This is a genomic window from Amycolatopsis sp. DSM 110486 (assembly GCF_019468465.1).
In the GTDB taxonomy this organism is placed as follows: domain Bacteria; phylum Actinomycetota; class Actinomycetes; order Mycobacteriales; family Pseudonocardiaceae; genus Amycolatopsis.
Map to the genome: position 1 here is coordinate 674,707 of NZ_CP080519.1, position 230,686 is coordinate 905,392.

General features: G+C 70.8%; 205 protein-coding genes, 2 tRNA genes, 1 pseudogene and 1 riboswitch (2 of these 209 running past the window's edge). Of the genes and pseudogenes, 79 read left to right on the top strand and 129 right to left on the bottom strand.

The features are described from left to right. From K1T34_RS03355 to K1T34_RS03400, 10 genes are all read right to left on the bottom strand, one after another. Positions 1–1,191 carry the 5' portion of an amidase gene (locus tag K1T34_RS03355; RefSeq protein ID WP_220242831.1) on the bottom strand. It extends 189 nt beyond the left edge of the window, so the window shows 1,191 of its 1,380 coding nt (coding positions 1–1,191); the start codon lies at positions 1,189–1,191; its stop codon lies off the left edge, out of view. Positions 1,192–1,201: 10 nt separating this feature from the next. Further along, positions 1,202–2,611: an amidase gene (locus K1T34_RS03360; protein ID WP_220242832.1), complete on the bottom strand. Its 1,410-nt coding sequence runs from the start codon at positions 2,609–2,611 to the stop codon at positions 1,202–1,204. Continuing rightward, entirely contained in the window at positions 2,608–4,056 is a 1,449-nt protein-coding gene (locus K1T34_RS03365; RefSeq protein WP_220242833.1) for an MFS transporter, read from the bottom strand. The genes K1T34_RS03360 and K1T34_RS03365 overlap by 4 nt, the downstream gene beginning before the upstream one ends. Next, complete coding sequence (locus K1T34_RS03370; RefSeq protein WP_220242834.1) at positions 4,053–5,660, bottom strand: amidase family protein; 1,608 nt, start codon at positions 5,658–5,660, stop codon at positions 4,053–4,055. The genes K1T34_RS03365 and K1T34_RS03370 overlap by 4 nt, the downstream gene beginning before the upstream one ends. 25 nt (positions 5,661–5,685) lie before the next feature. Continuing rightward, on the bottom strand, positions 5,686–7,296 hold the full coding sequence (locus tag K1T34_RS03375) for an ABC transporter substrate-binding protein (RefSeq protein WP_220242835.1): 1,611 nt from the start codon (positions 7,294–7,296) through the stop codon (positions 5,686–5,688). Positions 7,297–7,381: 85 nt separating this feature from the next. Next, positions 7,382–8,326 (bottom strand): ABC transporter ATP-binding protein, encoded by a 945-nt coding sequence (locus tag K1T34_RS03380; protein WP_370643614.1) that lies wholly within the window; start codon positions 8,324–8,326, stop codon positions 7,382–7,384. Next, complete coding sequence (locus K1T34_RS03385; protein ID WP_220242837.1) at positions 8,323–9,321, bottom strand: ABC transporter ATP-binding protein; 999 nt, start codon at positions 9,319–9,321, stop codon at positions 8,323–8,325. Before K1T34_RS03385 ends, K1T34_RS03380 begins: the two co-directional genes overlap by 4 nt. Continuing rightward, a complete protein-coding gene (locus tag K1T34_RS03390; protein WP_220242838.1) occupies positions 9,318–10,211 on the bottom strand; it encodes an ABC transporter permease in 894 nt (297 codons plus the stop codon). Before K1T34_RS03390 ends, K1T34_RS03385 begins: the two co-directional genes overlap by 4 nt. A 55-nt stretch (positions 10,212–10,266) precedes the next feature. Continuing rightward, positions 10,267–11,211 (bottom strand): ABC transporter permease, encoded by a 945-nt coding sequence (locus K1T34_RS03395; protein ID WP_220242839.1) that lies wholly within the window; start codon positions 11,209–11,211, stop codon positions 10,267–10,269. Further along, complete coding sequence (locus K1T34_RS03400) at positions 11,211–11,975, bottom strand: GntR family transcriptional regulator (protein ID WP_220242840.1); 765 nt, start codon at positions 11,973–11,975, stop codon at positions 11,211–11,213. The genes K1T34_RS03395 and K1T34_RS03400 overlap by 1 nt, the downstream gene beginning before the upstream one ends. Before the next feature lie 291 nt (positions 11,976–12,266). On the opposite strand from K1T34_RS03400, the gene K1T34_RS03405 reads away from it, so the two are divergent. Next, positions 12,267–12,713: a pyridoxamine 5'-phosphate oxidase family protein gene (locus tag K1T34_RS03405; protein ID WP_220242841.1), complete on the top strand. Its 447-nt coding sequence runs from the start codon at positions 12,267–12,269 to the stop codon at positions 12,711–12,713. A 41-nt stretch (positions 12,714–12,754) separates the two neighbouring features. Here K1T34_RS03405 and lepA read toward each other — a convergent pair whose 3' ends face one another. Beyond that, positions 12,755–14,605: a translation elongation factor 4 gene (gene lepA, locus K1T34_RS03410; RefSeq protein ID WP_220242842.1), complete on the bottom strand. Its 1,851-nt coding sequence runs from the start codon at positions 14,603–14,605 to the stop codon at positions 12,755–12,757. Positions 14,606–14,722: 117 nt separating this feature from the next. Here lepA and K1T34_RS03415 point away from each other — a divergent pair, with 117 nt between their 5' ends. The 9 genes from K1T34_RS03415 (at position 14,723) to K1T34_RS03455 (ending at position 24,014) form a co-directional block, all read left to right on the top strand. Continuing rightward, the gene (locus K1T34_RS03415) at positions 14,723–15,331 is read left to right on the top strand and encodes a class I SAM-dependent methyltransferase (protein WP_220242843.1); all 609 of its coding nucleotides are present in this window, start codon (positions 14,723–14,725) and stop codon (positions 15,329–15,331) included. A 106-nt stretch (positions 15,332–15,437) separates the two neighbouring features. After that, positions 15,438–16,343 carry a LysR family transcriptional regulator gene (locus tag K1T34_RS03420; protein WP_220242844.1) on the top strand — a complete coding sequence of 302 codons (906 nt, stop codon included), beginning with the start codon at positions 15,438–15,440 and terminating at the stop codon, positions 16,341–16,343. Positions 16,344–16,418: 75 nt separating this feature from the next. Further along, positions 16,419–17,762 (top strand): MmgE/PrpD family protein, encoded by a 1,344-nt coding sequence (locus tag K1T34_RS03425; RefSeq protein WP_220242845.1) that lies wholly within the window; start codon positions 16,419–16,421, stop codon positions 17,760–17,762. After that, positions 17,762–18,367, top strand: a complete 606-nt coding sequence (locus tag K1T34_RS03430; RefSeq protein WP_220242846.1) for an MmgE/PrpD family protein — start codon at positions 17,762–17,764, stop codon at positions 18,365–18,367. The genes K1T34_RS03425 and K1T34_RS03430 overlap by 1 nt, the downstream gene beginning before the upstream one ends. A 155-nt stretch (positions 18,368–18,522) precedes the next feature. Further along, positions 18,523–19,395: a tripartite tricarboxylate transporter TctB family protein gene (locus K1T34_RS03435; protein WP_220242847.1), complete on the top strand. Its 873-nt coding sequence runs from the start codon at positions 18,523–18,525 to the stop codon at positions 19,393–19,395. Between the two features lie 42 nt (positions 19,396–19,437). Then, positions 19,438–20,961 (top strand): tripartite tricarboxylate transporter permease, encoded by a 1,524-nt coding sequence (locus K1T34_RS03440; protein WP_220242848.1) that lies wholly within the window; start codon positions 19,438–19,440, stop codon positions 20,959–20,961. Between the two features lie 13 nt (positions 20,962–20,974). After that, on the top strand, positions 20,975–21,964 hold the full coding sequence (locus K1T34_RS03445) for a tripartite tricarboxylate transporter substrate binding protein (protein WP_220242849.1): 990 nt from the start codon (positions 20,975–20,977) through the stop codon (positions 21,962–21,964). A gap of 26 nt (positions 21,965–21,990) precedes the next feature. Further along, entirely contained in the window at positions 21,991–23,334 is a 1,344-nt protein-coding gene (locus K1T34_RS03450; RefSeq protein WP_220242850.1) for an MmgE/PrpD family protein, read from the top strand. Then, positions 23,331–24,014, top strand: a complete 684-nt coding sequence (locus tag K1T34_RS03455) for an SDR family NAD(P)-dependent oxidoreductase (RefSeq protein ID WP_220242851.1) — start codon at positions 23,331–23,333, stop codon at positions 24,012–24,014. The genes K1T34_RS03450 and K1T34_RS03455 overlap by 4 nt, the downstream gene beginning before the upstream one ends. Before the next feature lie 482 nt (positions 24,015–24,496). Here K1T34_RS03455 and K1T34_RS03460 read toward each other — a convergent pair whose 3' ends face one another. Next, positions 24,497–24,871: a VOC family protein gene (locus K1T34_RS03460; protein ID WP_220242852.1), complete on the bottom strand. Its 375-nt coding sequence runs from the start codon at positions 24,869–24,871 to the stop codon at positions 24,497–24,499. A 22-nt stretch (positions 24,872–24,893) separates the two neighbouring features. Further along, entirely contained in the window at positions 24,894–25,757 is an 864-nt protein-coding gene (locus K1T34_RS03465; protein ID WP_220242853.1) for an EamA family transporter, read from the bottom strand. 378 nt (positions 25,758–26,135) lie between these two features. Between K1T34_RS03465 and rpsT the strand changes: the two genes are divergently transcribed. Continuing rightward, positions 26,136–26,396, top strand: coding sequence for a 30S ribosomal protein S20 (gene rpsT / locus K1T34_RS03470; RefSeq protein ID WP_220242854.1), 261 nt, complete (start codon positions 26,136–26,138; stop codon positions 26,394–26,396). Between the two features lie 251 nt (positions 26,397–26,647). On the opposite strand, the gene holA is transcribed toward rpsT, so the two are convergent. After that, positions 26,648–27,619 carry a DNA polymerase III subunit delta gene (gene holA / locus K1T34_RS03475; protein WP_220242855.1) on the bottom strand — a complete coding sequence of 324 codons (972 nt, stop codon included), beginning with the start codon at positions 27,617–27,619 and terminating at the stop codon, positions 26,648–26,650. A 133-nt stretch (positions 27,620–27,752) separates the two neighbouring features. Beyond that, a riboswitch (SAM riboswitch) is annotated at positions 27,753–27,886 on the top strand. A 13-nt stretch (positions 27,887–27,899) separates the two neighbouring features. Between holA and thrC the strand changes: the two genes are divergently transcribed. Then, complete coding sequence (thrC, locus tag K1T34_RS03480) at positions 27,900–29,165, top strand: threonine synthase (protein WP_220242856.1); 1,266 nt, start codon at positions 27,900–27,902, stop codon at positions 29,163–29,165. 24 nt (positions 29,166–29,189) lie between these two features. Here thrC and K1T34_RS03485 read toward each other — a convergent pair whose 3' ends face one another. Together K1T34_RS03485 and K1T34_RS03490 are read right to left on the bottom strand one after the other, a co-directional pair. Then, positions 29,190–31,574: a ComEC/Rec2 family competence protein gene (locus K1T34_RS03485; protein WP_370643616.1), complete on the bottom strand. Its 2,385-nt coding sequence runs from the start codon at positions 31,572–31,574 to the stop codon at positions 29,190–29,192. After that, positions 31,571–32,320 carry a ComEA family DNA-binding protein gene (locus K1T34_RS03490; RefSeq protein WP_220242857.1) on the bottom strand — a complete coding sequence of 250 codons (750 nt, stop codon included), beginning with the start codon at positions 32,318–32,320 and terminating at the stop codon, positions 31,571–31,573. Before K1T34_RS03490 ends, K1T34_RS03485 begins: the two co-directional genes overlap by 4 nt. A gap of 181 nt (positions 32,321–32,501) precedes the next feature. Here K1T34_RS03490 and K1T34_RS03495 point away from each other — a divergent pair, with 181 nt between their 5' ends. The 3 genes from K1T34_RS03495 to K1T34_RS03505 are packed head-to-tail and all read left to right on the top strand — an operon-like array spanning position 32,502 to position 34,390. Continuing rightward, positions 32,502–32,942 carry a nuclear transport factor 2 family protein gene (locus K1T34_RS03495; RefSeq protein WP_220242858.1) on the top strand — a complete coding sequence of 147 codons (441 nt, stop codon included), beginning with the start codon at positions 32,502–32,504 and terminating at the stop codon, positions 32,940–32,942. Positions 32,943–32,988: 46 nt separating this feature from the next. After that, entirely contained in the window at positions 32,989–33,813 is an 825-nt protein-coding gene (locus tag K1T34_RS03500; RefSeq protein WP_220242859.1) for an oxidoreductase, read from the top strand. 13 nt (positions 33,814–33,826) lie between these two features. Continuing rightward, entirely contained in the window at positions 33,827–34,390 is a 564-nt protein-coding gene (locus tag K1T34_RS03505) for a TetR/AcrR family transcriptional regulator (protein ID WP_220242860.1), read from the top strand. A gap of 23 nt (positions 34,391–34,413) precedes the next feature. Here the strand turns inward: K1T34_RS03505 and K1T34_RS03510 are convergent, their stop codons facing one another. Genes K1T34_RS03510 through nadD form a run of 5 tightly spaced genes read right to left on the bottom strand, consistent with a single transcriptional unit; the run spans position 34,414 to position 37,674 of the window. After that, positions 34,414–35,262 carry a DegV family protein gene (locus tag K1T34_RS03510; protein WP_220242861.1) on the bottom strand — a complete coding sequence of 283 codons (849 nt, stop codon included), beginning with the start codon at positions 35,260–35,262 and terminating at the stop codon, positions 34,414–34,416. Positions 35,263–35,266: 4 nt separating this feature from the next. After that, positions 35,267–35,995: a diglucosylglycerate octanoyltransferase gene (gene octT, locus K1T34_RS03515; RefSeq protein WP_220242862.1), complete on the bottom strand. Its 729-nt coding sequence runs from the start codon at positions 35,993–35,995 to the stop codon at positions 35,267–35,269. Between the two features lie 3 nt (positions 35,996–35,998). Continuing rightward, complete coding sequence (locus K1T34_RS03520; RefSeq protein WP_220242863.1) at positions 35,999–36,613, bottom strand: histidine phosphatase family protein; 615 nt, start codon at positions 36,611–36,613, stop codon at positions 35,999–36,001. Next, the gene (gene rsfS, locus K1T34_RS03525; protein ID WP_220242864.1) at positions 36,610–37,029 is read right to left on the bottom strand and encodes a ribosome silencing factor; all 420 of its coding nucleotides are present in this window, start codon (positions 37,027–37,029) and stop codon (positions 36,610–36,612) included. Before rsfS ends, K1T34_RS03520 begins: the two co-directional genes overlap by 4 nt. Positions 37,030–37,074: 45 nt before the next feature. Beyond that, the gene (gene nadD, locus K1T34_RS03530; RefSeq protein ID WP_220242865.1) at positions 37,075–37,674 is read right to left on the bottom strand and encodes a nicotinate-nucleotide adenylyltransferase; all 600 of its coding nucleotides are present in this window, start codon (positions 37,672–37,674) and stop codon (positions 37,075–37,077) included. Between the two features lie 424 nt (positions 37,675–38,098). Between nadD and K1T34_RS03535 the strand changes: the two genes are divergently transcribed. The 3 genes from K1T34_RS03535 (at position 38,099) to argS (ending at position 43,434) form a co-directional block, all read left to right on the top strand. Continuing rightward, on the top strand, positions 38,099–40,207 hold the full coding sequence (locus K1T34_RS03535; protein WP_220242866.1) for a RecQ family ATP-dependent DNA helicase: 2,109 nt from the start codon (positions 38,099–38,101) through the stop codon (positions 40,205–40,207). Positions 40,208–40,346: 139 nt separating this feature from the next. Further along, entirely contained in the window at positions 40,347–41,636 is a 1,290-nt protein-coding gene (locus tag K1T34_RS03540) for an MFS transporter (RefSeq protein WP_220242867.1), read from the top strand. A 70-nt stretch (positions 41,637–41,706) separates the two neighbouring features. Then, a complete protein-coding gene (argS, locus tag K1T34_RS03545) occupies positions 41,707–43,434 on the top strand; it encodes an arginine--tRNA ligase (protein ID WP_220242868.1) in 1,728 nt (575 codons plus the stop codon). Between the two features lie 40 nt (positions 43,435–43,474). Here argS and K1T34_RS03550 read toward each other — a convergent pair whose 3' ends face one another. Then, positions 43,475–44,209, bottom strand: coding sequence for an SDR family NAD(P)-dependent oxidoreductase (locus K1T34_RS03550; protein ID WP_220242869.1), 735 nt, complete (start codon positions 44,207–44,209; stop codon positions 43,475–43,477). An 83-nt stretch (positions 44,210–44,292) separates the two neighbouring features. Here K1T34_RS03550 and K1T34_RS03555 point away from each other — a divergent pair, with 83 nt between their 5' ends. Next, entirely contained in the window at positions 44,293–44,889 is a 597-nt protein-coding gene (locus tag K1T34_RS03555; RefSeq protein ID WP_220242870.1) for a TetR/AcrR family transcriptional regulator, read from the top strand. 206 nt (positions 44,890–45,095) lie between these two features. Here the strand turns inward: K1T34_RS03555 and K1T34_RS03560 are convergent, their stop codons facing one another. Then, entirely contained in the window at positions 45,096–46,304 is a 1,209-nt protein-coding gene (locus K1T34_RS03560) for an NAD(P)/FAD-dependent oxidoreductase (protein ID WP_220242871.1), read from the bottom strand. A gap of 90 nt (positions 46,305–46,394) precedes the next feature. On the opposite strand from K1T34_RS03560, the gene K1T34_RS03565 reads away from it, so the two are divergent. Then, positions 46,395–47,009, top strand: a complete 615-nt coding sequence (locus tag K1T34_RS03565) for a TetR/AcrR family transcriptional regulator (RefSeq protein WP_220242872.1) — start codon at positions 46,395–46,397, stop codon at positions 47,007–47,009. Here K1T34_RS03565 and K1T34_RS03570 read toward each other — a convergent pair. Further along, positions 46,999–47,583, bottom strand: a complete 585-nt coding sequence (locus tag K1T34_RS03570) for a TetR/AcrR family transcriptional regulator (protein ID WP_220242873.1) — start codon at positions 47,581–47,583, stop codon at positions 46,999–47,001. The genes K1T34_RS03565 and K1T34_RS03570 overlap by 11 nt on opposite strands. A gap of 58 nt (positions 47,584–47,641) precedes the next feature. On the opposite strand from K1T34_RS03570, the gene K1T34_RS03575 reads away from it, so the two are divergent. Next, positions 47,642–48,358, top strand: coding sequence for an SDR family oxidoreductase (locus tag K1T34_RS03575; RefSeq protein WP_220242874.1), 717 nt, complete (start codon positions 47,642–47,644; stop codon positions 48,356–48,358). A 256-nt stretch (positions 48,359–48,614) separates the two neighbouring features. Here the strand turns inward: K1T34_RS03575 and K1T34_RS54430 are convergent, their stop codons facing one another. Next, positions 48,615–49,178, bottom strand: a complete 564-nt coding sequence (locus tag K1T34_RS54430) for a TetR/AcrR family transcriptional regulator (RefSeq protein ID WP_220242875.1) — start codon at positions 49,176–49,178, stop codon at positions 48,615–48,617. A 91-nt stretch (positions 49,179–49,269) separates the two neighbouring features. Between K1T34_RS54430 and K1T34_RS03585 the strand changes: the two genes are divergently transcribed. Together K1T34_RS03585 and K1T34_RS03590 are read left to right on the top strand one after the other, a co-directional pair. Beyond that, the gene (locus tag K1T34_RS03585) at positions 49,270–49,848 is read left to right on the top strand and encodes a DJ-1/PfpI family protein (protein WP_220242876.1); all 579 of its coding nucleotides are present in this window, start codon (positions 49,270–49,272) and stop codon (positions 49,846–49,848) included. A 67-nt stretch (positions 49,849–49,915) separates the two neighbouring features. Next, positions 49,916–50,899 (top strand): aldo/keto reductase, encoded by a 984-nt coding sequence (locus tag K1T34_RS03590; protein WP_220242877.1) that lies wholly within the window; start codon positions 49,916–49,918, stop codon positions 50,897–50,899. Positions 50,900–50,948: 49 nt separating this feature from the next. On the opposite strand, the gene proB is transcribed toward K1T34_RS03590, so the two are convergent. The 5 genes from proB to K1T34_RS03615 all read right to left on the bottom strand — a co-directional run bounded on the left by proB (position 50,949) and on the right by K1T34_RS03615 (position 57,586). Beyond that, positions 50,949–52,055 carry a glutamate 5-kinase gene (gene proB, locus K1T34_RS03595; protein WP_220242878.1) on the bottom strand — a complete coding sequence of 369 codons (1,107 nt, stop codon included), beginning with the start codon at positions 52,053–52,055 and terminating at the stop codon, positions 50,949–50,951. Further along, the gene (obgE, locus tag K1T34_RS03600; protein ID WP_220242879.1) at positions 52,052–53,569 is read right to left on the bottom strand and encodes a GTPase ObgE; all 1,518 of its coding nucleotides are present in this window, start codon (positions 53,567–53,569) and stop codon (positions 52,052–52,054) included. The genes proB and obgE overlap by 4 nt, the downstream gene beginning before the upstream one ends. A 117-nt stretch (positions 53,570–53,686) precedes the next feature. Continuing rightward, entirely contained in the window at positions 53,687–53,953 is a 267-nt protein-coding gene (gene rpmA / locus K1T34_RS03605; RefSeq protein ID WP_220242880.1) for a 50S ribosomal protein L27, read from the bottom strand. A 41-nt stretch (positions 53,954–53,994) separates the two neighbouring features. Further along, on the bottom strand, positions 53,995–54,309 hold the full coding sequence (rplU, locus tag K1T34_RS03610; RefSeq protein ID WP_009081084.1) for a 50S ribosomal protein L21: 315 nt from the start codon (positions 54,307–54,309) through the stop codon (positions 53,995–53,997). A gap of 181 nt (positions 54,310–54,490) precedes the next feature. After that, positions 54,491–57,586, bottom strand: coding sequence for a translation initiation factor IF-2 N-terminal domain-containing protein (locus K1T34_RS03615; protein ID WP_220242881.1), 3,096 nt, complete (start codon positions 57,584–57,586; stop codon positions 54,491–54,493). 496 nt (positions 57,587–58,082) lie between these two features. Here K1T34_RS03615 and K1T34_RS03620 point away from each other — a divergent pair, with 496 nt between their 5' ends. Continuing rightward, positions 58,083–59,525 carry a S8 family serine peptidase gene (locus K1T34_RS03620; RefSeq protein WP_220242882.1) on the top strand — a complete coding sequence of 481 codons (1,443 nt, stop codon included), beginning with the start codon at positions 58,083–58,085 and terminating at the stop codon, positions 59,523–59,525. 62 nt (positions 59,526–59,587) lie between these two features. Then, entirely contained in the window at positions 59,588–60,550 is a 963-nt protein-coding gene (locus K1T34_RS03625; protein ID WP_220242883.1) for a LuxR C-terminal-related transcriptional regulator, read from the top strand. Between the two features lie 54 nt (positions 60,551–60,604). On the opposite strand, the gene K1T34_RS03630 is transcribed toward K1T34_RS03625, so the two are convergent. From K1T34_RS03630 to K1T34_RS03690, 13 genes are all read right to left on the bottom strand, one after another. After that, positions 60,605–62,536: a hypothetical protein gene (locus K1T34_RS03630; RefSeq protein ID WP_220242884.1), complete on the bottom strand. Its 1,932-nt coding sequence runs from the start codon at positions 62,534–62,536 to the stop codon at positions 60,605–60,607. An 84-nt stretch (positions 62,537–62,620) separates the two neighbouring features. After that, the gene (locus K1T34_RS03635; protein ID WP_220242885.1) at positions 62,621–63,457 is read right to left on the bottom strand and encodes an ABC transporter permease; all 837 of its coding nucleotides are present in this window, start codon (positions 63,455–63,457) and stop codon (positions 62,621–62,623) included. After that, positions 63,457–64,260, bottom strand: coding sequence for an ABC transporter permease (locus K1T34_RS03640; RefSeq protein WP_220242886.1), 804 nt, complete (start codon positions 64,258–64,260; stop codon positions 63,457–63,459). The genes K1T34_RS03635 and K1T34_RS03640 overlap by 1 nt, the downstream gene beginning before the upstream one ends. Then, positions 64,260–65,201 carry an ABC transporter ATP-binding protein gene (locus tag K1T34_RS03645; protein ID WP_220242887.1) on the bottom strand — a complete coding sequence of 314 codons (942 nt, stop codon included), beginning with the start codon at positions 65,199–65,201 and terminating at the stop codon, positions 64,260–64,262. The genes K1T34_RS03640 and K1T34_RS03645 overlap by 1 nt, the downstream gene beginning before the upstream one ends. 53 nt (positions 65,202–65,254) lie before the next feature. Next, positions 65,255–68,596, bottom strand: coding sequence for a phosphodiester glycosidase family protein (locus tag K1T34_RS03650; RefSeq protein WP_220246974.1), 3,342 nt, complete (start codon positions 68,594–68,596; stop codon positions 65,255–65,257). Between the two features lie 129 nt (positions 68,597–68,725). After that, entirely contained in the window at positions 68,726–69,442 is a 717-nt protein-coding gene (locus K1T34_RS03655) for a maleylpyruvate isomerase family mycothiol-dependent enzyme (RefSeq protein WP_220242888.1), read from the bottom strand. A 78-nt stretch (positions 69,443–69,520) separates the two neighbouring features. Next, positions 69,521–69,931: a nucleoside-diphosphate kinase gene (gene ndk, locus K1T34_RS03660; protein WP_220242889.1), complete on the bottom strand. Its 411-nt coding sequence runs from the start codon at positions 69,929–69,931 to the stop codon at positions 69,521–69,523. Between the two features lie 80 nt (positions 69,932–70,011). Next, positions 70,012–71,568, bottom strand: a complete 1,557-nt coding sequence (locus tag K1T34_RS03665) for an alkaline phosphatase (protein ID WP_220242890.1) — start codon at positions 71,566–71,568, stop codon at positions 70,012–70,014. 152 nt (positions 71,569–71,720) lie between these two features. Then, positions 71,721–72,245 carry an SMI1/KNR4 family protein gene (locus K1T34_RS03670; protein ID WP_255638283.1) on the bottom strand — a complete coding sequence of 175 codons (525 nt, stop codon included), beginning with the start codon at positions 72,243–72,245 and terminating at the stop codon, positions 71,721–71,723. Beyond that, the gene (locus K1T34_RS54600; protein ID WP_220242891.1) at positions 72,224–72,565 is read right to left on the bottom strand and encodes a barstar family protein; all 342 of its coding nucleotides are present in this window, start codon (positions 72,563–72,565) and stop codon (positions 72,224–72,226) included. Before K1T34_RS54600 ends, K1T34_RS03670 begins: the two co-directional genes overlap by 22 nt. A gap of 50 nt (positions 72,566–72,615) precedes the next feature. Continuing rightward, positions 72,616–73,017 carry a DUF4233 domain-containing protein gene (locus K1T34_RS03680; RefSeq protein ID WP_220242892.1) on the bottom strand — a complete coding sequence of 134 codons (402 nt, stop codon included), beginning with the start codon at positions 73,015–73,017 and terminating at the stop codon, positions 72,616–72,618. After that, positions 73,014–74,666, bottom strand: a complete 1,653-nt coding sequence (locus K1T34_RS03685) for a folylpolyglutamate synthase/dihydrofolate synthase family protein (protein WP_220246976.1) — start codon at positions 74,664–74,666, stop codon at positions 73,014–73,016. Before K1T34_RS03685 ends, K1T34_RS03680 begins: the two co-directional genes overlap by 4 nt. A gap of 85 nt (positions 74,667–74,751) precedes the next feature. Next, the gene (locus K1T34_RS03690) at positions 74,752–75,087 is read right to left on the bottom strand and encodes an NUDIX domain-containing protein (protein ID WP_220246977.1); all 336 of its coding nucleotides are present in this window, start codon (positions 75,085–75,087) and stop codon (positions 74,752–74,754) included. A gap of 74 nt (positions 75,088–75,161) precedes the next feature. Here K1T34_RS03690 and K1T34_RS03695 point away from each other — a divergent pair, with 74 nt between their 5' ends. Together K1T34_RS03695 and K1T34_RS03700 are read left to right on the top strand one after the other, a co-directional pair. Continuing rightward, on the top strand, positions 75,162–75,779 hold the full coding sequence (locus K1T34_RS03695) for a bifunctional 2-polyprenyl-6-hydroxyphenol methylase/3-demethylubiquinol 3-O-methyltransferase UbiG (RefSeq protein WP_220242893.1): 618 nt from the start codon (positions 75,162–75,164) through the stop codon (positions 75,777–75,779). A 136-nt stretch (positions 75,780–75,915) separates the two neighbouring features. Beyond that, positions 75,916–76,800 (top strand): SGNH/GDSL hydrolase family protein, encoded by an 885-nt coding sequence (locus tag K1T34_RS03700; RefSeq protein ID WP_220242894.1) that lies wholly within the window; start codon positions 75,916–75,918, stop codon positions 76,798–76,800. A 220-nt stretch (positions 76,801–77,020) separates the two neighbouring features. Here the strand turns inward: K1T34_RS03700 and K1T34_RS03705 are convergent, their stop codons facing one another. Beyond that, positions 77,021–77,830 (bottom strand): alpha/beta fold hydrolase, encoded by an 810-nt coding sequence (locus K1T34_RS03705; RefSeq protein WP_220242895.1) that lies wholly within the window; start codon positions 77,828–77,830, stop codon positions 77,021–77,023. Between the two features lie 11 nt (positions 77,831–77,841). Beyond that, a complete protein-coding gene (locus K1T34_RS03710; RefSeq protein WP_220242896.1) occupies positions 77,842–78,627 on the bottom strand; it encodes an alpha/beta fold hydrolase in 786 nt (261 codons plus the stop codon). Positions 78,628–78,736: 109 nt separating this feature from the next. On the opposite strand from K1T34_RS03710, the gene K1T34_RS03715 reads away from it, so the two are divergent. After that, entirely contained in the window at positions 78,737–79,621 is an 885-nt protein-coding gene (locus K1T34_RS03715) for a LysR family transcriptional regulator (RefSeq protein WP_220242897.1), read from the top strand. Positions 79,622–79,676: 55 nt separating this feature from the next. Here K1T34_RS03715 and K1T34_RS03720 read toward each other — a convergent pair whose 3' ends face one another. Continuing rightward, positions 79,677–82,310 (bottom strand): valine--tRNA ligase, encoded by a 2,634-nt coding sequence (locus K1T34_RS03720; RefSeq protein WP_220242898.1) that lies wholly within the window; start codon positions 82,308–82,310, stop codon positions 79,677–79,679. Between the two features lie 60 nt (positions 82,311–82,370). On the opposite strand from K1T34_RS03720, the gene K1T34_RS03725 reads away from it, so the two are divergent. Then, positions 82,371–82,706: a hypothetical protein gene (locus K1T34_RS03725; protein WP_220242899.1), complete on the top strand. Its 336-nt coding sequence runs from the start codon at positions 82,371–82,373 to the stop codon at positions 82,704–82,706. Between the two features lie 74 nt (positions 82,707–82,780). Here K1T34_RS03725 and K1T34_RS03730 read toward each other — a convergent pair whose 3' ends face one another. Both K1T34_RS03730 and K1T34_RS03735 read right to left on the bottom strand, forming a co-directional pair. Then, the gene (locus K1T34_RS03730; RefSeq protein ID WP_220242900.1) at positions 82,781–86,017 is read right to left on the bottom strand and encodes a bifunctional cytochrome P450/NADPH--P450 reductase; all 3,237 of its coding nucleotides are present in this window, start codon (positions 86,015–86,017) and stop codon (positions 82,781–82,783) included. Between the two features lie 5 nt (positions 86,018–86,022). After that, a complete protein-coding gene (locus K1T34_RS03735) occupies positions 86,023–86,805 on the bottom strand; it encodes a hypothetical protein (protein ID WP_220242901.1) in 783 nt (260 codons plus the stop codon). A 353-nt stretch (positions 86,806–87,158) separates the two neighbouring features. Between K1T34_RS03735 and K1T34_RS03740 the strand changes: the two genes are divergently transcribed. From K1T34_RS03740 to K1T34_RS03750, 3 genes are all read left to right on the top strand, one after another. Continuing rightward, positions 87,159–87,596 carry a MarR family winged helix-turn-helix transcriptional regulator gene (locus tag K1T34_RS03740; protein WP_220242902.1) on the top strand — a complete coding sequence of 146 codons (438 nt, stop codon included), beginning with the start codon at positions 87,159–87,161 and terminating at the stop codon, positions 87,594–87,596. Between the two features lie 171 nt (positions 87,597–87,767). Next, entirely contained in the window at positions 87,768–89,102 is a 1,335-nt protein-coding gene (locus K1T34_RS03745) for an MFS transporter (RefSeq protein ID WP_220246978.1), read from the top strand. A 164-nt stretch (positions 89,103–89,266) separates the two neighbouring features. After that, a complete protein-coding gene (locus K1T34_RS03750; protein ID WP_220242903.1) occupies positions 89,267–91,579 on the top strand; it encodes an FdhF/YdeP family oxidoreductase in 2,313 nt (770 codons plus the stop codon). 16 nt (positions 91,580–91,595) lie between these two features. Here K1T34_RS03750 and K1T34_RS03755 read toward each other — a convergent pair whose 3' ends face one another. The 4 genes from K1T34_RS03755 to K1T34_RS03770 all read right to left on the bottom strand — a co-directional run bounded on the left by K1T34_RS03755 (position 91,596) and on the right by K1T34_RS03770 (position 94,717). Next, positions 91,596–91,994, bottom strand: a complete 399-nt coding sequence (locus K1T34_RS03755; RefSeq protein ID WP_220242904.1) for a VanZ family protein — start codon at positions 91,992–91,994, stop codon at positions 91,596–91,598. Positions 91,995–92,060: 66 nt separating this feature from the next. Further along, positions 92,061–93,491 (bottom strand): LCP family protein, encoded by a 1,431-nt coding sequence (locus K1T34_RS03760; protein WP_220242905.1) that lies wholly within the window; start codon positions 93,489–93,491, stop codon positions 92,061–92,063. A gap of 69 nt (positions 93,492–93,560) precedes the next feature. Then, the gene (locus tag K1T34_RS03765) at positions 93,561–94,304 is read right to left on the bottom strand and encodes an SDR family NAD(P)-dependent oxidoreductase (RefSeq protein ID WP_220242906.1); all 744 of its coding nucleotides are present in this window, start codon (positions 94,302–94,304) and stop codon (positions 93,561–93,563) included. After that, the gene (locus K1T34_RS03770) at positions 94,301–94,717 is read right to left on the bottom strand and encodes a VOC family protein (protein ID WP_220242907.1); all 417 of its coding nucleotides are present in this window, start codon (positions 94,715–94,717) and stop codon (positions 94,301–94,303) included. Before K1T34_RS03770 ends, K1T34_RS03765 begins: the two co-directional genes overlap by 4 nt. Before the next feature lie 69 nt (positions 94,718–94,786). Between K1T34_RS03770 and K1T34_RS03775 the strand changes: the two genes are divergently transcribed. Then, positions 94,787–95,455: a GntR family transcriptional regulator gene (locus K1T34_RS03775; protein ID WP_220242908.1), complete on the top strand. Its 669-nt coding sequence runs from the start codon at positions 94,787–94,789 to the stop codon at positions 95,453–95,455. Here the strand turns inward: K1T34_RS03775 and K1T34_RS03780 are convergent. From K1T34_RS03780 to K1T34_RS03795, 4 genes are all read right to left on the bottom strand, one after another. Continuing rightward, positions 95,452–96,705 (bottom strand): MFS transporter, encoded by a 1,254-nt coding sequence (locus tag K1T34_RS03780; protein WP_220242909.1) that lies wholly within the window; start codon positions 96,703–96,705, stop codon positions 95,452–95,454. The genes K1T34_RS03775 and K1T34_RS03780 overlap by 4 nt on opposite strands. An 8-nt stretch (positions 96,706–96,713) precedes the next feature. Continuing rightward, positions 96,714–97,247, bottom strand: coding sequence for a transcriptional regulator (locus tag K1T34_RS03785; protein ID WP_255638285.1), 534 nt, complete (start codon positions 97,245–97,247; stop codon positions 96,714–96,716). Between the two features lie 329 nt (positions 97,248–97,576). After that, positions 97,577–97,714: a hypothetical protein gene (locus tag K1T34_RS03790; protein WP_220242910.1), complete on the bottom strand. Its 138-nt coding sequence runs from the start codon at positions 97,712–97,714 to the stop codon at positions 97,577–97,579. Continuing rightward, positions 97,714–99,066, bottom strand: a complete 1,353-nt coding sequence (locus K1T34_RS03795) for an OFA family MFS transporter (protein WP_220242911.1) — start codon at positions 99,064–99,066, stop codon at positions 97,714–97,716. Before K1T34_RS03795 ends, K1T34_RS03790 begins: the two co-directional genes overlap by 1 nt. Positions 99,067–99,188: 122 nt before the next feature. Here K1T34_RS03795 and fdhD point away from each other — a divergent pair, with 122 nt between their 5' ends. Continuing rightward, positions 99,189–100,013 (top strand): formate dehydrogenase accessory sulfurtransferase FdhD, encoded by an 825-nt coding sequence (gene fdhD / locus K1T34_RS03800; RefSeq protein ID WP_220242912.1) that lies wholly within the window; start codon positions 99,189–99,191, stop codon positions 100,011–100,013. A gap of 10 nt (positions 100,014–100,023) precedes the next feature. Here the strand turns inward: fdhD and K1T34_RS03805 are convergent, their stop codons facing one another. Further along, positions 100,024–101,385 carry a carotenoid oxygenase family protein gene (locus K1T34_RS03805; protein WP_220242913.1) on the bottom strand — a complete coding sequence of 454 codons (1,362 nt, stop codon included), beginning with the start codon at positions 101,383–101,385 and terminating at the stop codon, positions 100,024–100,026. A gap of 307 nt (positions 101,386–101,692) precedes the next feature. On the opposite strand from K1T34_RS03805, the gene K1T34_RS03810 reads away from it, so the two are divergent. After that, positions 101,693–102,583 (top strand): alpha/beta hydrolase family protein, encoded by an 891-nt coding sequence (locus K1T34_RS03810; RefSeq protein WP_255638286.1) that lies wholly within the window; start codon positions 101,693–101,695, stop codon positions 102,581–102,583. 118 nt (positions 102,584–102,701) lie between these two features. Here the strand turns inward: K1T34_RS03810 and K1T34_RS03815 are convergent, their stop codons facing one another. The 6 genes from K1T34_RS03815 to K1T34_RS03840 all read right to left on the bottom strand — a co-directional run bounded on the left by K1T34_RS03815 (position 102,702) and on the right by K1T34_RS03840 (position 108,263). Beyond that, the gene (locus tag K1T34_RS03815) at positions 102,702–103,115 is read right to left on the bottom strand and encodes a hypothetical protein (protein WP_220242915.1); all 414 of its coding nucleotides are present in this window, start codon (positions 103,113–103,115) and stop codon (positions 102,702–102,704) included. Between the two features lie 77 nt (positions 103,116–103,192). Next, entirely contained in the window at positions 103,193–104,488 is a 1,296-nt protein-coding gene (gene clpX, locus K1T34_RS03820) for an ATP-dependent Clp protease ATP-binding subunit ClpX (RefSeq protein ID WP_220242916.1), read from the bottom strand. 234 nt (positions 104,489–104,722) lie between these two features. Further along, on the bottom strand, positions 104,723–105,376 hold the full coding sequence (locus tag K1T34_RS03825; RefSeq protein WP_220242917.1) for an ATP-dependent Clp protease proteolytic subunit: 654 nt from the start codon (positions 105,374–105,376) through the stop codon (positions 104,723–104,725). Between the two features lie 25 nt (positions 105,377–105,401). Continuing rightward, on the bottom strand, positions 105,402–106,001 hold the full coding sequence (locus tag K1T34_RS03830) for a ClpP family protease (protein WP_220242918.1): 600 nt from the start codon (positions 105,999–106,001) through the stop codon (positions 105,402–105,404). A 141-nt stretch (positions 106,002–106,142) separates the two neighbouring features. After that, positions 106,143–107,531, bottom strand: a complete 1,389-nt coding sequence (tig, locus tag K1T34_RS03835) for a trigger factor (protein ID WP_220242919.1) — start codon at positions 107,529–107,531, stop codon at positions 106,143–106,145. Positions 107,532–107,669: 138 nt separating this feature from the next. Then, on the bottom strand, positions 107,670–108,263 hold the full coding sequence (locus K1T34_RS03840; RefSeq protein ID WP_255638287.1) for a TetR/AcrR family transcriptional regulator: 594 nt from the start codon (positions 108,261–108,263) through the stop codon (positions 107,670–107,672). A gap of 144 nt (positions 108,264–108,407) precedes the next feature. On the opposite strand from K1T34_RS03840, the gene K1T34_RS03845 reads away from it, so the two are divergent. Continuing rightward, positions 108,408–110,474 carry a fatty acid desaturase gene (locus tag K1T34_RS03845; protein ID WP_220242920.1) on the top strand — a complete coding sequence of 689 codons (2,067 nt, stop codon included), beginning with the start codon at positions 108,408–108,410 and terminating at the stop codon, positions 110,472–110,474. A gap of 65 nt (positions 110,475–110,539) precedes the next feature. After that, positions 110,540–111,301, top strand: coding sequence for a fructosamine kinase family protein (locus tag K1T34_RS03850; protein ID WP_255638288.1), 762 nt, complete (start codon positions 110,540–110,542; stop codon positions 111,299–111,301). A 459-nt stretch (positions 111,302–111,760) separates the two neighbouring features. Here the strand turns inward: K1T34_RS03850 and K1T34_RS03855 are convergent, their stop codons facing one another. After that, on the bottom strand, positions 111,761–112,288 hold the full coding sequence (locus tag K1T34_RS03855; RefSeq protein ID WP_220242921.1) for a hypothetical protein: 528 nt from the start codon (positions 112,286–112,288) through the stop codon (positions 111,761–111,763). Positions 112,289–112,461: 173 nt separating this feature from the next. Here K1T34_RS03855 and K1T34_RS03860 point away from each other — a divergent pair, with 173 nt between their 5' ends. Further along, positions 112,462–113,952: a cell wall metabolism sensor histidine kinase WalK gene (locus tag K1T34_RS03860; RefSeq protein WP_220242922.1), complete on the top strand. Its 1,491-nt coding sequence runs from the start codon at positions 112,462–112,464 to the stop codon at positions 113,950–113,952. Between the two features lie 497 nt (positions 113,953–114,449). Next, entirely contained in the window at positions 114,450–116,306 is a 1,857-nt protein-coding gene (locus tag K1T34_RS03865; RefSeq protein WP_220242923.1) for a glycosyltransferase family 39 protein, read from the top strand. Here K1T34_RS03865 and K1T34_RS03870 read toward each other — a convergent pair. After that, positions 116,281–116,874 (bottom strand): hypothetical protein, encoded by a 594-nt coding sequence (locus K1T34_RS03870; RefSeq protein WP_220242924.1) that lies wholly within the window; start codon positions 116,872–116,874, stop codon positions 116,281–116,283. The genes K1T34_RS03865 and K1T34_RS03870 overlap by 26 nt on opposite strands. Before the next feature lie 253 nt (positions 116,875–117,127). On the opposite strand from K1T34_RS03870, the gene K1T34_RS03875 reads away from it, so the two are divergent. The 3 genes from K1T34_RS03875 to K1T34_RS03885 all read left to right on the top strand — a co-directional run bounded on the left by K1T34_RS03875 (position 117,128) and on the right by K1T34_RS03885 (position 121,164). Further along, positions 117,128–118,438 (top strand): bifunctional glycosyltransferase family 2/GtrA family protein, encoded by a 1,311-nt coding sequence (locus tag K1T34_RS03875; protein ID WP_220242925.1) that lies wholly within the window; start codon positions 117,128–117,130, stop codon positions 118,436–118,438. Then, positions 118,435–120,279, top strand: a complete 1,845-nt coding sequence (locus K1T34_RS03880) for a glycosyltransferase family 39 protein (RefSeq protein WP_220242926.1) — start codon at positions 118,435–118,437, stop codon at positions 120,277–120,279. Before K1T34_RS03875 ends, K1T34_RS03880 begins: the two co-directional genes overlap by 4 nt. Positions 120,280–120,456: 177 nt before the next feature. Further along, a complete protein-coding gene (locus tag K1T34_RS03885; RefSeq protein ID WP_220242927.1) occupies positions 120,457–121,164 on the top strand; it encodes a PP2C family serine/threonine-protein phosphatase in 708 nt (235 codons plus the stop codon). Here the strand turns inward: K1T34_RS03885 and K1T34_RS03890 are convergent. The 3 genes from K1T34_RS03890 to K1T34_RS03900 are packed head-to-tail and all read right to left on the bottom strand — an operon-like array spanning position 121,153 to position 122,404. Further along, complete coding sequence (locus tag K1T34_RS03890) at positions 121,153–121,743, bottom strand: DUF2127 domain-containing protein (RefSeq protein WP_220242928.1); 591 nt, start codon at positions 121,741–121,743, stop codon at positions 121,153–121,155. The genes K1T34_RS03885 and K1T34_RS03890 overlap by 12 nt on opposite strands. A gap of 59 nt (positions 121,744–121,802) precedes the next feature. After that, positions 121,803–122,213 (bottom strand): hypothetical protein, encoded by a 411-nt coding sequence (locus K1T34_RS03895; protein WP_255638289.1) that lies wholly within the window; start codon positions 122,211–122,213, stop codon positions 121,803–121,805. After that, the gene (locus K1T34_RS03900; protein WP_220242929.1) at positions 122,210–122,404 is read right to left on the bottom strand and encodes a zinc finger protein; all 195 of its coding nucleotides are present in this window, start codon (positions 122,402–122,404) and stop codon (positions 122,210–122,212) included. The genes K1T34_RS03895 and K1T34_RS03900 overlap by 4 nt, the downstream gene beginning before the upstream one ends. 104 nt (positions 122,405–122,508) lie before the next feature. On the opposite strand from K1T34_RS03900, the gene K1T34_RS03905 reads away from it, so the two are divergent. Further along, positions 122,509–123,339, top strand: a complete 831-nt coding sequence (locus tag K1T34_RS03905) for a Scr1 family TA system antitoxin-like transcriptional regulator (RefSeq protein WP_220242930.1) — start codon at positions 122,509–122,511, stop codon at positions 123,337–123,339. 13 nt (positions 123,340–123,352) lie between these two features. Continuing rightward, complete coding sequence (locus tag K1T34_RS03910; protein ID WP_220242931.1) at positions 123,353–123,529, top strand: DUF397 domain-containing protein; 177 nt, start codon at positions 123,353–123,355, stop codon at positions 123,527–123,529. 77 nt (positions 123,530–123,606) lie between these two features. Here K1T34_RS03910 and K1T34_RS03915 read toward each other — a convergent pair whose 3' ends face one another. Beyond that, positions 123,607–125,979: a GH92 family glycosyl hydrolase gene (locus tag K1T34_RS03915; RefSeq protein ID WP_220242932.1), complete on the bottom strand. Its 2,373-nt coding sequence runs from the start codon at positions 125,977–125,979 to the stop codon at positions 123,607–123,609. Positions 125,980–126,562: 583 nt separating this feature from the next. Continuing rightward, a complete protein-coding gene (locus K1T34_RS03920; protein WP_220242933.1) occupies positions 126,563–127,594 on the bottom strand; it encodes a Gfo/Idh/MocA family protein in 1,032 nt (343 codons plus the stop codon). Positions 127,595–127,780: 186 nt separating this feature from the next. Between K1T34_RS03920 and K1T34_RS03925 the strand changes: the two genes are divergently transcribed. The 3 genes from K1T34_RS03925 (at position 127,781) to K1T34_RS03935 (ending at position 131,475) form a co-directional block, all read left to right on the top strand. Next, on the top strand, positions 127,781–128,701 hold the full coding sequence (locus K1T34_RS03925; protein ID WP_255638290.1) for an ABC transporter substrate-binding protein: 921 nt from the start codon (positions 127,781–127,783) through the stop codon (positions 128,699–128,701). Positions 128,702–129,191: 490 nt separating this feature from the next. After that, the gene (locus K1T34_RS03930) at positions 129,192–130,505 is read left to right on the top strand and encodes an LLM class flavin-dependent oxidoreductase (protein WP_220242935.1); all 1,314 of its coding nucleotides are present in this window, start codon (positions 129,192–129,194) and stop codon (positions 130,503–130,505) included. A 181-nt stretch (positions 130,506–130,686) separates the two neighbouring features. Next, complete coding sequence (locus K1T34_RS03935; protein ID WP_220242936.1) at positions 130,687–131,475, top strand: endonuclease/exonuclease/phosphatase family protein; 789 nt, start codon at positions 130,687–130,689, stop codon at positions 131,473–131,475. A gap of 63 nt (positions 131,476–131,538) precedes the next feature. Here the strand turns inward: K1T34_RS03935 and K1T34_RS03940 are convergent, their stop codons facing one another. Both K1T34_RS03940 and K1T34_RS03945 read right to left on the bottom strand, forming a co-directional pair. After that, positions 131,539–132,441, bottom strand: coding sequence for a hypothetical protein (locus tag K1T34_RS03940; RefSeq protein ID WP_220242937.1), 903 nt, complete (start codon positions 132,439–132,441; stop codon positions 131,539–131,541). A 61-nt stretch (positions 132,442–132,502) separates the two neighbouring features. Next, the gene (locus tag K1T34_RS03945; RefSeq protein ID WP_220242938.1) at positions 132,503–133,351 is read right to left on the bottom strand and encodes a helix-turn-helix transcriptional regulator; all 849 of its coding nucleotides are present in this window, start codon (positions 133,349–133,351) and stop codon (positions 132,503–132,505) included. 101 nt (positions 133,352–133,452) lie between these two features. Between K1T34_RS03945 and K1T34_RS03950 the strand changes: the two genes are divergently transcribed. Continuing rightward, entirely contained in the window at positions 133,453–134,232 is a 780-nt protein-coding gene (locus K1T34_RS03950) for an SDR family oxidoreductase (protein ID WP_220242939.1), read from the top strand. On the opposite strand, the gene K1T34_RS03955 is transcribed toward K1T34_RS03950, so the two are convergent. Continuing rightward, a complete protein-coding gene (locus tag K1T34_RS03955) occupies positions 134,181–135,182 on the bottom strand; it encodes an RNA polymerase subunit sigma-70 (protein WP_220242940.1) in 1,002 nt (333 codons plus the stop codon). The genes K1T34_RS03950 and K1T34_RS03955 overlap by 52 nt on opposite strands. Before the next feature lie 103 nt (positions 135,183–135,285). On the opposite strand from K1T34_RS03955, the gene K1T34_RS03960 reads away from it, so the two are divergent. Next, on the top strand, positions 135,286–136,191 hold the full coding sequence (locus K1T34_RS03960) for an SDR family oxidoreductase (protein WP_220242941.1): 906 nt from the start codon (positions 135,286–135,288) through the stop codon (positions 136,189–136,191). 30 nt (positions 136,192–136,221) lie between these two features. Here K1T34_RS03960 and K1T34_RS03965 read toward each other — a convergent pair whose 3' ends face one another. After that, entirely contained in the window at positions 136,222–137,682 is a 1,461-nt protein-coding gene (locus K1T34_RS03965; RefSeq protein WP_220242942.1) for an amidohydrolase, read from the bottom strand. A 645-nt stretch (positions 137,683–138,327) separates the two neighbouring features. Here K1T34_RS03965 and K1T34_RS03970 point away from each other — a divergent pair. Next, positions 138,328–141,555 carry a S8 family serine peptidase gene (locus tag K1T34_RS03970; RefSeq protein WP_220242943.1) on the top strand — a complete coding sequence of 1,076 codons (3,228 nt, stop codon included), beginning with the start codon at positions 138,328–138,330 and terminating at the stop codon, positions 141,553–141,555. Here the strand turns inward: K1T34_RS03970 and K1T34_RS03975 are convergent. After that, positions 141,552–142,418, bottom strand: coding sequence for an MIP/aquaporin family protein (locus K1T34_RS03975; protein WP_220242944.1), 867 nt, complete (start codon positions 142,416–142,418; stop codon positions 141,552–141,554). The two genes, K1T34_RS03970 and K1T34_RS03975, sit on opposite strands and share 4 nt — an antisense overlap. A gap of 75 nt (positions 142,419–142,493) precedes the next feature. Further along, positions 142,494–143,651, bottom strand: coding sequence for an ROK family transcriptional regulator (locus tag K1T34_RS03980; RefSeq protein WP_220242945.1), 1,158 nt, complete (start codon positions 143,649–143,651; stop codon positions 142,494–142,496). Between the two features lie 128 nt (positions 143,652–143,779). On the opposite strand from K1T34_RS03980, the gene xylA reads away from it, so the two are divergent. Further along, complete coding sequence (xylA, locus tag K1T34_RS03985; protein ID WP_220242946.1) at positions 143,780–144,928, top strand: xylose isomerase; 1,149 nt, start codon at positions 143,780–143,782, stop codon at positions 144,926–144,928. Positions 144,929–145,034: 106 nt separating this feature from the next. Further along, the gene (locus K1T34_RS03990) at positions 145,035–145,589 is read left to right on the top strand and encodes a hypothetical protein (RefSeq protein ID WP_220242947.1); all 555 of its coding nucleotides are present in this window, start codon (positions 145,035–145,037) and stop codon (positions 145,587–145,589) included. A gap of 22 nt (positions 145,590–145,611) precedes the next feature. Here K1T34_RS03990 and K1T34_RS03995 read toward each other — a convergent pair whose 3' ends face one another. Genes K1T34_RS03995 through K1T34_RS04020 form a run of 6 tightly spaced genes read right to left on the bottom strand, consistent with a single transcriptional unit; the run spans position 145,612 to position 152,567 of the window. Beyond that, positions 145,612–146,616 (bottom strand): sugar phosphate isomerase/epimerase, encoded by a 1,005-nt coding sequence (locus tag K1T34_RS03995; RefSeq protein WP_220242948.1) that lies wholly within the window; start codon positions 146,614–146,616, stop codon positions 145,612–145,614. A gap of 15 nt (positions 146,617–146,631) precedes the next feature. Further along, positions 146,632–147,795, bottom strand: coding sequence for a Gfo/Idh/MocA family protein (locus tag K1T34_RS04000; RefSeq protein ID WP_220242949.1), 1,164 nt, complete (start codon positions 147,793–147,795; stop codon positions 146,632–146,634). Between the two features lie 11 nt (positions 147,796–147,806). Further along, positions 147,807–148,835: a substrate-binding domain-containing protein gene (locus K1T34_RS04005; protein WP_220242950.1), complete on the bottom strand. Its 1,029-nt coding sequence runs from the start codon at positions 148,833–148,835 to the stop codon at positions 147,807–147,809. After that, entirely contained in the window at positions 148,832–149,842 is a 1,011-nt protein-coding gene (locus K1T34_RS04010; protein ID WP_220242951.1) for an ABC transporter permease, read from the bottom strand. Before K1T34_RS04010 ends, K1T34_RS04005 begins: the two co-directional genes overlap by 4 nt. Beyond that, the gene (locus tag K1T34_RS04015; protein ID WP_220242952.1) at positions 149,839–151,347 is read right to left on the bottom strand and encodes a sugar ABC transporter ATP-binding protein; all 1,509 of its coding nucleotides are present in this window, start codon (positions 151,345–151,347) and stop codon (positions 149,839–149,841) included. Before K1T34_RS04015 ends, K1T34_RS04010 begins: the two co-directional genes overlap by 4 nt. Continuing rightward, positions 151,344–152,567 carry an ROK family transcriptional regulator gene (locus K1T34_RS04020; RefSeq protein WP_255638291.1) on the bottom strand — a complete coding sequence of 408 codons (1,224 nt, stop codon included), beginning with the start codon at positions 152,565–152,567 and terminating at the stop codon, positions 151,344–151,346. The genes K1T34_RS04015 and K1T34_RS04020 overlap by 4 nt, the downstream gene beginning before the upstream one ends. A 719-nt stretch (positions 152,568–153,286) precedes the next feature. Here K1T34_RS04020 and aspS point away from each other — a divergent pair. Together aspS and K1T34_RS53065 are read left to right on the top strand one after the other, a co-directional pair. Next, a complete protein-coding gene (aspS, locus tag K1T34_RS04025; RefSeq protein ID WP_220242953.1) occupies positions 153,287–154,669 on the top strand; it encodes an aspartate--tRNA(Asn) ligase in 1,383 nt (460 codons plus the stop codon). A 468-nt stretch (positions 154,670–155,137) separates the two neighbouring features. Next, positions 155,138–155,272, top strand: coding sequence for a hypothetical protein (locus tag K1T34_RS53065; protein ID WP_255638292.1), 135 nt, complete (start codon positions 155,138–155,140; stop codon positions 155,270–155,272). Here the strand turns inward: K1T34_RS53065 and K1T34_RS04030 are convergent. Both K1T34_RS04030 and K1T34_RS04035 read right to left on the bottom strand, forming a co-directional pair. Further along, complete coding sequence (locus tag K1T34_RS04030) at positions 155,269–157,470, bottom strand: MMPL family transporter (RefSeq protein ID WP_220242954.1); 2,202 nt, start codon at positions 157,468–157,470, stop codon at positions 155,269–155,271. The genes K1T34_RS53065 and K1T34_RS04030 overlap by 4 nt on opposite strands. A gap of 108 nt (positions 157,471–157,578) precedes the next feature. Then, the gene (locus tag K1T34_RS04035; protein ID WP_220242955.1) at positions 157,579–158,031 is read right to left on the bottom strand and encodes a MarR family winged helix-turn-helix transcriptional regulator; all 453 of its coding nucleotides are present in this window, start codon (positions 158,029–158,031) and stop codon (positions 157,579–157,581) included. A gap of 154 nt (positions 158,032–158,185) precedes the next feature. Here K1T34_RS04035 and K1T34_RS04040 point away from each other — a divergent pair, with 154 nt between their 5' ends. From K1T34_RS04040 to K1T34_RS53070, 3 genes and pseudogenes are all read left to right on the top strand, one after another. Continuing rightward, the gene (locus tag K1T34_RS04040) at positions 158,186–158,956 is read left to right on the top strand and encodes an SDR family NAD(P)-dependent oxidoreductase (protein ID WP_220242956.1); all 771 of its coding nucleotides are present in this window, start codon (positions 158,186–158,188) and stop codon (positions 158,954–158,956) included. 28 nt (positions 158,957–158,984) lie between these two features. Then, on the top strand, positions 158,985–159,818 hold the full coding sequence (locus tag K1T34_RS04045; protein WP_304504304.1) for an aldo/keto reductase: 834 nt from the start codon (positions 158,985–158,987) through the stop codon (positions 159,816–159,818). A gap of 65 nt (positions 159,819–159,883) precedes the next feature. Next, positions 159,884–160,276: pseudogene (locus K1T34_RS53070) on the top strand (GNAT family N-acetyltransferase); the annotation flags it as partial. An 82-nt stretch (positions 160,277–160,358) separates the two neighbouring features. On the opposite strand, the gene K1T34_RS04050 reads toward K1T34_RS53070, so the two are convergent. From K1T34_RS04050 to K1T34_RS04065, 4 genes are all read right to left on the bottom strand, one after another. Beyond that, entirely contained in the window at positions 160,359–161,174 is an 816-nt protein-coding gene (locus K1T34_RS04050; protein ID WP_255638293.1) for an SAM-dependent methyltransferase, read from the bottom strand. A 96-nt stretch (positions 161,175–161,270) separates the two neighbouring features. Further along, entirely contained in the window at positions 161,271–162,374 is a 1,104-nt protein-coding gene (locus K1T34_RS04055; RefSeq protein WP_220242958.1) for a hypothetical protein, read from the bottom strand. Positions 162,375–162,698: 324 nt separating this feature from the next. Further along, the gene (locus K1T34_RS04060) at positions 162,699–163,259 is read right to left on the bottom strand and encodes a type 1 glutamine amidotransferase domain-containing protein (RefSeq protein WP_220242959.1); all 561 of its coding nucleotides are present in this window, start codon (positions 163,257–163,259) and stop codon (positions 162,699–162,701) included. Between the two features lie 60 nt (positions 163,260–163,319). Then, the gene (locus tag K1T34_RS04065) at positions 163,320–164,861 is read right to left on the bottom strand and encodes a PP2C family protein-serine/threonine phosphatase (RefSeq protein WP_220242960.1); all 1,542 of its coding nucleotides are present in this window, start codon (positions 164,859–164,861) and stop codon (positions 163,320–163,322) included. 154 nt (positions 164,862–165,015) lie between these two features. On the opposite strand from K1T34_RS04065, the gene K1T34_RS04070 reads away from it, so the two are divergent. Then, positions 165,016–169,737, top strand: coding sequence for a HAMP domain-containing protein (locus K1T34_RS04070; protein WP_220246985.1), 4,722 nt, complete (start codon positions 165,016–165,018; stop codon positions 169,735–169,737). Here K1T34_RS04070 and K1T34_RS04075 read toward each other — a convergent pair. Continuing rightward, positions 169,689–169,762 (bottom strand) — tRNA-Gly (locus K1T34_RS04075). The two genes, K1T34_RS04070 and K1T34_RS04075, sit on opposite strands and share 49 nt — an antisense overlap. 121 nt (positions 169,763–169,883) lie before the next feature. On the opposite strand from K1T34_RS04075, the gene K1T34_RS04080 reads away from it, so the two are divergent. From K1T34_RS04080 to K1T34_RS04090, 3 genes are all read left to right on the top strand, one after another. Then, positions 169,884–169,960: transfer RNA gene (locus K1T34_RS04080), tRNA-Pro, on the top strand. A gap of 102 nt (positions 169,961–170,062) precedes the next feature. Next, on the top strand, positions 170,063–170,419 hold the full coding sequence (locus K1T34_RS04085; RefSeq protein ID WP_220242961.1) for a hypothetical protein: 357 nt from the start codon (positions 170,063–170,065) through the stop codon (positions 170,417–170,419). A 6-nt stretch (positions 170,420–170,425) separates the two neighbouring features. Next, on the top strand, positions 170,426–170,677 hold the full coding sequence (locus K1T34_RS04090; RefSeq protein WP_220242962.1) for a hypothetical protein: 252 nt from the start codon (positions 170,426–170,428) through the stop codon (positions 170,675–170,677). Between the two features lie 207 nt (positions 170,678–170,884). On the opposite strand, the gene K1T34_RS04095 is transcribed toward K1T34_RS04090, so the two are convergent. The 4 genes from K1T34_RS04095 to K1T34_RS53075 form a co-directional block, all read right to left on the bottom strand. Then, positions 170,885–171,913: an aldo/keto reductase gene (locus tag K1T34_RS04095; protein WP_220242963.1), complete on the bottom strand. Its 1,029-nt coding sequence runs from the start codon at positions 171,911–171,913 to the stop codon at positions 170,885–170,887. Positions 171,914–172,151: 238 nt separating this feature from the next. Then, positions 172,152–172,682 carry a nitroreductase/quinone reductase family protein gene (locus K1T34_RS04100; protein WP_255638294.1) on the bottom strand — a complete coding sequence of 177 codons (531 nt, stop codon included), beginning with the start codon at positions 172,680–172,682 and terminating at the stop codon, positions 172,152–172,154. A 74-nt stretch (positions 172,683–172,756) separates the two neighbouring features. Continuing rightward, positions 172,757–173,602: an AraC family transcriptional regulator gene (locus K1T34_RS04105; protein ID WP_255638727.1), complete on the bottom strand. Its 846-nt coding sequence runs from the start codon at positions 173,600–173,602 to the stop codon at positions 172,757–172,759. Continuing rightward, positions 173,490–174,248, bottom strand: a complete 759-nt coding sequence (locus K1T34_RS53075; protein ID WP_255638295.1) for an amidase family protein — start codon at positions 174,246–174,248, stop codon at positions 173,490–173,492. Before K1T34_RS53075 ends, K1T34_RS04105 begins: the two co-directional genes overlap by 113 nt. Before the next feature lie 300 nt (positions 174,249–174,548). Between K1T34_RS53075 and K1T34_RS04115 the strand changes: the two genes are divergently transcribed. From K1T34_RS04115 to K1T34_RS04125, 3 genes are all read left to right on the top strand, one after another. Continuing rightward, a complete protein-coding gene (locus K1T34_RS04115) occupies positions 174,549–175,070 on the top strand; it encodes a hypothetical protein (protein ID WP_220242965.1) in 522 nt (173 codons plus the stop codon). A 727-nt stretch (positions 175,071–175,797) separates the two neighbouring features. Then, positions 175,798–176,694, top strand: coding sequence for a phosphotransferase (locus tag K1T34_RS04120; protein ID WP_220242966.1), 897 nt, complete (start codon positions 175,798–175,800; stop codon positions 176,692–176,694). 440 nt (positions 176,695–177,134) lie between these two features. Beyond that, positions 177,135–177,629, top strand: a complete 495-nt coding sequence (locus K1T34_RS04125; protein WP_220242967.1) for a cupin domain-containing protein — start codon at positions 177,135–177,137, stop codon at positions 177,627–177,629. 3 nt (positions 177,630–177,632) lie between these two features. Here the strand turns inward: K1T34_RS04125 and K1T34_RS04130 are convergent, their stop codons facing one another. The 12 genes from K1T34_RS04130 to K1T34_RS04185 form a co-directional block, all read right to left on the bottom strand. Continuing rightward, entirely contained in the window at positions 177,633–178,436 is an 804-nt protein-coding gene (locus tag K1T34_RS04130; RefSeq protein ID WP_220242968.1) for a phosphate ABC transporter ATP-binding protein, read from the bottom strand. A gap of 10 nt (positions 178,437–178,446) precedes the next feature. Continuing rightward, on the bottom strand, positions 178,447–179,334 hold the full coding sequence (locus K1T34_RS04135) for a class E sortase (protein WP_220242969.1): 888 nt from the start codon (positions 179,332–179,334) through the stop codon (positions 178,447–178,449). After that, positions 179,328–180,512 carry a hypothetical protein gene (locus tag K1T34_RS53080; protein ID WP_255638296.1) on the bottom strand — a complete coding sequence of 395 codons (1,185 nt, stop codon included), beginning with the start codon at positions 180,510–180,512 and terminating at the stop codon, positions 179,328–179,330. The genes K1T34_RS04135 and K1T34_RS53080 overlap by 7 nt, the downstream gene beginning before the upstream one ends. 38 nt (positions 180,513–180,550) lie before the next feature. Then, positions 180,551–181,282 carry a hypothetical protein gene (locus tag K1T34_RS04145; RefSeq protein WP_220242970.1) on the bottom strand — a complete coding sequence of 244 codons (732 nt, stop codon included), beginning with the start codon at positions 181,280–181,282 and terminating at the stop codon, positions 180,551–180,553. Beyond that, positions 181,266–182,345 carry a DUF916 domain-containing protein gene (locus K1T34_RS04150; protein ID WP_220242971.1) on the bottom strand — a complete coding sequence of 360 codons (1,080 nt, stop codon included), beginning with the start codon at positions 182,343–182,345 and terminating at the stop codon, positions 181,266–181,268. The genes K1T34_RS04145 and K1T34_RS04150 overlap by 17 nt, the downstream gene beginning before the upstream one ends. Positions 182,346–182,427: 82 nt before the next feature. After that, positions 182,428–184,008, bottom strand: coding sequence for an Ig-like domain-containing protein (locus K1T34_RS04155; RefSeq protein ID WP_255638297.1), 1,581 nt, complete (start codon positions 184,006–184,008; stop codon positions 182,428–182,430). Positions 184,009–184,028: 20 nt separating this feature from the next. After that, entirely contained in the window at positions 184,029–185,015 is a 987-nt protein-coding gene (locus K1T34_RS04160) for a hypothetical protein (protein WP_255638298.1), read from the bottom strand. Positions 185,016–185,243: 228 nt separating this feature from the next. Then, the gene (locus tag K1T34_RS04165; RefSeq protein WP_255638299.1) at positions 185,244–187,547 is read right to left on the bottom strand and encodes a hypothetical protein; all 2,304 of its coding nucleotides are present in this window, start codon (positions 187,545–187,547) and stop codon (positions 185,244–185,246) included. Continuing rightward, on the bottom strand, positions 187,544–189,187 hold the full coding sequence (gene pstS, locus K1T34_RS04170) for a phosphate ABC transporter substrate-binding protein PstS (RefSeq protein ID WP_255638300.1): 1,644 nt from the start codon (positions 189,185–189,187) through the stop codon (positions 187,544–187,546). The genes K1T34_RS04165 and pstS overlap by 4 nt, the downstream gene beginning before the upstream one ends. 62 nt (positions 189,188–189,249) lie before the next feature. Then, positions 189,250–190,449, bottom strand: a complete 1,200-nt coding sequence (pstA, locus tag K1T34_RS04175) for a phosphate ABC transporter permease PstA (RefSeq protein WP_220242972.1) — start codon at positions 190,447–190,449, stop codon at positions 189,250–189,252. Beyond that, positions 190,446–191,453 (bottom strand): phosphate ABC transporter permease subunit PstC, encoded by a 1,008-nt coding sequence (gene pstC / locus K1T34_RS04180; protein ID WP_220242973.1) that lies wholly within the window; start codon positions 191,451–191,453, stop codon positions 190,446–190,448. The genes pstA and pstC overlap by 4 nt, the downstream gene beginning before the upstream one ends. Before the next feature lie 72 nt (positions 191,454–191,525). Then, a complete protein-coding gene (locus K1T34_RS04185) occupies positions 191,526–191,909 on the bottom strand; it encodes a hypothetical protein (RefSeq protein WP_220242974.1) in 384 nt (127 codons plus the stop codon). A gap of 408 nt (positions 191,910–192,317) precedes the next feature. Here K1T34_RS04185 and K1T34_RS04190 point away from each other — a divergent pair, with 408 nt between their 5' ends. Together K1T34_RS04190 and K1T34_RS04195 are read left to right on the top strand one after the other, a co-directional pair. Next, a complete protein-coding gene (locus tag K1T34_RS04190) occupies positions 192,318–192,545 on the top strand; it encodes a hypothetical protein (protein WP_220242975.1) in 228 nt (75 codons plus the stop codon). 229 nt (positions 192,546–192,774) lie between these two features. Beyond that, on the top strand, positions 192,775–193,290 hold the full coding sequence (locus K1T34_RS04195; protein ID WP_220242976.1) for a nitroreductase family protein: 516 nt from the start codon (positions 192,775–192,777) through the stop codon (positions 193,288–193,290). A gap of 246 nt (positions 193,291–193,536) precedes the next feature. Here K1T34_RS04195 and K1T34_RS04200 read toward each other — a convergent pair whose 3' ends face one another. The 4 genes from K1T34_RS04200 to K1T34_RS04215 form a co-directional block, all read right to left on the bottom strand. Next, entirely contained in the window at positions 193,537–195,120 is a 1,584-nt protein-coding gene (locus K1T34_RS04200; RefSeq protein WP_255638728.1) for a cytochrome c biogenesis protein CcdA, read from the bottom strand. A gap of 81 nt (positions 195,121–195,201) precedes the next feature. Beyond that, positions 195,202–196,386 (bottom strand): LLM class flavin-dependent oxidoreductase, encoded by a 1,185-nt coding sequence (locus tag K1T34_RS04205; RefSeq protein WP_220242977.1) that lies wholly within the window; start codon positions 196,384–196,386, stop codon positions 195,202–195,204. 77 nt (positions 196,387–196,463) lie between these two features. After that, positions 196,464–196,703, bottom strand: a complete 240-nt coding sequence (locus tag K1T34_RS04210) for a hypothetical protein (RefSeq protein WP_220242978.1) — start codon at positions 196,701–196,703, stop codon at positions 196,464–196,466. Positions 196,704–196,773: 70 nt separating this feature from the next. Next, on the bottom strand, positions 196,774–197,682 hold the full coding sequence (locus tag K1T34_RS04215) for a MerR family transcriptional regulator (protein ID WP_255638301.1): 909 nt from the start codon (positions 197,680–197,682) through the stop codon (positions 196,774–196,776). 41 nt (positions 197,683–197,723) lie between these two features. Between K1T34_RS04215 and K1T34_RS04220 the strand changes: the two genes are divergently transcribed. After that, on the top strand, positions 197,724–198,449 hold the full coding sequence (locus K1T34_RS04220) for a maleylpyruvate isomerase family mycothiol-dependent enzyme (RefSeq protein WP_220242979.1): 726 nt from the start codon (positions 197,724–197,726) through the stop codon (positions 198,447–198,449). On the opposite strand, the gene K1T34_RS04225 is transcribed toward K1T34_RS04220, so the two are convergent. Both K1T34_RS04225 and K1T34_RS04230 read right to left on the bottom strand, forming a co-directional pair. Further along, complete coding sequence (locus K1T34_RS04225) at positions 198,397–199,788, bottom strand: NtaA/DmoA family FMN-dependent monooxygenase (protein ID WP_220242980.1); 1,392 nt, start codon at positions 199,786–199,788, stop codon at positions 198,397–198,399. The two genes, K1T34_RS04220 and K1T34_RS04225, sit on opposite strands and share 53 nt — an antisense overlap. Continuing rightward, complete coding sequence (locus tag K1T34_RS04230) at positions 199,781–200,908, bottom strand: acyl-CoA dehydrogenase family protein (protein ID WP_220242981.1); 1,128 nt, start codon at positions 200,906–200,908, stop codon at positions 199,781–199,783. The genes K1T34_RS04225 and K1T34_RS04230 overlap by 8 nt, the downstream gene beginning before the upstream one ends. A gap of 88 nt (positions 200,909–200,996) precedes the next feature. On the opposite strand from K1T34_RS04230, the gene K1T34_RS04235 reads away from it, so the two are divergent. Further along, on the top strand, positions 200,997–201,626 hold the full coding sequence (locus K1T34_RS04235) for a DUF6000 family protein (protein ID WP_220242982.1): 630 nt from the start codon (positions 200,997–200,999) through the stop codon (positions 201,624–201,626). A 5-nt stretch (positions 201,627–201,631) separates the two neighbouring features. Here K1T34_RS04235 and K1T34_RS04240 read toward each other — a convergent pair whose 3' ends face one another. From K1T34_RS04240 to K1T34_RS04250, 3 genes are all read right to left on the bottom strand, one after another. Further along, on the bottom strand, positions 201,632–202,645 hold the full coding sequence (locus K1T34_RS04240) for a hypothetical protein (protein WP_255638302.1): 1,014 nt from the start codon (positions 202,643–202,645) through the stop codon (positions 201,632–201,634). Positions 202,646–202,739: 94 nt separating this feature from the next. Next, entirely contained in the window at positions 202,740–203,180 is a 441-nt protein-coding gene (locus K1T34_RS04245; RefSeq protein ID WP_220242983.1) for a nuclear transport factor 2 family protein, read from the bottom strand. A 1-nt stretch (position 203,181) separates the two neighbouring features. Next, positions 203,182–204,078, bottom strand: a complete 897-nt coding sequence (locus K1T34_RS04250) for a TIGR03619 family F420-dependent LLM class oxidoreductase (RefSeq protein WP_220242984.1) — start codon at positions 204,076–204,078, stop codon at positions 203,182–203,184. A gap of 142 nt (positions 204,079–204,220) precedes the next feature. Between K1T34_RS04250 and K1T34_RS04255 the strand changes: the two genes are divergently transcribed. Then, positions 204,221–205,048, top strand: a complete 828-nt coding sequence (locus K1T34_RS04255; RefSeq protein WP_220242985.1) for a hypothetical protein — start codon at positions 204,221–204,223, stop codon at positions 205,046–205,048. A gap of 159 nt (positions 205,049–205,207) precedes the next feature. Here K1T34_RS04255 and K1T34_RS04260 read toward each other — a convergent pair whose 3' ends face one another. Beyond that, positions 205,208–205,972 carry an SDR family NAD(P)-dependent oxidoreductase gene (locus K1T34_RS04260; protein WP_220242986.1) on the bottom strand — a complete coding sequence of 255 codons (765 nt, stop codon included), beginning with the start codon at positions 205,970–205,972 and terminating at the stop codon, positions 205,208–205,210. 70 nt (positions 205,973–206,042) lie between these two features. Here K1T34_RS04260 and K1T34_RS04265 point away from each other — a divergent pair, with 70 nt between their 5' ends. Next, on the top strand, positions 206,043–206,612 hold the full coding sequence (locus K1T34_RS04265; protein ID WP_220242987.1) for a TetR/AcrR family transcriptional regulator: 570 nt from the start codon (positions 206,043–206,045) through the stop codon (positions 206,610–206,612). 1 nt (position 206,613) lies between these two features. Here K1T34_RS04265 and K1T34_RS04270 read toward each other — a convergent pair whose 3' ends face one another. Beyond that, complete coding sequence (locus K1T34_RS04270) at positions 206,614–207,423, bottom strand: Fpg/Nei family DNA glycosylase (protein WP_220242988.1); 810 nt, start codon at positions 207,421–207,423, stop codon at positions 206,614–206,616. Further along, entirely contained in the window at positions 207,423–207,896 is a 474-nt protein-coding gene (locus K1T34_RS04275) for a ribose-5-phosphate isomerase (protein ID WP_220242989.1), read from the bottom strand. The genes K1T34_RS04270 and K1T34_RS04275 overlap by 1 nt, the downstream gene beginning before the upstream one ends. 45 nt (positions 207,897–207,941) lie before the next feature. Between K1T34_RS04275 and K1T34_RS04280 the strand changes: the two genes are divergently transcribed. Both K1T34_RS04280 and K1T34_RS04285 read left to right on the top strand, forming a co-directional pair. Continuing rightward, positions 207,942–208,688, top strand: coding sequence for a 2-phosphosulfolactate phosphatase (locus tag K1T34_RS04280; protein WP_220242990.1), 747 nt, complete (start codon positions 207,942–207,944; stop codon positions 208,686–208,688). After that, entirely contained in the window at positions 208,685–209,488 is an 804-nt protein-coding gene (locus K1T34_RS04285; protein ID WP_220242991.1) for an MBL fold metallo-hydrolase, read from the top strand. Before K1T34_RS04280 ends, K1T34_RS04285 begins: the two co-directional genes overlap by 4 nt. A 4-nt stretch (positions 209,489–209,492) precedes the next feature. Here K1T34_RS04285 and K1T34_RS04290 read toward each other — a convergent pair whose 3' ends face one another. After that, positions 209,493–210,113, bottom strand: coding sequence for a DsbA family protein (locus K1T34_RS04290; RefSeq protein ID WP_220242992.1), 621 nt, complete (start codon positions 210,111–210,113; stop codon positions 209,493–209,495). A 182-nt stretch (positions 210,114–210,295) separates the two neighbouring features. On the opposite strand from K1T34_RS04290, the gene pepN reads away from it, so the two are divergent. Then, positions 210,296–212,860: an aminopeptidase N gene (pepN, locus tag K1T34_RS04295; RefSeq protein ID WP_220242993.1), complete on the top strand. Its 2,565-nt coding sequence runs from the start codon at positions 210,296–210,298 to the stop codon at positions 212,858–212,860. A gap of 96 nt (positions 212,861–212,956) precedes the next feature. On the opposite strand, the gene K1T34_RS04300 is transcribed toward pepN, so the two are convergent. Together K1T34_RS04300 and K1T34_RS04305 are read right to left on the bottom strand one after the other, a co-directional pair. Beyond that, entirely contained in the window at positions 212,957–213,451 is a 495-nt protein-coding gene (locus K1T34_RS04300; protein ID WP_220242994.1) for a DUF5130 family protein, read from the bottom strand. Continuing rightward, positions 213,438–213,692: a hypothetical protein gene (locus tag K1T34_RS04305; protein WP_220242995.1), complete on the bottom strand. Its 255-nt coding sequence runs from the start codon at positions 213,690–213,692 to the stop codon at positions 213,438–213,440. The genes K1T34_RS04300 and K1T34_RS04305 overlap by 14 nt, the downstream gene beginning before the upstream one ends. A gap of 531 nt (positions 213,693–214,223) precedes the next feature. Between K1T34_RS04305 and K1T34_RS53085 the strand changes: the two genes are divergently transcribed. Then, positions 214,224–214,349 carry a hypothetical protein gene (locus tag K1T34_RS53085; protein WP_255638303.1) on the top strand — a complete coding sequence of 42 codons (126 nt, stop codon included), beginning with the start codon at positions 214,224–214,226 and terminating at the stop codon, positions 214,347–214,349. 169 nt (positions 214,350–214,518) lie between these two features. Here the strand turns inward: K1T34_RS53085 and K1T34_RS54605 are convergent, their stop codons facing one another. Beyond that, positions 214,519–214,971: an HNH endonuclease gene (locus K1T34_RS54605; protein WP_220246993.1), complete on the bottom strand. Its 453-nt coding sequence runs from the start codon at positions 214,969–214,971 to the stop codon at positions 214,519–214,521. 398 nt (positions 214,972–215,369) lie between these two features. Between K1T34_RS54605 and K1T34_RS04320 the strand changes: the two genes are divergently transcribed. Genes K1T34_RS04320 through K1T34_RS04330 form a run of 3 tightly spaced genes read left to right on the top strand, consistent with a single transcriptional unit; the run spans position 215,370 to position 218,371 of the window. Next, on the top strand, positions 215,370–216,350 hold the full coding sequence (locus K1T34_RS04320) for a mechanosensitive ion channel family protein (RefSeq protein WP_220242997.1): 981 nt from the start codon (positions 215,370–215,372) through the stop codon (positions 216,348–216,350). A gap of 24 nt (positions 216,351–216,374) precedes the next feature. Then, entirely contained in the window at positions 216,375–216,773 is a 399-nt protein-coding gene (locus K1T34_RS04325) for a globin (RefSeq protein ID WP_370643623.1), read from the top strand. After that, positions 216,773–218,371, top strand: coding sequence for a glycoside hydrolase family 13 protein (locus tag K1T34_RS04330; RefSeq protein WP_220242998.1), 1,599 nt, complete (start codon positions 216,773–216,775; stop codon positions 218,369–218,371). Before K1T34_RS04325 ends, K1T34_RS04330 begins: the two co-directional genes overlap by 1 nt. Positions 218,372–218,390: 19 nt before the next feature. Here the strand turns inward: K1T34_RS04330 and K1T34_RS04335 are convergent, their stop codons facing one another. Next, a complete protein-coding gene (locus tag K1T34_RS04335; RefSeq protein ID WP_220242999.1) occupies positions 218,391–218,579 on the bottom strand; it encodes a hypothetical protein in 189 nt (62 codons plus the stop codon). A 459-nt stretch (positions 218,580–219,038) separates the two neighbouring features. Between K1T34_RS04335 and K1T34_RS04340 the strand changes: the two genes are divergently transcribed. Beyond that, positions 219,039–219,242, top strand: coding sequence for a cold-shock protein (locus K1T34_RS04340; RefSeq protein WP_220243000.1), 204 nt, complete (start codon positions 219,039–219,041; stop codon positions 219,240–219,242). Positions 219,243–219,579: 337 nt separating this feature from the next. After that, a complete protein-coding gene (locus K1T34_RS04345) occupies positions 219,580–220,476 on the top strand; it encodes a fatty acid desaturase (protein ID WP_220243001.1) in 897 nt (298 codons plus the stop codon). Here K1T34_RS04345 and K1T34_RS04350 read toward each other — a convergent pair. The 7 genes from K1T34_RS04350 to ettA all read right to left on the bottom strand — a co-directional run. Continuing rightward, on the bottom strand, positions 220,463–220,867 hold the full coding sequence (locus tag K1T34_RS04350) for a DUF6292 family protein (RefSeq protein ID WP_220243002.1): 405 nt from the start codon (positions 220,865–220,867) through the stop codon (positions 220,463–220,465). The two genes, K1T34_RS04345 and K1T34_RS04350, sit on opposite strands and share 14 nt — an antisense overlap. A 232-nt stretch (positions 220,868–221,099) precedes the next feature. Then, a complete protein-coding gene (locus K1T34_RS04355) occupies positions 221,100–221,369 on the bottom strand; it encodes a hypothetical protein (RefSeq protein ID WP_220243003.1) in 270 nt (89 codons plus the stop codon). Between the two features lie 161 nt (positions 221,370–221,530). Next, positions 221,531–222,181, bottom strand: a complete 651-nt coding sequence (locus tag K1T34_RS04360; RefSeq protein ID WP_220243004.1) for a hypothetical protein — start codon at positions 222,179–222,181, stop codon at positions 221,531–221,533. Further along, positions 222,174–222,596 carry a thioesterase family protein gene (locus tag K1T34_RS04365; RefSeq protein ID WP_220243005.1) on the bottom strand — a complete coding sequence of 141 codons (423 nt, stop codon included), beginning with the start codon at positions 222,594–222,596 and terminating at the stop codon, positions 222,174–222,176. Before K1T34_RS04365 ends, K1T34_RS04360 begins: the two co-directional genes overlap by 8 nt. Further along, the gene (locus K1T34_RS04370; protein WP_220243006.1) at positions 222,593–227,578 is read right to left on the bottom strand and encodes an NAD-glutamate dehydrogenase; all 4,986 of its coding nucleotides are present in this window, start codon (positions 227,576–227,578) and stop codon (positions 222,593–222,595) included. The genes K1T34_RS04365 and K1T34_RS04370 overlap by 4 nt, the downstream gene beginning before the upstream one ends. A 459-nt stretch (positions 227,579–228,037) precedes the next feature. Next, positions 228,038–230,626, bottom strand: coding sequence for a hypothetical protein (locus K1T34_RS04375; RefSeq protein ID WP_220243007.1), 2,589 nt, complete (start codon positions 230,624–230,626; stop codon positions 228,038–228,040). Between the two features lie 14 nt (positions 230,627–230,640). Continuing rightward, positions 230,641–230,686: the 3' end of an energy-dependent translational throttle protein EttA gene (gene ettA, locus K1T34_RS04380; protein WP_220243008.1), read on the bottom strand. Its footprint extends 1,631 nt past the window's final position; 46 of the gene's 1,677 nt are visible here — the last part of the coding sequence; the start codon falls outside the window, past its right edge; it ends in the stop codon at positions 230,641–230,643.

Consider the following 230,686-nt stretch of genomic DNA (forward strand, 5'->3'; position numbering starts at 1 on the left):
CGCGTCGACGATCTTGTCGAGCGTCAGCTTGTCCACCTCGGGGGCGCCGCACGCGCTCGTCGGCGTGAGGATGAGGTCCACGTCGGCGAAGAGAGCGGCGACCTGGCGCTGGCCGACACGCCGGACGCGCTGGGCCTGGACGTAGTCGCCGGCGCTGATGAGGGCGCCCGTGGCGACCGCCATGCGGGTGCCGGCGCCGTAGTCGGTCCAGCGGGAGCGCAGGTCCGGCTGGTGGTAGGCGTACGCCTCGGCCGAGAGCCCGAGCATCGTGGCGGTCTTGAGCTCGTCGTACAGCGGCAGCCGCACGTCGACGACCTCGGCGCCGGCCGCGGTGAGCTCGGCGACGGCCGCGTCCAGCGCCGGGTCGAGTTCCGGAGCGGTGAGCGGTGAGCGGTCGAGCAGGCGGTCGATGCCGATCCGCAGCCCGGCGAGTGATCCGGTGAGCCCGCCGGTGTAGTCGTCGACCGGGCGGTCGACCGACGTCGCGTCGCCGGTGTCGTGACCGGCGAGCACGGCGAGCATGAGCGCGCAGTCCTCGGCGCTGCGGGCCATCGGTCCGATGTGGTCGTAGCTGTAGCCCAGGGGCACGCACCCGGCTTTCGGGACCCGGCCGAAGGTCTGCTTGAGCCCGGTGATCCCGCAGCTGGTCGCCGGGTACCGGATGCTGCCGCCGGTGTCGGTGCCGAGGCCGCCGAGGAACAGCCCGGCCGCCACCCCGCTGCCGGTGCCCGAGCTCGAGCCGCCGGGGTAGTGCTCGGTGTTCCACGGGTTGCGCGGGATCGGGAACGGCTTGTCGGGGTCGGGGGTGCCGATCGCGTACTCCATCGTGCTGGTCTTGCCGGTGACGATCGCCCCGGCGGCCCGCAGCCGCGCCACGACCGGGGCGTCTCCGCCGGCGCCCCACGCGCGGTCGAGAACGAGGCTCTGCGCGGTGGTCTCGCCCTCCTCGGTGGCGATGATGTCCTTGATCCCCAACGGGATTCCGTGCAACGGGCCGCGGTCGACGCCGCCGGCCAGCTCCGCGTCGGCCTTGGCGGCGGCCGCGAGGGCGGTCTCGTCGAATCGGGCCAGGTACACGCCCAATGCCTCGTCGTGGGCGTCGGCGGCCGCGTACGCCGCGGTCGTGAGCTCCACCGACGTGGTCTCTCCGGCGCGCAGTGCGGCGGCGGCTTCGGTGATGGTCAGGTACATCGCGTCCTCCTCAGGCAGCCGCGGGCAGGGCCGGGCGGCGCAGGTGGTGGGTGGTGGCGGCTTGGTAGGCGCCGCCGAGGGCGAACAACGTGGCCTCGTCACGCGGGCGACCCACGAACTGCAGGCTCCCCGGCAGTCCGCCGATCTCGCCCGAGGGCACCACCAGCGCCGGGGAACCGGTGAGGTTGAACGGCACGCTCGTCCGGCAGGCGGCATCGAGCCACGGCACCTCGCGGTTCCCGAGGTCCGACGTCATCTCGGAGGCGATGAACGGGGGCAGCGCGCTCAGACCGGGCGTCACGAGCGCCGCGCAGCCCGCCATCGCGGCCTCGAGCTCCCGCTGGAACACCGGGCGCAGCCGCAGCGCCCGCAGGTAGTCCGCGGCGCTGACGAACGGGGCCGCGCCCAGCAGCGACGCGCCCATCTCGTCGCGGTCCTCGATCCCGGACACGTGGTCTTCGTGCAGGGAGAGCATTTCGGCGTAGATGATCCACCAGCCCGCGACGGCGGCGAGGTCGAACGTCGGCAGCTCCACGTCGACGAGTTCCACGCCGAGACCGGTCAGCTCGCCGAGCGCCGACTCGTACGCCTCGGCGACCGCGGGGTGCAGGTCACCTTCGAGGAACGCGCGATCCCGGGCGACCCGCAGCCCGCTGACGTCCCGGCCCACCGCCGCGCTGAACGGACTGTCCTGGGCGGGCAGGGCCGTCGGGTCGAGCGGGTCAGGCCCGGCGATCACGTCGAGCATCAGCGCGGCGTCGGCGACACTGCGGGTCATCGGCCCGGCGTGGTCCATGGTCCAGGACAGGCCCATCACGCCGTGGCGGGGCACGCGGCCGTAGGTCGCCTTGAGCCCGGTGATCCCGCAGAACGCGCTCGGGATGCGGATGGAGCCGCCGGTGTCGGTGCCGATCGCCAGCGGCACCTGGCCCGCCGCGACCGCCGCGCCGGAGCCGGACGACGATCCGCCGGTGGTGCGCCGCGGGTCCCACGGGTTCCGGGTGGGGCCGAAGGTCTTGTTCACCGCGCCCCCGCAGGCGAACTCGAAGGTGGCGAGCTTGGCGAGCAGCACCCCGCCGGCGTCGGCGAGCCGGGCCGCGAGCACCGCGTCGGTCTCGGGCACGTGGTCCCGGTACAGGGCCGAGCCACCGGTGGTCCGGATCCCGGCCGTGGCGACGATGTCCTTGAGGCCGTAGGGCACTCCCTCCAGCGGGCGGGCGGTGCCCTCCCGCCAGCGCGCGTCGGATTCGGCCGCTTTCACGCGCGCCGAGTCGGCGAGGAGGGTGATGATCGAGTTGAGGCCGGGGTCGGTGGCCTCGATCCGGGCCAGGCAGGCCGCGACGGCTTCGCTCGGTGTCGCGGTGCCGGCGGCGAACGCGGCGAGCAGCTCCGTCGCGGTGAGGTCGGCGAGGTCGGTCATGCGGTGCCTCCCTTGGTGATCCAGGCGAGCGCGGTGGCCGGTTCGCTGACCGGCTCGGTGAACGGCAGGGGCAGGCGCCGCAGGCGTTCCAGGTCCGCCCGGTAGTGGGTGTGCGTGGCGTAGGCCTGCGCGAGGCGCTCCGGGGTGAGCGTGATGTCGGAGTTCGCGGCGAACACGGCGAACTCCTCGGGTGAGGGCAGGGGCACGGATTCCTCCTTGACGACGGACAGGTGGGGGCGGCGGGGCAGCGTCTCCCGGACGGTGAGGGTGAGCAGGAGCCCGCCGAAGAGGCAGGCGGCCGTGGCCGCCAGCGCGGTGTGCACGCCGCCGACGGCGATGCCCGCTCCGGCGAGCAGTCCGCCGGCGAGCATCCCGATGTCACAGGCGATCCGGTACGCGGCGAGCGCGGTGTCCGGGTCCTCGGCGAGGTCGACGGTCATCGCGGCCGGGATGACCCAGGTCGTGCCGACGGTGACGCCGGCGGCGAGCGCTCCGAAGGCGAACGCGACCGGGCCGCGGACCACGGTGGCGAGCGCCAGCACAGCGACGGTGCCCCACGCCAGCGCCGCCGCCAGCGGGAGCAGCCGGCCGTGGCGGTCGCCGAACCGGCCGCCGAAGTGCATCGCGGCGACGTCGGTGACCGACAGCGCGAACAACGCCAGCCCCAAGGCGACCCAGCCCATGCCGAGCTGCGCGCCCAGCAGCGGCACGAGGGTCAGCGCGAGCCCGGAGCGCACCGCCTGCCCGAGCCCGGTCAGCACGAGCACCGACCACAGCCGGCGGCCGCGCACCCCGAGGCCCGCGGGCAGCCCGAGCCGGGGCCGCACGGCGGAAACCCAGCGGGGAGCGAGGAACCACGCCGCCACCGCGCCGGCCAGGTTCACCACGCCGCACACGCCGAACAGCAGCCGCAACCCGGCGGGCCCGGGCGCCACCGCCGCGATCAGGCCGCCGCCGAGCGGCCCGGTCGCGACGCCGAGGAACCAGAACGCGTTGAACGTGCCGATCGCGCTCCCGCGCACCCGCTCGCCGACGAGCCGGACGGCGAGGGCGATCCCGCCGCCCATGAACAGCGCCGTGCCGAAGCCCTGCAGCACCCGTGCGAGCCCGACGATCTCCCAGCTGGTGGTGGCGGCCGAGAGCAGGCAGCCGACACCGAACACCAGCAACGAAACCGTGAGCGCGGTGCGGGAGGACACCCTCGGCACGAACCGGGTGCCGAGGAAGTCCACCAGCAGCAGGGAAAGCCCGATCGAGGAGACCACGAAGGCCCCCCACGACGGCGATCCGCCGAGCCCCACCACGAGCAGCGCGGTGAACGGCGCGGTCAGCCCGAACCCGACCCCGGCCACCACGACGACGAGGTGGAAGCGGCGGCGGGTGTCCGCCCCGGAGACGGGCACCGGGGCGGACACGGGTGCCCGCGGGGGCACGGTTTCGATCACCGCGAACCGGCCGGCTGCGGTTCGGGCCGGCTGGCCCGCTGCGCCGCGACGCCGCCCGGCATCACGCCGGCCGCGTCCTCCACGACCGCGCCCGCCCGGAACGTCAGCGTGTCCTGCCACCGCGGCGCGATGATCTGGATCGACGTCGGCATCGAGGTTTCCGGGTCCGTGCCGCTCGGAACGGCCAGCGCCGGGTGCCCGGTCAGGTTGAGCACGCAGGTGTTGCTGACCATCGTGGTGCCGCGCGCGAGCAGCTCCAGGTCTTCGGCGGGCCGGTCCAGCAGCACCGGCGCGACCTGCGGCGTGGTCGGGGTGACGAGCAGGTCGAACCCCGCGAACGCGGCGTCGAGCTGCGCGGTCAGGGCCCGGCGCAGATTCGCGGCCTTGGCGAAGTAGGTGGAGAAGTACTTGTCGTGCAAGTACCTTCCGCCCAGCAGCCACACCTTGAAGAACGGCGGGAACGAGTCCGCCTCGAGCCGGCGGACCAGGCCGAAGGCGTGGGTCCGCTCCACGTCCACCTCGCCGAGGTGGGCGTAGCCGGCGCCGTCGGACTGGGCGTTGAGCCACGCCAGGTGCAGCAGCAGCGTGGTTTCGATCGCCCACGCGTCCGTCCACAGGGGAACGGATACAGGGGTCACGGTCGCGCCGGCGGCCTCCAGCGCGGCGCACGAAGACTCGAACGCGGCGAGCACGCCCGGTTCGCACAGAGCCGGGTCGCGGCCTTCGGTCACCACGCCGATCCGCAGCCCGCCCACCCCCTCGCCGAGGGCCGCGACGGCGTTCGTCGGCACGGGGGTACCCCGGACCCACTGCGGGTCGAGATCGGAGTGCCCGCTCATCACGTCGAGCATCCGGGCGGTCAGCTCGACCGTGCCCGCCATGGGGCACACCGCGTCGATCGTGTGGTCCATGTACGTCAGCCCGTGCGAGGGAACCAGGCCCTGCGTCGGTTTGATGCTGACGATTCCGTTGAAGGACGCGGGAATCCGGGCCGACCCGCCCTCGTCGACGCCGACCGCGAGATCGACCGCACCCGAGCGGACCGCCGACCCCGAGCCCCCCGACGAGCCGCCGGCCGAGCGGGTGGGGTCCACGGCGTTGCGGGCCGGGCCGTACCAGCTCGACTCGCCGGTGCCGGACGTGGAGAAGTCGTCCAGGTTCGTCTTGCCGACGACGTCGGCGCCGGCGGCGAGCAGCCGCGACACCACGACCGCGTCGGACGTCGGCGTGTAGTTCAGCGTCCGCGACGCGTTGGTGATCGGCACCCCCGCCACGGCGAGGTTGTCCTTGACGCCCACGGTGAGTCCCGCGAGCGGCCCGTCCGGCGCGCCTTTCACGTGACAGCGCCGGATGAACGCGTGGAACGGGTCTTCGGCGTCGTCGACCGGGCCGCCGGGATCGCGCTCGGTCCAGGTCAACGGCGGGGCGGGCGCGTGCAGTTCGTCCAGCCGGTCGACGCCGGCGAAGGTCTGGTCGAGGATCTGCGCGTACTGCTCGGCTTCACGCGGGGTGAGGGACATGTGCTCGGTCGCGCCGAGGTCCGACAGCTCCTGCGGCGTCGGCCTGCGCACGAAGCCGCGGATGCGGCCGCGGGGCATCGCCATGGCGGTCTCCTTTCGATGGGGTCGGTCAGCCGACCGACAGCTGGGTGAGGTCGGCGAACCAGGACTGCGCCTGCACGAAGCCGTGCACGCTGGGCGAGAGCACGCGCGGGTTGCGGTCGTCGACCACGACCAGCCACGGCGAGTCCTTCGCGAGGATCTGCGCGGCCTGCGAGTAGAGGCTCGCCCGCGCTTGGTCGTCGAGCACCGTGCGCGCCTTGGCGAACAGCGCGTCGACCTGGGGGTTGGTGTACTTGCCCGCGTTGGCCGTCGAGCCGGTGCCGAACCAGTTGCGCCAGAAGCCTTCCTGCTGGTAGCTCAGCGAGATGTTGAGGGCGTCGGCGTTGTCCGGGATCTTGCCGCTGAAGAAGTCGGTCAGCATGGCCGCCCACTCGATGGGCTTGAGCTGGACCTTGACGCCCACCTTGGCGAGATCGGCCTGCAGTGCCGTGTTCATCGGGGTGGGGACCATGTTGCCCGAACCGCTCGTCGGGTAGGACAGCGTCATGGTGAACCCGTTGGGGTAGCCCGCTTCCGCGAGCAGCTGCTTGGCCTTCGCCGGGTCGTAGCCGTAGGAGTCGTCGGCGCGTTCGTACGCCGCGTTGGCGTGCGGCACGAAGCCGAGCGCGGGTTCGGCGGTGCCCTTGAGGATGTTGTCGACCAGCGCCTGGCGGTTGATCGCCCAGTTGAGCGCTTCGCGGACCTTCACGTTGGTGAACGGCGGCTTCGCGAGGTTGTAGACCCACGGCCAGATGTGGTCGTAGGAGTTGGTCAGCACCTGGAAGCCCTGTGACTTCAGGTTCGGCACGTCGTCCGGCGGCGGCACCTCGATCCAGTTGACCTCACCGGAGCGCAGCGCCGCCACGCGCGCGGTCGGGTCGGGGATCGGGCGCAGGATCACCTTGTCGACCTTGGGCCGGCCGGCCCAGTACTTGTCGTTGGCCAGCATGACCATGCGCTGACCGCGCACGAGCGAGTCGAACTTGAACGGCCCGGTGCCCACCGGCTTCTCGGCGAAGCCCTGGTTGCCTTCGGCCTTCACCGCGGTGGGGCTGGCGAAGTACACTGTCGCCAGATCGCTGGGCAGGTAGGCCCACGGGCCGTTGGTGTCGATCACGATCGTCAGGTCGTCGACCTTGTGGTAGCTCTTGATCCCGGCGATCGACAGCCCGCCCTGGGCGTTGAGCTCCTGGTAGTACTGCGGGCTGTTCTTGTTCGTGTAGCGGTCGAGGTTGAACAGCGCCGCGTCCGCGTTCCACGGCGTGCCGTCGTGGAAGGTCACTCCGGCCCGCAGCTTGAACGTCCAGCTCGTCAGGTCGGCATTGGGCGTCCAGGATTGGGCGAGGTCGGGGGTGATCTTCGGGATCTGGTTGTCCTTGGTCAGGTCGAACTTCGTCAGCCCGTCGAAGAGCTGGTTGGCCACGAAGCGCAAGCCCTCGTAGCCCTGGCCCTGGGCGAGACCGGTGTCGAGCACGGGGATGTCGGACGCGGTCATCCCGATGGTGAGCGTGTTGCCGCCGGAGCTGCCGGCGGTGGCGCTGCCGCCGCAGGCGGACAGCAGGAGCGAAACGGCGGCGGCGAACGCGCCGAGCAGCGCGGTTCGTCCTCTCCGCTGGGCGAAGTAACGGTTGGGGGACAAGGGTTTTCCTCTCGGCAGGGGTCGAGGGCGTGCGGGGTCGGCCCGGCGGCCGGCGAGGCCGCTGGGCAAGAGGTGAGTGCCGGGGTCAGCCCGGTACGGCCACCGGGCTCACGTGAACGCAGGCCGCCCGATGGCCGGGTGCCGCCTCGGTGAGCGCCGGCCAGTCGGTCGTGCAGGCCGGTTCCGCGACCGGGCAGCGCGTGCGGAACCCGCAGCCGGACGGTGGGGCGGCCGGGTTGGGCAGGTCGCCGGAGAGCACGATGCGCTCGCGGCCCTGTCCCGGGGTCGCCGACAGCAGGGCCTCGGTGTACGGGTGGCGCGGGGTGGCCCACAACTCGCGCGCCGGGGCCAGTTCCACGACCCGGCCGAGGTACATCACGGCCACCCGGTCGGAGATGTGCTCCACCACGGCGAGGTCGTGGGAGATGAACAGGAACGCGACGCCGGTCTCGGCCTGCAGGTCGGCGAGCAGGTTGAGCACCTGGGCCTGCACGCTCTTGTCCAAAGCGGACACCGCTTCGTCGCACACGACCAGGTCCGGCCCCGTGGCCAGCGCGCGGGCGATCGCGACGCGCTGCAGCTGGCCGCCGGAGAGCTCGTGCGGGAACCGTTCCGCCTGCGCCGCGGTGAGCCCGACGCGCTCCAGCAGCTCCAGCACGCGCGGCCGGCGCGCACCGCGTTCGACCCCGTGCGCCCGGAGGTTGAACTCGATCGACTGGCGCACGCGCAGCCGGGGGTTCAGCGACGTCTGCGGGTTCTGGGGTACCACCTGCAGCCGGGCCCGCAGCGCTCGCATCCGCGGGCGGCTCAGCCCGGCCAGCGGCACGCCGTCGAACGTCACGGCGCCACTGTCCGGCGACAGCAGGCCCAGCAGCATCTTCCCGGTGGTGGACTTCCCGCAGCCGGACTCGCCGACCACGCCGAGTGTCTCTCCCTTGTGGACGGTCAGGGACACGTCGGAGACGGCCCGCACCCCGTTGCCGAACGTCTTGGTCAGGCCCTCGGCCTGCAGCAGCTCGTCGGCCATCACGCCACCACCGACGCCGGTTCCGGGTTCACCACGGGGCAGGCCGCCGACCGGTCCTCGGCCACAGCGGTCAGCGCGGGATCGGCCTCCGCGCACGACGGCCGGGCCTGGGGGCAGCGCGGGGCGAAGGCACAGCCGTCGGGGAACGCGCCGACCGCGGGCGGTGCCCCGACGATCGAGTGCAGCGCGCCCCGGGCGACACCGGGCGTGGGCAGCGAGTCCAGCAGCCCGGCGGTGTACGGGTGGCGTGGGGCGGAGAGCACCTCGTGCGCGGGCCCTTCCTCGACGAGCCGGCCCGCGTACATCACGCCGACCCGGCCCCCGAAGTCCGCGGCGACGCCGACGTCGTGGGTGACCATCAGCACCGCCATGCCGAGCCGCTGTTGCAGGTCGGCGATGAGCTCGAGGATCTGCGCCTGCACGGTCACGTCGAGTGCCGTGGTGGGCTCGTCGGCGATGAGCACCTGCGGGTCGCAGCTCACCGCGATCGCGATCACCGCGCGCTGGCGCATGCCGCCGGACAACTCGTGCGGATAGCTGCCGGCCACGCGTTTCGGGTCGGGGATGCCGACCAGCGCCAGCAGTTCCTCGGCTCGCCGCCGGGCCGCGGTCTTCACGCGCTCCACGCCGTGAGCGGCCAGCACTTCGGCCAGTTGCGCTCCGATGCGGCGCAACGGGTCGAGAGCACCCGTGGGGTCCTGGGGCACCAGCGCAATCTGCCCGCCGCGGAGGTCGCGCAGCTGCGGCTCCGCGAGCCCGGTGAGCTCGCGGCCGCTCAGCCGCACGCTGCCACCGAGTTCGGCGGCGGATCCGTAGAGCCGCATGATCGAGCGGGCGGTCACGGACTTGCCGCTGCCGCTCTCGCCGAGCAGCATCATCGTCTCGCCGCGGCCGATGGTGAACGACACCCCGCGCACGACCTCGGTCCGGCGGTGCCGGGAGACGAACGTCGTGGTGAGATCCTCGACCGCCAGGGGCGGGGAAACGCTCGCGTTCATGCCCGCGCCTCCGCCCGCACGTCGAGCAGATCCCGCAGGCCGTCGCCGAGGACGTTGAACGCGACCGACGCGACGAGGATGGCCAGCGCGGGGATCGCGGCCAGGAACGGCGCGGAGTAGATGTACTGCGTGTGCTCACTGACCATGAGGCCCCACTCCGGGGTCGGTGGGGAGATCCCCAGGCCGAGGAAACTCAGCCCGGCCGCGTACACAATGGACAGTCCGATCAGCGCCGTGCAGTACACGACGACCGGCGGGGCGACGTTGGGCAACACCTGCCGCAGCGCGATGGCCGAACGGGTGGCACCGCTCGCCCGCGCCGCCTCCATGTAGTCCAGGTCCACCAGCCGCCGCGTCTCCGTCTCCGCGACACGCGCCACCGGTGGCACGAGGATCACCGCGAGCGCGATGATCGCGTTGGACAGCCCGGACCCGAGCGCGGCGGCGATCGCGACCGCGAGCAGCACCGCCGGGAACGCGTAGAACACGTCCAGCGTGCGCATGATCAGCCGCTGGCCCCACCTGCCGGACAGGCCCGCCGTGACCCCGAGCCCGGTGCCGACGAGCGCGGCGAACGCCACCGGGACCAGGCCGGCCAGCAGCGACAGGCGGGTTCCGTCGACCAGGCGGGCGAGCACGTCGCGGCCTTGACCGTCGGTGCCGAGGAGATGGCCCGGGGTGCCGGCCGGCAGCAGCCGGTGCGCGGTGTCGCCCGCGATCGGGTCGCCGGCCAGCAGCGGCCCGACGAGGGCGGTGAGCACGATCAGGAGGACCACCGCGGCGGCGACGGTGGCGCTCACCGTCATCCGGCGGCGCCTGCGCGCCGGGGCGGCCGCCGGGGCGGTATGGGGCAGCGACGCGGCCGGCGCCGGTTCGGTCAGTGCGGTCATCGAAGACACTCCTCGAGGAGTTCGGTCGGTGGGGACGGGACCGGCGACGCTGCCGTCAGGTGCGGATGCGGGGGTCGACGAGGCCGTGCAGCGCGTCGACCACGAGGTTGATCAGCACGAACGCGAACGCGGAGACCAGCACGCCCGCTTGGATCACCGGCAGGTCGCGCTGGGTGATCGACTGGTAGACCAGCAGCCCGATGCCCGGCCACGCGAACACCGCCTCCACGAACACGACACCGCCGAGCAGGTAGCCGACCTGCAGGCCCGCCACGGTCAGCAGCGACGGGACGGTGTTGTGGAACGCGTGGCGCATCACCCGGGCCCGCGAAAGTCCGCGCGCGGTGAGCGCCTCGACGAAGTCCATGCTCATCACGTCGAGCACCGAAGAGCGGAACATCCGCGCGATGATCCCCGCGGGAACCAGCGCCGCGGTGACGGCGGGCAGGATGAGATGGTTGACCAGGTCGACGAATCCGCCATCGCCGTTCGGGTTGTGCATGCCGCTGACGGGAAACAGGCCCGCGTTCGACGCGAGGTAGATGATCAGCAGCAGGCCGATGGAGTACTGCGGCACGGAGATCGAGAACAGCGCGAACGCGTTGCCGAGCCGGGCCGCGATGCCGGTGCGGCGCAGGCCGGTCAGGGCACCGACGAGCAGGCCCAGCACGATCGCCAGCGCGCCGGCGGCGACGGTGAGGACGAGCGTGTTCACCAGCGCGTCGAGCACGATCGGCGCGACCGCGTCGTGGCGGGTGATGCTGGTGCCGAAATCTCCGGTGAGGGTGTGGCCGAGCCAGGAGAAGTACTGCACCGGCAACGGGTTGTCGAGCCCGAGCCGCGCGTGCAGGGCCGCTCGCGCCTCCGGGCTGCCGGTCGGGCCGAGCATCGAGGCGACCGGGTCGCCGGGGATGATCTTGATGGTGGCGAAGATGACGATCGAGACGCCGATCAGGATCGGGATCGTCATCAGCAGCCGTCGTCCGAGATAACCGGGCATCACGCCTCCTGCGCGGCTTGGGGCAGGCGACGTTGCCGGCGGTGTCGGGGCAGTTGGGCCAGCAGTGCGATGCGGTCGCCCCGCACCCTGGCGAACGCGTACTCCAGAGGCCGCCCGCTGCGATCGCGGACGAGCCGTTCGAACAGCATCAGCGGCGCGCCCGCCGGCACGTCGAGCACCGCGCCGGCCTCGTCGTCGGCGACGATCGCCTCCACCGCCTGGTCGGTCACGCCGAGCTCGAACCCGGCCGCCTCGTAGACCGAGTACCACTCCGTCACGGTCCGCCCGTGCCGCACCACCCCGAGCAGCGGCAGCGGCACGTAGGCCGTGCAGGCGTAATACGGTTCGGTCCCCAGCACGGCGAGGTACTCGATCACGCCGCACTCGGCGCCCACCGGCAGGCCCAGCCGGTCGGCGACGCGCGGCGCGGCCACCTCTTGAGCGATCGCGAGGATCTGGTGGGACACCCGTTCCAGCGCCGGTTCCGGGCCGTGCAGGTGGCTGAAGGCGTGCCGCACCTTGGACGCGACGGAGAACGTGCCCGTCCCCTGCACACGTTTGACAAGCCCTTCCTCACGCAGGAGCGCCAGCGCGTCGCGGATGACCTGACGGCTGGCCGAGAAGGACAACATGAGTTCGGCCTCGCCCGGCAGTGCCCCTGCGGGGAACTCCTCGTGCACGATGGCCGCCCGGAGCAGATCTCGCACCCGGCGGGCAGCGCTCAGGCGACGCTTGGTCCGCGGATCCATCCTGGCCTGCTTCATGCAGGAAGGGTGCGCTCGCTGCCGATTGTCCGGAAGGCCGGAAGCGTAACGCCGTCGTTAAGCCGGAAGCACCCTGGCGGAGATCGGGCTGACCTGCGCGTAACCCACCGCCGGGCGCCGATACGCGGGATCGGCGCACCGTCCGGCCGGAAGTTTCCCCGCCCTGTCGCCGTAGTCGATCTCGTGACCGGTCGGTGAGGCACGTTCTCGGTGCCGGGCTTGCGCGGTCGCCGGCGCGCTCAGGCGGGTGAGCGGGGAAGAGGCTCGCGTGCCGCGGCGTTGGTGTGCGACATGACCGCCGATCTGGAGCACGTCCGCAAGCTGTCCTTGCAGGAGAACGGCCTCGCGACCGTCTCGACCACCCGCGCCGACGGGACGGTGCACTCGTCCGTCGTCAACGCCGGGGTGTTCGACGACCCCGTCACGGGCAAACCCGGCGTCGCCTTCGTGGCGATGGGCGGGGCCTACAAGCTCAAGCTGTTGCGCACCGCCGGGCACGCGACGCTCACGTTCCGCCGCGGCTGGGACTGGGTGTCGGTGACCGGGGCGACCCACCTCGTCGGCCCCGACAACCCCGACGCGGCCTTCGACCAGGCCGGCCTGCCGACGCTGCTGCGCGACGTGTTCGAGGCCGCCACCGGTACCCACGACGACTGGGCCGAGTACGACCGCGTGATGGCCGAAGAGCGCCGGGTCGCGGTGTTCGTCGCGGCTGATCGGATCATCGGCAACCGCTGAAACCCCGAAGGCGAGCCCGCACCGGGCGGGCTCGCCTTCTTCTACTTCTTGCTCTTGCCGCTGTCCTCAGTGGACAGTGCCGCGACGAAGGCCTCCTGCGGGACCTCGACCCGGCCCACGGTCTTCATGCGCTTCTTGCCTTCCTTCTGCTTCTCGAGCAGCTTGCGCTTGCGGGAGATGTCACCGCCGTAGCACTTGGCGAGCACGTCCTTGCGGATCGCGCGGATCGTCTCACGCGCGATGATGCGCGAGCCGATGGCCGCCTGGATCGGCACCTCGAACTGCTGGCGCGGGATCAGCTCGCGCAGCCGCGTGGCCATCCGGTTGCCGTAGCCGTAGGCGGCGTCCTTGTGCACGATCGCCGAGAACGCGTCCACGGTCTCGCCCTGCAGCAGGATGTCGACCTTGACGAGCTCGGCGACCTGGTCGCCCGCCTCTTCGTAGTCGAGCGAGGCGTACCCGCGCGTGCGCGACTTCAGCGTGTCGAAGAAGTCGAAGATGATCTCCGCGAGCGGGATGTTGTAGCGCAGCTCCACGCGGTCTTCGGACAGGTAGTCCATGCCGAGCAGCACACCGCGCTTGCTCTGGCACAGCTCCATGATCGTGCCGACGAACTCGCTCGGCGCGAGGATGCTCACCTTCGACACCGGCTCGTGGACCTCGGAGATCTTGAGCCCGGTCGGCCAGTCCGACGGGTTGGTGACGACGATCTCGCTGCGGTCTTCGAGCACCACGCGGTAGACCACGTTGGGCGCGGTGGAGATCAGGTCGAGGCCGAACTCGCGCTCGAGGCGGTCGCGCGTGATCTCCAGGTGCAGCAGGCCGAGGAAGCCGCAGCGGAAGCCGAAGCCCAGCGCGACCGAGGTCTCCGGCTCGTAGGCGAGCGCCGCGTCGTTGAGCTGCAGCTTCTCCAGTGCCTCGCGCAGCTCCGGGTAGTCGGAGCCGTCGACCGGGTAGAGGCCCGAGTAGACCATCGGCTTCGGCTCGCGGTAGCCGGCGAGCGGTTTGGTGGCGCCGTGGCGTTCGGAGGTCACGGTGTCGCCGACCTTCGACTGGCGGACGTCCTTCACACCGGTGATCAGGTAGCCCACCTCGCCGACGCCGAGGCCCTTGCTGGGCTTGGGCTCCGGCGAGATGATGCCGACCTCCAGCAGCTCGTGGGTCGCGCCGGTGGACATCATGCGGATCTTCTCGCGCGGGGTGATCTTGCCGTCGACCACACGGATGTAGGTGACGACGCCGCGGTAGGTGTCGTAGACCGAGTCGAAGATCATCGCGCGCGCCGGGGCGTCCGCGTCGCCGACCGGCGCCGGGACCTGGCGCACGACCTCGTCGAGTAGCGCGCCGACGCCGACGCCCGTCTTCGCCGAGACTCGCAACACGTCGGTGGGCTCGCAGCCGATGATGTGCGCGAGCTCGGCAGCGTACTTGTCCGGGTCGGCCGAGGGCAGGTCGATCTTGTTGAGCACCGGGATGATCTGGAGGTTGTTCTCCAGCGCCAGGTAGAGGTTGGCCAGCGTCTGCGCCTCGATGCCCTGCGCGGCGTCGACCAGCAGGACCGCGCCTTCGCACGCCTCCAGGGCGCGCGAGACCTCGTAGGTGAAGTCCACGTGGCCGGGGGTGTCGATCATGTGCAGCACGTGGTCCTGGCCCTGGACCTGCCAGGGCAGGCGGACGTTCTGGGCCTTGATCGTGATGCCGCGCTCACGCTCGATGTCCATCCGGTCGAGGTACTGCGCGCGCATCGCCCGTTCCTCGACGACGCCGGTGAGCTGCAGCATGCGGTCCGCCAGCGTCGACTTGCCGTGGTCGATGTGGGCGATGATGCAGAAGTTGCGGATCAGTTCCGGCGGCGTGAAGGTGGTGTCGGCGAACGTCTTGGGCGCTGTCACTCGTGTGGTCCTCGGGAAAGGTCGGGGGTGGCCGCTTCCTATCGTCCCATGGACCTCCGGGTGCGGTTGGGGGTCATCCCCGATGCGAGCGCGCCGGGCTGGTGGTGACCTCGAAGGATGAGCACTCCAAACCCTCCCCCGGGCGCGTTCGACAGCGCCTTGGACAGCGCCCTCGACCGGGCGTTCGGCCACCCCAGCGGCCTGCTGGGCCGTGTCGGCGGCCGGCTGATGTCCCGCGCCAACGCCGCCACCGAACGCCGTCTCGTGGCACTGGCCCGCCTCGAACCCGACGAAACCGTGCTGGTCGTGGGCCCCGGCCCGGGCATCGGCCTCGACGCCGCGAGCCGCCTCGCGGGCAAAACCATCGGCGTCGAACCTTCGCCCGAGATGCGCGTCCTGTGCCACGAACGCTGCGGCGACCGCGTGGAGCTGCGGAGTGGCACGGCGGCCGCCACGGGCTCGCTCGATTCGTCGGTGGACGCCGTGCTCAGCGTCAACAACGTCCAGCTCTGGCCCGACCGTGCGGCCGGCTTCGCCGAGCTGTTCCGCGTACTGCGCCCCGGTGGCCGGCTCCTGCTGTCGGCCCACGAGAAATGGCTGCCCATCCCCCGCCACGCCCTGGCCGCCGAAGTCACCGCGGCGGGCTTCACCGACCTCCAGACGTGGACCTGGGAACCACCGGGCTTCGCGACGCTGGCGGCGCAGCTGCGGGCTCGCAAGCCCTAGCGCGAGTCGCCGCCTTCGCGGCGCGGCCGCTCGCGACGGCGCGAGCCCACCCCGCGGGGTCGTGCCGGTCGGCGACGGAGAGGCACCGGGCAGGTAGAACGGGAGGGTGATACACGGTGCCGACGACGTCTCGTTCCACGACCTCGAGGTTTTCATCGCCTTCGCACGGCGCGAGCACTTCGCCCAGGCCGGCGAGGACCTGGGGTTGAACACCGCGACGGTGCAACGCAGTGTGCGGGGGCTGGAGCGCAAGCTCGGGGTCGCGCTCGTCGAACAGGCCGGGCGACGGGTGCGGCTGAGGCACGCCGGGCACGTCCTCGCGCAGGAGGCGAGCATGGTGCTGCGGGCCCGCTCGGACGTCGTCGCCAAGACGCGGGAAGAAGCCGGCGGTCCCCAGCAGGTGCTGCGGATCGCGCACACCTACTCGCTCGGCCTCGGATTCGTGCCGACGGTGCTGGCGAAGGTGCTGGAACGGAATCCCGACCTGCGGTTCCGCTGCCACCAGACGTCGGCGACGGAGGTGGTGACCCACCTGCTGCGCGGCGACGCCGACGTGATCTTCGGCTCCACCCCGCCCACCGATCCCGACATCGTGGTGCTGCCGTTGTTCAGCGAGCCGTTGCTGCTCGCGGTGCCGGCGGGCGACCCGCTCGCGGCACACGGCTCGGTGGCGCTGCGGACGGCGCGGAACCGGCCGTTCGTCGCGCTGGCGTCCGGGTCCAGCAGCCGCACCCACATGGCCAACGCGTGCGCCCGGGCCGGATTCGTGCCGCGGATCGCGGTCGAGGGCAGCGATCCGTTCATCGTCGAGTCGATGGTGGGCGCCGGTCTGGGGGTGTCCGTGGTGCCGGGCCGGATGGCCGACCACCACCATCCCCGGGTGACGCGGATCCCGATCGACGACCAAAGCGGGCACCGGACGGTCTTCCTGGCGCATCCGAAGAAGTCGGCCGTCGCCGCCATGGTCCGAGTGCTCGCGAAGGTAGCGGTGGCGCAGGGGAGCGTCGTTTGATCATTGTGCAAAACGCAATGATTGGGGCGTGAGGTTGGCGTTGTTCGGCCGCGGGCGGGGCGGAATGCTCGCCGCATGCCATTCGTAACAACGCAAGTCTTCTGCGCGAACGTGCGGAAGGCGGCGGACGCTCCGCTGCCCGAAACGGTGTCGCGAGCCGCGCGACGCAGTCTGTTCAACGTGCTGGGCACGGCGATCGGCGCGGCTCGGACCCCCGCGGTCGAGGCGCTGCTCGCCACGGCGGAGGAGCTCGGCGCCGCCGGTGCCGTGCCGGTCCCCGGGCGGGCGGAGCTGCTCGACCCCGAGTGGGCCGCGACCGTCGTGGGCACCGCCGCCCACCTCGACGACTTCGACGACACCCATCTCGCCACGGTGATCCACCCCGGCGCGGCCGTGCTCGCCGCGGTGCTGGCGCTGGCGCCCGAAACGGCACCCGACGGCGCGACCGCGCTCGAGGCGTTCGCCCTCGGGTGCGAGGCGCAGCTGCGGATCGGTGTCGCGATCTCGCCCAGCCACTACGACTACGGCTGGCACATCACCGGCACGTGCGGCGTGTTCGGCGCGGCCGTCGCCGCCGCGCACCTGCTGGGGCTCGACGCCGACCAGCTCGGTCACGCTCTCGGGATCGCGTCGACCGGCACGCTGGGCCAGCGCGAGGCGTTCGGCTCCATGACCAAACCGTTGCACCCCGGCAAGGCCGCGGCGGTGGGCGTCTTCGCGGCCCGCCTGGCCGCCGCCGGGCTGACCGCCCCCGAGGATCCACTGGGACCCGGTGGGGTGCTGCCGGTGTTCTCCGAGCCCGACTACGACGAGCTACGGCGCGACTGGGCCGGCACGTGGGAGCTGGAGTACAACGCGTTCAAGCCGTATCCGTGCGGGATCGTCGCGCATCCCGCGATCGACGCGGCGATCGGCGCTTCCGCGGCCGTCGGCGATCCGGGCGCGATCACCGCTGTGCGGATCAGCTGTCACCCGCTGGTGCCGGAGCTGATGGGCCGGTTGCAGCCCGCGGACGGCCTGCAGGCGCGGTTCAGCGCGCGGCACGCCGCGGCGGTCGGCCTGCTCGACGGCGAGGTCGGGCTGCGGCAGTTCTCCGACGAGCGGGCGATCGACGAGGACGTGACCCGGCTGCGGGCGCTGACCGAGCTCGTGCCCACCCCCGACTGCCCCCGGGACTCGGCGACGATCCGCGTGGAGCGTGCCGGTGCCGAGCCCGTGGAAGTCCACATCGAACACGCGCGCGGCAGCATGGCGCGCCCGCTGACCGACGAAGAACTCTTCACCAAGGTCGACCGGCTGGTCGAACCGGTGCTGGGCGCCGGCGCCGCCCGCAAGATCGAGGCGGCTGTCGACGGCCTTCCCGGTGCGCCCGGAATCGACGCGGTGATCGAGGTAATGCGACCGGAGGTGGCGAAGTGATGGGGACGGACGCGGTGCTGGAACTGGTGTACGCACCGGTCGACGAAACGGCACGCACTAAGGCAGCCGGGGCACTGGCACACGTCCGGGCCGCCTCGCCGGACCCGGTGCTGAGCGGCGTGCTGGGCGCTTCGGCGTCCCGCTCGACGGGCCGTGCCTGGCTCTTCGGTGCCGCGGCGGCGAATCTGCGGCCCGAAGTCGAGTGGGCCGCGGCGCTGGCCGCGGCCGCCGCTCTCGACGCCGACGCCGACGCGGTCGTCGCCGGCTCCGCGGTCGCCCAGGCGGTCGCCGATGCCCTCGGCCCCCAGCACGTCACGGCCGGCTGGTGCCTCGAAACCACCGCGGGCGTCGTCGGCGCAGCGGCGGCGGCCGCCCGCGTGCTCGGTCTGCGGGACTCCGCGCTCCGCTACGCCGTCGGCATCGCCGCCACCCAAGCATCGGGCCTGCAGTCCGTCGTCGGCTCCCCGCTGGGCGCCGTGCAGGTCGGCCGTGCCGCCGCCACGGGTGTAGAGGCAGCACTCATGGCCCGCAACGGCTTCACCGCCGCCGAGGACCCCCTGGCGGGCCGCCGCGGCCTGTACGCGCTGATGTCGGCGCCCCGGTAGCCGTCCGAGCACAACCGAGCGAAGGCGAGAACACGGTGAGCAGCGAGGAACCTGTGCAGCGCAGCCCGGGAGCCCGCCGGAACGGGAACCGTCCGACGAGGACGGACCCACCGGCAGCCACCGGTGACACCGGAAGCCCGGAGGTCGCGCCCGTCGTGGCGGGCGCGGCGGAGGGTGCCGGTGGTTCCGAGACCGCGGTGGCACGCGAGGCCGCCCCGGCTGTGAACAAGGGCGGCGGCACACCAAGTCCGGGCACCGGTGGTTCCGGGTCCGCGGTGCCGGGAAATGCCGCGGCGGGCATCGCCGGCGGTACGGAAAGCCCGGAGGCTGTGGCGTCGGATGGCGCCGCAGGTGGGGAAAGTGCCGGTTTCAGCGGGAATTCGGAGGCCGCGGGTTCGCGTGACACCGCGGCGGGAGAGTCCGGTGAATCCCGGATTCGGGGCACCGCCGCGGCGGTCGCCACGGACGGTCGGCCGGCGGAAGTCGCCACCCCGCCCGGCGCCACGATCGCGGAGGCCACGGCCGCCGGCCCCGAAGGCGTGCCCCGCCTGGACCGCTTCGCGATCGGGCAAGTCGTGTTCGGGGTCGTGTCCGTGGCGGTCGGGGTGGCGGCGCTCGTCGACGCCGCCGGGCTGGCGAAGTTCGGCAAGAGCGGCCAGCCCGGGCCGGGGTTGTTCCCGGATCTGATCGCGGCGTTGCTGGTCGTGTTGGGGATCTGGCTGACGGTCCTGACGCTCGTCCGGCCGGTGCGCGCGGAGCCGAAGGAAGACGGTGAGACCGTCGATCCGCGGGGGTTCCGGCGGGTGGTCACCGTGTGGCTGGCGTTCGTCGTCTCGATTCCGTTGCTCGTGTTGCTCGGCTTCGCGCCCGCGATGGCCGCGCTGGTCGCCTTCCTGGTGTTCGGGGTGGAGCGCATCCGCGGGTTCCGCCCAGTGCTCGCGGTGGTGCTCGTGCCGGCTCTGGTCTACCTGCTGTTCTCGGGCGTGCTCGGAGTCGAGCTGCCCGAGTCGATTCTCTTCCCCGTCTGATCCCGCCTTGCTTGCCCTCAGCTGGTCTCAAAGGAGAGTTCCATGGGCGCCTTGAACAACCTCCTCGACGGCTTCGCCGCCGCGCTCACCCCGACGAACCTGTTCTGGGTGGCGGTCGGCGTGGTGGTGGGCACGCTCGTCGGCATCCTGCCCGGGCTCGGCCCGCCCGCGACGCTCGCGATCCTGCTGCCGCTGACCACGAGCCTCCAACCGGCGACCGGCCTGATCCTGATGGCCGGCATCTATCACGGTGCGAAGTTCGCCGGATCGACCACGGCGATCCTGCTGAACATCCCGACTGAACCCTCGTCCGTGGTGCTCTGCCTGGACGGCCACGAACTCGCGAAGAAGGGCCGCGCGGGACCCGCGATGGGGATGTCCGCGATCTCCGGCTTCATCGCCAGCACGGTCGGCGTGGTCGCATTGACGTTCACGGCACCGGTCGTGGCCAAGCTGGCCGTGGACTTCGGCCCGCCGGAGTACGCCGCGCTGATGGTGTTCGCGCTGCTGCTGGTGATCATGATGGCCAGTGAATCGCCGTTGAAGGGTTTCATCTCGATGGGGCTGGGCCTGCTCCTGTCCACTGTGGGCATCGACCTGTTCACCGGGCAGCAGCGGCTGACCTTCGGCAGCGTCACGATGTCGGACGGCATCGAGTTCATCACGCTGTCCGTGGGCCTGTTCGCCGTCGCCGAGGTGCTGGTCAACGTGGAGAAGGCGAGCGGACGGCCGCTGTTCACCATGCCGTCCAAGTTCCGCGAACTGCTGCCCAGCAAAGCCGACCTGCGCCAGAGCTCGGGCGCGATCACGCTGGGTTCGGTGCTCGGCTTCCTCGTCGGCGCGCTGCCCGGTGGCGGCTCGACCGTCGCGTCCTTCCTGTCGTACACGCTGGTCAAGCGCACCTCACGGACGCCGGAGCGGTTCGGCAAGGGCGCCATGGAAGGCGTGGCCGGGCCGGAGGCGGCGAACAACTCCGAGTCCGGTGGCGCGATGATCCCGTTGCTCACCCTCGGCCTGCCCGGCACGGCGAGCACGGCCGTGATGCTGGCCGCGCTGCTGTTGTACGGCCTGCAGCCCGGGCCGCTGCTCTTCACCGAGCACCCGGAGATCGGCTGGCCGGTGATCGCGAGCCTCTACATCGGCAACGTCGCGCTCCTGATCCTGAACCTGCCGATGATCCCGATCTGGGTGAAGCTGCTGAAGGTGCCCTACTGGGTGCTCTACCCGGCGATCCTGGTGCTGGCCGTAGTGGGTGTGTACAGCATCCGCAGCTCCATGTTCGACGTCGCGCTGCTCGCCGTGTTCGGAGTGGTCGGCTACGTCTTCCGGAAGCTGGGGGTGCCCGCGGCGCCGATGCTGATGGCTTTCGTGCTGGGGCCGATGGCGGAGAACGCGGTGCGCCAGTCACTGGTGCTGTCGAAGAACAGCCCGCTGATCTTCGTGCAACGGCCGATCGCCGCGGTGATCCTCGGCGTGGCCGTGCTGGCCGCCATCGCACTCGCCGTGACCGGGCGGCGGCGCCGCGCCACGCGGGCCGCGGTGCCCCAGCCCGTGGCCACCCACTGAACAAGGAGATCCCATGCGCACTTCCCTGAGATTGGGCGCCTGCCTCGCGGCGATGACGCTGATCCTCAGCGGCTGCGGCATCGCGCAGCGGCACTCCGCGAACGGGGTGCCGAGCCGGACCGAGGTGGTGGTCCACACCGGTCCGGGCGGGGGCAGCGACGTCTTCGCCCGGCAGGTCGTGAAGATGCTCCAGGACGACAAGCTGATCGACGCCAACTGGCCGGTCCGCAACGAGACCGCCGGCTCCGGCATCGGCGCGATGTCGTACCTCAAAGGCCGGCGTGGCCGTGAGGACACCATCGCGGCCATCACCCCGACGTGGATCGTCACGCCGCTGACCCTCGACGGAGCCGCGGTGTCGGTCTCCGACGTTCAGCCCATCGCCGGCCTGCTGGTCGAGCCGCAGGTGATGGCCGTGCGGGCGGACTCGAAGTACCGCACGGCGGCCGACTTCATCGCCGACGCGCGCGCCCACCCCGACGGGCTCGTGCAGGTCGGTGGCTCCGTCACCGCGACGGATTCCCTGACCGGACAGGCCCTTCAGTCGAGGACGAAGACGAAGTGGAGTTTCCTGACGTTCTCCGACAGCGGCCAGCGCATCGCGTCGCTGCTGCGGGGCGACGCCCAGATGATGATCGGGTCCACCGGCGACTTCAGCGAGCAGGTGCGGGCCGGTGCGATCCGCGTGATCGGGGCGGTCGGCGACAAGCGGCTGGCAGCGCTGCCGAACGTGCCGACGCTGGCCGAGGAGGGCGTGCCGAGCGAAGGCCTGCCCGAGGAGTTCCGCGGTTTCATGGGCCCGCCGGACATGCCGGCGCAGACCGTGGCCTACTACCAGGAGCAGCTGCGGAAGCTGAGCACGCGGCCGGACTGGAAGAAGTACGCCGAGGCGGACGGTGACGTGACCAAGTTCCTGGACGCGAACCAGTTCCGGACCTACCTGGCGCAGCAGCAGGCTTCGCTGAAGAAGCTGGTGGACCAGCTGGGGCTGGCTTCGCGGTGACGGAAGACCGACAGGAGAGGGAAAAGGTGGACGAGACCCGGTCGCTGGCGGCATTCGCGTCGGCTCTGGCTTACGAGGACCTGCCGGAACAGGTGGTGCACGAGGCCCGTCGTGCGCTCATCGACTGGCTGGCTTGTGCGCTCGCGGGCGCCTCCGCGACGGGAACCGGGGCGCTGGTGCGGGTGGCCGCCCGCGTCGGCCCCGGGACCACCACGCTCATCGGCCGCCGCGAGCGGGCTTCGGCGCCGTTCGCGGCTCTGGTGAACGGGTTCGCCTCGCACGTCGAGGACTACGACGACACGTTCAACCCCGGTGGCACGACCGTGCACGGTTCGGCGCCGGTGTGGCCGGTGGTCTTTGCGTCGGCCGAGCAGGCACCGATCAGCGGCGCTCGGGCGTTGGCCGCGTTCGTCGCCGGATTCGAGACGGAGACCCGGGTCGGGCTCGCGGCAGGACCGGAACACTACGAGGCGGGCTGGCATGTCACCGGCACGACCGGGCACCTGGGCGCGGCGGCCGCCGCGGCGAATCTGCTCGGCCTGGCGCCGGACGTGACGGCGCAGGCGTTCGGGACAGCGGGGACACAGGCCGCGGGGCTGAAGAACGTCTACGGCACCGACGGAAAGGCCCTGCACCCCGGTAAGGCCGCGATGGACGGCCTGCTGGCCGGGCTGGCCGCGGCCGAAGGATTCACGTCTTCCACCGACATCCTGGAGGGGGAGCGCGGATTCCTGGCGGTGCTCTCGCCGGCGCCCAAACCGGACCGGCTCACCGAAGACCTCCACGAGACGTGGCACCTCCTGGCCAACGGGTACAAGGCCTACCCGAGCGGCTCGCTCACCCATCCCACGCTCGACGCGATCCGGACGTTGCGCGCACGCCACGGCTTCACGGCCGAGGAAGTGTCCGAAGTGGAGGCACGAGTGCACCCCTACGCCGCGACCGTGACCGGGAAGGTGCGGCCCCGGACGGGTCTGGACGCGAAGTTCAGCCTCACCCACGGCGCGGCGGTGGCCCTGGTGGCGCAGCGGCCGGGACTCGAGCACTTCAGCGACGCCGGCGCGACCGACCCGGTCCTCACGCAGGTGCGGGAACGGGTCACGGTCGTGGCCGACCCCACGCTGACGAAACGCGGTGCCGTCGTCACCGTCACGACCTCCGACGGGCAGCGGTTCACCGAGTCCGTGGCGGACAACCGCGGCACGCCGGACAACCCGCTGCCGGACGACGACCTCGCAGCGAAGTTCCTCGACACCGCGGCGCCGCGGTTAGGCGCGGAACCGGCCCGGGAGCTGCTAGACCTCTGTTGGCGGATCGGCGCGGACGAAGACTTCGCCGGGCTGGTCCGGCGGACGGGAGCGGTCTCGTGACCCCGCCGATCGCGATCGTCACGGGCGGCGTGCGCAACCTCGGCCGTGCGATCGCGCTCGCGCTGGCCGCCGACGGCTTCGGCGTGGTGGTGACCGCGGGTTCGGACCACGCGACGGCGCAGCAGACCGCCGGGGAGATCGCCGCGCTCGGGGTGCCGGCCCTCGGGCTGGTCGCGGACGTCGCCGATCCGGCCGCCGTCGCCGGCATGGTCGAGCGGGCCGCCGAGCTCGGCCCGGTGCGGGTGCTGGTGAACAATGCCGCGCTGCGCACCCGCGTCCCGTTCGACGAACTGACGCTCGCCGAATGGGCGGCGGTGCGCTCGGTGACCCTCGACGGCGCTTTCCACTGCGCCCACGCCGTCCTCCCGCACTTGCGCCGCGCGGGCGGTGGCCGCATCGTCTCGATGATCGGCGCCAACGCCCTGCGCGGTGATCCGTCGCGGGTGCACCTCTCCGCCGCCAAGCACGGGGTTGTCGGGCTGACCAAGGCCCTCTCCGCCGCCTACGCCGCCGAAGGGATCACGGTGAACGCCGTGTCCCCGGGTCGGATGAACGCTCCCGACGCAGCCGAGTCGGAGCTGCGCCGCGAGCGCGTGGCCGCGACCGTCGCGTTCCTCGCGTCCCCGGCGGCCGGGCACGTGACCGGACAGCTGATCTCGGTGGGGCCGCCGGAGGCCTAGGGTGCGGTCGAGGCGGTCGACCCTTTTCCGTTTCGCCGAAGATGCCCTGGTCAGCGGCGTAAGTGATCGCGCCGGCCAGACACCCGGCGCAGGTCGGTCTTACCCGTCGGCGTGGATCCCGGAGCGAGCCAGGCGGGAGTGGAGGTAGTCGTATCCGATCTTGACGCCGCGGTCACGGGTGGCTTCCCGCCGGGCACAGCCGTGGGCTCGCCGGGGATCCGGCCGGCCGTTTCGACGTCCAGGCCGACCAGCCCACCGGGCCGGCCCCGCTCGTAGCGGATTGCGGTGGTCCTGCCGGCCCGGATCACCTGCCCGCCGGTCGGGGCCGGGTGTCGCCGGACGCAGCACCCGGTGGCGCGCCGTCACCCGCGCGGCACCGTCTGTGTCGGGGCACCCAGCCCGTGGCCCGGTCAGGCCTGCCTCCGCCGCTCACGCTGCCGCGAGGCCACGATTCGCTTCGTGACCTCGCCACTGGCCCACGCCTAGCGCGAGTCCGTCCGCAGCGGGTGGTCGGGCGGCACCTGCACCAGGACGATGCGCAGGCCGTCCGGGTCGGTGATCCAGGCCTCGTCCAGCCCCCACGGCTCGCGGCGCGCCCCGCGGACCGGCGTGACGCCGCGTGCGGCCAGCTCCTCGAGCGTCGCCGGCAGGTCGCGGACCTGCAGCCACAGGTCGACGGCCGTGGAGGGAGTGGCGTCGTTGCTGCCCACGACCTCGATCGAACCGCCGCCCGCGAAGAAGACCGTGCCACCGGGGAACTCGCGCTGGATCGCCAGCCCGAGCGTGTCCCGGTAGAACGCGGTCGAGGCCTCCAGGTCGCGCGGGTGGATCAGCACCCGGCTGCTCAGTACGTCCATGCGTCCTGCCTACCCGAGTGGCTCAGGCCACCGCAATCGCGACGATCCCGGCCAGCACCACCAGCGAGCCCACCAGCCGGCGCGCCGCGTGCCGCTCACCGAGCACGAACCACGCCGCGAGCCCGCCCAGCACGATCGACAGCTCCCGCGCCGGCGCGACCAGGCTGACCGGCGCCATCCGCAGCGCGTACAGCACCAGCAGGTACGCCGCGGGCGAGGCGATCCCGACGATCAGCGTCTCCTTGCGGTGCTCGCGCCACAGCTTCGCGACCTCGGCCCGGTCACGCAGGGCCGCGGGCGCCAGCAGCACGCTCTGCACCAGCGCCCCGCAGCCGAAGTACACGAGGGGCGGCACCGCGAGCGTCGTCACTGAGTGGGCGTCCCAGAGCGTGTAGGCCGCGATGGTCGCCCCGGTGAGCACGCCGTAGAACACACCGGCGCGGCGCGCTTTGACGTCGGCCTCGCTGCCGCCAAGGCTGATCACCAGCACGCCCGCCACCACGAGGAACGCCCCGATCAGGCCCAGCACGCCGGGGTGCTCGTGCAGCACGAGCACCGCCGCCAGCACCGACAGCAGCGGCCCGGTGCCGCGCGCTAGCGGGTAGACGATCGACAGGTCGCCGACGGCGTACCCGCGCTGCAGCACTGTGCCGTACGCCACGTGCAGCACGGCCGTCACCCCGGCGGCGAGCAGCCAGGTCCACTGTGGACGTTCGTTTTCGACCAGGAGTGCCGTGATGACCACGGGAAGCAGCACCACGGCGGAGACGGTGTAGTACAGCCACACGAACCGCGGCCCGCCGAAGGTGACGCGCTTGGCGGCGAGGTTCCACCCCGCGTGCACGACAGCGGCGATGAGGACGAACGACAGAGCTGTGGTGTTCACTGGACCCCTTCGAGTCTTCCGCGCACGCGGAAGGCCGGGTCCTCCAGGCTTTTGTCCCGTCAGATGAACGGCGGGCGTCGGGCCGCGCCGATGGTGCCGCTCGGACCTGTCCCGCCGGCCCTGGTTGTCTTGCGTCTTACTCTCGCGTTGGTGCGGCGGGCCGGCAGCGGAACCCTAGGCACTACGTTCTCCACGGTAGCCGAACCGATCACTCCGGGCCGCCCGAGGGGCCCGCGAGCAGGCCTGTTAGGCTTTCCCGTCGTTGCCGTGCGGCATTCCGTCAGGGAGGAAACCCGGCCGCGCCTGTCTTCACGCCAGGCGCCCGGAGCCACTTCGACGCGGCAGCGACCTTCACCGAGACGAAAGCAGGACGCCTTCATGGCCAACATCAAGTCCCAGATCAAGCGCATCACCACCAACGAGAAGGCCCGTCAGCGCAACCTGGCGATCCGCTCCTCGGTGAAGACCGCGATCCGCAAGTTCCGTGAGGCCGCCGACTCCGGCGACAAGACCAAGGCCCTCGAACTCCAGCGCGACGCCGCCCGCAAGCTCGACAAGGCCGTCACCAAGGGCGTCATCCACGCCAACCAGGCCGCCAACAAGAAGTCGGCTCTCGCGAAGCGCGCGAACCAGCTCTGAGCTGATCGCAGCACCCTGCCAGACCTGAAAGGGCCCGGTGACCGACTGTCGCCGGGCTTTTTCGTGCGCTCTCCCGCCCCCTGCGCGCAGCGTGCCTGTGCGCTGAGATACCGCGGCGACGGTCGATCGGCCGGCGGTGGCTGTTGCAAAATCTGCGCACGCGACCAACGGTCCCGCCCGGCCATCTCGCGGCGGTTCGGCGGTGCCTCAGGCCCGATGCCGGTGGCTCGAACCCTGCCCGCCGAGCAGCGTCAGCGTTCACCCTTGGCGGCGACAACCTCGACGACCGCGCGTTCCAGGGCGTAGTCCGCGTCCGCCGCCACGCCCTTGACCTCGGCGTTCAGGCGGGCGACCACGCGCATCGCCGTGGCGAGGCCGTCCTGGCCCCAGCCGCGCGACTGGCCCTGCGCCTTGCGGATCTTCCACGGCGGCATGCCCAGCTCTCCGGCCATCTGGTTCGGGTTGCCGCGGCCGGCGGCGGACACGCGGGCGATTGTGCGCACCGCGTCCGCGAGGGCGTCGGCGACCAGGACGTGCGGCACGCCCAGCTGCATGGCCCAGCGCAGCGACTCCAGGGCCGCCGCGCGGTCGCCACCCACGGCCTTCTCCGCCACGGCGAAGCCGGTCACGTCGGCGCGGCCGGTGTGGTAGCGGCGCACGGCCTGCTCGTCGATGGCGCCACCGGTGTCGGCGACGAGCTGCGTCGCCGCGGAGGACAGCTCGCGCAGGTCGGAGCCGACGGTATCCATCAGCGCCATCACCCCCGCCGCGTCGATCTTGCCGCCGACGCGGCGCACCTCGTTGCGCACGAACGACTCCCGATCGGCGGCCTTCGTGAGCTTCGGGCACTCGGTGATCTCCGCGCCCGCCTTTTTCAGCGCCGCGGGCAGCGCCTTGGCCGCCTTGCTGCGGCCGCCGCCGTTGTGCACGACCACGAGCACGATCCCGTCGGCGGGCGCCTTGAGGTACGCCATCACCGCGTCCGCCAGCTCCTGCGAGATGTCCTGCGCCGAGTCGAGCACGATGACCCGTCCCTCGCTGAACAGCGAGGGACTCACCAGCTCGGCGAGCACGGGCGGTGTGAGTTCGGACACCCGGTTGCGCGTCATCTCGGCCGTCGAGTCCACGGCCCGCGCGGCGTCCAGCGACGAGCGGACAGCCCGCTCGATGAGCAGTTCTTCCTCACCGAGGACGAGGTGGAGTGGCGCGGGTGCGGTGGTCACCCCGCCATCCTCTCACCCGCCCGGCCCCGCGCCCGCTGCGGTGATGTGCGCCGCCACCGTGGCACGAGGTGATCGCCATGTCGTACGGTGTACCCGAGGCAACGCCCAGCGAGGCGCGCCGACAACTGAAGACCGCTCATCCAGAGGGGCAGAGGGAACGGCCCGAAGAAGCCCCGGCAACCGGCGTACAGCCTGTCTTCCCGAATTTGCGGGATAGCTGACGACCACGGTGCCAATTCCGGCCCGCTTTTGCGGGGCAGATGAGGAAAGGAACCTCGCGATGACCGTTACCCTCGGCACGACCTCCACCAAGAAGACCCTGGACCTCGGTCCGGCCGTCGAACTGGTGTCGAAGGAAGAGGGCCACCGGCAGCCGCTCGCCCCGGAGTTCGTCTCCGCGGAGGACTTCTCGCCGCTCGAGGTCGCCTACGACTTCGGCCGCGTGCGCCGCGAAGACATCGAGGCCGGCCCCAAGAACATCTGGCGCTACAAGAAGCTCCTTCCCGTCCCCTCGACTGTCGAGGAGATCCCGAACACCGAACCCGGCGCCACCCGCCTGGTGAAGGCCGACCGCCTCGCCAAGGCCCTGGGCCTGAAGTCCCTGTGGGTCAAGGACGACACCGGCAACCCCACGCACTCTTTCAAGGACCGCGTGGTCGCCGTCGCGCTGGCCGCGGCCCGCGAGTTCGGCTTTGAGGTCCTCGCGTGTCCCTCGACCGGCAACCTGGCCAACGCGACGGCCGCCGCGGCGGCCCGCGCCGGCTGGCGGTCGGTCGTCCTGATCCCGAAGTCGCTCGAACGCGCCAAGATCCTCACCACCGCCGTCTACGACGGTGACCTGATCGCCGTCGACGGCAACTACGACGACGTCAACCGCCTCGCCACCGAGCTCGCCGGCGAACACCCGACGTGGGCGTTCGTCAACGTCAACGTGCGCCCCTACTACTCCGAAGGCTCCAAGACGCTCGGCTACGAGGTCGCCGAGCAGCTCGGCTGGCGCCTGCCGGAGCAGATCGTGGTGCCGATCGCGTCGGGCTCGCAGCTGACCAAGGTGGACAAGGGTTTCCGCGAGCTCGGCCAGCTCGGCCTCGTGGAAGCCAGCCCCTACAAGGTGTTCGGCGCGCAGGCCACCGGCTGCTCCCCCGTCTCGGCCGCGTTCCGCGCCGGCCACGACGTCGTCCAGCCCGTGAAGCCCGACACCATCGCCCGCTCGCTCGCGATCGGCAACCCCGCCGACGGCCCCTACGTGCTCGACGTCGTCAACCGCACCGGCGGCGCGATCGAGGACGTGAGCGACGAGGAGGTCGTCGCGGGCATCCAGCTGCTCGCGCGCACCGAGGGCATCTTCACCGAGACCGCGGGCGGCGTCACCGTCGCGACCGCCAAGAAGCTCATCGAGGCCGGCAAGATCGACCCCGACGCCGAGACCGTGCTGCTCATCACCGGCGACGGCCTCAAGACGCTCGACGCCCTCGAAGGCCGCATCGGCCCCAAGGCCACCGTGCCGCCGTCGGCCGAAGCCGTGAGCAAGGCCCTCGGCCTCTGACCGCCGGGCCCGCGGGCCGCTCCCCTACCGGGGCGGCCCGCGCGGCTCACCCCGGCGCGCCACCGCCGGCCCGCCGTCACCGGGCAGCACGGCCGTGTCGCCGTCCACATCGGTCCGCGTCACGAGCACACCCAACGTGCCCAGCACGTCCACTGTGGACTTCGCCGGGTGCCCGTAGCTGTTGCCCGCGCCCACGCTGATCATCGCCGCCCGCGCGCCCACCGCCTCGAGGAACTGAGGCAACGAGTAGCGCGAGCCGTGGTGGGGAACTTTCAGCACATCGGCGTGCAGGTCCACCCCCTCGGCCAGCAGGTCGGCCTGCGCGGCCAGCTCCACGTCTCCGGTCAGCAGCACCCTCCCCGCGGCCGTGGTCGCGCGGAGCACCACGGAACTGTTGTTGATCATCGTGCCGTCCTGCAGGGCGGCCGCCCGAGCCGTGACGTAGCGCGGTCCGAGCACGTCCAGCGACAGCCCCGGCCAGTCGAGCCGCTGCCCGTCGCTCAGCTCCAGCAGTGGAACGTGGTGCGTCGCCGCCTCCTGCGACACCTGCTGCCACGCCCACGCCGGCGCCCGCCCGGGCCCGACGGCGATCGCCCCCACGGCCCGGCCGTCGAACACCGACGGCAGCCCGCCGATGTGGTCGGCGTGCAGGTGGCTGAGCACCAGCAGCGGGATCCGCTCCACGCCGAGCCGCCGCAGGCACTCGTCCACCGGACCCGGCTCGGGCCCGGTGTCCACGACCACCGCGCGCCCGGGCTCCGCCGTGGCCAGCACCACGGCGTCGCCCTGGCCGACGTCGCACTCCACCATCGCCCAGCCCTTCGGCGGCCAGCCGGGTGAGAGCACCCGCGGCGGCACCACGATCAGCAGCACCGCCGCCAGCCCCATCGCCACCAGCAGCCGCGCGCGCCGGAACCGGAACGCGACCACCACCACGACCAGCACCCCGGCCGCGCACACCCCACCCCACCAGCCACCCGGCCACGCGAGCACCGCCCCCGGCGCACGGGCCCCGTGCCGCGCGACGGTGATCAGCCAGCGAGCCTCCGGATCAGCCAGGTGCACCAGCACGTGCCCGGCCCCGGGCCACCACGGCCCGACCACCGTGGCCAGCACCCCGAGCACCGTGACCGGCGCGACGACGGGCGCCGCCAGCACGTTGGTCACCACCGAGACGAGACTCACCGTGCCCGCCATGCCCGCGATCACCGGCGCGGTGACCACGAACGCCGCCAACGGCACCGCGATCCCTTCCGCGTACCCCGGCGGAATCCCTCGGCGTACCAGCGAATCCGCCCATCGCGGCGCCAGCAGCACCAGCCCCGCCGTCGCGAACACCGACAACGCGAACCCGAAGTCCGCCGCCATCACCGGATCCCACGCGACGAGCACGCACACCGAGAACGCCAGCGCCGGCAACGCGGATCCACGACGGCCCAACGCCAGCGCCAGCAGCGCCACTCCGCCCATCACCCCGGCCCGCAACACACTCGGCGCCGGACCGACGAGAATCAGGAAACCGCCCAGGCACAATCCCGCCGCGACGGCGGACACCCGGGGCCCGATGCGGAGCAGCCGGCACAACAGCAACACCGCGCCGCAGATGATCGCCACGTTCCCGCCGCTCACAGCCATCAAGTGCGTGAGCCCCGACTCCGTGAACTCCTGCTCGACCTGCTCGGGCAACGCACTCGTGTCGCCCAAAACCAGTCCGGGCAGCAACCCCGCCGGCTCCTCCGGCAACACCGCGCACAACTCATGCAGCCCCGCTCGCAACGCCGCGGCCGCCCGTTGCCACCACGGCGCCCGCGTGACCCCGACCGGAGCGCCCTGAAGGTAGACGACGGCCGCCGTTAGCTCACCCCCGCGCGCCGGCGCCAGGCGACCCGACGCCGTGACCTCCTGGCCCGGCAGGAGATCACCCCATCCGGCCACCGGCGCGAGCAGTAGGACCCGGCCGGTGGAATCCACCGCCCGACCGTCCACAGTGGCCGATTCCACCCGGGCGTCGATGACGACCGATCGGGTACCCGCCTGCTGATCGGCGTAGCCCGCGCTGTGGATCGGCCGCGGCCGCTCGGTGACCTCGACGCGGAGCGTGGCGGTCACCCCGTGCGCTGCGGCTTGGCCGAGCGTGTCCTGTTCAGCTCCCCGGATGCGCCACGCTGTCGGCAGCGCCACGACGAGCCCCAAGACCAACAGCGCGCCGGCCGCGCCGACCCACCGCCCACGCCGCCGTGCGAGCAATACGGCCGACAAAACCGCTGCCACAACGCCGAAAACCTCGGCCGCCCACCACCCGAGCCGCAGGCCCGCCAGGGTGCCGCCCCAGGCCGCCAATGCTGCCGGGACGAGCCGAAGGTCGTGGTCACGCCACGACGGCGCGGCTTCCGGCTGGACGAACATCATCCGACCGTCACCTGCTCGCGCAGCTTCTCGAACTTGCTTTCGCCGATGCCTTCGACGTCGCGAAGTTGTTCGACGCTGGAGAAGCCGCCGTGCTGCGTGCGCCAGTCGATGATGCGGCCGGCGGTGACCTCGCCGACGCCGGGCAGGGTGTCGAGTTGCTCGGGGGTGGCCGAGTTGAGGTCGAGTTTGCCCGGAGCCGCGCCGGCACCGGCCGGTGCCGAGGACGCGACCGTGATGCCGACGGCGAGCTGCTCGCCGTCGGTGAGTTTGCGGGCGAGGTTCAGGCTGGAGAGATCGGTGCCGGGGTCCGCGCCACCGGCGGCCCGCACCGCGTCGGCCACACGCGAGCCGGCCGGAACGGTGACGAGGCCGGGCGCGCGGACGTGGCCGATCACGCTGATCACCAGCGTCGCGGACGCCGAAGACGCCGGCGCCGCGACGGAAGGGTGCGCCTTCGCGCTCGGCAGCGACGGCGCCACCTCCATCGCGGGCGAGCCGCTGAACACCGCGAAGCCCGCAGCGATCAGCACAGCCACGACCACCAGCCCCAGCACGACGAGGACTCGGTGACTTTTCAGCACGCCGGGCAGACCCGGGTGAGCCGGGTCGGCGCCGCCGGGCAGCCAGCGCCGGACCAGCCGGCCGCCGGGCCCGACGGTGCGTGGGCCCGCCGCCAGCTGGTCGGCCAGCCAGGCGAGCCTGGCGTTCACGGGAGTGCCCGGATCACGGGCGGTCTGCTCGAACACACGTGCGACGCTAGGCGCTGATCGACACCGGCCACCAGGCCGAATCCGCCAGCCTGTGGATAACTACCCCCTTGTGGACAACTCGGCCTCGGCGACCGCTGAACGCCGGTTCCGGTCGGCCCCCGGTGCGATGCTGACGCCCATCGCCGCCCTCGACCGCGCTCCGAAGGAAGGGCCCACCATGACGAATGCAGCCGAGATCCGCGCCCTGATCGAAAACTGGGCCACGGCCGTCCACACGGGAAATCTCGACGGCGTCCTCGCCGACCACTCCGACGGCATCGTGATGTTCGACGTCCCGCCGCCGCACGAAGGTGTCCGCGGGATCGACGCCTACCGCGAGACCTGGCCACCGTTTTTCGTCTGGCAAGCGGAAGGCGCGACGTTCACCATCCTGGAGCTCGACGTGACCGCGGGCGACCACGTGGCGTTCGCCTGGGCGCTCCTGCGCTGCGGCACCTCCGCCGATCCACCGGGCCATCACCTTCGGCTGACCATCGGCCTGCGCAAGGACCAGGGCCGCTGGGTGGTGACGCACGAGCACCACTCGTTCGCCGCCGTCGACGGTGACACTGCCGAAAACAACCTCCGTGAAATCCACCCGGTTGAAAGTGAACGATGACTCATGATAAACCTGAGTCCTGGTTCACTTTCAGGAGGTGACGGTCATGGCCCCCAAGGTCGCCCTGGTCACGGGCGCGTCGTCGGGTATCGGAGAGTCCACGGCACGAGAGCTGCTGGAGCGTGGTTACACGGTCTATGGCGCCGCGCGAAGGGTGGAGCGGATGGCGGACCTCGCCGAACGCGGGGTGCGGGCGATCGCGCTGGACGTGACGGACGAGGAGTCCGTGGAGAAGGCCGTGGCGGCGATCGTCGCGGAGTCCGGCCGGATCGATCTGCTGGTGAACAACGCCGGCTACGGCTCGTACGGCGCGGTCGAAGACGTGCCCTTGTCGGAGGCGCGCTACCAGTTCGAGGTGAACGTGTTCGGGGCCGCGCGGCTGATCCAGCTCGTGCTGCCGGTGATGCGAGCGCAACGCTCGGGCCGGATCGTGAACATCTCCTCGATGGGCGGCAAGATCTACACCCCGCTGGGCGCCTGGTACCACGGCACGAAGTTCGCCCTGGAGGGGTTCTCCGACTCGCTGCGGATGGAGGTGCGGCCGTTCGGGATCGACGTGGTCGTGGTCGAGCCCGGTGGGATCGCGACGGAGTGGGGCAACATCGCCGTGGACCACTTGACGGAGGTCTCCGGCGAGGGCGCGTATTCGGACCTGGCCGGGAAGCTGGCGAAGGGCATGAACTCGGGCATCAACGTGCGGATGATGTCCCGGCCGTCCGTGATCGCGAAGACCGTCGCGAAGGCTGCGACCGCTCGGCGCCCGCGCACACGTTACGCTGCAGGTTTCGGCGCGAAACCCTTGATTTTCCTGCGCCGCGCCCTGCCCGACCGCGCTTTCGACACCCTGATCATGAGAGCCCTCGCGAGCTGACCACGGAGAGCCGATGGAGCCGTCCCGCCCGCTGCGCGCCGACGCGGTGCGCAACCGCACGAAGATCCTCGACGCGGCGCGGGAGCAGATCACCCGGCTCGGCCCCGACGTCCCGATGGACACGATCGCCGAGGCCGCGGGGGTCGCCGTGGGCACGTTGTACCGGCACTTCCCGACGAAAACCGACCTCGTCACGGCGGTGATCGGCGAGCACAGCGAACTGATCACCGAGGCGATCGAGGCGGCGGCCGAGCGGGTGGCCGGCGGGGCCGACGCGATGGGCGAGATCTCGGCGCTGGTGAGCCACATCGTCGAGGCGGCGGCCGACGACCGGGCGGTGAAGGCCGCGGCGCAGAACGTCGGGGCGGAGTACCTCACACCCGAACAGGAGAGCCGCAGCCGCGCGGCCACGACGCGGATGATCAAGGTCGCCCAGCGCGACGGCAGGCTGCGTGAGGACGTGACCGCCGACGACTTCTACCTGCTCATCCTCACGGCGCCGACGGACGTCCAGCCGGCGGTGCGGGCGAGGTGGCTGGAGCTGTTCCTCGCGGGCTTCACCACCGGCAAGGGCTGAAAACCCTTACCGGCCAAGGAGGATCACCGCTCCCGCTGCACGACCACCCCGAGCACGCCCGGTCCGGTGTGCGCGCCGATCACGGCGCCCAGCTCCGACACCACGCAGCCGCCGGCGCAGCCGGGCACGGCTTCCTCCAGGCGATTGGCCAGCTCGACAGCTCGTTCCGGCGAGGCGAGGTGGTGCACGGCGAGCTCGACCGGGCCTTCACCGGCCGCCTTCACCGCGAGCTCGACCAGCCGCCCCATGGCCCGGTTCATGGTCCGGACCTTTTCCAGCGGAAGGATGCGCCCTTCGGACATGTGCAACACCGGCTTCACCGCGAGCGCCGTGCCCAGCAGCGCGGCGGCCGGCCCGATGCGGCCACCACGGCGCAGGTGCTCGAGCGTCTCGACCACGAAGAGCGTGGAAGAGCGCCCGGCGGCGTCGACCGCGGCCGCCTCGACGTCGACCGCCGACTTGCCCGCAGTGGCGGCCACCGCGGCGTGCAGCGCGGCGAACCCGAGCCCCATGGCCGTGGTGCGCGAGTCGACCACGCGCACGAGGTCCGGACCGACTTCCTGGGCGGCGAGCACGGCGGCTTCCCACGTGCCGGAGAGCTCTTTGGACAGATGCACCGACACCACGGACTCGGCGCCGTCGTCGAGCGCGGCCCGGAAGACGGTCGCGAACTCGGCGGGCGTGGGCCGTGACGTGGTGACGATTTTGCGCTCCCCCAGCGCTTCCGCGAGCGCGGCGGGGCCCATCTCGGTGCCGTCGTAGGAGACGGCACCGTCGACGAGGACGTGCAGAGGCACCACGCGCACCGAGTGCCGGTCGGCGAAGCCCTCCGGCAGATGAGCGGTGGAGTCCGTGACCACGGCTACCGACACGCCGTCAGCCTACGTGGCCGGGGCGCAAAGCCGGTGTCATCAGCTTCGCCATGGCCGTGCCGACTGCTTCGTGGCCCGCCCAGCCCCAGTGCATGCCGTCGGGGTTGCCCTCGCCGTCGAGCACGTGATCACCCACGACGGCGGGGAGATCGAGCAGCGGCACGTCCAGGCGCGCGCCCCACGCGGCCATCGCGGCGGCCGCGGCGGGGCGGGCGGTGTGGACGCGGCCGTACGCGTCGGCGCGGTGCACCGACGGCAGCATCCCGAAGATCGGCAGCTCGGGCCGCAACACGCGCAAAGCCTCCACGGCCAGGTCGAGGTAGTGCACGGTCAGCTTCGCGGGCAGCACCGTGGGCCGGCCCCGCAACACGACGGACAACCGCGGTTGCGCGGCCAGATACGCGCCGCGCACGACGCGGCGCACACCGTCGGGACGGAGGTAACGCAAGCCGGTGCGGAGGTACGTCGGCAGCGGCGACGGGAGCGTGTCCATGCTGCCGATCGCCAGCACGACGGCGTCCGCGCGGTGCAGATCGGCCCACACCCGGGGGTCACCGGTCAGGGACCACCACACGTCGCGCGCGGTCCAGCCGATGCCGGCGACCACGTCGGCGCGCCCGTCGAGCGCGGTGGCCGCGACGTTGGGCCACAGGCGTGGTTCGTCTGCGGCACAGGGACCAACCGGTCCGTGGAAGCTCAGCGAATCACCGAAGACGAGCAGGTGCGGGCCCATCGATCAGCCGGTGATCCCCGCGTTGTACGCATACAGCCGCCAGGCGCCGTCGCGGCGGCCGAGCTCCACCCAGTGGCAGTTCATGATCCCGCCGAGCGACGGCCAGATCTCGATCGGCAGGCCGAGCAGCTTCGCCGTAAGCGCCACGATCAGACCGCCGTGCGACGCGAGCAGCACCGACTCGCCGGCGTCGGAATTCGGCTGCAGCAGGTCGTTCACGACCTCGCCCGCGCGCCCCGCGACGTCCACTCGGGACTCTCCGCCCGGCGGCGCCCACGCGGCGTCGGTGCGCCACTTGTCGCGCTCACCGGGGTAGGCGGCGTCGACCTCGGGGCCGGTCATGCCCTGCCACTCACCCAGGTGCGTCTCGCGCAGCCGCTTGTCGATGCGCAGCGGCACGCCGATGGCTTCGCTGAGGACGGTGGCCGTGTCGGTCGCGCGGTGCAGGTCCGACGCGATCACCAGATCGGGCGAGAACCGCGCGAGGGCCGGAACGGCGAAGCGCGCCTGGTTCCAGCCGACCGGGGTCAGCGCGGAGTCGAGGTGTCCCTGCATGCGGCCGGCGGCGTTGTAGTCCGTTTCGCCGTGCCGCCAGAGCAGCAGCCGCTTCAGGCTCACGCGTCCAGGCCGTCCGCGCTGTCCGCGGCGGCGTCGCGATCGGCCGCGGCGGCGGGCTCGAGCCCTTCGACCTCGATGCGCGGGCAGTCCTTCCACAGCCGCTCCAGGCCGTAGAACGAGCGCTCTTCCTGGTGCTGCACGTGGACGACGACGTCGACGTAGTCCAGCAGCACCCAGCGGCCTTCGCGGGCACCTTCGCGGCGGACCGGCTTGTGCCCGCCGATGCGCAGCTTCTCCTCGACGTTGTCGACGATCGCACCGACCTGCCGCTCATTGGCCGCGGACGCGATCACGAAAGCGTCGGTGATCACGAGCTGGTCGGACACGTCCAGCACGACCACGTCGCTGGCCAGCTTGTCGGCTGCCGCGTGCGCGGCCGCGACGGCCAGCTCTCGTGCCTCGGACGTCGCTGCCACAGTGCTCCTTCAGGGTTCGGGGTACGCCCGGACGAGGGTACCCGGTCACTCACCTCGGTCTTTGCGGTACAGGTCCTTCTTGGCGATGTAGCGGACTACGCCGTCGGGCACGAGGTACCAGACGGGCTCGCCGCGCTCCACCCGCTCGCGGCAGGCGGTGGACGAGATCGCCATCGCCGTGACCTCGACGAGGCTGACCTTGCCGCTCGGCAGGTGGTGGGAGTTGAGGCGATAGCCGGGGCGCGTGACGCCGATGAAGTGCGCGAAGTTGAACAGCTCGTCGGCCTTGTGCCAGGTGAGGATCTGCTCCAGCGCGTCGGCGCCGGTGATGAAGAACAGCTGGTCGTCCGGGTACTCCTCGTGCAGGTCCCGCAACGTGTCGACGGTGTAGGTCTGGCCGCCGCGGTCGATGTCGACGCGGCTCACGGAGAACACCGGGTTGGACGCGGTGGCGATCACCGTCATCAGGTAGCGGTCCTCGGCGCGGGTCACGACGCGCTCGGACTTCTGCCACGGCTGCCCGGTCGGGACGAAGATGACCTCGTCCAGCGCGAAGCGCGACTGGACCTCGCTGGCCGCGACGAGGTGACCGTGGTGCACGGGGTCGAACGTGCCGCCCATGACCCCGATCCGGCGTGGTGACATAGCCGGTGAGCCTAATACGCGCGGGCGCGCGAGACCTGCCCATTCGGGCTGCGATGTGCGTGCTGTGCTGCTCGTTACCCAACCCACCACAGCCATGGCGGGAACAGTTGCCGGGCGTGGAAGCGTCCGGATGGGTGCCCGCCTGCGTTTGGTCGGATCGGCAACGCGCGGACCCGGCCTTCCCGCTCCCCAGGAGAAGGCCGGGGCCCGTGCGCCACGCTCCGGCGGTCAAGGGGGCATCGCCGGGCGACCGGTCACCTCCCCCGAGAGGCACCGGTCGCCGAGGAGAGCTCGGAACGCCTGGCGCCTTACACGAGTCTTGTTTGTGACTTGAATCACACAACTGTGGGTATTCGATCGCGAACGGTCCGTTCGTGCCTCGTCCGGCTCCCGTTCTGTCGGCCGCATGGGGTAGACCGGGGACGTGGACACCACCGAAGCCCTTCGCGAGCGTGCCGAGACCCTGCTGCGGTCGCTCGCCGGCGAAACCGCGACCCTGCGCGAAGACCAGTGGACGGCGATCGAGGCCCTCGTCGCCCACCACCGGCGCGCGCTCGTCGTGCAGCGCACCGGGTGGGGCAAGTCGGCCGTGTACTTCCTGGCCACGGCCCTGCTTCGTGAGCAGGGCGCCGGTCCGACCGTCATCGTCTCGCCCCTGCTCGCGCTCATGCGCAACCAGATCTCGGCGGCCGCGCGCGCCGGGATCCACGCGGCCACGATCAACTCGGCCAACGCGCAGGAGTGGGACCAGGTGCAGGCGTCGGTCGTTGCCGGCGACGTCGACGTGCTCCTGGTGAGCCCCGAACGGCTCAACAACCCCGATTTCCGCGACGCCGTGCTGCCGAAGCTCACCGCGAGCGCCGGGCTGCTCGTGGTGGACGAGGCGCACTGCATCTCGGACTGGGGCCACGACTTCCGGCCCGACTACCGCCGGCTGCGCACGCTGCTGGGCGACCTGCCCGACGGCGTGCCGGTGCTGGCCACGACGGCGACGGCCAACGACCGCGTGGCCACCGACGTCGCCGACCAGCTGGGCATCGGCACCGGCGGCGACACGCTCGTGCTGCGCGGTCCGCTCGACCGCGAGAGCTTGCGGCTGGCCGTGGCCGAACTGCCGACGGATCAGGCGCGTCTGGCGTGGCTCGCCGAGCACCTGGCCGAGCTGCCCGGGTCCGGCATCATCTACACGCTCACGGTCGCGGCGGCCCACGACGTCGCGGCGCTGCTCGGTGAGCGCGGCTACCCGGTGGCGGCGTACACGGGCAAGACCGACCCGGCCGACCGACAGGCCGCGGAAGACGACCTGCTGGCCAACCGGGTCAAGGCGCTCGTGGCCACGTCGGCGCTCGGGATGGGCTTCGACAAGCCGGACCTCGGGTTCGTGGTGCACCTGGGCGCGCCGTCGTCGCCGATCGCCTACTACCAGCAGGTCGGGCGCGCGGGCCGCGGTGTGGAGCGCGCGGAGGTCGTGCTGCTGCCGGGCCGCGAGGACAAGGCGATCTGGGCGTACTTCGGCTCGCTGGCGTTCCCCGACGAGCTGCGGGTGTCGCAGGTGCTGAACTCGCTCGCGTACGCCGACCGTCCACTGTCGACTGCCGCGCTGGAGCCGACCGTGGAGCTGTCGCGCTCGCGGCTGGAGATGGTGCTGAAAGTGCTCGACGTCGACGGCGCGGTGCGGCGCGTGCGCGGCGGATGGGAGAGCACGGGCCAGGAATGGCAGTACGACCGCGACCGCTACGCCCGGGTCGCGAAAGCGCGCGAGGCCGAGCAGTCGGCGATGCTCGGCTACATCGCCACGACCGGCTGCCGCATGGAGTACCTGCGCCGCCAGCTCGACGACCCGGACGCGGCGCCGTGCGGCCGCTGCGACAACTGCACCGGGCAGCACTGGGACACCGCGGTGTCGGAGGAGGTCGTGGGCGCCACGCGCGAACGGCTGGACCGGCCGGGCGTCGAGGTGGCGCCGCGCAAGCAGTGGCCCAGCGGAATGAAGGGCCTCGACGTGCCGCTGTCGGGCCGCATCGCCGCCACCGAGCAGGCCGAGCCGGGTCAGGTGCTGGGCCGCCTCACCGACGTCGGCTGGGGCTCGCGGCTGCGCGAGCTCGTCGGGCCGGGCGCGGCGGACGACGTGGTTCCGGAGTCGGTGTTCCAGGCCTGTGTGAAGGTCCTGGCGGCGTGGCCGTGGGCGGAGCGCCCGACGGCCGTCGTGGCCGTGCCGTCGGCGACCCGGCCGGTCCTGGTGGCGAACCTGGCGGAGCGGCTCGCGACCATCGGCCGCCTGGAGCACCTCGGCACGCTTGACTCCGCCGGCCCACCCCCGCGGCAGGCCAACAGCGCCCAGCGCCTCGCCGACCTCTGGCAGCGCCTCGCCTTGCCCGACGACGTCGCCGCCCGCGTCGTCGACACCCCCGGCCCCATCCTCCTCGTGGACGACGTCATCGACACCGGCTGGACGATGACCTTGGCTTCCCGCCTCCTCCGCAAGGCGGGAGCGAAGGCGGTGTTGCCGTTCGGTTTGGCCAGCACCTCCTGACTCGGGGGGAAGGCCGCGACCACGGGTCCAGACCAGCGAAGACGTCCAACCAGAACCACTTCCGGTCGGTGAAGAACTACCGATCTCCCGGCATTTCTGGCACAGTGCCCTTCCACCCGAGCGGGACGTGGAGGTCGCCATGGCCGGATCGACGGCGGAGGTCGCGACGAGGCACCGGTTGCCGGTGCGGAAGTTGTTCGCCGCCAGTGCCGGGAATGCGCTGGAGTGGTTCGACTGGACGATCTACGCGACGTTCAGCATCTACTTCGCGGGCGCGTTCTTCCCCTCCGGCAACGAAGCGCTGGCGTTGATCAACACGTTCGCGACCTACGCGCTCGCGTTCTTCTTCCGGCCGCTGGGCGGGGTGCTGCTCGGGCGGTTCGCGGACGTGCACGGGCGCAAGCCGGCCATGATCCTGACCATCGCGCTCATGGCGGGCGGGTCGGTGGCGATCGCGGTGCTGCCGACGTTCGCGCAGGTGGGCTGGCTCGCGCCGGTGCTGTTGCTGCTCGCAAGGGTGGCGCAGGGGATTTCGCTGGGTGGCGAGGTGTCGAACGCCTCGGCGTACCTCGGGGAGATCGCGCCGGCGAAGAGGCGCGGGCGGTACTCGTCGTTCTTCTACATCTCCACCGGGTCGGCGGTGCTGATCGCGACTGTGCTGGGGTTCGTGCTGGCGCGGACGATGGACAAGGCGCAGCTCGCTTCGTTCGGCTGGCGTATCCCGTTCCTGCTGGGCGGGGTGCTGGGGCTCGTCGGATTGTGGTTGCGGCGCAGCCTCGCGGAAACCGAGCTGTTCGAACAGAAGAAGGAGCAGGCGCGACGCGTCGAGCGACCGTTGCTGACCACGCTGACGCATCACCCCAAGGCCGTCGGGCAGCTCGTGGGCTTCACGATGCTGTCCACACTTTGCTACTACACCTTCTTCAGCGCCCTCACCTCCTTCGCCGTGAAGACGCGCGGGGCGAGCGACGTCGACGTGTTCCTCGCGCTCTCGATCGCCACCGCGCTGTTCGTGGCGCTGCAGTACCCGATGGGCGCGCTCGCCGACCGCGTCGGGCGCCGGCCGCAGCTGCTCGTGTGGTCGGGCGCAACGGCGCTGGTGATCGTGCCACTGTCGTTCCTCGTGCGGCCCGGGCTCGGCGGTCTGCTCGTGGTGTTCTGCGTGGGGCTGGGCCTCTACACGGCGATGACGTCGCTCGCGCCCGCGATCATGAGCGAGCTCTTCCCGACCGAGCTGCGCGGACTGGGCATCGGGGCTTGGTACAACCTCACCGTCGCGCTGTTCGGCGGGACCGCACCCCTGGTGCTCAGCGCGCTGTCCGCGGCCGGCGCGGCCACGGCGTTCTTCTGGTACGTCGCGGTCGCCGCGGCCATCGCGTTCCTCGTGGTGCTGCGCCTGCCCGAGACGAAGGGCAGCGAACTGCGGTAATCCCCTCGAGCCCGCTTCGGCCGAGTCGCTACGCTGCGGCGAATCGACTACGCGAAGAAGGAGGGACACCGTGCGCAAGCCCGAGGTTAGTGAGGAACTCGCCCGACGCGTGGTGGACGCCCTCCACCGCGCGCTCGACGTCGACATCGCCCCGGCCGACGCGCTCATCACCGTCTCGACCCGCGACGGCGTGGACTACCAGTGCAACCTCGCGATGAGCCTGGGCAAACGCCTCGGCCGCCCACCGCGCGAAGTCGCCGCGGCCATCGTCGAGCACCTCGAGATCACCGACCTCGCCGCACCGCCGGAGATCGCCGGACCTGGCTTCCTCAACTTCGTGCTCCGCCGCGAATGGCTCGAAAGCAGCGTCAACGCACTCGTCAGCGACCCGAGGCTCGGCGTCGAGCCCGCCACGGAACCGCGGCGCATCGCGCTGGACTACAGCAGCCCCAACGTCGCCAAGGAAATGCACGTCGGCCACTTGCGCTCGTCGGTGATCGGCGACGCGATCGTGCGGCTACTGCGCTTCGCCGGCCACGAAGTGCTGCCCCACAACCACCTCGGCGACTGGGGCACCCCGTTCGGCATGCTCATCGAGCACCTGCTCGACGAACCGCCCGCCGGGCCCAGCGGCATCGGCGACCTCAATGAATTCTACCAAGCCGCGCGCCGCAAGTTCGACTCCGATGAAGCGTTCGCCACCCGCTCGCGCGAGCGCGTCGTGAAGCTGCAGAGCGGCGACACCGAGACGCTCGCCACGTGGCAGGGGCTCGTCGACGAATCCACGCGCCACTTCAACGAGGTCTACCACCTGCTCGGCATCACCCTCACTGACGAAGACATCTACGGCGAGAGCTTCTACAACCCCTACCTCGCCAAGGTCGTCGACGAGCTGGAGGCCGACGGGCTCACCGAGCTCAGCGACGGCGCGGTCTGCGTGTTCCCCGAAGGCTTCCACAACCGCGAAGGCGACCGGCTGCCGCTGATCGTGCGCAAGCGCGACGGCGGCTACGGCTACGCGGCCACCGACCTCGCCACCGCGAAGTACTGGACCAGCGAACGCGGCGCCACCGACCTGCTCTACGTCGTCGGCACACCGCAGGCCCAGCACTTCGCGATGCTCTTCGCCGTCTGCCGCGCCGCGGGCTGGCTCGACGGAGTGCACGCCGAGCACATCGGCTTCGGCTCCGTGCTCGGCGCAGACGGCAAAGTGATGCGCACGCGCGCCGGCGAGACGATCAAGCTCGCCGACCTGCTGGGCGAGGCCGTCGCGCAAGCCGCCGACGTCGTCGCCGAACGCAGTGAGCTCAGCGAGGCCGAACAGCGCGAGGTGGCGCGCGCCGTCGGCATCGGCGCGGTGAAGTACGCCGACCTCTCCGGCGACCGTGAGCGCGACTACGTGTTCGACTGGGACCGCATGCTGGCCAAGGACGGCAACACGTCGGTCTACCTGCAGTACGCGCACGCGCGGATCGAGTCGATCCTCGCGAAGGCGGGCGACCAGAGCACTGGCGCGCCGGTCACCCTGGCCGAGCCGGCCGAACGCGCCCTCGCCCTCACCCTGCTGCGATTCGGCGAGGCCCTCCGCTCGGCGACCAGCGCGTACGCGCCGCACAAGCTGTGTACGTACCTCTACGAGACGGCCGTGACGTTCTCCCGCTTCTACGAGCAGTGCCCGGTTCTGGCCGCCGAGACGCCGCAACTGCGGGCCTCGCGAGTGCAGCTGGCCACGCTCACGTCGCGCACGCTCGTGCTCGGCCTGCAACTGCTCGGCATCGAGGCCCCGCGCCGGCTCTGATCGCGGGCGCTCCGGCGGGACCCCGTTGTCCCGCCGGGGCTCAGATCTGCGCCTGTCCCCCGTCGACGAACCACTCGGCGCCGTTGACGAAGGACGACGCGTCGGAGGCCAGGAACGTGGCCACCGAGGCGATTTCGTCCGGCTCGCCGAGCCGACCGAGGGGAACCTGCTCGACGAGCTGGGGCAGCATCGGCCCGAGCGCGCCCACCAAACCGGGCGTCTCGGTCGGGCCGGGGCTGAGCACGTTGATGCGGAACTTCCGCGCGGCCGCGTGCTGGGCCCAGCTGCGCACCAGGTTGCGCACGGCGGCCTTCGACGCACCGTAGACCTCCAGGGGCGCACTCGGCCGGATGGCGCTGGTGGACCCCGTCACGACGATGGACGCGCCGGCCGAGAGCAGAGGAAGGGCCTTCTGGACCGTGAAGATCACGCCCTTCACGTTGGTACCGAAGGTGTAGTCGATGGATTCCTCGGTGATGTCCCCGAGCGTTCCCGGCAGGCCGCCGCCGGCGTTGGCGACGAGCACGTCGACGCGGCCCGCCTGCTCGCCCACCACTTCGTAGAGCCGGTCGAGGTCCGCGGCGACCGCCACGTCGACCCGGACCCCGGTGACCGCCGGGCCGGCCTCAGCGACCGCTGCCTCGAGCTTCTCCTCGTCGCGACCGGTGATGAACACCCGCGCGCCCTCCGCGGCGAACCGCCGGGCCACGGCCAGGCCGATCCCGCTGTTGCCGCCGGTGACGACCGCGACCTTGTCTGCCAGCACCCCTGTCATGCAACTCCTCCAGTTCTTGACTGCTTCGTCCAGAACGCTAGCCCGTTATGGACGAGACAGTCAACAACGGTTAGGCTCGCGGCGTGGCGAGACCGCGGAAGTTCGACGAGCGCAAGGTGCTGGACGCGGCCCGGGACCAGTTCTGGCAGGCCGGGTATGCGGGTACGCGCATCGACGAGATCGCCGAGGTGACGGGCCTCGGCAAGGGCAGCCTGTACGGCGCCTTCGGAGGCAAGCAGGAGCTGTTCCGCCGCGTGTTCGACGACTACTGCACCGCGATCGTCGACGCCACCGGGCGCGGCCTGCGCGGGTCCGATGAGGACGCTTACGCCCGCCTGGTCGCACACGTCAACGCCGTCGCCGCGGCCACCGCCGCCGACGTCACCCACCACGGCTGCCTCCTCGCCAAGGGCGCCGCCGAACTGGCGGAACACGACGACGTCGTCGCCAGGCGGGCACGGGAAACAGTCGAGGCTTTGCAGGGGCTGCTGGCCGGCGACATCGCCGCCTGCCAGCGCAACGGCGACCTCGCCGCGGACGCCGACCCGGTCAAGCTGGCGGCCCTGCTGCTGGCCGTCCTGCGCGGCATCGAGGCAGTCGGCAAGGCGGGCGCGAGCCAGGAAACCCTGCAAGACATCGCGGAAACGGCGATCGCGGTACTCCCCCGACCCGCAACCTGAGCCGGGCAGTCCCACCTTCCGTTGGGTGAGCGGGCTGACGCCCCCACAGCCTGAGCCAAGGCCGGCCCAACTTCCGTGAGTGAGCCGGGCCGACGCCGCCCACTGCAGCGCGGCGGCCGGAAATGCCTACCCGACAAGGAAAGCCGCCGCAGTCCCAGACTTCGAACAGCCCCGCTGCACAGGGGTCGATTCGGCCGCCCCAGCCGTCAGCGGCGGAGTTTCTGGGCAGCGCCGAGAGTCCGGAACATCGTCCGCGTCAGTGCCCGGCCGAGGCGGCTGCCGGAGACGAATTGGTCGGCACTGCGGGCCGAGGTGCGGACGGCTTTGTCGGCGTACTTGCGCATTTCGCGTTCGTACTCGGCGACGGCCACACCGGCCGCGCGGCCGGAGGTGAGCTTGCGGCACAGCAGCTGGGCGTCGCGGAGGGCGGTGTTGGCGCCGATGCCGCGGAAGGGCGTCATGCTGTGGGCGGCGTCGCCGAGGAGAGTGACGGGGCCGGAGGGCCAGGGGCGGACCGGGACGGACGTGAGGATGGGCAGGCGGCTCACGGTGCCCTCGGGCGAGTCCGAAACCAGCCGCACCAGGTCGGGGTGCCAGTCGCGGATCAGGTCGAGCACCAGAGATCGCAGGGCGGCACCGTCCAGTTCGGACAGGTCGGCCGGCAGGTTCCGTGCGCCGTAGGCCCACGTCACGTAGCTGCCGGTGTTGTCGAACAGCACCGGGTCGAGGTCGGCGGTTTCGTCGTTGACCGCGACCTCCGGGGACAGGTGCGGCGCGGTGAACATGCCGCAGCCGGGTGGGGCCGCGACGTACACCGGACCGGCGGTGAACCGGCCGGCGCAGCCCGAGAGCGGCGCCTTGCCGACGATCGTGACGATTCCCGTATCCACCCGATTCGCGTGAGGCAAGAATTGGACACGCACGCGGGAGTTCGCGCCGTCCGCGCCGATCACGAGGTCGGCCGAAGCCGTGGTGCCGTCGGCGAAGTGGAGGGTCACGTCCTTGGGCCCGGCCTCGTAGCGCACGAACTCCTTGTCGTACCACAGGATTCCCTCGAGGCCGGCCGAAAGCACCTGGTGTAGCGAGATCCGGCTGACGGAGTGGTGGGCCTTCGCCGGATCCGCCGCGTCCGGTTCGCGCATCACGGCCAGCTCGCGCAACTGCTCCGTGACGAAGGCGAACTCGTGCGCACTCTCCCCCGTCGCGGCCACGAAACGCTGCCACGCGTCGGGCGGCAGGCACTCGTGCAATGCGGCCGCACCGTGTGGATCGATGTGCACGCGGTAACCCTGCAGCCGCTCGGTCCGCGTGCGGCTGCGTTCGTACACCGCCACTTCGACACCGGCCCGGACCAGGCCGTGGGCCAGGCACAGGCCACCCGTCCCGCCGCCGACGACGGCAACTCGCAAGTTCATGGTCTTCCCCTCTCGGACCATTCCATAATCATCCGTACGGATGATTAAGTCAACCGTGAGGATGATTGAGTCATCGACTAGGATGATCCCGTGCCCGAGAACAGTCCCCGCCGTGCGCCACGCGAACGTCAGCGCGACCCCGAGCGCACGAAGGCGCGCATCCTCGAGGCGGCCAAGGCGGAGTTCGCCAGCTTGGGCTACGCGGCGGCGCGCGTCGGCGAGATCGCCACACGTGCGGGCGTGAACAAGCAGCTGATCTCGTACTACTTCGGCGGCAAGGAAGGCCTGTACACCGAGCTGAACCGCCCGGTCTTCGACAGCTTCACCACGATCGCCGCACCGGATCGCGAGCTGGCGGACGTCGCCGCCGAGTTCGTGCGCTCGGGCCTCGCCGACGCCGACCTCGGCCGCCTGTTCCTCTGGGAGAACCTCACCGACGGCGAGCCGGACGCCATCGGTGTCGAAGCCCAGCGCGAGTTCCTCCAGCGCCAGCTCGACTACGTCCGCGCACGTCAGGAAGCCGGCGACTTCCCGGCCGACATCGACCCGGCGGCGCTGATGCTCGTGCTGATGGCGGCGGCCAGCGCGTCGCTCGCGTTCCCACGCGTCGCCCGCGCGCTCACCGGCCAGGACCCGGGCTCGGCCGAGTTCGCCGACGCCTACGCGGAGCAGCTGGCCCGCATCGTGCGGGCGCTCAAGCCCTGACGATCAGCGCCACCAGCTCGTCGGCGAGCTCCGGGCCGACCGGCGTGCGGGTGGCGAGCAGGCGGTACCAGAGGGTGCCGAACACGACGTCGATCAGGGTTTCGCGGGAGACGCCGGCGGGGAGCTCGCCGCGCTCGGCCGCGCGGTCGACGATCCGGCCCAGCACCTCGCGCCGGCGCAGCAGGAAGTCTTCACGGAAGCGGTCGCCGAACGCGGGGTCCACCTGCGCCTGCGCCATCAGCGCGCGCAGCGTGTCGCCGACGGTCTGCTTGCCGCCGAGCGCGAACGTGTCGCGCAGGAACTCGCGCAGGTCGGCCGCGAGGTCGCCGTGGTCGGGCACCGGCACGATCAGGTCGGCCTTGCTCGCGAGCGCCTCCATGAGCACGTCCGCTTTGGACGGCCACCACCGGTAGACGGTCTGCTTCCCCGAGCCGGAGCGCGCCGCGATGCCTTCGATGGTCAGGCCGGCGTACCCGACTTCCGCGATGAGTTCCAAGGTCGCCACGAGGATCGCGTCGCGGCTGGCGGCGCTGCGCTTGCGGCCGGGGCGGCTGCCGAGGGGCTGGTCGGTCACGAGAACCGATGGTAGCGTAATTCGAGACGAGACGTCACGGTTCGAAATTGGAGACCACATGAGCAACAGCACGGCCCTCGTCGCTGGGGGCACTTCGGGCATCGGGCTGGCGACCGCGCGCAAGCTGCGCGAACGCGGGTTCGACGTCCACCTCACCGGCCGCGGCAAAGAACGGCTCGACGACCTGGCGGCCAGCGACCCCGGCCTCACCGGACACCAGGCCGACGGCGGCGACGCGGCCGCCATGGCCGCGCTCGCCGAGACGATCGGGCGGATCGACGCCCTCGTGGTGAGCCTCAGCGGCAGCGAGGGAATGGGGCCGATCGCGGACCTGGACCTGGCAATGCTGCGGCGCGCCTTCGATGCGAAGTTCTGGGCGCACCTCACCACCATCCAGGCGGTGCTGCCGAGACTCGCGCCGACGGGGTCGATCACCCTGGTCACCGCCATCACCGCGCGCACCGGCATGCCGGGCACGACCGGACTCGCGGCGATCAACGGCGCCCTGGAGGCCGCGGTCAAACCGCTGGCGGCGGAACTCGCACCGATCCGGGTCAACGCCGTGTCACCCGGGGTGGTGGACACGGCTTGGTGGAGCGGCTTCCCGCCCGAGCAGCGCGCGGCCTACTTCGCACAGGTCGCCTCGGTCCTGCCGACGCGACAGGTCGCGTCCGCCGACGACGTCGCCGAGGCCGTGGTGTTCGCGGCCACCAACCCGACCACGACCGGCACCGTCCTGGAGAGCGACGGTGGCGCGCGGCTGATCACACTCTGATGCACGGCGGGACTTGAGCCGTGATCACGGCTCAAGTCCCGCCGTGGCCAGGGTTTCACCGCAGTCGGAGGGTCGCCGCACCCCACTTCGTCGTCGGGCTCGGAGAGCGGGACACCCAGCTGCCCGGCGCGGGCCGGGCTCCCACGCCGACCGCAATCGCAGCCAGCCCGGCATCCAGCGCCAACGCTCAGCCGGCCCACCGCTGCCCGGGCCACGCCGGAAACCTCCCCGGCCGTCGGCCGACCGAAGCAAGCCGTCAGTCCGCCTCCCCACGCCACGGCGCGCTGAGGCGGCCCACCGCGGCCACAACGGCGGCCCGCAGCCGCGCCTGGTCGGATTCGGCGGTCGGCCGCAGCGCGCCGGGGTAGAGGATCGCCGTGTGGTGGAGGGCCCAGATCAGGGCGTAGAGGTCCGCGGTGTCGATGGCCTCGTCGGTCGGGCGCGCGGCGCGCATCTCGGCGAGCTTGGCGCCGAACGACTCCAGCTCGCGCGCGGTCGGTTCCGGGCGTTCGAGCTGCCGCCAGAGCGTGAGCCGGGCGCGGTCGGGGTCCGAGGCGTAGTAGTCGAAGACGGCGCCGGCGAAGCGCGCCAGGTCGTCCCAGGTCTCCGGGACGGTCTCCATGCCCGTCAGCAGGCGTTCGACCACGACCGTGTCGAACAGTTCCTCTTTGCTCCCGAAGTAGTCGTAGATGGCGCGCTTGTTGGCCTCGGCGTTCGCGGCGATCCGGTCGACCCGCGCGCCGGCCAGGCCGTACGCGGCGAACTCCCGGTACGCGGCCTCCAGGACCCGGCGCTTGGTCTCCGTCGCGTCACGTGGCATCCCGCGAGCATAGAGCGTTCCGAACTATCTGGTTCTTTCGGTGCTATAGTCGATACCGAACCATCCAGTTCGTTCGTTTTGGAGACCAACCATGACCACGCGTGAGACGGCCGTTCGCGGAGTCGACAACCGCAAGCCCGTTCCGCTGGCGCAGGCCGGTCGCGGCCGCGTCGCAATCCTGACCGCAGACAAGGTCGAGGACGTCGAGTTCTTCTACCCGTACCACCGCTTCGTCGAGGAGGGCTACGACGTCGACGTGATCACGCCGGCCGGCGGCCTGCTCAGTGGCTACCGCGGCACCACCCTGCAGGACACCCTCCCCCTCGCCGACGCCGACCCGCAGGCGTACGACGCGCTGTACATGCCTGGCGGCCTCGCGCCCGAGGAGCTCGTGGCGAACGACGCCGCGGTGGAGTTCGTGCGCACGTTCGCGGAGCGCGACAAGCCGATCGGTTCGGTGTGCCACGGCCCGCGGGTCCTCGCCAAGGCGGGCCTCGCGACCGGCCGCGCCATGACGGGCTTCTACCACGTCGAGAGCGACATCGCCGACGCCGGCGGAACCTACGTCGATGAGCCGGTCGTGGCGGACGGGCGGATCGTCACCTCCCGGCGCCCCGGCGACCTGCCGCAGGAGATGGCGGTGATCCTCGAGCGGCTGCACGCCGCCTGATCAGGTGAGCGGCGAGCGAGGCAACCATCAGTACATTGAGGACAGTCAGCGCAAAGGGGCGAAGAACATGCGGATGAGGAAACTCGGCGGCCAAGGCCTGGAAGTCTCGGCCGAGGGGTTCGGCGCGATGGGGATGAGCGCGTTCTACGGGGACCGTGACGACGAAGAGTCGATCGCCACTCTCCGCCACGCGGCCGACCTCGGGATCACGCTGATCGACACCGCGGAGGCCTACGGCCCGTTCGAGAACGAGAAGCTGATCCACCGCGCGCTCGGGCACCGGCGCGACGAGCTCGTGCTCGCGACCAAGTTCGCCACCGAAATCGACGACGACGGCACCTTCCACGGCCCGAACGGAAGCCCGGAGTACGCCCGCAAGGCCGTCGAACGGTCCCTTCGCCACCTCGGGACCGACCGGATCGACCTGCTGTACCTGCACCGGGTCGACCCGGCGACGCCGATCGAGGACACCGTCGGCGGCATGGCCGCCCTCGTGCAGGAGGGCAAGGTGCGCTACCTCGGGTTGTCCGAGGCGGCGCCGGCCACGATCCGCCGCGCCCACGCGGTGCACCCGATCACCGCGCTGCAGTCGGAGTTCTCCCTGATCAGCCAGGAGGCCCTGAGCAACGGCGTGAAGGCCGTCGTCGACGAGCTGGGCATCGGGTTCGTCGCCTTCTCCCCGCTCGGCCGCGGCTTCCTGTCCGGCACGATCCGCAGCGTCGACGACCTCGCCCCCGGCGACGCGCGGCGCGGGCTCCCTCGGTTCTCGCCGGAGAACATCGCGGCCAACCTCGTGCTGGTGGACCGGGTTCGTGCGCTCGCCGAGGAGAAGGGCGTGACCCCGGGCCAGATCGCGCTGGCCTGGGTGATGGGCCACGACGTCGTGCCCATCCCGGGCACGAAACGGCGGAAGTACCTGGAGGAGAACGCCGCCGCCACGGACGTCTCGCTCAGCGAAGCCGACCTCGCCCGGCTCGAAGCCGCCGTGCCACACACCGCCGTGGCGGGAGATCGCGACACGCCCGCGGGGCTGGCCAAGACGAACGGCTGACCACTGTCCACTTCGGACCCGGCTGTGCCGCCCGGGTCGAGGTGGAGGTCTACCGGCGCAGCGGCACGAGATCGTCCGCGTGGACGACCTCACGGCGGTGCTCCACGGGGACCTCGTGGCTCGACCGGCCGATCAGATCCGGCAGCTCGCCCGCGTCGAACGCCACCACGCCGCGCGCGACCGGGACGTCCTTGGCATCAACGAGGTCCACGACGTCGCCCGCCTCGAACTTGCCGAGCACGCCGGTGATGCCGGCCGCCAGCAGCGAGCGGCGGCGCAGGATCGCGACCACCGCGCCGTCGTCAAGACGGAGGCGGCCGGACGAGTCGGCGGCGTAGCCGAGCCAGAAGCGGCGCGCGGACAGGCGGGTGTCGGCGGGCGCGAAGACCGTGCCGACGTCGGCCGCGCCGAGGGCGCCCGCGGCGTCGACGGCGGCGGCGAGCAGCACGGGGATGCCGGCGCCCGCGGCGGTGCGGGCGGCGGCGAGCTTCGAGACCATGCCGCCCGTGCCGAGGCCCGAGGAGGACATGCCGACGGAGATGCCCTCCACATCGGACTCGCTCAGCACCTCGGCGATCTTGCGCGTGGCGCCGTCGCGAGGATCGCCGTCGTAGAGACCGTCCACATCGGACAGCAAGATCAGTGCGTCGGCGCCGATGAGGTGGGCGACGAGGGCGGCGAGGCGGTCGTTGTCGCCGAAGCGGATTTCCTGCGTGGCCACGGTGTCGTTCTCGTTGACCACGGGCACGGCGCCGAGGGCGAGCAGCCGCGAGAACGTGCGCTGCGCGTTGCGGTAGTGCGCGCGGCGCACCACGTCGTCGGACGTCAGCAGGACCTGGCCGACGGTGAGCGAGTACCTGCCGAACGATTCCGCGTACGCGTGGGCCAGCGCGAGCTGACCGACGCTCGCCGCCGCCTGCTTCGTGGCCAGGTCACGCGGGCGCTTGCCCAGCGACAGCGGCGCGAGGCCGGCGCCGATGGCACCCGAGGACACGAGCACGATCTGGCAGTCGCGGGCCACGCGCGCCGCGATGGCGTCGACCAGCGCGTCGAGCCGCTTGACGTCCAGGCCGCTGCCGGCGGTCGTCAGCCCGGACGAACCGACCTTGACGACGAGCCTGCGGGCTTCGGCGATCTCGACGCGCGTGCCGCTCACCGGTCCAGTTCCTCCAGATCGTCGTCGAAGTCATCCGCATGGTCGGCGGAGGCCGAGTCGGAGTCCTCGTCGGAGAACGACTCGTCCTCCCCGGTCCCGTCACGACGGATCCGGCGGGCTTCCTTGCGCTCCGCCGCGCCGATGCGGTCGCTCTTCTCCAGCCGCACGTCAGTGCCGCGTCCGGACAGGTGCACCGCGACGCTGGGCGACGACGGCTCCCACTCGAACTGCACGTCGCCGATCGTGACCGGGCTGCCCGGCTTCGCACCCTTCTTCGCGAGCGCGTCCTCGACGCCGAGACGGTTGAGCCGGTCGGCGAGGTAGCCGACGGCCTCGTCGTTGGCGAAGTTCGTCTGCCGGATCCAGCGCTCGGGCCGGGCACCGCGGACGATGAACGCGCCCTCTTCCTCCGGGTCGGCCGAGACGGTGAAGCCGCTGTCGTCGATGGCCAGCGGGTGCAGCACGATGCGCTGCTGCTCCAGCACCGGCTGCGCCTCGCGGTACTCCTCCACGACCTTCGCCAGCGCGAAGGTGAGCTCCCGCAGGCCCTTGCGCGAGGCCGTCGAGATCTCGAACACCTGCAGGCCGCGGGCCTCGAACTCGGGCCGCACGAACTCCGCCAGCTCCGCGGCTTCCGGCACGTCGATCTTGTTGAGCACCACCACGCGCGGGCGCTCGTCGAGCTTGCCGCCCAGGCCCGGGGTGTACTTGGCGAGCTCCTCTTCGAGAGCGTCCACATCGGACACCGGGTCCCGGCCCGGCTCCAGCGTCGCGCAGTCGACCACATGCACCAGCACGGCGCAGCGCTCGATGTGGCGCAGGAAGTCCAGACCCAGGCCCTTGCCCTCCGACGCGCCCGGGATCAGGCCCGGCACGTCGGCCATCGTGAACACGGTGGAGCCGGCGGTGATCACGCCGAGGTTCGGCACGAGCGTGGTGAACGGGTAGTCGGCGATCTTCGGCTTCGCGGCCGAGAGCACGGAGATCAGCGACGACTTGCCCGCGCTCGGGAAGCCGAGCAGGCCGACGTCGGCGACCGAACGCAGCTCCAGCACCAGGTTGCGCGACTCGCCGGGCTCGCCCAGCAGCGCGAACCCGGGGGCCTTGCGGGCCTTCGACGCCAGCGACGCGTTGCCGAGCCCGCCGCGGCCGCCCTGGGCCGCGATGAACGTGGTGCCGGGCGACACGAGGTCGGCCACGAGCTCGCCGTCCTCCGTGAAGACGACGGTGCCGGACGGCACGCGCATCTCCAGCGGGTCGCCGGCGGCGCCGTTGCGGTTGTTGCCCTGGCCCATCTTGCCGTTGCCGGCGCGGGCATGGGGGCGGAAGTGGAAGTCGAGCAGGGTGTGGACGTTGGGGTCGACGACGAGCGTGACGTCGCCGCCGTTGCCGCCGTTGCCGCCGTCCGGACCCCCCAGGGGCTTGAACTTTTCGCGGTGCACGGAGGCACAGCCGTTGCCCCCGTCACCGGCGGTCAGGTGGATCACCGCGCGGTCCACGAACCGGGACGCCATGGCACTGCCTCACTTCACTCGCGAAGAAAAAACTCTCGGACAACACAAACGAGGGGTGGCGCCGGATATTCCGGCTCCACCCCTCGTCGGAAAGTCGTGTTGCAGAAAACCCGAAGATCAGGCTTCTGCGGCGACCGAAGGCACGATGTTGACCGTCTTGCGGCCACGCTTGGTGCCGAACTCGACCGCACCGGCGGCGAGCGCGAACAGCGTGTCGTCGCCGCCACGGCCGACGTTCACGCCGGGGTGGAACTTGGTGCCACGCTGGCGGATCAGGATCTCGCCGGCGTTCACCTCCTGGCCGCCGTAGCGCTTCACGCCCAGTCGCTGGGCATTGGAGTCACGACCGTTGCGGGAGCTGGACGCACCCTTCTTGTGAGCCATCGCTCAAGCCTCTTTCTGAAAGTCTGCGAAGATCCGAAGAACTACTTGGAGATACCGGTGACCTCAACGCGGGTCAGCTTCTGCCGGTGACCCTGGCGCTTGTGGTAGCCGGTCTTGTTCTTGAACTTGTGGATCCGGATCTTCGGACCCTTGGTCTGCTCCACGACCTTGCCGGTAACCGAGACCTTCGCCAACGCGTCGGCGTCCGTGGTGACCTCGCCACCGTCCACGAACAGCACAGCGGGGAAGGTGTGCTCGGTGCCCGGCTCGCCCTCGAGCTTCTCGACCTCGACGACGTCGCCGACGGCCACCTTGTACTGCTTGCCGCCGGTCTTGACGATCGCGTACGCCGACACGGAAGTCTCCTGCATTAACTCGGCCCTGTAACTACTAGGCAATCGGGTGGGGGGCTGGCGCGGACGGCCCGCCCGAAGGCGGTCCAGGTGCTCGCGCAGCGGCCTGCTCTGGTGGTAGGCCGTACTACAGGTTACGTGAGGTTCCCCGGTGGATGGACACCGGGGTCCCCTACGTGGTCTTTCAGCTCTGCTCCGAGGCGTGCACCGGCGGACCCGCCGGGCGCGACGCCGCCCGGCGCGACCGGCGCCGGGTGGGTCGCGTGGCCGGAGCCGGCACGTCGACCTCGGATTCGGCCTCCGAAGTCGACGCGGCCGCCTCAGCGGTCTCGGCGGTCTCGGCAACCTCGGTCTTCTCAACCGTCTCAACCGGCTGAGCCGCTTCCTCGACGGCCGGCGCCGGGGTCTCGGCGGCCGGGGCCGCCGTCTCCTGCGCCGTCTCCACCGTCTTCACGGCCTCCGCCAGTGGCTTCGGCTCGTCCTCGACGTGCGGCTCCGGCTCGCCCTCGTGCTCGCCCTTGTGGGACGCCGCCTTCGACGCGTTCACCATCGCCTGCACGGCCGACACCACGGACTCGCGCTGCTCGGGCGTGGGCGCCGGGGCCGGCTCCACGACCTTGGTGGGCTCGGCCTGCTGCTCGTCGCCCTTGCCGCGGCCGCGCGAGCGACGGGAGCTCTTGGTGTCCCCACCGCCGCCGCCGTGGTTGTGGCCGTTGGTGCCGCCGCCGTTGCCGCCACCACCGGTGCGCTGCGGCTCGGTGGACACGATGACCCCGCGGCCCTTGCAGTGCTCACACGGCGTGGAGAACGCCTCGAGCAGGCCCGTGCCGATCTTCTTGCGGGTCATCTGCACCAGACCCAGCGACGTGACCTCGGCGACCTGGTGACGCGTGCGGTCGCGGCCGAGGCACTCGGTGAGGCGGCGCAGCACCAGCTCGCGGTTGGACTCGAGCACCATGTCGATGAAGTCGATCACGATGATGCCGCCGATGTCGCGCAGCCGCAGCTGGCGGACGATCTCCTCCGCCGACTCCAGGTTGTTGCGCGTCACCGTCTCTTCGAGGTTGCCGCCCGAGCCGGTGAACTTGCCGGTGTTGACGTCGATCACCGTCATCGCCTCGGTGCGGTCGATGACGAGGTAACCACCCGAGGGCAGCCAGACCTTGCGGTCGAGCGCCTTCGTGATCTGCTCGTCGATCCGGTGGTCGGCGAACACGTCGCCGGTGCCGGTGTAGCGCTTGAGGCGGTCGGCCAGGTCCGGGGCCACGTGCTCCACGTACGAGTGGATCGTGTCAAACGACTTGCCGCCCTGCACTTCGAGCTTGGCGAAGTCCTCGGTGAACAGGTCGCGCACGACCTTCACCAGCAGGTCGGGCTCTTCGTAGAGCATGGTCGGCGTGCCGCCCTTTTTGGCGGAACCGGCGTCGGCCTTCTCCTTGATGACGTCCCACTGCACCTTGAGGCGCCGGACGTCGCGGTCGAGCTCCTCCTCGACGATGCCTTCCGACGCGGTGCGGATGATCACGCCCGCGTCCTCCGGGACGATCCGCTTGAGGATGTCCTTGAGCCGGCGCCGCTCGTTCTCCGGCAGCTTGCGCGAGATGCCCGTGGCCCCGCCGGCCGGCACGTAGACCAGGAAGCGGCCGGGCAGCGAGATCTGCGTGGTCAGCCGGGCGCCCTTGTGCCCGACCGGGTCCTTCGTGACCTGCACGAGCACGCTGTCGCCGGTGGACAGGGCCTGCTCGATCTTGCGGGCCTTGCCCTCCAGGCCTGCGGCGTCCCAGTCGACCTCACCGGCGTAGAGCACGGCGTTGCGGCCGCGGCCGATGTCGATGAACGCGGCCTCCATGCTCGGCAGCACGTTCTGCACGCGGCCGAGGTAGACGTTGCCCACGATCGACCCGGTGCCGGCCGAGGTGACGAAGTGCTCCACGAGCACGCCGTCCTCGAGCACCGCGATCTGCGTGGAGTCGCCCTTCTCGGCGACGACCATCGTGCGCTCCACCGACTCGCGGCGGGCGAGGAACTCGGCCTCCGACAGGATCGGGGCGCGGCGGCGGCCGGCCTCGCGACCGTCGCGGCGGCGCTGACGCTTGGCCTCCAGGCGCGTGGAGCCGCGCACGCTGCGCACCTCGTCGCGCGCCGGGCGCTCGGGCTGCTCGGCCTTCGCCTGGCGCACGTGGGTGACGGTGTTGGGCGGGTCGTCGGTGGTCGCGTCGGACCCGTCGTCGTCCCCGCCCTTGCGACGGCGGCGACGGCGCCGGCGGCGGCTGCCGCCCTCGCCGTCGGAGTCGCCGTCGGCATCGGCTTCGCCGGACGAGTCCTCGGACTCGGTCTGCTCGCCCTGCTCGGAGTCGGCCTTGTCGGCCTGCTTCTCGGGCTTGTCGGCCTGTTTCTCGGCTTGCTTGTCGTCCTGCTTCGCCGAGCCGCGCTTGCGGTCCGGCTCGTCGGCGGGCTCGTCGTCTTCGGTGCCGCCCTCGTCGCCGCCCTTGCCCCGGCCGCGGCCACGGCGGCCGCGACGACGCCGGCGACGACCGGCTGCGCCGTCTTCGTCGTCGTCGGAGCGATCGTCGGTGTCCTCGCCCGTGGTGTCCTCGGCCTGCTCGTCCTCGGCCGGCGCTTCCTCGGCGACCGGCTTCGGGCCGACGCCGAACACCGGCGCGGGCCGGTTGCGCGCGGGCCGCTCACCGGCGGGCTCGGGCTCCGGCGGCAGGAAGACCGGCGACGGCGCGGCGAACACCGGCACGTGCACCGGGCGCTTGGCCTGCGCCCGCTCCGGCTCCTCGGCCTCGACCTCGGCGGGCGGGTGGCTCACGACGACGGCGGGCACGGCGGCCCGGCGGACGCGGCGGCGCGGCTCGCGCTGCTCGGGGGCGGCCTGCTCTTCGGCGGGCTGCTCGGTGGTCTCGGCGCTTTCGGTGCTTTCGGCCTGGACGGGTTCGGGCTGAGCCGGCTGCTCAGTGACCTCGGGGACCTCGGTGACCTCAGGGGTCGCGGTGCTCTCGGCCGCCGCGGTGACCTCGGGCGTGCTCTCGGCCGCTTCGGCCGGGGCGAGCGCCTCGGCCACCTTGACCGCGACCTCGCGCGTCACGCTCGACTGCGCGCTGCGGGGGCTCTCGCCCAGCTCGGCCAGCTTGGCGAGCAGGTCGCGGCTGCTGGAGCCCAGCAGCTTGGCGAGCGCGTGCACGCGAATGCGCGGCGGCAGCTCTCCCAGCTGACTGGTCACGGGTGCGGCGGTATTCCCGCCGGTCTGATCGGCGGGTGTGTCCGCGTTCGACATGTGTCTCCTCCGCCCCCGGGCGCGTCTGCCGGTTCTCACCGGTCATGACGCGGCCGCGCAGGGGCCCTTTCTGTTCCGTGCCCGCCGTGGTGGTGACCAGCGGCGGGAATCCTTGCGTGGCAAACCGTGCGGTCCACCGGGGTTCGGCGAACCGGGCACGGTCAGGTCTCCTCGGCGGCGCGCCGGCCTGGCTCCGACCCCTCGCGGGCCAGCCCCACCACGTCGAGCTGCCCGGCCTCCCGGGGGCGACGCGAGTGGTGCCGGTCCGGCACTCCTCCGGACCACTCACGACGCAGGCAGGATGCCCGTCGTCGAGGCGGTCGACGTGAGTATCCCACACCCGGGGGTGCACCCGGTGTAGTCGGTGCCCTGCGCGGCCCGTGGCGGTGCGAACTTGGCCGTTCCGCTTGTCCCGCCGCCCGAGCCTGGTTACCGTGCGGCTCGGGCACGCGTGCGCGCGGGTGCCCGGCGTTTCCTGCATCCGGTAGGAGGTCCGGTGTCCCTGCTGGCGCGGCCGCTGCGCGCGGCCGTGTGCCTCGTCGCGGTGCTCTGCGGGTGCCTCGCCGCCGGCCCGGCGAGCGCGGACGAGCCGAGCTGCCACCCGTCCGGGCGAACCTTGCGCTACGTCGTCGCCTTCGACCGGGGCACCTCCGAAGACTCCGCACGCGAGCAGGTGGAAGCCGCCTGCGGTCACCCGTCCGGGTACTACCCGCAGATCGCCGTCGGCATCGTCACTTCGGATGATCCGGACTTCGGGTCGAATATCGGGCTCGACCGGGCGTTCAGTGCGCAAGACACCCGGCTGGCGGCGCAGCGCGCGAGCGGCGACACGGTGCCGCCGCAGCCCGCGCGGGCTGAGCTGCACCTGAGCGACCCCGCGCAGGTGTCCACGGCCGACCTGTCGGGTGAGCAGTGGGACATGAAGATGATCGGCGCGACCTTCGCGCACCAGGTGAGCGAAGGCAGCCGCGACGTGGTGGTCGGCGTGCTCGACTCCGGCGTCGACCCGAGCCACCCCGATCTCGCCGCCGCGATCGACCCGGCCGACTCCGCGGGCTGCCTCACCGGCGTCCCCGATCCGCGGCCGGCGGCCTGGCAACCCACGACTTCGGTGCACGGCACGCACGTGGCCGGCATCATCGCCGCGGCCGACGACGGCAAGGGCGTGACGGGCGTCGCTCCCGGTGTGCGGATCGCCTCGGTGAAGGTGATCGACGACCGCGGCTACGCCGATCCCGAGGCCGCGGTGTGCGGGCTGATGTGGTCGGCGGCGCACCACCTGCCCGTGACCAACAGCAGCTGGTTCGTGAACCCGTGGTCCCTCTCGTGCGTGCGCGGCAACGACCGTGGCGTCGTCCACGAGGTGCTGGCGCGCGCGGTGGAGTACGCCACGTCGGCCGGGACGCTGAACGTCGCGGCGGCGACCAATGAGGCCGTGGACCTGACACCGTCGGCCCACTCGGGCGTGCCGACGGCCGGGGCCGCGAAATGCGAAGCGCTGCCGGCGGGCCTGCGTGACGTGGTGGCGGTGTCGGCCGTGGGGGCGGACCGAGTGAAGGCCGGTTACAGCTCGTACGGCCTCGGTGTGGTGGATGTCACCGCGCCCGGCGGCGAGGCCGGGCGCTGCGTGGTGTCGACCGTGCCCGGGGGCTACGCGCCGCTGTGCGGCACGTCGATGGCCGCCCCCCACGTCGCCGGCGTGCTGGCGCTGCTCAAGTCGGCGCACCCCGGCATGTCGGCCGCGGACCTGCGCCGCTCCCTGGAGACGGCGGCCACGCCCATGCCGTGCCCCGACGACTACGACCTCACCGGCGACGGCACCCAGGACGCCTACTGCGCCGGCTACGACAGCTACAACGGCTTCTACGGCCACGGCCTCGTCGACGCGCTCGCCGCCGTGACCCCGCCGGAGACGGGCCCGCCGAACCCCGCGAGATAGGCCGTCGGTGCCCCGGGTTGGATGTCCGGACGCGGTTCCGCTGACGTGCGCGAGGAGGTGCGGTGCTCGAAGCGCTCGGCCTGACCGCCGACGAGGAGCGGGTGTTCCGCATGCTCGTGGGCGGCTACCGCGCCGCGGCCGGCGAGGTGGCCACGCGGCTGGGGCTCGCCGTGGCCGAGGCCGAGCGGGTACTCGGCTCGCTCGTGGCCAAACGGCTCGTGAGCCGCACCGGCGAGCACTACGTGCCGGCGCCGCCCGACGTCTCGCTCGGACCGTTGCTGCGCCACGGCCAGTCGGAGCTCGACCACGCCCGCGCCGCCGTCACGGAGCTGGCCGAGCAGTACCGCGACAGCGCGCGGCGGCGCGATTCGTCACGGCTGGTCGAGGTCGTCACCGGCGCGGAGGCGATCCGGCAGCAGGCACTGAGCCTCCAGCGCGACGCGCGCGAGGAGGTGCTGTGGTTCTGCCGCGAGGCACCGATCGCCATGCCGGCAGCCGACAACGACGAGGAGTTCCGCGCCCTGGCCCGCGGCGTGCGCTTCCGGGTGCTGTATGAGACCGCGCTGCTCGAAGAACCGGGCGCGATCGCGGGCCTGGCCGAGGGCATCCGCCTGGGCGAACGGGCGCGCACGATCGCGAAGCTGCCCGTGCGCCTCGCCGTGGCCGACCGGGCGCTCGCGCTGTGCCCGCTCGCCGACGACGAGGCCACCGGCGAGCCGACCGCCGCGCTCGTGCTGGGCAGCAGCCTGGTGACCGCGCTGGTGGCGCTGTTCGAGAGCTACTGGGAACGCGCGTCTCCCCTTCGCATCGACGGCGTCCCCGCCGACGCGCAGTTGTCGCCCGACGAGCGCCGGATGCTGTCTCTCCTCGTCGGCGGCGTGAGCGACAAGTCGATAGCGAAGCACCTCGGGGTGAGCCACCGGACGGTTCAGCGGCGGTTGCAGGACCTGATGCAGCGGGCGGACGCGCAGAGCCGGATGCAGCTGGCGTGGCAGGTCGCGAAACTCGGGTGGCTGGACGGCTGACTGTCCACTGAGGACCAGGGCCGGGTGTCCACCGCGGACACCCGGCCCCGCGGATCAGTGCAAGGGCAGGCGGTAGACGCCCGCGCCCGTGCCGGCCAGCAGCCAGTGGCCGTCGGCGGAGGGCAGGAGGGTGCGGACGTCGCGGTCGGCCGGTTGGGTGGGCAGCTTGGTGAAGTGGCGACCGCCGTCGTGGCTGAGGAGGACGCCGGCGCCGGGTTCGTACTTGTCGGCGGAGGACACGTAGAGAGTGCCGTCGCGGGTGAAGGCGGCGTCGGAGTAGCCGGCCGTGCCGAGGCCGACCGCAGGGCGGAAGGTGGCGCCGCCGTCGGTGCTGACCTTGACGAAGCCGACCCCGGTGACCACGACGTGGCGGGCGTCGCGCGGGTCGACGGTCACGTGGGCGACCTCGCCGTCGAAGAGCTTCTGCGCGGTGGCGCCGCCGTCGGTGCTGCGGTAGAGGCCGGTGACGTCGCCGATCCACACGGCGCCGCGGGAGCGCGGGTCGACGGCGATCGACTGCACGCCGTCGAGGCCGGCGAGCGCGTGCTGCGTCAGCGTGCGGCCGCCGTCGTGGCTCGTGTAGACGGCGGGCGTGAGGTAGCTGCCCGCGTAGACCGTGTTCGGGTCGCGCGGGTCGACGGCGAGCGCGCGGGAGTTGCCCGGCACGGTCGCGAACTGCTGCCAGGTGGTGCCGCCGTCGCCGGAGTGTTCGACGGTGAAGCAGTCGACCTCGCAGTAGCCCTGGCGCACGCGCAGCACGGCCTTGGCCGACACCGTCGCGAGCGCGCCGATGGAGTTGCCCAAGGTGTCCGGGGCCTGGCCGGTCCAGCCCCAGTCCTGGTAGCCGCGCGGGAGGTGCGCCGCGAACGGCGCCGTCGAGCGGTAGGTGCCACTGCGCGTGGCCGCGACGAGTGCCGGGCCGACGCTCGCGAGCGCGTTGACCTCGGTGTCGGGCACGCCGATGCGCCGGAACGTCACCGAGTCCCGCGTGCTGAAGATCCCCGCGGCCGCTGCCACGACCTGCTCGTGCGGGCGGTCGGGGAAGCTGCCGATCTCGGAGTAGAGGTCGATCGCACCGGTCGCGGCCGGGTGGTCGGTCCACGTGCGGCCGCGGTCGCGGCTGACCCAGACATCGCGGGCGCCGGCGCTGCCGTCGGGCTGCGGCGAGGCGATGGACTGGACCTCGAGCTCCCCGGCGGAGGTCAGCCCGGTGAACGCCGTCGCGTCGTCGGCGCCCCACGGACCGGTCAGCGTGCGGAAGGTCCGGCCGCCGTCGGTGGAGAGCACGCCGCTGCCGAGCACACCCGAGCCGACGACAATGCCGTCCGCCGCGGCCAGGTTCGCGAGGTACGACGAGCCGGGCACCGAGAGCTTGCGCGGTGCGCGCGGGTGGCTCAGCGCGTCGTCGACGACGTGGATTTCGCTGCTGGTGGACAGGAACAGGTGGTCGCCGTCGAGGGCGAGGTCGGTGACGCCCGCCGGCGCGCCCGGGAGCTTCGCCCAGTGGCGGCCGTGGTCGGTGCTGGTGAGCACGCCGTCGTCGCCCGCCGCGAACACGTCCTCGCCCGAAGGCGAGACCACCACGGACGCGAGCAGGCCCGGACTCGTGGCGACGGAGCGGAACGTGCGCGCCGCGTCATCGCTGCGCAGCACCTCGCCGGTGCCCGTGGCCGGGTCGGTGGCCGCGACGTAGACGACGGACCCTTCGCGCGGGTCAGCCGCGATCGCGGTGCCGTTGGCGCCCAACGGACCTGGCGTGGTCCAGGTGTCGCCGTGGTCGTCGGTGCGGTAGACGGCGCGGCCGCTGTCGGGCAGCACGTACAGCCGCGCCGGGGCGTCGGGCGTGAACGCGAGGTGGCCGCCGGCGCTGTTCGGGCCGACGAGCTGCCACGGCTGCGTGTGGGCGGGCTCGGCCAAGGCGGGGACGGCCAGGGCGAGGGACAAGCCGGCGGTGAGCGCGGCCAGCTTCAGGGGTCTTCCGTGCATCCGGTCAGCCTGGGGCAGTCCGGGCGCGCCGTCACGATCTTCGCCGTGGCCGAAATACGACAGGTCGCACTTTGGACACCCCGATCAGGTCAGCAGGAGCTTCGCGATCCGCCGCGTCGACCCCCACACGCCGATCGCCGCGAGCACCAGCAGGTAGGCGAGGTTGCCCGCCATGCTCCACGAGAAGAAGCCCGTGGCGAGGCCGCGCATGAGCTCGATGCCGTGGTACAGCGGGAAACAGCGGACCACCCACTGCAGTGCCTCGGGGTAGACCGTGATCGGGAAGAACGTGGTGGAGAACAGGAACATCGGCATCAGCACGAGCTGGATGTAGTCGAACTGCGACGTCGACTTCAGGTAGCTCACGAGCGTGATGCTGATGGCCGAGAACGCGAACGACACCAGTAGCGCCACCGGCAGGAGCAGCAGCGCCCACCACGACGTGAGCAGTCCCATCGCGCCCGTGACGGCCATGAACGCCACCGAGTACAGCCCGCCGCGCAGCATGGCCCAGCCGATCTCCCCCAGCGCGACGTCGAGCGGGCCGATGGGCGTGGCGAGCATGGCGTCGTACGTCTTCGCGTAGCGCAGCTTGAAGAACAGGTTGTACGTGCTCTCGAACACGGCCCCGTTCATCGCCGACGACGCCAGCAGCGCAGGCGCCACGAACGCGACGTAGCTCATCGGCCGCCCGTCGGGCCCCGGCACGGTCTGGACCAGTTTGCCGAACCCGACCTGGAACGCGAGCAGGTAGAACAACGGCTCCAGCGCGCCGGACAGCAGGATCGTCCACGACCGCCCGTAGACGGTGACCGCCCGCTCGATCAACGCGCCGGCGCGCCCGCTGTACATGCCGGGCGGCAGCACGCGGATGAGCAGCCCGCGGCGCCGCGGGATCTCGGGTGCACGGAGGTCGGTCATCACGCCACCAGCCGGCGGTAGAACCAGCGGTGGGCCAGCGCCCAGCCCACCACGACGAGAGCCACCAGGTACGCCACGTGCCCGAGCACCGCGAGCCCGCCGACGCCGCCGAGCGTGCCGGCCCGTGCGAGCTGCGTGCCGTGCCACAGCGGCGACAGCCACGCGAGCCACCGCAGGTACAGCGGGATCTGGGTGATCGGGAAGAACGTGCCCGAGAACAACGTCATCGGCATCACCACGAAGCGGAACAGCAGCCCGAAGCGCTGGCCCTCGTCGAACGTCTTCGCGGCGAGCGCTGTCATCGGGGCTGCGCAGGCGAGGCCGGTGAGCGTGCCGACGAGGACCACCAGGACCGCGCCGAAGTTCTGCCACGCGCCGAAGAACACGGCGATCACCGCGTAGATCGCGCCCGCGAGGGTGATTTTCAGCGCGGCCCAGATGAAGTGCGCGCCGACGAGCTGGCCGGCGGACACGGGCGTCGCCGTGACCGCCAAGTAGTCCTTCTGCCACTTGAAGCCCGACAGCACCGGGTACGTCGAGTCGCCGACGCCGAGCTGGGCCGCGCCCGCCACGAGCAACGCCGGGGCGACGTACACGAGGTACGACACGCCGCCCGTCGCCGGGCCCGCCTGCACCTGGGAGCCGAAGCCGAGGCCCATGGCGGCCAGGAAGAGCACCGGTTGCAGGCCCGTGGAGTACAACGTGCTCACCCAGTGGCGCCGGTACCACATCCAGTGGCCCTCGACGCGCAGCCACGCGCCGCGCCAAGGACCGACGACGCGGCCGGTCGAAGACACCGTCATCAATCCACCAACGTCCGGCCGGTCAACCGCAGGAAGACGTCCTCCAGCGAACTGCGCCGTACCAGGCTGGACACCGGGCGCAGGCCGCGTTCGTGGGCGCGCTCGAGCGTGGCCTCGCCCGTCATCGTGTACAGCAGCACGCGGTCGGGCAGGACCTCGACGCGCTCGGCCAGATCCTCGACCGCCGAAGCCGCGGTCTGCTGTTCGCCCGGCGCGAAGCGCAGCTCCACGACCTCTCGGGTGGAGTAGCGCGCGATCAGCTCCGCCGGCGAGCCCTCGGCGGCGATCCGGCCGCCGTCCATGACGACGAGCCTGTCGCAGAGCTGTTCGGCTTCATCCATGTAATGCGTCGTGACGATGAGCGTGGTGCCGCGCGCCTTGAGCCGGAACAGGCGATCCCACAGCAGGTGCCGTGCCTGCGGGTCGAGGCCAGTGGTCGGTTCGTCGAGCAGCAGCAGCTCCGGGTCGTTCACGAGCGAGCGCGCGATCGTCAGCCGTCGCTTCATGCCGCCGGAGAGCGAGTCGACGGGTTGCTCCGCCCGGTCGCTCAGCTGCGCGAACTCCATCAGCTCCTCGGCCTTGGCCCGCACGTGCGCCCGTGAGAGGCCGAAATACCGGCCGTAGAGCTGCAGGTTCTGCCGCACGGTGAGCTCGACGTCGAGGTTGTCCTCCTGCGGCACCACGCCCAGGCGCGCGCGGATGCGCGGCCCGTCGACGTCCGGGTCCATGCCCAGCACGCGCAGGTCACCGTCGGTGCGCGGCGACACGCACGCGATCATCCGCATCGTCGACGACTTCCCGGCGCCGTTGGGCCCGAGGAAGCCGAACGCCTCCCCCGGCCGCACCTCGACGTCGATGCCGCGCACCGCTTCGAACTCACCGAACCGCTTCACCAGTGCCTTCGCCTGCACCAGTGCCGGTTCCGCCGTTGCCTCTGCCACGCATGCGACACTAGGCGTGGGCACCGACAGTTTTCGACCGGTTTACCGATCGGTCAGCGGACGGTGACCGTCAGATCCCGCGAAACGCCGTTCACCGTCACGGAAATCCGCGCGACACCCGGGTGCAACGCGGTCAGCACGCCGCTCGCCGTGTCGTAGGACACCACGTCCCACGGGGCCGGACGCCCCGCGCCGACGTGCGCGAAGAAGCCGCTCCAGTCCGCGCTCACCGGGTACGCGACCGGCACGGCCCGGCCGGCCTGCGTGAGCGTCGCGGTCAGCTGCGCCTTCACGCCCCTCCGCAGCGAAGCGGGACCCGACAGCGTCAGCGCGTCGACGTTCGGCCGAGTCTCGAAGCGCACCGGCTGGTCCTTCGCCGACGGGTCGACGCGCACCAGCGTCCAGCCGACGAACCCGCCGCCACCCGGCGCGGCCGCGGGCGTCTTGCCCGAGTTGCCGTTGACCAGGTACGGCACGCCGTCCGTGCGCGACAGGCTGAACACGCCGGCGTGCGACGCGATCGCGGCCGCCTGCTTGCCCGAGGACTGCTCGAAACCCGTGAGCCACGTCTGCAGCAGGTCGGCTTCCTTGCGGTCGCCCAGCTGCGAGTTGCCCGTGGGGCTCGGGTCCTTCACCGGGTGGTGCATCGCGACGACGACGCCGCGGATCGACCGGTCGCAGGCGGCGCCGTCGAGCGCGTCGCGCAGCATCCGCACCTGGTCGAACCCGCCGGCGCGCAGCGAGCCGCGCGAGGAGTCCATGAGCACGAGCCGGATGCCGTGCACGTCCACGACCTGGTGGGTCACGCCGAACACGGCCTCGAAGTTGGCGAGCCCGTTGCCGCCCTCGGCTTCGTGGTTGCCGGGCACGTAGTACCACGGCACCTTGCTGTCGAGCTCCTCGGTGATCACCTTGCGCGCCAGCACGAAGTCGGGTGCGGTGCCGCGGTCGACGAGGTCGCCGTTGATCAGCACGAGGTCCGGTTTCGCGGCCACGGCCTCACGCATCGCGCGGCGCGCCTGCATCACCAGCGGGCCGTCGGGCGCGTCGGCGGTGAACTGCGCGTCGCTGAGCACCGCGATCCGCAGGCCGCCGGTGCCGAGCGTGCCGTCGGTGACCAGGGCGGGGTCGTGCTCGGCCGGATCGGCGGGCACGGACGTGGACGGCGCGACCTCGAAGGTGAGGTCGTCGAACACGAGGTGGCCCTCGTACTGCTGGTCCGGCACGTTCTCCACGGCGTAGAAGCGCGTGAGGCGCTGGCCGTCCGGCAGCCCGGCCGGCACGGCGGCGGTGACGTACTTCCAGCCCGTCCAGTCGACGCTGAGCGAGAGGTCCACAATGGACGCCACGTTGGCCGCGTCGCGCAGTTCCGCGCGCAGCCAGGCGCCCTTGCCGTCGCCGTCGACCCACAGGCCGATCTTCTGCGACCCGGCCGGCACGCGCAACGGCGTCGCGGCGGTCACGTACGCGGCGCGCGTGGCCGTGGTGCCGGTGAGGCGATAGTCGAGCGCGAGGCCCTGCCCGCCGTCACGTCCTTCGGCCGGCGACAACGCGGCTCCGACCACAGCCGGGTACACGCTGGCACTCCAGCCGGCGGGACCGTCCAAAGGAGACGCCACCTGCGGCTCGGTGCCCACCGAAGCGGCCAGGTGCTCGGTCAGCCCGCCCGCGTGCACCGTGATCGCCGAGGCGCCCGAAGCGGCCTTCGCAGTGACCTCGAACCCGTCGGCGGCGGGCTTCACGTCCACCACGGCGGGGTCGTAGTCGAGCTGCACGTCGCGCGGTTCCACCCAGGTGCCGTAGCCGTCGGCGTCGTAGCCGTAGACCTGGAACGAGCTGTGCGCGCCCGCACCGGACAGCGCGACCTGTGCGGTGCTCGTGCCCAGCCGCACCGGTGTGCCGAGCACCGACACGGTCGTCTTGCCGGAAACCTTGCCGTCGCGGGCGACCACGGAGATGTCTTCGCGCGCTTCCGGATGCTGCCGGTCGGCGTGGGCGGTGAGCACGTTGTCCGTCACGGTGGCGCGGCCCGCGTCCGACGTGTTCCACCGCGGGTGCGCCGCGACGGCCGCGCCGGTCTCGTCGTGGCCGTCGGCGACGAGCACGCGCGACAGTCCGGAAAGGACTCGGGTGGCGTTCTTCGTGTTCTGCGCGGGAGCCGGCGCGAAGCCGGTCAGCCGGCCGCTGCCGGGCCCGGTCTTGATGCCGATCCCGTTGGGCACCAGCCGTTCCGCGCCGTCCGACGGGGCGTTGCGCACGCTCGGCGCGGCCTCACCCTCACCGCGCGCGAGCAGCGTGGAGGAGCCGCCGCCGTCGAGGTTGATGGCGTCGTCGGCACCCAGGGCCTTGAGGCGCCGGCCCAGCTCGGCCTCGGTCATGCCGCGGCTGTCGGCCTGCCGGCCGTCGACCGTCATGAGCCACAGGTGCTTGCCGTCGGCGGAAAAGCCGACGCCGGTGCGCGGGGCGAGCGTGGTGTCGTCGACCGGCTGCAGCTGGCCGTCCTTCAGCAACGCTTCGTTGCCGCCGACGGCCACGGCGATCTTCCCGGCGTCCGAGCGCGGCGCGTACGAGACGCCGACGCGGTCGCCGGCCTTCAGCGCGGAAAGCGTGTCCGCGCCTGTTTCCCGGCCCAGCAGCAGCGTGCTGCCCGCGGGAATCGGCCCGTCGGCCGGCTGTGTACGCACCTGCGTGACCACGCCGTCGCGCACCTCGACTTCGGCCACCCGCGCGGCGCCGGCCACCGAAGTCGCGCGCGCCGAAGCACCCCACAGCGGCGTGTAGACGCCGAGCGCGTCCTTGCCCAGCACGGGGCTGTTGAAGTTCGTGGCGGGCACGCTGCGCCCGTCCGGCAGCTGCACCGACGCTTCGAGGAAGACGTCGGCCAGCTTCGCGCGGCCCTCGTCGGTGATCGCGGCGGTGGTGTTGTGCCCTGCGGCCGGCGCGGTCTGCAGCTGCCCGTCGGAAACGCCGACGCCCTCGGGCGCGCCGGTGGCGTTGATGTCGAAGAAGTCGCCGTTGACGCCGGCCACCGCGCCGGTGCGCGCCACCTGCTGTGACAGCGGCGCGCGCGCGGAAACCGTGCCAGGGCTCAGGTACGTGGGCGTGAGGACCTTGCTGGTGAGGTCGACGCTCAGTGTGTCACCGCGGATCCAGCCGGCCGGGTCGAAGCGGTCGAACTGCGTGAGCTGCAGGCCGGGCGCGATGGCCGAGGTGGCGCTGCTGGTCTCGAGGCCGTCGTCGGTCGTCGCCGCGGCCGTGACCGGCGCTTCGCGGGCCGAGGACGCCGCGGGCGCGCCTTCAACCGGCCGCGTGCCGAGTGGCGCGGCGAGCGGATCGCCGTAGGCAGGCGCGGTGACGGCGGTGGCGAACAGTGCGCAAAGGGCGCAAAGCAGCACGGAGCGTGACTTCTTCACCAGGTACCCCAGTATCGAGTGAGTGACTTCGCCCAGCAAAGTGGAGCAGCCCGGCCGGCGGAAGGATTCAGGGTGAACGCCGCCTGAATGGCTCAGAACGGGCGGTTCCGGTCAGGGGGTCAGCGGCGCTTTCAGGAAGGCGCGCGCCAGCTCCTCGTCGCCCGTGACGCGCGGCGTGACCTCGCCGCGCTTCCACAGCAGCGTCAGCAGCTCCTGCGCGCTCGCCTCGACGGTGGCGGCGGCCTCGCCTTCGCCCACCGCGGGCGGCTCCCCCGGCACGACCGTCCACTCGTGCCCGGTGTCGGTGGCCCTCAGCGTGATCGGCTCGGGCAGCGGCGGCACGGCGTGCCAGCGGGTGACGCGCGACAGGAGTGCGGTGAGCACCTCGTCGACGCCATCGGCGGCCACGACGGGGTCGAGGACCGGTGTGGTGCCCGCGCAGCCGTGGAGGTCGATCAGGTGCACGGCCGTCTCGTGCAGCTGGCGGCGGAACCAGAACGTCTTGGTCTTCGGGGTGCCGCCGAAGTGCCAGCACTTCTCGGCGGGGTCGGCCGCTTCGAGGGCGGTGAGCAGCATCGCGGCGCTCTCGGCGTACCACGCGGCGAGGTCGCCGGGTTCGTCCGCGGCGGACAGTTTCTGCGGCTCGCCGGTGCGCACGATCTCCGCCGCCCAGCGGTGGATGCCGCCGAGGTGGGTCACGAGGTCGGCGCGTGTCCAGCCGGCGCAGTCCGGCACCGGCGCGCTCACTTCACCGGAGGTCGCGGCCTCGGCGAACTCGGCCGTGAGCGCGCGCAGGCTCGCCAGATAGTCCTCGGCGGACAGAGTCATGACACCTCGAAAGTGTTGGCGGAAACGGGAAAAGCCGGGGCGGAGCCACTCGGCCCCACCCCGGCTTTCAAGCCCGGCTCACAGGTCCGGGAACCACAACTTCAGCTCACGCTCGGCCGACTCCGGGGAGTCGGAGCCGTGCACCAGGTTGAACTGGGTCTCCAGCGCGAAGTCGCCGCGCAGGGTGCCCGGCGTGGCCTTCTCGACCGGGTCGGTACCGCCGGCCAGCTGGCGGAACGCGGCGATGGCGCGCGGCCCCTCCACGGCGATCGCGACGAGCGGACCCGACGTGATGAACTCCAGCAGGTCGCCGAAGAACGAACGTTCCTTGTGCTCGGCGTAGTGCTCCTCGGCCAGCGAGCGCTCGACGGTGCGCAGCTCGAGGGCGGCCAGCTTCAGGCCCTTGCGCTCGATGCGCGAGACGACCTCGCCGACGAGGCCGCGCGCGACGCCATCGGGCTTGACGAGGACCAGCGTGCGTTCAGTCACGACGGTGTTTCTCCTTGTGCGGATTCGTGTTATCGGGCGCGAGCCTAGCCGATCCGCGCGTGCGGCCGGTTTCGGCGGGGTCAGCGGCCCTGCGGGTGCAGGGTCTTGGACCACAGGGACTTGCCTTCCGCGTCGCGCAGGTCGACGCGCAGGTCGCCGCTGCCGCCGTCGACGTTCAGCTCGCCGAAGTGCTGGAACCCTTGCGCGGGCGAGGAGTTCTGCGTCGTCGGCGCGTGGACGAACACCGCTTCCGGGCCGAAGGTCGGGTCGAGGGCGCTGGGCCCGAACGCGCCGGCGTTGAGCGGCCCGGACACGAACTCCCAGAACGGGTCGAAGTACTTGAAGGCCGCACGGTCGGGCGAGTAGTGGTGCGCGGCGGAGTAGTGGACGTCGGCGGTCAGCCACACGACGTTGCGCACGCGCCGACGCGAGATCTCGCGCAGCACCCAGGCCAGCTCCGTCTCACGACCACCGGGCGCGCCCGGCCGGTTGTTGGCGACGGCCTCGATGGCCGTGCCGTCCGGGACCACGAGGCCGATCGGCATGTCCGCCTGCACGATCTTCCACGTCGCGGTGCTGCGGTCCAGCGCGTCGGCGAGCCAGCGAGCCTGCTTGTCGCCGAGGATGTAGCCGGGCTTGGTCTGGTCCGCGGTGTTGGCGTTGCGGTAGGTGCGCATGTCGAGCACGAACACCTCGACGCGGCTGCCGTAGCGGAAGCTGCGGTACACCCGCCCGTCGACGGCCCGGCGGCTGTCGATGGGGTGCCACTCGTGAAAGGCCTGGTACGCGCGCGGGGCCAGGACGTCGAGGCGCTTCTCGGTGTATTCGGGGCGGTCGTTGAGGACTTCGCCGGGATACCAGTTGTTGAGCACCTCGTGGTCGTCCCACTGGACGTAGCTGGGGACCTGCGCGGCGAAGCGCAGGAAGTTCTTGTCGAGGCGGTTGTAGGAGTGCTGGCCGCGGTACTCGTCGAGGGTCTCGGCGACCTTTGCCTTCTCCGGCGTGACGATGTTGTGCCAGGTGCCGCCGTCGCCGGGCAGTGTGACGGTCTCGGTGAGCGGCCCGTCGGCGTAGACCGTGTCGCCGCTGTGCAGGAACAGGTCGGGGCGGCGGTCGGCCATGGCGGAGAAGATGGTCATGCCGCCGAACGCGGGGTTGATGCCGTAGTTCTGGCCCGCGACGTCGCCGCTCCACAGGATGCGCGTGTCGTGGCGGCCGACGGGCGCCGTCGAGAACCGGCCGGCGACGGGCTCGCTGGAGGTGCGGCCGTCGAGGTCCACGGCCGTGACGCGGTAGTGGTACTCGGTCCCGGGCTGTAGCCCGGCGACGCGCACCTTGCCGGTGCCGCCGGTGTCGGGCGTGGTGATGTCCCCGGTGACTCTGCGAGCGTGCCGGAAGGATTCGTCGCGCGCGATCTCGGCGATCAGCCGCGCCGGCCGGTCGGCCCGCGACCAGATGATGCCGGAACCAGTGGTGACGTCGCCGGACGCGACGCCGTGCGTGAGCACCGGGCGCGCGCGGCGCACCAGCGGCGCGGCGGACACGCTCTCGGGCAGGAGCAACGCCCCGCCGACAACGGCCGACGCGGCGAAACCGGCCTTGAACAGGGTGCGGCGGGAGTGGGTCGATTCGGTCATGCCGGACGTTCTATCCGGTTCCGACGGCTCTCCGGACAACTCCTGACGACGCGGTGGTGAACTGGGTCAGCGCTGTGGCGTGTCCCGACGAGGGCCGGGCTACTTCGCGAGGAGAGCTTGCCGATAACTCACCCGCTGTCCATCCCGCGACTTCATCGCAACTGCGACCGCACAATCTCGCCGAAGGTCGGGAACTCTTCTCGAGCACTGGTGATCACCTCGGACGCGGTCTGTCTCCCGGACGGCGCCCAGCGCTCCGCGGTCTGCGTAAGGCGGGCATCAACCTGCGGCTCATGCTCGTGGTGCGGGTACAACATCGCTTCATACGGCCCGAAGCCACCTGCAAGCAGCCACAGATATCCATCCACATCACCGGCGACGACTCCGGTCTCCTCTTCGGACCCGAGGAACACCACCGGCTGCTGCACAACCGGCCTGCCACCACGCACGAGCCAGAACGCAGCCAGCCCACCGGCGCCGTCCTGTCCGAACACCCGGAACTCGGCGCCGTCAACAGCCGGGTTCCCGGTCCACGCCTGCCACCACTCGGCTGTTTCGGCTTCGCTCTGGAACTGCGGGTACGGCTCGAAGTCCACGCCCAAGCCACCCCGGTAGTCGAAGGGCTCGCGATGAGCCTCCACCAGCATTTCGGGCATCACATCGTCGGACTCGGCCACGCCCCCACCCTACGACCGGACCCTCTTGTCACGAGCCATGCTCGCCGAGCACCTGCGACGTCGGCGATGGACCGGTCAGCGATCAGCGGCGTCCGGGTACACGCGGACCTCCACCGGGACATCGCTGCGGCGCTGGAATTTCCCGACTGAAAGATGTCCAGCACGGCATGCGCTGTGCCATCCTGCGCGGCGCCGAACTTGTCGTAGTGCCGCAGGCCGAGCACAAAGCCGGTCGCCCCGAGGGCGGGGCCGTAGTCCCCGGCGGCGACGTCACTCAGGCAGTCGTTGAGGGCGTCCAGGTTCTTGCCGTAGTGGGTCATGTGGAATGACGCAGAGTGGCTGGACTCGAAACGCGGGCTTTAGCCGAGCGTCAACGCTTCGGCGAAGACTGCTGCTGACTCGGCAACGTCCCCGCCGCCATCCGGCGGGCCACCTCGCGGCGCAGGTACAAGAACCACACGAACGCGGCCAAGAACAGCACCCCGATGATCGCGATCGCCGGCAACACGAACGCCATCGCGATCAGCGCGACCTGCAACACCAGCACCACGGGCACCGCCCAGACGTGCTTGAGCAGGCCGCACAACACGAGCAGCGCCACGGCGATACCGATGACCGTCCAGCCCGTCGCCGAGGTGATGCCGCCGCCGAGTTTGTTGACGACGGGCAGGGCGAGGGCGACCGTGATGGCTTCCATGATCAGCGTGCCCGAGAGGACGCCGCGGAAGCCCTTCATCGGGTCCTTGGGAGGAGGCGGGGGCGTCTCGCTCATACCGGTTCCTTCCCGAACAGGGTGCGGGCCTCGCCCGCGGTGACGACGGAGCCGGTGACGAGCACACCGCCGCCGGCGAGGGGTTCCTCCGGGTCGTCGGACTGCTCGACGAGACCGATGGCCGTCTCGACGGCCGTCTCCAGGTCGGGCTCGGCGAGCACGCGGTCCTCGCCGAAGATGGAGATGGCGAGCTCGTTGAGGTCTTCCAGCTCCATCGACCGCGGGGCCGAGTTGCGCGTGACCACGATGTCCGACACCACGGGCTCGAGCGCGTCGAGGATGCCGCGCGCGTCCTTGTCCGCCATCACCGCGACGACCGCGACCAGGCGGCGGAACGCGAACTCGTCGGTGACGGTGGTGGCCAGCGCCTGGGCGCCCATGGGGTTGTGCGCCGCGTCGAGCAGCACGGTCGGGGCGGCGCGCACGCGCTCCAGCCGGCCCGGGTTCTCGACCTCGGCGAAGGCCTCGCGCACGGCTTCGAGCACGAGCTGACGCTCCTTGCCCGCACCGAAGAACGCCTCGACGGACGCGAGCGCGAGCGCGGCGTTGGCCGCCTGGTGGGCGCCGTGCAGGGGCAGGAAGATCTCGTCGTACACGCCGCCGAGGCCCTGCAGTTTCAGCATCTGCCCGCCCACGGCGACCTCGCGCTCGAGCACGCCGAACTCGCTGCCCGCGCGCGCCACCGCGGCGTCGACGTCGACCGCGCGCTTGAGCAGCAAGTTGAGCACGTCGGGGTCCTGCTCGGCGATCACGGCGACGGAGCCGGGCTTGATGATCCCGGCCTTCTCTCGCGCCGCGTCGACGGCCGTCGGGCCGAGGTACTCGGTGTGGTCGAGGCCGATGGGGGTGATCACGGCGACGTCGGCGTCGGCGACGTTCGTGGCGTCCCACGCGCCGCCCATGCCCGCCTCGATCACGGCGGCCTCCACGGGCGCGTCGGAGAACGCGGCGAACGCCATGCCGGTGAGCACCTCGAACTTGCTCATCGCCACGCCGTCCTCGCTCGCGGCGTCGACCATGTTCACGTACGGCGCGACGTCGCGGAACAGGTCCACGTAGTGCGCGGCCGAGATCGGGTGCCCGTCGAGCGCTATGCGCTCCGTGACGAGCTGCAGGTGCGGGCTCGTGTACCGCCCGACGCGCAGGCCCATGCGGGTGAGCAGCGCGTCGATCATGCGGCTGACCGAGCCCTTGCCGTTGGTCCCGGCGACGTGCAGCACGGGGTAGCCGCGGTTCGGCTCGCCCAGCAACGTGACCAGCGCCTGGATCCGCGCGAGGCTCGGCTCGATCTTCGTCTCGGGCCAGCGCTGGTTCAACTCCGCCTCGACGGCCATGAGCTCACGGCGGGCCTGGGGACCGTTGGGGTTCTGGGCCGGTTCGTCGATACCCTGGTCGTCGAGCTCGTGCAGCTCCGCGTCTTCGGCACCGAGGAGGTCCGGCACCGGCCCGGTCGCCAGGTTGTCGCCCAGCTGCCCGATGCCGCCGATCCCGCCGCGCGAACCACCGCCGACGGTGTACGCGGCGTCCGGCGCGTCCAGGTCGGGGTCGGTGTCGTCGGACTCGTCGTGCGCCCGGGCCCCCAGCTCGTCGACCCCGGCGAAACTGTCCGGGTCCGCGAGATCGGGCCGACCCTGGCCGGCCTCGTCGATCTCCTCGAACGGCCCCTGGCCGTCCGCCTCACCACGCGGCACGCAAACGCTCCCTCGACGACGGGCTTCACCTGACCAGACGAGTCTACGTGCGGTGAGTTGCCGGGCGTCGGGCCCGTGTCGGTAGTGGTGACCTGCGGGTTTCGGCCGTCGGCGGGGTCAGCTCGCGACGGGCCGCCCGCCCTCGCAGAACACGACCGACGCACCGGCCCGCGCGGCGGCCAGCGCCACCCGCAGCCGACGCCCCAGCCCCGGATTCACCCGCGCGGCGGCTTCGTCGATCGGGAGCAGGCGGACCGGTGCGCCACGGCGTCTCGCCGGCCTCGCACGCGCCGCCCGGGATCTCCCAGTGGTCCTTGTAGGACGGCTCGACAACGAGCACCCGATCGGCGTCGTCGCGGATCAGCGTGCCGGCGGCGATCCGTTTGCGGTTGAGGGAGCGCGCGTACCGGCGTTCAGCACCCCGGCGGGCGGCGTTGCTGGTTAGGTCGGAACATGCCGTTCAACCACAACCACCGCTACCACCCCCTGCTGCTGAGCCTCGTGCCGCCAGAGGCGAAAAGGGCGTTGGACGTCGGGTGCGGACAGGGGCGGTTCGCGCGGCGGCTGGCGGCGCGAGGGCTCGACGTGGACGCCGTGGACGTGTCCGAGGAGATGGTGCGGATCGCCGCCGCGCTGGGGTCGCCAGGGCCCGGACGGGTCAACGCGAGGAAAGGCGACATCGCGAACGACGACCTCGAACAGGACGCCTACGGCTTCATCTCCTGCATCGCCTCCCTCCACCACATGCCGTTCGACACCGTCACGAAGCTCCGCGACGCCCTGCAGCCCGGCGGAGTCCTCGCGGTCCTCGGACTCGCCCGCCCGAGCACCCCCGCCGACTACGCCGTCGAGCTCGCCTTCGCGCCGGTCAACGTGGCCGCGCGGCTGGTCGTCGCGGTCGGAGAATGGCTGAACGGCGGCCCGGACCCGACGCCGAACGCACCCGTGGAAATGACGTTCCCGACCATGAACCAGCTCAGGCACCAAGCCCGGCAACGCCTCCCCGGCAGCACGATCCGGCGGCTCCCGTTCTGGCGGCACCTCCTGACCTACCGGAAACCGTTGGCCTGAACCGATTCCCGCCGCGTCACACCACTGGCGGGTGAATCCGCGGGGCGTCCACCCGAACGGCGGCAGGCAACCCGCGAAGAGCTGGCTAAACGTGAGGAGAGTCCGTGAATTCGGTTCGGAGAAACGGGGCCTTCGCATGCGTACCACCCGGCTCGTGTTCGCCGCGCTGGCGGCCGCAACAGCCGTCACGACAGTCACCGCCAGCGCTGACGCCGCGCCTCGGCAGGAGCATTTCCGGCATTACGTCGCGCTGGGCGACTCGTATACCGCCGGGCCGCTGATCCCCACACAGCGGCTGGATCCGCTGGGGTGCGCGAGAAGTTCGTCGAACTACCCGGCGATCCTGGCGTCCGCGCTGCGTGTGGGCACCTACACCGACGTCAGCTGTTCGGGCGCGGACACGTCGAACATGACGGCCACCCAAAGCGTGCCGCTGGGCGTGAACGCGCCGCAGTTTTCCGCGCTGCGCCTGGACACCGACCTCGTGACGCTCGGCATCGGCGGCAACGACTCCGGCGTCTTCGGCACGCTGATCGGCACGTGCCCGGCGCTGCGTTCGACCGACCCGAGCGGCAACCCGTGCGAGCGCCACTTCACGGCCGGCGGCGTGCATTCCATCAAGGCTGCGTTGAAGAACACGCAGCAGAGCATCCAGGCGGTGCTGGCCGGCATCCACGCGCGGTCGCCGCACGCGAAGGTGCTCGCGATCGGGTACCCGCGCATCGCACCCGCGTCGGGCTACTGCCCGAGCGTGCTGCCCTTCGCCGACGGTGACTACGCCTGGCTGTCCAGTGTGGAGGAAGCCCTCGACACTGCGATCGAGAACGCCGTCGAAGCCGACGGCAACGCGTCCTATGTGGACACGTTCACGCCGTCGGCCGGCCACGACGCCTGCGCGCCCGATGGCGCGGCCTGGATCAACGGCCAGGACACCCTGCTGTTCACCGCCGCCGCCTACCACCCGCTGCCCGAAGGCATGGCGGGCCTCGCCGGGATCATCCACCGGCAGCTCGTCGGCTGACTCCCTGACCGAGAACGAGCGGGGGCGGCGGTCACCCGCCGGCCCCCGTCGCTCGCGGACGCCCCTCCCTCGGCATCGCAGAGTCTCGCAGCCGTCACACCGGAGTGTCAACTCAGGTTATTCGCTTGCCGAACGACACCAACTGAGATGAAAATCGGCAGGCGAGACCCGCGCTGACGACGACCGGCGCAGCCAGGACCGGGCCGGCACCCACCCCCAGTCAAGTGCCGGCCCGGCCCGCCTCGGCCTGGACCTCCTCGGCGTGACGCACGAAGTCCAGGAGCACCTTCGCGAACTCCCCCGGCAGCTCACCCGGCGCACCATGCCCGGCCGGCAGCTCGACGTGGTTCGCGTGCGGGATCGCGGCCAGCAGCTCCTGCTGCTGCGCCGCCTCGATCAACCGGTCGTACGCGCTGGAGAGCACCAACGTCGGCGCCGTGATCGAGCCCAGCACCGGCTGGAGGTCGACGCCGCGGTCTGCCTCGATCTGCCGCGCCGTCCCGGGCTGGATCACCAGCTGCGCCACCAGTTCGTCGTTGGCGTCGGCCGTGGTCGTGGCCCAGTAGCCGGGCCCGAACGCCATCAGTGGCAGAATCCGCGCGAACACCTCGGCGCCGTGGTCGAGCAGCTCGAGCCAGTAGCGGAACTCGGCGTCCTGCCGCGTGTCGGTCTTCGGCCACGCGGCGTGAAGCACGGCGGAACGCACGCGCGCCGGGTGCGTGCCCGCCAGGTGCGCCGCCACCACCGCGCCGAGCGAATGGCCTGCGACGTGGAACGTGGTGAGGCCGGCGACGTCCGCCGCGGCCAGCGCTTCGGCCGCGAGATCGGCGATCGCGATTGGGCCACCGTGGTCGACGGTGCCGCCGGAGCCGGAGAAATCGGGCGCGACGACCGTGAACGACTCGCGCGCGAGCTCGACCACCGGCGCCCACTGTTCGTGCGACGCCGCCGTGCCGTGCAGCAGCAGCAGCCCGGGACCGGAGCCGGTCACGGCGTAGTGGACCTCGGCGGTTCCGCCGGTGAGGGTCACGGGAACCACGGTCACACCGCCACGCGCAGGCCCGCGAGCACGTCGCGCAGCACCGCGGTGAACGCGACGGGGTCCTCCTGGTGCGGCAGGTGCCCGCAGCCGGCGACCACGTGCACGGTCGCGGCGGGTGTGAGCGCGGCGCAGGTGCGCGCCACTGCCAGCGGGATCTGGAGGTCGAGCTCGCCGTGGACATACGCGATCGGCACGCTCAGCTCCGGCAGCCGCGGGCGCGGGTCCCACGTCGCCGACTCGCCGATGAGCGGGTCGATGTAGCCGGCGGAGTCGACGATCTGGCGGATCGTCCAGTCCACCAGCGCCGCGCTCGCTCCGGGCGCGCACCAGTTCGGCACCCAGCTCGCGACGAGGCCGGGCCGGTCGGCCAGCAGCGCCGCGGTGACCTCGTGGACCGTGTCGCGCATACCCTCCGACGGCCAGTACCCCGGGCCGTCCACCGCGACGACACCACCGACGAGGTCCGGCCGCGCCAGCGCGAGCTCGGTGCCGAACACCGCGCCCATCGACGAACCCACCACAGCGGGTTTTTCCAGCCCGAGCCCGGTGATCACCTCGACGAGGTCGGCCACGTTGCCGGCGATCGTGTTGCCGGCCGCAGGCCGGTCGGAGCGCCCGCACCCGCGCCAGTCGAGCGTGACCACGCGGTGGTCGCGGATCAGGTCGGGCAGCTGCGACTGCCAGACGCGGCCGCTCGTGCCCCAGCCGTGCAGCAGGAGTACGGCCGGGCCGTCGCCCTCGTCCTCGTAGTAGAGCCGCGTGCCCCGGACCTCGACGAATGCCATCGGATCTTCCTCTCTTCCGTTCGCCTTCGAGCCAACCGCGACGGCGCGCGGCGACCAACGACCAGTCCGCTCGTAGACTCATCACGAACGCTGATGAATGGGGCCGGGGATGGAGCTGCGTCAGCTGAGGTACTTCGTGGTCGTGGCCGAGGAGCTGCACTTCGGGCGCGCGGCCGAGCGCCTCCACATCGTGCAGCCGGCGGTGAGCCAGCAGGTGCGAAGGCTGGAGCGCTCACTCGGCACGGAGCTGTTCGAGCGGACCACTCGCACCGTCTCGTTGACCGAGGCAGGCGAGCGGTTCCTGCCGCACGCGCGGGCCGTGCTCGCCGCCGCCGAGCGCGCGGCGGACGCCGTGGCCGATTTCCGCGCCGAACGCGCCCGCCTCGTGCGGCTGGGCACCAGCGACGGCCTCGGCGACCGTCTCGACGGCTTCCTCTCCGCGTTCACGCGCCTCGCCCCGGACGCCCGGCTGGAGCTCGTGCACGCCCCCACCCCCGCCCGCCTCCGGCAAGTCCGCGAGGGCGCCCTCGACGCCGCCTTCCTCCGCGGCGACTGGCCCGCCGACCGCCTCGACCTGACTCCCTTGTGGACGGACGAGGTGCTCGTCGCGCTTCCCGCCACGCACCCGCTGGCTTCACGCGACACCGTCGACTTCGCCGACCTCGCACCGTTGCCCCTGCGCCTGAGCTCCCCCGAACGCAACCGGCCGCTCCACGACCTGGTGCTCGCGTCCTGCCGCGAGGCCGGCTTCGAACCGGTGCTGGGCAAGGAGTTCACGAACGCCCAGGACACCCTCGGCACGCTCGGCCTTGGCCGTCCCCAGTGGACGGTCTTCTACCGCGCCCACGCCAACCTGCTGCCCGTACCGGGCGTCGCCTTCCGCTCTCTGCGCAACCCGACCCCGGTGATGCCCACCTACCTCGCCACCTCAGCCGACCGCCGGCTGCGGCCGGAAGTGCTGGCGCTCATCGAGGCGGGCCGCGAACTCGGCTGAAACGCAAAGTGGCGCCCGGTGCGAGAAGCACCGGACGCCACCGTCAAGCCAAACCTCACGAAGCCGGCAACGCCGCCAACCGCGACTCGATGCGCTCGATGTCCGCCGCGGCCGTGGCCCGGCGAGTCTTGATCTTCTCGATGACCTGCTCGGGCGCCTTGGCGATGAACGACTCGTTGCCCAGCTTGCCCTCGGTCTGCGCGAGCTCCTTCTGCGCCACGCCCAGGTCCTTCTGCAGACGCTTGCGCTCCGCGGCGACGTCGATGGTGCCGGACAGGTCGAGCTCCACCACGGCCACGCCCCCTGCGAGGGCGACCTCCAGGGACGCGCTCGCCGAGAACTCCGCGGAAACCGGCGTCAGGCGCACCAGCGAGCGGATCGCGTCGTCGTGGCCGGAGACCGCGTCGAAGCCCGCGCCGGACAGCCGGGTGGCGACCTTCTGGCCCGGCTTGAGGCCCTGGTCGGCGCGGAAGCGGCGGATCTCGGTGACGAGCTTCTGCACGTCGGCGATCCGGGCGTCCGCCACCGCGTCGGCGTAGCCCTCCGGCGCGGTGGGCCAGGAGGCGATCACCAGCGACTCACCGCCGGTCAGCGCGATCCACAGCTTCTCGGTGATGAAGGGGATGAACGGGTGCAGCAGACGCAGCACCGTGTCCAGCACGTGCCCGAGCACCGAGCGCGTTGCCGAAACGCGCGCGTCATCGCCTTGGTACAGCTGGACCTTCGCGAGCTCCAGGTACCAGTCGCACAGCTCGTTCCACGTGAACTGGTACAGCGCGCCCGCGACCTTGGCGAACTGGAAGTCCTCGAACAGGCCGTCCACTTCGGACACCAGCGCGCCGAGGCGGCCGAGGATCCAGCGGTCGGCCTCGGTCAGCTCCGCCGCGGCGGGCAACGGAGCCGAGACCGAAGCCCCGTTCATCATCGCGAACTTGCTGGCGTTCCACAGCTTCGTGCAGAAGTTGCGCGAGCCCGCGGCCCACTCGTCGGCCAGCGCCATGTCCGCGCCCGGGTTCGCGCCGCGCGCGAGGGTGAAGCGGGTGGCGTCGGCCCCGTAGGCGTCCATCCACTCGAGCGGGTCGATCACGTTCCCACGCGATTTCGACATCTTCTTGCCCTGCGCGTCGCGGATCAGGCCGTGCAGGTACACGTGGTCGAACGGCTGCACGCCGTCCATCTCCTGCACGCCGAACATCATCATCCGCACGACCCAGAAGAACAGGATGTCGTAGCCGGTCGACAGCACGCTGGTCGGATAGAACTTCGCCAAATCATCAGTCTGCGCCGGCCAGCCCATGGTCGACATCGGCCACAGGCCCGACGAGAACCACGTGTCCAGCACGTCCGGGTCCTGCGTCCAGCCCTCGCCCGAGGGCGGCTGCTCGTCCGGGCCCACGCACACGACCTGGTCGTCGGGGCCGTACCAGACCGGGATCCGGTGGCCCCACCACAGCTGGCGCGAGATCGTCCAGTCGTGCATGTTGTCGACCCAGTCGAAGTAGCGCTTCTCCAGCTCCGCCGGGTGGATCTTCGTGCGGCCGTCGCGCACCGCGTCACCCGCCGCACGCGCCAGCTCCTCGACCTTCACCCACCACTGCAGCGAAAGCCGCGGCTCCACCACGGTGTCGCAGCGCGAGCAGTGGCCGACGGCGTGCACGTACGGCCGCTTCTCCGCCACGATCCGGCCCTGCTCCCGCAGCGCCGCCACGATCGCGGGCCGCGCCTCGAACCGGTCGAGCCCCTCGAACGGGCCCCGCGCGGTGATCTCGGCGCGCTCGTTCATGATCGTGAGCATCGGCAGGTCGTGCCGGCGGCCGATCTCGAAGTCGTTCGGGTCGTGCGCCGGGGTCACCTTCACGGCACCGGTCCCGAACTCCGGGTCCACGTGCTTGTCGGCGATGATCGGGATCTTGCGGCCGGTCAGCGGCAGCTCGACCTCGGTTCCCACCAGGTGCGCGTAGCGCTCGTCGTCCGGGTGCACGGCCACGGCGGTGTCGCCCAGCATCGTCTCGGCGCGGGTCGTGGCCACCACGATGGCGTTGTCGCCTTCGCCGTAGCGGATCGACACGAGCTCGCCGTCGTCGTCGCTGTGGTCCACCTCGATGTCCGACAGCGCCGTCTGGCACCGCGGGCACCAGTTGATGATGCGCTCGGCGCGGTAGATGAGCCCGGCGTCGAAGAAGTTCTTGAACACCGTCTGCACGGCCTGCGACAGGTTCTCGTCCATGGTGAAGCGCTCGCGCGACCAGTCGACACCGTCGCCGAGGCGCTTCATCTGGCCGAGGATCTTGCCGCCGTACTCGGCCTTCCACTCCCAGACGCGCTCGACGAACTTCTCGCGGCCCAGGTCGTGGCGCGAAAGGCCCTCGCCCGCGAGCTGGCGCTCGACCACGTTCTGCGTCGCGATCCCCGCGTGGTCCATGCCCGGCAGCCACAGCACCTCGTAGCCCTGCATGCGACGGCGGCGGCTCATCGCGTCCATCAGGGTGTGGTTGAGCGCGTGGCCCATGTGCAGGCTGCCGGTGACGTTCGGCGGCGGCAGTACGATCGAGAACGGCGGCTTCTCCGACGAAGCGTCGGCCGTGAAGTACCCGGCCGCTACCCAGCGGTCGTACATGGGTGCTTCTTCGGCGGCCGGGTCCCAGGCACCCGGAAGGTCGGTTTTCTGCTGCGGAGCGTTCTCGGTCACAATGGACAAGTCTACGAACCCGCTCCGGCGGGGTTGCTCAGGGGGAAAGGCGGTGCACGGATGACGCGACCGGAAGATCCGGACGACCGGATGGAGACGCACCCGGACCTCGTCGATCCGAACTGGCGCAAGCACGCCGAGCTCGACGCTTGGCTGGGTGCCAAGAAGGAGATGAAGAAGCGCCGCAAGCGCGAACGCCGCTCCGGCGTCACCGCGGGCTACGGCTACGGCGCGCGCACTCCCAGCCGCTGGCCAGGTGTCCTCGCGGTCGGCGGCCTCGTCCTGCTCCTGGCGGCCGCCGTGATCGTCCACCAGCTCCAGGGCCACGGCGTCAACGAGTTCTGGTTCGCGGTGAGCCTCGGTACCTCCGCGTTCACGGGCACACCACCGGCCTGACCAGGCGGGCCCCGAGGCCGCGCCCCCGAGCGAGGGCCGCACCAGCGGCGAACGGCCGCCAGTGCGGCCTGCGCTCAGCCGCCGCCCCAGATGTCCTCGACGTACCGGTTCGAGGCGCGAAGCCCGGCGAGCCAGGCCTGTGCGTCGGCCTCGCCGGTGCCCGTCTTCTCGGCGAACAACTTGGTGAAGGCCGCTCGGACGCCCGGCGCCATCGTGTTCGCGTTGCCGCACACGAACACCGCCGCGCCGTCCTGCAGCAGCCGCCACACCTCGTCGCCCGCTGCCGCGATCTCGTGCTGGACGTACTTGCGCCCGTCGACCGGGGCGCGTGAGAACACGACGTGCAGCTTGGCGACGCCTTGGCGGTCGTATTCGCGCAGCTCGTCGGCGTACAGGAAGTCCTGGTCCGCGTTGCGGCAGCCGAAGAACAGCAACGACTCGGCGATCGGCACGCCCTGGGCGCGCATCGCCGCCCGCTCCTGCAGGAACCCGCGGAACGGTGCGAGCCCCGTCCCGGCCCCGACCATGATCATCGGGGTGTGCGGATTGTCCGGTGGCCGGAACTCGATCGTCGGGCGCCGCACGAAGACGAACACCGTGCTGCCGTCGGGGCTGCCCGCCAGGTAGTTGGAGCAGACACCCGAGAACGTGGTGTCGCCACCACCGCGCACGGGGGCGCGCAGCACACCCGTGGTGATGCTGGCCACCTTCGCGTCGGTCAGCGGCGAGGACGAGATCGAGTAGTAGCGCGGCCGCAGTGGAGGCAGCAGGTCGAGGTAGACGCCGAACGGCACGGCGCAGGCGGGGAACTCCTCCAGCAGGTCCAGCAGCGACCGCCGGGGCGTGAAGACCCGCTCCTGGTAGCGGGCCTGGGACGCCTCGTCGTCCCCGGCCAGCGACTCGAGCTCGGCGCGCTGGGCGGGGTCCTCGGTGTAGCCGGCGAGCACCTCGATGCCGGCCCGCGTGGCCACGTCCTGCAGCTCGACGCAGCTCGCGAGGATGCCGAGCAGCGGTGCGGACTCGTCGACGGGCAGGTGGGTGTGGTCTCCGCTGTTGGGGATGATCGTCGCGTACATGCCGCCGTCGAGCTGGAAGCGCTGCATCACCCGGCGGATCGGGTCGATGTGGTTGCGCGGCAGCACTCCGAGGTGGTCCCCGGCATGGAAGTCGGCGCCCTCGGGCAGTGCGACCTCGATGTGCTTGGTGGACCGCCCGCCGTCGGGCGCGTGGAGCTCGCGGTTGACCCGCACCAGGGCCGGCTGGGCCTGGTAGGACATGATCACCGGGTTGTTCAGCTGGCGGTTGACCAGCGTGATCGATAGCCGGGGGCCCGTCGTGGCCGGCTCGGCCGCGCTCTCGGGCAGGCCGGCGCTCGCGGCCACGTCGGCCCAGAGCCCGTGGTGCCAGGTGCGGTACTGGGCGTCGAAGTCGCCGTTCGCATCGCCCTCGCCCCGGGCGTGCAGCCGGGTGGCGCCGTGCGCGGCCAGCTCGGTGTCGATCAGCTTCGGCACCGCTTGGTAGGTGGCCGCCCATTCGGTGTTGCCGCAGCCGAACACGGTGTAGGACAGCCCCGCAGCGGCGTCCTTCGCGGTGCCGGGCCCGCGCAGCCAGTCGCAGAACTTGCCGGCGTTGTCCGGCGGCGTGCCGTTGTAGGACGACGTGACGATCACGGCCGTGCCCTGGGCAGGCAGCGCGTCCGCGACGTCGTCGAGCGCACTGAGGGTCACGGCGTAGCCGCGCTCGGTCCCCTCGCCGGCGAGCCGCGTCGCGATGCCTTCCGCGGTACCGAGGTTCGAGCCGTAGGCGACCAGCAGCGGGGTCTTGTGCGCGTCCGGCGCGAGCGCGACGCGCGGGGCCGGCGCAGCCGAGACGGACTTCGCCGGTGCCGCGGGGGCACCGCCGGGCCGGGTCAGCACGAACCCGGGGCGCGGGCGCACCTGGATGTGCATCTCGTCGGGCTTGATGGTCAGCGTCGTCTTGGTCTTGAGCTGGTAGTTCAGGTGGTCGATGAAGTCGAAGCGCTGCACGAGCATGCCGAGCACGAGCACGGCCTCCTGCATGGCGAACTGCCGGCCGATGCAGGCCCGCTGCCCCGTGCCGAAGGGCTTGTAGACGTCGGGCGACAGTGCCGCGAGCCGTTCGGGAGCCATGTGCTCGGGGTCGAACTCCTCGGCGTTGTCGCCCCACACGCTGCGGTCGCGGTGCAGCATCGGGGTGAGCACGGTCAACGGGACGCCGTGCTCGATCAAGTACCGGTCGCCGATCACGGTCTCCTCGAACGGCGTGCGCGTGAACCCGGGCGCGGTCGGCCACAGCCGCAGCGCTTCGCTCAGCACCTGCCGGACGTAGGTCAGTTTGTGGATCTGCTCGTAGGTCGGTTCGGCGCTGGTGCCGAACACCTCGTCGACCTCGGCGCGGGCGCGGGCCAGCACGTCGGGGTTCTTGAGCAGGTAGTAGATCGCGAAGGACAGCAGGCCGCTCGTGGTCTCGTGGCCGGCGATCAGGAAGGTGATGCACTGGGCCCGGATGTTCTCGTCGGGCAGCCGCTCGCCGCTCTTCTTGTCGACGCCGTTGATCATCTGGCCGAGCAGATCGTCCTTCTTGCCGGCCTCGCCCTCCGCGCGGCGCTCGGCGATGAGCTTGTCGACCAGGTCGTTCATGAAGGCCTGGTCCTCGTCCAGCTGCCGCTGCGCGTGGATCCGCAGCCGGGTCTGGATGGGCAGCCTGCGGGCCCGCGCCTGCGACTCGGTGAGCGTGCGGATCATCGCCGCGACGAACGGGTGCTGGGTTTCGCGGTAGAAGGAGTTGAAGCGGTAGCCGAACCCGCACAGCGCGATGGTGTCGAGCGTCAGCCGGGTCGTGTCGGCCGGCACGTCGACGTCCTCGTCCGGGTTCAGCCGCTCCCACTTGTCGACCAGCTGGCCTGCGATGTCCAGCATCATCGGCACGTAGTCGCGCATGGACTGCAGGCTGAAGGGCTTCATCAGGATGTTGTGCGCCCGGTGCCACAGCGGATCGTCCGTCTCGGCCGTGAACAATCCGGTGGAGGTCGCCGTTTGCCGCACGTTCGCGAGACCACCGCTGACCACCTTGTCGAAGCGCGAGTCGTCGCAGATCTCCTCGACCAGTGCGGCGCCGGACAAGATCAGCCGCGTGCCGCCGGGTGTGGTCAGCCGGAAGATCGGGCCGTACTCCCTGGCCATCCCCATCAGGCTTTCGAACGGGCTGTGGGCGTCGATGTCGAAGGCGTTGCCGACGAAGGGCAGCGCGCGCGGGCCCGGGATTTCGTCGATGGGGGTCTTGGTGGTCATGGCGTTCACTCCTTGGAGAGGTGCCCTTCGGCCGGCGAGGTCACGGCGCCGGCCCGGCTCGGCTGCGTGGTCCGCGCCTTGGCCTGGTGGGCCCGGACCACCGCCACGACGCTGACGACGAAGACCCAGCCGGGGAAGATGAGCGCGAAGATCGGGTGGAAGGTCCAGCTCAGCAGCACAGTCGCGGCGCAGAGGTAGCCGAACCACGCCAGCGGGCGCGCCAGCACACCTGCGGCGTTGAGCAGCGTCGTCGTGGTGATCATGTACATGCCGGCGACGCGGGCACCGAAGACGAACACCAGCCCGTAGCCTGCCGCGCTCAGCGCGCGCGCCACGTACACGGGCGGTAGCGGCGCCACTGAGAACTGCTTCAGCAGCGCGATCGCCCCGGTCAGCGCCATCCCCGAGAACAGCAGGATGATGAACGCCACCCCGGACGCCAACTGAAGCGCCCGCGGCATTTCCCGGTTCTGCGTGCCGGGCAGGGTGGCGATGAATTCACGCGTGGCCATCATGTGCCACAGGAAGACGATCCCCGCGAACGGCACGATGTACAGGCCGGCGGTCACCAATGCACCGGAACCACCGTCGGCGTAGAAATTCGCGTACTGGCTGTCCGCCACGGTCAGTCCCGGCGCCCGGTGCACCAGGACCAGCGCGACGGTGAACAACGCCGCGAAGAGGATCCCCGACCAGCCCGCGACCAGCGCATACCCAGGCCCGCGTCCGGTCTCCGCGGCAGCCCTCGCGTCCGCCCGGCTGCGGCGGATCCGCGTCCAAGCAGGCATCGGCGCCTCCCCACCACGCCATTCTTCCGGAAATGGCGCGCATATCAGCCGACTCAAAAAAATGGTGCCGTAGTACAGCACCGCGATCCTCATCGTCCTGCGTGGATCAAAGGGTTGTCAACAAGCGACGATTGCATCTGAAACGGCGTGAAAAACACTGATCAGATCCAGCTGATGGCGCTTCTGAAAAAGGCGTTACCGCTTCCGGTCGCTTTCGTTCGCTTCGTCCCGAGTCCTCGCACTTGCCCGGTCCGCACCCGGCCGAGGACCGCGGAGACCGAAGTCACGGGGTGTGGCCAAGGTCGCCCCTTCGCGGGATGCACAGGCCAGACTACACAGCCTAAACTGTGGATATGGCCACCGTACCCGCTCCCGTCGCCGAATCCGCAGGCTGGCTGCGCGGCGTCGTCGCGCAGCTGCACCGCCGGCTGCGGCAGGTCGACAACGCCGACAGCCTCACGCCGTCGCAGTCGGCGGCGCTCAACCGCCTCTACCGCGAGGGCCCCGCGACGCAGGGTGAGCTCGCCGCCGCCGAGCACGTGCGGCAGCAGTCGATGGCCACCACGCTCTCGGCGCTCGACTCGCTCGGCTACCTCGCCCGCTCGCGCGACCCCGCCGACGGCCGCCGGACCGTGCTGTCGGTGTCCGAGCTCGGCGCGAAGACCGTGCAGGGGATCCGCCAGCACCGCGACGAGTGGCTCGCCCACGCGCTCGCGGCCGAGCTGACCGCCGAAGAGTTGGAGACGGTGCGCCAGGCCCTGCCCCTGCTGCAACGCGTCGCCGAGCACTGATCATCCAGCGTGCCCGGCATCAGCGCCGGGACCCGAACACCGACGTCAGCGCGGACGCCGTGGAGGACACCCGATATTCCCCGACATCTCCAGGACGAAGGATCCGTGACGACCACCGCAACACCCCGAAAGGCACCGGCGAACTTCGGTGCCAAACTCGTCACCCCGCTGGTGGCGAGCGCGGTGCTGAACCCCATCAACTCCACCCTCATCGCCGTCGCGCTGGTGCCGATCGGGCAGAGCTTCGGCGCCGGGCCCGGCAAGACGGCCTGGCTGATCTCCGCCCTCTACCTCGCCACCGCCGTCGGCCAGCCCGTGGTCGGCCTGCTCGTGGACCGCTACGGCGCCCGCCGCGTGCTGCTCGGCGGCGCGTCCGTGGTGATCGTCGCCGGGATCGCCGGCATGATCCCGTTCTCCGTCGAGTGGCTCACCGGCGTGCGCGCGGTGCTCGGCATCGGCACCTGTGCCGGCTTCCCCGCCGCGATGGCCGTGCTGCGCAAGCGCGCCGACACGCTGGGCCAGGGCGTGCCCGCGCGCGTGCTGTCACTGCTCTCGCTCTCCTCGCAGACGATCATGGTCATCGGCCCGACGCTCGGCGGCGTGCTGATCACGCTCTTCGGCTGGCCGGCCATCTTCGCCGTGAACATCCCGCTCGCGGGCGCCTCGCTGCTGCTGGCGATCTTCTGGGTCCCCAAGGACGCGCCGGTGCGCGACGAAGCCACGAAACCGAAGCCCATCGACGTGCTCGGCATCGCGTTGTTCTCGCTCTCCCTGCTGGTGCTGCTGTGCTACCTGATGGCGCCGGGCATCGGCGACCTGTGGCTGCTCGCGGCGGCCGTCGCCGTCGGCGCGGCGTTCGTGTGGGCGGAGCTGCACACGCGGGTGCCGTTCATCGACCTGCGGATGCTCGCGGCCAACACCCCGATCCTGCGCACCTACCTGCGTCAGGCGCTGAGCTTCATGGTGATCTACGCGATCATGTTCGGCTACGTGCAGTGGCTCGAGGAAGGCCGCGGCTTCAGCGACGCGATCGCGGGGGCGCTGCTGCTGCCGATGTCGGTCGTGGCCGTGTGCGCGGCGGCGTTCTCGGGCCGCGCGACCGGGATCCGCAAACGACTGGTGGTGGTCGCCGTCGCGCTGCTGGCCGGTTCGGTCGCGCTGCTGTTCGTCGGCGACACGACGTGGCTGGGCGCGCTGCTCGGGCTGATCGCGGTGTTCGGCCTGGCCCAGGGCCTGACCAGCGTCGCGAACCAGACCACGCTCTACCGGGAGTCGCCCGCCGAGACCATGGGCACCGCGAGCGGGCTGTTCCGCACGGCCCAGTACCTCGGCGCGATCGTGGCCTCCACCGTGATCGCCCAGTGCTACGGCGTGCGCGCCGACTCGGCCGGACTGCACCACCTCGGCGCCGTGCTCGTGGTGATCAGCGCGCTGCTTCTGGTCGTGACGGTCGCCGACCGCGGGCTGAAGCTGGCCGAACGCCGCGAACGGGCGCAGCGCGCCTGACATCGCCGACGCAGATGATCGACGGCACGATCAGTGACCGTCGTCACTCCGAAGGTCGAACCTCTCAGCCGAACGGGTGGGTATCCAGGTCAAACAGCATCTTTCAAGTGTGAAAAACCAGACCCCGTGTCGGGGAATCCATGATCGAAGCGCACGATGGACACATGCACCGTGATGCGCCGAAACACGACGTGGACGAAGCCGACCTGAAGGTGGGCAAGCCGAAGACCTACGCGGCCGGCATCCCCGGCGTCGCTGTCTCGCTCCGGCGCGGCATCGAGCAGATGGGCCCCACGCGCACCGCGCTCACCCTGCGCCTGCTCAACCAGCGCGCGGGCTTCGACTGCCCGGGCTGCGCTTGGCCCGAGCCGCTCCAGGCCGACGGCGAGAAGCGCAAACTCGCGGAGTTCTGCGAGAACGGCGCGAAGGCCGTCGCGGAAGAAGCGACGCGCCGCCGCGTGGACCGCGAGTTCTTCGCCACCCACGCGGTCTCCGACCTGCAGGACAAGACGGACTACTGGCTGGGCCAGCAGGGCCGCGTCACCGAGCCGTTCGTGCTGCGCGAGGGCGCCACCCACTACGAGCCCATCTCGTGGGACGCTGCGTTCGACCTCGTCGCCGGCGAGCTGAACGGGCTGGCCAGCCCGCACGAGGCCGTGTTCTACACCTCGGGCCGCACCAGCAACGAGGCCGCGTTCCTCTACCAGCTGCTCGTGCGCTCCTACGGCACGAACAACCTGCCGGACTGCTCGAACATGTGCCACGAGTCGTCGGGCTCGGCGCTGTCCACCGGCATCGGCATCGGCAAGGGTTCGGTGTCGCTCGCGGACATCCACCACGCCGATCTGATCGTGGTCGTCGGCCAGAACCCGGGCACCAACCACCCGCGCATGCTCTCGGCGCTGGAGACGGCGAAGGGCAACGGCGCCAAGGTCGTGGCCGTGAACCCGCTGCCCGAGGCCGGGCTGATGCGGTTCAAGAACCCGCAGAACGTGCGCGGTGTCGTCGGCGAGGGCACCCCGCTGGCCGACGAGTTCGCGCAGATCCGCCTCGGCGGCGACCTCGCGCTGTTCCAGGCCGTGGGCCACCTGCTGCTGCAGTGGGAGGACGAGGCGCCCGGCACGATCATCGACCAGGAGTTCGTGAATTCCGCGACCTACGGGTTCGAGGACTGGGCGAAGAACCTGCTCGAGCTCGACTGGGCCGAGACGGAGAAGGCCACGGGCCTGCAGCGTGCGCAGATCGAGCACGTCGCGCGGATGATCGCCACGTCCGAGCGCACGATCTACTGCTGGGCCATGGGGCTCACGCAGCACAAGCACGCGGTGCCCACGATCTCCGAGATCACGAACCTCGCGCTGGCGCGCGGCATGATCGGCAAGCCGGGCGCGGGCCTGTGCCCGGTGCGCGGCCACTCCAACGTGCAAGGCGACCGCACCATGGGCGTCTGGGAGAAGATGCCCGAGACGTTCATGGACGCGCTCGACCGCGAGTTCGGCATCACCGTGCCGCGCGAGCACGGCTGGGACACCGTCGACGCCATCCGCGCGATGCGCGACGGCCGCGGCAAGGTCTTCTTCGCGATGGGCGGCAACTTCGCCTCCGCGACGCCCGACTCCGACCTCACGGCGAAGGCGCTGAGCTCGTGTTCCCTCACCGTGCACGTGTCGACGAAGCTCAACCGTTCGCACGTCGTCCACGGCACCACCGCGCTGATCCTGCCGACACTCGGGCGCACCGAGCGTGACGTGCAGGAGTCGGGACCGCAGTTCGTGACCGTCGAGGACTCGATGTCGCAGGTGCACGCCTCGCGCGGCCGGGTCAAGCCGGCGTCGGAGCACCTGATCTCCGAGGTCGCGATCGTCTGCCGGCTGGGCGAGCGGCTGCTGGGCGCCGACCACGCCGTGCCGTGGCGCACGTTCGAGAAGAACTACGACCTGATCCGCGACCGCATCGCGGGTGTGGTGCCGGGCTGCGAGGACTACAACCGCCGCGTACGCGAGCCCGACGGGTTCGTGCTTCCCCACGCGCCGCGTGACTCCCGCGAGTTCACGGGCACGGCCACCGGCAAGGGCACGTTCACCGTGTCGGAGCTGGAGTACCCGGAGGTGCCGGCGGGCCGGCTGCTGCTGCAGACGATGCGCAGCCACGACCAGTACAACACCACGATCTACGGCCTGTCCGACCGCTACCGCGGCATCGAGGACGGCCGGCGCGTGGTCTTCGTCCACCCGGACGACCTGGCCGAGCTGGGCATCGCCGACGGCGAGATCGTGGACCTGGTCTCGGAGTGGCGCGACGGCGACCGCCGCGCACCGCGCTTCCGCGCCGTGTCCTACCCGACCGCTCGCGGCTGCGCGGCGGCCTACTTCCCGGAGGCCAACGCGCTGGTGCCGCTGGACTCCGTCGCGGAGAAGTCGAACACGCCGGTGTCGAAGGCGGTCGTCGTCCGGCTGGAGCCGCACCACCACTCGTGACCCTTCCGCGGTCCGGTCACGCGGGGGTTTTCCGGCGTGACCGGGCTGTGGCGGCGAGCAGCACGCCGAGTGCCGCGCCGAGGGTGTTCAGCAGCAGGTCGTCGACGTCGGCGCTGCGGCCCACGAAGTACTGCACGATCTCGATCGCTGCCGAGAATCCCGCCAGCGCCGCGATCACGGCGGCTTTCCGGCGCGTGACCACGGTCGCCAGGAACCCCAGTGGCACGAACAACGCGATATTGCCGGCGTTGTTGATCAGCCCGAGGCGGCCGTTGGCGTTGCGGGCCTCGTCGACGATCCCCGCGAACGGGACCAGATTGAGGTTCTCGGGCGGGCTGAGGTGCCCAGGCCGGAGCGTGATGGCGAGCACCACCAGAACGGCGGCGGCGAGCAGCCAGCGGGCCCAGGATCGCATCGGTCCAGTCAACCAGCCCGTTCCGCGGCACCACCGCCCCGACACGCCGACCAGGTCCGGTGCCGGTCAGTCCACGCAGTTGTTCCCCGCGCCCGTGATCGGAGTGTCACCCGAGCCCCCCGCGCCGGCGCCGCCGCCGGTGGGGTTGCCGCCGGGGGACGCGCCCGGGCCGGAGTAGACCTGGCCGAGGGTGACCTCGATGTGGCCGGCCGGGACGTCGGGCGACTCGGCGGTGGCGAGGCCCCCCAGGAGCTTCGCCACCGCCTGGCCCTGGGGGGCCAGCGCGGCGCCGTACCGGACCAATGAGGTGCGGCGCGCGGTGGCGTTGCCGGTGGTGCCCGGAGTGAAACCGTTGCCCTTCACCACATCCGAGACGCGCTGTGCGAGGCCGCTCGTGCCGCCCGCGTTGGAGACGTCCACCACGAAGCCGGCCTGCTTCGCCGGAGAAGCAGGCGGTGCGCCGATCAGGCCCGCCGCGAACGCCTTGACCTGTGCGGGATCCACCTGCACCGCCGTCGCCCGGGGATTCGTTTTGCTGTAGCGGTAGTCGGGGTTCACCACGGGGATCGTCGTGAACTGGATGCCACCGCCGGAAATGCCGCGCAGCTGCCCGATGAAGTCGAGCAGGTTCCAGGAATCGTCGAGGACCACGGACTTCTTCACCGCGTCGATGAGCGCGCCGAGCCTGCCCGGATTGGCGAGCGTGCCGGCCGAAAGCACCTGGTGCGCCAGCGAAGCGAGGAACACCTGCTGCCGGCGCATGCGGCCGAAGTCGGTGCCCTTGACGCCGTCGCGCTGGCGGACGAAGGCCAGCGCGTCCGCGCCCGAGATCTTCTGCGGCCCCGCCGGGAAGTTCGCACCCGAGTTGCGGTCTGACGTCGCATTGTTGAGGCAGACCTCGACGCCGCCGACGGCGTTGCTGATGTCGTAGAAGCTCAGCAGGTTGACCTCGGCGAAGTGGTCGATCTTCACGCCTGTGAGGTCCTCCACCGCTTGCCGCGTGGCGCGGCGCGCGGCGGTGAGCGACTCCTGCTCGATCTTGGTCTTGTCGGTCTCGCCCGCGGCGTGCAGTTTCGAGACCTCCAGGGCCTTTCCGTGTCCGTACGCGGCGTTGATCTTGCCCTTGTCGCCGCCGGGCAGTGTCACGTACGAGTCGCGCGGAATCGAGAAGGCCTTCACCGTCTGCGTGCCGTTGGGGATGCGCAACACGATGAGGGTGTCGGTAAGGTCGTCGCCGTTGGCGCCCGCGCGCAGTTCACGCAGCACGTCGGGCGAGAGCGGGTTGCCCTGGTCGTCAGTGCGCGAGTCGCGGCCGACCAGCAGGATGTCGAGCGAGCCGTCGGCCGGCTGTTCACCGGGTGCCGGCTCGTCGCCGGCGTCGATCACGCTGCTGCGCTTGACGTCGTCGAGTGAGCTCAACGTGGAGTAGCCGTAAGCCGTGCCGGTGAACACCACGAACGCCAGCACCGACACGACGATCTTTCCTGCGATCCGCACGCCCTACCGACGCCTCGCGCACCGGTTCTGCTGCACGCGTGACCCAGTTCACATTTCAGCGTTCACATTTCAGCGCAGGTACGACGCGCCGTTCAGGTCGAGGATCGCGCCCGAGGCCCAAGTCGCCTCGGCCGAGGCCAGGTAGACGACCGCGTTGGCGATCTCCTCCGGCTCCGCCACCCGGCCGAACGGGCTCTGCTCCCGCACGGCGTCGGTGATCCGGTGCGCGACGCGTTCGGTCGCGGTGAACCCGGGCGCCACCGACGTGACCGAGATCCCGTGCGGCGCCAGCTCGATCGCGAGCGACTGGCCGAGCGCGTGCAGCGCGGCCTTGCTCGCGCCGTACGCGGGGTGCTCGGGTTCACCGCGGAACGCGCCGCGCGAGCCGACGTTCACGATCCGTCCCGGCGCTTTCCGCGCGATGAGGTGGCGCGCGACGTGGAACGAGATGTTGGCGGCACCCATCAGGTTGACATCCAGCGTGCGGCGCCAGACTTCCTGCCAGTGCGCGTAGCCGACGGTCGCGACGGGCGTCGACGTCTCGGGTGTGGTGCCGACGGCCGCGTTGTTCACGAGCACGTCGACGCCGCCGAGCTGCTCCTCGGCCGTGTCCGCGATCCGTTGCGCCGCTTCGGGATCGCCGAGGTCGCCGCCGATCAGCACGTGGCCGCCGCCCGGGAGCGCGGCCAGTGTCTCCTCGGCGGCCGCGGCGTTCGATCCATAGTGGACGGCCACCCGGTCACCCCGGGCGGCGAAGGCGTGGGCGATCGCGCGGCCGATGCCGCGGGAGCCGCCGGTGACGAGGACGTTCACTTCGCGAACAGCTGCGCTTCGTCGCGGAACGCCTTGAACTCCAGGGCGTTGCCGGCCGGGTCGTGCAGGAACATCGTCCACTGCTCCCCCGGCTCGCCCGCGAAGCGCTGGTACGGCTCGATCACGAACTCCGTGCCGGCGCCGCGCAGGCGACCGGCGAGCTCGTGGAAGGAGTCGACGTCGAGGACCAGGCCGAAGTGGGGCACGGGCACGTCGTGGCCGTCCACGGGGTTGCGACCGGCCTCGGCTTTCGCGCCGGGCACCACGTGCGTGACCACCTGGTGGCCGCGGAAGTCCCAGTCCACCCACGCGTCCGCCGACCGGCCCTCCGCCAGCCCCAGCACCCCGCCGTAGAACGCGCGGGCACGGGCGAGGTCGTCGACCGGGATGGCGAGGTGGAACGCGGGGCGCATGGGCTCTCCTTCGGCTCACGGTGGCTCCCTCACCTTGAAGTGCCCATGTCCGAATGTCAACATTGACCGATGGACGCCACACCGTTGCGGAAAGCGGCGCGCCGCGGCCTCGCCGAGGAAGCCGCCGACCGCGTGCGCGACGCGATCTTCGCCGGCCACTTCCCACCCGGCGCGCCCCTGCGTGAGGTCGAGCTCGCCGCGTCGCTGGAGGTCAGCCGCGGCTCGGTGCGCGAGGGCCTCGCCCTGCTCACCCGCGAAGGCCTCGTCCGCGGCGGCTGGCACCGCCCGACCACGGTCGTCGAGGTAACCGCGGTGGACGTCGAAGAGGTGTATTCCGTGCGCGCGGCCCTCGACCGCCTGGCCGCGGTCACGGCTCGGGCGCGGTCCTCTGTGGACGCTCTGGCCGCGCTGGACGACCTCGTCGCGGCGCTGTCTTCCGCGGTCGCCTCCGGCGCGGACGGCCCCCAGTTGCTGGCGCTGGACATCGCTTTCCACGACCGCGTCTACGCCGCCGCGGGCAACCGTCGCCTGACGGAGGCGTGGGAGGCGGTGCGTTCGCAGGTGTTCTTGTTCCAGCTGCAGCGGGTGTCCCTGGGCAGCTCGCAGTACCGCTCCCACGTCGTCGCCGAACACCGCGAACTGGCGGCCCTCATCCGCGACGGCGACGCGGCCGAACTGGACCGCGTCGCCACCGACCACGTGGACTCCGCGCGGCGCCGGCTGCTGGCGGAGCTCTAACCGTCTACTGTAGACGCCAACGCGGCTTTCACCTTGGCGTTGCTGGTCATGCTCATCGTCACCACGGTCATCGTCAGCAGGACCGCCGCGGCGGCGAAGTACGGGGTGCGCAGGCCCGCCGCCGAGGCGAGCCAGCCGCCCAGCAGCGCGCCGAGGGGGCCGGCCGACGTCGCGACCAGGCGGGAGGCCGCGGCGACCCGGCCCATGAGCCGGCCCGGGACGATCACCTGGCGCAGCGACCAGCCGAGCACCATGGTGGTCGCCATGCCGCAGCCGCAGAGGGCGAACATGGCGCCGGCGAGCCACGGGCTGTCCGCGAGCCCGAAGACGAGGATCGACCCGCCCTCCACGACGGCCGTCAGAGTGAGCGCCGTGCCCGTGCCCAGCAGCTTCTCGAGCGGTCCCGCGACGACCATCGCACCCAGCACCCCGCCGACGGCGTCGGCGGCGAGCAGGAAGCCGTAGCCGAGGGCGGACAGGCCCAGGGTGTCCTGCGCGAACAACACCAGCACCGCACCCACCGCGCCGAACGCCAGGTTGCCGACCGCCGGCCGCAACGCCAGGCCGAGCAGCAGCCGGTCCCGGACGACGTACCGGAACCCCTCCTGCGCCTCCGCCCACACACTGCGGCCCTCGACGCGCTCGGGCACCGGCGTCGACGGCAACGTCCGGATCAGCAGCGCACTCGCTACGAACGACACGGCGTCGACCACGAACGGCACCGTCCGCGCGAGCGAGAACAGGAAGCTGCCCACCGGCGGCCCCGCGAACTGCCCGGCCGCCGTCGACGCGCCGCGCAGGCGTCCATTGGCGCGGCGCAGCAACGTCTGGTCGCGCCCGAGCAGATCCGGCAGGTAGGCCTGCGAGGCCACGTCGAAGAACAGCTGCCCCGCGCCGAGCAGGAACGCCAGTATCAGCAACGCCGGGATCCCCAGCGCCCCGACCGCCCCCGCCACGACCGCGAGCACCAGCAACCCCGCCTGCCACAGATCGGCGAGCCACATCGTGCGCCGCCGGTCCCACCGGTCCACCAGCGCGCCCGCCACCAGCCCCACCACCAGGTGCGGCAGCAGCATCGCCACCGACACCAGGCTGATCACGACGGGATCTTTGCTCAGCGCCACGGCGAACAACGGCAACGCCGCCGCGTACGCCCCATCCCCCAACCCGGATACCGTCGCCGCCGTCCACAGCCGCGCGAAGGCGGGCGGCATCTTGGGCGCCGCACCCGAACGGCGAAAGACACTCATCACCGCAGTCATCGCGCCGCCCCCTCACCAGGCCGGAAGAACGCCACCGCGATTGTCGCCGCGGGCTCGGCGGGTTCGCGTGCCGCGTGCATCTCGTCGAGGAGCTCGCCCAGCCGCTGCTCGAACTCTGCGAACCGGGCCTCGCTCAGCCGCAGGTGCTTCAGCCGCACCAGCCGCGGCGACCCGTCAGGCGCGGTCGCCAGGTCGTCGATCGCGTGCTGCATCAGCACGTCTCGCTGCCCCGGCGCGGGATCCGGCAGCTCGATCGTCCGCGCGACCATCCCGTAGTACCGCTCCACCACGCCGCGCACCTTGCGAGTGCGGACCACGTGGATGAGCCCGGCGCGCTCCAGCACGCGCACGTGGTAGCTCGAGCTCCCTTTCGCCAGATCCAAGCGCGCGGCGATCTGCGTGATCGTCGCGGGGCCGTCGCGCAGCACCGCGAGCACGCGGTGGCGCACCAGGTTGTTCACAGCGCGCAGTTGTTCGGTAGTCCGCACCTCGACGCTGTCGGAGGGCGGAACGTAGTCGTCCCCAGTCACGAGAGCCAATGGTCAACGACTCTTGACCATTTGTCCAGCGCCTTTCCGGACGAAGCCGTTACGATGATCGCGGCCACCGAGGGACACCATGGACATGCCCGCGTCACGGCGCCAACTTCAGCGTGGCAGGGCAACCACGGCACAACCTGCGGTCGTCGCACGGGCCTCAGTATGTGCGGACGGTTCCCGGGCGATCCTGAGTAGACGTTGCTCATCACGGCTGTCCGTCGAGCAGCCGCCGGCGGAACGAAAAGAGCGCGACCGCCGGCACGTCGTGCACCGGTGGTCGCGCTCCTCGGCAGACCCGGGTAATCCCGATCAGCGGGCCATCAGCTGCTGAACAGATCGATGACCTTCAGGATCAGCTCGTAAACGCCGTACACGAACGGCACCAGCACCCACAGCCAGGCGACCACGAGCAGCAAGGTGCGCCCGCCCGAGCGGCCTTCCACGTCCGGTGTGCTCATCACGCCTCACTCCCCACCTGGGTGCTCGCCACGGGCTCGTGGAACTTCGCCTTGACCGGCCGCACGAACTCGTTGGCGATGAAGCCGACCACGAGCAGCGCGATCATGATGTAGAACGACGTCGCGTAGAGGTCCGGACCACTCTTGCCCGCGGACTTCTCGCTGTCGGCGATGCCGTCGACGATCAGCGGCCCGAGAACGCCGGCGACCGACCACGCGGTGAGCAGCCGGCCGTGGATCGCGCCGACCTGGTAGTTGCCGAACAGGTCCTTCAGGTACGCCGGCAGCGTCGAGAAACCGCCGCCGTAGAAGGAGAGGATCAGCATCGCGCACAGCACGAACAGCAGCTTCGACGAGTTCGTGGTCAGCGCGATGACCAGGTACAGCACCGCGCCGACGCCGAGGTAGAAGCGGTAGATGTTCTTGCGCCCCACCGCATCCGAGACCGACGACCAGACGAACCGGCCCAGCATGTTGGTGAGCGAGAGCATCGCGACGAAACCGGCGGCGGCCGCCGTGCTGACCGGCGCCGAGGTGCCCTTGAAGAAGTCCGAGATCATCGGCGCGGCCTTCTCCAGGATGCCGATGCCCGCGGTCACGTTGAGGCACAGCACGATCCACAGGCACCAGAACTGCGGCGTCTTGAGCGCGTTGGCGGCCGAGACGTTGTGCGTGGAGATGAGCTTCTTGGTCTCCTGAGCCTTGGGCTCCCAGCCCGCGGGCTTCCACCCGTCGGCCGGCACTCGCACGAGCAGCACGCCCATCGTCATGAACACCGCGTACACGACACCGTGGATCAGGAACGCGACCGCGATGTCGCTCGTGGTCGGTGCCGAGCCGAGCATCGCCGAGGACCACGGCGATGCGATGAGCGCGCCGCCGCCGAAGCCCATGATCGCGATGCCCGTGGCCATGCCGGGCCGGTCGGGGAACCACTTGATCAGCGTCGACACGGGTGAGATGTAGCCGATCCCGAGGCCGATGCCGCCGATCCCGCCGTAGCCCACGACCACGAGCCAGAACTGCCCGGTGGCCACGCCGAGCGCCGCCACGAGGAAGCCGGTGCCGAAGCAGATCGTCGCCACGAACATGGCCCAGCGCGGGCCGTTCTTCTCCACGAGCGTGCCGCCGAACGCGGCCGAGAGGCCGAGCATCACGATGCCCAACTGGAACGGCAGCCCGGACTCCGTGCCCGAGAGGTGCATGGTCTTCTCGAGCGGAGTTTTGAACACGCTCCACGCGTAGGCTTGACCGATCGAGAGATGGATCGACAACGCCGCGGGAGGGACCAGCCAACGGGTCCAGCCAGGCGGTGCGACGATACGAGAGCGGGCCAGGAAGCCGAGGGCCATCGTCAGACTCCTCCGAACTGTGAGGTGATGGTGGGAATGTATTACTTATTCCCCGACGTTGCATCGGCTGGGTGTCGTAGATCGTCTGCGCACGTCTTCACAGGCCGTTGAAAGGTGGACAGATGGGCAGGGTGACCGTGCGACGGCCGGTGCGGAGGATTTCCTCGACCGGCGAACGTCGTCGCCCCGACTCACTGGCGGCCGAAGAGCCGTTGGAGATCCGCGTCGGCGGCAAAGCACTCGCTGTGACGATGCGCACTCCGGGTCACGATGTCGAGCTGGCCCACGGCTTCCTGTTGTCGGAGGGCGTGCTCGGCTCCCGTGAGGACATCGCGGCCGCGCGCTACTGCGACGGCGTCGACGACCAGGGCCGCAACACCTACAACGTGCTCGACGTGACACTCGCGCCCGGAGTGGCACCTCCGGACGTCGGTGTGGAGCGCAACTTCTACACCACATCCTCGTGCGGCGTCTGCGGCAAGGCCGCGCTCGACGCCGTGAAGCTGAAGAGCCGCTTCTCCCCCGCGGACTCGCCGTTCGAGGTGAAGACCGACGTGCTGGTGAAGCTCCCGGACACGTTGCGGGAACAGCAGAAGGTGTTCAAGTCCACCGGCGGGCTGCACGCGGCCGCACTGTTCACTCAGGACGGTGAGCTCGAGGTCGTGCGCGAGGACGTCGGGCGGCACAACGCCGTGGACAAGGTGCTCGGGTGGGCCTTGCAGGCCGGCCGGATCCCCGCGCCCGACTGTGGGCTGCTGGTCTCCGGCCGTGCCTCGTTCGAGCTGGTGCAGAAAGCGGCGATGGCCGGGATCGGTCTGCTCGCCGCCGTGTCCGCTCCGTCCTCTTTGGCCGCTGAGCTGGCCGAGGAGAATGGGATGACGCTCATCGGTTTCCTGCGTGGCGACAGCATGAACCTCTACACGGGCGATCAGCGGGTGCTGACGTAGGCCGTTCGGTCTAGCCGATCGGCACCCAGTTGCCGTGGAAGCCGTGGGGCACGCGGTCGGGCAAGTGCACGGCCGCGACAGGCTCGAGCGTTCCCGCGTCGAGCAGCGCCAGGTCGCTGCGCTGGGTGGCCGCGTCGAAGACGAAACCCATGAGCACGCCTTCGTCCTCGGCAGCGTCCACACGGGACGGAACGAACACGAACTCGCCGGGCACGCGGCCGGGGCCGAACCCGTGCCGCTGGGCGGTTCCGTTGCGCAGGTCGTGCTTGTAGACCGCGCCGGTGAGGTTCGAGAGCCCGTCCACGGCCACCGCGTAGCCGTAGCGGTGCGCGCGCCCGACGTGACGCTCGTCGACGCGCGGGAACTCCTGCCCGTGCTCGTCGATCCGTTCTTCGAGGACCTTGCCCGCCGTGAGGTCGACGGTCCAGCGGTCCAACGTCGGCTCGCCTTCGGTCGGGCCGTGCACGCCGTGGTCGAACACCTTGGGGTGACGTACGACGTGGAGCACGACGCGGTCGCCGTCGTCGTAGGCGTTGAGCGGGTGGAATACGTAGCACGGCTCGACGTCGAACCAGCGCACGTCGGCGTTGTCCCCGTCGCGCGGCATCACGCCGACGCGTGCCGGGTACTCGGGATTCCAGCGGTACGGCAGTGAGCTCACGCCCCGGCCGGAGCGCGCGGTGACCGGGTCGGGCACGTCGACGTGGGCCGGCGTCTGGTTCGCGTCGAAGGTCACGGGAAGGTCGTAGAAGACGACGTGTTTTTCGGTGAGCGAGAAATCGTGCATCATCGGCCGGCCCGTCACCTCGATGTCCACGACGCGCCGCGCCCGCCCGTCGGTGCCGACGACCGAGTACCGCACGCGATTGCCGAGGCCGAACGTGTACGTGACGGCGTGCAGCTCGCCCGTGCCCGGATCGCGCTTGGGGTGGGCCGTGTAGTCGCCCGGCAGCGTCCCGTCGAAGTCGCACGCGCCGACGGTGTCGAGCTCCTCGGTGAGCTCATACGCCGGCAGGCCGCCCTCGATGAGCGCCAGCGTGCGCCCGGCGTGCCCGATGACGTTCGTGTTGGCCCCGATGCCCATGTTCGGCGCCTCCGGCCCCTCCCCGAGCAACCCCGCGACGTGCGGCGTGCGGATCCAGCGGTTCCGGTACCACTCGGCCCGCCCGCCCCGCAGGCGGACGCCGTGGACCATGCCGTCGCCGAGGAACCAGTGGTAGCTCTCGGGGTCCTGCCGCGCGAGCGGGTTGGGCCCGTTGCGCAGGTAGCGGCCGTCGAGGTAGTCGGGCAGCTCCCCGGTCACCTCGAGCCGCGTGGCGGTGTGCTCGTGGGTGACGGGGGCGAAGTTGCCTTCGAGGAACTTGTTGGTCATGCGAGATCCTTCCATAACAGTGTTATTCATTGATAACAGAGTTATGGAACGGTCGCAAGGGCCGGGTTTTCAGGACTGGCGCCGAGGGCGCGGACTCTGCACGATGATCGGTGGCGCCAGGCAACGCGCGGATGGTGAGCTGCGTCCAGGTGGGTGGGAGTTTCCTGCGGTGGTCTGGGACGGAGGCCGAGGTGGACGGACGGGTCGACCGCCGGGCCATGCGCGGCGCCGTTTCCGGGGCCGAGGCCGCCGTGGGCAGCCTGAGTGCCCGCCGCGCGTCCGTCGCCGTCGCCGGGACAGAGGCCGCGTGAACGGCCGCGTCAGCCGTCGCACCGCGATCGCCGCCGGGGCCGCGGGCCTGGGCGTCGCGGGGCTCGCCGCGGCGACGGCAGCGGGGCTCACGCCTCTCGGTCAGGCGTTGCAGGTCCTCGGCGTCACCACCGACTCACCGGTCACCCAGGTCGGTTCGCTGCGCGTCGAGCGGGTGCACTCCGCCGCGAGGGGCCGCGACGTCGACCTCGTTCTCTTCCTGCCGAGCAAGAAGCCGCCGCTCGACCTGCCGATGTCCCTCATGCTGCACGGCCTGCACGGCAACGCCCGCAGCGCCGCCCCCAGCGGCCTGCTCAAACAGCTCGCCACGGACGTCGCGCGCAAGGCCGTGCCCGCGCACGGCTACGTCGCCGTCGACGGCGGGGACAACTACTGGCACGAGGTCCGCCCCGGCGACGACCCCATGGCGATGCTGCTGGAAGAAGTCCCGCGCTGGCTCGCGGCCCGCGGCCTCGGCGGCGCGCACGGCCTGCCCTTCGCCTGCGCCGGCGTCTCGATGGGCGGCTTCGGCGCGATGGTCTACGGCCGCCGCCGCGCCGAACGTCGTCAACCGCCGGAGGCCATCGCGGCCATCTCGCCGGCGCTCATCACGAACTGGCCCGAGATGGCCAAGCGCCACATCTTCACCGGCCAGACCGACTGGACCTCGCTCGACCCGCTGCGCCACCTCACCGCCCTGCGCGGCATCCCCACGGCCCTCTGGTGCGGCACGGAGGACTCCTTCATCACCGGCGTCCGCCGCTACATCGCGGCCACCCACCCGGCCGTCGGCTACACGGCGAAGGGCATCCACAGCGACACGTTCTTCCACTCCGTCGTGCCGAGCCTGGTGAGCTTCGTCGGGAAGCACGTGCCGCGCGCGGTGTGAGGCAGCGGGCACGCTCCAAGCGCGACGGACGCCCCCTTGAAGTCAGTTCCGCGCCACCAGCACCAGCACGATCAACCCGGTCACCAGCCCGCCCGCACTCAGCCGCGCAACACGAGCCTCAGGAAGACACCCACCGAGCCACCACCGAGATCAACCAGAACCCCACCATCGTCGCCAACGCCGTCAGCAGCGCCCACCGCAGTTGCAGCCGACGGGTCTCCGCCACGCGCAGGAAGCGCAGGAAGTACCAAGCCAAGGCGAACAACGGCAACGGGATCAGCGGCAACGCCGACAACCGCGTCCCCACCGCCACCAGGCAGACGACCGCGAAGACGGCCAGCATGATGTTGCCCGCGCGGTACAGCCACGGGAAGCGCGTCAGGATGGACGCGACGACTCGCTCGCTCAGTTCGACGATGCCCACCGACGGCGCATCAGTCGACGCAGGCGGAGGCGAAGTGGCCTCATCCTCGTCCGACACCGAGGCGGTGGTGTTGTCCCCTGGGGCTGCGGTCAGCGGCACGGTTGTCATCCTGTCCATTATCGCGCGTGCCGCGAACAGCCTGGCAGCGGACTCCCGCAAACGGCTCAAGCCGATCAGCTAACGGCTCAGGCCGACTTCTCACCACGCTCGCTGCGGGCCCGCCGGGACGGCTGCCGCGCGACGATCGTGGGGTTCACGTTCTCCCGCACGGTCTGCTCGGTGATCACGACCTTCGCCACGTCGTCGCGGCTCGGGATGTCGTACATGACCGGCTGGAGGACTTCCTCCATGATCGCGCGCAGGCCGCGGGCGCCCGTGCCGCGCAGCATGGCCTGGTCGGCGATGGCCTCGAGCGCCGCGTCGGTGAACTCGAGCTCGACGTTGTCCATCTCGAAGAGCTTCTTGTACTGCTTCACCAGGGCGTTGCGCGGCTGCGTGAGGATCGAGACCAGCGAATCCTTGTCCAGGTGGTTCACCGTGGCGACCACCGGGAGGCGGCCGATGAACTCCGGGATCAGGCCGAACTTGATCAGGTCCTCGGGCATCGTCTCGGAGAAGACGTCGCTGCCCTCGATCTCGGCCTTGGTGCGGATCTCCGCGCCGAAGCCGAGGCCGCGCTTGCCGACGCGCTCGTTGATGATCTTCTCGAGCCCCGCGAACGCACCGGCCACGATGAACAGCACGTTGGTGGTGTCGATCTGGATGAACTCCTGGTGCGGGTGCTTGCGCCCGCCCTGGGGCGGCACCGACGCCGTGGTGCCCTCGAGGATCTTCAGCAGCGCCTGCTGCACGCCCTCGCCCGACACGTCGCGCGTGATCGACGGGTTCTCCGACTTGCGGGCGATCTTGTCGACCTCGTCGATGTAGATGATGCCCGTCTCGGCGCGCTTCACGTCGTAGTCGGCGGCCTGGATCAGCTTGAGGAGGATGTTCTCGACGTCCTCGCCCACGTAGCCGGCCTCGGTCAGCGCCGTGGCGTCCGCGATGGCGAACGGCACGTTCAGCAGCTTCGCGAGCGTCTGCGCCAGGTAGGTCTTGCCGGTACCGGTCGGCCCGAGCATCAGGATGTTGGACTTCGCCAGCTCGACGGGCTCGTCCTTGGAGTCCTTCGGCCCGGCCTTGTCGTCGGCCTGGATGCGCTTGTAGTGGTTGTACACCGCGACCGCGAGCGTCTTCTTCGCGTCGTCCTGGCCGATGATGTACTGCTCGAGGAACTCGCGGATGTCCGCGGGCTTGGGCAGCTCGTCGAGCTTCACCTCGCCGGCTTCGGCCAGTTCCTCTTCGATGATCTCGTTGCAGAGGTCAATGCACTCATCGCAGATGTAGACCCCGGGGCCGGCAATGAGCTTCTTCACCTGCTTTTGGCTCTTCCCGCAGAAAGAACACTTCAGCAGGTCGCCGCCGTCACCGATCCGTGCCATGGCCGTTGACCTCGTCCCCTCCGGTGCGCGGTACGCACCTGACACTGTCTTGCCGCTCCGGTCCCGCGCCGACTGCTTTCACACCGACCGGCCGAAGCTTCACGCACTGCCACTGACGGTACCCGTCCGAAGCCGCGAGCGGGAACACCCGGGTGAGGAGAAGGCACGTCAGAGGTCGACACTAGACCAGAGAACCGGTGCGTGTCGCCGATTCGACGCGCACCGGTTCCGTGATCAGTTGGCGGAGGCCTTCCGGTACGGAAGGACCTCGTCGATCAGGCCGTAGGCCTTGGCCTCGTCGGCGGTCAGGATCTTGTCCCGCTCGATGTCGGCCCTGATCTGGTCGGGCTCCTTGTTCGTGTGCTTCGCCAGGATGACCTCCATCTGGCGGCGCACGCGCTGGATCTCGTTGGCCTGGATCTCCAGGTCCGAGACCTGCCCGTAGGTGCCCTCGGTGGCCGGCTGGTGGATCAGCACGCGCGCGTTGGGCAGCGCCATGCGCTTGCCCGGCGTGCCGGCCGCCAGCAGCACCGCGGCGGCCGAAGCGGCCTGGCCGAGGCACACCGTGGAGATGTCCGGGCGGATGTACTGCATGGTGTCGTAGATCGCCATCAGCGACGTGAACGACCCACCCGGGGAGTTGATGTAGATGCTGATGTCGCGGTCCGGGTCCTCGTGCTCGAGGTGCAGCAGCTGGGCCATCACGTCGTTGGCCGACGCGTCGTCCACCTGCACGCCGAGGAAGATCGTCCGCTCCTCGTACAGCTTGTTGTACGGGTTGGACTCCTTGACGCCGTAGCTCGTCCGCTCGACGTACGACGGCAGGATGTACCGCGACTGAGGAGTCTGCGGAGCCCGGAAGTCACCCGGGAGCCGGTAATTGCTCATGAGAGGTCTCCTGTGTGCTTCGCGCTCAGTTGTTCGAGGTGATGCCGGCCGACAGCACGTGGTCGACGAAGCCGTATTCCTTCGCCTCCTGCGCCGTGAACCAGCGGTCGCGGTCGCCGTCCTTGACGATCTGTTCGGTGGTCTGCCCGGTCTGCTCGGCCGTGATGCGGGCGAGCTCCTGCTTCCACTTGTTGTACAGATCCGCCTGGATCGCGATGTCGGACGCGGTACCGCCGACACCCGCCGACGGCTGGTGCATCAGGATCCTGGCGTGCGGGAGCGCGTACCGCTTGCCCGGCGTGCCCGACGAGAGCAGGAACTGCCCCATCGAGGCCGCCATGCCCATGGCGTACGTGGCGACGTCCGGGCGGATCAGCTGCATGGTGTCGTAGATGGCGAACCCGGCGGTGACCGAGCCACCCGGCGAGTTGATGTAGAACCGGATGTCGGACTCACCGTCGTCCGCGTCGAGCAGCAACAGCTGCGCGGTGATCCGGTTGGCGATCTCGTCGTTGACCTCGGAGCCGAGGACGACGATGCGCTCCTGGAGCAACCGCTCGAACACCGAGTCGGTGAGGGTGAGTCCGGAGGTGCCGGTCCGCCCCTCGGGCATGTGCTGCTTCACGTCTGCCTGCCTTTTCGCCGGCGGTGACCCTTCGTCGTGTCGGCCACCGCTGTCGTGTTCAGATGCTTGAGATCTTGCAACCGACCCTAACGAACTCGGGCGGTGCGGAATGCCCGACACCGCCCAAGTTCGCTTACAGCGTCACTCCGCAGGGGTCGCGGCCGCTTCCTCGGTGACCTGCGTCTCGTCGCCGGCCGGGGCATCAGCCTCGTCGGCACCGAACAGCTCGGTGAGGTCGACCTCGGCGCCCGAGGCGTCCTTCACAGTCGTGCCCCGGACCACCGACGCCAGCGCCTTGCCGCGGCGCACGTCGGCGTAGATCGCGGTCAGCTGGCCCGACTGCTGGGCCCGCTGCACGTACTCGTCCGGGCTGACACCGAAGCGCTGGGCCTGGTACATGATGCGCTCGGTGAGCTCGCCGTCGTTGACGGAGGTCTTCTCGTTGTCGGCGATGGTGTCCAGCAGCAGCTGGGTGCGCACCGCCTTCTCCGACTCCTCCTGGACTTCGGCGTTGAACTCGTCCAGAGTACGGCCTTCGGCCTCGAGCGCCTGGGCGAACTTCGCCTCGTCGTGGTCGAACGGGTGCACCGCGTCGTGCTTGCGGTTCTCGATCTCGGCCTCGAGCACCTTCTCCGGGATCGGCACCTCGGTGCGCTCCAGGAGGATGTCGAGGACCTTGTCGCGCGCCTGCACGCCCTGCTGCATCTTCTTGACGCGGCCGAGACGCTCGCGAAGGTCGCTCTTCAGCTCGTCGATCGTGTCGAACTCGCTCGCGAGCTGCGCGAACTCGTCGTCGGCCTCCGGCAGCTCGCGCTGCTTGACCGACTGCATGGTGACGGTGACCTCGGCGTCCTGCCCGGCGAACTCGCCGGCCACGAGCTTGGTGGTGAAGGTCTTCGTCTCACCCTCGCTCGCACCGACGATGGCCTCGTCGATGCCGTCCACGAGCTGGCCGGAGCCGATCTCGTAGGACAGGCCGGTGGTGGAGGCCTCCTCCACCGCGGTTCCGTCGACCGTGGCCGACAGATCGATGGACACGAAGTCGCCGTTCTCGGCGGGGCGCTCGACACCGGTCAGGGTGCCGAAGCGGGCGCGCAGCTCGTCGAGCTGCTCGTCGACCTCCGCGTCGGTGGTCTCGACGTCGTCAACGCTCACCTCGAGGCCCTCGAGGTCGGGCAGCGCGATCTCCGGCCGCACGTCGACCTCGGCGCTGAACTCCAGGACGTCGCGGTCCTCGAGCTTCGTCACCTCGAACTCCGGCTGGCCCAGCGTGCGGACCTCACCGGCGCGAACGGCCTCGATGTACTTGGCCGGGATGGCTTCGTTGACGACCTCGTCGAGCACCGGCGCACGGCCGATCCGGCTTTCCAGGACGCGAGCGGGCGCCTTGCCGGGCCGGAAGCCCGGGATGCGCACCTGTTCGGCGATCTTGCGGTAGGCGCGGTCGAAGTTCGGCTTGAGCTCGTCGAACGGCACCTCGACATTGATCTTGACTCGCGTCGGGCTGAGCTGCTCGACGGTGCTCTTCAAGGTCTTCTCCTCGAGCGGTAAACAATGGGGGTTGGACTGTCCCTCGGGACGGCCCCGGTCACCTGCCGACCGGGACAGCCGAGTCTAGGCCCTTGGCCTCACCGGACCTGGTCGGGGGCACCCTGACACCCCTCCCGATCAGCGGTCGAGCATCCGCCCGAGCACCCAGCGCACGCTCGTGGCCGTCCGCTCGACCGGCCCGCCGGGCTGCACTACGTGGCTGAGCAGGAGCCGGACGAACGTCTCGGCGAAGACGGACCACTCCTCTTCCGACAACCCGCGCTCCGGGTACTGCGCCCGCAACACGGGCGTCACCGCGGTCACGGCGCGCTCCAGCACGGCCTGCGAACGCGTGGTGATGAGCGACAGCAGCTCGTCGCCGTCCTGCCCGCCCAGCACAGTCTTGAGCAGCGGGTTCACGCGCGCGGCCGCCACGATGTGGCAGAACGCGGCGGTGACGCCCTCGGCCGCTTCGCCCGGGTGGCGCGCGACGATCTGCCCGACGGTGCCGGCGAGCTTGTCGGTCTCGCGCAGCACGAGGGCCTCGGCCAGCCCGGCCTTGGAGCCCACCTCGTTGTAGACGGTCTGGCGGCTCACACCGAGGTCGGCCGCGAGCCGGCCCATCGTGAGGCTCGCCCAGCCGCCGACGCTCGTCAGCTCGGCCGCTGCCGCGAGCAGCCGCTCCCGCGAGCGCACGCGCCCCGGGGACTCCTCGGCGACACCGGATTTCACGGGAAGTGAGCGTAGCGACGACGGCCTGCGCAGCCACTGACCAGGACGCACCCCTGAATCCGTGTCAAACCGATTTACAAACCCCGTGCGATTGTCTAAGTTGTCACCGCTTGGCCAGGAGCGATCGACCGAGGAGACCGCTCGATGCCCGTCGTCGACAGCCGGCTCGGCGCCGGGGAACAGCCTGGGGCGCCCGAGCGCACCGCCGTGCCCAGTCCCCGGATTCCGCTCGCGCCCGCATCCCTGCCCACGCTCACCCTGTTCGCGGGCGGTCTGGCGGTGTGGGGCACGGCCACCTGGCTCGCGTTGTGCGGCATCGCGCCGCTGTGGGTGACGATCCCGCTGCACGCGCTCGTCACGTTCACGATGTTCACCGTCGCGCACGAGTCGGCCCATCACGCCGCCGGGAAGCTCACGTGGCTCAACGAGGTGCTCGGCCGGCTGGCGATGCTGTTCGTGGCGGCCTACGGCTCGTTCCCGTTCCTGCGCTTCATCCACCTCGAGCACCACCGCAACACCAACGCCGACGCGAGCACGGACCCGGACGCGTGGACTTCGCAGGGTCCGTGGTGGCAGCTGCCGTTCCGCTGGCTGACGATCGACTTCTGGTACGTGCGCTTCTACTCCCGTCGCGTGCACGGCCGCCCGCGCCTCGAGCGCGCGGAGACGCTGGTGGCACTGGTGGCGTTCGCGGCGATGGTGGTGACCGTGGTGGCGTGCGGCCACGGCTGGGAGCTGCTGGTGGTCTACCTCATCCCGCAGCGGCTGGGGCTCGCGCTGCTGGCGTGGTGGTTCGACTGGCTGCCCCACCACGGTCTGGCGGAGAACCGCTTCGGCGCCACGCGGGTGCGCGTGGGGCTGGAGTGGCTGATGACGCCGATCATGCTGTACCAGAACTATCACCTGGTGCACCATCTTCACCCGGCGATCCCGTTCTACCGGTACGTGCGCGCGTGGAACGACAACCGCGACGCGTACCTGGCGCGCGAAGTCCCCATCACCACGGCGTGGGGCCGCGAGCTGACGGCCGCCGAGTACCGCGCGTGGCGGCGGCTCACCGAGTGCTTCGAGAACGAACCCGCGCCGGAACCCTTGCGGCGCGGGCCTCGGCGGTTCCACGCGCTGCGGGTTGTTTCCGTGGAACCGATCGCCCAGGACGCGGTGGCGATCACCTTCGACGTCCCCGAAGAGCTGCGCGAGACGTTCCGGCACGTGCCCGGCCAGCACGTGGTCGTGCGCACGACGGTGGACGGCACCGTGGTCCGGCGCACGTACTCCCTCTGCTCCCCCGCCGGTTCGACGTCGTTGCGGATCGCGGTGAAACGCCGTGCGGGCGGCACTTTCTCGCCGTTCGTGACTTCGCAGCTGAAGCCGGGTGCCGTGCTCGAACTGCTGCCACCTTCAGGCGGGTTCACGCTTTCGCCGTGCCCGGACCGTTCGGCGCACTACGTCGTGCTGGCGGCCGGCAGCGGGATCACGCCGGTGCTGTCGATCCTGTCCAGCGCCCTGCGCGCGGAGGCCCACAGCCGCGCGACCCTGTTGTACGTCAACACTTCCGGCGCGACGACGATGTTCGCCGACGAGATCAGCTCGCTGGCCCGCGAGTGGGCGGGCCGGCTGCACGTGGTCCACTTCCGCACCGACGAACGCGATCCGGACCTGCACGCCCACCGCCCGGTGCGGCACTTCGACACCGTCGGCGAGGCCCTCGCGATCTCCCACGAGCGCTACCGCAGCGGCCGCCTCGACGCGACCCGGCTGCGCGCGCTACTGCAGAACCGCCTTCACCCGGCCAAGGTCGACCAGTGGTTCCTCTGCGGCCCGCGCGGCCTGCTCGACATGGCGCGCCGCACCCTGCGCGAGGCCTACGTCCCCGAAGAGGACGTGCAGTTCGAACTCTTCGCCGGCGCCCCGGCGCGCAGCCCGGAAGGTGCGTCGGCGGCACTGTCGGTCACCGTCGGGCGGCACGTGACGGACATCGTGACGCAGCCGGGCGAAACCGTGCTGGACGCTTCGCTGCGCGCCCGGCTCGACGTGCCGTACTCCTGCACGGGCGGCGCGTGCGGCAGCTGCGTGGCGAAGCTGGTGCGGGGGCGCGTGGACATGGATGTGCAGTACGCGCTCACGGAGGCGGATGTGGCGGACAACCGAATCCTGACGTGCCGGGCCCGCCCGACGACGCCTGAGCTGGCGGTTGACTACGACCGGTGAGCGCTGCTGACGTTGTTGCCCGGCTGACTGGCCTTGAGGTGCTGCGTACGCGCTTGTCGGGTTCTTTGGCGGAAGCCGAGCTGGCCGACGGGTGGGTGGTGGTGAAGCACGCGCCCGGTTCGGCTGTCGCCGAGGCCGCGGGTTTGCGATGGCTGGCTTCGGCTGATGCGGTCTCGGTCGTCGGTGTGCGTGGCTTTGACGAGGAGTGGCTGGTCCTCGACCGGATTGCGCCTTCTCCTGCGACGGTTGCCGCGGCGCGTTCATTCGGCCTGGGTTTGGCCCGGTTGCATTCGGCCGGGGCGCCGGCGTTCGGGTCGCCACCTCCGGGTGGACCGGTGGAGGCTTGGATCGGCCTGGCCCCGATGTCGAACGTGACCGGCGCCGAGTGGCCGCGGTGGTACGCGGAGCAGCGGGTCTTGCCGTACGTTCGGCAGGCGGTGGACTCCGGGGCCCTTGATGCCGCCGAGGCCCGTGTTTTCGGACGGGCCTGTTCGCGGTTCCCCTCCGTTGCCGGCCCTGCCGAGCCGCCTGCACGACTGCACGGGGACCTGTGGAACGGCAACGTTTTGTGGACGTCGGGCAGCGTGTGCCTCATCGACCCGGCCGCCCACGGTGGGCACCGCGAGACGGATCTCGCGATGCTCCACCTGTTCGGCTGCCCGCATTTGGCCGAGGTGATCGCGGCGTACGACGAGGCCACGCCACTCGCCGCCGGCTGGCGCTCGCGGGTGCCGATGCATCAGCTGTTTCCACTGCTCGTGCACACCGTCCTGTTCGGACGGTCGTACGCGGCGCAAGCTCTTGCCGCCGCCCGAGAACTGCTGTGACGGCGGGCCGTCGGATGCTCCGAGCCGGCCCTCGCCAGCTGCTCGCACCGCTCACGCGCACTTTTCTTTCGGCGGTCTTGCTTCGCGCAAACGCTTGCCTTAGCCCGAAACCACTGCGACGACGGGCTGCCAATCGCTGGCGACCGGCGTCCGCTCAGCCGTTCCCGCCGCTCGCACACCGCCCTCTTCAGCAGTGTTGTGTCGCGCGAGCCTTGACCGCGGCGCAGGAACTTGCCGTGACGGCGACCGCTGCCGATTGGCGTTCGCGCCGCCCGCACACACAGCCCTCAGCGGCAGTGTCGTGCCGCGCGAGCCTTGGCCGCGGCGCAGGAACTGCCGTGACGGCAGGCCATCGACGATTGCCGACCGGCGTTCGCCCAGCCGTTCCCACCGCTCGCACACACCGCCTCGTTTGCGCGGTCATACGCGGAGCAAGCCAACCACCCGCGGCCCGCGGAACTACTGTGACGGTGGGCCCTCCATCGCTTCCGTGACCGAGGTGGCGGTGGCCGCGTCTCCGGAAGTGGTGGCGACGATGGTGACCTTTTCGCCGTTGGTGATGCCCGTCGCGGTGGTCGAGTCGATCGTGTAGATCTTCGTGAAGCCGTCGTCGCTCTGGGCGGTGAGGGAGGTGGCGGACAGGGCGGTGACTTTGCCCGTCTGGAGGAATTTCGTCACGTAGGCGCCGCTGTCGTCGGTGGTGGTGAATTCGCCGTGCAGGGCCTGGCCGAGCGAGGCGGCGCCGCGGGGGCCACCCGGACCGCCCTGGCGGGCGCCGGCGCCCGCGCCCGGGCCGGCGGCGGTGGCCGTGCCGGAGTCGGCCGAGCTGCTCGCGATCCAGATCGCGGCGCCGCCACCGACGGCGACCACCGCGGCAACCCCGCCCGCAACCCACTTGCGCCGAGGATTCGGGCCGGGGCTCGAGCTGCCGGGAGTGCCACCCCAAGCGGGCTGCGCAACGTCCTGAGTGGACTGTTCCGAGGTCATCACATGCTCCTTCGACTGGGGGAATTGACCACCACCGTCGAGGCGAACCCTGTGCCGGGACTGTGGCCGTGGTCAGCCCGACCTGTGACCCCGACTTTTCGGACACCCGACATCACAGCGGGCTCACAGGCAGCACACATGCGGCCCACACCCGGCGCCCCCACGCTCGTGTCATGACTCAGCGCGCGAGGACCCGCTTCGGGCGGCTGTCGTTGCGCGCGAAGCTGACCGTGGCGATCGTGGCGCTGTTGTCGCTGGTGTGCCTGGTGATCGGGGTGGTGAGTGAGTTCGCGTTGCGGGCGTTCCTCATCGACCAGACCGACGGGCAGCTCTACGCCGCCGCCGGCCGCGCCCAGGACTTCGCGACGCACGGCGGGCCGCTGGGCGGCCACAACCCGCTCGACGCGCCCGGGCAGGGCGCCGGCACCGTCAACGCCCACTTCTCCGGCGGCCGGCTCATCGACGGCGGCTCGCTGTCCCAGCACGGCCAGCGCGTCACGCTCACCGACGACCAGCTCGCCGCCCTGCAGAGCCTGCCCGCCGACGGCCGCGCCTACACCCGCACCGTCGGCGACCTCGGCGACTACCGCCTCACCGCGACGCCCATCCCCGACGGCGTGGTCGTCACCGGCGTGCCGCTCGAGCCCGTGCAGCAGACGCTGCTCACCGTCGGCCTGATCCTCTTCGGCGTCGCGGCCGCCGGCGTCACGGGCGCGGCCTTCATCGGCGCCTTCGCGGTCCGGCGCACGCTCCGCCCGCTCGACCGCGTCGCCGCGACCGCCGCCCGCGTCTCCGAGCTGCCCCTGGACCGCGGCTACGTGGACCTCTCCGTCCGCGTTCCCGACGGCGACACCGACCCCCGCACGGAAGTCGGCCAGGTCGGCTCCGCGCTCAATCTCATGCTCGGCCACATCTCCGCCGCGCTGGAAGCGAGGCACGCCAGCGAAATGCGCGTACGCCGCTTCGTCGCCGACGCGAGCCACGAGCTGCGTACGCCCCTGGCCGCCATCCGCGGCTACGCCGAGCTCGCCGGTCGCGGCCGCATGCACGTACCCCCGGACGTCGCCCGGTCCATGACCCGCATCGAATCCGAGGCCGACCGCATGACGACGCTGGTCGAAGACCTCCTGCTCCTCGCCCGCCTCGACGCGGGCCGCCCTCTCGACGTCGCCGAAGTCGACCTGGCCCGCCTCGTCGCCGACGCGGTCGGCGACGCCCACGTGGCCGGCCCCTCGCACCGCTGGGAGCTGCGCCTGCCCGACTCCCCCGTGTTGGTCCTGGGCGACGTCCAACGCCTCCACCAGGTCCTCGCCAACCTGCTGGCCAACGCCCGCGTCCACACCCCACCCGGCACCACCGTCGTGACGTCCCTCGCCCGCTCCGCCGACGGCACCGCCGTGATCACCGTCACCGACAACGGCCCGGGCATCCCCCCGGACCTCCTCCCGGCCGTCTTCGAACGCTTCGCCCGCGGCGACTCCTCCCGCTCCCGCGCCGCCGGCTCGACGGGCCTGGGCATGGCCATCGCGGCCGCGGTGCTGGTGGCCCACCACGGCACCATCGAGGTGCACAGCATCCCCGGGCGCACCGAGTTCGCGGTCCGGCTACCGGTCACCGTCCCGGCCCAGCGCACCGACTCACCCGTGGCACAGATCGAAGCCTGACGCCACGGCGGCCATCCACCGCCGACGCCCCGACCCGTCCGCTCCCGCAAGCGGTCCACCTCGCCACGACCATCACGGGCGCCGCACTCGTGGCGCACCGCGGGAGCGTCGAGGCCATCCCCGGCGCACCGAGATCCCGCCCGCTGTCCCGAAACGCGCGCGATTCCCTCACGCAGGTCCACGCCTGACCACGCGACGGACATCACCGCCCGGCACTGTCCGGCCGCGCAGCAAACGTCCTAGCCCGAGGGCTGCCGGCCACGGTCTGGCCAACGCGGCGGCGCACCACGGATCCGTCGAAGCCCACAGCATCCCCCGCCGCGCAGAGTCCTCCTCCCGGTCTCCGTCCCGACCCAGCGCATCAGTCAGCCAGCCGCACAGGCCTGATTCCTCCCCTACCACCCGTGATGTCCGCTCACGCTGTGACATCCCGTCGCACAGGGCGCACACAGGGTGTCCACAAGGCAGGCCCAGGGTGGGGCGCCAGGGTGGCTGTCATGACCGCAGTCGCGATTCCCGCCGCCACACCGAAGCGGGCGGACGTCGCCCGGCCCCGTTGGGTGCGGCCGGCGTTGGCCGTCCTGCTCGCGGGCACGGCGGCGCTGTACCTGGTGGACCTGAGCGCCTCCGGGTGGGCCAACGCGTTCTACTCCGCGGCCGCCCAGGCTGGCGCGCAGAGCTGGAAGGCGTGGTTCTTCGGGTCCAGCGACGCGGCCAACGGCATCACCGTCGACAAAACCCCCGCCGCCCTGTGGGTGATGGGGTTGTCGACGCGGCTGTTCGGCGTGAACGCGTGGAGCGTGCTCGTCCCGCAGGCGCTGATGGGGGTCGGGTCGACGTACCTGCTCTACGCGACCGTCCGCCACACTTCCGGAGCAGCCGCCGGACTGCTGGCGGGGACGATCCTGAGCCTCACCCCGGCGGCCGCGTTGATCTTCCGGTTCAACAATCCCGACGCGCTTTTGGTCCTGCTGCTCATCGCCGCCGCCTATTGCACCGTGCGGGCGATCGAGAAGGCCGGCCCGAAGTGGCTCGCGCTCGCGGGAGTGGCCGTCGGGTTCGGGTTTCTCGCGAAGATGCTCCAGGCGTTCCTGGTGCTGCCCGCGCTGGGCCTCGCCTACCTGATCGCCGCGCCGACGCCGCTGGGCAAACGCTTGCTCCACCTCGCCGGCGCACTGGGAGCCGTCATCGTGTCGGCCGGCTGGTACCTCGCGGTCGTCGCACTGTGGCCGGCCGCGGACCGCCCCTACATCGGCGGCTCCCAGGACAACAGCCTCCTCGGCCTCACCTTCGGCTACAACGGCTTCGGCCGCATCACCGGCGACGAGACCGGCAGCGTCGGCGGCGGACGCGGCGGCGGCTGGGGCACCACGGGTCTGTTCCGCCTGTTCGGCAGCGAAATGGCCGGCGGCATCGCGTGGCTGCTGCCCGCCGCGTTGCTCGCGCTGGGGGCGGGCCTGTGGTTCACGTGCCGAGCACCGCGCACCGACCAAAGCCGCTCGGCGCTCGTGATCTGGGGCGGCTGGCTGCTGGTGACGGCGATCGTCTTCAGTTACATGGGCGGCATCATCCACCCGTACTACACGGTCGCTCTGGCCCCGGCCGTCGCCGCGCTCGTCGGCACGGCCGCGGTCCAGCTGTGGCGCCTGCGCGACGATCCCGCCGCCGCCGGCGTCCTCAGCGGTGGCCTCGCGCTCACGGCCGTGACCTCCTACGTCCTGCTCATCCGCGAACCGTCCTGGCAACCGTGGCTCGCGCCCGCGATCCTGGTCGCCGGGCTGCTCGCGGCCGTGGCGGTGTTCTTCATCAACCAGCTCGGCCGCATCGCCGCACGGGGGCTCGCGGTCCTGGGCCTGGTGACGCTCCTGGCCGCCACCGGTGCGTACACGATCGCCACGGCGGCTACTCCCCACAGCGGCGCCATTCCGTCAGCCGGACCGTCAGTAAGCCGCGGCTTCGGAGGCTTCGGCGGCCCAGGCGGAGGCGGCCGCGGTATGGCCGGCGGCCTCCTCGGCACCGCAACCCCCGGCCCGAACCTCACCGCACTCCTCCAGGCCCCCGGCCACACCTGGACAGCCGCCACTGTCGGCTCCAACAACGCCGCCGGCTACCAGCTCGCGAGCAACCTCCCGGTCCTCGCCGTCGGCGGCTTCAACGGCACCGACCCGTACCCGACCCTCGCCCAGTTCCAGCAGTACGTCCATAATGGACAAATCCACTACTTCCTCGGCGACGGCCTCACGATGCAAGGCAGCACCGGCAGCGACTACGCCCAGCAGATCGCCACCTGGGTCGCCGACAACTACCAGGCGACCACAGTGGACGGTGTCACCGTGTACGACCTGACAACCTGAGATAAGCCTCGCCCCGCGGCGAAATCCGGTACCCCACCTCGAGCGAGAGCGTGAGCCCCAGATCCTTCAGCTTGCGCACGGACCGCTTGAACACCAGCAGCTCCTCCCACCCCAGCTGCTCGGCCAGCGTCCCCGCCCGCAGCCCCGGGTTCGCCGCGATCGCCTCCAGCGCGGCCCTCGTCCACGGGCCGTCCGGACCACTGGCATCGAACCTCCGCAACCGCGCGGAAATCGCCTCGACGTCCGAGCCCGACAATGCCGCGTCGGCCGCCAGCGCGTCCCGCGGATCCCCGCCCCGCACCACGTGGAACGACACCCGGTACAACGGCACCGACTCGTCGCCACGCAGGTTCGAAACCAACTCCGCCAGATCCGCGTACCCGGCCGCCACCGCGTCCTCGTCCGTCAGATCCGCGACGGTCACCTCGTCGACCTGCTCCACCTCGATCAGGTCGACACCCGTCCGGTACCGATGCCCGGCGATCGCCTTGTTGCGCGCCCACCTGCGCACCATCACGGTCACGCGCCCCGCGTGGATGCCTTCCCGCAGCCGTGCCTCGAACAGCATCCGCCCATCCTACGGCGGCCGCCCGACATTCCACGCATCTCCGACGCCCCACCCGCACGACCACGCGACTGGCGCGGCATTTCCAACCCCCTGCCTGCAACCCCCACCCCGCCAGCACCCGCACTGTCCATCCGTAGCAACCCAGCTCCAGCAACCCAACCCCGTTCAAGATCACCCGATAGAGCACCGACCCACAGGCGCCCCACAGCAATGCCACAACCCGGCCAAAGCCGGGCGCCGAACGATGGCTCCCATGAACGCCACCGCACCCTCCCGAAACGGAGCCGAAAACGGAGCGAAGGCCGCGGGAGCACCGGCACAAGTGCCCCAGCCCCGGCCCGGGTCGACGCCGGTCGGCCTCGGCGGGCCGCAGCCGGTGCTCGACGTCGTGATCCCGGTGTACAACGAGGAAACCGACCTGGAGCCCTGCATCCGCCGGCTTCACGCGCACCTCGAGGAGCACGCCGGCTACGCCTACCGCATCACCATCGCGGACAACGCGAGCACCGACAAGACGCTCCACGTGGCAGAAACCCTCGCGAGAGAGTTCGCCCAGGTCGAGGTGCGCCACCTCGACGAGAAGGGCCGCGGCCGCGCGCTGAACGCCGTGTGGTCCACTTCGGACGCCCAGGTGCTGGCCTACATGGACGTCGACCTCTCCACCGACCTCGCCGCCCTGCAGCCGCTCGTGGCCCCGCTGCTCTCGGGACACTCGGACCTCGCCATCGGCAGCCGGCTCGCACGGGGTGCGCGCGTCGTCCGAGGCCCCAAACGTGAGTTCATTTCGCGCTGCTACAACCTCATCCTCAAGAGCGCGCTCGCTGCCCGGTTCTCCGACGCGCAGTGCGGCTTCAAGGCCATCCGTGCCGACGTCGCGCGCCGGCTGCTCCCCCACGTGCAGGACACGGGCTGGTTCTTCGACACCGAGCTCCTCGTCCTCGCGCAGCGCTCGGGCCTGAGGATCCACGAGGTCCCGGTCGACTGGGTCGACGACCCCGATTCGTCGGTCCACATCGTCAAGACGGCCACCGCAGATCTCAAGGGCATCGTGCGCATCACGCGCGCCACGTTCACCGGCGAGATCCCCGTGCGCCGCCTGCGCGAGCAGCTCGGCCGCGAGCCCATCGGCGTGACCGCGTCCGGCGTCTCGCCCAGCCTCGTGAAGCAGCTCGTGCGCTTCGCCGCGGTCGGGGTCGCCAGCACCGCCGCGTACCTGCTGCTGTTCCTCTTGTTGCGCAACGGAATTGGCTCGCAGCCCGCGAACTTCCTGGCCCTGTTCGTCACGGCCGTCGCCAACACCGCGGTCAACCGACGCGTCACGTTCGGCGTCCGCGGCCGTGGCGGCGCCGGTCGCCACCAATTCGAGGGCCTGATCGTATTCGGCCTCGGCCTCGTGCTCACCAGCGGCTCGCTGGCCCTGCTCAACCACACGACCCACCCCGGGCTCGTGCTGGAGACCACCGTCCTCGTGCTGGCGAACCTCGCCGCCACGGTGCTGCGCTTCCTGCTGCTGCGCGGCTGGGTGTTCAACCCCCGCCGGCGCCCGTCCGAGGAGACCCCATGACCGCCACGCTCGCCGTCCCCGCGAAGAAGAACCCCATACACCGCAAGGAAAACTCACCACCCTGGGTCCGCCCCGCCGTGTTCGGCCTACTGGCCCTCACCGCCGTTCTCTACTTCTGGGACCTCACCGCCTCGGGCTTCGGCAACTCCTTCTACGCCGCCGCCGTGCAGTCGGGCACCCAGAACGTCGAGGCCTGGCTCTTCGGCTCGCTCGACTCCGGCAACGTGATCACCGTCGACAAACCACCCGCCGCCCTCTGGGTCGGCACGGCCTTCGCCCGCATCTTCGGCTTCTCCAGCTTCACGGTGCTGGCCCCGCAGGCGCTCATGGGCGTCGCGTCCGTCGGCCTGCTCTACCTGACGGTCCGCCGCGTCTCCGGTCCCGTCCCCGGCCTCCTCGCCGGCGCCGGTCTCGCGCTGACGCCCGTGGCCGCGCTGATGTTCCGCTTCAACAACCCCGACGCCCTGCTCGTGCTCCTGCTCATCGCCGCCGCCTACTTCACCGTGCGCGCCGTGGAGAAGGCGAGCCCGATGTGGCTGGCACTCGCCGGTTTCGCCGTCGGGTTCGGCTTCCTGACGAAGATGATGCAGGCCTTCACTGTGCTGCCCGCGTTCGCGCTCGTCTACCTCGTGGCCGCGCCGACGTCGCTCGGCAAACGCCTGCTGCACCTGCTGTACGCGGGCCTCGCGGTGATCGTGTCCGCCGGGTGGTTCGTGGCGCTCGTCGAGATCTGGCCCACGGCCTCGCGCCCCTACATCGGCGGCTCCACCGGCGACAGCCTGCTCGAACTCGCCCTCGGCTACAACGGCCTCAGCCGCATCTTCGGCGGCGAGGGGCCCGGCGGTGGCGGCGGGTTCGGCGGTGCGGGCGGCGGCAACACGATGTTCGGCGGCAGCAGCGGCCTGGGCCGCATGTTCGGCGCCAGCTTCGGCACGGAAGTGTCGTGGCTGCTGCCGGCCGCGATCATCGGGCTCGTCGCCGGCCTCTGGTTCACCCGCCGCGCCGCCCGCACCGACCGCACACGCGCCGCCCTGCTGCTCTGGGGTGGCTGGCTGCTCGTCACGGGCCTGGTGTTCAGCCTCATGAGCGGCATCGTGCACCCGTACTACTCCGTGCAGCTCGCCCCGGCGATCGCCGCCGTGGTCGCGATTTCGGGCCATGCCCTGTGGCGCGGCCGGGCGAACACCGCGTCACGGGCGGTGCTCGGCGCGATGATCGCCGTGACGGCCGTGTGGAGCTTCATCCTCCTCGACCGCACACCGGACTGGTTCCCCGCGCTGCGGTGGATCATCGTGGTGCTGGGTGTGCTCGTCGCGACGGTCGTGGTCGTCGGCGTACCCCCGCTGCGCAAGGCGCTGGTGGTCCTGGCCGCGGCGAGCGTGCTGACGCTCGGGCTCGGCACCGCCGCCTACGCCGTCGACACGGCCGCCCAGCCTCACACCGGCTCGATCCCGACGTCCGGCCCGAGCACCGGAGGCTTCGGCGGGTTCGGCGGCGGGGGGCCCGGTGAAGAGCAGACGAGCAGCGAGCTCACCGCGCTGCTGGCCAAGACCACCACGAAGTGGGCCGCCGCGACCACCGGTTCCCAGTCGGCCGCAAGCCTGGAGCTCGCCAGCGGCAAGTCGGTGATCGGCATCGGCGGCTGGGACGGCAGCGACCCGGCGCCCACGCTGGCGGAGTTCCAGCAGTACGTGGCCGACGGCCAGGTCTCCTACTACGTCGACGGCGGCCGCGGCGGCGGCGGACCCGGCGGCGGGTCGAGCGACATCACCGAGTGGGTCGCGACGAACTTCACCGCCACCACCGTCGGCAACTCGACCGTCTACGACCTCACGAAGTAGGCCGGACGCAAAGGCCACCTCGCCCAGTGCGAGGTGGCCTCTGTCTGTGCGAAGGCAGCGTGTGAAGCGGTGGTTTAGGCCAACAGGGGAAAAACAGCCGGGTCTCAGTCTGTTCCCAGGAAACGAGCGCATTCTGGAAACTGCAGGGGGAAAGCCGCGAACACCGGGGAGGTCACGATGGCCGGATACCCACGCTGGCACACCGCCAGCGCCCAGGGCCCACGCGAGCGCAACGCCGACGCCGTGAGCGCCTACGCCCTCGCCGGCGCGCCCGGGATCACCTTCGCGCTCGCCGACGGCGTCGGCGACGACCCCGGAGCGGGCCGCGCCGCCCAGACCGCCGCCGCTGCCGCCGCGCGCACGCCCGTGCAGAGCGGGCCCGTCGCCGCGATCCTCAACGCCCAGCGCGCCCTGCGCGAGCTCGGCGGCACCGGCGACGCCGTGCTCGTGGTCGCCATGCCCTTCCCCGGCGGCTACCGCATCGCGTGGGTCGGCGATTCCCGCGCGTACGCCTGGGACGGCACCATGATCCGCAAGCTCACCACCGACCACACGCTGGCCGAGTACTTCCGCGCGCGCCACCAGCCGTACTCGCCGCGCATGGAGCACATGGTCACCACGAGCGTGCGCACCACGAAGCCCGACGAGATCGGCACGACGGAGGTCGTCGGCGGCGGGCTGTTGCTCACCAGCGACGGCGTGCACAAGGTCCTCCCGCCCGCCACCATCGACGACATCCTGGCCGACCCCGAGCGCGGCGCCGCTGCGCTCGTCGAGGCAGCCATCACCTTCGGCGGCACCGACAACGCCACCGCGCTCTTCGTCGAACAGCCGGAGGTGGACGTGGCCGCCATCGTCACCGAGCGATTTCCCTCAGCTGCCTGAATCCGAGCCGCCTGAACCCGTGCCGTCTGAACCAGGGCCGTCTGATTCACGCTGACGGGCTCGTTCTCGGCGCAGCTGCCGATACTCCCGGTACACGAGCACGATGATCACCGCGTCGAGCGCCGCGAAGAACGGCAGCGCGATCGAATGCGTGTTGATCGCCCGGTACACCTCGTAGACCACGAACGCGCCCAGCACCACCATCGCCACCGGGTACGCCCGCATCCACTTGCGCGCGAGCGCCCACACCAGCAGCAGCTTGATCACACCGTGGGCCAGCAGGTACGCCACCGCGAACGTCTTCGTGCCACCGCTCACGAAGTGCTCGGTCGCCAGTTCCAGGTGGCGGGCGAGCGTGCCCGACGGGTCGCCCAGCAGGTCGCGCGTGATCACGGCGTGGGTGAAGCCCGTGACCACCGTCGACGGGATGAACGCCAGAATCAGCGCCCCGACCAGCTGCACCGCACCGTCGAGCCCCTTGAGCGTGATCGCGATCCGGAACAGCCGGTCGGTGCTGGTCTTCCCCTGATTCTGCTGGTTCTCCCGGTTCGGCTGGTTCTGCTGGTTTGGCTCCGCCATCGGTCCAGCCAACACGAAAACCGCCGGTCACGCTCGGGTCGGGCGCCGGTGAGCACCCGTCAGGAGGATCCCTGCCAGGCTTGGCACGATTCGCACCTTTGGTGGCGCGCCGCGCGGTTCGTGGCGTCCCGGCCGTAGAACGGATAACACGCCGAACCGCACAACGCCAGGAACACATTCCCGCACCGCAACGGCCTCGGCCCCACCTGGTGCACCACCCCGATCACGTGCCGGCGCGTGCCGGCCTCGGGCAGCCACCCGTCGGGCGGCAGCACGGCGAGGATGGCCGCGTTCAGCTCGTCCGACCTGGCCACGAGCGCGCCGCCCAGGTCGAGCAGCCGTTCGCCGAGGTCGCGCAACGCGTCGGGGCGCGGCAGGTCCTCCTCGAACGTGCGCGCCAGGAACGCGAGATCCGCGCCCAGCGAAGCGTGCAGATCCCGGATCCGCTCCAGCAGAAGTGTGTCGTTCACGTCCGGCTCAACCACGCCGACGAACACACCGCACACGTCGGATCGAACCAATTCCCGCCGAGCTGCGGAACATCCGCCCGCGCGACGGTCACCTCCACCCCACACAACGCGACGAACGATTCCTCCGGACGCGGCGCGAAAGGCCCTTCATGGGCGTGCCGTTTTCCCTCGGCCTGCTGCCATCTCAACACAGCGGTCTCCCCTATTCAGCAACGTGCTGAACACAGCCTTCTGTCAACGCCGGTAAACGCCAACGGCGGCCCGGGTGATCATCCGATTACGTATGATGCCGCCCATGACCAAGCCTTCTGGCACCCCGCGCGCCGTGGCGCTGGGTGCGGCGCTGCGCGAAGTGCGCGAAGCGAAGAAGTTCGGCCTTCGCGAACTGTCGCGGGCACTCGACCTGAACCCAAGTCTCGTTGCGCACTGGGAAGCCGGAACCCGTATGCCGTCCACCGAGGACGTGGCCACCCTGCTGGGCTACTTGCGGGTGATCGGTGAGCCGAAGCGCCGGATCATGGATCTGGCCCGCAACATCCGGGATCCCAACTGGATGGCTGCCGGTCAGGCCGAACTGACTCCGGAATTGAGCACACTGGTTCAATGCGAGCAGGGCGCGAGCACAATAACCGAGTGGACACTAAATGTTATTCCTGGGCTATTGCAAACACCAGACTACGCGCGCGCCATTTTCGAAGAAGGTCTCACGCCCCAGCAAGCCGATGCTCGCCTTCAAGTTCGCCTCGGCCGACAGAAAATCCTGACCAACCACGACCCGGTGAAGTATTCCGCAATCGTCAGCGCACACGCTTTCGACGAGCCAATTGCTCCGGACTGGATCATGTCCGACCAGATGGATCACTTACTCGCCATCACGAGCCGACCCAACGTCAGCCTGCGGATCTTGCCCCGACAGCAGCGCTACCACCCCGGAATGAGCGGCCCATTTGTGCTTTATCAATACAAGCATCGAGATCCGATTATCCTGCTGGAACAGTACAGCACTACCTCGTTCCTCAGCAGCGATAAGGACTGGGGGCCTTATCAGCGGCTTGCTAAGCTCCTCGCCGGAGAGGCATTGAGCGAGGAAGCCAGCCGTGAGTTGATCGCGGAGGCGGCGAGATAGACGGAGGCCAGACATGCAGACTGCCCGGTGGCGGACGTCGTCGTACAGCCAGCAAAACACCGCCTGCGTTGAGGTGGCACTCTCGGAAGAGATCGGTGTCCGCGACACCAAGAATCGCGAAGCGGGACAACTCTCCGTCTCGCGCGAAGCGTGGCAGGGCGTGCTCGGCGCGTTGCAGGCGAAGCACTGAGGCCCTGAACTACAGAAGCAGCACTGAAGCACTGAAGCCCGGGGTTGCGGCCCTGTTGGACCGCAACCCCGGACTTGTCAGGCGCGCGCCACCGCCGGCGGACCGGCGTTGACGCCCCAGCTCGTCGGGGTGTCCGAGAGCTGAATCTTGATCGTTCCCGCGCGCAGCAGGTCCTTGTGCGACAACCAGCTCTGTCGCAGCTTGCCGCCGTTGCCCGGGCCGTCGGTCTTGACCGAGGACACGTACTGCAGCTTCGAAGCGCTGGCGCCCGGGGCCTCGATGGTGATCGTGCGGCCGTGCTCGGGCCGGATCTCGACCTTGTCGAACATGGGCGCGGTGATCACGTAGGTCGCCGAGCCGGGCTGGGCCTCGAAGATGCCGGCCATGGCGAAGACGAGCAGCGACGACGTGGCGCCGAGATCGTCGTTGCCGGGCATGCCGTAGACGTCGTCGGTGAAGAGCGTGCGCATGGCGCGCAGCACGGCCGAGGTCTTCCACGGCGCCCCCGTCCACGTGTACATCCACGGGGCGGCGAAGTCGGGCTCGTTGTTGGGGTTGAAGGCGAAGGCGTTGTGGTAGTCGTATGCGCCCGTCACCCAGGAGTCAGCGGCGGCCTTCGCCGGGTCCGTGAGCACGGTGGGCATGTCGAAGAACTTGTCGAGCCGCTGCTCGGCCTGCCCGGCGCCGCCCATCAGCCCGAAGAGGGTCTGCGGGTCCTGCTGACCCATCCACTGGTACTGCCAGGCCGTGCCCTCGTGGAAGGCGTTGGTCTGGGTGGGGTCGGGGTTGCCGACCGTGGAGCCGTCGGCGTTCTTCGGGACGGGGAAGCCGTTGAAGCCCTGGGAGGTGATCGTCGGGTCCCAGAGTTTGGTGAAATTGTCACAGCGCGAGGCGAGAGTTTTCGCCTTGTCCTGGTAACCCAGTCCCGAAGCCATGGTGGAAAGCGAACAGTCGCCCAGCGCGTACTCCAGCGTGGCGGAGCCGGCCTGGCGGCTGTCGCCGAACTTGTAGCCGGGCAGGTTCTGGTAGGCGACCCAGCCGTTCTGGACGTAGCTGGGGTTTCCGTCGCGGCCGCGGAAGATCGACTGGTCGGCCGGGACCTCGTTGGCGTTCTTCCAGAGCGCGTCGAACAGGCCGTGCGCGGTGCGGTTGTCGAGCAGGCCGCGGTTGTAGATGTCCACGACCCACGGGGTGATGGGGTCGCCGGACATCACGTTGGTCTCGCTGTTGCCGAGGCCCCAGCGTGGTAACCAGCCACCATCCTGGTAGATGTGCAACACGGATTTCGCCATGTCGGCGGCCTTGTCCGGATGCAGCAGCGCCACGAGCTGGTTCTGCGAGCGGTAGGTGTCCCAGAGCGAGAACATCTGGTAGTACGTCGAATCCGCCTTGTGCACCTGATCGTCGAAGCCGCGGTAGCGATTGTCCACATCGGACCCGATCGACGGGTGCAGCAGCGAGTGGTAGAGCGCGGTGTAATACGTACGCTGGTCTGGTGTTGTTCCACCAGCAACCCGCATGCGGTTGAGCTCATCCTGCCAGGTGTTGTGCGCTTGTGAACGCGCCTTGTCGAACGACTTGGGCTGCTCGGCCTTGCGGTTGAGGCGGGCGCCGTCGACCGAGGTGTAGGACAGGCCGACGGACGCACCGACCTGGTCGCCCTTGCTCGGGTCGAACGTCAGGTAGGCACCGGCGCGCTGGGTTCCGCGTGAGGCGTCGCGCTGATTCGGGGTGATCGTGCCGTCGGTCCAGGTGCCGAAGCTTTGGAACGTGCGGTCGAACTTGGCGCTGAAGAAGATCCGGTAGCGCTCCTTGCCGGTCTCACCACAGAAGTTGCCGCCCTGCAGCCAGCCTTCGACGGTGTCGTTGCCGACCACGTGGACGTCGCCCGCGTAGGTGGACCCGTTGCTCTGGCCGACCTCGATGAGCACGTTCTCGGGTCCCGAGCCGGCGGGGTAGGTGTAGCGGTGCTGGCCCGTGCGCTGCGTCGCGGTCAGCTCGGCCTGGATGCCGTTGTCGAACTTCACGCCGTAGTAGCCGGGCGCGCGGGTTTCGTTGGCGTGGCTGAACTTCGCGCCGTACTGCGCCGGGTCCGACGACGTGACGGCCCCGGTGGTCGGCATGAACCGGAAGTTGCCCATCGTCTGACAGCCGACGCCCGACAGGTGCGTGTGGCTGAAGCCGAGGATGGTGTCCTGCTTGTAGTCGTAGGACGCGTACTGGTTCAGCTGGGTGTCGGGGCTCAGCTGCACCATGCCGAACGGCACCGCGGCGCCCGGGAACGTCGTCCCGTCGCCGTTGTTGCCGATGCTGGTGTCGACGAGCGTGGTGGGGTCGTCGGCGAACTTCGGCCCTTGCTGGGCCTGGGCTGTGGCTGCCGTGGTGGTGGCCGCTGTGGCCACGGCGCTGGCGAGCACCAAGGCGGCGAACACGCGTTTCCGCGCTCTCATCGCGTTCCTTTCGGCGTGACAACGTTGTCAGATCGGGGTGTCTACGATCTTTGCCCGTTAGGTGGGGTTCCGTCAATCCACCGGGCGTACCAGTGGGGGTTTCACCACGGTGCTGAATCGGTTCCGGTGGTGCAGACCACTGGCAGCGTTGTCAGTGCTGAGTGGCCAGGCTTGCTTCCCACCCCCGTGCGGCGGCTCCGACCACGTCGCAGTCGCGCGCTGCACACCTGCACTCGCGCCCGCCGAGGCCACTCCAGGGGCCTTGTCAAGCCGGATTCGGAGTTGTCCACAGCGGTGCCGCTTGTCCACAGAAAGCCTCGGCCTGCCTCGCTACCAGGGGTTTTGTCGCCGTCGGGCGATAGACTGCACGAGGGACGCCCCCTAGAGAGGGCGGGGGTTTGTCTGCCGGGCGGGAGTCGCCGTCGCACAGGCGAAACGCGCAAAGTCGTCGCGAAGCCCCAAGGCGAGAAGCTGTCCGGCGAGCAGGCAGCGCCCAACCACGCACCGGCAAGTCAGCGGCCGCGCAACCAGATGAACCCAAGGGACAAGCCCGTAAAGCCCCAGCGACCTCGGGCCTCCCCGCTCAGTGCCAGGCTTCCGGCCCCGTCCGCACCACCGCGTCCCGGTCCGCCGCCTCCTCGATCGCCAACGCGATCCGGTGGTCTTCGATCCCATCCGCCAGCGGGTACGGCGCAGGCCCCTCACTGCGGACCCAAGCCCCCGTGTCGGCCAGCAGGGTGGCGATCGCGATCTCCTCGTCGTTCCAGCGGCGGCCCTGGTACGGGTTCCGGTAGAGGACCTCGGAGCCGAACGTGAGGTGGTCGGTGTCGAAGCCGTCGAGGTCGAGGTCGTAGCCGGTCTGGCGGCGGATGATCGGGGTGTGGGTGATGGTGCGGTCACCGGTCAGCCGCAGGACGTCCTGGTCGGCCAGCTCACCGCGGGTGCCGCGGACGAGGAGGCGGCGGTGCAGGAGCTGGTTGTGCCACTGGTTGTCGGTGAAGTCGTAGACGCCGAGGCCCTCCGCGAAGACCACCGTGGCGAACGTCGTCACCGCGGGTTTGGTCTCGACTGTCTCGGCCCAACCCGCGCGGGACAGGGGGTCGGCCAGGAGCGCCGTCGTCCGCGTGGCCCGCACCTCCACCGGGCCGCGGCCGGCGCCGAGGAAGGTCCGCATCGAGGACACGGCGTGGTACTGGTGCGTGGAGGACACGTCGACGCGCGTGATGTCGCCGATGACGCCCGACCGGGCCAGCGCGATGCGGGCGGCGTGAGCGGGCATCCGGCTGTACTGCTCGGCGACCTGGACCAGACCGCTCTCGCCGACGTCGTGCCACAGCGCCCTGAGGCCGTCCAGATCGGGCGCGGGCGGCGTCTCCGCGAGCACCGGCACCCCGCGGCCCACGAGCTCCCGGATCAGGCCCGGCGTCACGTGCCACGGCACCGACGTCACCACGAAGTCGGGCTTGCGCCGGAGACACTCGTCGAGCGAGGTGAACACGGGCACCGGCAGCTCTTTGGGGCTGCGCGACACCACGCCGATGCAGTCGAGCTCGTCCGCGAGCCGCCAGAAGTACTCCGCGCGCCAGCCGGATCCCACGATCGCGTAACTCGTCACGTGATCAACCTATCGGCTCGCATGACCTTTCGGACCGATATTTTTGGCCGTGAATCGGGAATAACCGCTGTCCACAGCAGACGCCGCCCCCGTGTGATTCCCACGATGTGGTTTCTGTCGGTACCCGTCTATAGGGTCCCCATGATCGGTCACCAAGACCGTTCTCGAACCGAGGAGTGTGGGCACGTGCGCTGGACCCGGACCATCCGAGCGGGGGCGCTGCTGGCCGTGGCGGCGCTCGGCCTCACGGCGTGCGGTGGCGGCGGCAGTGACCAGCCGGCTGCGCAGAGCAAGGGCGGCGCGCCGATCGTGGTGGCGTCGTTCAACTTCACCGACAGCCAGATCCTCGCGGAGCTCTACGCGGGCGCGCTGGAGGCGAAGGGCTACCCGGTCACGCGCAAGCTGAACCTGGGTTCGCGCGAGCTGATCTACCCGTCGCTGAAGAAGGGCGAGCTGCAGTTCGTTCCGGAGTACCAGGGCGCGGCCATCGCGACGGGCTTCGGCAAAGACGCGGTGAAGGACGCGGCCGGTGAGCACAGCCAGCTGGCCGAGCTGTTCAAGCCCGAGGGCATCGGCCTGCTGAACTACGCGCCGGCCGAGGACAAGGACGTCTACATCGTGAAGGCCGACCTGGCGAAGTCCAAGGGGCTCTCCACGATCGGCGACCTGAAGAAGCTCGACAAGGTCGTGATGGCGGGCGGTCCGGAGTGCGAGACGCGGCTGCCGTGCTTCAAGGGCTTCCAGGACGTGTACAAGCTCACGAACGCGACGTTCAAGACCGTGCAGGAAATCGGCCCGCGGGTGCAGGAGCTCGACTCGGGTGGCGCGACCGTGATCCCGGTCGACTCGGTGAGCCCGGTCGCCGGTGACTCGAAGTACGTGGTGCTGAAGGACGACCTCGGCATCGAGCCGACGGAGAACGTCGTGCCGGCGGTGAGCCAGAAGGTGCTCGACGAGCGGGGCGCGGACTTCGCGGCGGCGGTCAACGCCGTCAGCGCGAAGCTGACCACCGACGAGCTGCGCGACCTCAACAGCCGCGTCGACTCCGACGGTGAGCCGGCCGCCGACGTGGCGAAGGACTGGCTGAAGCAGCAGGGCCTGGCCTGAGGTTTCGGTCTGGCGGGTCGGGTTGCGGTCGTTCCCTCCGCTCTGTGGCGCGGACGCCACGGGGTGGAGGGGCCCCAGCCGCTGCTGCGACCCGGGCGAGACCCTGGCGAACCCGCCCGAACGGCCCGACGGCCGCCACGAGGTACGGGCGCCGCGCCGAACGGTCGGCGGGGAAGCTGCCCAGCCGACTGCGGTGGCGCGGCGTTCGCAAGCCCAACAGCACGACCCCACCCACCCGACAACCCCGCAGCTGCGGCGAGGTGCGGTCCGGCCACCGAACCGGCCGCCCCATGGCGGCGAGGGCACCTGCTCGCAAGCCCACCGCCGGCAGCCCCGGCCGAGCTGCCCCGGCTGCCGCGCCGCACGGCCGACCGGGAAGCCGGCCGACCGGGAAGCCGGCCGACCGGGAAGCCGCTCGCCGAAGCTGTGAGCCGCTGCGGTGAGCCGGAGCCACAACACCCGTGACAACACTGCTTGAGGAGCCCAGCTCATGAGCGCGCGACCGTTGCACTTCAACGCCTTCATCTGGCCCAACGGCTACCACGAATCAGCGTGGCGGGTCGTCGACGACGACGTACGTGGCGTCCTCGGCCTGCCGTACTACGCGGACATCGCCCGCACGGCCGAGCGCGGTCTGCTGGACACGATCTTCCTCGCCGACAACATCGCCATCCCCGAGTACCGCGTGGCGCACTTGCCGCAGACGCAGTTCGATCCGATCTCCGTCCTCTCCGCGTTGGCGGCGGTCACCAGTCACATCGGGCTGATCGGCACAGGGTCCACCACGTACAACAAGCCGTGGGAGCTGGCACGGCGGTTCGCGACGCTGGATCACCTCAGCGGGGGCCGGGCGGGGTGGAACATCGTCACCACCGTGACGTCGCTGGCGGCGGCCAACTTCGGCGAGGCCGCGCACCCCGATCACGCCGACCGGTACGCGCGGGCGCACGAGTTCGTCGACGTCGTCACGAGGGCGTGGGACAGCTGGGAGGACGGCGCCCTCGTGGGCGATCGGCCCGACGGCGTGTGGGCGGACCGCGCGAAGCTGCACGCGCCGCGGTTCCACGGGGAGTTCTACGACGTCGAGGGCATCCTGCCGTTCCCGCGGTCGCCGCAGGGGTGGCCGGTGCTCGTGCAGGCGGGGCAGTCGTCGGCGGGGATCGGGTTGGCGGCGCGGTTCGCGGAGCTGGTGTTCTCGGGGCCGCCGTCGTTGGAGGCAGCCGTGAAGTTCCGCACCGATCTGCACGCGCAGGCCGCGGCGGTCGGACGGGCGCCCGAGCAGGTGCTGGTGTTGCCGGCGTTGATGATCACGCTCGGCGACACGGAGGCTGCCGCACAGGAAAAGGCCCAACGGCTGGAGGCGCTGTCCAGCGAGGAGTTCCGGTGGCAGAACGTGCTCTACACCGCCGGACTCGATCCGGACGCGTTCGACCCGGACGCGCCGTTGCCCGCGGAGCTGCTCGACGCGCCGGCGGCGTCGAGTCGGGCGGCGCAGCTCGTCGAGGCGGCCCGCGCCGAGCCGACCGCGACGCTGCGAGAGCTGACCTCGGCCATGAAAAGCGGTGCGGGTCAGTTCCACTTCGTCGGAACGCCGGAGCAGCTGGCCGACCACATCCTCACCTGGCAGGACGCGGGCGCGGTCGACGGCTTCACGATCATGGGCTCCACCCTCCCCTACGAGCTGACCACCTTCGTCGACCACGTGGTGCCGCTGCTTCAGGCGAAGGGCCGCTTCCGCACGGAGTACACCGGGTCGACTCTGCGCGAGCACCTCGACCTGCCCCGGCCCGCGGGGCGGGGCTGACGCGGAGGTGAGTGGCCAAAGCCGCTGGCGGCGCCTCGGTGGTGCCCGCGACCGCGAGAAACCGTAGTGGCGCAACAGAAGGCGCCGAACTCCGGTATGAAGGTTGCCCGCCGGACGTCCACCCGGTGAACTCTTGTCGAGAGGTCTTCGGGTGGCCCGGCCCGGGCCGCAGAATCTGCTCGTGACCCAACGTTTCGCTGCGCGTCTGCGCACTGTGCTGTTCTGTCTGCTGGCCTTCGGGCTCCTGTCCCCCCTCGCCACCGCCGGCGCCACCGAGGCCGGGCACGGGCGGTCGCCGTACTCGCTGTTGCAGATGAACGTCTGCTCCAGCGGCTACGCCAGCTGCTACCCCGGCACCGAGTACCCGAAGATCGTCGACGAGGTCGTCGCCAAGATCAAGGCGAACAACGTCGACGCGGTCACCCTCAACGAGGCGTGCAGCGGCGACGTGGCCCAGGTCGCCGCGCGCACCCGCTATCACTACCGGTTCGCCACGGTGATCTACAACGGCGCCCCGCTGGCCTGCAAGACACCGGAAGGCCGTGGGTTCTTCGGCAACGCCGTGCTGACCAAGGACGCGATCCGCGCTTCCCAGGACGCCCCGTACTCCGTGTTCAGCGGCGTGGAGCAGCGCCGCTGGCTCTGCGTGACGACCGCGCGCGGAGTGGACGTCTGCACCAGCCACCTGTCGACCGACGGCGAAGCCCCCGGCACGACGAACTCCGTCCAGTGCGCCGAGCTGACCACCGTGCTCGCCGCCCGACACCGGCCGACCATCTTCGCCGGTGACGTCAACCGGCACGCTTCGTGCGCGCCTAAGGGCCAGTGGACGCTGACCGACGCGGCCGCCGCCAAGGACCCCGGCATCCAGCACTCCTACGGCACCCTCGCGGCGCCCCGTGCGGAGATCGAACCGACGACCTACACCGACCACGACGCTCTCGTGGTCCGCGCCGAGCTCCGGCACTGACCCGACGTCGGTCCGGGCGCCCGGGTATCGGGGCGCCCGGACCGGCGGTGACCGCGCCGGCTGTCACCCGCGCCGGTTGGCCAGGATCGACCGCACCAACGTCCCCGGCCGCGCCAACGTCGCCGGGTGCGTCAAGAGGTACGCGACCTCGTCGAAGCGCCGCGCGATCTCCGGCTCGAACACCGACGAGCGTTGCAGGGCGAAGAACGCGTGCGCCGGCACGGCCAGATCCGGCCCGGTGCGCAGGGACTCCGAAAGGCACGAAGCGTGCAGGGCGGCGCAGGACATGCCCTGGCCGTAGATGGGGTTGAACGACGCGACGGCGTCACCGGTGGCCACGAGCCGCGCGGGGAAGCGGCGGAGGCGGCGGAGGCGGTGGAAGTCGCGGCGGCGGCTGTCGGCGTGGCGGTAGGTGGTGATGCCGCCGAGCATCTCGTTGGCGGCGATGGCGCCGAACTCGCCGGGCAGCGCGGTGCGGCACAGGTGGACGAACTCTTCGGGCGTGCTGCCCGGGCGCTGGTCGAGGTAGCCCGACAGCGTGACTATCCACTGGTCGTCCTCGATCTGGCACAGGGCGGCGGCCGCGATGCCCGACGGGTCGCCCGGCGAGTGCATCGACACGCCCGCGCGAGCCTCGGGCTGCTCACCGGCGCGGCGCAGCACGGCGGTGGCGTAGTTCAGGTCGATCCGCATGCGGGTCATCGGCGGCTGCTCCCAGCCGGCCGTCCGCAGCCAGTCGCCGAGGCGGCTGGAGCGGCCCATGGCGTCGACGACGAAATCCGCCTCCATCCGGCCGCCCTCGTACTGGACGGCGGTGACCGCGGTGTCGGAGAACTCCAGCCCCGTCACGCGCGCGACGACCGACCCGACGTTCGGCAACGCCAGCGTGTGCTCCCGGATCTGCGCTTCGAGGAACGGCCGGCTGCTGCTGAGCATGTCGGTGTCCGAGCCGACGATCTTGATCAACGGGCGACATCCTCGTTTACTCCCCAGACCTCGAAAACCACGGACACAGACCGCGGACCGATCACCGAGCCGGAGCCGGGAACTGCTCGTGCCCCAGCACTCCGAGCAGCTGGATCTTCTCCGCCGCCTCCGTCCGCGGCGCCGCCGTGAGCACCAGCAGCGACTGCGACCAGTCCTCCGTGAACAACGCCTGGCAGTCCACCTCGATCGGACCCAGCTGCGGATGGATCAACGTCTTGTGGTCCTCGAACCGCCTCGCCACCTCGTGCCGTTCCCACAGCTCGGCGAACTCCGCGCTCTCCTGCCGCAACGCCCGCACGAGCTCGCCGGCGCGCGATTGCGGTCCCATCGACCCGTACGCGGCGCGCAGGCCCGCGACTTGGGCGCGGCTCTGGCGGGCGCGGTCGGCGGCCGGGTAGATGAGGCGTTCGCCGGGGTCGGTGAACCAGCGGTAGATGCCGCTGCGGGCGAGGCCGGTGTGGTGGGAGTGGTCGCCGTAGAGGGCGTCGGCGAAGCGGTTCTGCACGAGGACCTCGCCGAGGTTCGACAGGATCAGCGCGGGCGTGTCGTCGAGCCGGTCGAGGACCCGCAGCAACGCCGGCGCGACGTGGGTGGCGACGGCGACGGCCGAAGGCGCGTTGCGGCCGGAGATCTGGAACAGGTAGTCGCGCTCGCCGGCGTTCAGGCGCAGCGCGCGGGCCAGCGACGCGAGCATCTGCTCGCTCGGCTGCGGACCGCGCTGCTGTTCGAGCCGGGTGTAGTAGTCGGTGGACATGGCGGCCAGCGAGGCGACTTCCTCACGCCGCAGCCCGGGAGCGCGACGGCGCGCACCCGCGGGCAGGCCGACGTCCTCGGGTTGCAGCTCCTCCCGGCGTCGGCGCAGGAACTCCGCCAGTGTCGAACGATCCATGACACTCAGTATCCGGCTCACGCCGGGCGCGAACCAGGGATCGCCGATCCCCCGATGAGCGGTCTCTGCACCTCAGCCTCGCGAAGCGCGAAAGTCGTGGCATGGACATCAGCGGAAACACCATTTTCATCCCCGGCTCGACCAGCGGCATCGGCCTGGCCCTCGCGCTCGAGCTGCAGGCGAAGGGCAACACCGTGATCATCGGCGGCCGCCGCACGGAGCTGCTGCGCGAGATCGCCGCCCAGTACCCCGGCCAAGGCACCGCGAAGATCGACACCGTGCAGATCGACACCACCGACCCCGCCAGCATCGACGCGGCCGCCAAGGAGGTGCTCGCGAACCACCCCGACCTCAACGTGCTGGTCACCATGTCCGGCATCATGCGCGTCGAGGACTGGCACCGGCCCGAGTCGTTCCTCGCATCGGCCGAATCGGTCGTGACCACCAACGTGCTCGGCCCGATCCGCCTCATCGCCGCCTTCGTGGAGCACCTGCAGACCCGCCCCGACGCGACGATCATGACCGTCTCCTCCGGCCTCGCCTTCACCCCGCTGAAGGTGACGCCGAGCTACAACGCGTCGAAAGCCGCTATCCACATGCTCAGCGAATCGCTGCGCCTGCAGCTGGCCGACACGTCGGTGAAGGTCCTGGAGCTCGAACCGCCGTCCGTGCAGACTGACCTGCTCCCCGGCCAGGCCGGCAACGACCACGCCCAGCCGCTCGACGAGTTCGTCAGCGAGGTCGTGAATCTCATCGAGACCCAGCCGGACGCCCGCGAGATCCAGGTCGAGCGCGTCAAGTTCCTCCGCTACGGCGAAGCCCGCGGCGACTACGACCAGGTCGTCGCCGCCGTCAACGCCTCCGACCCGCACGGCGACTGAGCCACGGCGAGCTCGGCCGGGAGCCCGAACAGGCCGAACAGCCGCGGCTCGAGGTGCGCCTCGAGCGCGGCGACCCGGTCGCCGGCGACATCGACGACCAGCACCGCGAAGGCCCGCAAACCGCCCTCGTCGTGGTAGATCGCGAAAGCGGGCGAGCCGTTCGCCTCGATCGGAACGAGCCTCGACGCACGGCAAGGGCTGTCCTCGCGCCGGAACCACCGCGAGATCTCGGTCCGGCCAGCGAGCCAGAGGCCGTAGGGCGGCATGGCGAGCGTGGCGTCCTCGTGGAGCAGCGCGGTGAGGGCGGGCACGTCGTAGCGTTCGAAGGCCTCGACGAACCGGGCGAGCAGCGCGCGCTGGGTGCCGGTGAGTCCGGCGGCCGGCGCCGGGCGCTCGGCGAGGCGCCCCCGTGCGCGGCGCAGCAGCCCGTTCGCGGCGGCCACGGTGATGCCGAGGAGCCCGGCTGTCTCGTCCGCGCTGAACTTCAGGACATCACGCAAGATCAGCGTCGCGCGCTGCGGTGCCGACAGCGTGTGCAGGGCGGCGACGAAGGCGAGGCGCACCGATTCGCGCCGCACCACCGTTTCCGCCGGGTCGGCGCCCGGTGACAGGAGCCAGCGATCGGGTGCGGGGCCGACCCACCTCGCCGGTTCCCCCACGCCGAGCGGCGAACTCGCGTCGCCGGCCGCGGTGACGTCGACGGGGTGCTCCCGGCGAGGCCTGCGCCGGAGTTGGTCGAGGCAGACGTTCGTGGCGATGCGGAACAGCCACACCCGCGGGGTGGCTGCGCCGGTGAAGCCGGCGCGCCCACGCCAGGCCCGCAGCATCGTCTCCTGCACGGCTTCGTCGGCGTCGACGGCCGAGCCGAGCATCCGGTAGCAGTAGCCCAGCAGCTCGGGCCGATGCCGAGCGTCGAGGTCGGTCCAGTCGTCAAGGGTGGTCGGCGTCACAACCCCGGCAACGCGCCGGAGGTCCGGTGGATTCCGCGGTCAGTTCCCGGGCAGCGCTTCGTCTACAGGGATCAAGAGGAAATTCGACGAAGGAGTCACCCCCATGATCCTCATCACCGGCGGCACCGGGCTCACCGGTTCGGCTGTCGTGCGCGAGTTCGTCCGGCGGGGTCACCCGGCGCGGGCCCTGGTCCGCGGCCCGCAGCCGGCGTTGCCCGGCATCTCCACGGTGCACGGCGACCTGCTGGCGCCGGACACGCTCGGCCCGGCTCTCGACGGCGTCGAGACGGTCGTCCTGATCTCCGGCGCGGACGGCCGGATGGCCGAAGCGCAGGCCAACCTGATCGACGCCGCCGTGCGGTGCGGTGTCCGGCGCGTGGTGAAGGTGTCCGGAATGGGCACGGACCCGGATTCGGGCTTCCGGTTCGCGCGGCTGCACGCACGGATCGAGGAGCACCTGCGCGCGTCCGGCATCGCCTGGACGATCCTGCGGCCGAGCCAGTTCATGCAGGTCTACCTGCGAGAAGTACCGACGATGCTCGCCGACGGCGAGCTCGCCCTGCCCCTCGGCGACACCCGCCTGGCCCCGATCGACGTCGAGGACATCGCGAAGGTCGTCTACGCCGCGGCCACGTCCGACGGCCACGAATCGGCCGTCCACGAGATGACCGGACCGCAAGCGCTGACCATGGCGGAGGTGGCCGAAATCCTGACCGGCATCGTGGGACGGCCGATCCGCTACGTCGACCTCTCCCCCGAAGAGCACCACCGTCGCGTCGTCGCGGTCGGTATCCCGGCGCAGTTCGCGGACGACCTGGCCGCGCTCTTCCACCTTCGCCGCACGGGGAACCCGGAGTCCACTGTGGACACCACGGTGTTCTCGAAGCTCGGCCTCCGCCCGACGTCCTTCGCCGACTTCGCCGCCCGCGCGGCTCCGCTCTTCCGCGGCGAGGTGACGCCGGGGCGGTTGTGGGCCTCGGGCTGGCAGGCCGGCGCCGTCGCCCGCTGACGCGCCGGACCGGCCCGGACCGCTGCCGGCTCACGCCAGATGCGTCGGCTTCCCGGCCAGGATCGTCGCCGTGAGCGGCATGTCCCGCAGCTGCGCCGGGGACAGGTGTGCCGGGTCCACGGCCGTGACCATCAGATCGGCCACGTCCCCGACCTCGATCCCCCGGCGCCCGCCCGAAGCGGCGGCCAACGCGTCCGCCAGCGGGATCGCCTGTTCCGGATGCCACGCCGGCCGGTCGTCGTCCGTGCGGCCCACGGCGGCGGCGATCCCGTCCCACGGGTCCAGCGGCGCGACCGGCGCGTCGGAGCCGATTTCGAGGCGGGCGCCGGAATCCAGCAGGGCGCGGTAGGCGTAGGCGCGGTCCGTGCGGCCGTACCAGTGGCGGTCGGCGACGTCGCGGTCGTCGGGCTGGTGGGCGGGCTGCACGCTCGCCACGAGGTCCAGCCCGGCGAACCGCGGCACGTCGTCGGAAGACAACAGCTGCGCGTGCTCGATGCGGCCGGGGCAGCCGACGGCGGCGAACGCGTCGAGGGCGATGGTGTTGGCCTTGTCGCCGATGGCGTGGACCGCCGGCACCAGGCCGTTTTCCCAGGCCCGCCGCATCAGCGGCGCCAGCTCCGAAGGCGGAAGCTCAAGCAGGCCGGGGGAATCCGACTCCGGATAGGGGTCGTGGCAATACGCGGTACGGGTGTTGAGCGAACCGTCCACGAACAACTTGAACGGCCCCACGCTCAGCAACCCGCCGCCGGCCGGCAGCACGTCACCGGTCCGGTGGCCGCGGGAAACGGCGACGTCCAGCAACGGCCGCGAAATCACACAGGACACCCGCGTCGCCGGTGCCACCGCGGTTACGCGGCGAGTCCAATCGGTGACCGTGTCCGCGTACTCGTAGTCCACGATCCCCGTCACACCACGGGAAGCCGCCGCACTGAGCGCGTCGGCAACCCAGCGGTCCTGCACGTCCGGCGCGGCCGACGGCAGCGCGGCCGTGGCGGTCATGCAGTCGTTTTCCAGCAGCACGCCCGTCGGGTGGTCGCGGCCGACCAGCTTGAGCGCGGCGGGACTGAGCCAGAGCGTGTGCAGATCCGCGCTGAACAACGCGACCGCGCGGCCCGGCAACGCGCGCTGCAGCAGGTCCTTGTGCGGCTTGTCGGGCCAGAGCCCGTCGCGGAAACCGGCACCGACGACGAGGTCGCCGGGCCGGTCGGACGTCTCCAACAACCGCCGCAGCAGCAGTTCCACCGCTTCCGCCGCCGAACGCGCGTCCCCCAGCGGGATGCGCCGGCGGAAGGTGGCCCACTGCAGGGCGTGCACGTGGGCGTCGACGAGGCCCGGCAGGAGCGTGCCGCCGTGGCCGTCGAGCACACGCGCGGCGAAGCCCGAACCGCTGCCCGGCTCCTCGATGGCGGCCACGCGGCCGTCGTTCACACGCACGTCGGCGAGCCCGCCGCCCAGCCCGACCCGCACCCGGCGGAGGAGGAGATCGTCCATCCACCCAGCCTGCCAGCCCGGTACGGGGGAAGGGAATCACCGGCACGACAAGAACACCGCCACCGCGTCACTGCCCGAACGGGTGACGAATGTGCGATGCTGGGAATGCGGGGGTACTCCCCTGTTGTTCGAACAACTACAGGGCAGCCGTCGCCCGCCGCAGGGTCAGGGCCGGTCAGGGGCGCCGCCTTCACAAGCCGCGCAGGGTTCGACTCCCTCGGTTGCCACGAGCGAGTGGGCGGAGTGTGTCCGCTGGAAGCGCGGACCCCGCTCGCTCGTTGTATCTCCGGGGGTGCAACCCCCGTGCCCGCCCGGAGGGCTTCGCCCCCGGACCCCCACGGTGGTCGCCTTGGCGAGTCGTCTCACCAGGGACCCCACGGTGGTCGCCTTGCTGAGTCGTCTCCCCGGGGCCCGGCGGTGGTCACCTTGGTGACGCGTCTCCCCCCGAAGTCCCGATGGTGGTCGTGTTGCGAGCCGTCTCCCTCGGGACGCTGAGGTGGTTGCTTCGCGGGGCGGCGGCCGCGGAGTCGTCGTGGTGGTGGTCTGGTCAGGCCCTTGGGTTAGGCCGTTCGTCTCACGCCGAATTGCGGCCGATAGGCTGACTGTCTGATTGATGCGGATGGTCCCGACCTGTGTACTGCTCCGATGACACAGCAGAAATCACGCTGGAGACGGCGGGCCGGGATCACCCTCCTCGCCACCGCCCTCGGCGTCGCCCCCGTCGGGGTGCCCGCTGCGCTCGCCGCGCAGCCCCCTTCCTCCCCCGGAAACCCCACCGCCACTGACGGCAAGACCCTCGACGACGGTGACCGCGCGCTCGTCGCCGAAGCCCAGCGGGCCGGCAAGCGCACCGTGACGCTGCTGGTCGCCGCCGAGCGCGGCCGCTCGAGCGCCGCCGTGAACGACCTCAAGGCCCTCGGCGGCGTGGTCGAGTCCACGGACGCGAAGCTCGACTACGTCAAGGTCTCCGTGCCCGTCGCGAACGCCGAGAAGGCCGCGAAGCTCAAGTCGGTGAACGCCGTGGACGTCGACGGTCTCATCCACCGCGACGACCCGAAGCCCGAAGGCGCGGCCAACCCGATCCCGCAGCCGGCTCCGGGCAAGAACACCCCGCGCGTGAACCCGTACCTGCCCACCGGCGACACCTACGCCGCGCAGTTCGGCCAGACCTTCGGCGGCTGGGACGGCAAGGGCACCACCGTCGCCGTGCTCGACTCCGGCGTCGACCTCGACAGCCCCGCGCTGGCCAAGACCAGCCACGGCGACCGCAAGATCGTCGACTGGTACGACGCCAACGCCACCAACTCCGGCGACGGCACGTGGGTGCAGCAGTCAACCCAGACCTACACCGGCACCTTCGCGTCGAACGGCCGCGACTGGACCGCGCCCGCCACCGGCGGCCCGTACAGCTTCGGCCTGTTCAAGGAGACCGCGGGCGATCTCGGCGGCGCCGGCAGCGAGACGGGCGGCGACCTCAACCGGGACGGCGACCGCGCCGACTCGTGGGGCGTGCTGCTCGACACCGCCACCAAGCAGGTGCGCGTGGACCTCGACGGCGACGGCGACTTCACCGACGAGAAGCCGATGTCGGACTACGCCAAGAACTTCGACGTCGGCTACTTCGGCACCGACAACCCGGCCACCGACCGCGCAGAGCGCATGGCGTTCGTGGTGCAGACCGACAAGCCGGGCTTCGTGAACATCGGCATCGCGGGCGCCGAGCACGGCACGCACGTGGCCGGCATCGCGACGGGCAACGACCTGTTCGGCGGCAAGATGGACGGTGCCGCCCCGGGTGCGAACGTGATGGCCGTGAAGGTGTGTCTCACCACGGACTCGTGCACCTCCAGCGGTCTGCTCGACGGCGTGGTCTACGCCGCGAGCCACGGCGCCGACGTCATCAACATCTCCATCGGCGGCCTGCCCGCGCTCAACGACGGCAACAACGCGCGAGCCGAGCTCTACAACCGCACGATCGCCGAGTACAACGTGCAGATCTTCATCTCCGCGGGCAACTCCGGCGCCGGCGCGAACTCGGTCGGCGACCCGTCGGTGGCCACGGACGCGATCAGCGTCGGCTCGTACATCACGCGCGAGACGTGGCTGTCGAACTACGGCTCGAAGGTGTCGAAGGCCGAGGCGCTGCACCCGTTCTCCTCGCGCGGTCCGCGCGAAGACGGTGGATTCAAGCCGGACATCATCGCGCCCGGCGCGGCGATCTCCACCGTGCCGCGGTGGGAGGCGCCGGGTCCGGTCGCGGGCACGTACCAGCTGCCCGCCGGGTACGCGATGCTTCAGGGCACGTCGATGGCGTCACCGCAGGCGACAGGCGCGGCGGCTCTGCTGGTGAGCGCGTACAAGGCAACGCACCACGGCCAGCGTCCGCCGGTCGCGGCGCTGCGCTCGGCGATCAAGTCCACGGCGCGTTTCGTGCCGGGCATCGGCGCGTACGAGCAGGGCGCCGGGCTGTTCAACGTGCCCGCCGCGTGGGTCGCGCTGTCACTGAACCCGAAGCCGGACACGGTGACCACCGCGGTCGACGTGCACACGGTTCAGGCCAACCTGCTGAAACCCACCCCGGGCGTAGGCGTCGGCATCCACGACCGCGAGGGCGTGACCGTCGGGAAGTCCTACACGCGCACGTACACGCTCACGCGCACGTCCGGTTCTTCTCGTCCGGTGGTGTATTTCGCACGCTGGGTGGGTAACGACGGAACATTCTCCTCGGGTTCCCTGGTGTCCTTGCCCCTGAACAAGCCCGTTTCCTTCCAGGTGAAGGTGAACCCCAAACAGGCCGGTGCGCATTCGGCGCTGCTGTACCTGGACAACCCGCTGACGATCGGCGTCGACGTGCAGACCATGAACACGGTCTTCGCGCCGGCGGAGTTCGCCTCGTCGGGCACCTTCACCGCGTCGGGCACGATCGCGCGCAACCAGTCGGTGAGCTACTTCCTGCGCGTGCCGCAGGGTGCGAGCTCGCTCCAGGTGGACCTGACCGGTGGCGGTGACCCCGGCAAGGGCCAGGTGCGCTTCCTGCGCTACGACCCGACCGGCGTTCCCGTCGACAGCAACACCTCCACCAACTGCTACAACCCCGACGCGGGCGCGGGCTGCGTCGGCGGCACGCCGACCAGCCGCACGCTGACCAACCCGCTGCCGGGCGTCTGGGAGATCACGGTGGAGGCGCGGCGGACGTCCGATGTGGACACCGCGCCGTACAAGCTGACGGTTTCCGCGCTGGGCACCGCGATCACGCCGAACCCGGACGACATCGCGTCGGCTCCGCTGGGTACCGGGGTGGATCGCACGTACACGGTGAAGAACTCGCTCAAGGCGTTCACCGGGCACGTGGTGGGCAGCACGTTCGGCAGCGCGAAGATCACGCGGCCGACGATCGCGCAGGACCAGTCGGCGCAGACGCCGCTGACCGTGCTGCCGGGTTCGACCTCGCTGACGGTGACGATCGGCAACACCGCCGACACCGCCGCCGACCTGGACCTGTCGGTGTACAACTGCAGCAGCGGTTCGTGCGTCCTCGCGGGCCAGAGCGCCGACGGTGACTCCGAGGAGTCGGTGACGATCCAGAACCCGGCGGCGGGCGCGTGGGTCGCGGTCGTCGACGGGTACTCCGTGCCCACCGGGACCACGGCGTACGACTACCTGGACGTGTTCGTGAACCCGTCGTTCGGCGGCGTCACGGTGACCGACCCGGTCGCCGCGCACGCCTCGGGCACCACGTGGACCGTGCCGGGTGTCGTGACGGCCTCGGCCGCCCCGGACGCGGGCCGCGTGCTGCGCGGTCAGCTCTCGGTGGTCGACGACGCGGGCGCGACCGTGGGCAGCGGCATCGTGCTGGTGCGTTCGGTGAGCTAGGTGTTCTCCGGGGAGCGCGGCACCGCGCTCCCCGGAAGCACGCCCTGCGCCGCCTTCTCCCCGCTGCGGCCACCCCCGGCGCCGCGCAGGATGTAGGCGATCCCCACCGCGATGAGGCCCCCGGCGATCGGGCCGGCCAGGTAAGCCCACCACGACGTCCAGTCGCCGAGCACCAGCGCGGGCCCGAGCGAGCGCGCCGGGTTCATCGACGCGCCGCTCACCGGCGCTCCCCACAACCCGGCCAGCGCGATGTAGCTGCCCACCGCGATCGCGGCCAGCGGCCCGACCTGCTGGGCTCCTGAGGAGCTGCCCAGGATCACGCTCACGAGCCCCACGGTGAGCACGAGTTCCCACAGCATCGCCGTGACCGTGCTGATCCCGCTGCCGGGCAGGGTCAGGCCCGCGCTGCCCTGCTTGCCGAGCAACGCCCACAACAGGAGCGTGGCCAGCGCCGCGCCGACGAACTGGGCCACGATGTAGGCCGGAACCCGTTTCCACGGGAAGTCGCCTCGCGCCGCGAACGCGAGACTCACGGCCGGATTGAGGTGGGCGCCGGACACTGTGCCCATGAACAGGATGATGGCGGCGACCATCAACGCCGGCGCCACGACCCGCGCACCAGCCGGCACCGCGTCACCGCCGAACCGCGCGTTCACCACACCGCCGCCGACCGCGACCAGCACCAGGAAGAAGGTGCCGAGCACCTCGGAGAACAGCCGACGCCCCTCGTACCGGTCGTTCCAGAAGTCGAACTCGCTGACAACCGAGTTCGGCTGTCCCATGGAGCGCAAGGCGACGTCGGCGTGCCGTGCGACTTGCTGCCGGTCGGGCTGTGACCGCAGCGTTCGATCGCTCGGAGTCATGACGCACCTCCCGCTCGCACCGGTCACTGGCTCCGCCATCGTTGGCGACGGTGCCGCACGGTCACCTCACCCGGATCAGGTGGCTTCGGCGCGCGTGAGGTAGGGGCCGGGGTCGGCGAGGACGTGGTGGATCGTGCGGCCGGCCGCACCCAGGGTGGCGGCGTCGCCGCCCACAGTGGACGGTGCCAGCGTCGGGACGGAGCCGCGAAGGTGGCCCAGGCGGGTGGCCAGCACGGCTTCCGCGGCGGGGGCCAGCCACGGGAAGAGCGGGGCGAAGACGCCGCCGAGCACCACGTGGTCGAGGTCGAGCAGGTTGACCGCGGAGGACAACGCGAGGCCGAGCGCTTCGCCCGCCGCGGTGGTGGCCTTGGTGGCGGTCGGGTCGTTGGCGTCGAGATTGCGCAGGAGCTCGCGGACACCGGCGACGCCCGCGGCTTCGAGCAGAGCCTCTTGTCCCGCATAGGTTTCCAGGCAGCCGGACGCGCCGCAGCGGCAACGCGGGCCCGTCGGGGAGACGACGACGTGGCCGAGCTCGCCGGCGAGACCGTGGGTGCCGGGGAACAGCGCCGAGTCCACGACCAGGCCCGCGCCGATGCCGACCTCGCCGGAGACGAACAGGAAGTCGGACGGGCCGGCGCCGAACCAGAGCTCGCCCAGGGCGCCGAGGTTGGCCTCGTTGTCGAGGGTGACGGGCACGGGCAGGTGCAGCATGTCGGCGGCGCGGACGTCGCTCCAGCCGAGGTTGGGGGCGCTGAACAGCACGCCGTCGCCGACCGGGCCGGACACGGCGAGGACGGCGCCGGCGACGGTCAGGTCTCCGGCCGCGGCGAGGGCCTTTTCGGCGAGGTTTTGCAGCTCCCCCAGCACTTCCTCGGGGCGCGAACCGCGGTTGTCGCGCTCGCGGCGTTCGGTGAAGCGCACAGTGCGGGCGAGGTCGAGCAGGCAGACGGCGAGGTAGTCGACGTTGATCTCCAGCCCGAGCGACGCCACGCGCGCGCCGGACAGCACGACCTCGACGCCGGGGCGGCCGCGCTCGCCCGCGCGGGCCGGGCCGGTCTCGGCGAGGAAACCGGCGTCGAGCAGGTCGCCGACGAGCTTCGACACGGTGGACTTGGTGAGGCCGGTGAGCTCCGCGAGCGCCGCGCGGGTGAGCGGGCCGTGCCCGGCGACCTCGCCGAGCACGAGCTCGAGGTTGCGCGCGCGCATCGAGTCGTGCCGCACCGCCTGCGTCATCCCCGTGGCCTCCTCCCGGAACTGTACCGAGGCCCCCCGTGAAGCGGTGGCCCTTGACGGGCGGGCCCCTGGAGCGCATATTTAGTCTACAACGTGAACTAAATGGTACTTGATTGAAGGGGACCGTCATGACCGACTTCGCGCCCACTCCGGACGACAAGTTCTCGTTCGGCCTGTGGACCGTGGGCTGGCAGGCCGCCGACCCGTTCGGCGTGGCGACGCGGCCGGCGCTGGACCCGGTGGAGAGCGTGCACCGCCTGGCCGAGCTGGGCGCGTACGGCGTGTCCTTCCACGACGACGACCTGCTCGCCACCGAGCCCGACCGCGACGCGGCCATCAAGAAGTTCAAGGCGGCGCTGGAGGCCACGGGCCTGAAGGTGCCGATGGCGACCACCAACCTGTTCACGCACCCCGTGTTCAAGGACGGCGGCCTGACCAGCAACGACCGCGACATCCGCCGGTACGCGCTGACGAAGGTGCGCCGCAACCTCGACCTGGCCGCCGAGCTGGGCGCCTCCACGTACGTGCTGTGGGGCGGCCGTGAGGGCGCCGAGTCCGACGCGGCGAAGGACGTGCGCGCCGCGCTGGACCGCTACAAGGAGGGCCTCGACCTCCTGGCCGACTACGCCGTGTCCCAGGGCTACGCCATCCGGTTCGCCCTGGAGCCCAAGCCCAACGAACCCCGCGGCGACATCCTCCTGCCCACGATCGGGCACGCGCTCGGCCTCATCTCGCAGCTGGAGCGTCCCGAGCTGTTCGGCCTCAACCCCGAGGTCGGCCACGAGCAGATGGCCGGCCTGAACTTCGTGCACGGCATCGCGCAGGCCCTGTGGCAGGGCAAGCTCTTCCACATCGACCTCAACGGCCAGCACGGTCCCAAGTACGACCAGGACCTCATCTTCGGCCACGGCGACCTGACTTCGGCGTTCTTCCTGGTGGACCTGCTGGAGACCGCCGGCTACGAGGGCCCGCGGCACTTCGACTACAAGCCGCTGCGCACCGAGGACGCTTCGGACGTCTGGGATTCGGCCGCCGCGAACATGCGGATGTACTTGATCCTGAAGGAAAAGGCCGCCGCGTTCCGGGCGGACCCCGAGGTGGCCGCGGCGCTGTCGGCTTCGCGCGTCGACGAGCTGTCAGTCCCGACGGTCGCCCCCGGCGAGACGCTGGACGACCTGGCCGCGGACTCGTTCGACGTCGAGACGGCGGGTAAACGGGGTTACCACTTCACCCGGCTGAACCAGCTGGCATTGGAGCACCTGCTCGGCACCCGGTGACGGATTTCCCCGGTGGCGGGGTAGGCCGTTTGCTGGTCGCGAGGTGGTCGAGACGACTATCTTGTGTTCTCGCCAGCGCGGTCCCCGCCACCGAGGAGTTCCCACCATGACCGACGGTCCACAGCAGAGCCCGGGCACGCCGGAAACCCAGCCGGACGCGAGTTTTCCGCCGCCGCCGCAAGGGCCCGTGTTGCGGTACACGCCGGGGCAGCCGCCTGCGGCCGAGGCCGGGCGGCTGAGCGGCGGGACCCAGCAGGCGTGGTCCACTCCCGCCGCGGTGCCGCAGCCGCCCTCGGCTCCCCTGCCGCCACAACCCGGCCTGCCCCCACACCCCGGGCCGCAGCAGCAGTGGACCGGCCAGCCCGGGATGCTTCAGCAAGGGCCGTTGAAGAGCGGCGTGCTCGCCGTGGTGGCGTTCGTGGTCGGGATCGTGGGCCTGATCGTCCCGTTCCTGCCGGTCGAGATGGACGACGCGCGCCTGGGTGGCACGCTCGACCTTCGGGCGTGGATCGGATTGCCGTTCGCACTGGTGGCGCTCGCTTTGGGCATCGCCGCGTGCGTGGGACGGCGGCGGATGAAGGCGCTGGCCATCGTGGGCATGGTGTTCGCGGCCCTCACGCTGGTGGTCGTCATCATCATGATCGCCAACCGCCTGATCTGAGGGCCACACCGGTCCGACAGACCTAAGGCTTCGACGAGAAAGCCGCGTCGAACGCCGCCGTCGGGGGTGTGAAGTTCAGCCGCTTCACGAACTCCAACGCCTCCGGCGCGCCGGTCAGCCGGTCCATGCCGGCGTCTTCCCATTCGATCGAGATGGGGCCATCGTAGGTGATGGCGTTGAGCATGCGGAAGACGTCTTCCCACGGGACGTCGCCGTGGCCGGTCGAGACGAAGTCCCAGCCGCGGCGCGGGTCGGCCCACGGGAGGTGCGAACCCAGCCTGCCGTTGCGGCCGTTGAGCTGCTTGCGGGCCTCCTTGCAGTCCACGTGGTAGATGCGGTCCTTGAAGTCCCACAGGAAACCCACGGGGTCGAGGTCCTGCCAGACGAAGTGCGACGGGTCGAAGTTCAGGCCGAAGGCCGGGCGGTGGCCGATCGCCTCCAGCGTGCGCACGGTCGTCCAGTAATCGTAGGCGATCTCGCTCGGGTGGACCTCGTGGGCGAAGCGGACGCCGACCTCGTCGAACACGTCGAGGATCGGGTTCCAGCGGGCCGCGAAGTCCTCGTAGCCGCGGTCGATCATCGACTGCGGCACCGGCGGGAACATCGCCACGGTGTGCCAGATGGACGATCCCGTGAAACCGACCACAGTGGACACACCCAGCAAAGCGGCCGCCCGCGCGGTGTCCTGCATCTCCGCGGCCGCCCGCCGGCGCACGCCCTCCGGTGACCCGTCGCCCCAGATGCGGGCGGGCAGGATGGCCTCGTGGCGCTCGTCGATGGGGTGGTCGCACACGGCCTGGCCCACCAAGTGGTTGGAGATCGTCCACACGCGAAGGTCGTACTTGGCCAGCGTATCCCGCTTGGACTGCACGTACCCCTCGTCGGAAAGCGCTTTGTCGACTTCGAAGTGGTCACCCCAGCAGGCGAGCTCGAGGCCGTCGTAGCCCCAGCCGCTCGCGAGGCGGCAGACCTCCTCGAAGGGCAGGTCGGCCCACTGCCCGGTGAACAGCGTCAGCGGTCGTGCCATCGAAAAACCTCCTGATCAGACAACGGTCCACACGGAATCGGCGGCGGCGCTGCGTTCCACCGCGTCGAGCACGCGCTGCACCTGCAGCCCGTCGGCGAACGACGGCGCCGGGTCGGTGCCCGAAGCGAGCGCCACGAGGAAATCGCGCACCTCGTGGGTGAAGGTGTGCTCGTAACCCAGGCCGTGGCCCGGCGGCCACCACGCGCCGACGTACGGGTGCTCCGGCTCGGTCACGAGGATCCGGCGGAACCCGGCGACCGACGGATCCAGCGTGTGGTCGTGGAAGTACAGCTCGTTCATGGCCTCGAAATCGAACGCGAGGCTGCCCGCGGAACCGTTGAGCTCGATCCGCATCGAGTTCTTGCGCCCGGCCGCGAACCGCGTCGCCTCGAAGCTGCCCAGCGCGCCCGACGCGAAACGCGCGGTGAACAGCGCGGCGTCGTCCACCGTCACCTCGCCCCGCGCGGACCCCGACGAAGCCGCCAGCCCCGACGACGAAGCGACCAGCGGCCGCTCGCGCACGAACGTCTCCGTCACCGCGCTCACGCCCGAAATCCGCGAGCCGGTCAGGAACTGCGCGAGATCCACGATGTGCGCGCCGATGTCGCCGAGCGCACCCGACCCCGCGCGGTCCTTTTGCAGCCGCCACACCAACGGGAACTCAGGATCGACGATCCAGTCCTGCAGGTACTGCGCCCGCACGTGCCGAAGCTCCCCCAGCCGCCCGTCGGCCACCAGCGACCGCGCGAACGCCAGCGCCGGCACGCGCCGGTAGTTGAACGCCACCATCGACCGCACCCCGCGAGCGGTCGCCTCCTCGGCGGCAGCGGTCATCGCCGCGGCTTCGGCAACGGTGTTGGCCAGCGGTTTCTCACACAGCACGTGCTTGCCCGCGGCGAGCGCGGCCAGCGCGATCTCCGCGTGCGTGTCCCCCGGCGTGCAGATGTCGACGAGCCCCACCTCGTCGGACTCCACCAGCCGTTTCCAGTCCGTCTCCACGGAAGCCCAGCCGAGCTTCTCCGCGGCAGCCGACGCCGCCGCGGCGTCGCGTCCACACAGCACCGCCATCCGCGGCGTCAGCGGCACGTCGAAGGCGTGGTGCACGGTCCGCCACGCCTGGGAGTGGGCCGCGCCCATGAAGGCGTAGCCCACCATCCCGACGCCGATCTGCCCGGCCATCGAAAACCCTTTCACTCGAAGGAAACCGGCAGGTACTTGTCCACGTTCTCCTTGGTCACCACCGCCGAGAAAGTGGTCACCGAAGCGGGGATCTCCTGCTCCGCCAGGTCCGACACGCCCTTCGCCTGCCCGAGCAGCCGCGCGAGGCGCACGGCGGACGCGGCCATCGTCGGCGGGTAGAGCACAGTGGCCTTGAGTACCGAGTTGTCGCTCTTGATCGCCTCCATCGCGGCCTTCGACCCGGCGCCGCCGACCATCAGGAAGTCCGACCGGCCGGCCTGGCGCACGGCCTGCAGCGCGCCCACGCCCTGGTCGTCGTCGTGGTTCCAGACCGCGTTGAACTGCGGGTGCGCCTGCAGCAGCTCGGCCATGCGCGCCTGCCCGGTCGGCACGGTGAACTCGGCGGCGGCACGGCCGACCTTGCGGATCCCCGGGTAGTTGGCCAGCGCGTCGTCGAAGCCCTGCGTGCGCTGGCGGGTGAGCTCGAGCGTGTCGATGCCGGCGAGCTCGAGCACGGTGCCCTGCCCGTTGAGCTGCTGGCCGATGTAGTTGCCCGCGTTCACGCCCATGCGGTAGTTGTCGCCGCCGACCCACGTGCGGTAGGCCTGCGGCGAGTCGAAGATCCGGTCGAGGTTGATCACGGGGATGCCCGCGTTCATCGCCTTGCGCCCGGCCGGCGTGAGCTGCTTCCCGTCGGCCGGCAGCACCACGAGCACGTCGACCTTGCGGTTGATCAGCGCGTCGATCTGCGCCGACTGCGTGGCGGCGTCGTTCGACCCCTCCGCGACGACGAGCTCCACGTCGGGATGGCGCTGCGCTTCGGCCCGCGCGTTGACGGTGATCGCGTTGAGCCAGCCGTGGTCGGCCTGCGGCCCGGCGAACCCGACCGTGACTCTCTTGCCCGGCGCGTCCTGGGCGCCTTGGGGTGCGGTCGCGGCGGCGGGCGGTGGTTCCTCGTTGCTCGTGCACGCGGCGAGCGCGCCCACGCCCGCCAGGGTCGCTCCGGTCAGGAACGCGCGGCGGCGGATGTCGGTGTTCATCGGGTGGTCCTCTCACTCGAGTAGAGCGAAGCCCGCCGCTGCACGAGCACGGCGAGCACGATGATCACGCCCTTGGCCAGCTGCTGCACGGCCGTGGGCAGGTTGTTGAGGGTGAACAGCACGCTGATGACCGTGAACACGAGCACCCCGAGCACGGAGCCGACGAGCGTGCCGCGGCCGCCGGAGAGCAGGGTGCCGCCGATGATCACCGCCGCGATGGCGTCGAGCTCGTAGAGGTTGCCGTTGCCCGACGTGCCGCTGGAGGTGAGGATGATCAGCATCACGCTGGCGATGCCGCAGCACAGTCCGGAAAGGACATACAGCAGGCAGGTGTGCAGCTTCACGTTGATGCCCGCGAGCCGCGCGGCCTCCAGGTTGCCGCCGATCGCGTAGGTGCGGCGACCGAAGGTGGTCCGGTTGAGCACGAGCCAGCCGACGATCGCGACGGCCGCGAAGATCAGTACCAGCGGCGGGATGCCGAGCACGTAGCTGTCCTGGTAGCCGAGGTCGACGAGCGCCTGGTTGCTCGACGTCACGGTCTGCGTGCGGCCTTGCGAGAGCTGGATCGCCAGGCCGCGGGCCGACGCAAGCATCGCCAGCGTGCCGATGAACGCGACCAGCCGGCCGTAAGCGATGAGCAGCCCGCTGACCAGGCCGCAGCCGACCCCCACGGCCACGGCGGTGAACACGATCCCGCCGATGCCGAACTGCTGCGTGGAGCGCGTGGTCGCCCACACCGTCGCGAGCGCCACCACCGCGCCGACGGACAGGTCGATGCCGCCGCCGATGATCACGAACGTCATGCCCACGGTGATCACGCCGATGACCGACGCCTGCGTGAGCACCAGCACCACCGTGCCGGTGGTGAGGAACTGGCCCGGTTCGGTCAGCGCGCCGATCAGCACCAGCACGGCCAGCACCCCGACCAGCCCGAGGTTGCGGGCCTCCCGCAGCCGCACCGAGAACCGGCGCGTGGGCTCGGGTGCCACCGCCTGGTCAGCGTTCATTCCGCACGCTCCTGCTCCTCGAGGATGAGATCGAGCACGGCCGATTCGTCGAGGTCGCGCCCCCGCGCCTCGGTGAGCACGCGGCCTTCGCGCAGCACCAGCACCCGATCGGCCAGGCCGAGGACCTCCGGCAGCTCGCTGGAGACCAGCACGATCGCGACGCCGGAATCGGCCAGTTCGCGGATCACGCGGTACAGCTCGGCCCGCGCGCCCACGTCGACCCCGCGCGTGGGCTCGTCGAGCAGCAGCACGCGGCAGCCCTTGAGCAGCCAGCGCGCGAGCACGGCCTTCTGCTGGTTGCCGCCGGACAGCTTGCCCGCGGGCCGGCGGATGTCCGGCGGGCGCAGGTCAAGGGCCTCGGTGTGGCGGCGGACGGCGGTGGTCTCGGCGCGGGAGTTGAACCAGCCGAACCGCGCGTAGCGTCGCAGCGAGGCGAGGGAAACGTTGCGGGCCACGGACTCCTGCAGGAGCAGGGCCTGGCTCTTGCGTTCCTCCGGCGCCAGGCCGAGGCCGGCGCGGACGGCCGACGTCACGCCGTTCCGCAGTGGTTTGCCGGCGAGCGTCACGTGGCCGGCGGTGGGTTTCCTTGCCCCGTAGACGGTTTCGAGGACTTCGGAGCGGCCCGACCCGACGAGTCCCGCGAGGCCGACGATCTCGCCTTCCCGCACGGTGAACGACACGTCTTCGAACGAGCCGGCCACGGTGAGGTCCTCGACCTCCAGCAGCACGGGGCGGTCGTCGAACGCGTCTTCGGCGGGCCGGGGCGGGAAGAGGTATTCGACGCGGCGGCCGGTCATCAGCGCGACCAGTTCGGTGGTCGGCGTGGTGCGGGCCGGGAGCCCGGTGGCGACGGTGTGGCCGTCTTTCAGGACGGTGACGCGGTCGCCGATCTCGCGGATCTCTTCGAGCCGATGGGAGATGTAGACGACGGCGACGCCGCGTTCGGTGAGGCCGCGGATCACGCGGAAGAGGTTCGCGACCTCGTCGCTGGCGAGGACGGCCGAGGGTTCGTCGAGCACGATCAGGCGCGCGTCGAGCGAGAGCGCGCGGGCGAGGCTCACGATCTGCTTGCCCGCGGCCGAGAGCGAGCCGACCTCGCGTTCGACGCGGATCTCGTGGTGCCCCAGCCGGTCCAGGAGTTTTCGCGCCTCGGCGCGCATGGTCGCGCGGTGCACCCAGCCCCCGCTGGCCTGCTCGTGGCCGAGGAAGATGTTCTCCGCCACGGAAAGCCCGTCGACGAGGTCGAGCTCCTGGTACAGCGTGGCGATGCCGCACTTGATGGCAGCGGTCGGGTTGGGCAGCTCCACGGGCTCGCCGCCGACGCGGATCTCCCCCGCGTCGGGCCGGTGCGCGCCGGCGAGCACCTTGATCAACGTGGACTTGCCGGCGCCGTTCTGGCCCAGCAGGCAGTGCACTTCCCCTTCGGCCACGCTCAGCTCGACGTCGTCGAGCGCGCGCACTCCGGGGAAACCCTTGCCGATCCCCGTCATTTCGAGAAGCGTCATCCGCTGTCCCTCTCCCCTGCTCCGGCGACAACCCGCGCGGGGTCGTCGAACACGGCTTCCAGCGCCACGTGGGCCCCGCCGCGCGAGGCGGCCGAGAAGCCCAGCCACGACAGCTCCACGCGGCAGCCGCCGATGTCGGGCGCGACCACGCGGGCCTTGAGCTCGGCCATCATCGGGCCGAGCAGGTATGGGCCGAGCTGCGCGAAGTAACCGCCGAGCAGCACCACGCGCGGGTTGAACACGTTCACGAGCACTGCCGCGCCCACGCCGAGCCCGGTGCCCACCTGGGCCAGCGCGTCGAGCGTGCGGCGGTCTTTCAGCTCCGCGCGGCGGCGCACCATGTCGAGGCGCTGTTCGAGGTCCAACGACGGGTCGTGCACCGGGTCGTTGGGCTCGGCCGCGAGCCGCAGCATCCCGGCGAGGCCCACGATCGTCTCCCAGCAGCCGCGCCTGCCACAGCCGCAGCGCCGGCCGTTCGGGTCGAGCTGGATGTGGCCGATCTCGCCGGAAAACCCTTCCGCGCCACCGAGGAGCCGGCCGCCGGAGATCACGCCGCCGCCGACGCCGATCTCGCCGGTGAGGTACACGAGGTCCGCGGTGCCGGCGACACTGCCCATCGCGTGCTCGCCGAGCGCGCCGAGGTTGGCGTCGTTGGCCATGCGGACGGGGAATCCCAGGCGGCCGAGCCGGTGGGTGAGCCGTTCGGTCAGGCCGGTGACCACGGGGACGTCGGTCCAGTGCAGGTTGGGCGCGAACGCCACGGTGCCGGCTTCCACGTCGACGAGGGCCGGAATCGCCAGCGTCAGCCCGACCGGCGAGACCTTGAGACGGCGGCATTCCCTGAGCGCTCTCGCGGCCAGCTCGGCCGTCGCGTCGAGGACCTTGGCCGGAGGAAGCGCTTGCACGTCGAGCGCCACGCGCTGTTCGAACAGGACGGTGCCGGTGAGATCCAGGGCCAGCGCGGTGAGGTAGTCGACGTTCACCTCGACGCCGACGCCGCCCACGCCGCGCCCGTCGAGCTCCACGATCGTGCCCGGCCGCCCGACCGCCCCCGCGCGTTCCAGCTCGCCCTCCCGCGCCAGCCCGCGCTCGACCAGCTCCGCGACGAGGCTCGACACCGTGGCCTTGTTCAGCCCCGTCTCCGCCGCGATGCCCGCCCGCGACCGCGGCCCGGCGTCACGCAGGTGCCGCAACACGAGCGCGAGGTTGCTGCGCCGCACCGAGGCCTGGTCCGCCGGCCGCGGTGGGCCGATGGGTCTCAGAGGCAGGGAGGAGTCCACGCTGACACCGCCAAGTTCGTCTGGTGGGGCAACAAATTAAGTCAGGGCGAACGAAGGGGTCAACGATGGAGGGATGGTAACGATCCCGGCAAAAGCCCCTAAATGCCGGAGTGACCTGGGGAAACTGTTCTTCGGGGCGTCGTGGGCCGTCCTTCGGATGGAGCACGGATTGGGATGAATCGATGGCCGAACCACTCACCCGTTCGGCTTCAGCCGCTCGGATGAGCCGGCCCGACGAGGTTGCGTGGACCGCTGGGCCAGCCGGGTGACCGCGGCGGGGTGGCCGCGGGGGAATTCGTTGGAAACGGCTGTTTGTCACCGTTCGGCGCGGCAAGTCGAAAGTCCTGCACGGCTGGCGAGTTAATTCGCGCGACGTTCGGTGGCGCCTGTGCCTAGACTTCCGCGCAACGCGCTGACGGAACCGAGTAGCGCGGGGTCCCGCGCCCACAGAGAGCCGCCATCGCTGAGAGGCGGCGCCGCGCCCCCGCCGCGAAGACACTCCCGAGCAGCGGGGAGGCAATGCCCCGCCGGCCGGCCCCCGACACCGGGCCCAGTTTTTCGAGGCCGCCTTTGTCCCGGCGGCGAAGGTGCGGTGGTACCGCGAGTTCCCTTCTCGCCCGCACCCCCAAGGGGTCGCCGAGTTCGCTCGAGGAGAGTGGATGTTCCCTCGCACCCTGGTCGCCGACCTGCCCACGCACACCGGCACCACCACGACCATCGCCGGCTGGCTCCACCGCCGGCGCACCCTGAAATCTGTGACGTTCCTGGTGATCCGGGACCGTACGGGGTTGGCCCAGGTGGTGTTCAGTGCACCACCTCGCCCCGGCCCGAACACGCCCCCGCCCTCCCAGGGGGGCGTCCCCGAGCCAATTCTATCGCCCACCCCCGACAAAAACGGCGGCCAAGTCGAAATGGGGCCGAGTTGTCCACAACTCGGGTCGGGTGTGGACAAGTCCGCAGACCGCACCGAAATCCCGCAGCTGAGCGAAGAAACGGTCGTCGAGGTAACCGGGCGAGTCGTCGCCAACAAGCAGGCACCCGGCGGGATCGAGATCGTAGAAGCGACCATCAAAGTACTTGCCACACCTGAGAAACAGCCGCCGTTCGACCTCTACCGGCCCACAATCCCGGCGGCACTGCCGACGGTTCTCGACAACGCGGCCGTCGCACTCAGGCATCCCGAGTTGAAGCGGCGGCACGAGATCGCGGCTCGCAGTGTCGCGGCATTCCGGCGCGCCCTCGACGACCGCGGCTTCACCGAGGTTCACACGCCCAAAATCGTGGCCACCAGCACGGAATCCGGCGCCAACGTCTTCCAGCTCGACTACTTCGGCAAACCGGCCTATCTCGCGCAGTCACCGCAGTTCTTCAAACAGGCGTTGGTCGGCGTCTTCGAACGGGTCTACGAAGTCGGCCCGGTCTTCCGCGCCGAACCCCACGACACCGCGCGCCACCTCGCGCAGTACACAAGCCTGGACGCGGAACTCGGCTTCATCCACGACCACCGCGACGTGATGACTGTGCTGCGGGACGTCATCGCGGAAATGGCCTCGGCTGTGGGTCCCGAAGCTCCTGAAGTACCCCTGGAAATCCCGGTCATCTCCTACCCCGCGGCGCAGCAGATCTTGCACAGCACCGAACCCGACCTCTCTCCCGAAGACGAACGCCATCTCGGCGAATGGGCCCTGGACAACCACAACTCGGAGTTCCTCTTCGTCACCGGTTACCCCATGGCCAAACGCCCCTTCTACACCCACCCGGACCCAGCGCATCCGGGCCTGTCCAACAGCTTCGACCTCCTGTTCCGCGGCCTGGAACTCGTCACGGGCGGCCAACGGCTGCACCACTACGCCGACTACCTCGCCGCACTCGGCCCCGACGCCGACCAGTACCGCGACTACCTCGCGACGTTCGTCCACGGCATGCCGCCCCACGGCGGCTTCGCCATCGGCCTCGAACGGTGGGTCGCGCGGGTGCTGAAGGTGCCGAACATCCGCGGTACGACCCTGTTCCCGCGCGACCTGCATCGACTGAGGCCGTAAGAGACCTAAGTGGACGGTGGCGCGGGAAATCGGTGGTCAACCCATCGGGTAAAATTCAGCGTCCCGCGCATCCGCCGGGCGGGTATGGGGTGAGCGAGCCAGGGGGCCGGCCATGGTGAGTCGTCGACGCCGAACCGTGCTGTGGCTCGGCGGCGCAGTGCTGGCGCTGTGCGCCGGCCTCCTGGTCATCGCCGGCACCCCCACCGTGTGGCTCGGCCGGCAGGTCACCGACACACCGGTCTTGCCCATGCCGACCCGGGCGGAGGCGGAAGCCCTGCTCAACCAGGCAACCGGCTTCGCCCGGGCGCACGACTACGCGGGCTTTGCCAGACCGTCGCGCAGGATGCAGGCGCCTGTCAGAAGGTGCTCGATCGGGCGGATGTCTCGCACGCGGCACCCTCCTCCGCACCGCCTGCGGTGGAAGGTGCGATCAGTCAACCGGACAGGGACACCGTGCAGGGAGCCGAGGTGCTGCACATCCGAGGCACCCGCGCGGACGGCACCTCCTACACCGCCGATTTCTCCGCCGTTCGGACCCCGGACGGGCAGGTCCGGAGCCAGAACGCCGTCTACTGGTTCAGCAGCCTCGACAAACCGGCCTAAGTGGACGGTGCCGACTCCGGTGCAGGAGTCACCGGCTTCGGCACCCCCTCAGGTTCGGGTTCGATATGCGGCAACAGCCGATCCAGCCAAGGCGGCAGCCACCAACTGTGCTTTCCCAACAAGAACATCGCCGCCGGCACGATGATCAGCCGGATGATCGTCGCGTCGATCAGCACGCTGACCCCGAGGCCCAGGGCCAAGATCTTGATCACCACATTCGGCGAAGCCAGGAACGCGAAGAACACACACACCATGATCACCGCGGCCGACGAGATCACCCGAGCGGTCACCGCGAGACCATCAGCCACACTCACGTGGTTGTCCTTCGTACGCAGCCAAGCCTCGTGCACTCGCGAGAGCAGGAACACTTCGTAATCCATAGACAGGCCGAACACGATGGCGAACATGATCATCGGCACGTACGACTCGATCGGCACCTTCTCGTGCACCCCCAGCAGCGCCCCGCCCCAGCCCCACTGGAACACCGCGACGATCACGCCGTACGAAGCGGCGATCGACAGCAAGTTCAGCAACGCGGCCTTCAACGCCAACACCGGGCTGCGGAAAGACAGCAGCAGCAACACGAACGCAGCCGCCACCACCACGCCGATGATCGTGGGCAGGCGGGCGGCGACGATGTCGCGGAAGTCGAGCTGGCCGGCCGTCATGCCGGTGACGTAGCTGGTCGCGCCGGCGAGGACCGGGGGCAGGGTCTGGGTGCGTAGCGTGCCGAGGAGCTCGTCGGTGGCAGCGTCCTGCGGGCCCGTGGTGGGGGTGACGGTGGACAGCATCAGCGCGCCGTCCGGGCTGGGCGACATCGGGGTGGCCGAGGCGACGCCGGGGGTTTTCGCCAGGGCCTGCTGGACAGCCGAGCCCAAAGCCGCGTCGGACGATTCCACGACGACGGTGAACTGACCGTTGGCGCCCGGGCCGAAGCCGCTGCTGATGGCGTCGTAAGCCTGGCGCGTGGTGGTGCCGGCCGGGTCGGCGCCTTCGTCGATGTGGCCCAGCTCCATGGAGAACGCGGGGATGGCGAGCACCGCGGCCACGAGCACGCCGCCGCCGAGGTAGCGCCAGGGGTGGCGGTCGATGCGCACGGCGTAGCGGTGCCAGGCGCTTTCCTTGCCGTCGGCCGACTGCTCGGCCACGGGCTTGCGCACGTGCCAGCGGTCGATCCGCCGCCCGGACAGGCCGAGCAGCGCGGGCACGAGCGTGGTCGCCGCGATCCCGGCCACGACCACCGTGATCGCGGCGGCCAGGCCGAGCTTCCCGATGAACGCGACGCCGACGGTGAACAGGCCCATCAACGCGATGACCACCGTCGTCGCCGCGATGAGCACCGAACGGCCGCTGGTGGCGACGGTGCGGCCGGCGGCCGTGACCGGATCGGCGCCGTCGAGCAGGTGCTGGCGGAAGCGCGTGGTGAGGAAGAGGGCGTAGTCGATGCCGACGCCGAGGCCGATCATGATCGCCAGCGTCGGCGAGGCCGTGGCAAAGCTGATCGCGGCCGCCAGCAGGCCGAGGATGCCGAGGCCGGTCGCGACGCCGATCACCGACGTGACGATCGGCAGGCCGGCGGCGATCACACTGCCGAAAGCCAGTAGCAGTACCAGAATCGCGACGATGATGCCCACGGACTCCGAGCGCAGGTCGCCGGCGCCGGGTTCGGCCGCCTTGCCGAGTGCGCCGCTGTAGTCGACCTGGACACCGGTCGCGCGGACGGGATCGGTGGCCTTGTCGATGCCGTCTACGAGGTCGGTGCCGAGCGCGGCGGGCTTGTCGTCGAACTGGATGTTGGCGAAGGCGACGCGGCCGTCGGGCGCGGTGGTGCCGGGCGCGAGCGGGTCGGACAGCGACACGACGTGGGGCACGGCGCGGACCGCCGTCGCGGCCTGCTCGATGGCCGCGCTCTGGCTGCTCAGCGTGCCGGAGTCAGTGGTGAAGACCAGGCGCGCGCTGTTCGAACCACCGACGACGCCGTGCTCGGCGAGCACAGTGCTGCCGCGGCCGGATTCGGCGTCGGGCAGGCTGAAGTCGTCACTGTACGTACCGCCCACGAGGTTGTTGGCCACCGTCGCGCCGGCCAGCACCAGGATCCAGATCACGATCACCGGCCACGGACGCGCGGCGCACCACCGACCGAGGCGTTCGAGGATTCCGGCGGGGGCTTCTTCCGTGATACGAGCGTTTTCCGTCATTTCGCCACCCGGCTTCCGGGAGTTTTCCCGGTTCAGCCTCACGCGGCGAATGGTGTAGGCCTAGGGTCGAAGGTCCTCGGACGGCCCCAGCCGGATGGTGACGGTGCGTTACTGCTTCGCGAAGGCGAGCGAACCGAGCGCGACGACGAGGGGCGCCAGCTCCGGCAGCTCCTCGGCCTCGGCGAGCGCGGCCGACAGCGTGGCGTCGTGCGTCGGACGGGCCGCGTCGAGCAACTCCCGGCCCGCGACGGTCACCTCGGTGTAGATGCCGCGCCGGTCCGTCGGGCAGAGGTAGCGCGACAGCAGGCCGCGGTCCTCGAGCCGCGTCACCAGGCGGGTGGTGGCCGACTGGCTCAGCACCACGGCGTTGGCCAGCTGGTTCATCCGCAGGTGGAAGCCGTCCTGGCGGGCGAGCACGTCGAGCACGGTGTACTCGCTCACCGACAGCTCGTGGTCGCGCTCGAGCGCGCGCTGCAGCCGGTCTTCGATGCGCGCGTGCAACGCGGCCAGAGTGCGCCAGCCCTGCGCCCGGGCCTCCACGGCGTCGTCAGCCAGTGACACGGTTCACCCCTTCTCGCCGACCCCCGCGGTTGCGGGTGGTTCGCCCTTCAGGCACTATCGAGCGTGTGCAAATAACCGCGTGCGCAAGTATTGCTGACGCTCGTAATCGTCTGCTGCCACTGTACTCGCGAACGCAGGAAGGGGTATCCACCCGATGAACATCGACCTGAGCGGGCGCACCGCCCTGGTCACGGGGTCCACCGCCGGTATCGGCGAGGCCGCGGCCGCGGCACTGGCCGCCGCGGGGGCCGACGTGGTGGTGAACGGCCGCAACGCCGATCGCGTGGCCGACGTCGCGAAGCACCTGGGCGTGCGCGGGATCGCCGCCGACGTCGGCACAGCGGAGGGCGTGGCATCGCTTGTTGAGCAGCTGCCGGACGTGGACGTGCTGGTGAACAACGCGGGCGTCTTCGCGCCGATCCCGGTGTTCGAGATCAGCGACGAGGAGTGGCTCCGGATCTACCAGGTGAACGTGCTCTCGGGCGTCCGGCTGACGCGGCACTACGCACCCAGGATGGTGAATCGCGGGTGGGGCCGGGTGATCTTCGTCAGCAGTGAATCGGCGGTTCAGCCGCCGACCGAGATGGTCCACTACGGTATGACGAAGACGGCCCAGCTGGCGTTGTCCCGCGGGATGGCGCAGGAGGTGGCCGGCACGGGCGTCACCGTCAACAGCGTGCTGCCCGGACCCACGCTCACCGAGGGCGTGCGCGAGTTCGTGCGCAGCCTGTACCCGGACCTCGACTTCGCCGAGGCCGAGCGGCGGTTCATGGCCCAGGACCGTCCGACCTCCCTGCTGGGCCGCCTGATCCGCCCGGAGGAGGTGGCGAACCTCATCACCTACGTCGCCTCCGACCAGGCCGCCGCGACCACCGGGGGCGCGCTGCGCGTCGACGGCGGGGTCGCGTCGGCGATCATTCCGTGAGTTTTCTTGCTACAGAAGGGTTTCTGAGTTGACCAGCGTTCCTGTCACCAAGTTGAACAACGGCGTCGAGATGCCGCAGCTCGGCTTCGGCGTCTTCCAGGTGCCGCCCGCCGAGACGAAGGCCGCGGTGAAGACCGCCCTCGACGCCGGCTACCGCAGCATCGACACCGCCACGGCCTACGGCAACGAAGCCGCCGTCGGCGAGGCCCTCGCCGAGTCGGGCATCGCGGCCGACGAGCTGTTCATCACCACCAAGCTGTGGAACAGCGACCAGGGCTACGACCAGACGCTGCGCGCGTTCGACTCCAGCATCTCCGCGCTGGGCCTCGATCAGCTCGACCTCTACCTCATCCACTGGCCGCTGCCCGCGCGCGACAAGTACGTCGACACGTGGAAGGCGCTGGAGAAGCTCTACGCCGACGGTCGCGTCCGCGCCATCGGCGTGTCCAACTTCCAGCCGTCGCACCTGCGCCGCGTGCTCGACGAGGGCAGCGTGGTGCCGGCCGTGAACCAGATCGAGCTGTCGCCGTACCTCGTCCAGCAGGAACTGCGCGCCTTCCACGCCGACCACGGCATCGCCACGGAGGCCTGGAGCCCCCTGGCCAAGGGCGGCGACCTCCTGGGCGAGCAGGCCGTCGTCGAGGTGGCCACCGCGCACGGCCGCACGCCCGCCCAGGTCGTCCTGCGCTGGCACCTGCAGCTGGGCAACGTGGTCATCCCGAAGTCCGTCACACCCTCGCGCGTGGCCGAGAACTTCGACGTCTTCGGCTTCACCCTCACCGACGCCGAGGTGGCGAGCCTGTCGTCGCTCGACCGCGGCCTGCGCACCGGCCCGGACCCGGACACGTTCGACGTGGCGTGAGGTCGGCTTGACAACGGGCGGCTCCCTTGGTGGGGAGCCGCCCGTTTTCTGTTCTACGGTGCGGTATGGAGATCGAGCTGCGGGACTGGCTGCCCGAGGACGCGGCGTGGTACGTCGCGCAGGTGCAGGACCCGGACACGTTGCGCTTCACCACGGAGCGGGCGACGCTGACGGTCGCGGAGTTCCGGCACGCCCTGGAAGCATTGCGCCGCAACGAGAACGCCCTCGGCTTCGTCGCCATCGCCGCCGAGTCCGGGGAGCGGCTGGCCAACCTCGCCGCGGAGCGCGAAGGTGCCGTCGCGGAGGTCAGCTACTGGGTGACGGCCTCCGCACGAGGCCGCGGAGTCGCGCGCCGCGCGCTCGCCGAGCTGTGCCGGCGGGTGAGCGCCGCGTGGCCCGGCACCGAGATCCGTCTCTGGACGCACGCGGACAACGTCGCTTCGCAGCGAGCGGCCGAGCACGCCGGCTTCGGCCGGTTCGAAGGCCCGCCCACGAAAGAGGTCGGCGGCCAGGTCTGGCCGGTGGTCCGCTACCACCGCCTCACGGCTTCCGGGCCACTCCACCCAACGTCAGATAGTTCAAATCCCCCAACGGAGTCATCCGCGGCCCATCGGGCCACCACTCGTGCATCATGCCCAGGCCCGGCTCCAGCAGCTCCAACCCGGTGAAAAACGACTCGATCTCCTCCCGCGACCGGTGCACCGTGCCCAGTCCGGTGCCCTGGAAGGTCGAGTCGATGAGGTGCGCCAAGGCCTGCCGAGGGGGGTCGGCCGGGGGTTCGTGGTGGTGGGTGAGCAGGAGGTACGAGCCGGGGGCCAGCTGGTCGACGTAGCTGCGCACGATGAACTGCGCGCGGTCGAGGCTGTCGATGTGGTGGACGATCGAGCAGAGCAGCAGGGCCATCGGGCGGTCGAAGTCGAGGTGGCGGTAGACGATGGGGTCGCCCAGGGTGGCGCCCGGGTCGGTGAGGTCGGCGCCGGAGACGTGGGTGCGGTCGTTGGTCTCCAGGACGGCGCGGCCGTGGACCTGGACGACCGGGTCGTTGTCGACGTACACGACTCGCGCGTCGGGGTTGTGGCGTTGGGCGACCTCGTGGGTGTTCTCCGCGGTGGGCATGCCGGAGCCGAGGTCGAGGAACTGGTCGATGCCGCGGTCGGCGGCGAGGTGGCGGACCACGCGCATGAGCCACGCGCGGTGCTCGTGCGCCATGTCCTGGGCGCCGGGGGCGACGGCGAGCAGGCGCTGGAGCATCACGCGGTCGGCTTCGTAGTGGTCACAGCCGCCGAGGAGGGCGTCGGACAGGCGGGCCAGGCTGGGGCGGTCGGGGTCGAAGCGCGTCGAGGTCCCCGAAACCACCATTGCCCCCTTCGCGCCACGGACAGTGCACAGACTACGACACCGCGTCCACCAAGTGAACCCACTCCCCACAGCCTGCTCCACCTGCAGTAATCCTCAGGAGAACGAGAGTTCTACCCACGTCCTCCCAGTGTCGGTCGTCCGATACACAGCGGAGCCGCTTTCGGCGTCCGGCAGCCCGTCGACGACCACTCCGACGCCGTCACCCACGAAGGCCAGATCCGAGAGTCCGACGCCACGATCGGACAGCACGGTGGTGGTCCACGTGCGGCCGCCGTCGGTGGTGTGGTGGAGGAAGCCGTCGCCGCCGCCCTCGGCCGCGACGGTCGCGGTGTCGGCGGTCGCGGCGCTGAAGCCCTGCGTGATGCCGACGGCCGGCGCGTCGGCCGTGCCGCTGAACGTGCCGCCCAGCTTCGGCGCGCGCCACATCCGCCGCTCCGACGAACCCGGCTGCGGCGAACCCGGGCTGCTGCTGCACAACGCGATCACCTGCCCGGCCCGCACCCCGCCCAGCGAGGCCGCGGTCCCGGACGGGCACGGCGGCGACGCGGGCGTGAACACCACTCCGTCGCGCGAAGTCCAGTACTCCTCGGTGCGGTAGTCGGCGCCCAGCGCGATCTGCAGCCCTCCCCCGGTGGCCAGGTCGCCGTAGGTGATGCCGCCCGTGACCTCGAACCCCGGCAGCGGCGCCAGCACGGGCGCGCCCGCCAGGCCGGAGTACACGGACGTGGTGTTGCCGTAGGAGTTGCTCGTGACCACGGCAAAAATCCGGCCGCCCGTCTCGGCCAGCACGGACACGTAACGCTGCCCGCCGCCGGCCACGAGCACCGTGAACCAGTGCCGGCCGCCGTCGCGCGTGGCGAGGATGCGGGAGCCGTCGGTGACGTACAGGTGCTGAGCGCTGGCGGCGACCAGCCGGACGTGGTTGTGGTTGTCCGGCAACGACATCGGCGGCGCGCCCAGCCTTCGCCAGTGCGCGCCGCCGTCGGTCGTCTCGAGCAGGACCGGGCACCAGCCCGGTTCGCCGCAGTCGGTGTAGCCGAGCACGAAGCCGTGCTCCGGCCCGGTCCAGCTCGTCGACGCGGGCGCGAAGCCGGCAGGAACAGCAGAAACATCAGGAGCAGCAGTGGCGGAGGCGGGGACGAGGGCCAGCACGGCGAGTGCGGCCGCGACGACGGCGGCGCACCGGGTGGGTTTCATGATCGGCAGGACGTGCGGCCCTAACCGAGGTTGCCCGCCTTCCCCCGGACGGCCCGGAATTCAGCCCTTCGGCTTCCGCGGCGACGGAGGCGCCGGCGGCCCCGGAGGTTCAGGCTGGGGAACCTGCGCCTGAACCTGAGCCTCCTCCACAGCCTTGTCCCCGGCGGGGGCGGCCGCGTCGAAGTGGTCCCGGCACCACCTGCCATACCGCCTCGAATGCACTGTCATCGCGTCACCTCCTCCCGGACTGCACGGCGTGGACCCCACCAGGGTCCCCCGTGGACCGGAAGTGCGCCAGTGCTTTGCGCGGCTCGGCGGCAAGCCTCAGCCGACCGGGTGGCGCCCCTCGGCGAACTCCTCGATCACCTTCGCGCAGAACGCCGGCAGGTCGTCGGGGTTCCGACTGGACACGAGACCGTTGTCCACCACGACTTCTTCGTCGACCACGGTGCCGCCCGCGTTGCGGATGTCCGTGCGCACGCTGGGAAACGAGGTCAGCGTGCGCCCGCGGACCACGTCGGCCTCCACGAGCGTCCACGGCCCGTGGCAGATCACGCCGACGGGTTTGCCCGCGCGCACGAAATCGCCCGCGAACCGCACGGCCGCCGGGTCGCGGCGCAGGTTGTCGGGGTTCATCGTGCCGCCGGGCAGCAGCAGGGCGTCGTAGTCGTCGGCGGAGACGTCGGCGACGAGCCGGTCGACCGGGAACGTGGCGCCCTTGTCGATGTCGCCGTTCATGGCCTGGATCTCGCCGTCGGCGAGCGAGACCAGGTCCACCGTCGCGCCTTCGGCGGTGACCGCCTTGCGCGGCTGTTCCAGCTCCACCTGCTCGACGCCGTCGGCCGCCAGGATGGCCACCTTGCGGCCCTGAAGTACTTTCGCCATCGGGTTTCCTCCGTCCGGGGTCCAAGTGACTGACCCCCGGCTACCCACGTGGCGGACCGCTCAATCCGCGCGCGCCACGGCTTCGATCGCGAGCACGGCGATGTCGTCGTGGCCGGAGTTGCCCAGCCACGCGCGCACGGCCTCGCGCAGCCGCGCCACGACCTGGTGCGCCGGCAGCCCGACGCAGTCGGCGAGCACGGAGTGGAACCGCTCGTCGCCGAACAGCTCGGCCGATTCCGTGCGGTTGCGGGCTTCCGTGACGCCGTCGGTGTAGAGCAGGCAGACGTCGCCCTCGTCGAGGTGCACCGTCGCCTCGGCGAAGCGGGCCTGCGGCGAGATCCCGACAAGCGTGCCCGGCACGCTCACCTCCTCGACCCCGCCGTCGCGGCGCAGCACGAGCGGCGCCGGATGCCCGCCCGAGGCGAGCGTGACGTCGAGACCCGAGTCCGTCGGCGCCACCGAGCCGAGCACGAGCGTCGCGAAGCGGTTGGAGCCGCCCGCGATGAGCAGTTCGTTGAGCAGGCGCAGCATCGTGCGCCCATCGCGTTCCACGAGCTGCAGCGCGGCCAGCGAATGCCGCACGCGGCCCGTGAGCGCGGCCGCCTCGGCACCCTTGCCGCAGATGTCGCCGACGACCACGAACGCGCTGCCGTCTTCCCTCGCGGTCACGTCGTAGAAGTCGCCGCCCACGCCGAGAACGCCACCGGCCGGCTCGTACCAGAGCGCGAAGTCGGCGCCGTCGACCTCCGCCGGCGGCGTCGGCTTCAGCGTGGTCTCCAGGCCGCGCGTCGCTTCTTCCTGACGCGCGTAGCGCTGCGCGTTGGCCAGCGCCGTGCCCGCGGCCGTGGCGAACGCCTCGATCGCGCGCGGCTGCCCGGCGCCGAACGCCGGTTCCGTGCGCCGCCCGATCAGCACCGCGCCGGTGACGCCGCCCTCGTCGACGCCCAGCGACACCGCCGATACCTCGGCGTGGCCGGAGAACCGCTCGGCCACCGCCGACGGCATCGTGGCCACCTCCGCGGCGGGTACCACGCGCACCTCGGGCGGCCCGATGGCCGCGAAAGTCTCGGCCACCGCCGGCGCGTGCTGAGCCGGCACCCGCCGGATGCGGCCGTGGCCGGGCGCGCCGTGGTCCTCGCAGCTCCACCACTCCCAGCGGCCGCGGGTGGTGGGCAGCAGCACGAACACGCAGTCGCCCAGCGCGGAGGCGGCCAGCTCGGCGATCACGCGCGCCGTGCCGTGGCGGCCGCGGGCCGCGGCGAGTTTCGGACCGGCTTCCGCGAGGAACTCCTCAGGACGACGGGGGCTGTCGTCGACCACGGTCCACACGCGCCAGCCCTCGGGCAGCGGGCGCAGGTGCGCGGCGCGGCGGACGTCGCCGAGGTCGATGCGGCCGGTGGATTCCGTCACGGTGACGAGCACGGGCGGACCTTCGGCGGCGAGCGTGCGCGCGGCCGCGTTGGCCCAGCGCACGGCTCCGGCCGGGTCCTGGACGAACACCGGGTCCCGCACGTCTTCGAGCACCGAACGCCAGAAACCCCCGTGCTCGGGCAGCGCGGCGCCGGGTGGCAGGGCCGACGCCGGAGCGGGCCGTGACACCATGCACGAACCTCCTGCCTCCGGGTCGACCGACTTGTCGTCAGTACAAGGTTGGCACAGCGTGAGCGGGCGGACTGGCTCGAAGTGTAGGGCGAACCATGGCACGCTGGGTCGACGACCATGGCTGGCACACGCGTGGTGGAGAGGGTCGGCAGACATGACAACCGGTTCCGAGCGGGACGAGATCACCGGAGGAAACGGCATTGCCGCCGGTGAGGCGGCCGCGCTGGAGCGGCTCCTGGCCGCCGTCCGTGACCTCGGCGAAGGCAACTTCCGCCGTCGGCTCGTGGCGAGCGGCGACGGGATCGCCGCTCAGCTCGCGGGCGCGTTCAACGACATCGCCGAGCGCAACCAGCGGCTCGTGACCGAACTCATGCGCGTGCGCGGCGCCGTCGGGCAGGAGGGCCGGCTCACCGAGCGCGTGCGCGCCGAGATCGGCCCCGGTGGTTGGACCACCGCCGTCGAGACGATCAACGGGCTGATCGAGGACGTCAGCAAGCCCGTGGTGGAGCTCGATCGGGTGCTGGGCGCGGTGGCCGAGGGCGACCTCTCGCAGCCGATGGCGCTGCAGCTGGACGGCAAACCGCTGCAGGGCCAGTACGCCGACCTCGCGAAGACCGTGAACGGCCTGCTCGCGCAGCTTTCGCGCTTCGCCGCCGAAGTGATCCGCCTCTCGCGCGAGATCGCCGGCGAGGGCCGCCTCGGCGGTCAGGCCGAGGTCCCCGGCGTCGCGGGCACCTGGCGCGACCTGACCGACTCCGTGAACTTCCTCGCCGACAACCTCACCGAGCAGGTCCGCAACATCGCCCAGGTCACCACGGCCGTGGCGCGCGGCGACCTGACGCAGAAGATCAACGTGGACGCCCGGGGCGAGATCCTCGAGCTCAAGAACACCATCAACACCATGGTCGACCAGCTCTCGTCGTTCGCCGACGAGGTCACCCGCGTCTCGCGCGAGGTCGGCAGCGAAGGCCGCCTCGGCGGTCAGGCGCGCGTGCCCGGCGTGGCCGGCACCTGGCGCGACCTCACCGACTCGGTGAACCTGATGGCCGACAACCTCACCGACCAGGTCCGCAACATCTCCCAGGTCGCCACGGCGGTGGCGGCGGGCGACCTGACGAAGAAGATCGACGTGGACGCCCGCGGCGAGATCCTGCAGCTCAAGACCACGCTGAACACCATGGTCGACCAGCTTTCCGCCTTCGCCGACGAGGTCACCCGCGTGGCCCGCGAGGTCGGCAGCGACGGCCGGCTCGGCGGCCAGGCGGAGGTCCCCGGCGCGGCCGGCACGTGGCGCGGGCTCACCGACTCGGTGAACCAGATGGCCGACAACCTCACCGACCAGGTCCGCAACATCTCCCACGTGACCACCGCCGTGGCGAAGGGCGACCTGACGCAGAAGATCACCGTCGACGCGCGCGGCGAGATCCTCGAGCTCAAGACGACGATGAACACGATGGTCGACCAGCTCTCCGCCTTCGCCGACGAGGTCACCCGTGTCGCGCGCGAAGTCGGCACCGAGGGCATGCTGGGCGGCCAGGCGCAGGTGCCCGGCGTCGCCGGCATCTGGCGCGACCTGACCGGGTCCGTGAACTTCATGGCCAACAACCTCACCGCGCAGGTCCGCAACATCGCCCAGGTCGCCACGGCCGTCGCGCGCGGCGACCTGACCAAGAAGATCGCGGTGGACGCCCGGGGCGAGATCCTCGAACTCAAGACCACGCTGAACACGATGGTCGACCAGCTCTCCGCCTTCGCCGACGAGGTCACGCGCGTGGCCCGCGAAGTCGGCACCGAGGGGAAGCTGGGTGGTCAGGCGGCCGTGCCGGGTGTGGCCGGCACGTGGAAGGACCTGACGGACAACGTCAACTTCATGGCCAACAACCTCACCGACCAGGTGCGGAACATCTCCCAGGTCACCTCGGCGGTGGCGAAGGGCGACCTGACGCAGAAGATCAGCGTCGACGCGCGCGGCGAGATCCTGGAGCTCAAGAACACGCTGAACACGATGGTCGACCAGCTTTCGGCGTTCGCCGACGAGGTCACGCGCGTGTCCCGCGAGGTCGGCACCGAGGGCAAGCTCGGTGGCCAGGCCCGCGTGCCCGGCGTCGCCGGCACGTGGAAGGACCTCACCGACAACGTCAACGGCATGGCCGACAACCTCACCGAGCAGGTCCGCAGCATCGCCACCATGGCGAGCGCGGTGGCCAACGGCGACCTGTCGAAGAAGATCTCCATCGACGCCGCCGGCGAGGTCGCGGCGCTCGCGGCCACGCTGAACAGCATGGTCGAGACGCTGCGCGCGTTCGCCGACGAGGTCACGCGCGTGGCGCGCGAGGTCGGCACAGAAGGCATCCTCGGCGGTCAGGCGCGCGTGCCGGGTGTGGCCGGCACGTGGAAGGACCTGACCGAGAACGTCAACTTCATGGCGCACAACCTGACCAGCCAGGTGCGCAACATCTCGCAGGTGACCACGGCGGTCGCGCGAGGGGACCTCTCGCGCAAGATCGACGTCGACGCGCGCGGCGAGATCCTCGAGCTCAAGACCACGATGAACACGATGGTCGACCAGCTCTCGGCGTTCGCCTCGGAGGTCACGCGCGTGGCGCGTGAGGTGGGCACCGAGGGCAAGCTCGGCGGCCAGGCCGAGGTCGAGGGCGTGTCCGGCACCTGGAAGCGGCTCACGGAGAGCGTGAACCAGCTGGCCGGCAACCTCACCACCCAGGTGCGCGCCATCGGCCAGGTCGCCACGGCCGTGACCGCGGGCGACCTGACCCGCCACATCACAGTGGACGCGTCCGGCGAGCTGGCGGACCTCAAGGACAACATCAACCAGATGATCGCGAACCTGAAGTCGACGACGTCGGCGAACCGCGAGCAGGACTGGCTGAAGACCAACCTCGCGCGCCTCGGCGGGCGGATGCAGGGCCACCGCGACCTCGCGTCCGTGGCCACACTGATCCTGTCCGAGCTGGCGCCGCTGGTGAGCGCGCAGCAGGGCGCGTTCTTCCTGGCTCACGACGACGGCAGCGACCCGGGCCGCAAGGTGCTCGACTGCATCGCCGCGTACGGGCTCGCGCAGTCGCGCGCCGGCCTTCGGTTCACGCTCGGCGAGTCGCTGATCGGGCAGGCCGCCGTCGACCGGCAGACGATCCTCGTGCGCGAGGCGCCGCCGGAGTACGCGCTGGTGTCCTCGGGCCTCGGCTCGGCGCCGCCGGTGAACGTGATCGTGCTGCCCGTGCTGTTCCAGGGCGAGGTGCTCGGCGTGCTGGAACTGGCGTCGGTCAACGAGTTCTCCGCCGTGCACCTGGATCTGCTGGAGCAGCTGCGCCACACCATCGGCGTCAACGTGAACACGATCCTGTCGAACTCGCGCACCGAAGCGCTGCTCACGGAATCGCAGCGGCTGGCGCAGGAACTGCGGGCGCGCTCGGAGCAGCTGCAGGCGCAGCAGGGCGAGCTGCGGCGATCGAACACTGAGCTGGCCGAGAAGGCGGCACTGCTGGCCCAGCAGAACCGCGACATCGAGGTCAAGAACATCGAGATCGAGCAGGCGCGCCAGGAGCTGGAGGAGCGCGCCGGGCAGCTCACCGTGGCGTCGCAGTACAAGACCGAGTTCATGGCGAACATGTCGCACGAGCTGCGGACCCCGCTCAACAGCGCGCTGATCCTCGCGAAGCTGCTGTCGGAGAACCCGGAGGGCAACCTCACGGAGAAGCAGATCCAGTTCGCCAAGACGATCTGGGCGGCGGGCAGCGACCTGCAGCAGCTGATCAACGACATCCTCGACCTCGCGAAGGTCGAGGCCGGGCGCATGGACCTGCAGATGTCCGACGTGACGCTGCCGGAGCTCGTGAACTACGTCGAATCCCTGTGCCGTCCGCTCACGTCGGACAAGGGCCTGGAGTTCGCCGTGCTCATCGACCCACCCGTGCCCGGCAGCGTGCACACCGACGAACACCGGTTGCAGCAGGTGCTGCGCAACTTGCTGTCCAACGCCGCCAAGTTCACCGACGAGGGCGGCGTGCGGCTGCACATCCGCATGGCGTCGGCCGAAGAGGTGGAGCGGGAGGCGCTGCAGTCGGCGGCGGGGATCATCGCGTTCGGTGTCGAGGACACCGGCATCGGGATCCCCGAGGAGAAGCTGGCGATCATCTTCGACGCGTTCCGCCAGGCCGACGGCACCACGAGCCGCAAGTACGGCGGCACCGGCCTCGGGCTCTCGATCAGCCAGCAGCTCACGGAACTCATCGGCGGCGAGCTGCGCGTGCACAGCGAACCGGGCCAGGGCAGCACGTTCACGCTGTACCTGCCCGTGGGCGCGGCGAACCTCATCGCGCCCGCCGTCCCGGTGCGCCCCGCGCCGAAGCTGCCGGTCCTGCCGAGCACCATCACCGTGACCGAGCCGGACAGCGCCCCGAAGCGCTTCAACGGCGAGAAGGTCCTGATCGTCGACGACGACCTGCGCAACGTCTTCGCTCTCGCGGCGGTGCTCGAACAGGCCGGCCTGGAGGTGATCTACGCCGACACGGGTGTCGCGGGCATCCGCGCCCTTGAGCGCCACGAGGACACCGCGCTGGTCCTGATGGACGTCATGATGCCCGAGCTCGACGGCAACGCCACCATCGCGGCCATCCGCGCCGAGGCGGCCCACGAGGACCTGCCCGTGATTGCCGTCACAGCCAAGGCCACCGCCGAGGACCGCGAACGCACCCTCGCCTCGGGCGCCGACGACTACATCACCAAGCCGGTGGACACCGACCTGCTCCTGGACGTGATCGCCACCCGCCTCGAGGCCGACGCGGCCTCGTCTTCGCAGGTGAACGGTTATGGAGCGGGTGACGGGAATCGAACCCGCGTAGCTAGTTTGGAAGACTAGGGCTCTACCATTGAGCTACACCCGCAGCGCCCCCACTGGGACCCAGTGGACCCGGAGGCTGGCCCAGCTTAGCGTGAGGGCTAGGCTGGTACGGCACACCCCCTCCGGACCCCTGCTCGGCTCGGGTTTCGGCGGGTGGCGGGCATCGGGATGTGGCGCAGCTTGGTAGCGCATTCGCTTTGGGAGCGAAGGGTCGCAGGTTCAAATCCTGTCATCCCGACCAGATGGGGCTGGACCTGCGGGTTCAGCCCCTTTTCGCGTCGGCGGATCCGCCGCGGGGAGTTGGCGCAGCGATCGGTGACACTTCGCTTTGAGGATCACGTTCATGCGCAACCGAAAACTCACACCCGCGCCGCCAGCCTGGCAGGCACTCATCGACGAGTGGTCTATGTCACTCGAGTCCGAGAACAAGAGCCCCCGGACCATCCGCTGCTACACGGACATCGCCAGGAAGTTCCACCTGTGGCTCGCCGACCCTGTCGCACCACCGGACGTCGAGAACTCCGAGGCATGGCTCGCCTCGGTGCCACCGGAACCGGAGACGCCGGCCGACTACGTACCGACCCAAAAGCCGCCGATCACCCCCATCGAGTTGATGAAGAAGGTCTTGAAGCAGTTCGAAAATTCCGACTTCGTGAGTCGCCGCGACGAAGCAATTATCCGAATAATCTCGGACACCTGAAGCCGCTTGAGCGAGATTGCCAGCATCGACATGGAACGCGATCTTGATCTGAAGAACCGCAGGGTTGACGTGCTTGGCAAAGGCGGAAAATGGCGGAGCGACTTACTTCGGGTGGTGGCGGCTGATTGCGTCGACGTGGCAGGCCGCCGCCTTCACGTGTGGGTCGAGCGCGCCGGCGTCGTGCAGGGCTTCGGCGTGTACGGCCAGGCGGCGATTTGCTGGGCGGCCAACTCGTTGCCGCGGCGGATCTCGTCGTAGATCGCGAACAGCAACGTGGCGTTCAGAGCCCAAGCTGGGTGACTGGCTTTATTCGAGCGACCACCTCGGGCGCGACCCTCCCGGCCCGGCTGGGCCAGGGGCAACCGAACGGGTGGACGCACCGCCACCATCGGCACATACAAGACACGATCTTCGAATTGATCCTGCCTCAGGCCGGCCGCCAAAAGGTCTCCACTGTGACGTTGGTCATGCGGCGGACCGTTCGTCGACCGGTCGGCGACGCAGGCTGACGGTCGTGACGGCCGGCGGTACGTAGGCGACCTCGTTGGGTCCGGCGTCAGTGCCGGGCGGGGCGATCGCGTCGATCCGATCGAGGAGGTCGTCGTCCAGGGTGACGTCAGCACCGGCCAGCAGGTCGTCGAACTGCTCCATGGTGCGTGGTCCGATGATCGCCGAGGTGACGCCGGGATGCGCGACCGCGAAAGCCATCGCGAGGTGGGTCATCGGCAGGCCTGCCTTGTCGGCGAGCGGGATCAGCTGTTCGACGACGTCGAGCTTGCGGTCGGCCTCGAAGTGGTCCGGCATGAAGCTGGACCGGTGGCTGTCGGACTGCCGGCCTTTGCGGAACCGCCCGGTGAGCAGGCCCTGGCCCAACGGGCTCCAGACCAGCGTTCCCATGCCGTACTGACGGCAGACCGGCAGCACTTCGCGTTCGATACTCCGGTTGATGATCGAGTATGGCGGTTGCTCGGTCCGGAAGCGCTCCAGGCCACGGCGTTCGGCGACCCATTGCGCCTCGACGATGTCCGAGCCGAGAAAGGATGACGTGCCGATGGCGCGGACCTTGCCGCTGCGAATCAGGTCGGACAGCGTCGACAGCGTTTCCTCGAGGTCGGTCGTGGGGTCAGGGCGGTGGATCTGATACAGGTCGAGGTGGTCGGTCTGCAGGCGGCGCAGGGAGTTCTCGACCGCGGTCGTGAGCCAGCGTCGGGAATTTCCCCGGTGGTTGGGATCGTCGCTCATCGGCAGGCTCGCCTTGCTGGCGAGCACGATGTCGTCGCGGCGGCCCTTGAGCGCCTTTCCGACGATCTCCTCGGATTCCCCGAGGGAGTACACGTCAGCGGTGTCGACGAAGTTGATCCCGGCGTCCAGCGCCTTGTGGATGATCCGGATCGACTCGTCGTGGTCCGAGTTTCCCATGGACCCGAACATCATGGTGCCCAGACAGTAGGTGCTGACCTGGATTCCGGTACGGCCCAGTGTGCGGTACTTCATGATTCTCCCTGCTAGAATGGACCGTGAAGATGAAATCGTCGCGGCATTAAGTCCTGACCGGAACCGATTGCACTTTCCTGCAATTCCGGTAAAATAATATCACCGGCTTTAAGCCGGTAAGATCGTCGCGAATTGTTGCGAAATTATCTTTGTTCGAAATCGGCCCTGTGCCGTCGAGGCCGCCCGCGCGGATCTGCCGGGCGACCAAGCCCGGTACTCGTTGCCGGAAGGGTCGCGCTCAAGGGCGATCCGTCGCTGATAACGCGCGTAGTCTTTCGTCGTCGAACACGATCTCGACCAGCGGGCTCCGCGCCAGCCACACGTCGAGAATCTGGCGGCCGGCATGCTGAGTGCCGAGATCACTTCGGTTCTGCAGTGCGAGCACCTCGGTGATCACGCGTCGTCGTGTCGGCGCGTCGACCGGCAGTGCGGTCGCCAGCAGGTCGGCTTGGACTCCGTGTTTGAGGTGGACGGTGAACCGCGGGTTGGCGAGCACGTTGGCATACCAGCTGCGAGCCGCGGGCATGCCCGTGAGATACCAGCGGCCGTCGACGTGGTGGAACCAGATCTCGATCCGTCGGAGCTGTCCGCTCCGCCGACCCGTGGTCGTGATGTCGATCGTCCGCTCTGCCCTGCCCGAATTCGGTCCTATGTCGAGGGCACGCACAACCTCGGCACAATCGTAGCCGCGGTCTTCAGGTGCGCTCTGCCTGGCTTCAGGGTGCATGGCGGTTCTCTCCGTAGTGGCTTGATCCAGCACCTCCAGCACAGCAGCGCTCCGGTCGGATGGCCACCGAGATCCTCTTGCTTACTTGCACAATTCTCCAGCCACGGAAGGGATCGTCACGGCAGTGCTTGGACTGGCCCGGGGGCCTCTCCTCCCTTCAGTCGCATCGCGTCCACCCTCGGCGGGGCGCCGAAATGGCGCCGGTACTCCCGGCTGAACTGGGAGGGATTTTTGTAGCCGACCTGGTAGCTCACAGCGGTGACGTCCTTGGGATGGTGCGCCAGCAGTAGCCGCGCCTCTTGCAGCCGGATGTGTTTCTGGAACTGGACGGGTGTCATCGCGGTCACCTCCCGGAAGTTCCGGTGGAACGCGGACACGCTCATCCCCGCGAGTCGAGCAAGGTCCTCGACGCGGAATGATCGGACGTAGTTCTCCCGGATCCAGCGGACCGCTCGTCGAATGTGGGACAACCCGCTGTCGGCGAGACCGAGTTGGCGTACCGCGTCGCCTTGGTCGCCGGTGATCAGACGCCACACGATTTCGCGTTTGACCAGTGGGGCGAGCGCCGCCCGGTCCTGGGGCCGGTCCAACAGCCGCAACAGCCGCACGATCGCTTCCATCAGTTCGACCGGCGCTTCGCTCACAGCGATGCCCGGTCGGGCGGCTTCTGCGTACGGTGACAACTCCACGGGCCCACTCGTGAGCAGCATTTCGGCGATCTCGGCGGGTTCGAGCGTCATCCCGAACCCGAGCGCAGGGCTGCCCGGCATCTCACCGAGGAAATGCCCGGTCACCGGAAGATCGACGGAGGCGATCAGGTATTGGCCCACCCCGTATTCGTAGATCAGCTCACCCAGAGCCAGTCGCTTTCGTCCTTGCGCGATGACGGCTAGCACCGTGCCCGACATCCCGGTCTCCGGCGTACCACTCGGAGCGGCTTGGCAGATCCGAACGCCCTCGATCGCCGTGGTCCCGTCCGGTCGAACGTGCTGTTCCAACAGCTCGCGGAACTCGTCTACAACCATGTCCCCAGTAGAACAAACCCGCCCAAGACCCCGCTGCGCGCACGTGAGCGGGCTCGCGGAATCCGGCTTCTGGGCCCACGACGCCCGGGACTGCCGTCTCACGGCGGCAGGCGGATCGAGTCCAAAAGGTCCCGATCCAGGCTGCCCTCGTTGAACACCCCACACCTCCTGTGAACGGGAAGGTGAACGAAAGCTCGTAGAGGCCCACCAAGGCCGCGTCGGCGACCGTCCGAGTAATCGGCCCGACGTCATCAAGCGACTGCCAGCTCGACACCCCCGGATAGCGCTCGTCCTTGGTACTCGGGTACTGCGGCACGCGTCCCATGGTCGGCTTGACCCCGAACACGCCACAGAAGCTCGCGGGGACCCGGGCCGAGCCGCCGCCATCAACGCCGAGCGCGAATGGGCCGCCTCCGCAGGACCGCCGCGGCGCTGCTTGCGGAGGCCCCCTGAGGTTCGGTCCGGGTTCCACGGGTTGTGGGTGGGATCGGCGAGCGGTGTCTGCCCAGTTCCGGACAAACCGAACTCCAGGGCGCGGCACGATCCGCCTACTGCGACGCTCCGTTCGACCGCGGATGGTCATGGCGTCATTCTGGGAATAGCGGCCCGCCCGGACACTCGGAATCAGCGGGCCTGGCTCGACACCTGCTTCGCCCGGGGCAGGATCAGGTCCCACGGGAAGACGAAGGTGGAGACCTCCTCATTGCAGCCGGGGCAGAGCACCGTTAACCGGACTTGACGTGGGCCGCTGCGGCGACGCGGCTTCGCATGGGTGGGCCGATGTCGGAGACGTGGGCAGATCGACGTTCGTGCTTCATTGCGGTTTGATGCTGAACAGCGATCTACGTGGGCGGGGGTAGCGATGGGTGGGCGCGGGAGGCGCATGAACAAGCCGGTGAGGACGGCGACCGCTGATCTGTACATTGGTTATGCGAACTTCATCGTGACGGACTGGAGCGGGTCTTGCCCCGACATGGAGCTTGCCTATGTCAACGGTCTCGTGGGGTCGGACTTCAACGGGGCGCTCGTCCTCACCGGCATCACTGACGGTCCCGTCACTGTGACCGTTCAGCTGCTCGACACCGCACCCGACTCGGTCGAGCTCGACGACTGGGACGACGTCGCCGAAGTCTCGGTCGAGTCGGAAGACGGAGAACTCATCGCCCACGACCTGGCGGCCGATCCCCCTCCGGAATTCTCCGACCTGGCCCACACTGGACCCGGCACCTACCGGCTACGCGTGCACGCCCGCGGCCGCGACATCGCCCCCCATCTCAACATCCAGGAACCCGTCGAGAACTACCTGCTTTCCGTGTGGCCGGCACCGGAAGCACCCGACGTCGTCTACAAACAGTCAGACGAGCGCGGACAGGAATACCGGGCAGAACTGAGGCCGCGACCGTGACGCAGGGCTCGGCAGGCTTGAAGCAGTGTCATTGGCAGGGCCGGCCAAACCGGCTGCCCCAACAGGACGGGTACCGGTGTGCCCGTCCGAAGGAAGATCCGCGCCGACAGGCGAACCATGGAACCTACGTGCCCTCACCGACCCGCCGCAGTGACGAACCCGCGCATCAGTGATCAAGGACGTTCCGTCTCAGTCCGGAGAAGCACGCCGCCCGGACCGGCCTCGGCCTTCCCGCGTCGGAAGCACTTCTTCGCCGCCTGCTCGCTCTCGGCCGTTTCGCACCCTGCCCTCTCGCGCACCGTCGTCAAGGTGACCGTTGGTCGTGCTCGTCGGCATCGGCGTGCTCGACAGGCCGTCGCCGGCTGTGGCGTACGCAGTACCGATCACTCCACCCTCGCCTACGAGTTCAAGTGGGACGGAAGTGAGTGGGTTCGCGGATTCCTGCGCCTGCAGGAGGCGGAACCTGGGCTATTCGTCGCCGGCGTTGGCTGTTGGGCAGGTGGGTTCCGGCGGCGCCGCGTGGGTGCGGGGTAGCTGTGGTGTCGGCGCGCCCGCCGGTGCAGTTGTCGTTGGCGCAGCCGGCTCGGGAGGTGCCGGCGTCGCGGACGGGCTGGTCGTGGGCGTTCGAGCCGACGCTGGATGGCTGGCTTCTCTGAACTTTGGGGCCGTTCCGTCGCAAAGCCTCCGATCCGCCACTCCGCCTGCTGCGTCAGTACACTGACTTCGCGTGACCGACTCCGAGATCGAGATCACCGCAGACCTGGTCCGCGACCTGTTGCAGGAGCAACATCCAGACCTTGCAGGGCTGACCATCCGCGAGGTGGCGGGCGGCTGGGGCAACCAAATGTGGCGCCTGGGGGACGAGTTGGCCGTGCGCATGCAGCGCATGGACCCCACCCCGGAGCTCCAGCTCAAGGAGCGGCGATGGCTACCCGTGTTGGCCCCGCTCCTGCCGCTCCCGGTGCCGACCCCGGCGCGGTTCGGCGCGCCGTCCGAGCGCTTCCCCAAGCACTGGACCGTGATGACGTGGGTTCCCGGCGAGCCGCTGGACCACGCCACGATCAGCCGCGGCGCCCATGCGGCCGACACGCTGGCGGGCTTCCTCCAGGCGCTCCACGTGGAGGCACCTACCGAGGCACCGATCGCCGCAGACCGCGGAGCCCATCCCCGGAACTGCACGGGCGGCTTCGAGAACTTCCTCCAGGCCGTTGCTCCCGACGACATCGCTGCAGACGTCCGGGCCGTCTGGGCCGACGCCGTTGCAGCCCACGCGTGGGAGGGCCCGCCGGTGTGGGTGCACGGCGACCTCCATCCCGCGAACGTCGTCGTCTCGGACGGAACGCTCTCGGGCATCGTCGACTTCGGTGACATGTTCGCCGGCGATCCGGCGTGGGACCTCGCCGCCGCATGGGTGCTGCTACCCGCGGGCACGGCCGCACGGTTCTTCGACACGTACGCGCGCGCAGATGAGGCGGCGATCCGGCGCGCCCGCGGGCTGGCCGCCATGAAGAGCCTCTTCCTGATGCTCATGGGGCAGAACGGAGATCGAGGCCTCCCCGGCGGCAAACCTCACTGGGGACCTGCAGGCCGGGCGGCACTTGATCGTGTTCTGAAGGGCGTTTGATGCACGCTGCTTCGAACCTGTTCTCGATCCTGGTCGAGGGCCATGTGGCAGCCCGTCACCGCAGCAGATCGTAGGCGTGTGCAGTCGCGGCGGGACAACAACCTGGTCGTCTCGAGATGTCCGCACGACGATCGTCGTCACTCAGGGGTGACCGTTCTACCGTTCATGCAGTCGCTGACGCCACCACGCAGCCGCATGCCAGGGGCTGATCGAACTCGCCTTCGGGTCGAGCAGGGTCCTTCGCCTGATCTTCCCGGCGCCCTGGCGACCAATCGTCCGCGAGACCGTCTGACGCGGAGGGCGGGCGGCTGGTCGACGCCACGGTGTGGCCCTCGCCGTGAAAGTGGCCCAATGATCTTGGCCTGAAGTGACCCGCGTTCCGGTGCCATCCCGACCTTAACGTCGAGAGGGAGATCAACTACCGGGTGGGAGTGCAAGACATGAACAAGACGATCAAGGCAGCGCTGGTTTCCCTGCTGGCACTGGGCAGCGTCGCGGCGTGCAGTGCCGGCGAAGCGGCCGACATGGCACCGGCATCGAGCAGCAGCCCCCAAAGCACCGACCCCCACAGCGCCAGCCCGGACGGTCACCAGACGAAAGCCGGAGCCGTCACCCGGCTCATGACGCAGAGCCTGCCCGACATCGCCGGCAAGGAGGGCATGATCGAGATCGTCGACTTCGCGCCCGGGGAAGCCTCCCAGGTGCACCGGCACAACTGCGACCTGTTCGTCTACGTCCTCGAGGGAAGTGTTGTCACGCAAGTGAAGGGCGGCAAGCTGCAGACCGTCCCCACGGGTGGCGTGTTCTACGAGTCCCCCACCGATGTGCACGTCGTGAGTCGCAACGCGAGTGCGACGGAGCCGGCGAAGCTGGCCGTGTTCTACGTGAAGGCGAAGGGGACGCCGCCGACGGTGATCCTCAACGGTGACAACTGACGCTCAGCCGAAGCGGCCGTGGACGTAGTCGGCGGTGCGGTCGTCGTGCGGGGACTCGAAGATCGTGGTGGTCGGGCCGGCCTCCACGATGCCGCCAGGGGCGCCCTCTTCGGCGAGGAAGAAGGCGCACTGCGCGGAAACCCGTTGGGCCTGCTGCATGTTGTGGGTGACGATCACGATGGTCACCTCGCCGCTGAGGTCCTCGATCGTCTGCTCGATGCGGCGCGTCGAAGTGGGGTCCAGCGCCGAGCAGGGCTCGTCCATGAGCAGGACCTTCGGGCGGACCGCGAGGGCGCGCGCGATGCACAAGCGCTGCTGCTGCCCGCCCGACAGCGCGCCGCCCGGTTGGCGGAGGCGGTCGCGGACCTCTTTCCACAGGCCGGCCTTGATGAGGCACTCGGCGACGAGATCGTCCTTTTCGGAGCCGCGCACCTTGGTGCCCGTGAGTTTCAGGCCCGCGGTGACGTTGTCGAAGATGGACATCGCCGGGAACGGGTTGGGCTTCTGGAACACCATGCCGATGTGGCGGCGCGCGTCGGTGAGCTTCCACGACGGGTCGTAGATGTCGTCGCCCCCGAGGAGGACCTCGCCGGCGAGCGTGGCGCTCGGCACGAGCTCGTGCATGCGGTTGAGGATGCGCAGGAACGTCGACTTCCCGCACCCCGACGGGCCGATCAGCGCGGTGACGGACCGCGCGGGCATGGTCAGCGACACGCGGTCGAGCACCTTCCGGTCGCCGAACCACGCGGACACCGCGCGCGCCTCGATCGACGTGGTCTCCTCGACCGACGGCAGCAGCATGGTCATCCTGGTCTCCTCACAACAGGTTCGGCAGCAGCGAAGCCGCCTGGTCGGCCACCGTGACGCCGAGCGCGCCGAGCAGCGGCACCCCGATCACCCACGAATGCCACTTGCCGACGCGTTGGTGGACGTACACGACTCCGGCCGCGCTCACCACGAGCAGCAGCCCCCACAGCACGAGCGGCACCATCGCCGCCGGGTCGCCCGACAGCGCCTGCTCCGACTCGCTCATCGCCGACGCCGGCACCACACCCCCGATCCCGACGGCCGGGGTGAGCAGACGCGCATCCACGCGCAGGACGTCGGCGGGCAGGCCGGGCGGGCCGTCGGCGGTGACGAGCGTCAGCCGGCCCTGGCCCTGCGCGGGCGGGGCCGGCTGCGGGTCGCCGCTGTGGCGCACGCCCAGCACCTCGTACTCGTGCTTGCCCTGCCCGGTGGTGACGCTGATCAGGTCACCGCGTTTGAGCTTGCCGATGTCGAGGAACGGCGCGCCGTACCCCGCGCGCCGGCCGAGCACCACGCTCGTGCCCGCCTGGCCCGGCAGCACCGTGTCGCGGCGGTGCCCCGGCCCGGACTTCAGGACCTCCGACGTGGACCCCTCGCCGACGACCTCGCGCACACCGATCCGCGGCACCGTCAGCACCGCCACCGGAGTCCCCGGCTCGAGCGGGTGCCCGCCGGGGTCGTAGCCGCCGGCCGGCGCGGTCGCGTTGGCGAGCTGGTCGCGGAACGCCGCGTACGCCCGGTCCTGGTCGCGGTTGTGCGCCAGCTGCCCGATCACGGCGATCTGCACGACCAGGCACAGCATCAGCGCGCCGACGATCGACAGCGCCTGCCCGGTCACCCACACCGCCGCGGGTTTCCCCGTCGGCGGTGCGGCGGTGCCCGTCTCGATGGTCACCATGTGCGGCGGGCGTCCGCCCTGCGACGGCGGACCACGATGAGCGCCACGGCGCCCAGCCCGATCAGCACGGCCGCGGCGAGGATCAAGAACCCGAGGTCGACGCCGGTGTAGGCCAGCGTACGGCCCGGCACGGAGGTGCCGACGTTCTCGCCCGTACCGCCGCCGGAGCCGGGAGTGCTGGTGTCCCCGGCCGTAACGGTCGCCGAAGTGTCGCTTGTGGACGTCGCCGAGCTCGACGAGGAGTCGGTGGTCTCGGTGTTGGAGACCGTGCCCGAGGACGTCGTCGTGGACGTGCCGGTCGGGGTGGTGCTCGTGCTCGTCGGGGTGGGCGTCGTCGTGTGCGGAGTGGTGGTGGTCGACACCGGGCTCGAGGTCGTGGTCGACGTGCGGGTCGTCGTGGTCGAGGTCGACGTGGATGTGCCGGTGGTGGTCGTGGTGCCCGTCGTCGTGGTGCCGGTGGTGGTCGTGGTCGATGTCGGCGTGTCCGACGTGGTGGCCGTCGACGAGGTCGAGGTCGGGGTGTCCGATGTTTCCGAAGTGGACGGAGTGGCCGTCGACGTCGGCGTGGCCGTCGTGGTGCCCGTGGACGTCGTGGTGCCCGTGGTGGTCGTGGACGTCGACGTGGTGGTCGTGGTCGAGGTCGGCTGCGAGGTGCTCACCGACGTCGGCGTGGTCGGCGTCGTCGACACGGGCGGCCCGCTCGGATCGGTCGACTGGTAGTGCGTCGGGTCCGTGAAGTACATGTTCGTCGTGAACGTGCCGGTCGGCGTCTGCGAGAACGAGTCCATACAGGACACCTGAACCACGTAGGTGCCGGCGACGACCTCGGTCTGGTTGTCCGTCGCGATGTCGGTCATGCCCTTGGTGAACTGCACCGGGAACGGCTGCGTGGTCGAGAAGTCCACGTCCTGCAGGCCGAACGTCGCCACCAGCCCGGGCGCGAACCCACCGGGCCCGAAGACGTGGGCGATGTAGGAGTCGGAGTCCGGGGTGCAACCCTGCGACGTCCGCACGACCGGCGCCGTGTTCCCGGTGCCCGTGGGCGGTTCGAGGGTGAGGGTGCCGAGGCTGCCCGGCGGGGGCAGCGCGGCCGAGGCGGTGGAGGTCACCAGGGTGACCACGACGATCGCCGCCGCGGCCACCGAGGCGCCCGCCACGATGAGCTGACGCTTACGCATGAAAGCTTTCCTTCCGCTGTTCAGGGGACAACCGCACTTCACCGGGCACGCCGGCGCACCACCCACGCGGCGAGCGCCACCGCGGCGACCACCAGGCCCACGCCCGCCACGAGGGCGAACGCGCCGATCAGCGTCGGCGAAGATTCCGCCTTCGCGGCAACGTTTTCCGGTGCCGGAGCGATGGTCGTCGGCCCACCGCTGCTGCCGGATCCGGGGAGCGTGACCGGGGTCGAACCCGCGCCGGGCTGGGCCGGGACGGCCCACGTCGGCGGAACCGCACGCGAAGGCGGCGGCGCCGAGGACGTGGTCTCCGGCGCCCGGTTCGGGCCCTTCGCCGCGCCGAGCGCCGCGTACTTCACGGCGCTCTCGAACTTCAGCTCCGCGGTGAACTCGCCCTTGCTCTCCTGGCTGAACGAGTCGATGCAGTACAGCGTCACGTCGTAGGTGCCCGAGAGCGTGGTTCCGTTGTCCTTCGCGTAGTCCTTGAGCGTCTGGGCGAGGAACACGTCGAAGCCGCCGGTGTGCGACATCCCGACGTCGGTGTTCGCGACGACCACTTGCCCGGCCGCGGGCATGCCCTTGCCGCGCAGGTTCGCGTAGTACGCGTCGGCGTCGGCCGGGCAGCCGGCACTGGTGTGCATGCGGATCGAGGACGCGTCCTGGCCCTCACCGGGGGTCACGACCAGGCCGCCGATCGGCGCCGCCTGCGCGGGCGCGGCGAACAGGACCAGCCCACCCGCCACCAGGAGGAGCTCAGTGCGCAGCCGCATGTTCGGCCACCTCCTCCGCGGGCGGGGCTTCGGTCGTGCCACCGCGTCGACGCCTGCGCCGGGTGGCCACCACGCCGAGCACGCCGAGGATCAGGGCCGAGAGGATCCCGAGGAACGCCCACGGCACGGCGCTCAGCGTCAGGGTCTCCTCGACCGGCTCCACCGGATCGGTGAACCCGGCCACGGGGTGCGGGTCGACGTGCACGGTCGCGTCCAGCCAACCGGCGGGCAGCAGGCCGGAGACCTTCGTGGTCACCTTGAACAGCCCGCCCGGCAACAGCTCCGGGATCGGCGGCAGCGCCGCACTGTCCACAGTGGTCCCCCACGGCGTGCTCACGCCCACGCGCTGTGTGCCCGAAAGGCGGGTGTTGCCGGTGTTGCGCACGGTGTAGCTCACGGTCGCGTCGCCGCGGCCGAACGGCGTCGGGTCGTAGGTGCCGGTGAGGCCGGTGATCGCGAGCCGCGGCGTGAGCTGCCCGGTCACGCGCAGGTAGATGCGCGCACCGACGCGTTGCTCGACCGAGACCCGCTGCCCGTTCGCGCCCGTCTGCTCGGTGGTCAGCGCGGCGACGATGCCCGCCGCGTGGTCACCGGGGGTCGCGTTCACGGGGATGGTCAGGCTGAAGGGAACGATCGAGACCGAGCGCGGCTTGAGGGAAACGCTGGTCTGCGCGGGTTTGGTCCAGGCCCCGGCGTCCACCGACTTCTTGCCGGCGGCGAGCAGGTCGAACCCGCCCTCCGGGGTGTTGAACGCGTCGCTCGCGTAGATCTTCAGCGTCACCGGTGTGGTGCCGACGTTGGAGACGGCGACGTAGTCCTTGACGACGGCGCCGGGCGTGGCACCGTAACCGAAACTCGGGCGGTTGTCCGGCGCCTTCGCGGTGGCAGGACGGACGCCGAACGTCACACGCTGGTCCCCCGCGGGCGGCTGAGCGGCCGGCAGAAGAGCGCCCTGGGCCACGGGGTGCGAAGACGGGTGCACCTCGGCGGCGGGAGCGGCGGAGGCGGTGGCTGCGGGCGCGAAACCCAGCAGGAGCGCGGCGGCCAGTGCCACGAGGCGCATCGGCGTTTCCCTTCGAACGGAAGAACAACTGGGGCCGGGTCTCCGGCGGGCGGCCGGCACCGCGCCGCCGGAGACCCGGTGATCAGATGGCAGTGAGGGTGAGCACTGCGGTGTAGGTGCCGGCGACGGTCGACGTCGGCACGTTCAGCGAAAGCCCGGCGCCGAGGTGCGCCGTGCCGTTGCCACCGTTCGAAGCGGCGGTGGCGAGGGTGCGGGAGCCCGCCAGGCCGAGGCCCGCCGGCGCGGCCGTGCCCGGCTCCACAGCCGCGGCCGGGCCGACGGCCGGGCCCGCGGTGATGTTCTGCGCGGCCACCTTGTCGACGAGGACCGGGGTCCAGCCGAGGTTGGCGGCGTTGATCGCGTGCGAGGCACCGTCACCGAAGTCGGTCGCCTGGCCGGAGACGTTCCAGCCCGGGTTCCCGGCGCGGGTGTCGGTGACCGTGACCGGGTTCAGCTGGCCCGAGGTCTGCAGCATCGAGGCGTCGGGGAGCATCGCCGGCGAAGGCAGGGTCACGTTCTCGTTGTCGACGCTGATGAGCAGTTCACCCGCGTTGACGGTCGTGGTGATGTTCTCCGAGGTGGCAACGCCCGCGAAGGCGGTCACCGACAGCGGCACGCCGGCCGACTCCGAAGCCACGAACGCCGCCGCGTTGGCGGGGACGAACTTGGCAGTGAAGGTGTGGTCGCCCACGCCCAGCGTCGAAGTGGTCAGCGTCGCGGTGCCACCGGACAGCGCGACCGGGTTGCCCAGGTTCGCGCCACCGTCGGTGAACTGGATCGAGCCGGCCGCACCCGCGGGGGTGACCGACGCGTTCAGCGTCACCGTGCTGAACTGCTGAGCCGTGCCGCTCGGCGTGACCGAGAGCGCGGTCGTGGTCGGGGTCGCGACCGGGGCGTTGACCTGGTAGGTCACCGCGGCCGAGGTCGAGCCGCCGACGTTCTGCGAACCACCGGTGAAGACGGCGGTCAGCGAGTGGCTGCCGGCGGACAGCGCCGACGTCGTGAGGGCGGCGGTGCCACCGTTCACGGCCACCGGCGAGCCCAGGTTCGCCGCGCCGTCCTTGAACTGCACGGTGCCGCCGGCCGAGGCCGGGGTGACCGTGGCGGTCAGGGTGACGGGGCTGCCCTGCGTCGCCGGGGAAGCCGGCGAGACCGCGAGCGACGTGCTGGTCGAGACCGGCGCGTCGGGGTCGGTGCTCTGGTAGTGCGTGGCGTCGGTGAAGTAGATCGCCTGGGTGAAGGTGCCCTGCACCTCCTGCGAGAACGAGTCGATGCAGCTCGCGACCAGGTCGTAGCGGCCCGGCTGGACGGTGGTGCTGTTGTCCAGCGCGATGTCCTTCATCGACAGGCCCAGCTGGACGGGGAAACCGTCCGTGTGGGACAGGCCGACGTCGGTGGTGGTCGTCGCGATGAGACCGTTCGTGAAACCGCCGGGGCCGAACACGTACAGGTAGTACGCGTCAGCCGTGTCCGGGCAGCCCGCCGACGTGGTGGCCACGCCCGCGGTGGTGTCGACGCCCGTGGCCGGGCTCAGGGTCAGGGTGCCGAGCGTGCCCGGCGGAACGGCGGCCGAGGCCGTCGAGAGCGTGCCCATCGCCGCCAGCGCGGCGGTGACGATGACACCGCCCACGGCGACGCGGCGCAGCAGGGATCTGGTGCTCATGGAAGAGGTCCTTTTCCGGGTCAGGGCGTGACGATGCTGGTGTCGCCGCAGTTGGCGGCCTTGCCGAAGCCGTACTTCGTGATCACGTCGGTGGCGCCACAGATCGCGGAGCCGGTGCCGGCGAAGGTGCCGGCGTACGGCGCGTTGGCCAGCTGGCCCGTCGGGACGACGTTGTAGACGTCACGCTTGAACGACGAGGCGGTGTTCAGCGACGTCGGCGAGATGCCGTTGAGCGTGGCCAGCACGGCCTTGCCCTGCACGGCCGGGACCACGCCGGTGATCTGGCTCTGGTACGCGGCGATCGAGTACGGCGCGACGTTCGCCGGGTCGGTCAGGAACGTGCCGGTGTTCTCCTCGATCGGCGCGCCCGTGGTGTCGGTGTCGTGCACGCACGGGAACGTCGTGGTGAAGTTCGCGGCGTTCGTCAGGCCCAGCGAGGACAGGAAGAACGCGCGCGTGCCCGAACCGAACTTCGGCAGCAGCGGCTTGTACGTGGTGCCCACACCCGGAGCGGTGCAGTTGTAGACGCTCTTGAGCTGCGCTGTGGTCAGCTTCTTCGAGATCGAGCTGTCCGAGCGCACCGCGTAGGTCACCGCGTCGACGGCGAACGGCACGTAGGTGAGGTTCTTGCCCGCGTAGCTCGCGGAGTTGTTGCTCGAGGACCGCGCGAACTGCACGCAGTTGTCGCCGGCGTCGAGCGAGGCGACGAGGGCGTTGACGCCCTCACCCGAGTTGGCCGGACGGGTCATGGTGCAGCCCGGCGTGGTCGCCGCGTCCTTCGTGGTGATGCTGGCCGAGCCCACCGCGTCGTAGGAGGCGATGATCTTGGTGCCGCCGACGGTGATCGTGTCGGAGAGGCCGTTCATCACGCCCTGCGTGGTGTCGGAACCGACACCCGCGAGCTGGCGGAAGGTGGGAGCGCCGCTCGGGTCGGCCTGGGCCACCCCGCTCAGGCCGAGGACCAAGGCCGCCGCGGCGACCGTGACCAGGGTTCTTCTCTTGCTCACTTCAGGTATCCTTTGCTCAGCAGGTATGCCCGGACTCTTCGTCCGAGCTCGCCGGCGTCAGTGCTTTTCGCAGGCGTGACGCCGGTCTTGCCGGTTGCACCCGGCTCGTCGGGTCAGGAGTTGCCGCTCCTGACACGGCGGGCCGCGGACATCACCTCCCCATCCGCTTGCTCAGGCGCGTCAGCGCCGGCCCGGAGGCGACGGCGACCGCGCCCGCCGCGAGCAGGATCACCAGCAGGTAGCGCACGAAGCCGACGGGCGAGCCCGGGGTCGGCCGCGTCTGCGCCACGTTCTGCGGATTGGCCGTGGAAGTCGACGGTGCCTTGACCGCCAGGGGCGCCCCGCCGGGAACGGACGGCGGAGGTCCGGCGCCGGTGCCGGGCGCGCCACCCGTGTCGCCCGTGCCACCGGACCCGGCGAAGGCCGGGGGCTGGACACCTCCGCCGAGCCCGCCGCCCGAGCCCTGGCCGGACGTGTCGTCGGCGGGCGGGGGCGAGGTCTGGCCGGACTCGGCCGCGATGATGTCCGCGGCGGCCACGGTCTGCGAACGCAGCGAATCGGGCAGCGGCACGTACCCGGCGGGCAAGGTGCCCGGTTCGACGCCCGGCCGCTGGCCGTCGCCCACCGCGTACTTGAGGAACGCGGCGTAGTCGGTGCCCGCCTGTTTGTCCAAAGCGGACGGTGCCGTGGCGGCGTAGGCGGGTAGGCGTCGGCCGCGGTGGTCGTCGGGTCGAGGTGCAGGACGTCCTTGGTGGCACCGGGTTTCGCGGCCGCGACGGCGGCGAGCATCGCCGTGTCGGTCGGCGCGACGAACGCGCCGGAGGAGTTGCGCAGCTTGGCCGTGGGCAGGCCGTAGCGTTCGGCGGTCGGCGTGTCGACCACCGCGAGCAGGCTGCGCTGGCCCTGCGGCTCGCGGTCGACGGCCTTGAGCTCGGGTGCGCCGGTCGGCGTCGAGAAGCCGGTGGGCGCCTTGCCCAGCGTGTCACCGCGGCTGATGGCGCGGCCGGCCTCGTGCATGTCGTTGGCGAGCGGACGCAGGTCGAGTGCGCAGCTGGCGAGGTTCCCCGTGCCGGCGCAGGTCAGGTCAGAGCGCGGGAAGTTCGACACCGGCAGGTTCGTGCCGCGGAAGGACGGGTTGACCTTCATGCCGTAGGGATCGGGCACGCCGTTGACGAAGTCCGACGCGTCCTTGTCGGCCTTGATCCAGTTCCACAGCATGGTGGTGGCGTCCATGTCCACTGTGGGCACCAGGGCGTCCACCGCGGACATCAGCCGGCCCGAGTCCTCGAAATCGGGGTTGAGCTTGAGGAACTCGGGATCGAGTGTGAGCGAGTCCGGGTTGCCCTTGAGGTAGTCCTGGCGCACCGGCAGCGACAGCACGTAGGACTGCGTGAGCAGTTTCGCGACGAGCCGCGGGTTCAGGTTCATCTCGGTGATCTGCTCGCCGTCGCGTTGCCACACTTCGGGCGGCACCACGCCTTCACCTGCCGACTGCCGTTCGGTGATGAACGCGATGCTGAGGCCCGACAGGGCGATCGGTGCGTAGACAAGAGGTTTCGTGACTTGGTCCTGCGGTACGGGATCGGTCATGAACGCGAGCCCGGGGTTGTCCGAGACCACGGTCTGGCGGGCGACGCCGTCGGGCACCTGGGTGAAGCCGTAGACGGTGCCGCCGCCGGCGCACAGCGTCGGCTGCCACCGCAGCACGGCTTCGGAGAGGAACTCGTCGCCCGAGGTCTGCCGCTCGGCCGAGCCGAGGGGGCACGAGTCGCCGACCGGCTGGAACTTCAGCGGCACGGAGATGTGGTTCTCCCAGTTGGTCTCGCTCAACGGCGAGGAGTCCAGCTGCGGCCGGTTGTCCCCGACGCCGACCTGGGTGCCGTCGACCTCGGTGTTGCCGCGGGGCACGATCACCAGCCAGCAGGCTCGTGGCACGCCGTTCACGACGGTGCCGCAGCCGAGGCCGTCGGCCTCGAGCGCGGTCTGCACCTCGAAATCGACCTCGCCGCCGCCGTCGAGCCGGGTCTTGGCGAGCGGGACCTCGTTGGTGGTTCCCGCGGTGAAGAACTCGCCGGTCGAGGTCGTCGTGACCCCGGAGACGGACGTGAACGGCACCACGGCCTGCTTGCCCGCCTCGGGTTTGAGCGTCTCCTTCTGGTCGACCAACGTGCCGTAGCTGACCTGGCGCAGCCGCGTCCACGCGCCCGCCACCGGTGAGCCCCGCGCGGCGAGGCCGCCGTACTGGCACTGCTCGCGGGTCGGGCCGGTCGGCGCGTCGCCCCAGCACTGCATGATCTGCAGGTAGTTGGTGGCGAAGTTGCCCGACGGGCCGGTCGGCTGCCCGCCGGTCCAGGTCACCCGCACGGTCTGGTTGATGAGATCCGTGGTCTGGCTGACCGTGATCTTCAGCGCGGAGAACGCGCCGGTGCCCGGCACGGTGACCTCGGAGCCGGTCTCGGCCTGGCTGGGGGCGGCCATGAGCAGCGCGGCCAGGGCGAGCAGGGCCGCGAGCAGGAGTCTGAGGTATTTCACGACCGGTCCCTGTCCTTCGTGAGGCGCCGAGCGAGGAACGGCGGACCGATCACGAGCCCGAGCAGCAGCGCGACGGCCACGGACGTGAGCAGCGCGGCCGTGGCGTCGTCGCGCTGGGCGAGCGACACGGGCACGGAAGAGCCGCCGTCGGCGAGGTTCTGCGTGCCGACGGGCAGGCCGGTGTCGGGGTCGATCGCACCGCCGCCGGGCCCGTTGGTCGTGCCTGGCGCGCCCGGGTTCGAGCTCGTGTTTCCCGGCGTGCCGGCCGTGCCGCCGGTGTTGCCCGCCGTGCCACCCGGTCCTCCGGTGGAGTTCGAACGGCCGCCCGGGCCGCCGTTGTTCGGAGTCGAGGATTTCGCGCCGCCGGTGCCGGTAGTGCACTGGACCACGCCGATCTTGTCGCACGGCGAGGGTTGCGGGGCGTTCTTGGCCAGCAGGTTCGTGCCGTCCGGCGAGAACGTCGGGTTGTTGCACTTCGTGATGTCAGTGGGCTTCTTCGTCGAGCCGGGGATCCGGGCCACCTGGTTCAGGCCGGCCTTCACGAGGTTGATCGGCAGCGGCGAGTAACCCAGCTGGTCGGCCTGTTGCTGGCCCTCGCACAGGAAGTAGTAGGCGAAGTCCGACAGCGTCCGTCCTTTTTCGACGGTGAACGGCGCCGTCGGCGTCGTCGGCAGGATCATGTAGCTGTAGCTGGACAGCGGATACGTGCGCGGGTCGGAGTTCGTGTAGACGGCCCCGAGCTCCTGCGTCAGGTCCGGTTTGATTTGGGCCGCGAGCAGCGCGACCGCGACGCTCGGCGCTTTCGGCTCGATGTAGTACCCGGCCTGGTTGAGCACCTTGGCGATGGGGAACCCGGCGTTGCGCGCGTAGGAGTACTCGACGTAGGTGATCGCGCCCTCGCTCTGGTCCTGCCGCACGAAGTTCGTGACGCCGAGCGAGCCCGACTGCCCGATCATCGGCGGCACGAGCGGGTAGTTCGAGGTGAACCCGCATGGCGTGGCACGCCCGGCCTTGCGGCAGAAGGCGTCCCACAGTGAGCCGTACTGGCGGGCCATGTAGGTGGTGAACTGCGCGCTGGTGCCCGAGCCGTCCGAGCGCACCACGGGGATGATCTTGCGGGCCGGCAGCGTCAGGCCCGGGTTGTCGGTCTTGATCTGCGGATCGGCCCAGCTGGTGATGGCGCCGGTGAAGATCCCGGTCAAGGTCTTGCCCGAGAGCCGCAGGTTCGTCACGCGGGTGTTGCCGATGTGCAGGTTGTACATGAACGCGGTGCCACCGGCGACGATCGGCATGTACGCGAAGCCGCGGTTGGTCGGCGCGACGTCGGTGACGCCGGCGTCGGTCAGACCGTACGGGATCTCCGAGACACCGAAGTCGACCTGGCCCGCCTTGAACTGGTTGCGCCCGTCGGTCGAACCGGTGGCGGCGTAGCTGATCCGCATGCCGTACTGGCCGACGTTCTTGCGCCACTGATCGAGCGCGTTCGAGCTCCACGTGGACCCCGCGCCGCTGATGGGCACGTAGCCCTGCGCGAACGCGGTGCTCTGGCCGAGCAGCACCAGCGCCAGCGCGAGCGCGACCGAGCGGAAGAACCGCCTTTTCCCAATCCGGCCAAAAGTAGGCCGGCCCCCACGCGGCACGTAACCTTTGCGACGACCGCATTCGGCCGTGACTGTGGTCGGATTGGGAACGATCGGCACAGTCACTGCTGCTCCCCCTGCATCCTCTGAATGAACCGTTCCCGGTCGGCGGCCGAGGCGCGTTCCCGGCGCCGGCGTCCGCCGCGGGTCAGCTCTCCGGCCGGGCGGCCGCCCGCCAGCCGGGCGATCACGAACAGCACGAGCACCAGCAGCATCAGCACGGCCGCGGCGCCGAACCCGCGGGCCTTCATCGCTTCCTCCGGCGAAGTGACGAGCGAGAAAGTCTCCAGCGGCAAGGAGATCTGCGGTCCCGAGAACGGGTCGGCGTTGAGGTAGGCGGTGAACCCGGCGGTGATCAGCACCGGGGACGTTTCGCCGATGCCGCGCGCGGTGCCGAGCAGGATCGCGGTGGTCAGCCCCGAGCGCGCGGTCGGCAGCACGACGTGCCACACCGTGCGCAGCTGCCCGGCGCCCAGCGCGAGCGACGCTTCTCGCAGCGAGCCGGGCACGAGCCGGATCACCACGTCGGAGGCTCGGATCACGATCGGCAGCATCATCACGCTGATCGCGCAACCCGCGGCCAGGCCCGATTTCTCCAGCCCCAGCGAGAGGATCAGCGCGGCGTAGACGAACAGACCGGCCACGATGGACGGCAGCGCGGTCATCGCGTCGACGATCGTGCGCACCAGGCGCGAGAAGAAGCCGCGGGTCTCGTTGAGGAACACCGCGCACGTCAGTCCCAAGGGGACGGTGAGCACGAGCGCGATGGCGATCTGCTCCAGCGTGCCGACCGCCGCGTGGATGATGCCGCCCTGGCTCAGCGGGTCGAGCGGGCCGGCGTTGGCCATGTCCTCGGTGAAGAAGTTCCAGTGGCTCAAGGCGTCGATGCCGCGCACCAGCGGGTAGCCGACGATCGTGATGAGCGACAGCAACGCGAACGCGGCGAGGCTGTGGACGACCGCGGAGACCAGGCGGTCGCGGACCGTCAGCGCGTTGTCGGTCAGGGAGACCAGCAGCGCGTAGAGGCCCAGGAAGAGCAGCCACGCGATCGCGAGGAACCCGATCGCGCCGCCGAACGGGGCGAGCTGGGTGAACACGATCGCGGTCAGCGCGACGGCGGCGACGAGCGCGCCCACGACGTTCACCGTGTCCGCGCGGCGGCCGGGGCGGGTGACCCTCCGGCGTTCGGGCGTTTCGGGTGTGTCGTCGAACTCGGGGAGTTCGGGGATCTCCGGGGTTTCCCGGGTGTCCAGGGCGGTCATGCCTCACTCCCCTGTCCGGAGCGGCTGCGCGCGATGATCGCGGACGCGCCGAAGTTGACGACGAGCGTGAGGGCGAACAGCGCGAGCCCGGCCGCCATCAGCGCCGAGAGACCGAACGGGCTGGCCGCGCCCCACTGCTGGGCGATGAGCGCCGACACGGAGTTCGCGCCGCTCTGCAGCACGTGTGGCTGGATCGTGAAGACGGGGGCGATGATCATGTACACCGCGATGGTCTCGCCGAGCGCGCGGCCGAGGCCGAGCATGGTGCCGCCGATCATCCCGCCGCGGCCGTAGGGCAGCACGACGCTGCGGATCATGCCCCAGCGCGTGGCGCCGAGCGCATACGCGCCTTCCCGTTCTCCGGGTGGCGCCTGGGAAAACGACTCCCGCATGACCGAGCAGGTGATCGGCATCACCATCATCCCGACGACCAGGCCGGCGAAGAAGGTAGAGCTGGCGAACACCGTCTGGCTGCTCAGGGGATCGTTCGCGTCGTAACCGTCCACTGTGAACAGCGGGAACCAGCCGAGGTGCACCGAGAGCCACCGCGGCACGTCGAGCAGGTTCCACTGCAGGAACACCGCACCGAAGAGGCCGTAGACCACGCTCGGGACGGCGGCCATGAGGTCCACCAGGCTGATCAGCACCCGCTTCGGCCGCGGCGGCGCGTACTCCGAGATGTACAGCGCCACTCCGCAGGCCAGCGGAAAGGCCACGCACAGCGCGGTTCCGGCGATGAGCAGCGTGCCGACGAGCACCGCGGCGATGCCGAAGTTGCCGGAGTCGGGCTGCCAGGCCTGCGTGGTGAGAAAGGACAGTCCGGACCGGCCGAGCGCCTGGCTTCCGTTCTTCAGCAGGAAACCGCCGACCACCACCATGATCGTGAGCACCAGCAGCCCGGCACCCAGCAGTGCCAGGCGGAAGAAGCGGTCGGCGCCGCCGGGTCTTCCGGTCTTCCGGCGGGCCTGCGTTTCCCCGCCGGCGTGTTCGAGTACCCCAGTCATGTCCCCTCCTCTCCGAATCACGCACGCGCAGCTTTACCCGGACAGCTGTCTCAGGCCGGGCAAAAACATTAACTACGGACGAACACGCGTTCGGTTGATCTCGCGGCTGGATTCGGCCAGTTGATGAAAAGAACTACCCGAATTGATCGCGTGCAGGCGGCGGCGGTACTTGCGGCTGGACACCCCCACCGACGTTCCGTCCAGGCGGAGCTGCCAGAGCCACATCCCCTGCTCGTCGCGCACGGTCAAGACTTCCGCGAGCTTGAGACCGGCCTTGAGCGTCTGCACCGCGAAGGCACAGGAATCACCATCAGGGAAGGAATTAACCGACTGTGCGATGCTGCGGTTGTTGGCTGAGAGAAAACGCCACATGACGGCCCACCCCGCATCGGAATGCGCTCGTCCATTCAGTCCAGCAACCGAGATGGACACCATCTCGAACCGAGGCTCGGCCATCGTTTTCCTTTATTCCAGCGGTCCCCGACCGACGCGCTCAGGCTCACCCACGTCGGTATACGCCAGCCGAACAACGGGCAGCGCGCACGTGCTCCAACCGTTCACAGGGGATTAAACGCACACTCGGGTCGAGCACCCCGCATCCGGCGATCCGGGTGGCGGCTCGATCCGGGCGCGCCGGACGGTGACGTGCGCGACGGCTACCACCGCGGCCGACCCGAGCACCAGGGCAGCGTTCACGGCAGGGACGAATCTACCCTGCCCGTTTGCCCGCAACGGTGGGCTTTCGCCGACAGGGCAACACTTCTTCCCCACCTTCACCTCGATGTGACAAAAGCACCGGGTACGCCCCGATGCCGTGTCATGATCACCACGAAGGTTCGAGCGCGAGCAGGACTGGAGAGAATCGTGAAGCTCAGCAGCAAGGTCGTCGCCACGGGACTGGTCGCCGGCGCGTTGGTCCTCGGCGGGAACGCGATCGCCTTGGCCCAGACGGTGATCGCGACGTATGACAACGAGCCCGCGTGCCGCGTCGGGCTGGCGGTGTACGCGGTCGGCCACCCGGGCGCTTCGCTCGACTGCCAGAGGATCACCATCAGCGGTGGCCAGATCCGCTATTGGCTCGTGCAGAACTAGTCGTCCAGTTCCCGGGAAAGTGCGCCGCGCACCGTGCGGCGCACTTTCCGCCGTTCGGAGCAGTTCAAGAGCCGCGACGAACCCCGCCTTGCTCAGGGCCGGCTTTCGTCCACAGTGGATCACCCGGGTCTCACGAGTGACGAGGTAGCGGTGCTCGCGTCCGCCGTGGCAGCCTTGTCCCGCAAGGGTCTTTTCCGGCACCGGTCCGACCTGCGAAGAGGAGAGCACCATGGAGACCTGGGACGCCATTCGCGCCCGTCGCAACGTGCGCAGCTACACCGGCGAGCCGGTGGCCGAAGAACACCTCACGCGGATCGCCGAGGCCGGCTGGCGCTCACCCTCGGCGTCGAACCGCCAGCACTGGGACTTCGTGCTCGTGACCGACCGCGCGCAGCTGCGTGAGCTCTCCACGGTCTGGCAGGGCGCCGGGCACCTCGCCGGCGCCCAGGCCGCGATCGTGCTGGTGGTGCCCGAACCGGCCGACGACCGAACGCGCGTGCTCGACCAGTACGACCTCGGACAGGCCACCTACGCGATGATGCTCGCGGCCGCCGACCTCGGCATCGGCACCGGGCACTCCTCGATCGGCGACCAGGACCGGGCGCGCGAGATCCTCGGGGTGCCGGGCGACCACGTCGTGTCGCTCATGCTGGCCATCGGCTACCCCGCCGACCGGCCGCTCCGGCCCATCAAGAACCCCACGCGCCGCCCGTTCGACGAGGTCGTGCACCGCGGCCGGTGGTGACCGTTTCGAGCACGCTCGAAAGGCTTGTCCGCCCACCTCGGCGTGCCCAGGATGGGTGCCGTGGCGACCGCCCCGCCCTGTGACCAGCTCGACCATGGCGCCTGACCAGGCGCCGTCCGATGCCGGGGGTACGCCGCACCCTGGTGGGGGACGGTGCGGCGGTGGCGAGACGAGCGCCGTCGGGGGCGAAGGCGACTGAGCCGACCACGTCGGTGTGGCCGGTGAGCGCCGGCCTGCTGCGAAACGTCAGCCGAACGTGAACGAGTACGCCTGCAATCCCGGGCTCAGCTTCAGCGTCACCGTGCCCTGCTGGGGCGTCGGGGTCTGGACGACGGCGTGGATGTCCGGGCTCCCGGACACCGGGATCGTCTTCGTGACGCCACCGACGGTCGCGGTGACGGTGCCCGTGCCGCCGACGTCGAGGTAGACCGCTGAGGCGTCGTAGGTGAGCGTGAGGGAGGCGTCGTCGCCTGCGGTGAGGTACTCGGGGGTCGTGGTCCACTTGCCCTGGAGGTCGATGGGCGCGCCGCCGGCGCCGCTGCGCTCGGAGCCCAGGTAGGTTTCCGGGCTCTGCAACGGGTTCGTGGGGGTGTCGTCGGCGACGTCGGTGCGCGGCGGGAGCGTCTGACTCGGGTTGGCGGTGGTCAGCAGCTCGCGGATGAGCGACTCGGTGCCGTCGTAGTCGCCTTCGCCGAGGGAGACGTGGCGGACCTGCCCGGTGGCGTCGGCGAGGTACTCGGCGGGCCAGGACTCGTTCTTGAACGCGTTCCAGGTGGCGTAGTCGTTGTCGATCGCCACGGGGTAGGTGATGTGCTGACGGGCAGTGCCGGCCGCGACGTTGGCGGGGACGTGCTCGAACGCGTACTCCGGCGTGTGGACGCCGACGATCTCCAGGCCCGCGTCGTGGTAGCGCTGGTACCACGCCTCGACGTGCGGGATGGCGCGCTGGCAGTTGATGCACGAGTACGCCCAGAAGTCGTAGAGCACGACTTTCCCTTGCAGCGCGGCCGGTTTCCCGCCGGGAGTATTCAGCCACTGGTTGATGCCGACCAGCTGCGGCGCGGTGCCGCAGTCCTGCAGCTCGTCGGATGGGTCGCACGCCTGCAGGCTGCCGCCGCCTCCGACCTTGTCCGCGCCGAGGGCCTGGTTCAGCCCCGCGGTGTAGTCCGGGATGGCGCGCTGCAACGCGTCGGTGACGTTGAACGTGAGCGCGACGGCCAGCCCGATCACCACGATCCCCGCGGCGATGCGGACTTGGCGCTGCCGGTCCCGGAACGCCTTCACCCGCTCGGCGACGCGGTTGCCGGCCATCGCGAAGAACAGCAGCGGAATCGCCGTGCCGATGGCGAACGCGATGGTGAGCGCGACCGTCGACGTGCCGATCGTGTGCGTCGCGCCGGCCACGGTGATGGCCGCGAGGACCGGCCCCGCGCACGGCACGTAAACGGTGCCGAGCGCGAGCCCGAGCACGAACGCACCGCGGTCGCCCGGCACGGATTTGCGGCCCAGCCGGACAAATGGGCGTTCCAGGAGGTCTTGCACGCGCGGGAACATCATCGCGACGCCGAGCACCACCAGCACCACGAGCCCCGCCCAGCGCAGCACGTCGCCGGGCAGGTGCAGCGCGGCGAGCACGAGCGTGCCGAGGAGCGTGACGAGGCTGAAGCTCAACGCCAGCCCCGCGACGATGAGGAACGGCCGGCGACGCGTCGGCTCCGTGCCGGTTTTGCGCGCGCCGCTTGCCCCGCCCGTCATGAACAACACCGGCAGAACCGGCAGAACGCAGGGCGAAATGCCGGTGATCAGCCCGCCCACCAAGCCGATCAGCACCAACGTGATCAGGGTGACCTCCTCTGTCTTCGCACAGAGTAGGCCGGGGACCGGCCGCGGCGGCCGGTCCCGCGTGGACAGTCAGGGATTCGTAACACTCTTGCGCAGCCCGGCCTCTTCCAGCAGCGGCACGATCTGCGTGCCGAAGAAGTCGAGTTCGGGCTGGTAGTCGTAGAACGTCAGCTGAACGCCGTCGATGCCCGTTTCGTGCAGGCGGCGCAGCTTGTCCGTGACCTCCTCGGGCGAGCCGACGATGTGCAGGTGCCCGCCGACCGCGCGGCCACGGGCGGAGTGCTCGAGCCACGACTGGCTGTCGCCCGCGGTGTGGCGGTCGGTGAACGCGCCGATCGCGCCGAGGTCGGCGTGGTCCATGATCGCTTGGTACCGCGCGTGCGCCTCAGCGCTCGTGGGCGCGGAGACGACCGTGGGATTGATCACCACACGCACTTCGCGGCCCTGGTCCCGCGCGGCCCGCTTGACCTTTTCCACGTGCGCCGGCAACGCCTCCAGCGCGCGGTCGATGTTCTCGCCCGCCGGGCTGGAGATGAACACGAGGTCGGAGTTGCGGCCCGCGAACGCGAAGCCCGCCGGGGAACCGCTGGCGGACACCAGGATCGGGCGGCCGTACTTCGGCAGCGGCGACGCGTAGGCCTCCTGCAGCGAGTAGTGCTCGCCGTGGAACGTCAGGTTGTCCTCGCCGGCCCAGAGGTCCTTGCAGACGGCGACGAACTCGTCGGCCATCGCGTAGCGCTTGTCGTGCTCGGGCTTGAGCTGCCCGAACATCGCGGGCTCGGCGTCGGCGTACCCGGTGACGATGTTCGCACCGAAGCGCCCGCCCGAGATGTGGTCGGCGGTGGCGAGGAACTTGGCCAGGTGCAACGGGTGCCACGGCCCGTACAGCACGTGCACCGTGCCCAGCAACAGGATCGACTCCGTCGCCGACGCGAGCGCGATCGCCGAGACGAACGGGTCGAGGAAGTTCTCGCGGTAGTGCGTCTGGCCGCCGAACCCGCCCTTGGGCAGCCACTGCGACAGCCCGAACGCGATGTCGAACCCGTACTTCTCCGCCTGCTGCGCCAGCGCCCGGTTGTAGTCGAACGTCCAATCCGTCCCCCGCGGCAACGTCGACTGCGACCACCCACCCGTCTGCAGCGGCAGGAACACCCCCAGCAGCAACGGCTGCCGCAACACCCGGCTCAACGGGCTGTCCGGGAAATCCTGCGGCTGCGCCGGCTCCGCCAACCGAGCCCGATCACGTTCGGACATGCACCACTCCTCGCCCTCGTCGCCGCGAGAATAGGTTGGACGTCAGACGTCTGGCGAGTCTGTCCAAGATCTGGGACTCACCGTCGAGCGAGGGCTGCGGCGAGGTCGGGGACGGAGTCGCCGGCACGGCGCCCCCGGACGACGACCAGCGCACGGTCGTCCCCCAGCCCTCGCGCCGCCTCGCCGAACCACCGCGCGCCCCCGTCCGCACTCGCACCGGCGCGATCCGCGTCGACCAGCAGGATCGGCAACTTCCGCGCCGCCGCGGCGGCGGTCACCACGGCCCGGACTTCCTCGCTGTCAGTTGCCGCCCGCACGCGGCCAGCAGCACGAAAACCGGCGCAACAGCGCGGCCTTCGGGTTCACCTTCACGGGACGGCGCACCCGTCAGCCGGCCGAAGCGTTCAACGCGTCCAGCAGCCAGGTGTGCGTGACGCCCATCGGGGCCGGTTCGCCCGTGATCTGGCCGGCCAGGGTCCAGTAGGCGCGCACGCGGGGGTCGCGGTCGGGGGCCGTGCGGTGGTTGAGGGCGTGGCGGAAGGCCGGGGTGTCGGTGGTGCGCAGGGAGGCGGCGTGTGCGGCGACGAAGCGGTCGAGGGCCGGGCCCGGCGTCGGACGGGTGCCGGACGTCACGGCGGTGAAGGCGAGCTCGCAGGCCTGGGCCACCTCGGCGTGGAGGGCTGCGAGGTCGGGGATCCGGTCGTGGTCGACCAGCGTGCTGGCGCGCAGGGCATCGACGAACGAGCGGTCCGAGGCGAGCACGACGAGTGACGCGTAGGCGACCACCTGTGCGGGCGTCGGCAGCTCAGGGGGCGGCGGGGCACTGATGTCCAGGAACATGCGGGCCGACTCGGCGGGGACGGGCCCGGTGGTCATGGGGTGCCAGAGGCGGACGAGAACGTCGTGGGCGGCGTACCCGTCTTCCACGGCCGACAGCAGTTCGAGGCGCGCGGGCCGGTCGAGCGGGGTCGCGTCCTCGACGGCGCGCAGGACGGACCGTCGCCAGGCCAGCGTCGCGACCTCGCGGTCCAGGGCGGCGCGTTCGGCCGCGACGGCGTCGGCCAGGGACCGGCGGCCGGCGAGAACGTCGGTGATCAGCGGCAGCCCCAGGCCCAGGCCGCGCATCCGGCGGACGAGCGTGAGCCGCTCGACGGCGTCCTCGGCGAAACGGCGGTGGCCGCCCGCGCTGCGGGTGGGTTCGAGCAGGCCTTCGTCGCAGTAGAAGCGGATCGTGCGGACGGGCACGCCGGTCCGTCGCGCCAGGTCGCCGATCCCCAGTGTGAGCCCGGTCACCATCGGTAGAACCTCCAGCCGGATGGAGTTCCTACGGTACGGCCATGGACACCACCCGACTCGCCGAAGCCCTCCACCACCACACCGCCGCCCTCGCCGAAGCCGCGGCCGGCGCCGACCCCGACGCCCGCGTGCCGACGTGCCCCGACTGGCCGCTGCGTGTGCTCGTCGGCCACGTCGGCCAGGCGCACCGCTGGGCGGCGAGCATCGTGCGCTCCGGCCCTTCGCCGGTGCCCGACCCGTTCGACGCGGACCCCGGCGACCCGGCCGGCTGGTCTGCTTGGCTGCGGGCCGGCGCCACGGACCTCGTCGACGCGGTGTCCACGAGCGACAGTCCCGTGTGGACGTTCTTCGGCCAGGGGCCGGCCGGGTTCTGGCTGCGCCGCCTGCTCAACGACGCCGTCGTGCACCACGCCGACGCGGCGGGCCGCGCGTTCTCAGTCGCCCCGGAGCTGGCCGAGGACGTGATCAGTGACTGGTTCGGCCTGCTCGCGAACCCCGCCACGCGGACGCTCAAACCCGACGTCGCCGGGCTCAGCGGCACCGGGCAGACCCTGCGCTTCCTCCCCGACCACGCCGAGGGCTGGCACGTCACCCGCGCCCCGGACGGCATCGAGTGGACCCGCGCCACCGCCCCCGCCGACGTCACGCTCGCCGGCCCGCTGACCGACCTCCTGCTCGTGCTCACCCGCCGCCGGCCGGCCGACGACGTGACGATCACCGGCGACCGGGATCTCGTCGACCACTGGCTGGCCCACAGCGCGGCGTGAGCGCCCACGCCGGGTGGTCCCGCGGCGGCTGAGGGCCACCGTCGGGAAAAAGTTTCTCCCGCAACGTCCCCGGCCGGTACTCGCGCTGCATGAGGCCGCGCGCTTGCAGCAGCGGGACGACGTGGTCCACGAACTCGTTAAAGCTCGTCGGCGAGATCACGTATTCGAGGTTGATCCCGTCGACACCCGCGTCCTGCCAGCGCGCGATGTTCTCGACGATCTGCTCCGGCGTCCCCACCACGCGTTTGCTGGTGCGACTGAGGATCAACTCGCCGAGCGTCCAGTCGTCACGGGTGGTCGAAGCGAGGAGCTTGCGCACGGGCTCCGACACCTCGCGCCGGCGCAGGTCGCCGACGAGCGCGGCCGGGTCGTCAAGGCCGAAGTCGTGCCCGGCGAACACCGACGCGCGCGCCAGGTTCCCCTCCACGGTCTGGCGCTCCAGCAGCTCGGCGTGGCGCCGCCGGGCCTCGGCCTCGGTACTGGCGAGCAAGTAGGACTGCGGCACGAAAACCTTGACGTGCGCCGGGTTCCGGCCCGCGGCGGCGGCCGCCCGGCGCACGTCGGCGACGATCGAGGCCGCCTCGGCGGGGTCCTGGGAGTTGATGAACAGGCACTCCGCGTACCGGCCGGCGAACGCGCGGCCGGTCGGCGAAACACCGGCGTTGAACAGCACCGGCACCCGCTGTGGCGACGGCTCGCTCAGGTGCGGGCCGTCGAGCTGGTAGAACGGTCCATTGTGGACCACGGCGTGCACCTTGGCCGGATCGGCGAATTCGCGCCGCTCGCGGTCCCGCAGCACCGCGCCGTCTTCCCAGCTGTGCAGCCACAGCTTCAGCACCGCCTGCGTGAAGTCCTCGGCGCGGCCGTAGCGCTCCTCGTGGCCCGGCAGCCCGCCGTGGCCGAGGTTGCGGCCCGCGCCCGGCAGGAACGACGTGACGATGTTCCACGCCACCCGCCCGCCCGTCAGGTGGTCCAGAGTGGACACTTTGCGGGCGAACGGGTACGGGTGCTCTTGCAGGATGTTCTGCGTGAACGTGTAACCCAGGTGTTCCGTGTGATAGGCGAGCAGCGGGATCAGCACCGAGGGATCGCCGGTCGGGAACTGCATCCCCTCGCGCACCGCCGCGTCGCGCGAGCCGCGGTAGGTCTCGTACGGGGCGAGGACGTCGGCGAAGAAGAGCGTGTCAAACCGGCCGCGCTCCAGCGTCCGGGCAAGGTCGAGCCACGTCGCGGGGTCGGTGTAGCCGAGCTGACGGCTGTCCGGCTCGGCCCACAACCCCTGCGCGTGGTGGGAGACGGCGAACATGTGGAACGCGTTGAACAGCATCCGCTCAGGCATCGTCGCCCAGCACCTGCGAGCCGATCACGTCCTTGCAGATCTCGGCGGAGTAGGCCATCAGCCAGCCCGCCTGCGCGTCGCGGAACCACCGCTCGATCGGCGACGTCTTCAGGTACCCCGAGCCCCCGCCCACGCGCACGCCGAGGTCGGCGATCTCGCGCGCGACGTCGTTGGCCAGCAGCTTCGCGCGCATCGTCGCGGGCAGGAAACCGGGCGAGTTCTCGTCGGCGAGCCAGCACATGTGCTGCGCGAACATCGCCGCGGCCTGCAGCCGGCTCTCCAGCTCGCCGACGCCGAAGCGCACCCACTGCTGCTCCGCCACCGTCCCACCGCCCGGCAACACCTTCCGGGCGCGTGCGTGCTCCCGCAACGCCGCCAGCGCGCCATCGGCCACCCCCAGCGACAACGCCGCCACCCCCGCCCCGATGTGGTTGGGGCGCCGCCGTTTCGACGGCGGGCAGCGGCGCTCGTGCGGCAGGAGCGTGCCGTCGAAGCGGATCAGCCGGCTGCCGCTCGCGCGCAGGCCCATCGCGTCCCAGCTCGGTTGGAACGTCATCGTCGCAGGGTCGGCATCGAGCCCGAAGAACGTGGAGACGCCGTCGACCTTCGCGTTGACGAGGAAGTGGTCGGCGATCTCGCACCCGGACGAAAAGCGCTTCTCCCCGCTCAGCCGGAACCCGCCTTCGACCGCCTCCGCGGGCTGCTGCGACTGCAGGAACAGGTTCCCGCCGGCCGGCTCGCTCAACGCGTTCGCGAACCGCGCCCCGGCCGCCAGCCGCTCGGCGAAGAACCGCGCCATGTCGGGCTCCGACAGCTCCACCAGGCCCGCCGCCGCGCCGATGTGCATCACCCACACACACGCCGTCGACGGGCACGCCGCACTCAGCAGCCGGACGATCGCGCCGTAAGTGCGGTAGCTCAGGTCCTGGCCGCCGTACTCCGCCGGCAGCAACGCGGCGTCGAGCCCACTCGCGTTCAGCCGTCGGAGGTTCTCGACGGGCAACTCGCTGGTCCGGTCCCGCTCGGCCGTCGTGAGCGCGAACCCGGCGGCAAGGTCTGCCGCGAGGTCCACCCAGTGCTGCTCGTGAGCCGGTGGGCCGAGTGGATGTCCAGCAGCCATGACGCCTCCCCTGGTCGGCAACTCCCGACCGGCGATCTTGCCAGGAAATGGCCTTTGTGGTGAGCGCTCACGCGGGCAGAATTCCCGCATGCGCGACCACCGGCACGAGCCCGCGCTCAACGCGGCCGTCGAAACGTACGTGACGCCGGGGCGCAGGTACCTGCAGTTGCTCAACACCCCGTTCCTGAGCGACCCGGCGCAACGGCAGGCCTTCGGACGCGCGCTGGCCGAGGACTCGGTGCGCATCACCGACGACGAGCTCGAGCTGCTGTTCGGCTACGAATGGCGTGCGCAGCTGACGGCTTCGTGGCTGGTCGCCTTCGCCCGGCGAGCTGCGCACGGCGAACGGATCGGCGAGCTGCTTCTCGCGAACAAACGTATCTACGCCGGCCGCGGATTCTGCTTCGCGCTGGCGCGATTCGGCACGGAGGAAGACGCACGTCTGCTGGTCGACTACCTCCACGCATTCCTGCCACGCACCGACCGCGGCGAGCAGGACTCGGCCATGGGCGCGCTCAGCTACCTGGACGCGCGGCTGGGCACCGAGCACTCAGCCCGGTTCCTCGGCGAAACCGGGCTCTGGTCGCGCTGGCTGCACGCCAGGTTCCCCCCTGACCGAGCCGACGTGCCGGTGTCGCTCGATCAGTCCCGTGACGTCATCCGGACGCAATGCTCGTACGCCGACCACGCCATGAAAGCCCTGCCGTCCGAGCGGTGATCAAACTACGGCGTCAGCTCGGCCACCGCCGCGTGCAGGGCCAGCAAGCCCGGCACCGTCTCCGGTGGGCGCCGGCCGAAGCCGCATTCCGTGGCGATGCCGAAGGAGTCCACGGCGGACAGTGCGGCGGCGATGCGTTTGCGCGCACCGGGTTCGCCGTCCGCGACGTGCACGAGGCCCAGGTACAGCTCGGTCTCCGCGGGCAACGCCAGGGAACGCAGCGGCGCGAAGTACTCCGGATCCGTCCGGCCGATCGGCACGGGCAGGTGGATCCACCCCAGCGGCCGCGAAAGCCGCGCGGCCAGGGCGTTCGCCACGCGAACCAGGAGCGCGGTGTCCGCGGGCTCGACGAAGTGGCGGCCGCCGCTGTCGCCGTAACACAGGTGGTAGCCGAGGTGGACGTCGGCGGGCACGGCGTTGCCGAGGCGGGTCAGGCGGTCGAGGACGCCGGCCTCGAGATCCGGGACCCAGCTGGGGAAAACGCCCTCCAGCATGCCGAACTCGACGGCGGTGTCCCACTGGATCGCGAGCTGGTCGGCCGGGATGGCGTCGGTGATGAGCTCCAGCTCGCGCAGCATCGCGGCTTCGTAGGCCGGCTCGACGGCGGCCTGGTCGGCGGTGTCCACGTGCAGGCGGATCGGGGCCATGGGCGTGGGGAGGCTGACCTGGAACCGGACGTCCGGCAGCACCCCCGCCGCGCGCAGGCGCCGGAAGACGACCCATGACGACAGCGCCGCCTGGGCGTAGCCGAGGGGGCCGAAGCGCACCGCCGAAGCGGGACCGGCCAGCCGGTACTTGGGCGTACTGCTGTACTCGCCGCGGTGGACTTCGTCGGTGACCAGGCCGGGGGTGCGCGCGAACACCGCCCGCTGCCAGAACGTCCAGTTCGACCGCACGCCCGTCTCGCCGTCCGTCACCCGCCGAACGAACTCGCCGACGTGGGCCGAGACCGCGCGGAACACCGTCTCCGAGTCCTCGAGCGGCACGCTGCCGACGAGGTGCACACCACGAGCCACCATGCGCCCCACCGTAAGCCCGCGCGCGGGCGTCCCGAGGGGGCAGCGAGCCGAACAGTGGCCGGTCAGACCACCCACGAAGGTGGTATCGGGCAGCTCAGACCTGGCGCGCCGTCGCCATGGCGCGGTCGGTTTCCCAGAAGGCACGCATCGAGGTGATCAGGCCGTCCTCGCCCACGCGGTAGACGAAGACGCCGTCGGTGTCGACGCGGTAGCCACCGGGCAGGTAGGTGGTGATGGTGCCGATGTTCGCGCACTCCGCGCCCGTGGCGAACGAGTCGCGGATCACGAACTCGAAGCGCTCCACGTGAGCGATCGTCAGGTCCCAGAACGCGCCGATGCCCTCGCGGCCGTGGTGGCCCTTGCCCTGCTCGTCGAACATCGACGGGCCCACCGGGTCCTCCACCACGGCGTCCGGCGCGAACAACGCCAGCCACCCGTCCTTGTCGCCCGCCGCGACCGACGTCATCGAGCGGAACGACGCCAGGCGAGCCGGCGGCTGGTCCGCGTCGACGTTCCAGCTGACCTCAACACTCATGTCACTCCCCCGAATCCGACGCTGAATCCCGGAACTTCGCGATGACTTCTTCACCGAACTTGCGGATCGCGTCGACCTTCGGGCCCACCTCGGCGTCGAAACCGAGGCCCTCGAACACCCACGGCATCGTGATCGCGTCGGTCACGCCCACCTCGGCCTGCTCGCGGAACCCGTCGAGCCCGAACCGGTCGACGCACACCGCCTGGAACTCGAACGGATCGGCCTCGCGCCCGCGCTCGGCCAGCAGTTCCTTGAGCCGTTTGATCGTGTCGCGCAGCTGGTCGAGCGTCATCATCGCCGACGACCAGCCGTCGCCCACGCGCGCGGCGCGGCGCAGCGCGATGTCCGTGTGCCCGCCGATGTAGAACGGCACGCGCTTCGGCGGCGTCGGGCTCATGCGCAGCTTGTCGAAGTCGAAGAACTCGCCGTGGAACTCGACCATGCCGCCGTCGAGGATCAGGCGCAGCACCTCGATGGCCTCGTCGAAGCGCTTGCCGCGCCGCTCATATGGCGCGCCGCACCACTCGAACTCCTCCGGCGACCAGCCGATGCCGAGCCCGAGACCGAAGCGGCCACCGGTCAGAGCCGCCACCGAGTTCACCTGACGCGCGAGCAGCACCGGGTTGCGCGAGCCGAGCTTCAGCACGGACGTGTAGAACTCGAGACGCTCGGTCACCGCACCCATCGACGCGGCGGCCACCAGCGGGTCGACCCAGGGCGTCTCCTCGTTCCAGAACCGGCTGCCGTCGGGCGTGTACGGATAGTCCGCGGACACCTTCTCCGAGTAGAACAGGGAATCCGGCAGGACGATCGAGGAGAATCCGGCCTCCTCGGCGGCCCGGGCGAGCCCGCCCAGCTGATCGAGGGGGTTCATCGCGATCGACAGGGAGAACTTCATCCCCCGACTGTAACGTGTTCTACTTTGCCCGGCCAGAGGTGCTCCACGTCACCTCCCGGGAACCCTCAGCGTACTGTCCGCGTTGTCCGAATCAAAGGCGGCCACAGGGCCGCTGAGACAAGCTCAACACGTGGAGTGACCCATGGGCACCGCGATCCTGTTGATCGTGCTCGTCGTCGTGATCGTCGGGGGCGGGCTGTACTTCGTCCGGTCGCAGGCCGCTTCGCGGCAGCGGCAGCTCGACGACGCGAAGGCCGACGCGCGCCGCCTCGTCGAACGCCTCGGCGGGCAGGTCCTCAACATCTCCGGCACCGACACGGCCTCACAGCAGGCGATGGCCGACGCCAGCGAGCGCTACAACGCCGCCGGCTCGCAGATGGAACAGGCGCAGACCGTCGAACAGGCTCGGCTGGTGAAGGACACCGCCGTCGAGGGCCTCTACTACGTCCGCGCCGCCCGCACCGCCATGGGCCTCGACCCCGGCCCGGCGCTGCCGGAGGAGGCCGAGCGCGAGCGCGCCGGCAAGGTGACCGAGCACCGCAAGGTCGACGTCGAGGGCCAGCACTACGAGGCCTCGCCCGACCCCGGCCAGGACACGCCGTACTACTACCCCGGCGGCCGCGTGGCGGGGCGTCCGGTGCCGCAGGGCTGGTACAGCGAGCCGTGGTGGAAGCCCGCGCTCGTGGCCGGCGCGTGGGGCCTGGGCTCGATGTTCCTGTTCAGCGCCATGTTCTCCGGCATGGGCGGCATCGCCAGCGCCTCGGCCTGGGAGTCGGGCTACGACGCCGGCCAGCAGGACGCCATCGAGTCCGGCGACCAGGGCGGCGACGGTGGCGATGGCGGTGACGGCGGCGGCTTCGACGGCGGCGACGGCGGCGGCCAGGACTTCGGCGGGTTCGATGGCGGCGGCTTCGATGGCGGCGGCTTCGACGGCGGAGGATTCGGCGGCGGCGGCGGTTTCGACTTCTGACCCCACGCACGACCAAGGATCGAGCACCGTGAAGGGCTCCGCGAGGGACTTCGAGTCCCCCCGGGGCCCTTCACGGCTTTCAGCGCAAGTGCACGCTGTCGGGGACAGCGTAGAACCCCAGGCATACCAGCGGGTTCCGCCACTCCGTCCACATCGGACTCACCCCGTGATCGGCCGAATTCCCACCAGCGTCCCCGACAGGTGTTCGGCCGCCGGGCTGCACAGGAAGGCCGCGAACGGCACGATGTCCTCCGGCTGTCCGACGCGGCCACCCGGGTAGCGCGCGCTCACCCGCGCGATGTGCTCCTCGCTCGCCGCCACGCGCATGCCCGGCGTGACCGTGAGCCCGGGCGCCAGCGCCACCGTGCGGATGCCCTGGTCCGCCAGCTCCTGGTGCACGACATTGCTCAGCAGGTGCACCCCGGCCTTCGACGCGCCGTACGCACCGGCGCCGGGGCCAGCCTGGGTGCCGACCATGCTGCCGACGTAGATGATCCGCCCGCCGCCCCCTCGGATCATGATCGGCGCGAAGTGCTTGGTGACGAGGAAACAGCCGACGAGGTTGCTGTCGAGGATCCGTCGTAGATCGGCCAGCTCGAAGTCGAGCACCTTCATCGTGCCGGCGGGCGGCATCCAGCCGGCGTTGCTGATCAGGGCGTCGACCCGGCCCCAGTGCGCGTCGACGGCGGCGGCTGCGGCGCGGACCTGGTCCTCGTCGGACACGTCCGCCACGACGGCCAGCGGCTTCGGCGCGTCCGGCACCTCGGCCACGATCTCGTCCACGGTGCCGGCCGCCTTCGCCGAGCTGCGCGCGAGCACCGCGATCCGCGCGCCCTCGCGGGCCAGCCCCAGCGCGAGCGTGCGGCCGAGCCCCTGCGCCGCGCCGGTGATGACGATGACCTTGTCGCGGATGTCCACCTGCATGTGCACTCCTTCAAAGTGTGGTCTCCAGCCTAAGTTTAGCCTCCAACCCAAACTTCGGTACGCTGACTCCGTGACAGGACGACGCGAGGCGAACCGGGCCCGGATGCGGGCGCGCCTGCTCACGGCCGCGCTCAAGCTGTTCGAGGAGGGCGGCTACGAAGCGACGACGATCGACCACATCGCCGCGGAGGCCGACGTCGCGCGCCAGACGGTGCTCAACCACTACCCGCACAAGCGCGATTTCCTCGTCGAATGGGGCCAGGACCGCCGAGACCAGCTGCTCACCGTCGACGATTCCGACGAATCCGCGCGCACGAGGCTGCACCGCTACTTCACCGCGCTGGCAGCCATCAACGAGCGCGAACGCATCCTCACCCGGATGCTGCACGTGAGCCTGCGCCACGACGAGGTCGTCGCCCACCAGCACCCCGTGCCCGACGCGACGATCGACGCCATCCGCCAAGGCCAGGACCAGGGCGAGCTGCGCTCAGAACTCCCGCCGCGCACGGTCGCCGAAGTGGTCACCGCGGTCTACGGCGACACCCTCCGCCGCTGGCTCGCCGACGAAGCGCCGCCGTTCGACCTGGCCGCCGCGCTGGCCGAACGACTCGACCTGCTGCTGGACGGCCTCACCGCGTGACTCAGGCAGGCTGGCACGAGGGGCACCAGTACAGGTTGCGCCCCACGAGCTCCTGGTGCGCCACCGGCGTGCCGCACACCAGGCACGGCATCCCGGCGCGCCGGTAGACGTACACCTCGCCGCCGTGCCGGTCGTCGCGCGGCGCGCGGCCCTGCGCGGCCGGCATGTGCTCCGGCGCCACCGTGTCGATGCGGCCGATGCGCACGCCGTGGCGCATCAACGTCGCCAGGTCGGCCCACATCTCGTCCCACAGCCCGCGATCGAGCGCGCGGCCGGGCACCATCGGGGCGACGCCGTGGCGGAACAGCACCTCGGCGCGGTACACGTTGCCGACACCGGCGAGCACCGCTTGGTCCATCAGCAACGCGGCCACCGATGTGCGCGAACGCGAGATCCGGTCCCACGCGAGATCGGGCTTGGCGTCACGGCGCAACGGGTCGGGCCCGAGCCGCGCCTTGATCGCGTCCACCTGGGCCGCGTCGAGCAGCTCACACCGCGTCGGGCCGCGCAGATCGGTCCAGTGCGTGCGCCCGATCAGGCGCATCCGCACCTGGCCCACCGGTTCGGTTTCGGGCAGCGGCGTTTCGCCGAACGTGCCGTACAGGCCGAGGTGGACGTGCACCGTCCCGTGTGGACCGTAGTCGTGGAACAGGTGCTTGCCGTACGCCTCGGCGGACTCCAGCACCTGCCCGTCGAGCTTCGCCGCTTCCTCGGCGAACCGGCCCTGCGGGCTGGACACCGAGACGGGCGCGCCGGCGTAGCGGCGTTTGTGCAGACGGGCGAGGCGGTGGAGGGTGTGCCCTTCTGGCATCAGGCTTCCGGCAGGGGCGGCGGCGTGCCGGTGCGCTCGTAGTCGAGCAGCTGCTGGATCCGGCGCCCGTGGCGCTCCTCCGGCGAAGGCTCGGTGGCCAGGAAAGCCTCGACGATCTCCGTGGCCTGCTCGACGGTGTGCATGCGCGCGCCGACTCCGAGCACCTGCGCGTGGTTGTGCTCTCGGCACAGCTGCGCCGTCTCGACGCTCCAGCCGAGACCCGCGCGGATGCCGGGCACCTTGTTGGCGGCGATCTGCTCGCCGTTGCCCGAGCCGCCGATCACGATGCCGAGGCTGCCCTCGTCGCCGGACACGCGCAGCGCCGCGGCCACGCAGTAGGCGGGGTAGTCGTCGACGGGGTCGTAGGTGCGCGGACCGACGTCGACGACTTCGTGTCCCTGGCCCGTGAGGTGGCTGGCCAGGTGGTTCTTCAGCTCGAAACCGGCATGGTCGGATCCCAAGTAGACACGCACAGCGGCGAGTCTGCCATCACCGCCGGTGGCGGGCATGCTCTGGGGGTGGACACGTGGGAGCAGCCGGGACACGACGTGCGGCTCGAATGGGGCGCCGAAGGCGTCGCGGCGCTCGGCGGCGCGTGCGCGGTGCTCGTGGTGGTCGACGTGCTTTCCTTCTGCACCACCACGGATCTCGTCACCGCGCGCGGCGGCCGGGTGCTGCCGGTGCGCTGGCGCGAAGAACGCGGCGTCGCCGAAGCGCGAGCCGCGGGCGCGGTCGTCGCGGGTGAGGCAGCGTGGACGCTGCGGCCTTCCTCTGTGACGGACATCCCGTCCGGCACGCTGCTCGCGCTGCCCTCGCCCAACGGCGCCACCCTGACCGCCGCGGCCGCCGCCACCGGCGCCCACGTGCTGGCGGGCTGCCTGCGCAACGCGTCAGCCGTCGCGGCGAAGGCGCTCGAACTGGCGGCCGGACGGCCCGTCGGCGTGATCCCGGCCGGCGAACGCTGGGGCATCGACCTGCTGGGCGAGCGCAAGCACTTCGGACCCCTACGCCCGTGTGTGGAAGACCAGCTCGGCGCCGGCGCCATCGTCGCGGCCCTCGCCCGCCACAGCCGCACGCTCTCGGCGGAAGCCGCTCTCGCAGCCGCGGCCTACGCGGGCACCGACCTCGCGCACGCGCTGCGCACCTGCTCGTCCGGCCGCGAACTGGCCGCGGCGGGCCACCCCGGCGACGTCGAGCTCGCCGCGCAAACAGACGTGAGCACCACCGCGCCCACCCTGCGCGGGAAAACCCTGGAGGCGGAATGACCTGGACCGAAGTGGCCGAAGGCGTGCACGCGCGGCGCTACGAAGAGCTCGACTTGACCACGGGACTGGTGATCGGCGCCGAGCGCTGCCTGGTGATCGACACACGCGGCGACGTCGACCAGGGCGCTGAGCTCGCCGCGGCCGTGCGGGAGCTGACGGACCTGCCGTGGATTGTCGTCTACACGCACGCGCACTTCGACCACAGCTTCGGCACCACGCCGTTCCTGCCGTGCGACGTCTGGGCCCACGATCGTTGTCTGCGCGAGCTGCTGGAGCACGGCGAAACCGCAAAAGCCAAGTGGAGCGCGCGCTACCGCGCGGAAGGCAGGCCGGAGATCGCCGACGCCCTCGACCGGACCGGCCTCATGCCGCCCGACCGGCTCGTGACCGACCGGGCCGAGCTCGACCTCGGCGGCCGCACCGTCGTGCTCGTGCACCCCGGCCGCGCGCACACCGACCACGACCTGGTGGTGCACGTGCCCGACGCGGGTGTCGTGTTCGCCGGCGACGTGGTGGAGCACGGGCCCGAGGGCTTCACGGAGTACTCGTTCAGCGACGAGACGCACCTGGGCGAGTGGCCGGGCGCGCTCGAGGCGATCCTCGCGCTCGACCCGCGGATCGTGGTGCCCGGGCACGGCGAGCCCGTGGACCCCGGGTTCGTCCGGGAGCACCGCGACGGGCTGCGCCGGCTCAACGAGCTGAAGGCCGCCGTGGCGGCCGGGGCCAGCGGAGCGGACGAGGCCGTGGCGGCCTCGCCCTACCCCGCCGGCGTCACGAGGGCCGCGTTCGCGACCCCGTGAGACGTCAGTCGAAGTTCAGCTCACCCGTGCGGGTGCGCTTGAGCTCGAAGAAGTCCGGGTAGCTCGCCATCGCGACGGCGCCGTCGAACAGCTTCAGGGCGTCGTCGCCCCGCGGGATGGAGCTGAGCACCGGGCCGAAGAACGCGACGCCGTCGATGTGGATGGTCGGCGTGCCGACGTCCATGCCGACCGGGTCCATGCCCTCGTGGTGGCTCTTCTTCAACGCCTCGTCGTACTCGGTCGAGTCGGCGGCCTCGATCAGCTCGGGCGGCGCGCCGACGGCCTCGAGGGTTTCCTTGAGGACGACGTCGAAGTCCTTGTTGCCCTGGTTGTGGTAGCGCGTGCCGAATTCCGTGTAGAAGTCGCGCAGCGCCTGTTCGCCCTTCGCGGCGGCCAGCGCGGTGGCCACGCGGACCGGGCGCCAGCCCTTGTCCATCAGTTCCTGGTAGCGCTCCGGCAGCTCTTCCCGGCCCGAGTTGAGCACGGACAGGCTCATGATCCGGAAGTTCAGGTCCAGCTCGCGGTGCTTCTCGACCTCGAGGATCCACCGCGAGGTGATCCACGCGAACGGACAGATCGGATCGAAATAGAAGTCCACCTTGGTGGGCTGGGACGCAGCGGTCATCTCAACGAGCTCCTCGCGAGGTTCGACGTCGGCAGGCATGCCTTTTGCAGAGGGGGTGTCCCCCAATGACGGCCAACGCGCGCGACAGGCCCGGTTGTTCCCCGTCGCCCGAGGACCGCTTCGCATGATTGGATGCAGGACAGCCCGAAAACCGCAACCGGAATCGAAGACCAGAGGTGCCCGTGCCCGCCCCCAACCTGACTCGTGACGAAGCCAAGCAGCGCTCCGGCCTGCTGGATGTCGCGTCCTACGACATCGTGCTGGACCTGACCGACGGCCACGGCGGTCCCGGTGAGAAGACCTTCCTCTCCACCACCACAGTGCGCTTCTCCGCCACCCGGCCGGGCGAGTCGTCGTGGATCGACCTCGTCGCCGAGGGTGTCCGCTCCGCCGTGCTCAACGGCGCCGAGCTCGACGTGAGCACCTACGTCGAGGACAAGGGCATCGCGCTGCCCGGGCTCGCCGCGGACAACGAACTCGTGGTGACCGCGGACTGCCGGTACACGAACACCGGCGAAGGCCTGCACCGCTTCGTCGACCCGGTCGACAACGGCGTGTACCTCTACACGCAGTTCGAGACCGCCGACGCGAAGCGCATGTTCGCCTGTTTCGACCAGCCCGACCTGAAGTCGGTGTACAAGCTCACGGTCCACGCGCCGCGCGACTGGAAGATCGTGTCCAACGCGCTCGTCGAGACCGAAGAGGACACTCCCGACGGCGCGCGGGTGACGAACTTCGCCGTGTCCGAACGGATCTCCACGTACCTGGTCGCGCTCATCGCCGGCCCGTACGCCGAGTGGCGCGACGAGTTCTCCGACGCCCACCGCACGATCCCGCTCGGCATCTACTGCCGCGCGTCGCTCGCCGAGCACATGGACGCCGACCGGCTGTTCGTGGAGACCAAGCAGGGCTTCGGCTTCTTCCACGAGAAGTTCGGCACGCCCTACCCGTTCTCCAAGTACGACCAGCTGTTCGTGCCGGAGTTCAACGCGGGCGCGATGGAGAACGCCGGCGCCGTGACCTTCCTGGAGGACTACGTCTTCCGCAGCCGCGTCACGCGCTACGCCTACGAGCGCCGCGCCGAGACGCTGCTGCACGAGATGGCGCACATGTGGTTCGGCGACCTGGTCACCATGCGCTGGTGGGACGACCTGTGGCTCAACGAGTCGTTCGCGACCTTCGCGAGCGTGTTCGCGCAGGCCGAGGCCACCGAGTACAAGAACGCGTGGACCAGCTTCGCGAACATCGAGAAGTCGTGGGCCTACCGCCAGGACCAGCTGCCCTCCACGCACCCGATCGCGGCCGACATCGTCGACCTGCACGCGGTGGAGGTGAACTTCGACGGCATCACCTACGCCAAGGGCGCGAGCGTCCTGAAGCAGCTCGTGGCCTACGTGGGCATCGAGCACTTCCTCGACGGCCTGAAGGTCTACTTCGGAAAGCACGCGTGGGGCAACGCCACGCTGGCCGACCTGCTGGCCGCGCTGGAAGAGGCGTCCGGGCGCGACCTGTCGTGGTGGAGCGCGCAGTGGCTCGAGACCACGGGCCTCAACTCGCTCAGCCCGCGCTACGAGGTGGCGGCCGACGGCACGTTCGCGTCGTTCGCCGTGGTGCAGACGGGCGCGAAGCCGGGCGCCGGCGAGCTGCGCACGCACCGCGTCGCGGTCGGCGTGTACGACGACGACTCGGGCAAGGTCGTGCGCACGGAGCGCGTGGAGCTCGACGTCTCCGGCGACCGCACCGAAGTGCCGGCACTGGTCGGCAAGCCGGCGGGCAAGCTCGTGCTGGTCAACGACGACGACCTCACCTACTGCACGATGCGCCTCGACCCGGCGTCGCTGACCACGCTGATCGACCGGATCGCCGACATCGTCGAGCCGCTGCCCCGCACGCTGTGCTGGTCGGCCGCCTGGGAGATGACGCGCGAAGCCGAGCTCAAGGCGCGCGACTTCGTGACGCTGGTGGCGCGCGGCATCCACGCCGAGAGCGAGGTCGGCGTGGTGCAGCGGCTGCTGCTGCAGGCGCAGACGGCGCTGAACTCGTACGCGGACCAGAAGTGGGCCGCCGAGCAGGGCTGGCCGGCGCTCACCGGGCGGCTGCTGGAGCTCGCCCAGGGCGCCGAAGCCGCGTCCGACCACCAGCTGGCGTTCGTGAACTCGCTGGCCGGCGGCGTGCTCGACGAGGCGACGCTGGGTGTCGTCGCGGGCTGGCTCGACGGCTCCGCGCCGCTGGCCGGCCTCACCGTGGACACCGACCTGCGCTGGCGCCTGCTGCAGGCGCTCGTGGCCCACGGCAAGGCCGGCACCGCGGACATCGAAGCCGAGCTGGCCAAGGACGACACCGCCGCGGGCCGCCGGCACGCCGAGCGGTGCCGCGCGCTGCAGCCGACCGCCGAGGCCAAGGCCGACGCGTGGCAGCGCGCCGTCTATGACGACGAGATCCCCAACGCCGTCAGCGACGCCCTCATCTCGGGCTTCTCGCACCCGGGCCAGAAGCAGCTGCTCGGCAGCTACGTCGAGCGCTACTTCGAGGTCATCGACGAGGTGTGGACGCGCCGCTCCAGCGAGCGCGCCCAGCCGACCGTGATCGGGCTCTACCCGTCGTGGGCCGTGGAGCCGGCCACGGTGACCGCTTCCGACGAGTGGCTCAAGACCGAGCACCCGGCCGCACTGCGCCGGCTCGTGTCCGAAGGCCGCGCAGGCATCGTCCGCGCGCTCGCGGCGCGGGAGTTCGACAGCCAGGTCTGACGGTGGTGGGGCCGCCCGGGCGGCCCCACCACCCCGTGAACGCCGAAGGGGCCTCCTCGACAATCGAGGAGGCCCCTTCGGTGCGTCAGGCGGACGTCAGTGCTTGGGGTCCGGCCCGGCCTGGTCGCTCAGCATGCGCAGGGCGTTGACGAGGCCACCGACCAGGTCACCCTCCTTGAACGACGCGACCATGCTCGCCACGGCCAGGTTGGCGCCGCGGTCGGGCAGGCGGACGTGGGAGCGCTCGCCGATCACGATCTCGATCGCGCGCTGCGCGGGCGAGACCGCGAGGACCACGGAGTTGGCCGGGTCCTCGGTCGAGGCCAGCAGCTTCTCGGCTCCGGCGCGGGTGTCCTCGCCGAGGTCGCCGAGGTACACGCTGAAGGCGACGCCGGACTCGCGCGTCGCGAAGGTCAGCGCCTCGTCCAGGCGAGCGAGCTGCTGAACCGAGAACGGACTGGTCGGCTCGGCGGGCTCGTACATCTTGGCCGCAGAACGGCGGCCGCTGTTGGTGATCACCTCACCAAAGGGCAGGTCCTTCTCCGCGACGTCGACCGCAGTGGCCGAGTGCGCGAGTTCACCACTTGCCACGTGCGCCTCCGGCAGCAGTCACGGTGCCCGAGGGCACCACAGAGTCCGGATCGACGGCGTGGTGACCCGCACCGACACCCTCCGGGTTGGCGGTCCACCACATCGCGGGGTACTCCCACGGCTGTCCCGGCCGGTACCGCGGCGTCCCCGAGAACTTCTTCCGCAGGGTGGCTGCGCCGACCACCAAGTAGATGGCCAGGGGGATGACCGCGTAGACCAGGATCGTCTCGACAACGTTCACGCCGGTGAGCGTATCGGATGGCCCCGGCGGCCACCGCGCGGCGCCGCGCCGATAGGTGACCGCTTGTCGTTCGGGAGCGCCCGTCCGCCGCTTGGCTCGCGCACGCTGGAACGTTGGGGCGAAGCCGGGCGGGCCGAAAGGTTGCAACTCAACGTACAGGCGGCCGTACCGGTCGCCCCCGTCTTGTCGGCGCACTGAAATCCTCGTAGCTTTTTCACCTGTACGGGCCTTGTGGTCCGCTCCTCAGCCCCAGCAGGTCACGCACCGGTCCCAGGAGGCCACCTCATGCAGAGTGTCCAGCCCCCCGCTCAGGCGATCACCGAGCCCATTTCGTCACCCAGCGAGACCGAATTCCTGCCCGGAACGCGTGTGACGTCCGGCACAAGGGTTACCCGCGGTACTCGGGTCACTCGCGGTACTCGCGTCACCGGCGGCACGCGAGTCACTCGCGGCACCCGGGTCACCCGCGGCACGCGCGTCACCAACGGCACCCGCGTGACGGCCGGCACCCGCGTCACGAGGGGCACCCGCGTGACCCGTGGCACGCGAGTCACGTGCGGCACCCGGGTCACCCGTGGCACGCGAGTCACCCGCGGCACCCGCGTCACCCGGGGCACCCGCGTGACCTCGCAGGCCGACTTCGCGCTGGCCGCCTGACAAAAGCACAACGCGCGCACCCGGCAAGGGCGCGCGCGTGAAGACGAAGCCGCCGCGCGGACCACGCGCGGGCACGGTTCAGCGACTCATCGGCTCGCCCCGGCCGCCGTACAGGCAGCCGGGGCGCCGACGTGTCAGAGCCTTCCGAACGGGCCCGTCAGACCGTCCCTCAGGCCGCGGAACCCAAGTACGGCCGCCACAGCGGGTCGGCCTCCTTGGAGTGCGCCAGCAGGCGCCAATGCGGGCCGTGGGGCGCCCTCGGCACCACGCGCAGGCGCCAGCCCAGCTCCGAGAGGAGCTTGTCGGCCTTGCGGTGGTTGCACTTGGCGCAGCAGGCCACGCAATTGGTCCAGCTGTGCGGTCCGCCGCGGCTGCGCGGCAGGACGTGGTCGATCGTCTCGGCCCGGCCGCCGCAGTAGGCGCAGCGATACCGGTCGCGGTGCATGAGCCCGGCCCGGGTCAGCGGCACCTTCGCGCGGTACGGCACGCGCACGTACGTGCTGAGCCGGATCACGGACGGGACGGGCAGCGACACGGTCGCGGCGTGCAGCTCCACGCCACCCGGGTCGCCGTGGACGACTTCCGCCTTGCCGCACATCACGAGCACCACCGCGCGCCGCATGGGCAACGCGGTGAGGGGCTCGAAGGTGGCGTTCAGCAGCAATACGCGACGGCGGCCCCAGGGCGGGGTCGCCGGGTCCCGGCCTCTACGCTGTCCGGGCGGACGGGAAACTCCCCCTGGTCGGGTCCCCGGCCCGGCCGGGTTCGTTCCGCCGGGTGCGGAACCTCCCGGGCAGGCGCGCAGGACCGTCTCCGGCGACTGCTCGGCCATGGCTTGGCCGGCGCCGCCGAGGGGGACGGGTTGTCGGTCTGGCACTCGACCACCTCCACCGGTGCAGGCATAGTCGACCACACATCAGCCCCAAAGTGCACGTGTGTTACGTGACGTGTCACGTGCCTGCGACCCAACATCCACTTGCCGTTGGGTGAACCGAAGCGACGGAAGGACTGTTCGACCCCGTGAACGCCGTGCTCAGCGCCCCGCCAGCGTGCATCTCCGACCCCAGCACCTGGTGCTCACAGGTCTTTTCGATCACGCACAACGAGTGGCTCGCAGGTTCGGCGGGCTGGCTCGTGACCAAGCCGCTGCGGATCATCCTGATCCTGGTCCTCGCGTTCCTCGTGCGGTATCTCACACGCCGGCTCGTCGACCGCGTGACCACGCTGCCGCGCGGCGGCACCGGCAAGCTGCCCACCCTGTTGAGACCGCTGCGCGAACGCGCCCCCGACGTGCTCGGCCCGGCCGTGGTGGAGCGGCGCCGGCAGCGGGCCACGACGATCGGCTCGGTGCTGAAGTCGATGGCCACGTTCCTCATCTACGGCCTGGCGTTCATCCTCGTGCTGGGCGAACTGGGCATCAACCTGGCGCCGATCATCGCGTCTGCGGGCGTTGTCGGTGTCGCGATCGGGTTCGGCGCGCAGAACCTGGTGCGCGACTTCCTGTCCGGCATCTTCATGATGATCGAAGACCAGTACGGCGTCGGCGACATCGTCGACATCGGTTCGGCCACCGGCACGGTCGAGGCCGTGGGCCTGCGCATCACCACGCTGCGCGACCTCCAGGGCACCGTCTGGTACGTGCGCAACGGCGAGGTGCTGCGCGTCGGCAACTCCAGCCAGGGCTTCGCCGTGGCCGTGGTCGACGTGCCGCTGGGCTACTCCGCCGACGTCGACCTCGCCACGACCGTGCTCATCGCCGCGGCCACGAAGGCCTCCGAGAGCGAGGCGCTCGCCGCCAACGTGATGGAGCCACCGGAGATGCTGGGCGTGGAGAAGGTCACACCGGAGGGCATCCTGCTGCGCCTGACGGTGAAAGTGCGGCCCGGCAAACAGTGGGCCGTGCAGCGGGCGCTGCGCGCACACCTTCTCGCCGCGCTCGAGGAAGCCGGCTTCGAGCCGCCGCTGGGCCGGTTCCTGTCCGCACCGGGCGCCGACAAGTAGCCGGGGTAAGGGCAAGATGGAGGGGTGTCGACTGTGAGTGGCTCCGAACCCGCGAACCTGTACGAGGCCGTGGGCGGTGAACCGACGTTCCGGCGGATCGTCTCGCGCTTCTACCAGGAAGTGGCGACCGACGAGATCCTGCGCCCGCTGTACCCGGAAGAAGACCTCGGCCCGGCCGAGGAGCGCTTCCGGCTGTTCCTCATCCAGTACTGGGGCGGCCCGCATACCTACTCCGACCGCCGCGGCCACCCGCGGCTGCGGATGCGCCACGCGCCGTTCAAGATCGGCCCGATCGAGCGCGACGCGTGGCTGCGCGCGATCCGCGTGGCGGTCGACGAGGAGAACCTGCCCGAGCCGTACCGCGAGCAACTGTGGGCCTACCTCGAGATGGCGGCCCACAGCATGATGAACAGCTTCGACTGATGAGACGCCCGGTGGCGGGGCACCGCCGGTCCCCGGAGGGCCCGCCCCGCCCGGCCTGGTGGTCCGACGCCGTCTTCTACGAGATCTACGTGCGCTCGTTCGCCGACTCCGACGCCGACGGGGTCGGCGACCTCGAAGGCATCCGCAGCCGGCTGGGGTACCTGGAGCTGCTCGGCGTCGACGCGCTGTGGCTCACGCCGTTCTACCGCTCCCCCATGGCCGACCACGGCTACGACGTGTCCGACCCGCGTGACGTGGACCCGATGTTCGGCACGCTCGGCGATTTCGACGTGCTGCTCACCGAGGCGCACAAGCGCGGCATCAAGGTGACCGTGGACATCGTCCCGAACCACACCAGCAACCAGCACTCGTGGTTCAAGTCGGCGATGGCCGCCGCGCCCGGCAGCCCCGAGCGCGACCGCTACGTCTTCCGCGACGGCCGCGGCCCCGACGGCTCGGAACCGCCCAACAACTGGGTTTCCGTGTTCGGCGGGCCCGCGTGGACGCGTGTGCCCGACGGGCAGTGGTACCTGCACCTGTTCGCCGCGCAGCAGCCGGATCTCAACTACGCCAACGCCGAGGTGCGCTACGACCTCGAGCGCACCCTGCGCTTCTGGCTCGACCGCGGCGTCGACGGGTTCCGCATCGACGTGGCCCACGGCATGGCGAAGCCGCCCGGCCTGCCCGACATGGACCCGCGCGCGTCCGGCTTCGGCGGCGGTGAGCACTTCGACCCACGCTTCGACGACGACGGCGTGCACGAGGTCCACCAGATGATCCGCAAGGTGCTCGACGAGTACCCGGACACGATGGCCGTCGGCGAGATCTGGGTGCACGACGAGGACCGCCTCGAGCGCTACCTGCGGCCCGACGAGCTGCACCTGGCGTTCAACTTCCGCCTCGTCCTCACGCACTTCGACGCCGACGCGATGCGCACGTCGATCGAGCGGTCGCTGGCCGTGCCGCGCGCGGCCGGCGCGCCCGCCACGTGGACGCTGTCCAACCACGACGTGTGGCGCACCGTGAGCCGCTACGGCGGCGGCGAGGCCGGCCTGCGGCGCGCGCGGGCCATGGCGCTCGTGGAACTGGCCTTGCCGGGTGCGGTCTACCTGTACAACGGCGAAGAGCTGGGCCTGCCGAACGTCGAGATCCCGCCGGAGGCGATGGCCGACCCGCGGGCGCGCAGCCAGGGCCGGCAGTTCAGCCGGGATCCGGAGCGCGTGCCGCTGCCGTGGGAGGGTTCGCTGCCGCCGTTCGGCTTCTCGCGTAACCCGCGGACGTGGCTGCCGATGCCGCCCGAGTGGGCCGGGCTCACCGCGGAACGCCAGCTGGAAGACGCGTCGTCCACGCTCTCGCTGTACCGGCGGGCCGTCGAGCTGCGCAAGACGCAAGCCGCTTTCCGCGCCGGTGACGAGCTGGAGTGGTACGGCGCGCCCGCCGGCTGCTTCGCGTTCCGCCGCGGCGGCAAGGGCGGGCTGATCTGCGCGCTCAACACGTCGGCGAGCTCGATCGCCCTGCCGCCCGGCGAGCTGCTGCTGTCCAGCAGCCCGCTCGTGGACGGCAGGCTGCCACCGGACTCGGCGGCGTGGCTGGTCTGAGCGTGGTGAAGAGGGAAAGCTAGCCGCGGGCTCCGGCCTCGAGGCCGAGCATGGCCAGCAGGCCACGCAGGTCGTCCACGTCGCGGGCACGGCCGGCGACGGTCCGGGCCGCCTGGTCGCGCTGGTGGCGCAGGCCTAGCTCCGCGGAGACGCGGGCTCGGGCGAATTCACTGGTGTCGGGGGACAGCGGACGGCGTTCCGAGCGCATCAGGCTCCTCTGTGAAAAGCAGTCGTCGAGATACAGGTGGGACGACGGCCGGACCGAGCAGCCGGCTCGGGCCTCGCGGTCGGCCGAAGACGACGCCGGCTCTGCTGCCGGCGCGCGGGGGAACTCTCTCGACGTGACCGACGCTACACGACGTGCACCCGCGGGCACAATGAAGCACTGGTCAGCACCGGCACCGGTCCGCCTTCGGTCCACAAGGGACAGACAGTGTGGACTGGTTCCAGCCACCGTGGCGCGCCTGATCAGTGGGCTGGTGCGACCGCGTCCGACGTGGTTAACTGGCCGCGGTCATATTTTGTGTTCGTGCGGTGGGCACTCCCCGCAGCCACGCTCGCAAGATGCGCGGGCGTAGTGGTTCTCCGTCACCGGAAGATCAAACCGTCGGTCTTCGACCCGGGTGCCGAAGTGGTACCTCGATCGTTTTCAGTGGTGGAGACATTTATGACGCAAGGCACCGTGAAGTGGTTCAACGCCGAAAAGGGCTTCGGCTTCATCACGCCGGACAACGGCGGTGGCGACGTGTTCGTGCACTACTCCGAAATCCAGGGCAACGGTTTCCGTAGCCTGGAGGAGAACGCGCGTGTGGAGTTCGAGATCGGCCAGGGCCAGAAGGGGCCGCAGGCCACTTCCGTCACGATTCTCTGACGTCACAACGGTTTCTCCGAGGGGTCGGTGCCACGTGCACCGGCCCCTCGGCCGTTCTCGGGGAACTGCCGGAAAACTCCGCCGGGAACCTTGCCGGAGAACGGTTCGTTGAAAGAGAAGGTCGCGGCCGGCCCGCGAGGGCCGGACCGCACGAACGGTGTGCTCAACCGCAACGGCAATGGCGCCCGGGCACACCGTCGATCCGGCCTCGGTCCTGCAGAGTGCAGCGATCGGACCAGCTCGACAGGAGCGTTCCAGCATCGACACCCCTCGCGCCACCCTTCCCTCCCCTGCACCCTCCGCGACAGCAGTCCGCGAACGGCCCGCACCCGAGCCCATGCTCGCCGGCCGCAAGACGGGTACCGAGGCCTTCCTCGTGAAGCTGTTCGCCGTGGTCCCCCTGCTGGCGGTCGTCGCCGCGGTGCCCCTGGCCTGGGGCTGGGGACTCAGCTGGCTCGACATCGGCCTCGCCGTCGGCTTCTACTACCTCAGCGGCCTCGGCATCACGATCGGCTTCCACCGCTACTTCACCCACGGCTCGTTCCGCGCTCGCCGCGGCCTGCGGATCGCGCTCGCCGTGGCCGGCAGCATGGCGATGCAGGGCCCCGTGATCTCGTGGGTTGCCGACCACCGCCGCCACCACGCCTTCTCCGACCGCGACGGCGACCCGCACTCCCCGTGGCGCTACGGCACCACACCGGCGGCGCTGGCGAAGGGTTTCTGGCACGCGCACATGGGCTGGCTGTTCGACCGCGACAAGACCAACTCGCGCCGCTTCGCCCCGGACCTGCTGGACGATCCGGACATCCGCCGCGTCGACAGCCTCTTCCCCGTGCTGACCGCCGTGACGCTGCTGGCGCCGGCGCTGATTGGCGGCCTCGCCACGATGAGCTGGTGGGGCGCGCTCACGGCGTTCTTCTGGGCCGGGCTCGTGCGGGTGGCGGCACTGCACCACGTGACGTGGTCTGTGAACTCGCTGTGCCACATGATCGGTGAGCGCCCCTTCGAGGCGCGGGACCGCTCGGCCAACTTCTGGCCGCTGGCGATCCTGTCGTTCGGCGAGTCGTGGCACAACTCCCACCACGCCGACCCGACCGGCGCCCGCCACGGCGTGGGCCGGGGCCAGCTGGACACATCTGCTCGGCTCATCTGGCTGTTCGAGAAGCTGAACTGGGCGTCTCAGGTTCGCTGGCCCCGCCCGGAGCGGCTGGCGCGAAAGCTCAAGACCGCCTGACGACGGGACGGACACGTCGTTCCAGCCGGGCCGCCAGCGCTCCCCGATCGGCAGCGGCGCGGCTGGGCGGCGTGGTCCACGCGCCCTTGTCGGAAGCCGAGACGACCTCGGCGACGAACCGGCCCACGAGGGCGGGTTCCGGGACGACGTCTCCGCCCAGGCGTGCGACGACGAGCGGCGGCTCGGCCGGCCTCGTCTCCACGGAAAGCGTCCAGCCCTGCCGGTAGTTCCAGAGCAACATCAAGTCACGGCCGGGGTAACGCGGCGAGCGGCGACTCAGCGCCACGTAGGCCGTGACCGTGTCTGCGACCTCGCACGACGTCCCCTCCACGGAGACGTCCACGGCTTCGGCAACCGCGCGTACGTAGCCGACCAGCGCCCGTCTCAGCACCAGTGGGTCTTCGTGTACGGCTTCGGTTGTCAAGCGATCGGGACCGGACAGGAGCATGGGTCTCCCCTCCACCGTCGGCAATTCGGCTCTGGCGGGCGGAAACGGCCTGCGGACCGCGTGCGCGCAAAAAGCCACGACAACCGGCGGTGCGGTGTTCGAGGTCGCGCCGAATCGGACATCGGCGGCTCATCCGGCACCGACTCTACCCGGAGTTTCGGTCCACGGGGACCGCCTAACCGCTCTGACCTCCGTTCATCCCGCCTGAACCGTCGCCGGAATCGGCCACTGACGTGGCGATCCACGCCGCGAACAATGCGGCTTGGAAATACGGAGCGGCCTCACCCACGACTCGGCCGACCTTCGAAAAGCGCCCGGTGCGCACGGTTTGGCCCGCCTGCTCGGGCCCCTCTGCGTCCGCCGGGCGGTCGGTGCGCCACGGCGTCTGCTCGGCGCGCACGTCGGCGAGGAAATCCGCCGTCGGGTCACCGTCGGGGTCGGTCATGTCCCCACCCTCGCACTGTCGCCGGAAATGCACCACGGCCACAAGGAAATCGCAAGGAATTAAGAAGCGAAGGGGCAATGGTGGGTGCCTTCCGCGCGCTATTCCAGACAAAGCGAACAGACGACCTGCCTGGAACGAGCGGCGCGGCAAAAACCCGAATTTCAGAAAAGCAGCGGTAACAACGCGTGCCTTCTTTTCAACACCGCCCCATACCGGGCATCCAGCCGCAGCCACGAGTCCGTGGCCGTCACGCGGACCACGTCGCCGGCGATGGACGAGTCGAACAACCCCATGCCCGACAAGGCGAACAGGCAGCGCAGCTGCACCTTCACCTCGAGCTCGCCGCCGGTCACCGTGAGCACGGCCTGGTCCATCAGCGACGCCGGCGGCGTGCCGTGCGGGCCGACGTTGTCGCGAGCCAGGGTGACGCCCCGGTCGGCCAGGTCGGACACCACGCCGACCGGCAGGTCGTCCACGAGCTGCCAGCGGCCGGGCGCGGGCAGCTCCGCGTGCCAGAGCAGGTCGCGCGCGGGGCCGGGGTCCATGACCTCGCCGCCGGCGACCGTGAGGGCCGCCAGCAGCTCGTTGCCCGACACGGTGATGTCGGCCGGGGTCACGGTCCCCGCCACCGCGCGGGTGGCGAGGACCTCGAACGGCGTGGCCGTCCACGCTTCGACAGTGCCGATACCGCTGCCACCGTCGGGGCGGTTGCGCAGGCGCACGGCAGTGTTGCCGTCGAGCCGCACCGCGCGGGCGACGAACGCGCCGAGTGTGTCGCGGTCGCCCGCGTCGGGAATGCGCAGCTCAGGCATCGGCGAACACCTTCTTGAGGAACTCGGTCTCCTCGGCGGAGAGGCGCCGCGGCCGCAGCTTGACGGTGTCGTACGGCGCCAGCACCGTCTCGGCGGTCACGGCCACCGGGTCCGATTCCTCGGGCCCGGTGTGCACGACGTAGGCCAGCGTGATGCTGGCCGCCCTCAGCTCGGTGAGCGTGATCTCCACCCGCACCGACGTCTCGGGCGTGACGACGATCGGCGCGCGGTAGTGCACGCCGAGCTTCACCACGACCACACCCTTGGGCAGCTCGGTGAGCCCGGCTTTCACCGCGTCGCCGAACAGCACCGGGATCCGCGCCTCTTCCAGGAGCGTCACCATGTTGGCGTGGTTGACGTGCCCGTACACGTCCATGTCCGACCAGCGTGGCCGGACCTGCGAAACGTAGGTCACCGCACCGTGCTCCTGATCTGGCGCGCCGCCACCGACAGCGTCGCGAGGTCGAGGCGCCCGGAGCGGGTGATCTCGTCGAGCGCCACGCGGGCGCGCGACAGCCGCGACGCGTTGGTCTTCTCCCACTGCGCGATCTGCGCGTCGGCCTCCACGTCCTGGTCGCTGTGGCGCAGCGCGTCGAGCGTGATGGCGCGCAGCGAGCCGTACACGTCGTCGCGCAGCGAGAGCCGGGCGAGGGCGTGCCAGCGGTTGCCACGTTCGAGCTTGCTGATCTCGGTGAGCATCTTGTCGATGTCCAGGTGGTCCGAGAGCGCGAAGTACAGCTCGGCGGTATCGGCCGGGCTGTGCAGCGCGTCGAGCCCCACCTGCTGCTCGGCCAGCTCTGCGACCTCGACCACGTCGAGCAGGCCGTAGCTGTGCAGCAGCAGCGCCACCCGGCGGGCGAGATCGGCGGGCACGCCGTCGGCCACGAGCTTGCCGGCCTGCTCCTCCACGGACTCCAGCTCGCGGCCGCGCAGCAGGTCGCCCAGCTTCGGGCCGAGCTCCGCGACGACCGGGCCGAACCGGTTGATCTCGGCCAGCGGCGCGAGCGGCTGCGGCCGGTTGGTGAGGAACCAGCGGGCGGCGCGGTCGAGCAGCCGGCGCGTCTCCAGCACCATCGCGTCGGCGACCGCGGTGGGCACCACGTTGTCGAGCGCGTCAATCTCGGTCCACAGCGTCGGCAGGTCGTAGACGTGGGTGACCACGGCGTACGCGCGCACCACGTCGGTGGCCGTCGCGTTCATCTCCTCCATGAGGCGGAAGACGAACGAGATGCCGCCGCCGTCCACCAGCTCGTTGGTCACGAGCGTGGTGATGATCTGGCGGCTCAGCGGGTGCTGCGAGATCGCGTCGGTGAACTGCTCGCGCAGCGGCTTCGGGAAGTACTCGGGCAGCCGGCGCGTGAACACCTCGGAGTCGACCAGCTCGCTCGCGAGCAGCTCGTCCTTGAGGTCGAGCTTCACGTGGGCCAGCAGCGTCGCGAGCTCCGGCGAGGACAGGCCTTCGCCCGCCTTCTCCAGCGCGCGGAACTCCGAGGAGCTCGGCAGGGCTTCCAGCTTGCGGTCGAACGCACCCTTCGCGACGAGAGACGACACCTGCCGCGCGTGCACGGACACCATCGGGCCCGCGTGGGCCCGGCTCACGCCGAGCACCGCGTTCTGCCGGTAGTTGTCGGCCAGCACCAGGTCGGAGACCTCGTCGGTCATCTCCTCCAGCAGCGAATTGCGCCGCGTGTGCTCGAGGTTCCCGGTCGCCACGAGGTGGTCGAGCAGGATCTTGATGTTGACCTCGTGGTCGGAGCAGTCGACGCCGGCGGAGTTGTCGAGCGCGTCGGTGTTGATCTTGCCGCCGGCCCGCGCGAACTCGATGCGGCCGAGCTGGGTCAGGCCCAGGTTGCCGCCTTCGCCCACGACCTTCACGCGCAGCTGGTTGCCGTTGACGCGGATCGCGTCGTTGGCCTTGTCGCCCGCGTCGCCGTGGGTCTCGGTCTCCGCCTTGACATAGGTGCCGATGCCGCCGTTCCACAGCAGCTCGACCGGCGCCAGCAGGATCGCCTGGATGAGCTCCATCGGCGGCAGGTGCGTGACGCCTTCGGCGATGCCGAGCGCCGCGCGCACCTGCGGGCTGATCGGGATCGTCTTGGCCGAGCGCGGGTAGATGCCGCCGCCCTCGCTGATGAGCGAGCGGTCGTAGTCGTCCCACGAGCTGCGCGGCAGGTCGAACAGGCGGCGCCGCTCCGCGAAGGTCGCCGCGGCGTCCGGGTTCGGGTCGAGGAACACGTGCATGTGGTTGAACGCGGCCACGAGCCGGATGTGCTCGCTGAGCAGCATGCCGTTGCCGAAGACGTCGCCCATCATGTCGCCGATGCCGACGGTCGTGAAGTCCTCGGTCTGCGTGTCCTTGCCCAGCTCGCGGAAGTGGCGCTTCACGCTCTCCCAAGCGCCCTTGGCCGTGATGCCCATGGCCTTGTGGTCGTAGCCGACCGAGCCGCCGGAGGCGAACGCGTCGCCGAGCCAGAAGCCGTACTGGCCCGAGACCTCGTTGGCGATGTCGGAGAACTTCGCGGTGCCCTTGTCGGCCGCGACGACGAGGTAGCTGTCGTCGGCGTCGTGGCGCACCACGCCCGGCGCGGGCACGGTCTTGCCCTCGACGCGGTTGTCGGTGAGGTCGAGCAGGCCCGAGATGAACATGCGGTAGCACGCGATGCCCTCGGTCAGCTGCGCGTCGCGGTCGAGGCTCGCGTCGCCGGTCGGGGCCGGCGGACGCTTCACCACGAAGCCGCCCTTAGCGCCCACGGGCACGATCACGGCGTTCTTCACCGCCTGCGCCTTGACCAGGCCGAGCACCTCCGTGCGGAAGTCCTCACGCCGGTCCGACCAGCGCAGGCCACCGCGCGCGACCTCGCCGAAGCGCAGGTGCACGCCTTCCACCCGCGGCGAGTACACGAAGATCTCGAACTTCGGGCGCGGTTCCGGCAGCTCCGGCACGCCGCTCGGGTCGAGCTTGATCGCGAGGTACGGCCGCGTGGCGCCGTCCGCGCCGGTCACGTGGTAGTTGGTGCGCAGCGTCCCGTTGATCACGGCCATGAGGCGGCGCAGAATGCGGTCCTCGTCGAGGCTCGTGACCTCGTCGATCATCTCGGTGATCTCGCCGACCAGCGAGTCCTCGCGCGTCTTGCGGTCCACATCGGACAGTTGCGGGTCGCAGCGCGTCTCGAACAGGTTCAGCAGCCGCATGGCCACTTCGGTGTGCTTGAGCACCGTGTTCTGGATGTATTCCTGGGAAAACGGGCTGCGGGCCTGCTGCAGGTATCGCGAGTACGCGCGCAGCACGGCGGCCTGGCGCCACGTGAGGCCGGCGCGCAGCACGAGGCCGTTGAAGCCGTCGACCTCCGCGTCGCCGCGCCACGCCGCGTGGAACGCCTCCTGGAACCGCTCGCGCAGCGCGTCGAGCGCGACGGTGCTGCTCTCGTCGAGGTACTTCGCCGAGATGCGCAGGCCGAAGTCGTAGATCCAGCTGGCGCCGCCGTCTTCACGGAACAGCTCGTACGGCCGCTCGTCGACGACCTCGACGCCCATGGCCTGCAGCACCGGCAGGACCTTCGACAGCGAGACGCCTTCGCCGCGCAGGTAGAGCTTGAAGCGGCGCTCGCCCGGCTCCGCGTCGGCCGGCAGGTAGAACGACAGCGCCAGGTCGCCCTCGTCGGCCAGCGTGTCGAGCTTGCGCAGGTCGGCGAGCGCCTCGTCGGCGGTGAAGTCCTCCTTGTAGCCCTCGGGGAACACCGCGGCGAAGCGCTGACCCTGGTCGACGGCGGACTCCTCGCCCATCACGCCAATCGGCTGGCCGTCGCCCGCGCGCTCGCGGCGCTCGGCGAGGATCGCCTCCACCATGCGGTCGTCCCAGCTGCGGACGACGGTGTTGAGCCGTTCCTGGATCCGCAGCGTGTCTGGGTCGATCCGGTGGGCCGGGTCGGTGTGCACGATGAAGTGCACCTGCGCGAGCACGGTTTCGCCGATGCGGGCGCTGTACTCGAGCTGAGTGCCTTCCAGCTCCTCCAGCAGCACCTTCTGCATCGCCAGCCGCGAACGCGTGGTGTAGCGGTCGCGCGGCAGGTACACGAGGCAGGAGTAGAAGCGGCCGTACGGGTCGCGGCGCAGGAACAGCCGCAGCCGCCGGCGATCCGACAGCGTGATCGCGCCGGTCGTGGTGGCGTAGAGCGAATCCGTGTCGGCGGAGAACAGGTCGGCGCGCGGCCAGTTCTGCAGCACCTCCAGCATCCGCTGGCCGGAGAACGACTCCATCGGGAAGCCGGCGCGGTGGATGACCTCGCGCACGCGCTTGCACACCACGGGGATGTCGAGCACGTTCTCGTGCAGCGCCGTGGTGGTGAACATGCCGAGGAACCGGTGCTCGCCGGTCACGTTGCCCTCGTCGTCGAACGTCTTCACGCCGACGTAGTACGGGTACACCGGCCGGTGCACGGTCGAGGGCGCGCTCGCCTGCGTGAGCACCAGCAGCGTCGGGGACAGCGCGCTGGTGTAGTCGTCCGGGCCTGCGGTGAGGCTGCGGGCGGCGAGGCTGTCCTGGCGCAGCACACCGAGGCCGGACGCGAGGACCGCGCGCAGCGCCGGCTCGTCGGAGTCGTGGTGCGGGTTCTCGACCAGTTCGTAGCGGCGGTAGCCGAGGAAGGTGAAGTGGCCATCGGCGAGCCAGCGCAGCAGCCGGGCGCCCTCTTCGACCTGCGTGGGGTCGGGCAGCTTCGGCGGGTCCTGCTCCAGCGACTCCGCCACGGAGCACGCGGTCTGCGCCATCTTGTCGGCGTCCTCGACGACCTCCCGGACGTCACCCAGCACCGAGGCCAGCCGGTTGTCCAGCTCGCGGGCGCGGTTCGGGTCCGTGACGAGGTCGATCTCGAGGTACATCCACGACTCGGCCGCCGACATCGCGGGCGGGTTGGCCGGGTCGGCGTCGGGGTGCAGGCCCTCGAGCTCGCCCGTGACGTCGCGGCTGACCACGACGATCGGGTGGACGATGCGGTGTACCTGCACGCCGTCGCGCGCGAACTCGGCCGCCACGCTGTCGACGAGGTAGGGCATGTCGTCGGTGACCACCTGCACGACGGTGGCCTCGCGGGTCCAGCCGTCCTGCGCCGCGGTGGGGTTCAGCAGCCGGACCGCCGGGCGTCCCGGCATGCGCTGCTTCGCCAGCTGCAGGTGCGAGCGCACCGCGCCGACGAGCGCCACGGGGTCGTCACCGACGATCTCCTCCGCCGGGATGTGGCGGTAGTACAGGCGGATCAGGTCACCGATCTCGGGCGCCAACGCCGCCGCGGCGTCGATCAGCGCGTCCCGGAGCTGCTCCGGGCTCGCCGAGCGACACAACGCGCCGACTTCGGCACCGACATCTGTTCCGGGCGGGGACGAGACTCCCGTCGAGCTCATGTGAGGCAACTCTCCAGTTTCGAGATCGAGACGCGTCCGTCACCACAACGTGGCGGACACCCCCACACTAATCCGACCCCGCCGGGCCCGTGACAAAGACCAGGAGTTGTCCAGACTTAAATTTACCTTATGTGACTGGGGGTTTCCCGGCATTGATCGGTTCAGCTGCGGGGCCGCCGGATGCCCTCGTCCACCGGGGAATCCCTTGGCACCGGGCGCGCCGCGGCGCCGGGCGACGCGGGCCGTGGCGGCGGGATCGGGTTCGTGATCGGTTCAGTCGTCCGGGGGCCGCACGGAGCCTGGCGGCCAAACCGGAAAAGGTTGCCTCGCCCGACTGCGAGGATTCCCACACCGAAACCGCCCGGACGGGCGACACCGTTGCCCAGGTACCCCAAAGCGACGGCACTCAAACGCTGTTTTCGTGGTGCCGCAAAGGTGCTCGTGGTTCGGGCGAGGACGTCAGTCCCCGTTGCGCTTGCGCTCCGCCGACGCGTGCCCGTTGACCGGGCGACGCTTCTTGTCGTCGTCTTCCGAGCCCAGCCGCTTGACCAGCGCGGCGGCACTCGCCGTTCCCGCCTGGTGTTCGGCCAGCGCGCGGGCCAGCAGCTCGGCCAGCCCGGCGTCCGGCGGCGGCTCGTCCTCGGCGATCGCGCGGGCGTAGCTCTCCGGGAAGGGCTGCGACGTCGGCGTCCACGAGTCGAAGTCCTCGAGCGGGTCCAGAGCCGGCGGCATCCGCAGCCGGGGCAGCCACGGGTCCACGGCTTCCTCGGACACCTGTTCGTCACGCGGCGCCGGCGCCAGGTCCGGGGACTCGCGCTTCCACGGCGGGTCCGTCACGTCGGAAACCGCCTCGGGTTCCTCCGTGCGCGCGGTTTCCTCGCGCGCCCCGGCCTCGTCGGCGCGTCGGCGACCGCCACCGCCGCCTGCGGAGATCCCCAGGCGGTCCAGCACGGACCGAGCCGCGACAGAACCGTGTTCCGCGTCGTGCCGGGTCTTGCGGCCGCGGGAGACCTCGTCGCGGCGGGCGCGTTCCTCGCGGGCCCACTCGTCGCCCTCCCAGAGCGGCGCGGCGGGATCGTCCGCGGGCGCGGGGGCCATCGGCAGCTCGGGCAGGATGTCCGAAAGGTCCGGCAGCGACAGCCGCGGCAGGTCCTCGGCCACGGCAGGGGGCCGCGGCGCCGGCTCTTCGCGCACGACCTCGGCCACGGGTTCCGGCTTCGGCTGCGGAGCCGGCACGGCTTCGAGCTTCTTGAACGGCTTGACCCAGCCCGGCAACCCCGCCGGCCGCTCGGGTGCCGCCCGGCGGCCCGTTTCCGCACGAGCCTGGCGGGAAGACGAGTGCGATCCGTTCACAGGCCGCTTGGCCGGCGGCGCGGGCGGCTCGGCGACGCGCGGTCGTTCCGGAGCCTCGGCGCGCGGCGCGGACAGCGTGAAGCGCGCGACCTGTTCGGCCGGGGCCTCCGTTCGCTCGGCGGGCGCCGCGGGTTCCGGCTCGTCACGGATCACCGGGATCACCGACGTCCGCTCGGCCTCCGACTCCGCGGCCGCTCGCCCGAAGGACCACGTCGGCGTCTTCGGTCCGGATTTCGCCGGCTTGCGAACGGGTTTCTCCGGCACCGAACCGGCCGCCCGCACATACGTCGTCTCCGCCGGAGCGGCCGGCCGCGGCTGTGCTTCCGGCCGCGCCGGGGTTTCCGCACGCGACCGGGTTTCCTTCCGCGGCTGGGTTTCCGCGCGCTGAGCCTTCGCCACGGACGGCTTCGCAGCGGCCGGTTCCGGGGCAGTCGGTTCCGCGGCAGCCGGTTCCGCGGGGATCGCCCGGATCAACGCCGTCGTCTCGACGTCGCGGACCGGCGGCTCGACGGCCATCGGCACCGGACGGCCACCCTGCGGCGCCGACCGCGCGATCACGTCGTCGAGGTCCAGCGGCGCCACCGTGTCCGCGCCGAACTCGCCCGCGAGCAGCCCGCACGCCTGGCGGCGCGCCCGCGAGTGGACGTGTTCCGCCGCGCGCGAGCGGTGCAGGCACGCGATGGCTTCCTCGGCGCTGCCGAACCGTTCCTCGATCTGCGCCAGTTCCAGCCACAGCCGCGAAGTGATGGCGGACAGCCCGTGGCGATCGGTGCTCGCCACGGCTTCGCGCACCTGCTCGGACGCGGCGTCGCCGGCACCGGCCGGCAGGTGGATGCGCGTCGCGACGGCCAGCCGCAGCCATGCCGTGGGCGCGACACCGGCCGCGCGCACGGGCTCGTTCAGCATGGGTTCGGCGATGTCATACGCCATGGCAGTGTCGCCGCGGTCGAGCAGCGTGCTCACGAGCTGCAGCACGAGCCGCACGCGCACGAGGCCGCCGTCGTCGCCGGGTTTGTCCAGCTTCTCCAGGAAACCGAGGCCGGTGCGGGCGGCGTCGGCCGCCGCGGTGAGGTCACCATGGCGGCGCCGGTGGGCCGCGGCTCCGTTGCGCAGCAACGCCCGCACGAGCAGCCGGGTGTCGGCGTCGAGCGACTCGTCGGCGACCACCAGCTTGTCGGCTTCGACGAGCACGCGGTCGAGCTCCGGCTTGCGGCCGAACTGCGCGAGGCAGCCCACGAGGTGGCACAGCGCTTCCGCGCGGTGCACGGCCGAAACCGCCGGCTCCGACAGCACAGGCCGCAACGCCGCGAGCCCGGTCAGCGGCGTGCCGAGGCTGCGCGCGCACACGGCCAGGTCGATCCGCAGCCGCGCGGCCGTGTCGGTGTATCCGGCGTGCTCCGCGGCCCGCAGGGCGGCAACGGCGCGCCCGACGGTCGACGTGCGACCGCCGAGGCGCACGCGCGCCGCGACCACGAGGCTTTCGGCGCGGATCCACTGCTCGTCCGCACCCGCGGTCTCGGCGAGCGCGGCCGCGCGCTCGCCGAGCACCAAGGCGAGTTCGGGCGCGCGCAGGTGCAGCGCGTCCGCACGCTCGATCAGCCGCCCGAGGTCGGAGAGGGTCGCCCCGCCGGCAGCAGCGAGCCGCCCGCCCGCGGGTGCGGGCGAGCTCGACCGGTTGTGCCTGCTGGCTTCCACTCCGGCCCCCGACGTCAGTCGCGCTTCAGTTTGCGATGAGTGACCCGGTGCGGCCGCGCC

Coding starts and splice junctions, on each gene's coding strand:
- K1T34_RS03360 (WP_220242832.1), bottom strand. CDS start 2,611: ATGACCGACCTCGCCGACCTCACCGCGACGGAGCTGCTCGCCGCGTTC.
- K1T34_RS03370 (WP_220242834.1), bottom strand. CDS start 5,660: ATGGCGATGCCCCGCGGCCGCATCCGCGGCTTCGTGCGCAGGCCGACG.
- K1T34_RS03385 (WP_220242837.1), bottom strand. CDS start 9,321: ATGAACGCGAGCGTTTCCCCGCCCCTGGCGGTCGAGGATCTCACCACG.
- K1T34_RS03390 (WP_220242838.1), bottom strand. CDS start 10,211: ATGACCGCACTGACCGAACCGGCGCCGGCCGCGTCGCTGCCCCATACC.
- K1T34_RS03395 (WP_220242839.1), bottom strand. CDS start 11,211: ATGCCCGGTTATCTCGGACGACGGCTGCTGATGACGATCCCGATCCTG.
- K1T34_RS03400 (WP_220242840.1), bottom strand. CDS start 11,975: ATGAAGCAGGCCAGGATGGATCCGCGGACCAAGCGTCGCCTGAGCGCT.
- K1T34_RS03405 (WP_220242841.1), top strand. CDS start 12,267: ATGACCGCCGATCTGGAGCACGTCCGCAAGCTGTCCTTGCAGGAGAAC.
- K1T34_RS03415 (WP_220242843.1), top strand. CDS start 14,723: ATGAGCACTCCAAACCCTCCCCCGGGCGCGTTCGACAGCGCCTTGGAC.
- K1T34_RS03425 (WP_220242845.1), top strand. CDS start 16,419: ATGCCATTCGTAACAACGCAAGTCTTCTGCGCGAACGTGCGGAAGGCG.
- K1T34_RS03430 (WP_220242846.1), top strand. CDS start 17,762: ATGGGGACGGACGCGGTGCTGGAACTGGTGTACGCACCGGTCGACGAA.
- K1T34_RS03440 (WP_220242848.1), top strand. CDS start 19,438: ATGGGCGCCTTGAACAACCTCCTCGACGGCTTCGCCGCCGCGCTCACC.
- K1T34_RS03445 (WP_220242849.1), top strand. CDS start 20,975: ATGCGCACTTCCCTGAGATTGGGCGCCTGCCTCGCGGCGATGACGCTG.
- K1T34_RS03460 (WP_220242852.1), bottom strand. CDS start 24,871: ATGGACGTACTGAGCAGCCGGGTGCTGATCCACCCGCGCGACCTGGAG.
- rpsT (WP_220242854.1), top strand. CDS start 26,136: ATGGCCAACATCAAGTCCCAGATCAAGCGCATCACCACCAACGAGAAG.
- thrC (WP_220242856.1), top strand. CDS start 27,900: ATGACCGTTACCCTCGGCACGACCTCCACCAAGAAGACCCTGGACCTC.
- K1T34_RS03485 (WP_370643616.1), bottom strand. CDS start 31,574: ATGATGTTCGTCCAGCCGGAAGCCGCGCCGTCGTGGCGTGACCACGAC.
- K1T34_RS03495 (WP_220242858.1), top strand. CDS start 32,502: ATGACGAATGCAGCCGAGATCCGCGCCCTGATCGAAAACTGGGCCACG.
- K1T34_RS03500 (WP_220242859.1), top strand. CDS start 32,989: ATGGCCCCCAAGGTCGCCCTGGTCACGGGCGCGTCGTCGGGTATCGGA.
- K1T34_RS03505 (WP_220242860.1), top strand. CDS start 33,827: ATGGAGCCGTCCCGCCCGCTGCGCGCCGACGCGGTGCGCAACCGCACG.
- octT (WP_220242862.1), bottom strand. CDS start 35,995: ATGGGCCCGCACCTGCTCGTCTTCGGTGATTCGCTGAGCTTCCACGGA.
- nadD (WP_220242865.1), bottom strand. CDS start 37,674: ATGTCACCACGCCGGATCGGGGTCATGGGCGGCACGTTCGACCCCGTG.
- K1T34_RS03540 (WP_220242867.1), top strand. CDS start 40,347: ATGGCCGGATCGACGGCGGAGGTCGCGACGAGGCACCGGTTGCCGGTG.
- K1T34_RS03550 (WP_220242869.1), bottom strand. CDS start 44,209: ATGACAGGGGTGCTGGCAGACAAGGTCGCGGTCGTCACCGGCGGCAAC.
- K1T34_RS03560 (WP_220242871.1), bottom strand. CDS start 46,304: ATGAACTTGCGAGTTGCCGTCGTCGGCGGCGGGACGGGTGGCCTGTGC.
- K1T34_RS03575 (WP_220242874.1), top strand. CDS start 47,642: ATGAGCAACAGCACGGCCCTCGTCGCTGGGGGCACTTCGGGCATCGGG.
- K1T34_RS54430 (WP_220242875.1), bottom strand. CDS start 49,178: ATGCCACGTGACGCGACGGAGACCAAGCGCCGGGTCCTGGAGGCCGCG.
- K1T34_RS03585 (WP_220242876.1), top strand. CDS start 49,270: ATGACCACGCGTGAGACGGCCGTTCGCGGAGTCGACAACCGCAAGCCC.
- K1T34_RS03590 (WP_220242877.1), top strand. CDS start 49,916: ATGCGGATGAGGAAACTCGGCGGCCAAGGCCTGGAAGTCTCGGCCGAG.
- obgE (WP_220242879.1), bottom strand. CDS start 53,569: ATGGCGTCCCGGTTCGTGGACCGCGCGGTGATCCACCTGACCGCCGGT.
- rpmA (WP_220242880.1), bottom strand. CDS start 53,953: ATGGCTCACAAGAAGGGTGCGTCCAGCTCCCGCAACGGTCGTGACTCC.
- K1T34_RS03615 (WP_220242881.1), bottom strand. CDS start 57,586: ATGTCGAACGCGGACACACCCGCCGATCAGACCGGCGGGAATACCGCC.
- K1T34_RS03630 (WP_220242884.1), bottom strand. CDS start 62,536: ATGCACGGAAGACCCCTGAAGCTGGCCGCGCTCACCGCCGGCTTGTCC.
- K1T34_RS03635 (WP_220242885.1), bottom strand. CDS start 63,457: ATGACCGACCTCCGTGCACCCGAGATCCCGCGGCGCCGCGGGCTGCTC.
- K1T34_RS03640 (WP_220242886.1), bottom strand. CDS start 64,260: ATGACGGTGTCTTCGACCGGCCGCGTCGTCGGTCCTTGGCGCGGCGCG.
- K1T34_RS03655 (WP_220242888.1), bottom strand. CDS start 69,442: ATGACTCTGTCCGCCGAGGACTATCTGGCGAGCCTGCGCGCGCTCACG.
- K1T34_RS03665 (WP_220242890.1), bottom strand. CDS start 71,568: ATGACCGAATCGACCCACTCCCGCCGCACCCTGTTCAAGGCCGGTTTC.
- K1T34_RS54600 (WP_220242891.1), bottom strand. CDS start 72,565: ATGACCCACTACGGCAAGAACCTGGACGCCCTCAACGACTGCCTGAGT.
- K1T34_RS03680 (WP_220242892.1), bottom strand. CDS start 73,017: ATGAGCGAGACGCCCCCGCCTCCTCCCAAGGACCCGATGAAGGGCTTC.
- K1T34_RS03695 (WP_220242893.1), top strand. CDS start 75,162: ATGCCGTTCAACCACAACCACCGCTACCACCCCCTGCTGCTGAGCCTC.
- K1T34_RS03700 (WP_220242894.1), top strand. CDS start 75,916: ATGCGTACCACCCGGCTCGTGTTCGCCGCGCTGGCGGCCGCAACAGCC.
- K1T34_RS03710 (WP_220242896.1), bottom strand. CDS start 78,627: ATGGCATTCGTCGAGGTCCGGGGCACGCGGCTCTACTACGAGGACGAG.
- K1T34_RS03715 (WP_220242897.1), top strand. CDS start 78,737: ATGGAGCTGCGTCAGCTGAGGTACTTCGTGGTCGTGGCCGAGGAGCTG.
- K1T34_RS03725 (WP_220242899.1), top strand. CDS start 82,371: ATGACGCGACCGGAAGATCCGGACGACCGGATGGAGACGCACCCGGAC.
- K1T34_RS03730 (WP_220242900.1), bottom strand. CDS start 86,017: ATGACCACCAAGACCCCCATCGACGAAATCCCGGGCCCGCGCGCGCTG.
- K1T34_RS03735 (WP_220242901.1), bottom strand. CDS start 86,805: ATGCCTGCTTGGACGCGGATCCGCCGCAGCCGGGCGGACGCGAGGGCT.
- K1T34_RS03740 (WP_220242902.1), top strand. CDS start 87,159: ATGGCCACCGTACCCGCTCCCGTCGCCGAATCCGCAGGCTGGCTGCGC.
- K1T34_RS03750 (WP_220242903.1), top strand. CDS start 89,267: ATGCACCGTGATGCGCCGAAACACGACGTGGACGAAGCCGACCTGAAG.
- K1T34_RS03755 (WP_220242904.1), bottom strand. CDS start 91,994: ATGCGATCCTGGGCCCGCTGGCTGCTCGCCGCCGCCGTTCTGGTGGTG.
- K1T34_RS03770 (WP_220242907.1), bottom strand. CDS start 94,717: ATGCGCCCCGCGTTCCACCTCGCCATCCCGGTCGACGACCTCGCCCGT.
- K1T34_RS03775 (WP_220242908.1), top strand. CDS start 94,787: ATGGACGCCACACCGTTGCGGAAAGCGGCGCGCCGCGGCCTCGCCGAG.
- K1T34_RS03780 (WP_220242909.1), bottom strand. CDS start 96,705: ATGAGTGTCTTTCGCCGTTCGGGTGCGGCGCCCAAGATGCCGCCCGCC.
- K1T34_RS03790 (WP_220242910.1), bottom strand. CDS start 97,714: ATGAGCACACCGGACGTGGAAGGCCGCTCGGGCGGGCGCACCTTGCTG.
- K1T34_RS03795 (WP_220242911.1), bottom strand. CDS start 99,066: ATGGCCCTCGGCTTCCTGGCCCGCTCTCGTATCGTCGCACCGCCTGGC.
- fdhD (WP_220242912.1), top strand. CDS start 99,189: ATGGGCAGGGTGACCGTGCGACGGCCGGTGCGGAGGATTTCCTCGACC.
- K1T34_RS03805 (WP_220242913.1), bottom strand. CDS start 101,385: ATGACCAACAAGTTCCTCGAAGGCAACTTCGCCCCCGTCACCCACGAG.
- K1T34_RS03815 (WP_220242915.1), bottom strand. CDS start 103,115: ATGACAACCGTGCCGCTGACCGCAGCCCCAGGGGACAACACCACCGCC.
- clpX (WP_220242916.1), bottom strand. CDS start 104,488: ATGGCACGGATCGGTGACGGCGGCGACCTGCTGAAGTGTTCTTTCTGC.
- K1T34_RS03825 (WP_220242917.1), bottom strand. CDS start 105,376: ATGAGCAATTACCGGCTCCCGGGTGACTTCCGGGCTCCGCAGACTCCT.
- K1T34_RS03845 (WP_220242920.1), top strand. CDS start 108,408: ATGCCCGTCGTCGACAGCCGGCTCGGCGCCGGGGAACAGCCTGGGGCG.
- K1T34_RS03855 (WP_220242921.1), bottom strand. CDS start 112,288: ATGACCTCGGAACAGTCCACTCAGGACGTTGCGCAGCCCGCTTGGGGT.
- K1T34_RS03860 (WP_220242922.1), top strand. CDS start 112,462: ATGACTCAGCGCGCGAGGACCCGCTTCGGGCGGCTGTCGTTGCGCGCG.
- K1T34_RS03865 (WP_220242923.1), top strand. CDS start 114,450: ATGACCGCAGTCGCGATTCCCGCCGCCACACCGAAGCGGGCGGACGTC.
- K1T34_RS03870 (WP_220242924.1), bottom strand. CDS start 116,874: ATGCTGTTCGAGGCACGGCTGCGGGAAGGCATCCACGCGGGGCGCGTG.
- K1T34_RS03875 (WP_220242925.1), top strand. CDS start 117,128: ATGAACGCCACCGCACCCTCCCGAAACGGAGCCGAAAACGGAGCGAAG.
- K1T34_RS03880 (WP_220242926.1), top strand. CDS start 118,435: ATGACCGCCACGCTCGCCGTCCCCGCGAAGAAGAACCCCATACACCGC.
- K1T34_RS03885 (WP_220242927.1), top strand. CDS start 120,457: ATGGCCGGATACCCACGCTGGCACACCGCCAGCGCCCAGGGCCCACGC.
- K1T34_RS03890 (WP_220242928.1), bottom strand. CDS start 121,743: ATGGCGGAGCCAAACCAGCAGAACCAGCCGAACCGGGAGAACCAGCAG.
- K1T34_RS03905 (WP_220242930.1), top strand. CDS start 122,509: ATGACCAAGCCTTCTGGCACCCCGCGCGCCGTGGCGCTGGGTGCGGCG.
- K1T34_RS03910 (WP_220242931.1), top strand. CDS start 123,353: ATGCAGACTGCCCGGTGGCGGACGTCGTCGTACAGCCAGCAAAACACC.
- K1T34_RS03915 (WP_220242932.1), bottom strand. CDS start 125,979: ATGAGAGCGCGGAAACGCGTGTTCGCCGCCTTGGTGCTCGCCAGCGCC.
- K1T34_RS03930 (WP_220242935.1), top strand. CDS start 129,192: ATGAGCGCGCGACCGTTGCACTTCAACGCCTTCATCTGGCCCAACGGC.
- K1T34_RS03945 (WP_220242938.1), bottom strand. CDS start 133,351: ATGGATCGTTCGACACTGGCGGAGTTCCTGCGCCGACGCCGGGAGGAG.
- K1T34_RS03950 (WP_220242939.1), top strand. CDS start 133,453: ATGGACATCAGCGGAAACACCATTTTCATCCCCGGCTCGACCAGCGGC.
- K1T34_RS03960 (WP_220242941.1), top strand. CDS start 135,286: ATGATCCTCATCACCGGCGGCACCGGGCTCACCGGTTCGGCTGTCGTG.
- K1T34_RS03965 (WP_220242942.1), bottom strand. CDS start 137,682: ATGGACGATCTCCTCCTCCGCCGGGTGCGGGTCGGGCTGGGCGGCGGG.
- K1T34_RS03970 (WP_220242943.1), top strand. CDS start 138,328: ATGACACAGCAGAAATCACGCTGGAGACGGCGGGCCGGGATCACCCTC.
- K1T34_RS03975 (WP_220242944.1), bottom strand. CDS start 142,418: ATGACTCCGAGCGATCGAACGCTGCGGTCACAGCCCGACCGGCAGCAA.
- K1T34_RS03980 (WP_220242945.1), bottom strand. CDS start 143,651: ATGACGCAGGCGGTGCGGCACGACTCGATGCGCGCGCGCAACCTCGAG.
- xylA (WP_220242946.1), top strand. CDS start 143,780: ATGACCGACTTCGCGCCCACTCCGGACGACAAGTTCTCGTTCGGCCTG.
- K1T34_RS03990 (WP_220242947.1), top strand. CDS start 145,035: ATGACCGACGGTCCACAGCAGAGCCCGGGCACGCCGGAAACCCAGCCG.
- K1T34_RS03995 (WP_220242948.1), bottom strand. CDS start 146,616: ATGGCACGACCGCTGACGCTGTTCACCGGGCAGTGGGCCGACCTGCCC.
- K1T34_RS04000 (WP_220242949.1), bottom strand. CDS start 147,795: ATGGCCGGGCAGATCGGCGTCGGGATGGTGGGCTACGCCTTCATGGGC.
- K1T34_RS04005 (WP_220242950.1), bottom strand. CDS start 148,835: ATGAACACCGACATCCGCCGCCGCGCGTTCCTGACCGGAGCGACCCTG.
- K1T34_RS04010 (WP_220242951.1), bottom strand. CDS start 149,842: ATGAACGCTGACCAGGCGGTGGCACCCGAGCCCACGCGCCGGTTCTCG.
- K1T34_RS04015 (WP_220242952.1), bottom strand. CDS start 151,347: ATGACGCTTCTCGAAATGACGGGGATCGGCAAGGGTTTCCCCGGAGTG.
- aspS (WP_220242953.1), top strand. CDS start 153,287: ATGTTCCCTCGCACCCTGGTCGCCGACCTGCCCACGCACACCGGCACC.
- K1T34_RS04030 (WP_220242954.1), bottom strand. CDS start 157,470: ATGACGGAAAACGCTCGTATCACGGAAGAAGCCCCCGCCGGAATCCTC.
- K1T34_RS04040 (WP_220242956.1), top strand. CDS start 158,186: ATGAACATCGACCTGAGCGGGCGCACCGCCCTGGTCACGGGGTCCACC.
- K1T34_RS04055 (WP_220242958.1), bottom strand. CDS start 162,374: ATGAAACCCACCCGGTGCGCCGCCGTCGTCGCGGCCGCACTCGCCGTG.
- K1T34_RS04060 (WP_220242959.1), bottom strand. CDS start 163,259: ATGGCGAAAGTACTTCAGGGCCGCAAGGTGGCCATCCTGGCGGCCGAC.
- K1T34_RS04065 (WP_220242960.1), bottom strand. CDS start 164,861: ATGGTGTCACGGCCCGCTCCGGCGTCGGCCCTGCCACCCGGCGCCGCG.
- K1T34_RS04070 (WP_220246985.1), top strand. CDS start 165,016: ATGACAACCGGTTCCGAGCGGGACGAGATCACCGGAGGAAACGGCATT.
- K1T34_RS04085 (WP_220242961.1), top strand. CDS start 170,063: ATGCGCAACCGAAAACTCACACCCGCGCCGCCAGCCTGGCAGGCACTC.
- K1T34_RS04095 (WP_220242963.1), bottom strand. CDS start 171,913: ATGAAGTACCGCACACTGGGCCGTACCGGAATCCAGGTCAGCACCTAC.
- K1T34_RS53075 (WP_255638295.1), bottom strand. CDS start 174,248: ATGACCATCCGCGGTCGAACGGAGCGTCGCAGTAGGCGGATCGTGCCG.
- K1T34_RS04115 (WP_220242965.1), top strand. CDS start 174,549: ATGAACAAGCCGGTGAGGACGGCGACCGCTGATCTGTACATTGGTTAT.
- K1T34_RS04125 (WP_220242967.1), top strand. CDS start 177,135: ATGAACAAGACGATCAAGGCAGCGCTGGTTTCCCTGCTGGCACTGGGC.
- K1T34_RS04130 (WP_220242968.1), bottom strand. CDS start 178,436: ATGACCATGCTGCTGCCGTCGGTCGAGGAGACCACGTCGATCGAGGCG.
- K1T34_RS04135 (WP_220242969.1), bottom strand. CDS start 179,334: ATGGTGACCATCGAGACGGGCACCGCCGCACCGCCGACGGGGAAACCC.
- K1T34_RS53080 (WP_255638296.1), bottom strand. CDS start 180,512: ATGCGTAAGCGTCAGCTCATCGTGGCGGGCGCCTCGGTGGCCGCGGCG.
- K1T34_RS04145 (WP_220242970.1), bottom strand. CDS start 181,282: ATGCGGCTGCGCACTGAGCTCCTCCTGGTGGCGGGTGGGCTGGTCCTG.
- K1T34_RS04150 (WP_220242971.1), bottom strand. CDS start 182,345: ATGCGCCTCGTGGCACTGGCCGCCGCGCTCCTGCTGGGTTTCGCGCCC.
- K1T34_RS04155 (WP_255638297.1), bottom strand. CDS start 184,008: ATGAGCACCAGATCCCTGCTGCGCCGCGTCGCCGTGGGCGGTGTCATC.
- pstA (WP_220242972.1), bottom strand. CDS start 190,449: ATGACCGCCCTGGACACCCGGGAAACCCCGGAGATCCCCGAACTCCCC.
- pstC (WP_220242973.1), bottom strand. CDS start 191,453: ATGACTGGGGTACTCGAACACGCCGGCGGGGAAACGCAGGCCCGCCGG.
- K1T34_RS04185 (WP_220242974.1), bottom strand. CDS start 191,909: ATGGCCGAGCCTCGGTTCGAGATGGTGTCCATCTCGGTTGCTGGACTG.
- K1T34_RS04195 (WP_220242976.1), top strand. CDS start 192,775: ATGGAGACCTGGGACGCCATTCGCGCCCGTCGCAACGTGCGCAGCTAC.
- K1T34_RS04205 (WP_220242977.1), bottom strand. CDS start 196,386: ATGTCCGAACGTGATCGGGCTCGGTTGGCGGAGCCGGCGCAGCCGCAG.
- K1T34_RS04215 (WP_255638301.1), bottom strand. CDS start 197,682: ATGGTGACCGGGCTCACACTGGGGATCGGCGACCTGGCGCGACGGACC.
- K1T34_RS04220 (WP_220242979.1), top strand. CDS start 197,724: ATGGACACCACCCGACTCGCCGAAGCCCTCCACCACCACACCGCCGCC.
- K1T34_RS04225 (WP_220242980.1), bottom strand. CDS start 199,788: ATGCCTGAGCGGATGCTGTTCAACGCGTTCCACATGTTCGCCGTCTCC.
- K1T34_RS04230 (WP_220242981.1), bottom strand. CDS start 200,908: ATGGCTGCTGGACATCCACTCGGCCCACCGGCTCACGAGCAGCACTGG.
- K1T34_RS04235 (WP_220242982.1), top strand. CDS start 200,997: ATGCGCGACCACCGGCACGAGCCCGCGCTCAACGCGGCCGTCGAAACG.
- K1T34_RS04240 (WP_255638302.1), bottom strand. CDS start 202,645: ATGGTGGCTCGTGGTGTGCACCTCGTCGGCAGCGTGCCGCTCGAGGAC.
- K1T34_RS04245 (WP_220242983.1), bottom strand. CDS start 203,180: ATGAGTGTTGAGGTCAGCTGGAACGTCGACGCGGACCAGCCGCCGGCT.
- K1T34_RS04250 (WP_220242984.1), bottom strand. CDS start 204,078: ATGAAGTTCTCCCTGTCGATCGCGATGAACCCCCTCGATCAGCTGGGC.
- K1T34_RS04255 (WP_220242985.1), top strand. CDS start 204,221: ATGGGCACCGCGATCCTGTTGATCGTGCTCGTCGTCGTGATCGTCGGG.
- K1T34_RS04260 (WP_220242986.1), bottom strand. CDS start 205,972: ATGCAGGTGGACATCCGCGACAAGGTCATCGTCATCACCGGCGCGGCG.
- K1T34_RS04270 (WP_220242988.1), bottom strand. CDS start 207,423: ATGCCAGAAGGGCACACCCTCCACCGCCTCGCCCGTCTGCACAAACGC.
- K1T34_RS04285 (WP_220242991.1), top strand. CDS start 208,685: ATGACCTGGACCGAAGTGGCCGAAGGCGTGCACGCGCGGCGCTACGAA.
- K1T34_RS04290 (WP_220242992.1), bottom strand. CDS start 210,113: ATGACCGCTGCGTCCCAGCCCACCAAGGTGGACTTCTATTTCGATCCG.
- K1T34_RS54605 (WP_220246993.1), bottom strand. CDS start 214,971: ATGCGGCGCGCGGTGGTGCTCGTGATGTGCGGCAAGGCGGAAGTCGTC.
- K1T34_RS04330 (WP_220242998.1), top strand. CDS start 216,773: ATGAGACGCCCGGTGGCGGGGCACCGCCGGTCCCCGGAGGGCCCGCCC.
- K1T34_RS04335 (WP_220242999.1), bottom strand. CDS start 218,579: ATGCGCTCGGAACGCCGTCCGCTGTCCCCCGACACCAGTGAATTCGCC.
- K1T34_RS04340 (WP_220243000.1), top strand. CDS start 219,039: ATGACGCAAGGCACCGTGAAGTGGTTCAACGCCGAAAAGGGCTTCGGC.
- K1T34_RS04345 (WP_220243001.1), top strand. CDS start 219,580: ATGCTCGCCGGCCGCAAGACGGGTACCGAGGCCTTCCTCGTGAAGCTG.
- K1T34_RS04355 (WP_220243003.1), bottom strand. CDS start 221,369: ATGACCGACCCCGACGGTGACCCGACGGCGGATTTCCTCGCCGACGTG.
- K1T34_RS04360 (WP_220243004.1), bottom strand. CDS start 222,181: ATGCCTGAGCTGCGCATTCCCGACGCGGGCGACCGCGACACACTCGGC.
- K1T34_RS04370 (WP_220243006.1), bottom strand. CDS start 227,578: ATGAGCTCGACGGGAGTCTCGTCCCCGCCCGGAACAGATGTCGGTGCC.